Annotated in this window: 220 protein-coding genes, 1 tRNA gene, 7 pseudogenes and 1 riboswitch (1 of these 229 only partly in view); of the genes and pseudogenes, 46 read left to right on the top strand and 182 right to left on the bottom strand. The window is 39.4% G+C overall.

The window, feature by feature from the left end; translation table 11 throughout:
• Nucleotides 1-94: 94 nt before the first annotated feature.
• From adhE to LS684_RS09615, 3 genes are all read right to left on the bottom strand, one after another.
• Nucleotides 95-2,698, bottom strand: a complete 2,604-nt coding sequence (gene adhE, locus LS684_RS09625) for a bifunctional acetaldehyde-CoA/alcohol dehydrogenase (RefSeq protein ID WP_233811367.1) — start codon at nt 2,696-2,698, stop codon at nt 95-97.
• A 141-nt stretch (nt 2,699-2,839) separates the two neighbouring features.
• Nucleotides 2,840-3,067 carry a hypothetical protein gene (locus LS684_RS09620; protein WP_233811366.1) on the bottom strand — a complete coding sequence of 76 codons (228 nt, stop codon included), beginning with the start codon at nt 3,065-3,067 and terminating at the stop codon, nt 2,840-2,842.
• A 290-nt stretch (nt 3,068-3,357) separates the two neighbouring features.
• Nucleotides 3,358-3,870 carry a CGNR zinc finger domain-containing protein gene (locus tag LS684_RS09615; protein ID WP_233811365.1) on the bottom strand — a complete coding sequence of 171 codons (513 nt, stop codon included), beginning with the start codon at nt 3,868-3,870 and terminating at the stop codon, nt 3,358-3,360.
• 99 nt (nt 3,871-3,969) lie between these two features.
• Between LS684_RS09615 and LS684_RS09610 the strand changes: the two genes are divergently transcribed.
• A complete protein-coding gene (locus LS684_RS09610) occupies nt 3,970-5,145 on the top strand; it encodes an MDR family MFS transporter (RefSeq protein WP_233811364.1) in 1,176 nt (391 codons plus the stop codon).
• Between the two features lie 378 nt (nt 5,146-5,523).
• The gene (locus LS684_RS09600; RefSeq protein ID WP_233811363.1) at nt 5,524-6,510 is read left to right on the top strand and encodes a DUF3231 family protein; all 987 of its coding nucleotides are present in this window, start codon (nt 5,524-5,526) and stop codon (nt 6,508-6,510) included.
• Between the two features lie 29 nt (nt 6,511-6,539).
• Here the strand turns inward: LS684_RS09600 and LS684_RS09595 are convergent, their stop codons facing one another.
• The 3 genes from LS684_RS09595 to LS684_RS09585 form a co-directional block, all read right to left on the bottom strand.
• Entirely contained in the window at nt 6,540-6,947 is a 408-nt protein-coding gene (locus LS684_RS09595) for a nucleoside 2-deoxyribosyltransferase (protein ID WP_233811362.1), read from the bottom strand.
• A 33-nt stretch (nt 6,948-6,980) separates the two neighbouring features.
• A complete protein-coding gene (locus tag LS684_RS09590) occupies nt 6,981-7,460 on the bottom strand; it encodes an NUDIX hydrolase (RefSeq protein ID WP_233811361.1) in 480 nt (159 codons plus the stop codon).
• A gap of 183 nt (nt 7,461-7,643) precedes the next feature.
• Entirely contained in the window at nt 7,644-8,159 is a 516-nt protein-coding gene (locus tag LS684_RS09585) for a DinB family protein (RefSeq protein ID WP_233811360.1), read from the bottom strand.
• Nucleotides 8,160-8,844: 685 nt separating this feature from the next.
• Here LS684_RS09585 and LS684_RS09580 point away from each other — a divergent pair.
• From LS684_RS09580 to LS684_RS09570, 3 genes are all read left to right on the top strand, one after another.
• Nucleotides 8,845-9,408, top strand: a complete 564-nt coding sequence (locus LS684_RS09580) for a GNAT family N-acetyltransferase (RefSeq protein WP_233811359.1) — start codon at nt 8,845-8,847, stop codon at nt 9,406-9,408.
• Between the two features lie 49 nt (nt 9,409-9,457).
• The gene (locus tag LS684_RS09575; RefSeq protein WP_233811598.1) at nt 9,458-10,054 is read left to right on the top strand and encodes a GNAT family N-acetyltransferase; all 597 of its coding nucleotides are present in this window, start codon (nt 9,458-9,460) and stop codon (nt 10,052-10,054) included.
• A 237-nt stretch (nt 10,055-10,291) separates the two neighbouring features.
• The gene (locus LS684_RS09570; RefSeq protein WP_233811358.1) at nt 10,292-10,855 is read left to right on the top strand and encodes a cysteine hydrolase family protein; all 564 of its coding nucleotides are present in this window, start codon (nt 10,292-10,294) and stop codon (nt 10,853-10,855) included.
• Between the two features lie 419 nt (nt 10,856-11,274).
• Here LS684_RS09570 and LS684_RS09565 read toward each other — a convergent pair whose 3' ends face one another.
• The 12 genes from LS684_RS09565 to LS684_RS09510 form a co-directional block, all read right to left on the bottom strand.
• Nucleotides 11,275-11,808 (bottom strand): GNAT family N-acetyltransferase, encoded by a 534-nt coding sequence (locus LS684_RS09565; RefSeq protein WP_233811357.1) that lies wholly within the window; start codon nt 11,806-11,808, stop codon nt 11,275-11,277.
• A gap of 117 nt (nt 11,809-11,925) precedes the next feature.
• Entirely contained in the window at nt 11,926-12,126 is a 201-nt protein-coding gene (locus LS684_RS09560) for a hypothetical protein (protein ID WP_233811356.1), read from the bottom strand.
• A 348-nt stretch (nt 12,127-12,474) separates the two neighbouring features.
• Entirely contained in the window at nt 12,475-13,080 is a 606-nt protein-coding gene (locus LS684_RS09555; protein WP_233811355.1) for an ABC-2 transporter permease, read from the bottom strand.
• Nucleotides 13,074-13,940, bottom strand: a complete 867-nt coding sequence (locus LS684_RS09550) for an ABC transporter ATP-binding protein (protein WP_233811354.1) — start codon at nt 13,938-13,940, stop codon at nt 13,074-13,076. The genes LS684_RS09555 and LS684_RS09550 overlap by 7 nt, the downstream gene beginning before the upstream one ends.
• Nucleotides 13,941-13,945: 5 nt before the next feature.
• The gene (locus LS684_RS09545) at nt 13,946-14,317 is read right to left on the bottom strand and encodes a GntR family transcriptional regulator (protein ID WP_233811353.1); all 372 of its coding nucleotides are present in this window, start codon (nt 14,315-14,317) and stop codon (nt 13,946-13,948) included.
• A 218-nt stretch (nt 14,318-14,535) separates the two neighbouring features.
• Complete coding sequence (locus LS684_RS09540) at nt 14,536-14,709, bottom strand: hypothetical protein (RefSeq protein ID WP_233811352.1); 174 nt, start codon at nt 14,707-14,709, stop codon at nt 14,536-14,538.
• A 420-nt stretch (nt 14,710-15,129) separates the two neighbouring features.
• On the bottom strand, nt 15,130-15,636 hold the full coding sequence (locus LS684_RS09535; protein ID WP_233811351.1) for a competence protein ComK: 507 nt from the start codon (nt 15,634-15,636) through the stop codon (nt 15,130-15,132).
• Between the two features lie 399 nt (nt 15,637-16,035).
• Nucleotides 16,036-16,461 carry a hypothetical protein gene (locus LS684_RS09530; protein ID WP_233811350.1) on the bottom strand — a complete coding sequence of 142 codons (426 nt, stop codon included), beginning with the start codon at nt 16,459-16,461 and terminating at the stop codon, nt 16,036-16,038.
• Complete coding sequence (locus LS684_RS09525; protein WP_233811349.1) at nt 16,462-17,769, bottom strand: replicative DNA helicase; 1,308 nt, start codon at nt 17,767-17,769, stop codon at nt 16,462-16,464.
• A complete protein-coding gene (locus LS684_RS09520) occupies nt 17,766-18,758 on the bottom strand; it encodes a DnaD domain protein (protein ID WP_233811597.1) in 993 nt (330 codons plus the stop codon). The genes LS684_RS09525 and LS684_RS09520 overlap by 4 nt, the downstream gene beginning before the upstream one ends.
• Before the next feature lie 742 nt (nt 18,759-19,500).
• Complete coding sequence (locus tag LS684_RS09515; protein ID WP_233811348.1) at nt 19,501-20,787, bottom strand: hypothetical protein; 1,287 nt, start codon at nt 20,785-20,787, stop codon at nt 19,501-19,503.
• Nucleotides 20,788-20,821: 34 nt separating this feature from the next.
• Nucleotides 20,822-21,445, bottom strand: a complete 624-nt coding sequence (locus LS684_RS09510; RefSeq protein ID WP_233811347.1) for an EcsC family protein — start codon at nt 21,443-21,445, stop codon at nt 20,822-20,824.
• Between the two features lie 261 nt (nt 21,446-21,706).
• Here LS684_RS09510 and LS684_RS09505 point away from each other — a divergent pair, with 261 nt between their 5' ends.
• Nucleotides 21,707-22,309, top strand: a complete 603-nt coding sequence (locus LS684_RS09505; protein WP_233811346.1) for a TetR/AcrR family transcriptional regulator — start codon at nt 21,707-21,709, stop codon at nt 22,307-22,309.
• 281 nt (nt 22,310-22,590) lie between these two features.
• On the opposite strand, the gene LS684_RS09500 is transcribed toward LS684_RS09505, so the two are convergent.
• Entirely contained in the window at nt 22,591-23,082 is a 492-nt protein-coding gene (locus LS684_RS09500) for an RrF2 family transcriptional regulator (RefSeq protein ID WP_233811345.1), read from the bottom strand.
• Between the two features lie 253 nt (nt 23,083-23,335).
• Here LS684_RS09500 and LS684_RS09495 point away from each other — a divergent pair, with 253 nt between their 5' ends.
• Both LS684_RS09495 and LS684_RS09490 read left to right on the top strand, forming a co-directional pair.
• Entirely contained in the window at nt 23,336-23,722 is a 387-nt protein-coding gene (locus LS684_RS09495) for a carboxymuconolactone decarboxylase family protein (protein ID WP_233811596.1), read from the top strand.
• A 432-nt stretch (nt 23,723-24,154) separates the two neighbouring features.
• Nucleotides 24,155-24,463: a DUF3238 domain-containing protein gene (locus LS684_RS09490; protein WP_233811344.1), complete on the top strand. Its 309-nt coding sequence runs from the start codon at nt 24,155-24,157 to the stop codon at nt 24,461-24,463.
• A gap of 262 nt (nt 24,464-24,725) precedes the next feature.
• On the opposite strand, the pseudogene LS684_RS09485 reads toward LS684_RS09490, so the two are convergent.
• A pseudogene (locus LS684_RS09485) lies at nt 24,726-25,229 on the bottom strand (ISL3 family transposase); the annotation flags it as partial.
• 683 nt (nt 25,230-25,912) lie between these two features.
• Here LS684_RS09485 and LS684_RS09480 point away from each other — a divergent pair.
• A complete protein-coding gene (locus tag LS684_RS09480) occupies nt 25,913-26,275 on the top strand; it encodes a hypothetical protein (RefSeq protein WP_233811343.1) in 363 nt (120 codons plus the stop codon).
• 278 nt (nt 26,276-26,553) lie between these two features.
• Here the strand turns inward: LS684_RS09480 and LS684_RS09475 are convergent, their stop codons facing one another.
• Together LS684_RS09475 and LS684_RS09470 are read right to left on the bottom strand one after the other, a co-directional pair.
• Nucleotides 26,554-26,841, bottom strand: a complete 288-nt coding sequence (locus tag LS684_RS09475) for a hypothetical protein (protein WP_233811342.1) — start codon at nt 26,839-26,841, stop codon at nt 26,554-26,556.
• A gap of 176 nt (nt 26,842-27,017) precedes the next feature.
• The gene (locus LS684_RS09470) at nt 27,018-27,341 is read right to left on the bottom strand and encodes a zinc metalloprotease (RefSeq protein WP_233811729.1); all 324 of its coding nucleotides are present in this window, start codon (nt 27,339-27,341) and stop codon (nt 27,018-27,020) included.
• Between LS684_RS09470 and LS684_RS09465 the strand changes: the two are divergent.
• Nucleotides 27,334-27,465: pseudogene (locus LS684_RS09465) on the top strand (IS110 family RNA-guided transposase); the annotation flags it as partial. The gene LS684_RS09470 and the pseudogene LS684_RS09465 sit on opposite strands and share 8 nt — an antisense overlap.
• Before the next feature lie 628 nt (nt 27,466-28,093).
• Here LS684_RS09465 and LS684_RS09460 read toward each other — a convergent pair.
• From LS684_RS09460 to LS684_RS09450, 3 genes are all read right to left on the bottom strand, one after another.
• Nucleotides 28,094-28,444, bottom strand: coding sequence for a DUF2178 domain-containing protein (locus LS684_RS09460; protein WP_233811341.1), 351 nt, complete (start codon nt 28,442-28,444; stop codon nt 28,094-28,096).
• Complete coding sequence (locus LS684_RS09455; protein WP_233811340.1) at nt 28,437-28,673, bottom strand: helix-turn-helix transcriptional regulator; 237 nt, start codon at nt 28,671-28,673, stop codon at nt 28,437-28,439. The genes LS684_RS09460 and LS684_RS09455 overlap by 8 nt, the downstream gene beginning before the upstream one ends.
• A gap of 357 nt (nt 28,674-29,030) precedes the next feature.
• The gene (locus tag LS684_RS09450) at nt 29,031-29,369 is read right to left on the bottom strand and encodes a hypothetical protein (protein ID WP_233811339.1); all 339 of its coding nucleotides are present in this window, start codon (nt 29,367-29,369) and stop codon (nt 29,031-29,033) included.
• 228 nt (nt 29,370-29,597) lie between these two features.
• Here LS684_RS09450 and LS684_RS09445 point away from each other — a divergent pair, with 228 nt between their 5' ends.
• Entirely contained in the window at nt 29,598-30,161 is a 564-nt protein-coding gene (locus LS684_RS09445; protein ID WP_233811338.1) for a DUF5412 family protein, read from the top strand.
• 342 nt (nt 30,162-30,503) lie between these two features.
• Here LS684_RS09445 and proS read toward each other — a convergent pair whose 3' ends face one another.
• The 7 genes from proS to dcm all read right to left on the bottom strand — a co-directional run bounded on the left by proS (nt 30,504) and on the right by dcm (nt 42,821).
• Nucleotides 30,504-31,940 carry a proline--tRNA ligase gene (gene proS, locus LS684_RS09440; protein ID WP_233811337.1) on the bottom strand — a complete coding sequence of 479 codons (1,437 nt, stop codon included), beginning with the start codon at nt 31,938-31,940 and terminating at the stop codon, nt 30,504-30,506.
• A gap of 441 nt (nt 31,941-32,381) precedes the next feature.
• Complete coding sequence (menE, locus tag LS684_RS09435) at nt 32,382-33,893, bottom strand: o-succinylbenzoate--CoA ligase (protein ID WP_233811594.1); 1,512 nt, start codon at nt 33,891-33,893, stop codon at nt 32,382-32,384.
• A 33-nt stretch (nt 33,894-33,926) separates the two neighbouring features.
• On the bottom strand, nt 33,927-35,534 hold the full coding sequence (locus LS684_RS09430; protein ID WP_233811336.1) for an acyl-CoA dehydrogenase family protein: 1,608 nt from the start codon (nt 35,532-35,534) through the stop codon (nt 33,927-33,929).
• A 649-nt stretch (nt 35,535-36,183) separates the two neighbouring features.
• Nucleotides 36,184-36,954, bottom strand: coding sequence for a phosphotransferase family protein (locus tag LS684_RS09425; RefSeq protein ID WP_233811335.1), 771 nt, complete (start codon nt 36,952-36,954; stop codon nt 36,184-36,186).
• A gap of 209 nt (nt 36,955-37,163) precedes the next feature.
• Complete coding sequence (locus tag LS684_RS09420; RefSeq protein WP_233811593.1) at nt 37,164-39,620, bottom strand: restriction endonuclease-like protein; 2,457 nt, start codon at nt 39,618-39,620, stop codon at nt 37,164-37,166.
• Nucleotides 39,592-41,427 carry an HI_0552 family protein gene (locus LS684_RS09415; protein WP_233811334.1) on the bottom strand — a complete coding sequence of 612 codons (1,836 nt, stop codon included), beginning with the start codon at nt 41,425-41,427 and terminating at the stop codon, nt 39,592-39,594. Before LS684_RS09415 ends, LS684_RS09420 begins: the two co-directional genes overlap by 29 nt.
• 143 nt (nt 41,428-41,570) lie before the next feature.
• Entirely contained in the window at nt 41,571-42,821 is a 1,251-nt protein-coding gene (dcm, locus tag LS684_RS09410) for a DNA (cytosine-5-)-methyltransferase (protein WP_233811333.1), read from the bottom strand.
• A 224-nt stretch (nt 42,822-43,045) separates the two neighbouring features.
• On the opposite strand from dcm, the gene LS684_RS09405 reads away from it, so the two are divergent.
• Nucleotides 43,046-44,425, top strand: coding sequence for a Sau3AI family type II restriction endonuclease (locus LS684_RS09405; protein ID WP_233811332.1), 1,380 nt, complete (start codon nt 43,046-43,048; stop codon nt 44,423-44,425).
• A gap of 53 nt (nt 44,426-44,478) precedes the next feature.
• On the opposite strand, the gene LS684_RS09400 is transcribed toward LS684_RS09405, so the two are convergent.
• Nucleotides 44,479-45,612 carry a PDDEXK family nuclease gene (locus LS684_RS09400; RefSeq protein WP_233811331.1) on the bottom strand — a complete coding sequence of 378 codons (1,134 nt, stop codon included), beginning with the start codon at nt 45,610-45,612 and terminating at the stop codon, nt 44,479-44,481.
• 109 nt (nt 45,613-45,721) lie between these two features.
• Nucleotides 45,722-47,635 carry a 3'-5' exonuclease gene (locus LS684_RS09395; protein WP_233811330.1) on the bottom strand — a complete coding sequence of 638 codons (1,914 nt, stop codon included), beginning with the start codon at nt 47,633-47,635 and terminating at the stop codon, nt 45,722-45,724.
• A 214-nt stretch (nt 47,636-47,849) separates the two neighbouring features.
• Between LS684_RS09395 and LS684_RS09390 the strand changes: the two genes are divergently transcribed.
• Together LS684_RS09390 and LS684_RS09385 are read left to right on the top strand one after the other, a co-directional pair.
• Nucleotides 47,850-48,233, top strand: a complete 384-nt coding sequence (locus LS684_RS09390; protein ID WP_233811329.1) for an ABC transporter ATP-binding protein — start codon at nt 47,850-47,852, stop codon at nt 48,231-48,233.
• Between the two features lie 523 nt (nt 48,234-48,756).
• A complete protein-coding gene (locus tag LS684_RS09385; RefSeq protein ID WP_233811328.1) occupies nt 48,757-49,038 on the top strand; it encodes a hypothetical protein in 282 nt (93 codons plus the stop codon).
• Nucleotides 49,039-49,182: 144 nt separating this feature from the next.
• Here the strand turns inward: LS684_RS09385 and LS684_RS09380 are convergent, their stop codons facing one another.
• The 13 genes from LS684_RS09380 to LS684_RS09320 all read right to left on the bottom strand — a co-directional run bounded on the left by LS684_RS09380 (nt 49,183) and on the right by LS684_RS09320 (nt 67,522).
• Nucleotides 49,183-49,419 carry a hypothetical protein gene (locus tag LS684_RS09380; RefSeq protein ID WP_233811327.1) on the bottom strand — a complete coding sequence of 79 codons (237 nt, stop codon included), beginning with the start codon at nt 49,417-49,419 and terminating at the stop codon, nt 49,183-49,185.
• A gap of 108 nt (nt 49,420-49,527) precedes the next feature.
• Entirely contained in the window at nt 49,528-50,025 is a 498-nt protein-coding gene (locus tag LS684_RS09375; protein ID WP_233811326.1) for a GNAT family N-acetyltransferase, read from the bottom strand.
• Nucleotides 50,026-51,019: 994 nt separating this feature from the next.
• The gene (locus LS684_RS09370) at nt 51,020-55,429 is read right to left on the bottom strand and encodes a coiled-coil domain-containing protein (protein WP_233811325.1); all 4,410 of its coding nucleotides are present in this window, start codon (nt 55,427-55,429) and stop codon (nt 51,020-51,022) included.
• Nucleotides 55,430-56,158, bottom strand: a complete 729-nt coding sequence (locus tag LS684_RS09365) for a DUF6063 family protein (protein ID WP_233811324.1) — start codon at nt 56,156-56,158, stop codon at nt 55,430-55,432.
• Nucleotides 56,155-57,660: a replicative DNA helicase gene (locus LS684_RS09360; RefSeq protein ID WP_233811323.1), complete on the bottom strand. Its 1,506-nt coding sequence runs from the start codon at nt 57,658-57,660 to the stop codon at nt 56,155-56,157. The genes LS684_RS09365 and LS684_RS09360 overlap by 4 nt, the downstream gene beginning before the upstream one ends.
• The gene (locus LS684_RS09355; protein ID WP_233811322.1) at nt 57,642-58,667 is read right to left on the bottom strand and encodes a Wadjet anti-phage system protein JetD domain-containing protein; all 1,026 of its coding nucleotides are present in this window, start codon (nt 58,665-58,667) and stop codon (nt 57,642-57,644) included. The genes LS684_RS09360 and LS684_RS09355 overlap by 19 nt, the downstream gene beginning before the upstream one ends.
• A 654-nt stretch (nt 58,668-59,321) precedes the next feature.
• Complete coding sequence (locus tag LS684_RS09350) at nt 59,322-60,551, bottom strand: MFS transporter (protein WP_233811321.1); 1,230 nt, start codon at nt 60,549-60,551, stop codon at nt 59,322-59,324.
• Between the two features lie 87 nt (nt 60,552-60,638).
• On the bottom strand, nt 60,639-62,234 hold the full coding sequence (locus LS684_RS09345) for an acyl CoA:acetate/3-ketoacid CoA transferase (protein WP_233811592.1): 1,596 nt from the start codon (nt 62,232-62,234) through the stop codon (nt 60,639-60,641).
• A gap of 66 nt (nt 62,235-62,300) precedes the next feature.
• Nucleotides 62,301-63,527 (bottom strand): enoyl-ACP reductase FabV, encoded by a 1,227-nt coding sequence (gene fabV / locus LS684_RS09340; protein WP_233811320.1) that lies wholly within the window; start codon nt 63,525-63,527, stop codon nt 62,301-62,303.
• Nucleotides 63,528-63,595: 68 nt separating this feature from the next.
• Complete coding sequence (locus LS684_RS09335) at nt 63,596-64,036, bottom strand: MaoC family dehydratase (protein ID WP_233811319.1); 441 nt, start codon at nt 64,034-64,036, stop codon at nt 63,596-63,598.
• Nucleotides 64,037-64,395: 359 nt separating this feature from the next.
• A complete protein-coding gene (locus LS684_RS09330; RefSeq protein ID WP_233811318.1) occupies nt 64,396-65,604 on the bottom strand; it encodes an acetyl-CoA C-acetyltransferase in 1,209 nt (402 codons plus the stop codon).
• A gap of 41 nt (nt 65,605-65,645) precedes the next feature.
• Nucleotides 65,646-66,371, bottom strand: coding sequence for a 3-oxoacyl-ACP reductase FabG (fabG, locus tag LS684_RS09325; protein WP_233811317.1), 726 nt, complete (start codon nt 66,369-66,371; stop codon nt 65,646-65,648).
• 260 nt (nt 66,372-66,631) lie between these two features.
• Nucleotides 66,632-67,522, bottom strand: coding sequence for a LysR family transcriptional regulator (locus tag LS684_RS09320; RefSeq protein WP_233811316.1), 891 nt, complete (start codon nt 67,520-67,522; stop codon nt 66,632-66,634).
• Nucleotides 67,523-68,906: 1,384 nt separating this feature from the next.
• Here LS684_RS09320 and LS684_RS09315 point away from each other — a divergent pair.
• Nucleotides 68,907-69,107 carry a YjzC family protein gene (locus LS684_RS09315; protein ID WP_233811315.1) on the top strand — a complete coding sequence of 67 codons (201 nt, stop codon included), beginning with the start codon at nt 68,907-68,909 and terminating at the stop codon, nt 69,105-69,107.
• On the opposite strand, the gene LS684_RS09310 is transcribed toward LS684_RS09315, so the two are convergent.
• Nucleotides 69,104-69,526, bottom strand: coding sequence for a VOC family protein (locus LS684_RS09310; RefSeq protein ID WP_233811314.1), 423 nt, complete (start codon nt 69,524-69,526; stop codon nt 69,104-69,106). The genes LS684_RS09315 and LS684_RS09310 overlap by 4 nt on opposite strands.
• Nucleotides 69,527-69,633: 107 nt before the next feature.
• Between LS684_RS09310 and LS684_RS09305 the strand changes: the two genes are divergently transcribed.
• Nucleotides 69,634-70,389, top strand: a complete 756-nt coding sequence (locus LS684_RS09305) for an ATP-binding protein (RefSeq protein WP_233811313.1) — start codon at nt 69,634-69,636, stop codon at nt 70,387-70,389.
• A gap of 179 nt (nt 70,390-70,568) precedes the next feature.
• Entirely contained in the window at nt 70,569-70,775 is a 207-nt protein-coding gene (locus LS684_RS09300; RefSeq protein ID WP_233811312.1) for a helix-turn-helix transcriptional regulator, read from the top strand.
• Between the two features lie 549 nt (nt 70,776-71,324).
• Here LS684_RS09300 and LS684_RS09295 read toward each other — a convergent pair.
• Nucleotides 71,325-72,392 (bottom strand): DUF4030 domain-containing protein, encoded by a 1,068-nt coding sequence (locus tag LS684_RS09295; protein ID WP_233811311.1) that lies wholly within the window; start codon nt 72,390-72,392, stop codon nt 71,325-71,327.
• Nucleotides 72,377-72,937 (bottom strand): sigma-70 family RNA polymerase sigma factor, encoded by a 561-nt coding sequence (locus LS684_RS09290; RefSeq protein WP_233811310.1) that lies wholly within the window; start codon nt 72,935-72,937, stop codon nt 72,377-72,379. The genes LS684_RS09295 and LS684_RS09290 overlap by 16 nt, the downstream gene beginning before the upstream one ends.
• A gap of 355 nt (nt 72,938-73,292) precedes the next feature.
• On the opposite strand from LS684_RS09290, the pseudogene LS684_RS09285 reads away from it, so the two are divergent.
• Together LS684_RS09285 and LS684_RS09280 are read left to right on the top strand one after the other, a co-directional pair.
• Nucleotides 73,293-73,463, top strand: a pseudogene (locus LS684_RS09285) (IS110 family transposase); the annotation flags it as partial.
• A gap of 162 nt (nt 73,464-73,625) precedes the next feature.
• Nucleotides 73,626-73,880 carry a hypothetical protein gene (locus tag LS684_RS09280; protein WP_233811309.1) on the top strand — a complete coding sequence of 85 codons (255 nt, stop codon included), beginning with the start codon at nt 73,626-73,628 and terminating at the stop codon, nt 73,878-73,880.
• 96 nt (nt 73,881-73,976) lie between these two features.
• Here LS684_RS09280 and LS684_RS09275 read toward each other — a convergent pair whose 3' ends face one another.
• The 6 genes from LS684_RS09275 to LS684_RS09250 all read right to left on the bottom strand — a co-directional run bounded on the left by LS684_RS09275 (nt 73,977) and on the right by LS684_RS09250 (nt 78,521).
• Nucleotides 73,977-74,204 (bottom strand): hypothetical protein, encoded by a 228-nt coding sequence (locus LS684_RS09275; protein WP_233811308.1) that lies wholly within the window; start codon nt 74,202-74,204, stop codon nt 73,977-73,979.
• A gap of 39 nt (nt 74,205-74,243) precedes the next feature.
• Nucleotides 74,244-74,726 carry a glycine/sarcosine/betaine reductase selenoprotein B family protein gene (locus LS684_RS09270; protein WP_233811307.1) on the bottom strand — a complete coding sequence of 161 codons (483 nt, stop codon included), beginning with the start codon at nt 74,724-74,726 and terminating at the stop codon, nt 74,244-74,246.
• 71 nt (nt 74,727-74,797) lie between these two features.
• The gene (locus LS684_RS09265) at nt 74,798-75,307 is read right to left on the bottom strand and encodes a GNAT family N-acetyltransferase (protein ID WP_233811306.1); all 510 of its coding nucleotides are present in this window, start codon (nt 75,305-75,307) and stop codon (nt 74,798-74,800) included.
• A 661-nt stretch (nt 75,308-75,968) separates the two neighbouring features.
• On the bottom strand, nt 75,969-76,859 hold the full coding sequence (locus tag LS684_RS09260; RefSeq protein WP_233811305.1) for a vanadium-dependent haloperoxidase: 891 nt from the start codon (nt 76,857-76,859) through the stop codon (nt 75,969-75,971).
• A gap of 87 nt (nt 76,860-76,946) precedes the next feature.
• Nucleotides 76,947-77,348, bottom strand: a complete 402-nt coding sequence (locus LS684_RS09255) for a VOC family protein (RefSeq protein WP_233811304.1) — start codon at nt 77,346-77,348, stop codon at nt 76,947-76,949.
• A gap of 120 nt (nt 77,349-77,468) precedes the next feature.
• Entirely contained in the window at nt 77,469-78,521 is a 1,053-nt protein-coding gene (locus LS684_RS09250) for an LLM class flavin-dependent oxidoreductase (RefSeq protein ID WP_233811303.1), read from the bottom strand.
• 100 nt (nt 78,522-78,621) lie between these two features.
• Here LS684_RS09250 and LS684_RS09245 point away from each other — a divergent pair, with 100 nt between their 5' ends.
• Nucleotides 78,622-79,104: a hypothetical protein gene (locus LS684_RS09245; protein WP_233811302.1), complete on the top strand. Its 483-nt coding sequence runs from the start codon at nt 78,622-78,624 to the stop codon at nt 79,102-79,104.
• Nucleotides 79,105-79,343: 239 nt separating this feature from the next.
• Here LS684_RS09245 and LS684_RS09240 read toward each other — a convergent pair whose 3' ends face one another.
• From LS684_RS09240 to LS684_RS09225, 4 genes are all read right to left on the bottom strand, one after another.
• Entirely contained in the window at nt 79,344-79,763 is a 420-nt protein-coding gene (locus tag LS684_RS09240) for a hypothetical protein (protein ID WP_233811301.1), read from the bottom strand.
• 167 nt (nt 79,764-79,930) lie between these two features.
• Nucleotides 79,931-80,404 carry an NUDIX hydrolase gene (locus LS684_RS09235; protein WP_233811300.1) on the bottom strand — a complete coding sequence of 158 codons (474 nt, stop codon included), beginning with the start codon at nt 80,402-80,404 and terminating at the stop codon, nt 79,931-79,933.
• Between the two features lie 108 nt (nt 80,405-80,512).
• A complete protein-coding gene (locus LS684_RS09230; protein ID WP_233811299.1) occupies nt 80,513-80,872 on the bottom strand; it encodes an HIT family protein in 360 nt (119 codons plus the stop codon).
• Between the two features lie 5 nt (nt 80,873-80,877).
• Complete coding sequence (locus tag LS684_RS09225) at nt 80,878-81,930, bottom strand: site-2 protease family protein (RefSeq protein WP_233811298.1); 1,053 nt, start codon at nt 81,928-81,930, stop codon at nt 80,878-80,880.
• 186 nt (nt 81,931-82,116) lie between these two features.
• On the opposite strand from LS684_RS09225, the gene LS684_RS09220 reads away from it, so the two are divergent.
• Nucleotides 82,117-82,467: a DUF4279 domain-containing protein gene (locus LS684_RS09220; protein ID WP_233811297.1), complete on the top strand. Its 351-nt coding sequence runs from the start codon at nt 82,117-82,119 to the stop codon at nt 82,465-82,467.
• 236 nt (nt 82,468-82,703) lie between these two features.
• Here the strand turns inward: LS684_RS09220 and LS684_RS09215 are convergent, their stop codons facing one another.
• The 6 genes from LS684_RS09215 to LS684_RS09190 all read right to left on the bottom strand — a co-directional run bounded on the left by LS684_RS09215 (nt 82,704) and on the right by LS684_RS09190 (nt 87,453).
• On the bottom strand, nt 82,704-83,375 hold the full coding sequence (locus LS684_RS09215; protein WP_233811296.1) for a zf-HC2 domain-containing protein: 672 nt from the start codon (nt 83,373-83,375) through the stop codon (nt 82,704-82,706).
• Nucleotides 83,372-83,857: an RNA polymerase sigma factor gene (locus LS684_RS09210; RefSeq protein ID WP_233811295.1), complete on the bottom strand. Its 486-nt coding sequence runs from the start codon at nt 83,855-83,857 to the stop codon at nt 83,372-83,374. Before LS684_RS09210 ends, LS684_RS09215 begins: the two co-directional genes overlap by 4 nt.
• An 83-nt stretch (nt 83,858-83,940) precedes the next feature.
• Nucleotides 83,941-84,396 (bottom strand): NUDIX domain-containing protein, encoded by a 456-nt coding sequence (locus LS684_RS09205; protein ID WP_233811294.1) that lies wholly within the window; start codon nt 84,394-84,396, stop codon nt 83,941-83,943.
• A gap of 125 nt (nt 84,397-84,521) precedes the next feature.
• Nucleotides 84,522-85,211 carry a bacteriorhodopsin gene (locus LS684_RS09200; RefSeq protein ID WP_233811293.1) on the bottom strand — a complete coding sequence of 230 codons (690 nt, stop codon included), beginning with the start codon at nt 85,209-85,211 and terminating at the stop codon, nt 84,522-84,524.
• A gap of 78 nt (nt 85,212-85,289) precedes the next feature.
• Complete coding sequence (locus tag LS684_RS09195) at nt 85,290-86,135, bottom strand: cupin domain-containing protein (RefSeq protein WP_233811292.1); 846 nt, start codon at nt 86,133-86,135, stop codon at nt 85,290-85,292.
• Between the two features lie 70 nt (nt 86,136-86,205).
• Nucleotides 86,206-87,453 carry a hypothetical protein gene (locus LS684_RS09190; RefSeq protein WP_233811291.1) on the bottom strand — a complete coding sequence of 416 codons (1,248 nt, stop codon included), beginning with the start codon at nt 87,451-87,453 and terminating at the stop codon, nt 86,206-86,208.
• Between the two features lie 173 nt (nt 87,454-87,626).
• Between LS684_RS09190 and LS684_RS24205 the strand changes: the two genes are divergently transcribed.
• The gene (locus LS684_RS24205; RefSeq protein ID WP_284701588.1) at nt 87,627-88,448 is read left to right on the top strand and encodes a methyl-accepting chemotaxis protein; all 822 of its coding nucleotides are present in this window, start codon (nt 87,627-87,629) and stop codon (nt 88,446-88,448) included.
• Nucleotides 88,449-88,921: 473 nt separating this feature from the next.
• On the opposite strand, the gene LS684_RS09175 is transcribed toward LS684_RS24205, so the two are convergent.
• On the bottom strand, nt 88,922-89,803 hold the full coding sequence (locus LS684_RS09175; protein ID WP_233811290.1) for a LysR family transcriptional regulator: 882 nt from the start codon (nt 89,801-89,803) through the stop codon (nt 88,922-88,924).
• A gap of 122 nt (nt 89,804-89,925) precedes the next feature.
• On the opposite strand from LS684_RS09175, the gene LS684_RS09170 reads away from it, so the two are divergent.
• The gene (locus LS684_RS09170) at nt 89,926-90,480 is read left to right on the top strand and encodes a flavodoxin family protein (RefSeq protein ID WP_233811289.1); all 555 of its coding nucleotides are present in this window, start codon (nt 89,926-89,928) and stop codon (nt 90,478-90,480) included.
• Between the two features lie 96 nt (nt 90,481-90,576).
• On the opposite strand, the gene LS684_RS09165 is transcribed toward LS684_RS09170, so the two are convergent.
• The 5 genes from LS684_RS09165 to LS684_RS09145 form a co-directional block, all read right to left on the bottom strand.
• Complete coding sequence (locus tag LS684_RS09165; RefSeq protein ID WP_233811288.1) at nt 90,577-90,987, bottom strand: GNAT family N-acetyltransferase; 411 nt, start codon at nt 90,985-90,987, stop codon at nt 90,577-90,579.
• A 134-nt stretch (nt 90,988-91,121) separates the two neighbouring features.
• The gene (locus tag LS684_RS09160) at nt 91,122-92,003 is read right to left on the bottom strand and encodes a helix-turn-helix transcriptional regulator (RefSeq protein ID WP_233811287.1); all 882 of its coding nucleotides are present in this window, start codon (nt 92,001-92,003) and stop codon (nt 91,122-91,124) included.
• A 208-nt stretch (nt 92,004-92,211) separates the two neighbouring features.
• The gene (locus tag LS684_RS09155) at nt 92,212-93,090 is read right to left on the bottom strand and encodes a GNAT family N-acetyltransferase (protein ID WP_233811286.1); all 879 of its coding nucleotides are present in this window, start codon (nt 93,088-93,090) and stop codon (nt 92,212-92,214) included.
• 6 nt (nt 93,091-93,096) lie between these two features.
• Nucleotides 93,097-94,224 (bottom strand): serine hydrolase, encoded by a 1,128-nt coding sequence (locus LS684_RS09150; protein ID WP_233811285.1) that lies wholly within the window; start codon nt 94,222-94,224, stop codon nt 93,097-93,099.
• Between the two features lie 248 nt (nt 94,225-94,472).
• Nucleotides 94,473-94,730 (bottom strand): hypothetical protein, encoded by a 258-nt coding sequence (locus LS684_RS09145; RefSeq protein ID WP_233811284.1) that lies wholly within the window; start codon nt 94,728-94,730, stop codon nt 94,473-94,475.
• A gap of 113 nt (nt 94,731-94,843) precedes the next feature.
• Between LS684_RS09145 and LS684_RS09140 the strand changes: the two genes are divergently transcribed.
• Nucleotides 94,844-96,886 (top strand): molybdopterin-containing oxidoreductase family protein, encoded by a 2,043-nt coding sequence (locus LS684_RS09140; RefSeq protein ID WP_233811283.1) that lies wholly within the window; start codon nt 94,844-94,846, stop codon nt 96,884-96,886.
• 127 nt (nt 96,887-97,013) lie between these two features.
• On the opposite strand, the gene LS684_RS09135 is transcribed toward LS684_RS09140, so the two are convergent.
• From LS684_RS09135 to LS684_RS09120, 4 genes are all read right to left on the bottom strand, one after another.
• Nucleotides 97,014-97,388, bottom strand: coding sequence for an FAS1-like dehydratase domain-containing protein (locus LS684_RS09135; RefSeq protein WP_233811282.1), 375 nt, complete (start codon nt 97,386-97,388; stop codon nt 97,014-97,016).
• A 117-nt stretch (nt 97,389-97,505) separates the two neighbouring features.
• Nucleotides 97,506-98,450 (bottom strand): ABC transporter substrate-binding protein, encoded by a 945-nt coding sequence (locus tag LS684_RS09130; protein WP_233811591.1) that lies wholly within the window; start codon nt 98,448-98,450, stop codon nt 97,506-97,508.
• A gap of 13 nt (nt 98,451-98,463) precedes the next feature.
• Nucleotides 98,464-98,991 (bottom strand): hypothetical protein, encoded by a 528-nt coding sequence (locus tag LS684_RS09125; protein ID WP_233811281.1) that lies wholly within the window; start codon nt 98,989-98,991, stop codon nt 98,464-98,466.
• Nucleotides 98,992-99,156: 165 nt separating this feature from the next.
• Nucleotides 99,157-99,343, bottom strand: a riboswitch (cobalamin riboswitch).
• Nucleotides 99,344-99,401: 58 nt separating this feature from the next.
• Entirely contained in the window at nt 99,402-99,872 is a 471-nt protein-coding gene (locus LS684_RS09120; RefSeq protein WP_233811280.1) for a GNAT family N-acetyltransferase, read from the bottom strand.
• 727 nt (nt 99,873-100,599) lie between these two features.
• Here LS684_RS09120 and LS684_RS09110 point away from each other — a divergent pair.
• Nucleotides 100,600-101,286, top strand: coding sequence for a DUF1287 domain-containing protein (locus tag LS684_RS09110; protein ID WP_233811279.1), 687 nt, complete (start codon nt 100,600-100,602; stop codon nt 101,284-101,286).
• Between the two features lie 446 nt (nt 101,287-101,732).
• On the opposite strand, the gene LS684_RS09105 is transcribed toward LS684_RS09110, so the two are convergent.
• A complete protein-coding gene (locus LS684_RS09105; protein WP_233811278.1) occupies nt 101,733-102,698 on the bottom strand; it encodes an alpha/beta hydrolase family protein in 966 nt (321 codons plus the stop codon).
• Between the two features lie 66 nt (nt 102,699-102,764).
• Nucleotides 102,765-104,165 (bottom strand): PAS domain-containing sensor histidine kinase, encoded by a 1,401-nt coding sequence (locus LS684_RS09100; RefSeq protein WP_233811277.1) that lies wholly within the window; start codon nt 104,163-104,165, stop codon nt 102,765-102,767.
• Nucleotides 104,166-104,316: 151 nt separating this feature from the next.
• Here LS684_RS09100 and LS684_RS09095 point away from each other — a divergent pair, with 151 nt between their 5' ends.
• Complete coding sequence (locus LS684_RS09095) at nt 104,317-104,985, top strand: SOS response-associated peptidase (protein WP_233811276.1); 669 nt, start codon at nt 104,317-104,319, stop codon at nt 104,983-104,985.
• Between the two features lie 387 nt (nt 104,986-105,372).
• On the opposite strand, the gene LS684_RS09090 is transcribed toward LS684_RS09095, so the two are convergent.
• Together LS684_RS09090 and LS684_RS09085 are read right to left on the bottom strand one after the other, a co-directional pair.
• Nucleotides 105,373-106,221, bottom strand: coding sequence for a VOC family protein (locus LS684_RS09090; protein ID WP_233811590.1), 849 nt, complete (start codon nt 106,219-106,221; stop codon nt 105,373-105,375).
• A gap of 22 nt (nt 106,222-106,243) precedes the next feature.
• On the bottom strand, nt 106,244-106,885 hold the full coding sequence (locus LS684_RS09085) for an NAD(P)-dependent oxidoreductase (RefSeq protein ID WP_233811275.1): 642 nt from the start codon (nt 106,883-106,885) through the stop codon (nt 106,244-106,246).
• Nucleotides 106,886-107,025: 140 nt separating this feature from the next.
• On the opposite strand from LS684_RS09085, the gene LS684_RS09080 reads away from it, so the two are divergent.
• Nucleotides 107,026-107,457, top strand: coding sequence for an Rrf2 family transcriptional regulator (locus tag LS684_RS09080; protein WP_233811274.1), 432 nt, complete (start codon nt 107,026-107,028; stop codon nt 107,455-107,457).
• A 100-nt stretch (nt 107,458-107,557) separates the two neighbouring features.
• Nucleotides 107,558-109,113, top strand: a protein-coding gene (locus LS684_RS09075) for an IS3 family transposase (protein WP_233811040.1) whose coding sequence is annotated in 2 segments (ribosomal slippage) — nt 107,558-108,197 and nt 108,197-109,113 — 1,557 coding nt in all. Because the reading frame shifts where the segments join, the coding sequence is not laid out codon by codon here.
• A gap of 64 nt (nt 109,114-109,177) precedes the next feature.
• On the opposite strand, the gene LS684_RS09070 is transcribed toward LS684_RS09075, so the two are convergent.
• The 15 genes and pseudogenes from LS684_RS09070 to LS684_RS09000 form a co-directional block, all read right to left on the bottom strand.
• On the bottom strand, nt 109,178-109,822 hold the full coding sequence (locus LS684_RS09070; protein WP_233811273.1) for a peroxiredoxin-like family protein: 645 nt from the start codon (nt 109,820-109,822) through the stop codon (nt 109,178-109,180).
• A gap of 33 nt (nt 109,823-109,855) precedes the next feature.
• Nucleotides 109,856-110,407, bottom strand: a complete 552-nt coding sequence (locus LS684_RS09065) for an NAD(P)H-dependent oxidoreductase (protein WP_233811272.1) — start codon at nt 110,405-110,407, stop codon at nt 109,856-109,858.
• 162 nt (nt 110,408-110,569) lie between these two features.
• Nucleotides 110,570-110,887, bottom strand: coding sequence for an ArsR/SmtB family transcription factor (locus tag LS684_RS09060; RefSeq protein ID WP_233811271.1), 318 nt, complete (start codon nt 110,885-110,887; stop codon nt 110,570-110,572).
• A 64-nt stretch (nt 110,888-110,951) separates the two neighbouring features.
• Nucleotides 110,952-111,068, bottom strand: a pseudogene (locus LS684_RS09055) (Lrp/AsnC family transcriptional regulator); the annotation flags it as partial.
• An 800-nt stretch (nt 111,069-111,868) separates the two neighbouring features.
• The gene (locus LS684_RS09050) at nt 111,869-112,321 is read right to left on the bottom strand and encodes a hypothetical protein (RefSeq protein WP_233811270.1); all 453 of its coding nucleotides are present in this window, start codon (nt 112,319-112,321) and stop codon (nt 111,869-111,871) included.
• 17 nt (nt 112,322-112,338) lie between these two features.
• Nucleotides 112,339-113,313, bottom strand: a complete 975-nt coding sequence (locus LS684_RS09045) for an ABC transporter ATP-binding protein (RefSeq protein ID WP_432418806.1) — start codon at nt 113,311-113,313, stop codon at nt 112,339-112,341.
• Entirely contained in the window at nt 113,306-114,304 is a 999-nt protein-coding gene (locus tag LS684_RS09040) for an ABC transporter ATP-binding protein (protein ID WP_233811269.1), read from the bottom strand. Before LS684_RS09040 ends, LS684_RS09045 begins: the two co-directional genes overlap by 8 nt.
• A gap of 35 nt (nt 114,305-114,339) precedes the next feature.
• Nucleotides 114,340-115,194 carry an ABC transporter permease gene (locus LS684_RS09035; protein ID WP_233811268.1) on the bottom strand — a complete coding sequence of 285 codons (855 nt, stop codon included), beginning with the start codon at nt 115,192-115,194 and terminating at the stop codon, nt 114,340-114,342.
• A 6-nt stretch (nt 115,195-115,200) separates the two neighbouring features.
• Nucleotides 115,201-116,151, bottom strand: coding sequence for an ABC transporter permease (locus tag LS684_RS09030; RefSeq protein WP_233811267.1), 951 nt, complete (start codon nt 116,149-116,151; stop codon nt 115,201-115,203).
• 74 nt (nt 116,152-116,225) lie between these two features.
• Entirely contained in the window at nt 116,226-117,821 is a 1,596-nt protein-coding gene (locus tag LS684_RS09025; RefSeq protein ID WP_233811266.1) for an ABC transporter substrate-binding protein, read from the bottom strand.
• Nucleotides 117,822-118,437: 616 nt separating this feature from the next.
• Entirely contained in the window at nt 118,438-118,575 is a 138-nt protein-coding gene (locus tag LS684_RS09020; protein ID WP_233811588.1) for an FbpB family small basic protein, read from the bottom strand.
• 18 nt (nt 118,576-118,593) lie between these two features.
• Nucleotides 118,594-119,046, bottom strand: a complete 453-nt coding sequence (locus tag LS684_RS09015) for a flavodoxin (protein WP_233811265.1) — start codon at nt 119,044-119,046, stop codon at nt 118,594-118,596.
• 15 nt (nt 119,047-119,061) lie between these two features.
• Nucleotides 119,062-119,949: a hypothetical protein gene (locus LS684_RS09010; RefSeq protein WP_233811264.1), complete on the bottom strand. Its 888-nt coding sequence runs from the start codon at nt 119,947-119,949 to the stop codon at nt 119,062-119,064.
• Nucleotides 119,942-120,412 carry a flavodoxin gene (locus LS684_RS09005; RefSeq protein WP_233811263.1) on the bottom strand — a complete coding sequence of 157 codons (471 nt, stop codon included), beginning with the start codon at nt 120,410-120,412 and terminating at the stop codon, nt 119,942-119,944. Before LS684_RS09005 ends, LS684_RS09010 begins: the two co-directional genes overlap by 8 nt.
• Nucleotides 120,413-121,111: 699 nt before the next feature.
• Nucleotides 121,112-121,819, bottom strand: a complete 708-nt coding sequence (locus LS684_RS09000) for a Crp/Fnr family transcriptional regulator (RefSeq protein WP_233811262.1) — start codon at nt 121,817-121,819, stop codon at nt 121,112-121,114.
• A 36-nt stretch (nt 121,820-121,855) separates the two neighbouring features.
• Here LS684_RS09000 and LS684_RS08995 point away from each other — a divergent pair, with 36 nt between their 5' ends.
• Complete coding sequence (locus LS684_RS08995; RefSeq protein WP_233811261.1) at nt 121,856-122,980, top strand: aminotransferase class V-fold PLP-dependent enzyme; 1,125 nt, start codon at nt 121,856-121,858, stop codon at nt 122,978-122,980.
• Between the two features lie 142 nt (nt 122,981-123,122).
• On the opposite strand, the gene LS684_RS08990 is transcribed toward LS684_RS08995, so the two are convergent.
• From LS684_RS08990 to LS684_RS08885, 22 genes and pseudogenes are all read right to left on the bottom strand, one after another.
• Nucleotides 123,123-123,599 carry a DUF3830 family protein gene (locus LS684_RS08990; RefSeq protein ID WP_233811260.1) on the bottom strand — a complete coding sequence of 159 codons (477 nt, stop codon included), beginning with the start codon at nt 123,597-123,599 and terminating at the stop codon, nt 123,123-123,125.
• Nucleotides 123,600-123,608: 9 nt separating this feature from the next.
• Nucleotides 123,609-124,751, bottom strand: a complete 1,143-nt coding sequence (locus LS684_RS08985; protein WP_233811259.1) for an NAD(P)/FAD-dependent oxidoreductase — start codon at nt 124,749-124,751, stop codon at nt 123,609-123,611.
• A gap of 15 nt (nt 124,752-124,766) precedes the next feature.
• Nucleotides 124,767-125,741, bottom strand: coding sequence for an ABC transporter ATP-binding protein (locus LS684_RS08980; RefSeq protein ID WP_233811258.1), 975 nt, complete (start codon nt 125,739-125,741; stop codon nt 124,767-124,769).
• Nucleotides 125,707-126,744: an ABC transporter ATP-binding protein gene (locus LS684_RS08975; RefSeq protein ID WP_233811257.1), complete on the bottom strand. Its 1,038-nt coding sequence runs from the start codon at nt 126,742-126,744 to the stop codon at nt 125,707-125,709. Before LS684_RS08975 ends, LS684_RS08980 begins: the two co-directional genes overlap by 35 nt.
• 13 nt (nt 126,745-126,757) lie before the next feature.
• On the bottom strand, nt 126,758-127,822 hold the full coding sequence (locus LS684_RS08970) for a M24 family metallopeptidase (RefSeq protein ID WP_233811256.1): 1,065 nt from the start codon (nt 127,820-127,822) through the stop codon (nt 126,758-126,760).
• 60 nt (nt 127,823-127,882) lie between these two features.
• Nucleotides 127,883-129,565, bottom strand: a complete 1,683-nt coding sequence (locus tag LS684_RS08965) for an ABC transporter substrate-binding protein (protein WP_233811255.1) — start codon at nt 129,563-129,565, stop codon at nt 127,883-127,885.
• Nucleotides 129,566-129,581: 16 nt separating this feature from the next.
• Nucleotides 129,582-130,508: an oligopeptide ABC transporter permease gene (gene opp4C / locus LS684_RS08960; RefSeq protein WP_233811254.1), complete on the bottom strand. Its 927-nt coding sequence runs from the start codon at nt 130,506-130,508 to the stop codon at nt 129,582-129,584.
• 23 nt (nt 130,509-130,531) lie between these two features.
• Entirely contained in the window at nt 130,532-131,491 is a 960-nt protein-coding gene (locus LS684_RS08955) for an ABC transporter permease (protein ID WP_233811253.1), read from the bottom strand.
• Nucleotides 131,492-131,502: 11 nt separating this feature from the next.
• The gene (locus LS684_RS08950) at nt 131,503-132,681 is read right to left on the bottom strand and encodes a M24 family metallopeptidase (protein ID WP_233811252.1); all 1,179 of its coding nucleotides are present in this window, start codon (nt 132,679-132,681) and stop codon (nt 131,503-131,505) included.
• Nucleotides 132,662-133,957, bottom strand: coding sequence for a M20/M25/M40 family metallo-hydrolase (locus tag LS684_RS08945; RefSeq protein WP_233811251.1), 1,296 nt, complete (start codon nt 133,955-133,957; stop codon nt 132,662-132,664). The genes LS684_RS08950 and LS684_RS08945 overlap by 20 nt, the downstream gene beginning before the upstream one ends.
• On the bottom strand, nt 133,958-135,166 hold the full coding sequence (locus LS684_RS08940) for a M24 family metallopeptidase (protein WP_233811250.1): 1,209 nt from the start codon (nt 135,164-135,166) through the stop codon (nt 133,958-133,960).
• On the bottom strand, nt 135,153-136,493 hold the full coding sequence (locus LS684_RS08935; RefSeq protein ID WP_233811249.1) for a M20/M25/M40 family metallo-hydrolase: 1,341 nt from the start codon (nt 136,491-136,493) through the stop codon (nt 135,153-135,155). Before LS684_RS08935 ends, LS684_RS08940 begins: the two co-directional genes overlap by 14 nt.
• Before the next feature lie 443 nt (nt 136,494-136,936).
• The gene (locus tag LS684_RS08930) at nt 136,937-138,145 is read right to left on the bottom strand and encodes a CapA family protein (protein ID WP_233811248.1); all 1,209 of its coding nucleotides are present in this window, start codon (nt 138,143-138,145) and stop codon (nt 136,937-136,939) included.
• Between the two features lie 539 nt (nt 138,146-138,684).
• Nucleotides 138,685-139,320 carry an FMN-dependent NADH-azoreductase gene (locus LS684_RS08925; protein ID WP_233811247.1) on the bottom strand — a complete coding sequence of 212 codons (636 nt, stop codon included), beginning with the start codon at nt 139,318-139,320 and terminating at the stop codon, nt 138,685-138,687.
• Nucleotides 139,321-139,478: 158 nt separating this feature from the next.
• Complete coding sequence (locus LS684_RS08920; protein WP_233811246.1) at nt 139,479-139,616, bottom strand: hypothetical protein; 138 nt, start codon at nt 139,614-139,616, stop codon at nt 139,479-139,481.
• A 73-nt stretch (nt 139,617-139,689) separates the two neighbouring features.
• Complete coding sequence (locus LS684_RS08915; protein WP_233811245.1) at nt 139,690-140,247, bottom strand: DUF6944 family repetitive protein; 558 nt, start codon at nt 140,245-140,247, stop codon at nt 139,690-139,692.
• 370 nt (nt 140,248-140,617) lie between these two features.
• Nucleotides 140,618-141,730: a transposase gene (locus LS684_RS08910; protein ID WP_233805971.1), complete on the bottom strand. Its 1,113-nt coding sequence runs from the start codon at nt 141,728-141,730 to the stop codon at nt 140,618-140,620.
• An 11-nt stretch (nt 141,731-141,741) separates the two neighbouring features.
• A pseudogene (gene tnpA, locus LS684_RS08905) lies at nt 141,742-142,132 on the bottom strand (IS200/IS605 family transposase).
• A 123-nt stretch (nt 142,133-142,255) separates the two neighbouring features.
• Nucleotides 142,256-142,738 (bottom strand): DUF4871 domain-containing protein, encoded by a 483-nt coding sequence (locus tag LS684_RS08900; RefSeq protein ID WP_233811244.1) that lies wholly within the window; start codon nt 142,736-142,738, stop codon nt 142,256-142,258.
• Between the two features lie 582 nt (nt 142,739-143,320).
• Nucleotides 143,321-143,822 (bottom strand): annotated as a pseudogene (locus LS684_RS08895) (ATP-binding protein); the annotation flags it as partial.
• Nucleotides 143,822-144,226 carry a hypothetical protein gene (locus tag LS684_RS08890; RefSeq protein WP_233811243.1) on the bottom strand — a complete coding sequence of 135 codons (405 nt, stop codon included), beginning with the start codon at nt 144,224-144,226 and terminating at the stop codon, nt 143,822-143,824. The pseudogene LS684_RS08895 and the gene LS684_RS08890, both read right to left, overlap by 1 nt.
• A gap of 103 nt (nt 144,227-144,329) precedes the next feature.
• Complete coding sequence (locus LS684_RS08885; protein WP_233811242.1) at nt 144,330-145,970, bottom strand: ATP-binding protein; 1,641 nt, start codon at nt 145,968-145,970, stop codon at nt 144,330-144,332.
• 529 nt (nt 145,971-146,499) lie between these two features.
• Here LS684_RS08885 and LS684_RS08880 point away from each other — a divergent pair.
• Both LS684_RS08880 and LS684_RS08875 read left to right on the top strand, forming a co-directional pair.
• A complete protein-coding gene (locus tag LS684_RS08880) occupies nt 146,500-146,691 on the top strand; it encodes a helix-turn-helix domain-containing protein (RefSeq protein WP_233811241.1) in 192 nt (63 codons plus the stop codon).
• 117 nt (nt 146,692-146,808) lie between these two features.
• Nucleotides 146,809-147,933 (top strand): annotated as a pseudogene (locus LS684_RS08875) (tyrosine-type recombinase/integrase).
• Between the two features lie 117 nt (nt 147,934-148,050).
• On the opposite strand, the gene LS684_RS08870 reads toward LS684_RS08875, so the two are convergent.
• Nucleotides 148,051-148,147: transfer RNA gene (locus LS684_RS08870), tRNA-Sec, on the bottom strand.
• Nucleotides 148,148-148,214: 67 nt separating this feature from the next.
• Here LS684_RS08870 and LS684_RS08865 point away from each other — a divergent pair.
• Both LS684_RS08865 and LS684_RS08860 read left to right on the top strand, forming a co-directional pair.
• Complete coding sequence (locus LS684_RS08865; RefSeq protein ID WP_233811240.1) at nt 148,215-148,652, top strand: GNAT family N-acetyltransferase; 438 nt, start codon at nt 148,215-148,217, stop codon at nt 148,650-148,652.
• A gap of 76 nt (nt 148,653-148,728) precedes the next feature.
• A complete protein-coding gene (locus LS684_RS08860) occupies nt 148,729-149,154 on the top strand; it encodes a DUF2621 domain-containing protein (protein ID WP_233811239.1) in 426 nt (141 codons plus the stop codon).
• 36 nt (nt 149,155-149,190) lie between these two features.
• On the opposite strand, the gene LS684_RS08855 is transcribed toward LS684_RS08860, so the two are convergent.
• The 3 genes from LS684_RS08855 to LS684_RS08845 form a co-directional block, all read right to left on the bottom strand.
• Nucleotides 149,191-149,685 (bottom strand): CcdC family protein, encoded by a 495-nt coding sequence (locus LS684_RS08855; RefSeq protein ID WP_233811238.1) that lies wholly within the window; start codon nt 149,683-149,685, stop codon nt 149,191-149,193.
• A gap of 161 nt (nt 149,686-149,846) precedes the next feature.
• Nucleotides 149,847-150,206 (bottom strand): response regulator, encoded by a 360-nt coding sequence (locus LS684_RS08850; RefSeq protein WP_267930400.1) that lies wholly within the window; start codon nt 150,204-150,206, stop codon nt 149,847-149,849.
• Nucleotides 150,207-150,342: 136 nt separating this feature from the next.
• Nucleotides 150,343-151,050 carry a cytochrome c biogenesis CcdA family protein gene (locus LS684_RS08845; protein ID WP_233811237.1) on the bottom strand — a complete coding sequence of 236 codons (708 nt, stop codon included), beginning with the start codon at nt 151,048-151,050 and terminating at the stop codon, nt 150,343-150,345.
• A gap of 277 nt (nt 151,051-151,327) precedes the next feature.
• Here LS684_RS08845 and LS684_RS08840 point away from each other — a divergent pair, with 277 nt between their 5' ends.
• Nucleotides 151,328-151,522, top strand: a complete 195-nt coding sequence (locus LS684_RS08840) for a Spo0E family sporulation regulatory protein-aspartic acid phosphatase (RefSeq protein ID WP_432418805.1) — start codon at nt 151,328-151,330, stop codon at nt 151,520-151,522.
• A gap of 54 nt (nt 151,523-151,576) precedes the next feature.
• On the opposite strand, the gene LS684_RS08835 is transcribed toward LS684_RS08840, so the two are convergent.
• The 10 genes from LS684_RS08835 to yneA all read right to left on the bottom strand — a co-directional run bounded on the left by LS684_RS08835 (nt 151,577) and on the right by yneA (nt 161,855).
• Nucleotides 151,577-153,385: an ABC transporter ATP-binding protein gene (locus LS684_RS08835; RefSeq protein ID WP_233811235.1), complete on the bottom strand. Its 1,809-nt coding sequence runs from the start codon at nt 153,383-153,385 to the stop codon at nt 151,577-151,579.
• 2 nt (nt 153,386-153,387) lie between these two features.
• Nucleotides 153,388-155,136 carry an ABC transporter transmembrane domain-containing protein gene (locus tag LS684_RS08830; protein WP_233811234.1) on the bottom strand — a complete coding sequence of 583 codons (1,749 nt, stop codon included), beginning with the start codon at nt 155,134-155,136 and terminating at the stop codon, nt 153,388-153,390.
• Nucleotides 155,137-155,575: 439 nt separating this feature from the next.
• The gene (locus tag LS684_RS08825; protein WP_233811233.1) at nt 155,576-156,457 is read right to left on the bottom strand and encodes a hypothetical protein; all 882 of its coding nucleotides are present in this window, start codon (nt 156,455-156,457) and stop codon (nt 155,576-155,578) included.
• Nucleotides 156,458-156,469: 12 nt separating this feature from the next.
• Entirely contained in the window at nt 156,470-156,976 is a 507-nt protein-coding gene (locus LS684_RS08820; protein ID WP_233811232.1) for a hypothetical protein, read from the bottom strand.
• A 233-nt stretch (nt 156,977-157,209) separates the two neighbouring features.
• The gene (locus LS684_RS08815; RefSeq protein ID WP_432418804.1) at nt 157,210-157,425 is read right to left on the bottom strand and encodes a YneF family protein; all 216 of its coding nucleotides are present in this window, start codon (nt 157,423-157,425) and stop codon (nt 157,210-157,212) included.
• 86 nt (nt 157,426-157,511) lie between these two features.
• Entirely contained in the window at nt 157,512-157,949 is a 438-nt protein-coding gene (gene sirA, locus LS684_RS08810; protein ID WP_233811230.1) for a sporulation inhibitor of replication protein SirA, read from the bottom strand.
• Between the two features lie 282 nt (nt 157,950-158,231).
• Entirely contained in the window at nt 158,232-160,238 is a 2,007-nt protein-coding gene (gene tkt / locus LS684_RS08805) for a transketolase (protein WP_233811229.1), read from the bottom strand.
• A gap of 326 nt (nt 160,239-160,564) precedes the next feature.
• Nucleotides 160,565-160,798 carry a DUF896 domain-containing protein gene (locus LS684_RS08800; RefSeq protein ID WP_233811228.1) on the bottom strand — a complete coding sequence of 78 codons (234 nt, stop codon included), beginning with the start codon at nt 160,796-160,798 and terminating at the stop codon, nt 160,565-160,567.
• Between the two features lie 80 nt (nt 160,799-160,878).
• Nucleotides 160,879-161,523 carry a YneB family resolvase-like protein gene (locus LS684_RS08795; RefSeq protein ID WP_233811227.1) on the bottom strand — a complete coding sequence of 215 codons (645 nt, stop codon included), beginning with the start codon at nt 161,521-161,523 and terminating at the stop codon, nt 160,879-160,881.
• Nucleotides 161,524-161,537: 14 nt separating this feature from the next.
• Complete coding sequence (gene yneA, locus LS684_RS08790) at nt 161,538-161,855, bottom strand: cell division suppressor protein YneA (protein WP_233811226.1); 318 nt, start codon at nt 161,853-161,855, stop codon at nt 161,538-161,540.
• Nucleotides 161,856-162,007: 152 nt separating this feature from the next.
• Here yneA and lexA point away from each other — a divergent pair, with 152 nt between their 5' ends.
• Nucleotides 162,008-162,634 (top strand): transcriptional repressor LexA, encoded by a 627-nt coding sequence (lexA, locus tag LS684_RS08785; RefSeq protein ID WP_233811225.1) that lies wholly within the window; start codon nt 162,008-162,010, stop codon nt 162,632-162,634.
• A gap of 128 nt (nt 162,635-162,762) precedes the next feature.
• On the opposite strand, the gene glnA is transcribed toward lexA, so the two are convergent.
• The 4 genes from glnA to hflX all read right to left on the bottom strand — a co-directional run bounded on the left by glnA (nt 162,763) and on the right by hflX (nt 167,384).
• A complete protein-coding gene (gene glnA / locus LS684_RS08780) occupies nt 162,763-164,097 on the bottom strand; it encodes a type I glutamate--ammonia ligase (RefSeq protein ID WP_233811224.1) in 1,335 nt (444 codons plus the stop codon).
• Nucleotides 164,098-164,131: 34 nt separating this feature from the next.
• Nucleotides 164,132-164,539, bottom strand: coding sequence for a MerR family transcriptional regulator (locus LS684_RS08775; RefSeq protein WP_233811223.1), 408 nt, complete (start codon nt 164,537-164,539; stop codon nt 164,132-164,134).
• A gap of 303 nt (nt 164,540-164,842) precedes the next feature.
• Nucleotides 164,843-166,111 (bottom strand): methionine gamma-lyase family protein, encoded by a 1,269-nt coding sequence (locus LS684_RS08770; protein ID WP_233811222.1) that lies wholly within the window; start codon nt 166,109-166,111, stop codon nt 164,843-164,845.
• A 13-nt stretch (nt 166,112-166,124) separates the two neighbouring features.
• Nucleotides 166,125-167,384 carry a GTPase HflX gene (hflX, locus tag LS684_RS08765; protein ID WP_233811221.1) on the bottom strand — a complete coding sequence of 420 codons (1,260 nt, stop codon included), beginning with the start codon at nt 167,382-167,384 and terminating at the stop codon, nt 166,125-166,127.
• Nucleotides 167,385-167,650: 266 nt separating this feature from the next.
• Here hflX and LS684_RS08760 point away from each other — a divergent pair, with 266 nt between their 5' ends.
• Nucleotides 167,651-168,268, top strand: coding sequence for a trimeric intracellular cation channel family protein (locus LS684_RS08760; protein ID WP_233811220.1), 618 nt, complete (start codon nt 167,651-167,653; stop codon nt 168,266-168,268).
• Nucleotides 168,269-168,334: 66 nt separating this feature from the next.
• On the opposite strand, the gene LS684_RS08755 is transcribed toward LS684_RS08760, so the two are convergent.
• The 4 genes from LS684_RS08755 to miaA all read right to left on the bottom strand — a co-directional run bounded on the left by LS684_RS08755 (nt 168,335) and on the right by miaA (nt 171,563).
• Nucleotides 168,335-168,562 carry a hypothetical protein gene (locus tag LS684_RS08755; RefSeq protein WP_233811219.1) on the bottom strand — a complete coding sequence of 76 codons (228 nt, stop codon included), beginning with the start codon at nt 168,560-168,562 and terminating at the stop codon, nt 168,335-168,337.
• 310 nt (nt 168,563-168,872) lie between these two features.
• On the bottom strand, nt 168,873-169,820 hold the full coding sequence (spoVK, locus tag LS684_RS08750; protein WP_233811586.1) for a stage V sporulation protein K: 948 nt from the start codon (nt 169,818-169,820) through the stop codon (nt 168,873-168,875).
• Nucleotides 169,821-170,338: 518 nt separating this feature from the next.
• Nucleotides 170,339-170,572 (bottom strand): RNA chaperone Hfq, encoded by a 234-nt coding sequence (gene hfq / locus LS684_RS08745; protein ID WP_233811218.1) that lies wholly within the window; start codon nt 170,570-170,572, stop codon nt 170,339-170,341.
• Nucleotides 170,573-170,597: 25 nt separating this feature from the next.
• Nucleotides 170,598-171,563 (bottom strand): tRNA (adenosine(37)-N6)-dimethylallyltransferase MiaA, encoded by a 966-nt coding sequence (gene miaA, locus LS684_RS08740; RefSeq protein WP_233811585.1) that lies wholly within the window; start codon nt 171,561-171,563, stop codon nt 170,598-170,600.
• Nucleotides 171,564-171,823: 260 nt separating this feature from the next.
• On the opposite strand from miaA, the gene mreBH reads away from it, so the two are divergent.
• Complete coding sequence (mreBH, locus tag LS684_RS08735; protein WP_233811217.1) at nt 171,824-172,831, top strand: rod-share determining protein MreBH; 1,008 nt, start codon at nt 171,824-171,826, stop codon at nt 172,829-172,831.
• A gap of 38 nt (nt 172,832-172,869) precedes the next feature.
• On the opposite strand, the gene LS684_RS08730 is transcribed toward mreBH, so the two are convergent.
• From LS684_RS08730 to LS684_RS08720, 3 genes are all read right to left on the bottom strand, one after another.
• Nucleotides 172,870-173,505 (bottom strand): hypothetical protein, encoded by a 636-nt coding sequence (locus LS684_RS08730; RefSeq protein WP_233811216.1) that lies wholly within the window; start codon nt 173,503-173,505, stop codon nt 172,870-172,872.
• Between the two features lie 362 nt (nt 173,506-173,867).
• A complete protein-coding gene (locus LS684_RS08725; RefSeq protein ID WP_233811215.1) occupies nt 173,868-174,317 on the bottom strand; it encodes a hypothetical protein in 450 nt (149 codons plus the stop codon).
• A 106-nt stretch (nt 174,318-174,423) separates the two neighbouring features.
• Nucleotides 174,424-175,014: a TetR/AcrR family transcriptional regulator gene (locus LS684_RS08720; RefSeq protein WP_233811214.1), complete on the bottom strand. Its 591-nt coding sequence runs from the start codon at nt 175,012-175,014 to the stop codon at nt 174,424-174,426.
• Between the two features lie 165 nt (nt 175,015-175,179).
• Between LS684_RS08720 and LS684_RS08715 the strand changes: the two genes are divergently transcribed.
• On the top strand, nt 175,180-176,181 hold the full coding sequence (locus tag LS684_RS08715; RefSeq protein ID WP_233811213.1) for an NADPH:quinone oxidoreductase family protein: 1,002 nt from the start codon (nt 175,180-175,182) through the stop codon (nt 176,179-176,181).
• A 299-nt stretch (nt 176,182-176,480) separates the two neighbouring features.
• Here LS684_RS08715 and mutL read toward each other — a convergent pair whose 3' ends face one another.
• The 6 genes from mutL to miaB form a co-directional block, all read right to left on the bottom strand.
• Complete coding sequence (gene mutL, locus LS684_RS08710; protein WP_233811212.1) at nt 176,481-178,373, bottom strand: DNA mismatch repair endonuclease MutL; 1,893 nt, start codon at nt 178,371-178,373, stop codon at nt 176,481-176,483.
• A gap of 18 nt (nt 178,374-178,391) precedes the next feature.
• Nucleotides 178,392-180,998: a DNA mismatch repair protein MutS gene (mutS, locus tag LS684_RS08705; protein ID WP_233811211.1), complete on the bottom strand. Its 2,607-nt coding sequence runs from the start codon at nt 180,996-180,998 to the stop codon at nt 178,392-178,394.
• Nucleotides 180,999-181,163: 165 nt separating this feature from the next.
• Nucleotides 181,164-181,580 carry a VOC family protein gene (locus tag LS684_RS08700; protein ID WP_233811584.1) on the bottom strand — a complete coding sequence of 139 codons (417 nt, stop codon included), beginning with the start codon at nt 181,578-181,580 and terminating at the stop codon, nt 181,164-181,166.
• 789 nt (nt 181,581-182,369) lie between these two features.
• Nucleotides 182,370-182,915: an outer spore coat protein CotE gene (locus LS684_RS08695; RefSeq protein ID WP_233811583.1), complete on the bottom strand. Its 546-nt coding sequence runs from the start codon at nt 182,913-182,915 to the stop codon at nt 182,370-182,372.
• Between the two features lie 409 nt (nt 182,916-183,324).
• Entirely contained in the window at nt 183,325-183,753 is a 429-nt protein-coding gene (locus LS684_RS08690) for a YlbF/YmcA family competence regulator (RefSeq protein WP_233811210.1), read from the bottom strand.
• Between the two features lies 1 nt (nt 183,754).
• Complete coding sequence (gene miaB / locus LS684_RS08685) at nt 183,755-185,305, bottom strand: tRNA (N6-isopentenyl adenosine(37)-C2)-methylthiotransferase MiaB (RefSeq protein WP_233811209.1); 1,551 nt, start codon at nt 185,303-185,305, stop codon at nt 183,755-183,757.
• 300 nt (nt 185,306-185,605) lie between these two features.
• Between miaB and LS684_RS08680 the strand changes: the two genes are divergently transcribed.
• Nucleotides 185,606-186,694: a BMQ_0737 family morphogenetic spore coat protein gene (locus LS684_RS08680; RefSeq protein ID WP_233811208.1), complete on the top strand. Its 1,089-nt coding sequence runs from the start codon at nt 185,606-185,608 to the stop codon at nt 186,692-186,694.
• A gap of 180 nt (nt 186,695-186,874) precedes the next feature.
• On the opposite strand, the gene LS684_RS08675 is transcribed toward LS684_RS08680, so the two are convergent.
• Entirely contained in the window at nt 186,875-187,102 is a 228-nt protein-coding gene (locus LS684_RS08675) for a hypothetical protein (RefSeq protein WP_233811207.1), read from the bottom strand.
• A gap of 222 nt (nt 187,103-187,324) precedes the next feature.
• Here LS684_RS08675 and LS684_RS08670 point away from each other — a divergent pair, with 222 nt between their 5' ends.
• On the top strand, nt 187,325-187,567 hold the full coding sequence (locus LS684_RS08670) for a hypothetical protein (RefSeq protein ID WP_233811206.1): 243 nt from the start codon (nt 187,325-187,327) through the stop codon (nt 187,565-187,567).
• A 70-nt stretch (nt 187,568-187,637) separates the two neighbouring features.
• Here LS684_RS08670 and LS684_RS08665 read toward each other — a convergent pair whose 3' ends face one another.
• Entirely contained in the window at nt 187,638-188,810 is a 1,173-nt protein-coding gene (locus LS684_RS08665) for a hypothetical protein (protein ID WP_233811205.1), read from the bottom strand.
• A gap of 166 nt (nt 188,811-188,976) precedes the next feature.
• Here LS684_RS08665 and LS684_RS08660 point away from each other — a divergent pair, with 166 nt between their 5' ends.
• The 5 genes from LS684_RS08660 to LS684_RS08645 all read left to right on the top strand — a co-directional run bounded on the left by LS684_RS08660 (nt 188,977) and on the right by LS684_RS08645 (nt 193,248).
• Nucleotides 188,977-190,170 (top strand): BMQ_0737 family morphogenetic spore coat protein, encoded by a 1,194-nt coding sequence (locus tag LS684_RS08660; protein ID WP_233811204.1) that lies wholly within the window; start codon nt 188,977-188,979, stop codon nt 190,168-190,170.
• Between the two features lie 134 nt (nt 190,171-190,304).
• Nucleotides 190,305-191,654: a hypothetical protein gene (locus LS684_RS08655; protein ID WP_233811203.1), complete on the top strand. Its 1,350-nt coding sequence runs from the start codon at nt 190,305-190,307 to the stop codon at nt 191,652-191,654.
• Nucleotides 191,655-191,673: 19 nt separating this feature from the next.
• On the top strand, nt 191,674-191,826 hold the full coding sequence (locus tag LS684_RS08650; protein WP_233811202.1) for a hypothetical protein: 153 nt from the start codon (nt 191,674-191,676) through the stop codon (nt 191,824-191,826).
• 4 nt (nt 191,827-191,830) lie between these two features.
• Nucleotides 191,831-192,223 carry a M67 family metallopeptidase gene (locus LS684_RS24285; protein WP_432418820.1) on the top strand — a complete coding sequence of 131 codons (393 nt, stop codon included), beginning with the start codon at nt 191,831-191,833 and terminating at the stop codon, nt 192,221-192,223.
• A 92-nt stretch (nt 192,224-192,315) separates the two neighbouring features.
• A complete protein-coding gene (locus tag LS684_RS08645) occupies nt 192,316-193,248 on the top strand; it encodes a hypothetical protein (RefSeq protein ID WP_233811201.1) in 933 nt (310 codons plus the stop codon).
• A gap of 78 nt (nt 193,249-193,326) precedes the next feature.
• Here the strand turns inward: LS684_RS08645 and LS684_RS08640 are convergent, their stop codons facing one another.
• The 3 genes from LS684_RS08640 to spoVS all read right to left on the bottom strand — a co-directional run bounded on the left by LS684_RS08640 (nt 193,327) and on the right by spoVS (nt 196,653).
• The gene (locus tag LS684_RS08640) at nt 193,327-194,193 is read right to left on the bottom strand and encodes a 2-oxoacid:ferredoxin oxidoreductase subunit beta (protein WP_233811200.1); all 867 of its coding nucleotides are present in this window, start codon (nt 194,191-194,193) and stop codon (nt 193,327-193,329) included.
• Entirely contained in the window at nt 194,194-195,930 is a 1,737-nt protein-coding gene (locus LS684_RS08635; RefSeq protein WP_349293115.1) for a 2-oxoacid:acceptor oxidoreductase subunit alpha, read from the bottom strand.
• 462 nt (nt 195,931-196,392) lie between these two features.
• Nucleotides 196,393-196,653 carry a stage V sporulation protein SpoVS gene (spoVS, locus tag LS684_RS08630; protein ID WP_003181955.1) on the bottom strand — a complete coding sequence of 87 codons (261 nt, stop codon included), beginning with the start codon at nt 196,651-196,653 and terminating at the stop codon, nt 196,393-196,395.
• 223 nt (nt 196,654-196,876) lie between these two features.
• On the opposite strand from spoVS, the gene LS684_RS24280 reads away from it, so the two are divergent.
• Nucleotides 196,877-197,011, top strand: a complete 135-nt coding sequence (locus tag LS684_RS24280) for a GlyGly-CTERM sorting domain-containing protein (RefSeq protein WP_432418803.1) — start codon at nt 196,877-196,879, stop codon at nt 197,009-197,011.
• Between the two features lie 4 nt (nt 197,012-197,015).
• Here LS684_RS24280 and LS684_RS08625 read toward each other — a convergent pair whose 3' ends face one another.
• The 29 genes from LS684_RS08625 to pnp form a co-directional block, all read right to left on the bottom strand.
• Nucleotides 197,016-197,813, bottom strand: coding sequence for a TIGR00282 family metallophosphoesterase (locus LS684_RS08625; protein WP_233811199.1), 798 nt, complete (start codon nt 197,811-197,813; stop codon nt 197,016-197,018).
• A gap of 201 nt (nt 197,814-198,014) precedes the next feature.
• On the bottom strand, nt 198,015-199,574 hold the full coding sequence (gene rny / locus LS684_RS08620) for a ribonuclease Y (protein ID WP_233811582.1): 1,560 nt from the start codon (nt 199,572-199,574) through the stop codon (nt 198,015-198,017).
• A gap of 341 nt (nt 199,575-199,915) precedes the next feature.
• Nucleotides 199,916-200,956, bottom strand: a complete 1,041-nt coding sequence (recA, locus tag LS684_RS08615) for a recombinase RecA (protein ID WP_284701587.1) — start codon at nt 200,954-200,956, stop codon at nt 199,916-199,918.
• 296 nt (nt 200,957-201,252) lie between these two features.
• Complete coding sequence (locus LS684_RS08610) at nt 201,253-202,488, bottom strand: competence/damage-inducible protein A (protein ID WP_233811198.1); 1,236 nt, start codon at nt 202,486-202,488, stop codon at nt 201,253-201,255.
• Between the two features lie 12 nt (nt 202,489-202,500).
• Nucleotides 202,501-203,079 (bottom strand): CDP-diacylglycerol--glycerol-3-phosphate 3-phosphatidyltransferase, encoded by a 579-nt coding sequence (gene pgsA, locus LS684_RS08605; RefSeq protein ID WP_233811197.1) that lies wholly within the window; start codon nt 203,077-203,079, stop codon nt 202,501-202,503.
• 56 nt (nt 203,080-203,135) lie between these two features.
• Entirely contained in the window at nt 203,136-204,047 is a 912-nt protein-coding gene (locus LS684_RS08600) for a helix-turn-helix domain-containing protein (RefSeq protein WP_349293114.1), read from the bottom strand.
• Nucleotides 204,048-204,059: 12 nt separating this feature from the next.
• A complete protein-coding gene (locus tag LS684_RS08595) occupies nt 204,060-204,851 on the bottom strand; it encodes a YmfK family protein (protein WP_233811195.1) in 792 nt (263 codons plus the stop codon).
• Nucleotides 204,852-205,103: 252 nt separating this feature from the next.
• On the bottom strand, nt 205,104-205,361 hold the full coding sequence (locus LS684_RS08590; RefSeq protein ID WP_233811194.1) for a DUF3243 domain-containing protein: 258 nt from the start codon (nt 205,359-205,361) through the stop codon (nt 205,104-205,106).
• 144 nt (nt 205,362-205,505) lie between these two features.
• A complete protein-coding gene (gene ymfI, locus LS684_RS08585) occupies nt 205,506-206,231 on the bottom strand; it encodes an elongation factor P 5-aminopentanone reductase (protein WP_233811193.1) in 726 nt (241 codons plus the stop codon).
• A 54-nt stretch (nt 206,232-206,285) separates the two neighbouring features.
• Nucleotides 206,286-207,575, bottom strand: coding sequence for an EF-P 5-aminopentanol modification-associated protein YfmH (yfmH, locus tag LS684_RS08580; protein WP_233811192.1), 1,290 nt, complete (start codon nt 207,573-207,575; stop codon nt 206,286-206,288).
• Complete coding sequence (gene yfmF, locus LS684_RS08575; protein ID WP_233811191.1) at nt 207,575-208,855, bottom strand: EF-P 5-aminopentanol modification-associated protein YfmF; 1,281 nt, start codon at nt 208,853-208,855, stop codon at nt 207,575-207,577. The genes yfmH and yfmF overlap by 1 nt, the downstream gene beginning before the upstream one ends.
• Before the next feature lie 274 nt (nt 208,856-209,129).
• Nucleotides 209,130-210,089, bottom strand: coding sequence for an ABC transporter permease (locus LS684_RS08570; protein ID WP_233811190.1), 960 nt, complete (start codon nt 210,087-210,089; stop codon nt 209,130-209,132).
• 2 nt (nt 210,090-210,091) lie between these two features.
• Nucleotides 210,092-211,150, bottom strand: a complete 1,059-nt coding sequence (locus LS684_RS08565; protein ID WP_233811189.1) for an ABC transporter permease — start codon at nt 211,148-211,150, stop codon at nt 210,092-210,094.
• Nucleotides 211,150-212,679, bottom strand: a complete 1,530-nt coding sequence (locus tag LS684_RS08560; RefSeq protein WP_233811188.1) for an ABC transporter ATP-binding protein — start codon at nt 212,677-212,679, stop codon at nt 211,150-211,152. Before LS684_RS08560 ends, LS684_RS08565 begins: the two co-directional genes overlap by 1 nt.
• A 176-nt stretch (nt 212,680-212,855) precedes the next feature.
• Complete coding sequence (locus tag LS684_RS08555; RefSeq protein WP_233811187.1) at nt 212,856-213,941, bottom strand: BMP family lipoprotein; 1,086 nt, start codon at nt 213,939-213,941, stop codon at nt 212,856-212,858.
• 87 nt (nt 213,942-214,028) lie between these two features.
• Entirely contained in the window at nt 214,029-214,754 is a 726-nt protein-coding gene (locus LS684_RS08550) for a GntR family transcriptional regulator (RefSeq protein ID WP_233811186.1), read from the bottom strand.
• 500 nt (nt 214,755-215,254) lie between these two features.
• Nucleotides 215,255-217,594, bottom strand: coding sequence for a DNA translocase FtsK (locus LS684_RS08545; RefSeq protein ID WP_233811185.1), 2,340 nt, complete (start codon nt 217,592-217,594; stop codon nt 215,255-215,257).
• Between the two features lie 117 nt (nt 217,595-217,711).
• On the bottom strand, nt 217,712-217,924 hold the full coding sequence (locus LS684_RS08540; protein ID WP_233811184.1) for a YlzJ-like family protein: 213 nt from the start codon (nt 217,922-217,924) through the stop codon (nt 217,712-217,714).
• A complete protein-coding gene (locus LS684_RS08535) occupies nt 217,921-218,667 on the bottom strand; it encodes a ClpP family protease (RefSeq protein ID WP_233811183.1) in 747 nt (248 codons plus the stop codon). The genes LS684_RS08540 and LS684_RS08535 overlap by 4 nt, the downstream gene beginning before the upstream one ends.
• Nucleotides 218,668-219,306: 639 nt before the next feature.
• Nucleotides 219,307-220,968 (bottom strand): ribonuclease J, encoded by a 1,662-nt coding sequence (locus tag LS684_RS08530; protein WP_284701586.1) that lies wholly within the window; start codon nt 220,966-220,968, stop codon nt 219,307-219,309.
• A 294-nt stretch (nt 220,969-221,262) separates the two neighbouring features.
• A complete protein-coding gene (dapA, locus tag LS684_RS08525; RefSeq protein ID WP_233811182.1) occupies nt 221,263-222,141 on the bottom strand; it encodes a 4-hydroxy-tetrahydrodipicolinate synthase in 879 nt (292 codons plus the stop codon).
• A gap of 22 nt (nt 222,142-222,163) precedes the next feature.
• Nucleotides 222,164-223,405 (bottom strand): aspartate kinase, encoded by a 1,242-nt coding sequence (dapG, locus tag LS684_RS08520; protein ID WP_233811181.1) that lies wholly within the window; start codon nt 223,403-223,405, stop codon nt 222,164-222,166.
• Between the two features lie 23 nt (nt 223,406-223,428).
• Nucleotides 223,429-224,478, bottom strand: a complete 1,050-nt coding sequence (gene asd / locus LS684_RS08515) for an aspartate-semialdehyde dehydrogenase (RefSeq protein WP_233811180.1) — start codon at nt 224,476-224,478, stop codon at nt 223,429-223,431.
• Nucleotides 224,479-224,718: 240 nt separating this feature from the next.
• Nucleotides 224,719-225,318, bottom strand: coding sequence for a dipicolinate synthase subunit B (locus LS684_RS08510; protein ID WP_233811179.1), 600 nt, complete (start codon nt 225,316-225,318; stop codon nt 224,719-224,721).
• Nucleotides 225,315-226,217, bottom strand: a complete 903-nt coding sequence (gene dpaA, locus LS684_RS08505) for a dipicolinic acid synthetase subunit A (RefSeq protein WP_233811178.1) — start codon at nt 226,215-226,217, stop codon at nt 225,315-225,317. The genes LS684_RS08510 and dpaA overlap by 4 nt, the downstream gene beginning before the upstream one ends.
• A 172-nt stretch (nt 226,218-226,389) precedes the next feature.
• Nucleotides 226,390-226,635, bottom strand: coding sequence for a YlmC/YmxH family sporulation protein (locus LS684_RS08500; protein ID WP_233811177.1), 246 nt, complete (start codon nt 226,633-226,635; stop codon nt 226,390-226,392).
• A gap of 235 nt (nt 226,636-226,870) precedes the next feature.
• Complete coding sequence (locus LS684_RS08495) at nt 226,871-228,109, bottom strand: M16 family metallopeptidase (protein ID WP_233811176.1); 1,239 nt, start codon at nt 228,107-228,109, stop codon at nt 226,871-226,873.
• 101 nt (nt 228,110-228,210) lie between these two features.
• Nucleotides 228,211-229,167, bottom strand: coding sequence for a polysaccharide deacetylase family protein (locus tag LS684_RS08490; protein WP_233811175.1), 957 nt, complete (start codon nt 229,165-229,167; stop codon nt 228,211-228,213).
• A 152-nt stretch (nt 229,168-229,319) separates the two neighbouring features.
• Nucleotides 229,320-230,686, bottom strand: the 3' portion of a protein-coding gene (gene pnp / locus LS684_RS08485) for a polyribonucleotide nucleotidyltransferase (RefSeq protein WP_233811174.1). The gene runs 754 nt beyond the window's last position; only the last 1,367 of its 2,121 coding nucleotides appear in the window; its start codon lies off the right edge, out of view; it ends in the stop codon at nt 229,320-229,322.

Below are 230,686 nucleotides of genomic sequence, written 5' to 3'. Positions count from 1 at the left end.
AGTCTGGAGCAACACCCTCTTCCGTATGCCGATACATAAAAAACACCAGCCCCGCTAAAAGGGACTGGTATCTGGAAACAACTGTTATCTACTCTTACACACCTTTGAAAGCTTCACGATAGATGTCAGCAAGCTCTGTAACTAATGGCAATTTAGGGTTTGCAGTTGTACATTGATCTTCAAATGCTCGTTCCGCTAACCAATCGACCTTTTTCTCGAATTCAGCTTTCTTGACTCCATTTGCTTCAATGCTCATTGGGATTTCAAGCTCTTTTGCAAGCTTGATGACCGCTTGAATGAGGCTTTCTACCCCTTCTTCTGTTGTTCTAGCAGGAAGACCTAATGCACGGGCAATTTCTGCGTATCGTTGGTCGGCAATGAATTTCTCATATTTAGGGAATGCCGTAAATTTCTTTGGCTTTGTTGCATTGTAGCGAATGACGTGCGGCATTAAGATCGTGTTCGCACGGCCGTGAGCAATATGGAACTCGGCTCCAAGCTTATGGGCTAAGCTGTGGTTAATCCCGAGGAACGCATTCGCAAATGCCATCCCGGCAATCGTTGACGCATTATGCATTTTTTCACGTGCCAGCGCATCACTTCCATCATGGTACGCTTTCGGTAAATATTCGAATACGAGTTGGATCGCTTTAATCGCTAGTCCATCCGTATAGTCATTTGCCATAACTGAAACATAGGCTTCAAACGCATGAGTTAATACATCCATACCTGTGTCTGCCGTAATATGCTTAGGTACGGTCATAACAAACTGTGGATCAATGATCGCTACATCCGGTGTTAATTCATAGTCTGCTAGCGGATACTTTAGGTTCTGTTCTTTGTCTGTAATAACTGAAAATGAAGTAACCTCTGACCCCGTTCCAGATGTGGTAGGAATCGCAACGAATTGTGCTTTCTCACCTAGCTTCGGATATTTAACGAGACGCTTCCGGATGTCGAGGAATTTTTGTTTTAATCCAAAGAACTCTGCATCTGGGTGCTCGTAGAAAAGCCACATGCCTTTCGCCGCATCCATAGCTGAACCACCACCAAGAGCAATGATTACATCAGGCTGGAAGTTTGCCATCATTTCAGCACCCTTCATCACCGTTTCAATCGAAGGATCCGGCTCTACTTCTGAGAAAATTTCACAGTGAACATAATCAGGACGTTTTCTTAAGTAGTAAAGGACTTTATCTACATAGCCAAGCTTCACCATTCCTGGATCCGTTACGATCAATGCCTTTGAAATGTTTGGCATTTTCGCTAAATACTGTGTTGAGTTTTTTTCAAAGTAGATTTTTGGTGGAACCTTAAACCATTGCATATTCACATTCCTTTTCGCCATCTTTTTAATATTCAATAAGTTTACAGCACCAACATTTTGAGAAACGGAGTTCCCACCGAATGTACCACAGCCGAGTGTTAGTGAAGGCAAGAAGGCATTGTAAATATCACCAATTGCCCCTTGTGAAGATGGTGCGTTAATGATAATGCGGCATGCTTTCATCCGCTTGCCAAATTCCTTCATTAATTCTTCGTTTGTTGAATGTAAGACAGCCGAATGGCCGAGCCCACCAAACTCTAGCATTTCCTCTGCTCTCTTAAAGCCTTCTTCGCTATTGTTCACCTTATAGCAAGCAAGTACTGGGCTTAGCTTTTCTCTTGATAGAGGATATTGAGGGCCGACCCCTTTTAATTCTGCTACTAACATTTTCGTATCTTCTGGAACGGTTACTCCTGCCATTTTGGCGATTTTTGCAGCAGGCATCCCCACAATCGCTGCGTTTACGGCACATGATGCTTCATTGATCACGAGCTTTTCAACCTTGATCCGTTCATCGTCCGTTAAGAAATAACAGTTATGTGAGATCATTTCCATTTTAACTTCTTCATAGATTTCTTTATCAATTATAACGGCCTGTTCTGAAGCACAGATCATTCCATTATCAAAGGTTTTTGAGAGTATTAAGTCATTGACCGCCCGGCCGATTTTCGCCGTTTTTTCTATATAACAAGGAACGTTACCAGGACCTACTCCTAATGCCGGCTTCCCTGAACTGTATGCGGATTTCACCATTCCCGCTCCACCAGTTGCTAAGATCATTGATACACCGTCATGATTCATAAGCGTTTGCGTTGCTTGTAAGGATGGCTTCTCTACCCATTGGATACAATTTTCTGGAGCTCCCGCTTTCACCGCTGCATCTCGAAGAATTCTCGCTGCTTCACTGCTACACTTTTGAGCCGATGGATGGAAAGCAAAGATAATCGGGTTTCTTGTTTTTATTGATATAAGCGCTTTAAACATCGTCGTTGACGTTGGATTGGTTACAGGAGTTACCCCGACTACTACCCCTACTGGCTCTGCGATTTCGGTAACTCCATCCTGTTCGTTTTCATGAATGACTCCAACTGTTTTATCATATTTAATATTGTTATAGATGTACTCGGTTGCGAACAAATTCTTAATGATTTTGTCCTCGTACACGCCGCGACCGGTTTCTTCAACCGCGAGCTTCGCAAGCGGCATATGCTGATCTAATCCAGCCAGAGCCATCTGTTTAACCATCTCGTCAATTTGCTCTTGATTAAATTCTTGAAATTCCTTTAGCGCTTTCTTCCCGTTTCTAACAAGCGTATCAATGACACTTGTTACTGCTTGTTGCTCCGATACTACTTTCTCTTTAACTACCATGTTCAACTCTCCTCCAAAACAAGATATTGTGAAACATTTCACAAGAACCTTCAAAAAAAAGATTCTATCTAAAAGATTGAATTAAAGCATGTCACATCTGTTGTAGCCTCTTAGTTGTTTACACGACAGGGGTTAACATTATTATTCACAAACTGGATTTCGAGGAATCTTCTCGAAGGACACATCTGTATATGCTTTTGAGCAACGTTTGACGATAATCACAAAATTGACTGTCCAGATATACGCTGGGAATTCTTCCTGATCTTTAAACATCATTGCCTCAAATTCATCGCCGATCATTTCTTCGAAAGCATCTTGCGTGTAAGTATCAGCATCTGTTGAAAAGTTTCTCCATTCACATACCATCATGTTAATCACTCCTTAGTGCTTTTCTGATTTAAATATAACACATCATCAAGATAATAGTTTGTGAAATATTGAACAAAGTTTGAATCTCATTTCGTGTTTCTAAATAAACAGTATTTCCTTATGTATATAGATCGTTCATTTAGTTGGATGAGAATCGTTACGTACATTGGTTGAAAACGCTTACATTTAATTATTATATTGAGATAATATATCCATTTAGTATATTGAACAAGTTCAAGTAAGTAGCCAAGGTTTATCTGACTCCTTAGAAGATCTCAATGATCTTTTGCCTATTTCTTATTTTTCTCCCGGTATTTCCTTACTTTCGCGATTGTACCACAAGCTCTACCAGTTGAGCTGTTCTTGTTCATACTACACCATTTCTTTGTACTGCTTTTAGAAGCGTCGTAAAATGCCCATTGGCAATCAGGGCAAATCTTATATCGATGAAATTGGCCTTCTTCAACTTTCTGTAAGACGAGAATCAGTATATGATCAATGATACTATGTCGGTTGGTGAAAAATTCTAACCGATATTTCCCACTCCCAGTTGTCATTTGTGTATGTACATTCCTTCGAATGATCCATTGGTTCATGCCCTCTATCGTGCCGCTTGCCAAGGCATGTCGGAGTTCATTTCGAAATAAACGAACATCTGGTAGAGCATCTGTATTCTCTCGTATAGAAAAAATCTGTAAATCGTCTTGAGTGTGCAGGTTTTCTATAGGGATTCTGTTGTCGTTCGATATTTCCCATGTATTGAGGAACAGGAGGAGTTCGTCATTTTCATTTCCTTTATCCATTGTAACCACCAATCGTTTTTGAGAGTTGCACTTTTGTCTAGTATATCATAAACTATTTGTAACCACCAAAATATATTGAAGGTTACACGGAGGATACGTATGAATGCTTCTACAAAAATCACCTTAACTTCAGGGTTCTTCTTAAATTTTGCCGGATTTGCCGTATTTTCATTTTTGGCCGTGTATTTGTCGAATTCCATTGGGCTAACACCATGGGAGACTGGAACGGTCTTATCCTTGCTTACCTTGTCTTCCCGAGCTTTGCCACTTTTCACAGGCATAATGGGAGATCAATTGGGATATAAACGGATGATGGGAATCGGTCTATTCCTTAGAGGAATCGGATTTGTTGTCTTGGCTTACGCACCTTCTTTTCTTGAGGTGTCAGTAGCCGTACTTTTAATTGGAATTGGCGCTGCATGCTACGAGCCTGCTGCCTTAGCCTTTTTTTCTCAAGAAGAAAATCCAAGCGTAAGAAAGAAATCCTTTATTTATTTGAATTTAGCTTTAAATGGAGGGGCGATCGCTGGGCCACTGCTTGGCGGATTTCTCGTAATCACAGACCCAAGCCTGCCTTTCTTACTTAGCGCATCTATTTTCTTCGTGCTTTTCATTGTCCAATCCATCTATTTACCAAAACATACAAAAGCACGAGGTTCTGGCACAGGGGCAATATTCAGTGGAATTCGCCATATTCTTAACAACAAACGATTTCTATTCTTCTGTTTTTCGATGGTGTTCTTTTGGTTTATGTATGCTCAGCTTACGGTCGCTTTGCCCTTACATATGTTTGCTCTTTCAAATAAAGAACATCTCGTAAGCCTAGTTATTACTGTAAATGCCTTATCAGGGCTTATTTTTATGGCTGCTTTTAACCGGATTTATATGAAAACGAGTGCCTTATTTTTATCAAGCATTGGAACCTTAATCATGGCGTTATCTTTCTTATGTATTGGCTTCTTTCCAAATCCTATTTGGCTAATTGTTTGTATCGTTGGGTTTACGGTTGGCGAAACCCTCGTTCTACCGTCGGCTGATATATCGGTATCTGATTTTGCGGACGAATCTTACAGCGGAGCCTATTATGGATTTTCTGACTTATCCTTTGCTGTTGGAGCGACTCTTGGGAATTTTTCAGGAGCTTTCTTATTAAATGCATATAAACCAGAATCAATGATTCCATGGGTCACCTTTGCATGTGTCGGCTTATTTGGGGTGATTCTATTAGGGGGACTTTACCAGCTTCAAAAGAGAACGGTGCCTGCTCTGAAGTAAGGTCAGATATTGGGAAGCAGGCTTGATCCCTTTTGCCATGCTTGGTTTTATTGGCGTGTACAGACTACAATCAAAACCTTTATCTTCGAAAAAGCTTGTCATATCGTCTCGAAACTCTTTAACAGTCGGGTAAGAATACTCTTTCATATACGTTCTTCATCAAATCCAAAACGTAGGATATTCCCGGTTATTACGTATGTTATTTATGACCAGTGCAAAGAAAACAATGAGTACCGAGCCGATTAATACTGGTCAAAACGGGGTCTGTCCCCCGTCGAAGTAACGCTTTACCGTACCGGGGGTCTGACCCCGTTATTCATGATTTTTTTACAAAAAGGCCATACTATAAAAAATGCAAACAAGAAGGTGAAAAGGTACATGGCCCAGAATCAAATCGATATGACCGCTACTGAAATTGGGTTCTTATGGTCTACCTACCAGGCTGAATCCCTGAATCATTGTTTATTGACGTATTTTGACCATATTGTTGAAGATCCTGAAATAAAAGAGTTGAACAAAAGGAATTGGGACTCCTGCAAGAAAAATAGGGCTTGGTTGAATGAGCTGTTCGAAGAAGATGGCTTTCCTGTCCCAGAGAGTTTCAATGAATCAGATGTCAACCCCAGTGCAGCCAGGCTTTATACAGACCCATTTATCCTTTACTTCCAATGGTTTATAGGAAAGGGAAAATTGGATGTTTCATCCCTTGCCATCAACACGATCGCCAGAGATGATATTTTTTCTTTTTACGAAAATTGCGTTTCTCAAGCTACACAATTATTAAATGATGCAAGAAAGTTATTATTATCAAAAGGCTTATGGATCAGAGCTCCATATATACCAATGCCCCAAGCAGTAAGCTACGTAAAGAAAGAAAGTTTCTTGAACGGGTGGATTGGAGAAGAACGTCCCATTGCCGGGATTGAAATTGCGAGTATATTTTACAATCTGATGACCAATAGTCTTGGCCAAGCATTAATGACCAGCTTTATCCAGGTTAGTAAAAAGGGCGAAGTGCATAACAAGTTTGTTAGAGGACGAGAAATTGCTGCCAAACATGTGGATGTTTTATCAGCGGCACTTAAAAAAGAGAATCTGTCCGTACCCAATACATGGAATACCGGAATAACTGCATCGACGGAACCGCCATTTTCTGAGAAATTGATGCTCAATATGGTTAGCTTTTTAAACTCACAGGGCTTGGCTAATTACGGTACGGCTGTTTCCCTTTCCATGAAACGGGATATTGGACTGGACTTCACTAGATTGGCAGCAGAAGTCGCAAATTTCACCCAAGATTCCACAAAACTTCTCATCAAAAAAGGCTGGATGGAAACTCCACCTCTTGCTCCGAAAAGAGAATAACAGGATAACGGGGTCTGACCCCCGTCGCGTTATTGCTTTACCGCACCGGTGGTCTGACCCCGTAGGATAAAATCAAGAAATGATGATAACTCACCAACAAAGGTTTGGACTCCATCTACATGATAAAAGGTACTCGTCGTTTCAAAGTCAAGTATATCGTTATGCTCGGAGTATAAGTAAATGGGTTTCCCTCCTCCAAGAGCCATACCAAATTCAATGTGGCTGCCTTTACCTGCCGGACTTAGAACAATAAGAAAATCGGAAGCTAGAACGGCTTGTATTTCCTGTTCACCAATTTCTTTCAAATCTTTCAATGAATTTGCTCGTTGGTTCTTTGTCCAATCATACGTTTGAACAAATCCTTTTTCGTTTAATATAGAAGCTACTTTCCTTACTGTATCGATGTTTCCAAAGCTTGATGCTATATAGTATTTCATATCTGTACCTCCAAAGAACGCTACAATTTCTTTCTATACATTTTTTTTGATAACCGAAACCGAACAACCCTTTTGCATATATTCCTTAATAACAGGAAAGTCAGGTGGATTAATGTTTGTTGGGAGTTGATCTAACCGAAAAAACGTTAACTCGTCAACCTCCTCTTCCTCCCTCCTTAATTCACCTTCATAATTATGGCAGATATATGCCGTCACGACATTATATACTTCATCCCCATGTGGGTACTTATAGTAAAATTCCTTCCCTGAAAAGACGTTGAAGAAGGTTAAGTCGCTAGAAATCAGACCTGTTTCTTCAAGCAGCTCCCTCTGTGCTACTTCTTCTAGCTTTTCACCCAATTCCATAGAACCTCCAGGTAATCCCCAGCAAAGATTATCCTTTCTCAGCTGTAATAAGATTTCACCCTTGTCATTTATGACGATTACACATGCACCGACCATAAGTAAAGGGTGTGTACCAACTTTTTTTCTTAAATCCATTATGTATCCCATAGCATCCTCCGTTAGAATCGTTATTGGTTCCTGTCATTAGACAACTAAATTCTACAAAAATAGCATTAATCCTTCATAGGATTAACGCTACTGTTTGTTTAGGAGACCTATATTCTACCATTCTTCTACCGTATCATTTGTCACTGGTAGAAAACAAACGGGTATTATTCATTCCCCTCCTACTTATTCATATACAGATTGTCTTGGTTCAGCCATCCCTATTTTTGTCCACTCTTCTTTGGATGGGCCGTAAATGCCTGGGACATTTAATCCTGCTTGTCGCATGAGAACAGTCATTTGTCCCCGGTGATGAGCTTGATGCTGACATAAATATAATAACAGGGTCCCCTTTGTCATTTGAATGCCAAAGAAATCAACCTTTTCAAAGAGTGACTGATCTGTCCATTGGGTTTCCAATGCCTCAACAAAGTGAGTCGATGCTTCTGAGTAGTTCTTCGCAATAGCATCAGCAGAAGACGGGACAGTCCAGTCTTCACCAGGAGCTTCAAATCTCAGGTCACCCTGTAATCCAATTACTTTCAATGCCGTAACCGTATGCCAAGCAATACGACCTAATGACCATTGATTGGGTGTTACTTCTTGCATTAACGATTCATCCGTTAGGCTTTTCAGAACTCTCATGGTTGCGCTCGCTTCATATTCCCAAGATTTCATAAAATCACTTAAGCTACGATACATTGTAAAACTCCTCTCTTTTATTCCTATTATTAGAGTTCTCCATTCCCCTGAAATTCCCTTTGTTATTCTGGCCATTTTCACAGTTGAACCCACCATATTCCCATTCACTGAGAACACTACTCTCGACTCTCTTTCGAAAAATGGCGCAAATCCAATTAATCATATGCGAACCACTTCGAAAATATCACATTAAGAGAAAAACACCTCTACCACACGTGTAAATTGCAAATGAGCAAAGAGAAGTTGAACAACTAAGTCACCCAAAAGTGAAAATTGCAGCAGGCACTATGTATGGAGCCATTGAATATTTACTTAAACATGAATTGATAAAACCAGTAAAAGGTACAGATATACAGGGAAAAACATAACGATCACAGAAAATAGCTTAGAGGGGTTACGGCTGGATTTTAAGCGAATGAAGGAGATCGTCAACTTAACTGATAAACTGCTACAACTGACTTCTGAGGGAAGAGAGGGATAGAATATGTATAAATTCAAAATCTTTTTTGACTTGATACCTTAGCTAGAAATTGGGAAAATGATACAATAATAAGAATACAAAGAAAGGTGTGATAATGATGAAGCACTTACAACCATTTAAAACGGTGATTGAAAAGTAATAAAAGTCATCTTCTTTTCAATCCATCCATCCATCCATGTAAATTTTTTCGAAAAGAGGACTTGTATGTATAAAGATAATGAATTAGTCATTCGCCCTATTGAGGCACGAGACTTAGAGAAATTATGGGAGTTAATCTATAAAGAAGCTGCACCAGAGTGGAAGAAATGGGATGCACCCTACTTTCCTCACCACCCTATTCCATTTGAGAAATTCATGGAAACATCACCAACATGGGTTGGGAAGGAAAATAGGTGGGTAATTTCGGTCAATGAAGTGGTATGCGGGGTGGTTTCTTATTATTTTGAGGATGAACAATCCATATGGTTGGAATTAGGAATCGTGATACATGAATCCGCTAATTGGAATAACGGAATCGGCACTCGTGCTCTCAAACTTTGGCTTCATCATCTATTTAACACCTTACCTCTTGTACGAGTTGGTTTAACCACTTGGTCAGGAAATGAAAGAATGATTCGAGTTGGTGAGAAAATAGGGATGCAGATCGAGGCACGGATAAGAAAAGTTCGCTATTACGACGGCAATTATTATGATTCCATTCGCATGGGTATGTTACGAGAAGAATGGGAAGTATTAAAAGATTCCTTGAAAATAGAAGTTGAGAGTTGATTTTTTAAATGATTCAAGTAGAAGTCGCATCTCATTGAAATGGAGAATGATCGATTTGGAAATTAGAAATTATCGTAACGAAGATGAAGATGGATGGGTACGGTGCAGAACACTTTCTTTTTTGGATACAGCCTATTATGATCATGTGTTAAGAGAAAAAGAAGTCTATGAAAACCCTTCTATAGAGCTGGTTGCAGTGATAGAAAATACCATAGTTGGGCTGCTCGATATTGAATACGAGAGGAAAGAAGGAACTGTATGTTCGAGGGGAAATGGGCTCGGTGGGATGATTTGGCATGTCGCTGTTCACCCTGACTTTCGCAGGAAAGGTATCGGTAAAAAATTGCTCCTCAAGTCACAAGAAATTTCTAATGAAATAGGGTTAGATTATCTTGAAGCTTGGACTAGAGATGACGAGTGGGTAAAAAACTGGTATGAATTACATGGCTTTCAACAGGAGGAGTCCTATCTCCACGTTTTTATTGATGGAGAAGAATTAAGTGGAGTGATGAAAAGTGACATTCCCCATTTACATCCTGTTGGAGCCTTTGCACACTACGTGGGTGAGGATAATGATGCCATAAAGAAAAAGTTTAAAAGAACACACGAATGTTTTTGCTACAAAAAAAAGATAAACTGTGAATGATAGAGGTGAAAACTGAATAATGCCCCCATAAGATAACTGATAAAATGCTTACAGTTATTGGATTCAATATGTTACTATTTAATAGACTGATAATTCGCAAATAAATTAGTCAAACTTAGTATAGGGGGTAGTATGATGGAAAAACAAATTAATGCTTACTTAATGAATGATAAAGGGGTTTCGACTAAATAACCAAAATATATAGCGTTTCCCCACATATTGAAAGGGGAATTTTATTTGAATCAGACATTATTAGTCATTGATACACAACAAGAATTAATAGATGGAAATCAAAAAGAACCTGCAGTTTTTAATAAAGACCAACTTATTATCAATATAAATTTCTTGATAAATAAAGCTATGAAATCAGGTATTCCAATCATATTTGTTAGGGACTTAGATGTTGCCGATGGTAAAGGTAGAGGATTTCAAATTCATAATAAAATTAACGTACCTACTGATGTAACGGTTTTTGATAAAACTGCAACGAATGCATTTCATGGAACTGGACTTCTAAGTCATTTAGAATCTCATGGGATAGAGCATCTTGTAATTGTTGGTTGTAAAACACAACATTGTATAGATAGTGCCGTCAGAACAGCAACCATTAATGGTTTTGACGTAACATTAGTCTCAGATGCCCATTCAACAACTGATAGTGATCTTTTAAGTGCAGAACAAATTATTAATCATCATAATGAGACCCTTCATGGTCATTACAACATAGAACACTTTTCAATTGTCAGACCTTCAAAAGAAGACCTATTTATTCCAACTCATGATTCTTACAGAGAATCATAATAGATTCCATTTATAAAGGAAGTTTTTTTATCATAATATTTTTTATTGAATTAGACTTGAAAATTCAGCAAAAAAGGCACAACGCCTTTTTTGCTACTGATCGTGTTAGCCTCTTGTTAATTAACCTGCGAATTCCATAACCAATATGTTAGCAAATCTTGTTGCTTCCCTGAGCTATTTTCTACAATCATTTGAAACCAAAAATACTGTTCAAATCACAGCCAATCATTCATGTAAGTAAGTAAACCTAATAAAGAACCTAATCCCATACCTATACAAACAGGCAATACAACATTTGATTTCTTGAGTACTTTATGAAATTCGCTCAATGCAATTCCCCTCTCTAGACAATATGGATAACCTCTACGGAAAAAATAGGATAAGGTTTCAAATGAGCTAGTTCCGTTTTGATATTGAGGTCAGACCCCTTTTTTTATCACTGAATACACATATGTATCATGCGGTTCTCCATTTTGATACATGTACTCCCGGAGCAGGCCTTCTTCTTGAAACCCCGCTTTTTTTAGCAGCAGACTAGAAGATTCATTGACGGTAAACACAACCGCTCCAATCCTCGTTAAGCCAAAGTCAGTAAATCCATAATCCATGATTCTAGTTACTGCCTCAAAGGCATATCCTTTTCGCCAGTAATGAGGGTTTAATTCATATCCAATCTCTGCTCGCCGATGTTTAGGAATCCACGCATTAAACCCAATTGTACCGATGATTCCTTGGGTCCCCTTGATTTCAATACCCCACCGAATTCCTCTTTTCTCCTCATAGCTCTTTCTAAAGAAATCAATCAACCCTTCCGCTTCTTCCATCGTTTGTAACGCATCTTGCCCATAATAACGAACGACACGTTCATTCGAAAAACAATGAAAAATCGCCTCTGCATCATCCCTTTGAATTTCTCTTAATCGCAATCTCTCTGTCTCTAATATAGGAAACATTCAAACTACTCCTTCGCTATGTCAGACTTTCGAACCTACTCGTACATGCCCCTTACTAACTTTTTTTGAAAAAGGGACAAAAGTCAGTCTTCACTAGCCTTTGCCCCCCTTCTTGGTTTACTCCTCTTGGCTGACAGGAGGAGAGGTCATAACAGACCGTGCGCTATACGCAATGATACTTACGATGAACAGGAGCGCACTGGCCATAAGATATACCGCTCTCACACCGAGATGCTCTGCAATCGCCCCCATAATTAATACGGAAACACCAAACGTACCTGTGACAATTGCCCCAAGTGAAGAATAGACAGCAGCCATTCGGTTGGAAGGAACCGGCGTTTAAATGGGACGAATAGTCATCGAAACATCTCCTTCTAACCAAAATCCTTCTCTCATGGGGGTGAGAATCAATTTGAATGAATTTTCATTCTTTTCTAACTATTACCCCTTCATTTTACTACTTGATCTAACACAAATGAAGCGGTTTTTACATTATTTCCTAACGTAACCGGCAAAAAAAAGCCTTACTCTCACTCGAAGTAAAGCTTTTCTAGAACATGACTATTTTTACTGTACTCCCATTCAACTCATTTTTAGTAGTCTGCAAGAGTCGCAATCAAAAGAAGCAGGCCGTTCACTGCTTTATTTGCTCGATGACACTTTTTATTAAAATGCTTTCCTTTGATAAACAACAGTTGTAAATCCCCACGAAATACTATAGATCAAGAGAATAAGAAGTGTGGCTCCCGTATATAACATCTCGTTCGATAAATTCGAAATAAACTCGATGATGGCGGGTGAATGCTTGGCTAAAACCCTCAAAATAAATGGAGTGAAGGCAGTTAAAAAAACAAAGCCAAAGATGATAACTGTCGTAATATGGCCTGGCTTAAATAGATAAAATAATGGAAAGGTTAATGCGGCAAAAACAAGGAATGAACCTCCTCCAATAGCGACGTCTGTCAGTGTAAAAGGTTTATTTAAGGCATATAAGGCTAGACTCGATATCCCAATCGAAAACATCATAAATAGGAGCGCACCAACATACCGTGCAGCAATAATTTCCTTCCGAGTATAGGGCAAGGAATTCAACAAAATGTTGACCTCTGTTTTTTCATCATAAGCAGATGCATTAAAGGGGATGAAAATACTAGCTACGAGAAAAATAAGCACTGGATGTGAATCCATGAAAATAAAGAAACCGATAAAGGGAATAAAAGTTAGGATTAACTTCTTCTGTAAAATCAGATCACGTCGAATTAAATTTAACATAGACTCTTCCTTCCTTTCATGTAATACATAATATCCTCAAGTGATGCTCTTTCAGTGATGACCGAGTTACCGAAAATATCATGTACCGCTTTGACATTATCTGTTAGAGCTTCAAAGCCTGTGGATGCACGGTTAATATGAACAAATGCCTGTTCCGTATCTTTATCCAATAGATCATTTCCACCCTTGACGAGGGCATAATTATCAGCGACGTCGTGAATGGATTGAGTGAAAATTAATTCGCCGTTTTGGAGAAAAGAGATATAATCAGCCATTCGATCTAAGTCGGTTGTAATGTGCGTAGAGAAGAAGATCGTTCGGCTCCCATCAAGCATGAGCTCTTGCAATAAGTCAAGTAATTCCCGTCTGAAAATAGGATCCAAGCCAGCAGTCGGTTCATCCATAATGATTAGCTCGGCATGATGTGACAGTGCGATAGCCAAAGAAGCCTTCATCTGCATCCCTTTTGAAAACGTTTTTAACGGCTTATTTAACGGAATTTCAAACTGGTCAACATATCGATCGAACATGGCATCATCCCATGACTTATAGGCAGGACCAATAAACCGCTTGATGTCTTTTAAATTCATGCCTTCAAAAAAGACATTGCCATCGTAGACAAACCCTATTCGCTCTTTAATGGCCTTCTCATGAGTCCGGTAGTCCAATCCAAATAGCTTTACCTCACCGGAATCGGGTTTTAATAAATTCATCATCATTTTAATGGTTGTAGATTTCCCAGCACCATTCGCTCCAATAAAGCCTGTAACAAATCCTTGTTTCACTTGTAAATCCACATTTTTCACTGCGAACCCCTTCCACTTCTTGCTTACATTACGCAGTTCTACTACATTTTCCATCCCCATCACTCCTCATATAAGATATTCATTAATTGCATCAGTTCATCTTGTGTAAGCCCGATTTCCCGGCTATTTGCAATGACCGCGGTCAGCTGTTCCTCGATAACCTTCAGTTTTTTCTCACGAATGACCTCTAAGTTTTGCTCGGCTATGAAGGACCCCTTGCCAACAATAGAGTAGATAAACCCTGCTTTTTCCAATTCCTCGTACGCCCGCTTTGTCGTGATTACACTGATTTTTAGATCCTTCGCGAGCTGGCGTATGGAAGGCAATGCGGCTCCCTCTTGAAGCTCACCTGATAAGATGGACGCACGAATTTGATTCGTAATTTGCTCATATATCGGCTCCTTAGAACGATTAGAAATAATGATTTGCATGCGAAATTCATTCCTCTTTTTTGAAATAATGTATATATACTATATACACATTATATACACATAAAATTGGAGAACGCAACCATTTTTTTCAGAAAATTCACCCATTCTGCTTCCGCTATAAATAAGTGGGATACGTTTTTAAGAAACAAAAAGAGCCTGCCTTGAATACACTCTTCAAAACATGCTCGCTCTTTTTTCATTCATGAAATACGCTTCTGTTATGTAGGTTCAATACACATGCAGGTCGTCATTTTTAATAGCTGTTTTCGTATCCATTGTTGCTTTTGAAACATGAGTAGCTTTCCGCTCCAGGATACACGCTTGCCGCGGAATCTCCTTGACTTCGCTTGTTGGTTCTCGTCTACCTCACTGCCTTCGCAGGGGTCTCGCATCCTTCCCTCCAAACTGTTACACTTCGTCCGAAGAAGGTGATCTTACCTGGTATAAAATATCAATCTACTCGAAAATAGCCTTTCAACACTTCCATTCACTCAATATAGTTTTCAAGTATGTACGACAAAGCTTTACTCTGTTTTGTTTTTCTCTTGATCGACTACCTTCTTTCCATGCTCTCATTCAGCATGTGGACCTGACGCCATCAAATACTGCATCTAATTTCTAATTAAGTGATATCTGCTTATTTTCTTATAGAATCCAACAGTCTTGTCATTTAGCGGTTGAATGGTTTGTGTTCTCTATTCTGTGATGACTTTTCATCTTCTTGTGAGATATTCTGTTTGAACCCGCTACAATCGTAAGCTTCTATGGTTTTTGAATGATACTTCATTCTTCTTTTTCGTAAAGCGCCTCTTTTACCGTTTTTTTCTTTCTGAAGGATCGAGTACAAGCCAGAATGGCATATTTTCCGTGTTTATTGTTAAGTTCTTCAAATGATCTGCCGTGAGTAGTTTGTGGTTGAAGGATGTGATTCTTGATGGAATGATAAGGGAAGTTCCATTGCTAAACAGTGCTTTTGTTTTCCCATTTTGGGAGAAGGTTCTTTTGATGTGAAATGGGTTAAACCAGATGTTGTCCTTGTGTTTCGGCGATTTCGTTGGGAACAGGACAATGTGATAGCGTGGATTGACCATAATCGGGCGCTTGTTTCCATTTCCAAAAATCATTCGTGAGGTATCCATAGCTCCACTGAGATTGAATCCCATACAGCGAATACTGTAATCCAACACCTCGAGGGGAGTATTACTGATCATCAGATCTCTTTCCGTTTCTCTAATTAATGTGCATTCATAGCCATTGCGATCATACTCACCCATCATATACATAAATGATGGATTAATAACATAGTGTGTTTTAATCATTGTGAACCGACTCCAGTCTAATCAAATTTAATTGACATCCAATGATACAAGAAACCAAATCATTTTGGTGCAAACACGCTAGCATTCTGAAAATAACAGCTTTTCTAAATCTGATTATAATGACAATCACTATACAAAATCTACCATAATATGTGTAATTTTTCCTAATTATTTGAGTTTTTGACAAATTTGTGAAAAAAAGCACAAAAGGTGTCCTTTTTCCGTAAAGTTCTACTAATAACAAGAGTGCAAGTCCCTTGGTTTAAACCCGGCAAGCTCACCTCGATGTGGGGAGGTGCAGGATGTCAATGCTCTTGGTCCATACTCAATCATTCTTACTATTTCCAAAGAAGAGAAGAATGTTAGATTCTACAGCTTTCTCATCGATTCTCGCAGCCTCTATATCTCCCTTTTGAAAAAACCCGCTATTGCAGGAAACGCTTGAAAATCCTTTCTCATATCTCGAAACGAGCAGACCTCCTTCCCCCGATAAAGCTGAAAATCGAGTGAATATTCATGACAATTCAGTGGGGCCTTCTTAAAAGATGTTGAAAAAAATTGAATCGCCTCCCCCCTGCTTCGTGCGAATAGAAACGCAAAGTGTTTCTCACTCATTTTCAGTGAATAGATGCGGACCTTATGAAAGCCTAAGACATTGGCTGTAATCATTTCCCTTACTTTCTGGTGATCAGCAAGCTGTAGGTTGATGTTACAACTATCATCCTCTAACGTTAGCTTCTTTTCCTTGAGCAAATGATAAAGATAGTGGGCAAGAGTCGCTTCCTCGTACAGTAAGCAGTCCAGATAAAGCTCCTTCACAAGCATCTAGTTCCCCTCCTGCTTATCGATTTCTTCATCGCGAGCATCACTAGCTTGCGGAAGATCTGATTCGTTCTTCTCCACTATTTCCCCTGTATGTTCGTTGTATTTCACCGAAACCGTACCGACTGGACCATTTCGATTTTTTGAGATGATGAAATCAAGGGAGAAATTCATCGAGCTTTTGTCATAATACCGCTCACGGTACAAGAACAAGATCACATCCGCATCCTGCTCCACACTTCCTGATTCACGAATATCCGACATCATTGGCCGTTTGTCAGCTCTTGATTCAACCGAGCGGTTAAGCTGTGCCAAACAAATAACGGGACAGTTAAAATCCTTGGCCATTGTTTTGAGCGACTTTGATACTTCTGTAATCTGTTGATGAGGATTGCCACCTTTTGTATGGCCTGTATGAATGAGAGATAAGTAGTCGATAAAAACAACCGGTTTCCTCTGTGGGTATTGATGAATCATTTTTCTTGTATTTGCCCTAATTTCAGGAATGGTTTGACCTGCACCATCAAATATTTGAATATTTGTGTGCGTAAGATTTCCCAAGATAGCTGCCCAGCTATCCTTTTGCCGCTGCGAGAGCCTTTGCTTTGGGTCTCGCATTTTCCCCCGATTAAACCCACCTGTTGACGCGACTAAGCGAGAGGTAACGAGCTTTTCAGGCATTTCAAGAGAAAAGATCAGCGGCAAATATCCGGCCCAGCCAATTACCTTAGCAAAATGAAGCATCACATCGGTTTTTCCCATGGATGGCCTCGCTGCGATAATCGTTACTTCCCCTTCCTGAAAACCACCCGTTATCTCATCAAGCTCTTTAAATCCTGTGGAAATTCCATTATTTAACGGTAGATTCTCCCACGGGGCTTCATAAATCGTCATTAATGCCCGCTGAATAGATGTGTGATTATCCATCTGTAAATGACTAATCTTATCCAGTTCTCCGCTGACTCTCTCAATCTCCCAATCATTCACAGATGCTAGCGTTAAGATACTCCGCTTTTCCCTTTCCTTCCATAGGTCAAGGAGCAGCTTCTCAATCGATTCAAATTTCTCAAGATCTGCATGGGTAATAAGCTCTGAGAGATAGGACATTCCCCCAAAAGACTCGAGATTCGGCAACGTCGTTAGTGTGATTAAATCGATATGCTTTCCTGCTAGTTGATACTCAACCATTTTTCGCATAAGCGCTTGATGCCTTGTACTTTCTAGCTGCCCAGGTTGAACAACCGTATCCTTCAGTAAATATTCCGATTTCATCAAGCTCCCTAAGAAAGCCTTTTCTGCTAAGTGTGTCATTCCCTTTCACCTGCAGTCAGATCGAATACAAAATTTCGGGGAATATCTCTTCCTGGTGGCAACACTTTGGCCTCAGGTGGTTGTTTTTTTATCTTTTTTTGCTTTTCTACATGTAAATCAATCTCTTGAACCGTTAATAACCCTAGATTTTTCCAGTTATTTAATATTCCTATCACATAATTGAGCATTCTCTTATTATTTGCACATGCGATTTCCATTGCTTTTAAGATGACTTCTTTCGGTTGTAAAAAGATATCATCATCTAACCACATGAGTAATTGTTCTTTCCCATGTATGTTTGTAAAACCAAATCCATTTTTATCCCAAAAGACGACTACATCTTCTACATCGTTTTTCTTTTGGTGAGATGGAGAATGTATATGTTTGTTTTTTTCTCCATTTTGATTTTGTTCTGTTTGCATTTGTTTTTCTTTTTCTTTTTCTTGTTGTTTTTGTTTTTGTTTTTCTTTTTCTTTTTCTTTTTGCCCACGTATCGTTGAATGGCATGTTACTAGGGATTCAAGTGGTTCTTCTTCTAAATCTAGTTCTTCCTCTTCTAATGGCTCCACATGACAAAAGGATTCAAACAGTTCACGAAATTCCTGCTTATTAATCGATTCCATCACATAAGAAATCAACGACGTATCGACAACCTCTTTCAATTCAGAATACATACAATCCATGACCGGCTTGCCGCCTTTTTGGAGATTATATTTCCCCCACTCTTTAATCGCGAGCTCCCATGTTTCTGGATTATAGCGAATCAGCTTGTGATGGAAGCAAAAACGATCCATCAACGCCTGCACCGTCTCCATTGAATAGCCTAAATCAAAAGCCATCTGCTTCTTCGTAATCGTATAGATCCCTATCTGCTTCGTATTCGGATTCGTCAACAAATACAAATAAAAATACTTATCCTCCGGTGACATCTCCTCCATAACCATCGGAATCTTCCAAAAATCCGTACGAACCATTCGATACATCGCCATCAACACCCAGTCCCTTCTTCACATAAAATATCCTTCACCTTTTATATAGTGATTTTTAAGGGCAAACGGACAAGGGGGTTCACGAAAACATGTGAAGATTTGGTGACAGAGGTTGAAAGGAGACTCTATTTTTTTATTAAAGGAAGTTTGTGGATGCAGTGGAATGAAACGAATCAGAATTAAAATTCAGATCTATTAGTGTTAGATTTTTTTCATTGTTTGAAGTTTGAAAACCTTAGTGGAATACAGCAAAAGCTGATGCTAGACTAAAAAGTAGACACAGATTGTTAAAATAAATATATCTACTATAGCGAGGTATGTCTGTATGGCAAGAGGTAATGATAAACGATATGAAGAATCAAATAGTATGAACGATATTTACCTGGACGGGAATGGGTTTATTCATATTTCTCTAAGACTTCGTCAAAGCCAGGTAGTTTCTAAAGCAAAAAAAAGCACAGGTCCTATTACCTATGCCATAAATTTTACGTATCCTTTTCAAGTCAATTCCAATTTCTATCAACGCTTAATGCTCCGAATCGTCCAATACCATCTTTTCACACTACAAACCCTGCAGCAAGACTTCAACAAAAGATCAGCCTCTCTTTTTCCAAGAACCGCTTTTCTTGTTACTGTAATTTCTTTCCCGCAATATTTACATGACGTCTTTACAACTGAATTCGTCAATATTCTCACTTCCCGAAAGGAATCTAATCTAACCTCACACTCTACTCATCTACCACTACATACTTTTAGAAATCGGCTCCGTCACATAATTTTGACCCTGAAAGTGATACGCGATCGCCCATTCCAGCTCAATTTTCTTCCCATTCAAGCCATTCACCACATGGCAAACAGGCGTGAGTTCTGAGAATTTCTCCTTGAAGTTCCTTGCTGACTCTCTAGGTATAGGCAAAGTATACGTATGAAACCCATCCGAAAGCTTAAAAAACTCACGGTCTGCATCATAAGTACTTAGAGAGAAATTTCGTTCATTTATGTATATAAAGTAACTACTATAAAGCATCATTCTCATCTTCGTTTCATTGTAGGTCAGAATCGACTTCTTCACCGCTTGATACATCTCAGCTATATGTTTAGTAGCTACCTCACTAAACCGAAGATGAAATGTATCAACGATCCGATTTTGAAACTCCTCTGAAGTTTCAAATTCATCTTTTTCTAAATCTCTTACAATAAGCTGATACACAAAGTTCCCTACTATTTCATCGATTTTTACCGGTTTTAATCCTTTGATCGATTCTCTGTACCGTTCGAATATGTTATTTCTACTCCGATAATATTTCTGTTCTACGAAATCTCCCTCAATTTCACTAAACTTCCCAATAGTCACTTCATCAACGAGGTCTTTCGTTAAGGAAAAGAGGGTATTCTTCACTTTATTTTGGGTAGCTTTTTTTAAATTAACTTGAAATTGATAATAGTCCTTAATCCCAAACTTAACGGCTAAAATATCAAAAAACGTGTCTCCTGCTAAATTTTTGGTTTCATTCCCATACCGTGCAACATCCTCTAACGTAAAGCTATTTTCATATAACTCTGCATACCCAGTTAGATCCATCATAAAACGACTCATTTTAAAATCTTTCACAAAGTCATAATCTAATAAATTATCGCTTAGTAAGCGAGCATCCTCATAGGCTAGTGCTTCCCTAAACAGTGCCACACATTTTTCAACATTTAGATCTTGATAGGTTCCAAAAGTAAACACTCGCTTTTCTACTTCTGGCTCCTCTTCACACACCACGGGTTGTTCACTTACAGCTGCATCTGCAACTGCATGATCTCGCTTGTCACTTTCAAGATTCCTTTTTTCTTTTAATTCATCTATTTTGATTTCGGCTTCCATTTTTAAATCTGATACTTTATCTTTCACTTGATCTTTTATTTTCGACACCTTTTCGTCGACTTCCCACTCCATTAATTTAAGTTCAGCATCTAATTTTAGATCACTTAATTTGTCTTTTGCGGTACCGCCTAATGTGCGCAATCCCTTGATGAATCCCATTTTCTTCTCCCCTTACTTTTTACTTCATAAACGATTAGATAAATACTTTTTTGGCGGTCTTTCCAATCACATTTGTTCCGATTCCATCTACAGTTCCACCGATAACACCACCTACAAGGGGTACAGCTTTTCCTAAGTTAACCACACCGGTTTTTCCAAATTTAGTGACCAATCGGAAACCAACTGCTTTATTTATCGCTTTAATCAATTCTTTTGGGATTTTCTTGATCGCTTGTTTGGTAATGGCGGTTCCTGCCTTGATTCCAGCCTGCTTTAATAGATCGGAAGCTGCCTGACCTGTTAAGCACACAAACACAAATGTTTTCACTTGGTCATCTTTTAAATCATACCCTCTCATATGGGCAATTGCCGCAATCATTCTTATTTGCACATAAGTCACGGAAGCTATATTTGCTGGAATGGCGACTGGCAATGTAATCAAGCCACCTAATCCTGTTAAAAATCCACTCGTAGCTGACTTCGTATTTTGCCAACGTATAAGACTATTAATCGCCTGATCAACGGAAGGATGCTTTGACATGAAATTCTCGGCTATTTCATAGGCCGTATCTGTACCTGGTAGTCCATTGATTGACTGATCATAAGCCCAATCTAATAATTTGCTTACTTTGCTTTCTGTTAGTTGATTTTCTGTCATGATGCCCTCCCGAATAGGAAAAATGTACTATACCTATTTTAATACATAAATGGTAGTTTTGGGTAAAAAATTTATAAATATTATTCTACTAAAATGTTGTTTGGTAAAATGGATGCTCTGGTACAAGGAAAATATTTCTTAAAAAGAGTATAGCAAAATAGGGTGTGTGAAAATTCGGATGGGTATAGTACACGTGAAAAACTACAGCCACAAGAAATATTGTATACTGAATACATAGAAGCTACTTTTCGGAGGTTTACTGTGAGTGAAAAACATACATTACATGACCTAAAGGAGAAAGAACGGGAAGCACGGCGGGAACTGATACTTTCAGCTGCGGCTCGCCTATTTAGTCAGACACATATCTCAAAGGTGGGAATGCGGGATATTGCCAAAGAGGCTGGCATCTCACCTGCATTAATCTACCGCCATTTTGAAGACCGGGACGAATTATTTGTTGAGGTATTTTTCCGTCAAATTGAACAAATGATTACGGCCTTTGAGGAAGCGATAACAGAATCGAAAGTCACCTCTATCGAAGAAGTGGGCCACACATTCGTTACCTACTTATTGGATCATGATGATTTTTTTCAGATGATGACCTACTTTATGCTGGATGCAGTCATGAATGCCAAGACGATTGATAGCTTCAATGAGAATATTCGAAAACTATTAACTCTTTTCGACAAATCCTTTGCCCAGCATGGTATGAGTGAAGACGTGCGCATTCATTCACACGCTTTTTTCTCTGCCCTGAACGGAATCGTCATCACGTTCCGAAACTATCCTGGTCGAACAGAAGAAGAAATTCGCAAGCATATTACCCACCTAACTCAATTGATGAGTAGTAAATTTACAAACTAGCAAACCCCTTCTCGTCTGAAGCGATAACCACACGATTCAGTCCTTCAACTACAGTCCGGGAAAAGTACATACTAAAATGGCAAGTATTGAAGTTTCAAAATACTTGCCTCCCTCTACCTATATTTAATTGTATTCACATTTAATGAAAATATATAATCTCCACATTTGTATTTAAAATATCCTCAAAGAATTGACTCTATTTCCTACATCTGGTTGATCAATTTTTTATTTCCTCAATAAAAAACCCTAGAAAAACCAATTTAATAATCTGTGGGAGTGGTCTATTGTTTGCTCTTTACAAAGTAACTCCTAGTATTTTCTTTTACTTCATTCGAGAGCACATGGTTTAATTCTTCCTGTAACCATGAAAGTGTCTTTGTCTGCAAGTAGTCACGCATTTTTTCTTCTGCCGCCAGCATCACTATATTGATTGTGCATGAAGCACTAGGTGAACAGATTTTTTCCCTAAATAAATACCCATTATCCTTAATGTTCTTACATTGAAATATGGGTTTAGACCCTTCAACTGCCTCTATAACATCCCAAAAAGTAATGTCCTCAGGAGATTTTGCCAACTTATATCCTCCCTTAACACCTGGAACTGAGCTTACAATTCCGACCTTGGATAGCTTACTGAAAATCTTTGAGAGATATGTTTCCGAAACACCTTGAAAGTGAGAAAGATCCTTTATCCCAATAGGCGACTCTTCTGGAGTATCAATTAAATATACAAGACAATGAAGTGCATACTCCACTCCTATACTATATTGCATAAATTCACCTTCTTCAAAAAAGATTATGTAAATTTATTTTAAGAATGTTAGTATTCTTTGTCAAACTAAGTTAACACGTTCGTTTAAATACGATTGACATAAAAAGTGAAAGTGTTTATTATAGATAATATCAATCGGCGATTAATGTTATCTATAATTGTCGTTTGAAATACACTTACTAAATGGTATGGAGGGAAAGAAATTGAAGCAACCTGTAGATTATTTAACTGTAGCACCAAAAGGAATTAATATTATGATGGAAATGGAAAAGTACACGATAACTACTGAGATTGATCGGAAATTAGGTGAACTGATTAAGATAAGAGTTTCTCAAATTAACGGGTGTGCATTTTGTTTAAATATGCATGTTGTAGATGCTCGGAAATTAGGTGAGACAGAGCAAAGAATAAACTGTGTTAGTGCTTGGGAAGATTGTGAATTCTATACAGAAGCGGAAAAAGTAGCATTGGAGTTGGCTGAGCACGTCACATCAATATCGACAAAACGTGTTCCAGAAGAGCTATATCAAAGAGTACGTAATTTCTATGATGAACGGGAATATGTGGATCTCGTACTAATAATTAATCAAATTAATAGTTGGAATAGAATTTCTATCTCTATGGGCAATACAGCTAAATAATGGAAACATTTGAAAAAAGTGGTAGATAAGGCAGTAAAAATGCTTAAAGATAGCAAAAAAAATAAAAATAATTATATAACTCGCGGTACATTAAAAACATACTAAGATTAGTAGTACTGACCCCGGCCAGGGTTTGTGCTACTATTTTTTTTATAGTAGAAGTGAAGTAAGGCCGACCAGCCTCAGGAACCATATAGAGTCCGTATTAAAAACCGGCTAACTTCACACCCTTGTTTGAATCAGTTTAGTATGTTGGGTCCTAAGAGATCGAGTAAAAGAAAGTGGAATCAGTAAGGCAATGTGAAGGCTTCTATGTTTGGCTAAAGAAGGAGAAATGAATATGAAACATGTACTGGCATTCGACTTGTAGGCCAAAGTGCAAAATACACTTGTGAAGGTACTACAGAGTTTAAAACTCAAACGAGTTATACAATGTCTAAAACTAATCTTGAGGCCACTTCTTCTTTTGTTTCTTGGAAAGTAGTACATGCAGTTGGAGATCCTTTTGATATTCTCATCTTAGAACCGCCTGTAATAGATTACACTTATGTAGGAGCTGTCAGCTATGACGGAGATATCCAAATAAGTGGAACACATGATCAGGCTCCAGCTCATGAAATGTATACTTACATTCCAAATTCTGATGCAGTAATAACTATTTTTACGCATGCGAATAAAGGCTTACTGTACCTTGCTCCTCCAATGCCAGATGCATCAATAGAATTCAGTATCTATAATTAAAATAACAAAACCCAAGTGAAATTAAATTACGCTTGGATTTGTTTTTTTGGCTCTTCGCCATTTACAGTGATTTTGCAGAAAAATCATAGTCTCGTTTTCTAAGAAATTAAAAACGGACAAGGGAATGAGTTCAATTGCTCGCTTAGCATTCTCCCCCTGTTACAAGTATAAAATCCATGTTTCTGGATATACTTTTGACTGGACAAGGGAATGGGTTCAGTTGCGAAGCGATGCATGGCTCCGAACTGTTACTCATTCTTTTTTATCTTTTTAATGCAAAATCCAGCTTACCATGAAGTAAATACACCATGGCAATGATATTTTTATCTGAGCGATAACCACGTGCCTTTCGCTTTGCGGCCTGAAACACGCTATTAATGCCTTCTAACAAACCATTATTTAATTTGGATGAAAACCATCGAATAATCCCGTTATAATGGTTTTTAATCATTTTTGAGACTTCTATTATCGGTTCAAGTCGGCAGCGAAGTCCCCATTGAATCCAGTCGTTTAGTACCATTGGTGCGATTTCACGTGGATATTGGAATATTTCTTGAAAGCTGACTCGCATACGATAGGCTTTAGCAGTATCTAAGTGACAGTCCTTTAATCGGTCAAGTGTCTCTTTTTGCTTTTTCGTTAAGTTTTTTTCGTTTTTCAACCAAACATATCTAGTGTTTTTAAGTTCCGTACAGCTTTTTTGCTCATTACGCCGTACTTTATCTACTGCTTCATTTACAGCTTTGATGACATGAAATTTATCGAACTCAGAAAAATAATCCTCGAAATCACTTGGTCTCTTAACATGTGGATGATTAAATTTGTCTTTCTTTATATTTACGAACTCGACTGCCTCGTAGGCAAGCTTTTTTGATAAAGAGCCATAATCTTCCTTTGAAAATTTATAAGCATTAAAAATGCTTTGTATTATTTTGTAACTAACGTCATTTTGCTCAATAAAATCGACACTATAAAATTAACACTACCGATAGTGTGTTTGCTGGTGAAATATGAGGTAGGGATATGCAACAATATTCTAAGATGTAAACTTATTTGTAACGTGAATAGCTTCAATAAGGAATGAGGACAAATGATTTGTGAAAAAATAAAGGGAAAAATGAAATTCCGCCGAACCAATTATACATATAAAAAGATTAAAAAAGGGGAAGAATCGATGCCATATGATTTATCAAGCATATAGAAGAAAAAGGATATGGTCTTGAAACAATAATAAGCAGCAGCCAAAGAACGATAAAAATCAACTTAAGGTTCTTGTGGCTGGAAAAGAAGAAAAAAGATAACTTATATTTTAAATAGGCAAAAGTGTAAAATATTTCTAGACGGGTACATTATTATGCCTTGAAGAACATTCAATTTCTAATTCCTTAAAACTTCACGCTGAGAAGTTTTTGAATAATTAATAATTTCAAAAAGAAAGGTGAGAGATTGGTGATAAAAAAAATTATTTCAGTGATATCTATTTTTTTTCTTCTTGTATCATGTTCCGTATCAGATTTTAGTAAGGAAATTAAACAAATAGAAGTGAAAAAATATAATGATATATTAGATAACTATGATTCTGCCATTGTGTATTCTTCGAAAGAAAAAGAAATAACAAAATTAATAAATCATTTTAATAGAGCAGAATCGAGAAAGGGAATGTTAGATATGGCCCGTAGTGCTGATTACAAAATAATTTTATATGATTCAGTTGATAATACTGAAATTGTAGACTTGTGGTTCGATGATAATATTGTTACCTTTACTAGTGATAAAAAGCATGTTAAGAATTATCGTATAAAAAACAAATAGGACATTAAATATCTTATAAATTTATTATCTGTTGAAAAATAATATCGAACTAATAAAACACCGTTCAGACGGTGTTTTATTAGTTCGATTATTTATTTTTCTTTGTATCCATCAATTAAAGTGTCAGGGATTTTTTTTAATAATAAATCAGACGGTTTCTGATTTTCAAAAGCAAGTTTATACTCTGATATTATATTTTCCATTTTCAGAGCGGTTCTAGATTCAGAATTTGATATATTAATTTCACCATAGGCAGGTACTGGGTTATGCCAATCAGTTCATTCATCATGTAAAGTAGCAAATAAATATATGGAGCCTTCTTTTAATATCTCTTGCCCTTTAAATTTTTCTATATATTTATCCCCATTTTTGTCAGTTCCGTATCCAGCAGCTTGATTAATAATGACTTCACCATCTAGACTACCTTTAATATTGTGTATTACTTTAACCCTAAATTGTGTCCTAGGAACATCTGATAATGGAATGGAACTTTCTGTATTAATAACTTTTGCGATGAAAACGTTTTCGGAATTTCCTACCACTTCTTCCTTACTAGTTACATCCATTACAAAATCTCAATGGCGCTCATAAACAGGTATCTGTTCAGATTCAATATGGTGTGAATTTACTCCTGTATTAAAATCTGAAACCGAATATGTGAATAGACCTCCTAAACCCAATATACCTAATAATGAACTTACTATTATTACTTTATATTTCATATTCACAATTCTTCACATCCTTATTTCCAATATTTTTTATAATCATCTTTAATATGGGAATCAAGACTTGTCTTTTTAAATCTTCCTTGTTTCATTACACCAGAATCATGATGTTCAAATCCAAGCGCATGCCCTACTTCATGTAGAGCAGTTTTTTTTCGTTCATCAGGTTCCATATCCACAAAATTATAGTTGTTAAATCTTATCACATCAGCCCCTGGCAAAGGCATCCATTCACCTAATGTAGTATTTTTTTCGTGAATATCTATAAAAGATAAATCTTCTACCGTACTTGCTGTGTCTCCAAGAATTTTAATAATTCCCATTGCATTCCAATACGACAAATTAAAAACGCAACCTCAAGGAAAGCCCCATAAAGTTGCGTCAATCGCGTGCGTGAACAAATTTTTGAAAGTGGCATTTCATCTCATCACACACAACATTACGTATAATTACGAAGCAGTTTAACCTGTTCGTAAATAAGTTGTTTATACTATACCTTACCTTTCGAAAAAATACACCTCGTTAGGTCTATTTGGCATGGATAAATGATTTTTGAGTGAGAGAACTCCCTCCTCCCCTCCAAGAATCAGTCTTCAAACATATATAAATATGATAAAAAACTCTTGACAAGAGGTAATAAGGAGGCTGGGAAATACCTAAATGACTCCTCCTCAAAAAACGAACAATAACTTTTATAAAATAGTTAGGTTGTGAAAACAAGTTCGTTCCACCTGCGCTGCAGACACTCGCATTTCGCGGGGAGGAATCTGAGCCTCCTCGCTGCGCTTTGGTGTCTCAGCCTTTCTTCTTTTACCCTTAGTAGTCGAGTGTCTTCCGCTCCATTCCACTATTATTTATTAACTTGTTTTCCGAACAAAAATACCCGAACGAGTAAAAGGAGATAACTCCTAATCGTTCGGATATACCAATTTGTAACACTCTATAATTTCACAATGTTTAGTGGCTGGGTGTTCACATGGACTACCATAATTGTTAATGGCTGATTGCAATAGCTCCCATTTAAAAGCTGTCCATGTTATGTTGTTCTATTAATCTACTTTATATGTTATAACCACACCCACCCATTCTTACTTTATGAAAAATCCCTTCGATAGCGAATCGCCAAATACGTTCCACCAGCTAAAATGGCGATAGAATATTTGAACATAAAGAAAATCGTCCACATAGCCTCTTTCGGAAAAATGATGTCACATACAATTATCGCCAAGAGCATACAATAACTGCTTTTCAAATAGATTTTACTTGTCCGTTCGTCGTCTTGCCCAATCATCCTGTAACATACATAGTAAAAAATCACACTGACGATAAGCAGGACGAATCCGGCTCCAACAAGAAGATTCCAATTGCCTGTAGATTGTTCAGCCCAGGATTGTAATGGAGAAAAGATGGCCTGATGGATATCTGAGATTGAATTCCTATTCATTTTGATCATTTCCTTTCTCATATGTAAAAATATCGTTAACCTCAACATTAAAAAATTCGGCAATTCGAAAGGCTAACAGCAATGTCGGAACATAATTTCCTTTTTCCATTACGAAGATGGTTTGTTTCGAGACTCCCACTTTCTCTGCTAACTCTTGCTGTGACATTCGTGCAAGAACACGATATTCATACACTTTATTTGAAATCGAATCACCAAAATCCTTCTTCATTCTCATCACCTCGTGAGTCAAATTATAAACTCTATTTGTACAAAAGTAAAGTAAACTTATACAAAAATATAAAATGGTTTTATTTTCATTTCCATCACTTCTACCAAATGGGAATCGCCACAAATAAAAAACCCGACGAAACTCATCATCCCGTCAGGTTAAAATTTGTTATTTTGAACTTCGCTTAGGCTTCCTGCAAGATTAGCAAGCGAGCTGAGACCCGATAGCCCATTAGTCGTTGTAGAGGCTCACTACACCCGCGGCAAGCGACGCAACTGTAGCGAAAATCAACCTTCATAATTTATCATGCGATCCTTTTAGGACTTTTTTAGCCCTCCTCTTGTACTCTCATACCACTTACCCAACATAATGAACGATTAACTGATAAATGGCTATGCAAAATCCTAATAGACATGCCTTCATTTTAGCTGGATGGTTTCTTTTATTCCCAAGTAAATAGAAAAAGACGAAGATAAATCCCAATGGTACCCAGAGCTCAAAGACACCATCTTCTGTAGAATGCGAAAAAATGGGAGTAATGAATGTGCTAATTAGAAAGTAAAAGAAAATGGTAAAGCGGCGGGTCTCTAATTCCTTGCTCCACTTTACTAACAAGTAAATAATAACGATGGCCAAAATGGTAATATGCCATTCCGGGAGAACGATAGAAGAACTGCCTCCAAGTTTAATTTCCATACAGTCATCCTCCTACTTGTTCTTTATTTAATCTGTAATTTGACGCATATATTTTGTAATATAGAACGTTACATATATACAAACTACCAAATATATGGTAATATTTGCAATCTAAGTGTATCATAAGTTTCCAATCTATAGATATACTTATTTTCACTTCGGTTTTTATGGTTGAATTTGGAATGAATGTGCGAATATGAAAAAAGAAAGAACTCTTTACAGGAGGGAATGAACATTCTAGTCAATACTGCCGGTTTCCTTATACTCATATGTACGTCACTGTTATTTGTCGTATTAGTCATCCGATTATTCATCTTCTATCGAAAAAAAGGCAATTTCCCAAAGATATTACTACTTGCTACCACCGCAGGTACTGTTCTATTTCTAGGGTTATTTATCTATAGAGTTTATTTTTTCACCTTTAGCTCCATTGACCGGAAAATTATTCAACAGGGTCTTGGCCCTCTCCCATCACCTACTGGAAAATATACAGCCCATGCTTTTTATGAACCATATGGCGGGGCAGCAGGTGGCGTGAATGTATGGGTTGAAATCACATTGGAGCAGGAGAATCAGAAGGTTCAAACGGTGTATTATAGTGATGAGAAAAGTCAATTTTCGATGAAATGGAAGGATGAGGATCGCCTTTTCATTCAAAATGAAGAACCCAATGAACCAACCTCCAATCGAAATATCGAATTAGAGATGGGTAAAGAAATCTATGATGAAAAAGGACTAGCTTGTAGGAGCTTTCTAATGAAAAAAGAGTATGAGAAATGCTATCAAAATTAGCTGCATGAACAGGTAGAAGTGAACCTGGTTTTTGGGAGGGAATTATCCTTTCCTCTAAAAAAAGATAAAGCCAAAAGGCATCATGCTTCATACCTTTTGGCTTTTTTGTTCGTTCTATCTTCTTTTTTTACGAAAAATTCGTATCCTTATTCCAAATGGTCTTCGAATAATTCAAGGAGAAAGTCACCAAATGAATCGTATGCATAGCTGAGTTCTTGCTCATCCATGGGGACACCTTCGAACCATCAAGCCTTTAAGATTGATTGCAAAAATGCCAACCTCCTCATCTGTTGCTACTCGAAAAAACTAAGGCCACCTTATTATTTCCGGACCAGCTGCTGCTTAATATGCCCGGGCAAACCAAACGGTGTGCTTCGCTTCCTTTCCGCAACAAATACATGTGTCCTTTTTTGTTGGTGGATGGAATGGAATATTTCGGGTTGTGAATTTTGTCTGTTCCTTCACACGTTCTTCACAGGCATTATCCCCGCACCAGCCTGATAGAATCCAGCCTGCTATTTTTTCATTTTCTTCTGAACGGGCAATGTGTTGCTGTAACTGCTCGAGCGTATCAATATGTGTATGTGCATTCGCCTCACGAAAAGCTTTTGCTTTTTCAAAGAGACGGGTTTGAATGACCTCAAGTTCATGTTCTACCTTTTCTACGATTTGATCTAAAGGTATGGAAATCTTCTCTTCCTCATCACGAGCCTTTAGTAACACCTGCTGATTAGCAAGGTCTCTAGGGCCAAGCTCCAGGCGAACAGGTACTCCTTTTAACTCCCATTCATTGAACTTATAACCTGGTGATTGATCTGAATCATCCAGACGTACGCGAAGTCCTTTTGCTTTTAATGCAAACAGGATTTCATCTAATTTCTCGATAATTTCCGGATGCTTTCTCCAAGGACCTACTGGAATCAATACGACTTGTGTCGGTGCGATTCTTGGTGGTAAGACAAGCCCTTGTTCATCGCCATGCACCATGATAACAGAGCCAATTAAGCGTGTGGAAGTCCCCCAAGATGTTGTATGGACATATTCATGCTTATTTTCTCTACTTAAATATTTAATTTCAAATGCTTCCGCAAATTTTGTCCCTAAGTAGTGTGAAGTCCCGGCTTGTACCGCTTTTCCATCCTTCATCATCGCTTCAATGGAGAATGTATCAACCGCTCCAGCAAAGCGCTCTAATGGCGTCTTTTCCCCTTCATAGACAGGGATCGCAAGCAGCTCTTCCACTACCTCTTTATAGATGGTTAACATCTGCATCGTTTCCTTGCGTGCATCCTCTTCATCCACATGAGCTGTATGACCCTCTTGCCATAAGAATTCAGATGTACGGATGAATGGGAGAGTCTTCTTTTCCCAGCGGAATACATTTGCCCATTGATTAATTAACACAGGCAGATCGCGATAGCTGTTGATCCAGTTTGCATACATTTGACCAATCATCGTTTCTGACGTTGGACGCAAGGCTAGGCGCTCTTCTAATTTCTCTCCTGCTGCTTCAGTTACCCATGGAAGCTCAGGTGAGAACCCTTCAATATGATCCTTTTCTTTTTGGAAGAAGGATTCTGGAATGAGCATTGGGAAGTAGGCATTCCGATGGCCGGTATCTTTAAAGCGCTTATCCATCGCATCCTTGATATGCTCCCAAATTTCATAGCCATCTGGTTTAAATGCAATACACCCGCGAACAGGTGTGTAATCCATTAAATCTGCCTTTTGAATCGTTTCAATATACCATTTGGTAAAATCATTTTGTTTCTGAGACATCTCTCGTTCCTCCTGAAAATTTAAAATAAAAAAAGCATAAAGAGTCCAAAAGGACGTCCTTATGCTTGTAGACGTGGTACCACCTTCATTCGACCTTATCGTAGGCTGTTTTCGTATCGGTTGTTGATTGTGAAACATAGTCTGTCTTCGTATGACGAAGGGAATATGACCTAGTAAGAAACAACCATTTTTTTAGAAAATAGCTTTATGGAAAACAATAAAGTCCTCACAACGTTTGTAACGAAACGACTCGGTTAGTTTTTTGCTAACATCTCCGTGGTAGGGTTCAATAAGAAGAGGTGATATAGCTTTCAGCCAAGGCTATATTTTCTGTTTCACAATTCTTATTTACTTGATCACATCATTGATTACCTATTCATACAAATTACTATATCAATTTGCTTTAGGTATTTCAATAACGAGATGATGAACCTGGTCCTATTAAATCGGGACTTGGTCCGTTGTCTTTAATACGGTCTTTAATATTTTGCCCACGGCATTTCGCGGAAGCTGGGGAACGAATACCACTTCTTTCGCCGCTTTATACGATGCTAATTCTGCTTTGCAATAGGCGATGACTTCCTCTTCTGTTAAGGAAGAGTCAGGTGTTTTCACCACAATGGCACGCGGGATTTCTCCCCACTTTTGATCAGGAACGCCCACAACAGCAGCTTCGACAATCTCTGGATGAGCCGTTAGAATAGCTTCCACTTCAGCCGAGTAAATATTTTCACCGCCGCTAATAATCATATCTTTTAACCGATCTACCACATACAGAAAGCCCTTTTCATCGATTCTGCCAATATCTCCTGTCTTGTACCACCCATTCTCAAAGGCTTTTGCCGTTGCCTCTTCATTTTGCCAGTACCCTTTGAATACTTGCGGGCCGCTGCAAAGAATCTCTCCATCCTCTCCTGGAGGCAGCTCTTCACCTGTATGAATATCTACAATTTTGAACGCTCCATGCATAACCGCTTTCCCCATCGAATCGAACTTAGCCGGGTCCAGTTCTTCTTTCCAGAAGGATACAGCTCCCGCGTATTCGGTGATCCCATATACTTGTTGAACAGAAATTCCGCGCGTTTTACATGCTTGAATGAGCTGAGCGGGAACAGGAGATGCCCCGCAAGTAATATTCCTTAAAGTCGAGTAATCGGCTCCAACCTGCTCAAGTGTTTTGAACAAAAATGCTAGCATCGCTGGAACCGACATCATCGTCGTAATCCGTTCTTTTTCAATCGTCTTCCAAACAAGGACAGGGTCAAAATCCTCCATTAAGATGGTCGTACTTCCTGTATGAACATTCGCCATTAACGGGGCAAATCCACCGATATGAAAAAATGGTGCCACTGATAAGAAGCGATCCTGCTCCCACCAATCAACCGTATGGGATAAGCCATTTGAGGCGGCAAACAGATTGCTATGTGTGAGCACCGCACCTTTGGGCTTCCCTGTCGTCCCAGATGTATACATCATTAAGATGGGGTCCTCATTAAATGAAACTAGCTCTGGTTCCACGTGTGAAGAGCTTGCGAGGATTTCACGAAAGGCTGGATCTTCCTTCCCGTTTCCACTGCACACATACTTTTCGGCAGGTGCTTCTTGCTTACCCATCTCAATAGCGGAAGCAAATTCTTCGTCATAAAGGACAACTCTAGCGGCCGAATGATTCAACACATAGCTGATTTCCTTTGCTTGAAGACGCCAATTGACAGGTACAGTGATTACCCCTATTTTCGCTGCACCAAAAAAGGCCGTTACAAAATCCTCGTGATTTTTGCACAGTAATGCGATTCGGTCTCCCTGTTGAATTCCTTGAGTCTGCAAGTAATTAGCAAACTGGTTGACCCGCTCGTTCATTTCAATAAACGTATATCTCCCATTTTTTCCTACAAAGCCTTCTTTATCTCCAGATAAATATGCCCGGCTCTTCATCCATTCTCCCACATTCATCTTCAAAGCACTGCACTCCTCTCGATTTTTCGTTTAATTTGATACAGCATCAAGAACATCTGCTGGTAGAAGCTTAAGATTCGGATATTGAGAGAGCGCTTGCTGTTGATAGAGCTTGAAGATGTCCCCCCAAAGCTGCTCCCACTGACTGGCTGCTTTCCGGTTTTCCTCTGTAGGGAAATCATATAGATTAATTGTTAATAGATTCCTAAGTTGGTTACGACATTGTTCCACCTGATCATGGTCCCCATCAGGAAGCAAGTTCGCTAGCAGCTCTTCTGGTGGATACCAGGATTGATTTTTCTTTATGTCACGATAGACTTGAGCGAGGAGAACATTTCGCGGCCCCTCCCATAATTCATTGACCATCGCATCACGAAACAGCCTTGGAATCGAAGAGAAATCTTCAATCGCTCCATGCCCACCAAAGATGGAAATCGCCGTTTTCAGTACCTCTGATGCTTCCTTCGAGGCAAAGATTTTCTGAATCAAAATCAGCACCCGAATGTCAAACCGTTGTTGATCAGAAGGAGCTTGAGATTCTTGAACCGTACGGTACGCATCATAAATCGAAAAGGCCGCGGCCGTTCCCCGTTTGGCAGCATCTTCAATCATCTGAATTTGCGCACTTGCCATCGGGAATTCATCCATTCTCCGGTCAAACACATGACGAAACCTTCCATAAAGGAGTGTTTCTCTTGCTGCTCGCATCATAAATGCTGCACTCGCAAAGCCAATATCAATTCTTGAAAGGGTAAGAACTATTCCTACTGCTAAGGATACGCCTTTTTCAATCGAGCCAATGGGATAAGCAAGAGCTCCTTGATAGTCAATTTCCGCAGATGGCAACTCGCATGTCCCCATCTTCCATTTCAAGCGATTGAGTACATGGCCATTTCGCTTTTCCTTCTCTTTATCTCCTGTTAACCAAGTAGGAACGACAAAGACGGCCACATGATCGGTCCCCTGGACTCTCGCAGTAACTACCGAATAATCGGCATGGGCTGCCGAACAGAAAAATTTATTGCCATAGAGTCGATAGTTTTCCCCATCAGGAACAGCCTCAAGTAAATTGGCGGGAATATTGGACCCCCCTTGAATCTCCGACATGAACTGAGCCCCAACCGCAAACTCCCCATTCTTCCCTTCCTTTGTATGGTCAAGAATTTCCTTTAACGGGGGAGATAGCTGATCTTCAAACGCTTCAAGAAGAGCCACAAGACCGTCGGTACAAGCAACCGGACAAGTAATTCCCGCTTCCCCGTTACTATGTAGCAAGTATCGCTTCATCGCTCGTTCTGTAGGACTAGTGCGCTTGGAAAATAACCCTTCAGAAAACACTTCCTTTTCAAGCTGAAGCATTTCATAGGGACGAATGATTCGGTCAATGCGATGATTATGTGCATCATAATGACGAAGTCTCGGATGATTCTCTACCCGAGCATTTTCCTCACTCCACCTCCTCCATTGCTTCGATACGCGCTGAGAAAACGCCCGAACTCTCTCATTCACGTCCTCCCATTCATCCTCTGAAAACCGACGAAACACCTCTTGTAAAAAAGGATTGTCCAACCCATCAAGCCTCTCTCGCTGCTCCAGAAACGAGTCAAACGTATACGTATTTCGAACAGACGTAACCAAACAACCGCCACCTTTCTTATTTTTCTGAATATTTATATAAATGATAACAGGGAGGTGGTGCATTCGTCAACGTTGTTTTTGATTGTAAACATTGTTTACCAACAGATTACAAGGTAGCATAGTATGGATAATCGAAGATCGCGCACGGTTTGAAAAAAGAAATGATAAACAAGAAAAAGAGATTGTGAGGGACGTTTCTTTGAAAAGTCAAGAATATGTAGGTGCGGCAATTATTAAATATGACCAAAACAAAATTCTATGTGCATTAAGATCTACTGAAATGGTACTTCCGAACATACGTGAGTTTCCTGGTGATTAGATCGAAAAGGACGAAGATTGCATGCTGCCCTTGTGTTTGGCATAAAAAATGACAGGTTTTGATTTGAACGCAAAAGAAAAAGAGCCAATATACGCAAATAGGTCGAAACAACTTGCGTGTATTGTGCTCTTTTTTATTCCTAAATGGGTTAAAGCCCTACTAGTGATAGATATTATCACAGTCGATATATAGTGATTATGAAATGATCATTCACTATTATTTCCCTTGTCCAGCGAAACCCCGTTCGTAAAAACTTAATATTCTAACTACTGAAATTCGTTAGGATATGTGAAAACGTTATGAGACATAAATGTATTGGAAATAATTGAACTAAAAAAATTCATATAATCCTTCATCGAAATAAAGAAATTCTTCCTTTGTAACCCTATACCGAGTATACCCCTCATAAAAAGCAGATAGATATTCAGGGTTATCCATAAATTTTCTTATCGCTAAGGATTCATCATATCGAGGGTCTCCTACTGTCATACCGGCTACATCAATAAATAATTGAACTTCTCCATTAATCACCAATACATTATCCGTAGTACAATCACCATGAATCATAGTTTGTTTCACTGGTGTAGGCTTTTTAGCCTTTAGATGATTTAATAGTTTTAAACTACCCCCAGTTTGTCCATTTTCAACATAGTTTTGTGCTTTTATAAGCTGACCTTCTAACCAGTCCCCTTCAGCTTTAAGAATTTCAAGCGGCTCTTGTTCATGAAACTGATGAAGAAATTGTCCAAAACTGCTAATTAACGATTTCCTCTCAGTGGATGAAGTTGCTTTGGTTAAAGCTGCCGTTAATGTCATTCCATCCTCAAATGACATTATGAGGTGGTCACTATCCTTTCCCTCAATAAACCCATAGTATTCTGGAACAGAAATGACTGTTTTCCTTTTCAGTTTTTTTAAAACCTGAGCTTCTGTCTTCAACCATGTTCGGTATTTTTCTTTGTTGGAACTTTTAAGTAAATATGAACTATCCCCTGTAAAAATTCTACGAACCTCAGAGGTCCAACCTTGTTCATCTAGTACGTTAATCTTATGTATGGAACCTATTACTTCCTCTATCTTCCTCTGTAAACTATGATTCATATAATTCGCATCTCCACTTTCTCTTTGAATCTATAATTAATATTCTCTGAACTATAGAATTTACCCTCTAAAATACGTATTTTTTCAAAAAAACCTATTCGAGTGTTTAAGAAAGCAGTTAACAAAAAATTGGGAAAAACCTACTGTCATGTATCTCATTAAAGAATTCATTAAAAAACCCTTATGACTTTTCCACGAAGGCTTAATCCTTAACTTATCATTTCAATTAACACTTTAAAAACAGAGGAAGGCTGTTTGATCAACAAATCAAGCTCCACTATTTTTTCAACGTTAGAATTTTTAAAATGTAACTCTCTTCTATTTCTATCGATTGAAACCTTTACATCCTTAATCCTGTATTCTATCACCCTATTCGCTTGATCGAGCTCTGGGTGGTCTAAGGCCAATTTAACCCGATCTGACACTCTTCGAAGCATTCTCCAAATAATCATCTCATCTGTTGACTTCATAAATAATTCGGGTAATTCCTTCGCTTCTTTTAATGCATTCAGGGTAGTCATAACAGAACCGGCAATTCCATAGTGAACGGGATGAATCGCATCCAGCTTAATCCAATGGCTAACGCTGAATTGTACATTGTCACCGGCAAACGTTACCTCGCTCACCTTCCCATACTTTAGCACACCATGTTCTGTTGCCACTCCTATTTTTGCATAAAGAGCAATGTATTTCGCTTCTTGCCAGCCGCTTTTTAAAGTGGATAATGCTATTTGATAGTAACCCTTTTTGGAAAATGTTTGATAATCCTCAGAAGTTGCTACCAACCCAACTAGCACTTTCTCATCTAAGCTACTTTGCCAACCCTCAACGGTTCCTCTTGGCAAAATCCCTTCTTCCTGCAGTTCCTCAGGACTCTTTTCAATAAGCCTTTCCACAAACTGCTCGACAAGATTTGTCGCATTTGGGAGAAAAGGAAGCCCGCCGATATTGACACGGTCAATACTTTTATAAAAAGGGTGTTCACGATAGATCTCTTCATCAGAACCAGGGAATAATACATAAGCTCCAAAAGCACTTCGTTCATAACTCCCATTCTTTGAGACAACAATTGAATCACGATAACGATGCATTGTATTAATATCTTCTTCCATCGGACCAGCTGTTTTATAATGGTTTTTATAATAACTTCCCTCAATGGCATAATCAATCCGGTACTTCGCATCAAATACATAGTTAAAGGAATAGTCTCGCCCTTTCTTTGCTATGCTTAACATCGTATCTGGCTTTTGAGGAATCGTTGGTAAGTTTCCTTCGTATTTCTGATAGGCTAATTCAATCTTTTCCTTCGTTACAGGGTGAAGGTATATCCTTTTGGCTGATTGATTCGTTTGAAGATTGACAAACAGGCCGTCCCGTTTCACTATAATCAAATCTTGACTGACCAGCTCATATTTTCGATCAAGAATTTGACCGAGTTTTAAAAACGTCCAATATTCATAAAGGGTAGCTACATCCTTAACAGACATTTGATAAAACTTCCCTTGCAGCATCAATCCTTTAGATACAGTTAGAAAGATCTGAAAGGCCTCACGATATCCCGGAGCCATCTGTAAAACGAGACTCATCACAGAACGATCCAGCTTTTGAATTTCTTTCCAAAAAATAGATTTTAGCTTTCCTTCTAGCTTTCTTTTCATCTCACTTATCTTTTCTATCAAGTCAGGGTCTACTTCTTTATCCCACCGACTTTTTGAATTCAGAAGTGTTGCGAGCATGTCATCTAGCTTATGAATAAGGCGCTCGATCATCCATTTAACATACCGATTTTCTAACGTATCATATGTTAACTGCTTCTTGATACGCTGTCCTTCAATTGGCATGTATCGCTTGCCTTGAATAGGAATTCCTCGATCAACCTCTACAAAAAGTTGAGCTCTTTTTCTAAGATAGCTTCTATTGGTTGAATCAAGCTTTCGCAACTGACCTCCACGCGCTTTTTCGTATGTTTTCTCTAACAAATGATGTGGCTGATGTTCAATCCGTGACAATGCCTGTAAAAAATGATCAAAGTGCTTACGGATCAAACGGTAAAATTCAGACTTAGACGGTTTTCCATCTAGCTTAATTTTCGCCCCTAAGTATGTTTTTCGGATAAAATGAAAAGCTAGATTATAAATCTCATCGTTTACTTCTTCCAATAACTTCTTATAATCATTCTTATAATCTAGCTTAGTTGGGAAGATCTCTAACGTCACTTGTAATCGTTTCTGGTGTTCCGAATGAATTTCAAATGTCGTTAAGCCGACTTCGTTCTGAAATTGCAAATTCCCCATAAGGATATAGGCACTTGGCAGCTCAACCCGGCTTACAGCTTGCCTTAGTCCAGGATGTTCGTGATAGAAAGATAGATTCAGATTGGTTTTAGGTGATACGATTATTTGATATACTCCATTTTCAAAGAAAATCGGTCGAACTTGTGTATCTTGTATAAGGGATTGTTGTTCTATATCAAAAACAGAAACGTCATAATTACCGTCATAATCTACAGCAAACGTCATCACATCGTGAAAGTCCATTTGGCGATATTGCTGGAGTCCTTCATATCGCTCATGATACGCTTTTCCTTTTATAATAAGAGTGAAATCATCCGTATTGATTTTGACTAATTCTACATCCTCACGAGATCCAGAAGGAAGTAAAGCCAACTTCATCTAACCTCCTAAGCATTTCCGCCACCTTCATTGCACTGTTTGGATATCGAGCTTCATGTTTTAATGTCTCAGCATTGATTCCCTCATCAAACTCTAGATTAGCGAATAATTGATATAACTCTTTCAATAATCGTTCCACACGGGAGTCACTACCTGAGATTCTCGGTAGTATTTTTTGTAACACACAGTGGTCAAACGCCTGATCAAATTCCATTAATTGGCCTTCTTCGTTATAGGCCATATAAAAACAAATTTCATCACGAACACGGTACCCTACATGAGCATTTATCGTTTGAAGAGATTCGTTGATTTTCACTAGCTCGCTCGTTACTTTTTCAACAATCGAAACATTCGTCCCATATACATCTTTTAAGTGAAGATATTTCGATGCAAGCTGTACATCCCCTACAGCAATTGGCTCTACATCTACAAGTTTATTCAAAAACGTTAGATTACCAAGCACAACCCGATTAAACTCAATCGTGTTGGCGCGATCAAGCACTTTTTTACTAAAAGGATGGGTAGTTTCATCCATATTGACAGTCCCAACGATATACATATTACTCGGTAGATAAATATCCTTTTCCGCCATCTCTTCTGATAGAAGCTTAGATGAAATGATTTTCCCTTCTTTCCACTTACGACTTTCCATCACACTCAATAGATCACTAAAATAATACTCTACCCGAGCCAAATTCATCTCATCTAAAAGTACAATATGCGGGAGGTCAGGATGCTCATTGGCCTCTTCAATTACCTTCGTAAGTGGCCCTGGCTTAAAATCACCTTTAATATCTGTATACCCTAATAAATCCGAACCATCATTCCAATCCGGCCGAATCGGAATCATCGTAAACTGTCCATTCTCCTCAGTACAACCTATACTCTCCGCAAACCACTGCACCATTTTCGTCTTCCCCGTGCCAGAGATACCCGACAGAATAACAAACGGCTTCGTTTTCAGAGACAAAAAGAGATTCATAACCTCTTCCTTTTCATAGACGAAGCCCTTGTTTTGGATGTAGGAGTGGATGTGGTTGATGAGGTCGATAGGTAACATATATATTCTCTCTGTTTCCTTAATTATATTTGGGATTTTTTCTGCTTGTTTGTCATCTATGTGCTCTATTTTAGGTTTAGACAATCCAACCGCAACATTATACAGGCATTCTAACTCTCTAATAACTCCCCCAATAACAGGAGTAACATTGTTATTCTTTATGACTAATTCTTTAGAAAACACTTTCCCAATTCTAACCCAATTCTTACCATCAATTAACACTTCTATGATTTTATTTTTTACTACTTCCTTAGTCATAAAATCTTTTAAATTTATGTAAGTTTTAAAATCTTCATCTTTATCTAAGTTTGTCCAAATACAATAATCAGCTATATTTATGTTATAGTTGTTAACCCATTTATCTAAAAAGTTAATCCAACTGTTGTGTATTTTTCTTTCCTCGTATAAATGTTCATTCTTGTATCCATGCCATTCTAAATATACTCTCAAGTTATCTTTACTTATCATAGTAGCGATACAAGAAGGCTTATCTAAAAAAGATTTATTCTTAATTCTAGACCAGAATCTTGAAGATAAGTTTCCGCTATTCTGCCAATTTTCAGTGCTATTTACAACTAATTCATTTGATTTTGAGTGTGTTAATGATAAACCCACAACTTTCTTCCATTTTTCCCATGCCTGTGAATAATTTTTTTTTATTTTTTCAGACCCACTATCTTTTACTCTATATATATAATCCGTTCTATCAAATATTTCAAATTGAAAATCTTCTATATTCAAATTAATTCACCTTTCCATATATTTATTATTTTCCCTTATATATTTTATTATTAAATTTCCATTCTTTCTACTATTTATGGAATATATTTGAAAACACAATAAAGGCTATTAAGTGATTACACTCAATAGCCTTTTATTGAATATTAAAACAAACTTAATTGCTCAGGAGATTCTTTATAAGACGCCTTCTCATTCTCTTCAATATCTAAAATCCTACGACCCATTCTTTCAATTAGACCAACCACTAAGGCATTTCCCATGCAAAAATATCTCATTCGATCAGACATTCCTTCTGTCCAATTATCTGGGAAACCGTTAAGGCGTTCACATTCAACAGGAGTAAGAATCCGTAACCTTTTTGTTTCAGGATCTTCTACGACATGACTGCTTCGGTTCACTGTCCCTTCACTAGTTAACATTGTTCTGCCAGGCTTGTCCAAAGGTTCCGGAAAAGACATACCACCTTCAGAAAAAACATATTTATGTCCTGTGGAAGCAGTTCTTTCAATTTTCTTAGGACCCTTAAGATACTCAAACTTTTCTATGGCATTTTCATTTAAATAATATTTTTCATCAACATCAGACTGAAGAATCTCTCCAAGCATTTTCGGTTCCTCTACCCTTGGAATCACTTCCTCACTATAAACAGCCCCACCTCTCATAATCCCAGCATTTAGATACTTCATAGAAAATTCATCTGAAATTTCTACAATATCCTCCGGTAGTTGAAATGAAATTGGTTTATGCTTTTTAGAAACCTCTTCTAGGATTGGGAAAGAGCTAGCAAAAAAACCAGAATCATGAATAAGATTGTAGTCTTCTAATTGACCTCTCTCCTTTATATAAGCTGTATCATTTCGAATAGCAAAAATAAAGATTCTACGGCGGCGCTGAGCTTGGCCATATTCTGCTGCATTGATAACACGCCATTCTACTGAATAATTTAAATCCCTAAAACTTGCAAGCATGACTGAAAAATCTTTCCCTCGCTGTTTGGAAGGCGATTTTAACAGTCGATCCACGTTTTCAAGAAGAACATATTTCGGTTTTAAATCATTAACTAAACGGGTAATTTCCCAAAATAAGACACCCTTCTTCCCTTGAATACCCTTTTCCCCTGAAAGACTCCTGGCAACAGAGTAATCTTGACAAGGAAATCCTCCGACAAGTAAATCTGGTTCTAATTCTAGAAGAGATTTTTCATTCACAGTTGCTATATCATCATTGGAGTGTATCCCTTTCCCCTTAAAGCGAGTGGAATAACAATTAAAAGCATCTTGTGCTTTTTTTGATGGTTCCCACTGGTTACCCCAAACAACTTCGAATCCTCTTGTTGCTTCAAGTCCTAAGCGAAATCCACCTACTCCTGCAAATAGCTCTATAACTTTTAACATATTCGAACATCCTTTCGGTACTATATATACCTAAGAAACATTATAATAGATACTAGTAGAAAGATCAACAATACATAGATCTTTTATAGTAAAAAAATAATTGTAACATTATAGCATTAAACTTTAAATAATATTATTTTCCCTTATTTATAATATAACATTTACAGAACAAATGTTCCAATTTCTTTTCTTGTAAAAACAAAAGGAAGAAAGGGAGTAATTAAATGATTTATGAAACAGAGGAAGAGTTACTAATTCATGCTCGTAAAGCAGAAGGAAAAACATTTGGGGAAATTGATCAATCTGCTAGATTAAGTAATGGTAAATCAAAAGGAAGCTTAGGCCAAATAATAGAAGAGAGTTTCTTTGGCTATCAAGTGAATTCTGAAGCTAGACCAGATTTTGAGAATCTTGGGATAGAATTAAAAGTGACACCTTTTAAAAGAAACAAAAACAATACAGTGTCTGCTAAAGAACGGCTAGTTTTAAATATCATTAATTACATGGAAGAAGTAAAAACATCTTTTAATACTTCAAGCTTTTGGAAGAAGAATCAAAAAATTCTCTTGATGTTTTATGAATGGATGCCAGAATTAAACAGAAGAGATTATACCATACATAAGAGTATCTTGTTCACGTTCTCTCAGTCTGATTTGGAGATCATTAAAGCTGATTGGGAAACCATAATAACCAAAATTAGAAGTGGAAAAGCTCATGAATTATCAGAAGGTGATACTGTATATTTAGGTGCTTGTACAAAAGGTAGCAACAAAAATACTGTTCGCAATCAACCTTATTCAGAAACTCCAGCTATGCAAAGAGCTTATTCTCTAAAACATTCCTATATGACGGCGCTAGTACGAAAGTATATTAAGAACGAAGAACTTATTAGCTTTGTTCAACCAGAAGACTTAAAGAACCGAACGTTAAATGAGTTACTACAAGATAAGTTCGGCCCTTTTATAGGTTTAACTGACAAGAAAATTGCTGGATTTATTGATATTCCATATAATAGCAAATCGAAAAGCTTTATTCCGCAAATCATAAGTGGTTTATTAGGAATTAAGGGCACTCGTTTGAATCAGATTGAGGAGTTTGCAAAAGCAAATATTCAATTTAAGACAGTCCGTTTAGAACCAAATGGTGTCCCAAAAGAATCCATGTCTTTTGAAGTGATTGATTTTCATCAGTGGGCAAATGAAACATGGGAAGAAAGCTACCTAAGGGAACGTTTTATTCAGACTAAATTTTTGTTTGTTATATTTGAGTACAAAGAAACGAAAAAAGACAATCCCAATCGAGAGCTTTACTTTAAAGGAATTAAACTTTGGCATATGCCAGTAAAAACAATTGAAAACGAAATAAAACAGCTATGGGAAGAAGTTCACCGTTTATTAAAAGGTTCTTTGGAAGTTAACTATGTCTCAAGGGGAAAACAAATCGTAGAAAAAAATAACTTTCCCAAATCAAATTTTAATGGAGTCACACATATTAGACCTAAAGCCACTGATGGTCAAGATAAGGTACTACTCCCAACAGGACAACGGATTACAAAGCAATGCTATTGGTTAAATAATACTTACATTGCGAAAATTATTAATTAGCAGAACTGTATATAAGAGCCCTTAATACTTAAAGGGCTCTATACAAACAAATCTCAAGTTATTTCCTTGAAATCTAATTTATTCAATATAGCATTATACCGGTATTTAATTAATTTTACGTTTGACCAAGTATCAGATAAGGTAGGTCTTCTTCCTTTAATATAGTTTCTCTTACATATTGTATTTTTGTAATTTATTACATCTTCATTGAAATCATAGGCAACAATATACGCATGTATCATATTATATTCCCCATGAGCGTATTCTTGATTAATCCAATCAACATATTTCATTACTTGATCAACAGCTTCAATAGTAGCACTACCCTTTTTTATTTCTATGACTAGGTACTGTGAAATTGTGTCAAAACCGGGAATGAATCTATATCCGAAAATATCCATTTTATCCATATAATCAATAGGCTTAAATGGAGACGCAATAACTTGGTGCGTGATATAATCCCAATATCCAAATACACTTTCATCATTATGTGAGATGACATCTGCAATATGTGCTTCAATAGCCATTTCATGCCTTATTACTTCTTTACTGGAGCTATATTTCAATATATTTTCTGAGTTCATCTTGTAACTATCTGTTAATCTTCGCGAGATGTTTTGATGAATTAAGCAATCGTATTTAAATATGTTATCATTTGGATATGTTAAATACTCCTCATTTCTCTTCAATATAATATCTTTTAATGCTTTGTTTTCCTCATGATCAATTTTTATAAACGATACCTTCCAAAATGCTCTAAGGATTCTAAAACTTTTTGGATTTGAAGCTAGAACGTCATCCATATCAATTCCGGATTGAAAAAAATATGGTGAAGGTTTGAAGGTACAAATACATCTATTATTAATATTTGATTCAGATTCATTTAAAAGCATCTTGTCCTTAATACGATTAAAATCGGGCTCATTAGGGACATCTGCATCAGGATAATTTAATAATTTACAATCCAAACCAAGATTCACCAATTCTCCTATTCCATAAATCTTTCTATTAATAAAGAAGTAAACATTGTCTCCTTCTTTCATGCTGAGAAAATCAGTGAATGTTCCCTCATGATGAATTTTCCAATTATTATTCATTGGGCTAGATAGATTTGTACTATATACACCATTTTCTATAGATTTTTTTAGGGAAAGCTCATTGTTCAAATTAAAAATATATCCTGCCAAATTCCTTCTCCTCTTTCTTAGTTGCATTTTTATAATAATTTTTTTATATTCCAAGGGAATAAGAGATTGTCAAACAGATTTTACATAGTTCAGTAGTTTTTCTGCTACTTTACTTTGCCTTACTATCACTCTCAACTAATCGATTTTTCATCACCCCATCCAAATACCCCGTAAACTCCGATTCCCCCGAGTAGGATAGACAGAGGTATTCTTTGGCTCTTGTCATTCCGATGTAAAGGAGGGAGACTTCCCTTTCTTTATCGTCTTCGAGGGGAAAGGGCATGGAGTCGACGTTGACGATGAAGACGGCTTGGTAGTCTAGACCTTTGCTGCTGTCGATCGTGCTGATTTTGACGCGGTTGTCTTCTTTTTCGTAGTTCCGCTTCGTTTCGTCATTTTCTGTGATCCAATAGAACGGGATTTGGTATTCGGTTAACGCTCGTTTGATTATGTCAATAATGGAAAGCTTTTGTGTTCGTTTCACGCGATACAGAATGAGAACCTCATGCAATGGGATATTTTTTTCTGTGCAGAGCTTCTTGATTTGTCTGGCTACCATTCTTATTTCTTCTTGAAAGCTCTTCGCTCGTATGATGCCTGGTTCTGGTCCTCTCCGCTTTGTACTTTGAGGGGCAATTATGTCTCCTTCAAGATCTCTGTTGACTACTTTGTTTTTGAACAAGGAATGTTTTTGGTAAAAGTCCCATGCGAATTTAACAATCTGTGAAGTATTTCGATAGTTAATCGATAATACCTTTGACCGCCCTTGAAAGCTCATCCCCGTATCCTGCACATACGAGCGCTTTCGTTTGTAAATCGTTTGAGCTCGGTCCTCCACCAGCAAGAGTGATTGGGTAGTCTCATTAATGACTAGACTGATAAGCCGCAGCCACTCAGCAGCAAAATCCTGCCCTTCATCTATCAGTATCGCGTCATACGTTGGGAGGATGGCCTCCTTCTTTTCTAGCTTTGTGATGAAATCAGGGATTTGTCGTTCATGAATTTTTAAGTCATTTTTTAGCCACGAATGAAAATTGCGGACGACGACATTCTGTTTGCCGCTCTCTTTCTGACTCGACTCATTTGAAAAATCATAGTCGAAGAGATCCTCTGGTTCATTCAACATATGTGTAACCATTTGCTGTATGCCATTGGCAAGTGAAATATTATAGCAAAGAATCAAGATTTTCCAGTTCGGATTTTCCTTTGATAGCATCTTTGCACGACTGGCTAAGATCAGCGTTTTCCCGCTTCCAGCCACTCCGCGAATCAGACGGTTTTTATCTCCAATTTGCTTAGCGAGATTTTCCTGATGGAGGTCCATTGTTCGAATATCATGAAGAGAAAGGAGCAGCTGATCCTGATAAGGGACAGGCGGCTTAAACTCTGCACTAATTCGGACCTCTGGGAATAAATGATAACGAATGGAGCTAATATCCTCATAGGATAAAGGTTCTTGAAGTCGAAACGGCACAACAAACATATTAAGGATTTTCTCTACTAATATTTCTTCCGAGAACCCCTCTTGGTCTGGATCAATTTCATCTCTCGTTAAGCACTGATTCGGGTCAATGACCGAATACAACCCTTCTTCGATAAAATGCTTGGTATGTAATCGCGTAAATACCGCTCCATGTCCATACGGAAATTTCAGCTGAAATTTATACTTGCCATCTAAATTTACTAGATTACGATCCTTCTTTAACACATTCACAATATGAAACATATTGTCCCTTGCTTGCTTCATCGGACTTTTTACGATCGCTTGCTCACCATTTTTCGCGACAATATGCCACTCATCATGGTTAATTTGAAGTAACGTGCTCTTCGTGTAATCCTTCACTTCCAATATAACCAAACCTAAGTCCGGTCCAATAATCACAAAATCAGGCCGTTTCCCTAGTATTTCCGGCTCATAATATACGATATAATCATCTGGTAGATACGTTTTTAACGTTCGAAACAGAAGTCTCTCTCCTGTTGTGGCAGAAGACCGAATCGCTTCTGGGATTGTAATTGCCATGAAAACCGCTCCACCTTTTACTATTTTTCCCTATTATACTACAAATTTTTCCTCTAGTTAAATCGTCGGATGTTTTTTAACCGATTATAGGGCTTTTCGTATATCAATTTTCACTATTTGTATACAATATATGCCATATCTATTGTTTTTTCCCACTAGATAATTTATTAATAGAGTATAGGAAGTAAGTTACTAGAAAAGGAAGTGTGTTTCGTTGATCAAAAAGCTACTTGGGATGCTTGGCAAGTCAGAGCCCGCACCAGTTCAAGTATCTGAGAAACCACCAGGGTTTCACGACCAAGAAAAGGAAGAGCTTCTAAAGAGGCTGAAGCATTTAGAGGAAAAGCAAGAGGTACTCATGAACCAACAAAAAGGCAGCCCACAAAGTGAAGACGATTATTCATTATCTGAAAAACAAATAAACTTTGCATTAAGCCTGCTTGAGAAAATGAAACATGAATATGAGCTCGCTGTCGAGCCGTCCGCTCTAACCGTCAAAGACCTAAATCGATTAGTGGCTTATCAAAAATACAACAATAAAGGGGCCATCGTAAACCTACAGAAAAAAGGAATTGTCAAACGGAAAGGCACAGCTTAAAAGGACCCCATTCTAAACGGTTAAACGAGTTCTCTATTAAAATACAAACAGGCAGTGATAAGCAACTTTACCATTATCACTGCCTGTTTAGTCTACGTCCAAATGAACCATATTACACAAATAGCGATGGATAAGAACAGCAAAATAGCTATGTTTATTGGGTGAGTGCTGTCCTCTCTCCGTTTTGAAGCCATTAAATAGAATAGGGTAATTCATAATTTATATTCATTCTCCTATACCCCTACTCCTAAATTGACCCCAATACACCACTTCTAAAAAAAGCCACAAGCAGCAACGAAAATGCAATTCCTAAAGTAATATCGTGCAATAGCTTTATCATTATACATACTTCTTCCTACACACAATTACTTTATTTAACAGGAATACAGGCTCATTCAAACCATCTTTTTCTGAATCCATTATGGCTTGAATCTTATGTTTGCCAAAAGAAGCCAGTCAATAATCTTCCCATTCTGTATATTATCGTGCTTCCTATGTTAAGCTTATAGAAAGGAGGATTCAGATGAAACCCATTGCCAAACAAGTCTATATTGAAGTAGAACGTGGAATTTCCGGGAACCAACAGTATTACATCGACCAAGAGCATGAGCTCATTTTATACCAAGACCGATTGGAATCCTCCAATGATACCTTCTATTTACAGGACGTATTCGACCTTTCCTATCGCTCACTTTCCCAACAAATCGGCTTCTTTTACATCCACTCCAATCGTGGCGTATATTCCTTTCAAGTCAAAAAGAACCCAGCGAGATTTATTGAATCCTTTAAGGATGTGAAGAGATAGGAGTTATAGAAATTGTAGGTTCCATAATCGCTTTTCTTTTCTTATGTTAATATTTATCAGGAAAGGAGCAATTCCCCTCTCACGCTAATGCTTTTTATGTATTCACGCCTCTCAAGGGGACAAGGTACATGCCCCCCCTGATTTTCAATAGTTCTTTGATGAAAGGTAATGTTCGATCGTCTTCCGATAAGTTGTCCAATCCTTATACCGTTTCTGGAGCTTCTGCTCTAGAATCGAATCAATTTGATTTTCCTCCTTATAAATCCCCTCTTCACGCATATTTTCCATTCTATTGATATATTGCATCACCGATATATCCTTTAATTTCTTTTCCCCTGTTTTTAATACATGTTTCTGCTGTAGGTAATCTTTAAATTCCAAGCGGCTTCCTCCTTTTTCTTAAAAATTGACTACATAAGGGAGTTCATGCGTGCGAAAAGACATCCAATCATCTATTTATACACTGAATTCCTCAAACCCACCAACAAATCACAATAATTTTCCCATATAATACTCATCAAATGTTCTTCCATTTATAACAAGTGAATTTCTCTTCGTTCCTTCAATCTCAAATCCACTTTTCTTATAAAGGGCAACACCCGCTTGGTTTTCGGTTACGACGGTCAGCTCTAGTCTGGTAACATCGTGCATTTGAGCCCATTTTGTCACATGGGCAAATAATTGTGTACCTATCCTGTTTCCTCTATATGCTGGTAGAATACCAATCACAAGATAAGCTGAATGCTTGGTTCTCTTAGCACTTCCGCCAATCGCGATTAAATATCCAACTAATTCTTCCTCTATTTCAGCCACAAAAATCGTTGAATTGTTTTGTTGCATTATCCGTTCAACTTGTAGTTGCTGTTGATCTGAAGTGGTGTTTCTTTCTCCTGCTTCCATAAGCATAAAATCGGAGCTCTTCTCCACTTCCTTAATAAGGTGCCTAAAGTTCTCAGCATCATCAATCCTGATCTCTCGTATCAACAAACCCATTTCCCCCTCTTTCAAACCTCTCTTAAGCTGGCTGGTGAATAATTAAGCCAGTGAAAGACTTCTTCATAATAATATCTATTATAGTATAATAGCCTTTGAGTAAGATTATTAATAAGATCCTTTTTCAATATTCCTCACCATATCAATTAGGGATCATAGAAAAAGAAAAGTCTCAAACCAGAGCCACCTTCTCTTCGGACACGAATCATAGAATTTGTTCACTTGCTGTCCGAAGTTACACCCTTTTCGGACAAGAATCATAGATTTAGCTCACTCCCTGTCCGAAGTTGCACCCTCTTTGGACACGAATCCTAGAATTTGAGCCATTTCTGTCCGAAGTTGCACCCTCTTCGGACAAGAATCATAGAATTTGCTCACTCCCTGTCCGAAGTTGCACCCTTTTCGGACAAGAATCATAGATTTTGCTCACTCCCTGTCCGAAGTTACGGCCTTTTCGGACAAGAATCATAGATTTAGCTCACTCCCTGTCCGAAGTTACCCCCTCTTCGGACAAGAATCATAGAATTTGCTCACTCCCTGTCCGAAGTTACACCCTCTTTGGACACAAATCCTAGAATTTGAGCCATTTCTGTCCGAAGTTGCACCCTTTTCGGACAAGAATCATAGATTTAGCTCACTCCCTGTCCGAAGTTACGGCCTTTTCGGACAAGAATCATAGAATTTGCTCACTCCCTGTCCGAAGTTGCACCCTTTTCGGACAAGAATCATAGAATTTGTGCACTCCCTGTCCGAGGTTCCCCCCTCTTCGGACACGACTCATAGAATTTGTCCACTTGCTGTCCTAAGTTCCCCCCTCTTCGGAAACGTTTCATAGAATTTGGGCGCTTCCTGTCCGAAGCACACTCCAGTTCGGAATGAAATCAACAATCACAGCACTTCCTGTCCAAACACAATCCCTCATACAACAAAAAAGCACCAGACCCCCTAGCAAGGCAATTCGCCTCCTTGCTAGTGGTCTGGCACCTATTTAAAATAAGCTCATTTGCTCGTTTTCTCCTAATCGTTCCATTGATTTTGGTTCGTGGTCTTGGAAATAGGCGCGGTATAACCATTTTTCTTTCGAAATGATTTTTTTGTTTGATTCCTTTGATGGCCGTAGGCGGCAGCTGTAGATGATGGGGAAGTAGTCTTGTAGAAACTTCCCTTCCGCATGGGCTGTCAAGGCAATCATTTGGAAGCCTAGTTGTTCAGCAATAAAGAAAACGGGGCTTAAAATATGCTCACTTGATGCCTTTCCGAATGGGTTATCGAGAATAACCGCCCGGTGACGCTTCATATCTGTTTGAATGTGTTGCTTCTTTTCAGCGACATAATTGAGAATTCCAAGGAATAGCGTCATATTTTTGCTCCATTTTTCGCCGCCGGACCAGACATTGCTTTGTTCCCATGTGTAGGAGCGAGTTGTCACTTTATTGTCATTTGTGACTTTCCTGCAGCTGACCTTCATCACTTCATTGCTCATCACAATTTGCATAAGCTGCTTTGACTGCAGCCACATCTCTACTTCCTTACGCACTTTCCCAGCATCTTCCTCGCCTTTTTCATTTAAAAAGCGGCTGGACTCTAGCTGGCTTAAAATCCATTCAATATGGTCTCGAATTCTCGTTTTCCCCTCTTCATCCTGCCATTCAGGAATCGTAATCGAGAAGATTTGCTTCCAATCGTCCTCAACCTTCACTCTCGTTTTCTTTGGGATTTGCTTTAGCTCTTCGACGACATTCCGCAAATGCTGATGGATTTGATGAATGTACGTTTGAAGTTCATTTTCCTGTTGATAAATATGCTCGTTTGCATATTGAGTAGCTCGTTCAACGGTTGTCATCATATTTTGCTTAAAGCCAACGATATCCTCATACGTTTGCTTATAATCGATGCCACTTATCGCCATCTTTTTCATCTTTACATCAGAAATATGCTCATCACAAAATTCCCTGAATCGTCGTTTGGCACGCTCGACTTTTTGAGATTCACCTAACACATAATCCAAACGATTTTTCAGTGCATTCGTTACGTTTTGAACAAAAGACTTACGACTGTAAGTGAACTCACGCTCGTCATCGACACTAATATCCTCTGCCTGCACATCCGGTGCATTGAAATGATGCCCTTCAACAAATCGTTCGAGCTCTCGTTCCGCTTCCTCAATCGAATAAAGTTCATGTTGAACCCGGTTGAGCTCTTGCCCCAGATATCGTTCCCGCTCCTGTAAGCTCTGCTCCTCCGACCGAAGCATGTCTTCAATTTGTGAGAGGGGCTCGCTAAAGGAGATCGGTTCGTCATCCGGATACATTTCCCGAAATTTCCCATGCATGTTGTCTAGGACGCCTTGCTGCTTGTCCACAGTTGATTTCATACGGGCAACGACTTGCTGGAGATTACTGACAACCGTGTCTAGCTCCTTCATTTTTTTCCAGGTTAATTGAAGCATGTTCTCTCCATCTGCCGGAAAGACGAGCTGTTCGTCAATGTTTTCATATTCTTGGTAAAGCTGCACCTGATCCTGCCCAATTCGTTCGAGCAGGTCTTTTTCCGATTGGCGTTTTGCTTCCCATTCCCCTCTTGTTGTTGAGATCTCGCGGATTTTATACTCCCATTCGCGGATCCGGTTAATGAGTACCTTCTTCCCTTGGCTTGTATAAAGGGGCGTTAACCCTTGCAGCTCCTTGTACTCTTCATCTGCTTTGATATATCTGATGCGTTGAGTCAATTCCGTTTGTCTAGCCTCGAGCTCCCCTTTTTCTTCTTGAAAACGATCAATTTGCCTCTCCAGCTGGGATATTGTTTTCAAGTAATTATCAATCGTGGTTTGTAAAGAATTTAATTTTTCCTTCTGATTCGCCAGTTCTTTTTGGTAATGGATATATTGCTGCGCCTTTTCTAGCTTGTTATTTAGCCCTTGCATTTCGCTTGATAAATTCCGAACCTTCGATTGAATCGTTGCCATTTTCTCTCGATGGTCGATCACGAATTGCTTCTCCTTATCTAAGCTTCTTTTTACCACTTCCAGCTCATTAGCAACCCGGTAAGCATCTTCACGTAATTGTTTTTCCACTTCGGCTGGATAGTCTGCAAGAAACTGCTGCAATACCTTCCACACATCTTCTCGGAACTTGATTTGATTTTCTTTCTCTTCTCGCATTTTCTTGACTTCTGCTGCTCGTGCCGCAATCGAATGCTTCCATTCCTCAAAAATCGCTGAATCTAGATTACCCTGCCAATGGATCGGACTAATCCAAGCAGTATTTGAGTCCCTATTTATTGAAGAAGCTTCATCAAGTGTTACAATTGAAATTGGAAAATGTAAGCTTTTTCGAATCGCTTCGATTTTTTCCAAAAGCCAGTTTTTCGACTTTGCGGTTGTAATCAAGGTGAGCGGCCATAGATAACTGCCTTCCTTTAGCTTCCGTTCCTCTTCTGGCAACGACTGCAAAAACTCCACACCCGTTGTGATAAAATCAACCTGGTTCTGCCATGCCTTCATGTGCTCTTTGATATACGGATCGGCAAAAAATACATCCTGATTGTGATAATCATCAACAAATCGATAAGCTAGCCGTTCTTGATTCAACAAGTCATCTCGTTCCACCTTCGCGCGGCTTATGTCTTCTTGAAGACGTGCTTCAATCGTCGGCAGTTTCACATACACCGATTCAATTGCCGCCCATTGCGGCCGTAGCTCAACAAGTCGATTCAATACATGCTCTTGTGATTCCTGTAAGTGCTTTTGTGTATATAAAATATGATCTCGTTTCTTAGTGACTTCTTGAAGCTCCTGCCTAAGTGTGTCGCTTCTCGTTTCATTTTCCTCAATCAATCGGAAGGACTGCTTCTCCTCCTGTCCAAGCTCAATAATCTCTTCATCTATTTGCTGAGCTCTTTCCGCCCATTTGCCTTGCTCTGTTACAACATCCTCTTGAGCGGGATTCGCGAGCAGCTGTTGCTCAAGCCGTCTTAAGTCTGTCTCACGCGTCACAATCGTTGACCTAATGCCTGCTAGCTCTTCTGAAGCTTCCGTTTTCTGCTTCTTGATGGAACTCAATTCCTCTTGAAAATGAACTAACTGCTCGACAATCGGCTGCAGCTCAAATGTGATGCCTTGCTGTTCTTTTTGAAGATTTTCGATTTCTTCCAAAAAATAGCCAAGCAGTTCACGTTTCGCTTCAGTTAGGTTGTCCTCGTAATCCAGCAGCTCTTCGGACTGGTCGAAATCTGCTAGCTCCTTTTCGATCAAATGAAGCATTTCCTGATGTTCTTTCTGCTCCTGTTTCAGCTTCGCTAGTCGTAAGGAATAATAGCTTTTTTGAAAAGTAGCGAATTCCTGCTGATGCTCTTCTAGGCTCGAGAGCTGTTCACGATAGTCGCTATGCAATTGGCGATAGGTTTCTTCTTCCTTTGCCATCTCGAAGGACGCTTTCTTTACTTGATACGTCCTTTTCCTTTGATTGAGTGCCTCTTTTTGCTTCCGTACCTCCTCTTCCTCTACCTTGATGACTCTTTTTTGCTCAGCAATCATCCGCCCAGTGCCCTTGGCTCTTTCCTTTGCCTTCACATACTGTTTTTCTACAAGATGCAGCTGTTCATACGTTTTCACATATGCATCTAATTCCAGTTGAATTCGCTTGTTCTCTTCAATGCTCTCTTTTAACTTTTTATATAGGAAAAAGCCATCGCGCTGCTTTTCAAAAATATCAGCAAATAAATTTGGATTATGCCCCATAATCGATGATTCGACTGTTGGAATTAATAGCTTATCAAAAAGGGAGCTCGTCGTTTTACAATCATCGAAAAACGATTCGACCCCACCTTCAGAGCTATTAATTTTGACGATGCTCTCCCATTCACTTGCGATGATGTGATATTGCTCTTCGATAAAGGCTCTGTATTCCTTGATCGTGTCAAATGTGCGTGCATGAATCGAGCGATCTCGCATGGCTGCATAATAATCTTGAATCTCCCCTTTATCCGCAGGCCGCTTCTTCCTTCCGGAATCCTTCACAAACGGAATTTCCTCCAATTGATACGAGTCATTTCCTGTGTATTCGTACACATAACGAAGTGAATCGAGGCCATTCTTCGTTAAAAAGAGAGAAACAGATGTGGTCACATATCTTCTCGGGTTATCATTCAGAATCCATTCAATTGCAATATGGGCAGGGGCTTGATCCAATAGCAACGTATCCTTGATTTTCCGTTCAGCTAATGTGGTATGAGGCAGGATCGCTTGCAGGGCTGTTTGGATAAAAACGGTCTTTCCTCCCCCGTTTTCAAGCAAAATCGCGCCATTGTTGCCATCAAATAAAAAGAGCTCATCATTGTATCGTTTATTTCCTTCTTCATACACAATGTTCGTCAATCGTATTTTACTAATAGACGGCACTTACCTGTCACTCCCTTCAAAGTGATAGAGAAATTCAAAGATCCCTTTGTTCCATTCCACTTCCATAAAAAAGCGCTGGACAATCGTTTTTGCTTTTTCCGTTAAGGCGATTTCATCATTGCCAATTTCTTTAATAACGTCTTGATCGAGGAGGAATCGTTTGGCCGTATCAATAAAGCTGAGGCGGCTGATGGTATTCCCGCTTTGCTTTTTCGCCGTTTCTTTAATATCATCCATATCTTCCCACTTCTCGATAATCAGTCTCCAATTATACGAAAATTCCTTTTCCGATTTCCTTAGCTCCGCTTCCTCATGGGACTGTAAAAAAGAAATCCGTTCCTGGATGGAATGCACCCATTCTTCTAGTCGCAAAAACTGCCGAGTCGGTTCATGACTTTGATAGCTATCGTAGAAGCAACCAAATAAAATCATTGTTGAAAAATAAAGCAAATAAATATCCCCATTCGTCGATCCTGCTTTTAAATAATGACGCTTTATCCAATCATTGCTTACATGAAAAGGAGAAAGCTTTGTTTTCGGAACGAGAATGAGCTGTTCACTTGTCTTAATAATGACGCAATCCACTTCTTTCGCAAACACCTCTAAGAGATTCCGTACATCATCATCCGCTTTGTAAAGCTGAACTGCCTCTAATTGAGCGACCCCATCACGTGCAAGAGCTGTATATAGTTGAAATGCCTTAATTACTTTGTCTTCTTGATAATTCATCGTTTATTTTCCTCCAGGACCATATCCATATTCTGAATCGAGTATCGGGGAGATGGGCTTACGATTCCCGTTCCTTCTGTGATGACTAGCTGCCTGTCCTCTAAAAGCTGAATTGCTTCCCCAAGCATTGTCTTGCCTTCTTCTTCCTCCAATTCTCCAGCTGAGACAGGGGATCGCTGATGCAAAATCAGCCAAAAGTCATAGAAATAACGCTGATCTACGATTGAGTTCTGGCTGTTTATCCTGAGATACTCGATGAAATCTGATAACCGATTCCCTTTCTTTTCCTCATATGCAGCTAAAAATAACTCCATTAGCTCTTTGTATTTCTGGATTAGCCATTTCCGATAAGGATGATCGTCATCACTTGAATCCATCTCTTCAAAGCCTGCCTCTTCTTTCACTTCTCGTTCCTCTGTTATATTTTGTTCGGACAATACAGTTAATGGCGACCATAGGGGAGTTTCTTCAACCGTTAGAAAGGGATGTAACACACCCTTCATCGCATCAACAGGCAAAGGAGAGGATAGAATCGTAGAGACAATATCTTGATCAAAATTAAAGGACTGAATCCCCGCATAATAGAGAGATTCTTGAGCTGTTACGAGTGTCGTATTGCGAAGGGCGGACGTTCGATCTAATAACCTGGAATGTTCATAATGAACCATTTCTAGCTCATTATTAATTTTCACGATCAATTCATATGACTTTTTCTCTTTTTGGTGCAGATCCTTGGAAAACAGCCTTTCCCGCACTTCTTTTACAAAGGAACGAAGCTCTTTAAACTCCTCGTCTTCTCGGCCTAGTCGTCCATATATATCCTCCAGCAGCTCTTTATACCGTTCAAATGTTTCCTCAGAGACAATACTTCGCTGAATCTCATGCTTGAGCTTGTCCAATCGGTCTTCTAAACTCTCCACATCAATGCGCATTTCATTGATTTGCCTCAATGCCCCTTGAAATCTTCCTTTTTCAATTTGCTTACGGAGCATCAATTGGTTGATTGATAGCTGAAATTCACTATAAAACTCCTTCGTAGCGAACAAAAGCTCCAAGCCATCTTCATCCAATGTATAAAACTGGGTATTTGATTTCACATCAAAATTATTAGCCTTCAAGATGGAATATTCGATATGATCCTCTCTCTTAAACTCCCAATCATAATAGCTATAGCTCCGTTTCCTTCCCGTTGTTGGTCGATACGTTTGAATAATCGTTCGAGCGAGCTTTTCGTACTCCGTTTCTTCTATTATATATTCGGTGCTTGTCATCTTTTTTAAAAAGGAAATGAGCTGTTTCACTCCTGTTCGATCATTTCGCATCAGCTTTTGCTCAAAGAAAAACAGCAACGTTAATAGGCCAAGTCCTTTCATATCAATTGCGGTTCCGTTTTGGTCCACCTCACGCTTCCGATCAAGCTCGAGGATGGGCTCGAATAAGGCAAGTCGCCTCATTCTCTCCCGGTATCCACTTGTCAGCTCTGTTAGATCCAATTGTTCCAATCCTCGTTCCTCCAAACTGATTGTAACTCTTTCGCTTTTAAAACTTCCTGAGGATAATACTCTCCTTGCAGAAACAACCTTGTAATCGCCTTTTTTTCCTCTTCAGTAAAATACTTTAGAAAATGCTCCAGTGCTTCGGTATTTGCTTTTTGGTATTCCTTCCCTTTTGCAGGAGCATACGAAAGACACGCTCGGTAAAAAGGCAAAGCTGGCATTACTCGTCTTCTTTCGTTTAAGGAGTTCCATATCGTAATGCCAGACTTATCCAAATCACCGAAATAAAAGAAGCGATGCTGAGCGCTGACAGGATATTGGGCCTCAAACTGCTCCATGCTTTTAACAATCTTATTCCCTTGCCCATAGATCAGCGTGGAAAAAGGAGAGTCAATCAACGCTGGCAGCAAACCTTGATAAGTTGCCTTATTTTCAACAATTAAGTGACATTGATGTGTGCGGTCGATCTGCTTTGGGTTAATAGCAAGCATCAATGGATCTGAAATCGGCATAATCTGAAGGGCTTCAAACAAGCCTGCCCGGTCCAATACTTCCTTCCCCTTTCCATTCTCAATCCACTTTTCATCCCCAACGACCTCAAAGCTCCGTTCAGCTGCCGACACTTTCTCTGTAGGCAGAGAAGACCGACGAAGATAGGCATCAATTTTTCGCAAATAGGGCAAATCCCCTTTCCACACAGAAGGATCTTGGCGAAAATACGAATCAATCCGAATGTCTGGATGAAGCTGCAAACGATACTGCTGTAACTCCCGATGAAAATCAGCCATCAAGCTCTTCTTATCAATTCGGTACTGATAAGCTAAAGAAGGCGTTCGCCCCGTTCTTCCCTTCGACTTCACCATCGTCAATACCTGCTCCTGCTCAAGCTCAACAATCAGCTCAGCAAAAGCCTCATACGAATCCACCCTGCCCGCAACAAGCCCTTCAAGCTCAGGCAACGCAATAGAACTCTTCTTATACTCACGTAAATATTTATGTAAAAGCTCCCTCATATACAGACACTCCTAGATTATTGGAAAAATACTACCTTCATTGTATAGGAAGAACGGTCAACATGGGAATGGAAAAAATGACAAATTGAAGGGACATGGGGAAGGGACATGGGGCCGGGTTCCTTGTCCCATTCCTTTCCTGACAAACCCCAAGCGGATTTCCATCCCGATCAAGAAAGGTGATGAATCCGTTGCTGCCTTCTCCTCCCATTTCGTTTACTTTCACGTTTTGTCCCTTTAGAACCTGATAGACTTTAGTCAAATCTTCTAGAATAAAATCTTAGCATTCCCCGACCCCAAACGAATTTTTTGGAACGTACATCGGTTGATGATTGAGTTTTTTCACAAATCATAACTGCTGCATCATTCTTCAAAATGATAAGACTAATTCCTTAGAACTCTCTCATACCTGTCTACAGATACAGCAGAGTCCTTTACAGGGATAGATATCTCCAAAGTCGTATGGATTTCTCATTTCGTTTCTCCTCTCAAGTACTCTCTTGTTTGACCCACCAAGATGAAACCTCTGCCAAACCCTTTCCTCCAATTACTTGCATAACTGGGACAGTGTACCTGACCCTTTGTCCCGCTTTGTCCCGCCTTGTCCCAAAGCATAAAAAAATGCCTTATCCACTAGGGAGAAGGCAAACTTTTTTACGCAACATTTTGTTTGATTTGAATCGATTGTTTTGGTTTGGTTTCTGGCAAAATAGCAGTAAATACTAGATATAAAGATGAAGCTGCGAGGAAAAAAATCATTGATGGGACGTATCCTGCTGACCCAAGTATCGCACTCCAAGCAATGGTAATGATTGTCTGGGTTGCATAAGCGATTGCCCAGAACAAACCGAATATAATCGTTAACTTATGAGGCGACATTCCTTTCATCTCATGCGGAAGATTCATGAATATCGGATATTGAATGAACATTGCAAATCCTGAAACAAAGGCGAAGAAATAAGATGCGATTGGTAATATATTTCCAAGTGCAATGGTTAATCCAAAAGAGCCGATCATCACTACTCCTGTGAACAGTAGGATTTTTTTCCTTGGGGTGCCTTTCGCTCCAATTTTCACTCCGGCAAGAGTTCCTAAAATACCTGCTCCTGACACAAGCAGATTGATTAGAGAACCACTTAATTCGGTATATTGTTCAAATACAGGTTTCAAGCTAACAAGGGACAAGATGTACAATGTAAGGAATCCGCTAAATGCAAGACCGTATTTCCAAACGAAGGAGTCCCGAATGGCATCCTTGTATCCATAATCCACTACTTCTCCAGTGCTTGTAGACTGAGTATCAAAGTTCTCTGCCATGAACAACCAAGCGATGAAAATAATCAAAGTAATACCAGCAAAGATGGTCATTGTTAGTTTCCAGTCCTGTGTAAGCTGTGCTGCAAAAAAAGTAAACAGTAATGAGACAATGAATGCTCCCACATTATAAGAAACTGTATTCAATGCTGTAATGCGAAGTTTTAATTGACTGTTTGTAATATAACGGCCGACAACTGGGTTCATATAGACGATAACCATTGATCCTCCCAATCCCATGACCATACGTGCTAAAGTGTACCCCCAATAATTTGGAAGATAGATTGCTACTAGTGCCATCATCAGGAATCCTATCGCTAAGCTTGCCGCCTTCTTTGGTCCAAGCCTCATAAGAAGGACTGCAGCAAGGATGTTGGCAAAGACACGTGCTGTTGTGATGGAGTAATTCACCACCTGAGAAATGAGTGGGTCAACAGGACCACCAAAAAATGTATTGGTTATTTGCGGCGTCAAGGAAGATCCAGCTACCCAGTTCATTGCAAACGTTACATACGCAAACCATAGTACAGCAATCATTAAAAACCCTTTTCGATTGTTGAGTTGGTTCATATCAATACCTTCTTTCACATGTTGGGGGGAGGTCTATTCCCCCCGTCCTATTTGTTGTTTTTTTATTTATCTATTACACTTCAAAGCCTAGGCATATTGGAGAGTAAAGGCTTCTGTTTTTTTTTCATTTTCAAAGTTAAGACCCATAGGCTCGTCCATAAAAATCCGTTCATCCATTGTTTTCAGTTCTTCTGCAATGATAGGTGTGAAATCCATTTGATCCAGGATGTCTTTTCCAATATCGATTCCTGGAGCAATTTCAGTCAATGTTAATCCTTCAGGACGAAGTTCAAACACGGCACGTTCTGTAATATAGAGGACTTTCTTTGCATTTTCACGTGCTACATTTCCACTGAAAGTGATTTGTTCCACACTCTTGATGAATTTCTTTGCTTTTCCCTCTTGAAGAATCTGAAGTTGACCGTTCTGTGCATTGACCTTCAGACCTCCTGCAGTGAAGGTACCGCAAAAAGCTAGCTCTCCTGCATTCTGAGTAATATTGATGAAGCCACCACAGCCAGCTATTTTTGGACCGAATTTGGAAACATTAATGTTCCCTTGCTCATCACATTGTGCGAGTCCAAGAAAAGCCGCATCGATCCCACCACCGTCATAAAAATCAAACATATATGGTTGATCAATGATTGCTTGAGGAGCAACCGTGCATCCAAAGTCAAGCCCGCCAGCAGGTGTGCCTCCAACTGCACCCGGTTCAATCGTCGGAATGAACCCTTCTTCCTGCCCTTCCTCTCGAAGTACCTCTGCGATTACTTCCGGCACTCCAATGCCATAATTCAGGACTTTCTTATCTGAACTCAGTAGCATTGCCGCACGGCGGGCAATCACTTTGCGCTCATTCAACGGATAAACTTTAGATTCCTTTTTCACAACGATGTCACTACGGACGAATGCTTCATTATATTGTGTACCAAACGTCTGCATATGATTTTCAATATTCTCGACAACCACAACATAATCTACTAGAATACCAGGAATCTTCACTAATTTAGGGTCGATCGTGCCATTCTTGACCATTCTCTCAACCTGTACGATGACAAGACCACCATTATTCTTTGCATTCATGGCAATGGACAATACTTCAAGAGTCAGTGGCTCTTTTCCAAAGGAGATATTCCCGAGCTCATCCGCTTCCGTTCCTTTTAAGATGGCTATATTGATTTTTTGTGTCTTATATGCAAGATATTGACTCCCGTCTAATGAAATCTTTTCAACAATATTTTCTGTTGTTACATCATTCAGCTTGCCTCCATCCACATCAGGATCGACGAACGTGCCTAAGCCAACATGTGTAATCGTTCTTGGTTTACCAGCTGCACTGTCTCGCATCATCTGTGAGATCACACCTTGAGGCAGGTTGTATGCTTCAATTTTATTAGCCGCAACAAGTGGCTGAAGTTTTGGCGCTAGTCCCCAATGGCCTCCAATTACTTTTTTTACTAGACCCTCATGTGCATAATGGTTCAACCCTTTTTCTTTCCCGTCACCGATTCCCGCTGCATACAGGAGCGTCAAATTTTCTGGTTTTCCTGTTTCAGTAAAACGCTTCTCTACTTCCAGGTGAATCTCTTCGGCAACACCTGTCCCAATGAATCCACCTATTCCTAATGTGGCTCCATCAGAGATTAACTCGGCTGCTTCTTTTGCAGATATTTGCTTAGATATACCCATAACTGCTTTCCCCTTTCAACATCATTGTTTTAATAACAAGCTGTATAGCTATTCAATTGATTAAGGCAGTAGCACTCGAAGCTCCTCAAGGTCTACCTCTGCTTCATAGTCGACTCCAGCGATTTCAAAACCATTTAATTGCAAGAACTCTTTTGTAAAAATATTCACTGCTGTCAGATCTCGGAAGTTCTCTGGTGTTACCTGATCGACAATTTCCTTTACTTTCGCCTGGATATCCTCACGCAGTTCCCAAGAATCTGGACGCAGATAGCCTTTTTCATCATATTCTCGTTTGCTTCCATACAACATATCCATAAAGAAACGATGCTTGTGCATGATCGGTGTTTCGTGTACACCATTTTCAATCATGACCTTATATAGGGCACTTGCGTACACGGGAAGAATTGGAATAACTGCACTTGCTTTTGTAGTTACAGCCTTGCTCACGCAGATCACAGATTCTCCGCCAAGCTTCTCTTTTAGGACTTTATCCATTCGATTGGATGTTTCAGCAGCGTGTTCTTTTGCACGTCCTAGTGTACCTCCACTGTAGAATGGCCTTGTGATTTCTGGCCCAAGGTAGGAATACAGAACGGTCTTAAACCCTTCCGCAAGGACGCCAGCTTCCATAAGCTCATTTACCCAAAGCTCCCAATCTTCTCCACCCATTACTTTTACTGTGTCTGCAATCTCCTGCTCCGTAGCCGGTTCAACAACCTGTTCAAAAATTTCTTGTTTTTCTAGGTTGATACTGTAGTCTTTTACTTCATCTCCAATCGATTTAATACAAGATGAGTAGACATCACCTGTCTTAGGATCAATACGTTTTGGGGATGCCAGGCTGTACACCAAAATATCAATCTTTCCTCCAAATTCATTCTTGATATATTGAATAACCTCGTCTTTCATTTTTTTCGAGAAGGCATCACCGATGAAGTTCTTTGCTGTCAGTTCTGCTTTTTCTGCTTCCTGTCTAAAGAAGATATTATTCCACCATCCAGCAGTACCAGTTTGCTCTGGAGAAGTGATTCCGCGCTCAAATGAAACACCTATTGTATCTGCATCTGCACCGAACGCGAGTGAGATTCGTGAAGCAAGTCCATAGCTGGAAGATGCTCCAAGAATCAATGCCTTTTTCGGACCTTCAAACTTGCCGTTCTCTTTTACATAAGCAATCTGCTCTTTTATAGCTGCCTCACATCCATATGGGTGTGCAGCGCGAGCGATATTCCCTTTCAATACTGGTCGAATAGCTACTTTAGGAAGTGTTTGTTCTGTTGTTGTCATGTTTCGATCCTCCATCATTTTTTGTTTTATCAAACTATGTTCCTTACTACTTCTGAAAGGTTCTTACCTTACTTAGGTGGGATAACCTTTGCCTTTCCTTCGATTACTACTTCATCATGCTGGTTCATACAGCGAGTTGTGATTTCACAAATCACAAACTTCCCTTTATCAACTAACTCCACTACCTCTGCTTCCGCCGTAATGGTGTCGCCAATCAAGACTGGCTTCTTGAAGGATAGCTCTTGGCTTAGATAGATTGTCCCAGGACCTGGAAGCTTCATTCCAAGTACCGCTGATATCATTCCAGCTCCTAGCATTCCATGTGCAATTCGTGTATTAAATGGTGTTTCTTTTGCGTATTCTTCATTTATATGAGCTGGATTGAAATCCCCTGTGATGCCAGCGAACATGTATACATCACTTTCGGAAATTGTTTTCGACATATGTGCTTTATCGCCAACAACTAATTCAGATGCTTTCTTCCCAGTATGCTCTTGTAATTTTGTCATGATCATCACCTTTTCTTTCTGTTAAAGTTTGTTCATACTTTCACAATCTTTATGAAAAAAATTTGTTCATTCATTCACATGTTATCCGCTGAAATTGGCAAGTCCATTGCCCTACAAGCGTAATATAGATCATAATTCATTCATTCAGAGTCTATGGCTATTCTTACAAGTCCACAGCTATCAAGAGAATGACCAGGAAAACTATCAGACTGCTGTAAGTTTGAGAGATAGATTACAGTTGCCGTATTTTGCAGATTAATCGCTGTTTTTGATAGTTTTTTAGTTTCCCTAAAATCTTTAATTACGCCTTTTTGAGGTCAACGGCTCGCTATTCAATTTCATTTGTATCATTTAATTATTTAGACGGACTTTACAATAATCGCTGTCCCCATTCCTCCACCGATGCAGAGAGATGCCAGACCATAGTCAGCTTTCTTTTTCTTCATTTCATGCAGTAGAGTAGTGGTAATTCTCGCTCCTGAAGCTCCAAGCGGATGACCTAGAGCAATGGCCCCACCGTTTACGTTCGTACGTTCGTTCATCCAGCTGTCTGTTACTTCAAAATGTTCTTTCAGCTCATGAATGACACCAAGTGATTGTCCAGCGAAAGCTTCATTCAACTCAATTAGTTCTAAGTCTGTAAAATCCAACTTCACTTTACCCATGACATCTTTGATTGCAGGCACTGGTCCTAGGCCCATTACAGATGGGTCCACTCCGCCTTGCCCAATCCCAATGATTTCTGCCATTGGTGAAAGTCCATACTTCTTCATTGCTTCTTCAGATACCACCAAGAGAACAGCTGCACCATCATTGATGCCTGAAGCATTTCCAGCCGTCACCGTGCCATCTTTCTTGAAGGCTGGCTTAAGAGTGGCCATTTTCTCCAAGGATGTACCCCTGTTCGGATGTTCATCTGTATCGACAATCACCGTTCCCTTACGTGTTTTAACTTCAATTGGGACAATCTCATCTTTGAAACGTCCTGAATCGACTGCAGAAATGGCTTTTTGTTGCGATTTCCAAGAGAATTCATCCTGCATTTCACGGGTGATTTCGTATCGTTCAACAATGTTTTCAGTCGTGATTCCCATATGATAGTGATGGAAAGCATCTGTTAAAGCATCACCAACAATGGTATCTGTTAGTTTCATATCACCCAATTTGTTGCCGTTTCTACCTTGAAGGCCGTTCATCACAAATGGAGCTTGTGACATCATTTCAACGCCACCTGTTAAAACCACTTCTGCCGATCCTGCCTTAATCGTGTTGTACGCTGTCATAATTGATTTCATTCCGCTGCCACAGATCATGTTGATTGAATAGGCTGGAACCTCTTTCGGAACGTCTGCAAAAACAGCTGCCTGTCTGGCTACACCTTGTCCATGTCCAGCTGTAAGAACATGCCCGACCACTACTTCGTCCACATTCGCCGGATTCATATTGGTATCAGCAAGAACACTCTTCATAACCTGTCCAAGTAATTCACCTGCAGGGACAGCCGATAGTCCACCTAGCATCCTGCCAATCGGGCTCCGCTTTGCTGAGACGATGAATACTTTACTCATTCCTTCCACACTCCTTTCCTTACATCAAAACCTTACATTTATTATAGTCTTAAGCCGCCATTTACAGATAAGACATGACCGTTTACATAACTTGATTCATCGCTAGCAAGGAAAAGAATAGCGTTTGCAATTTCTTGTGGATCGCCTAGTCTGCCAAGCGGCGTTTTCTGTCTAATTGGGTCAAGCACCTTATCTGGAACAGTTGCCATCATTTCAGTCATGACATATCCGGGAGCAATTGCATTCGTACGGACAGCAGCACCTTTGCGAGTGAACTCTTTCGCCCATGTATAGGTCATGCCGATGACTCCCGCTTTTGTTGCGGCATAGTTTGTCTGACCAATATTTCCGTATTCACCCACAACAGATGATATATTAACAATCGAACCTTGTCCTTGTTCCATCATGATTGGAGCAATCGCCTGAGTAAGGTTGAAAACTCCCTTAAGGTTGACATCAATTACAACATCCCACATGCTTTCATCCATTTTCTGAAGTAAAGCATCTTTGGTGATTCCTGCATTATTGATCAGTACGTCTACTTTTCCATACTTATTTTTTACTTGTTCAACGAATGAAGCAATCTTCTCTCTGTCAGTTACATTAAGTTCAATATGGGTGATATTTTCTCCTGAGTAATCTCCAGAAAACATATCAAGTGCGAAAACCATTTTCGCTCCTTCTCTAGCAAATGTTTCACATACCGTGCGTCCAATACCACGTGCACCGCCTGTTACGATAGCAATTTTTCCTTCCATGCGATTCATCTAAATTGCCTCCCTTTCAGAACCTCTATTTTGTTGTTTTCTTCTTGCAAATTTAGAATACTGCTAAATCATTCAGAAGAGAAATACATGAAAGTTATGTTATCCATAACTAAATATGATGGGTTTCACAAACTATAATAATTTAACGTGATTTTGCTGCTACGACAGGTCAAGGTTGTTTTTATTAGTTTGATAGTAGAAACGTTTTCGACAAAATTTGATTGTGTTTGACACATGATCGTCAAAGTCTTTAACGTGTTTTAGAACGATCTTTGGATGTTTTCTTGAACAAATTCTAAGAATCTTCTAAGAGCAAAGGATTGATATTTCCCCTTTTTTAGGATAATGGCAATCTCCCACTTGACCGAATGATGTCTAATTGGTAGTTGAACAATCTTCTGGCTGTTAAACCTCTCTAAAATTGGCCGAGGAAGGATTGATATTCCTTGGTTCATGGCAACTAATTCTGCAAGAAAATCCCATTGGCTACTTTTGAAGGTTATTTTTGGTTCAAATCCTGCCTCCCTACATGCAGAAAGGATATGATGATGAAGCATAAAATTCTCATTAAGCAATACAAAATTTTCATCTTCAAGGTCTTCGTAACTAACAAACTCTCTTTTAGCGAGCGGATGGCTCGTATGTACAATCAATTTGTTCTCATCTGTAACAATCGGGTAAATTTCAAACTTCGTCGAGCACACAGGTAGAATGACTACGGCTGCATCAATTGACCCTTCATCGACCCTGTCTGCGACCGACCTGGCCCCTTCCTCAACAATCGTCAGAGTCACCCCAGAATACAATTCACGAAAGCCAGCGATCAGTGAAGGAAAATAGGAAGTCCCAATGACCGGCGGGACGCCAACCCGAACATGCCCTCTTTTCAGTTGCTCAGTATCCCGAATTACCTCCGTTAATGCTTCATACTCTGAGAGGAGTTTCTGAGACTGATGAAAGAGCTCTTGGCCTGCATCAGTTAGTTGAATCGTTTTTTCCGAACGGTCAATCAACAAAACCCCCAGCTCGTTTTCAAGGTTCTTGATAACCTTGCTTAAGCCTGGCTGAGAAATGTGAAGAATCTTTGAAGCTCCAGTCAAACTCCCCTCTCTTGCTACTTCCATGAAATAGGTCAACTGTCGAATATCCATACTTGTTGCCTCCTAAAATTTATTTTCATATAACAGAGGTCCCGTATAAGACCACTGAAAAAATAAGACGTTTTTCCGAAAAACGGATTAAAAACAATAACTAATAAAGGTAAAACGTACCTTATAAAGAGAGATTTTGTTGCTGAACTCTTCGATAAATATACTCCTTATACTGTAAAAGTAGCTTGAAGGTAATGCTTATTAGACCGTACCCTTTGGCACGACCTAACAATGTAAACTCTTCATCTCAACACACATTCATGCCTAGCAAGCATTTTTTAAAACATCTTTTCGTATACTATCCTAGAAAACCAATCGAGTTATCAGCGTCAATTTTATTATCATTAATCTTGTAAACTATTTCACCTACAGGTATGGAGGGCATACCACTTCCACATCAATTTTGGCGACAATCGGTTTTCTGGTATTTACACGATTTCCGAAGACTTCTTATAAATTTACTCCAATTTTGTTAACTCTAATCAATTATTACACTTGCTCCATAGGCGGCGGTCTTTCCAAAAGGCTATGACAAAATGATAGGACAGACATGGTTCCGGCTTGCTTACTTGCTTATCCCTCCTACTGACAAACCAAAAACAGCTTGCCCGCTTAATCAAAAAAGCTGAGAAAGCAAGAAGTACATTCCCCTCAAGCCGTTGACTTTCACTCTTTGCCCTTGAACGACACAGAGTACCTGACCCCTTGTCCCACTTATGTAAAAGCTCCCTCATAAATAGACACTCCTAGATTATTGGAAAAATACTACCTTCATTGTATAGGAAGAACAGACAACATGTGCGGCGAAAAAATGACAAATTTGGCGGGTGGGGGACACGGGGTCGGGTTCCTTGTCCCGGGGGACACGGGGTCGGGTTCCTTGTCCCAGGTTGAAAGAGAAGGCCTCTCCTCATCGGACTCTTTTCATAGAATACGAGTGTTCTTTGTCCGAAGTTTGCCCCATTTCGGACAGATATCACCGAAAATAGGAGTTCTCTGTCCGAAGTATGCCTCTCTTCGGACACGTTTCTTTGAATTTGTGTACTTTCTGTCCGAAGTTACACCCTCTTCGGACACGTTTCTTTGATTTTTGGCGCTTCCTGTCCGAAGTTACACCCTCTTCGGACACGTTTCTTTGATTTTGCGCGCTTTCTGTCCGAAGTTCCCCCCTCTTCCGACACGTTTCATTAATTTTACGCACTTTCTGTCCGAAGTTACACCCTCTTCGAACAAGATTCATAGAATAAGTGGGGTTTCTATCCGAAGTGGCGCGAGGAAACACGGGACCAGATTACTCGCCCCCACTTTTCAAAAAAAGGTTTAACAATTAATAATCGTGGAATAAGTGTGATATGAAAGCGATATTAATTAGGAGGTGATCATAATGGCTGCTAGTGAACGTTTCAAAACTGGACAAACTTCCACAGCTAATGCCTATTATGAGTGGGACGGGTATACAGATGGAACACAAACACCAGCACCAACTGCAGAGGAACATAAGATCAGATTAGATTCTGGTGAAGTCTTCCCGCCCGTCAACTCATGTGACAAAGGAGCCTATTGGCGTTTGACTTCCTATGCTTAATGATTAGACGGACAAGGGCCCCGGTCCCTTGTCTCACCCCATTTTTGACAAACTCCAAGCGGATTGCCATCTGGATCATAAAAGGTGAAGAAGCGGGTCCTGCCTTCTCCTCCAATAGCTCCTACTTTCACATTTTTCTCTTTTAGAACTTGATAGACTACATCCAAATTAGTCGGAATAAAATTAAAGTATTTTCCAACCCCAAACGAATTTTTTGGAAAGCTCATCGGTTGATGATTCGGTGTTTTCACCAAGCAAACAACGGTTTCCCAAGGGGATGAAAATTCCATAACCGCTGCTTCTTCCTCCATATAGACAAGACTAAACCCTAGAACTCTCTCATACCACTCTGCAGATACAGCAGGGTTCTTTACAGGGATAAATACCCCCTCCACCCCTTTTAACAATGAATTCTTCAATACCATTCTCCCTCTCGTTCTATCTGGTTTCCTAAACACCCTGCCCAACCAAGAAGCTAACTCTTCACTCCAATTACCTCCATAACTGGGACAGTGTACCTGACCCCTTGTCCCGCATTGTGATGCCTTTTTATGTAGACAAAAACCCCTCCCTACAAGTGATTTTCCGTGATGTAACCGAGCAGAAACAAAATTTAAAGCATGTCATTCAGACAGAAAAGCTCTCAACTGCTGGGCAATTATCCGCTGGTATTGCCCACGAGATACGGAATCCACTCACTTCAATTAAAGGATTCCTGCAATTGATTGAAGGAGAAATTCCGCCTCATAGCCTACTGTACACGGGCATTATGAAGGATGAAATCGATAAAATTGAACGAATTACAGGGGAAATGCTCTCGCTTTCCAAACCACAAGCCTATCAGTGTCAGGAGTATAATTTGCTCAATCTCATTAATGATGTGATAACTCTCCTAACCCCGCAGGCGACACTAAAAAACGTTGAAATTTTGACCGATTTCACAATGGAGCAAGCGTTATTTACCTGTGACAAGATGCAAATCAAGCAAGTGTTTATCAATATTATTAAAAATGCCATTGAAGCAATGGAACGCGGCGGCAAAGTATTAATCACGACCGAAAATAAAGTAAATTGGCTGAATATCCACGTGATTGACGAAGGTAGTGGCATCTCAGACCAGCATCTTTATAAAGTTAATGAACCCTTTTTCACGACGAAAGGAACAGGAACAGGGCTCGGCCTCACAATCTGTAATGCGATTATTAAGGATTACAATGGCAGAATCCTCATTGATAGCAAGGAGCAAAAAGGCACTCGAGTCACCATCCAATTACCGATATAGCAAGCTATACGCTCACTTGACAAGCAAACACCCGTCCAATTGTACGGGTGTTTGTTTTGTCGAGACAAGGTACCGGGTTCCTTGTCCCTGTTTCAGGCTGTAAAGGAAACTTTACGTAAAGTTTCCTTTACTATACAATAAATATAGATGTTCTCCTCAAATAATAAGTGAGGTATTAAATGATGAAAAACAGACTAGAGGAACTGAGAAAAATAAGGAATCTATCCCAAGAGGAACTAGCTAAACTGTTGAAGGTATCTCGGCAAACAATCATTTCAATAGAAAAGAATCGGTACACACCTTCTTTAAAACTTGCATTTAAGATTGCCAACGAATTTAATCAAGCAATTGAAGAAATTTTCCTTTGGAATCAGGAGGATGAATAACATATGAACCGAAAATTATTTTTGATAGGCAGTATTTTATTTTTCTTCATGTTTATTTCAGTCTTAGTGTCAACATTTTTAACAAACAGTAATATGTTTAATTATAACAACTTGTTGTTTTTATCTATGGCCGTACTTTCTTTTTCGCAATATACTGCTTATCCTCATTTAAAAGACAATGACGAGCGCTCAAAAGTAATAAAACTTAAATCAACGTCTTATTCAAGTTTATTCTTATTAATGTTGCTGGGACTCTCAATTTTGATAGATTCCATGAATAATATCTCCATTCAACTAATTGATATATTGAAAATAGCCATTACATTTTTTCTTATTAGTTATTCTAGTATGTTAATTATTTTTAGTAAAAAATATTAATATTTTTTGAACTTATAGTTCTTTTCCTTTTGTTGCAAAATTCCAGCTTCTAACAACATAAAAATCTTCATTGGCTACGTAAAAAAATCACCATCTAATTCCGTTATAGCAAGTATTCACACAACGCAACGCACAAACACCCGTCCAATTGTACGGGTGTTTGTTTGTTTCCTAATTCAATTTCTTCTTATCCTTACTCAATACGGTTAAATGATACGGATCGTTTCGAATGTCTTTTGTTTGTTCATCAAATTGAATATAGTCTTTGATTTCTTGTTCGATTTGCTTTGCTAATTCTTCAGCATTTGAATTGGTAGAATCAATTGTGGTTTTAATGGTTAGCTGAAGCGGATAAGGATGGAAAGAGTACGAATAGGTTCGCACCTTCAGATGGTCTTCCGCCATTAGGGCATCACCAATCGTATGAACAATACCGCCCCAGCGTAGCTCCTGTTCACGGGCTTTCAGGTCAATTTGCGTGATTCTCATTCTGAACTCCCCGTAGTCCTTTGTGATTGATTTCAACATGTCCTTTAGTTCAACCATTCGTGCTTCACTTTCTGTATTTGGAACAGCCACATACAAGAAATTTTCAACCTTATTTACACGTACCTCAATAGGAAATGCGGGCACATAGTTATGCTCATTAAGTGCTTGTAAAACTTGTTTCTCCAGCTTCTCACTCAGCTTAATGTACTCCTCGATTTCTTGCTCCTCTTTTGGTGTGAGCTCTTGTACTTTATGTTCATAGGACTCGCCTTTGTACTTAGAAACGGTAATCTCATAGCTTCCTAGCTTTTCCGTTTCTAATGCTGCCGAAAGCGTTTCGATGATTTCCTCTTTTTCGCTTGCAGACACATCCTCTGCAACCGCGTAGCTGATGGTTCGGTCAGAGACCTTAACCTCCACATCTCTCACATTGTATTTCTGTTTCGAGCTTATATCGAATACCACTTCAAATACGGCCATTCTCACCTTCTCTTCCTTAGCAAATTGGCTAATATATGGGATACTCGCCGCTACATTGGCTATTGTGGGGGAAATATACGACCCACCAATCAGGAATAAGATCAAAGATGCGAAGGCCACTCCCCCATACACAATCCTTTTCATATAAGGGTTTTTTCTCTTTTTTGACGGCTCGTGAATCGCTTGTAACACATGTTGCTTGTTCTTTTCATCAAAATGAATGTTGTTTAAAATGGCATTGTGTTTGGAGTTTCTTAATTGATTTTCCAAGAAAACGCTCCTTTCTCCAATGATCCTCTTAATTTGGCTCTCGCTCGGTGTAGTCTAGTTTTGACAGTATTGCTATTGACCTTTAGCAAGTCAGCTATTTCATGTACGGACAAGTCTTCATAATAATGAAGAATCAGTACCTCTCGATGTTTTACCGGCAAAGCTAGCACCTCTTTAAATAGTGCTTCCTTTTCCTCTAATTTCTCCACATCTTCTTCGTCGATGACAGGGCTGAAATGCAAAACTTTAGAAATTTCTTTGTAAAAGATATTTTTCAATGACCAGCTTTTTAATACATCCTTGCACTTATTGACAGTAATACGATATACCCATGTCTGATAACTTGAATTCCCTTTAAAGGAATGAGCATGTTTATAGCAGCTAATAAATACTTCTTGGGCAATATCTTCAGCTAGTTCCTTTTGTTTGACATATGTAAAGGCTAGCCGAATGACCATATCCCCATATTCCTCCATCAACCAGACAAGTATTGCCTCGTTATCATGCGGCTCAGGAGGGAATGATTGCTTTTCTTTTCTATTCACGTGAACGAATGGCCTCCTTCCTTTCCATACGTTAGACGAAGCCACCTTTGGTTAGGTTCCTTTTTTTAAAAAGCTTTGTAAATTTTCCTGGCAAAAAAATAGGGAAACGTCTGATTTTCGACGTTCCCTTTTTGCTCCGTTTCAGCCCAAGTTACTTAAATAACTTATTCTTTCTTTAACTTGAGATTTTGTTTTTCATTAAAGATAGAAAATCCAGCTACAACCAAACCTAAAAGGAGCATTCCTGTTAAAAGGATTTTCGAGGACTAAACAAAAAAGAGCCCTCTCGGTATGATACGGGGTGTCAAATCGTCGACGAAATGACCCCTAATTTGTAACCAAGGAGGACTCCATAATGGATTTTAAACAAAATCACAAAATTAATCAAGTCACCGAAAAAACGCTGGTCATCGGAATCGATATTGCAAAGCATTCACATTACGCATGTTTTATTGATGATCGAGGACGAGTGCTCCAAAAATCTTTCTCGGTTTCTCAATCCAGAGATGGCTTCGAAACTTTCTATGTGGGGCGGTGGACCAGGTTCCTTGTCCCAACTCCAACTCGGACAGTGTACCTGACCCCATTGTCCAAGAAAGTAAAAATATATTAAAGGGAAAAAATTACTTTTTGTAGAATAATTGTATTAAAGATTGTTTAACAGAGTAGAGGTTGAGGGGGTTAGAGAATGAAGTGGAAATTAAGAATACCGATGATGCTTTTTATATTTGGATTGGTTTCAGGGATATATCAATATTTCCCTAATATAGTTTTCTTCAAAGACAATTATCTTCTTAACAGTATCCAATACTTAGCTTCAATAGGAATAACAATATATTTACTTGAGAAAACAGAGATCAATGAGAAGAAGGTTCACTTCTTAATAGGAATTGGGTTGATAATTGCGGGATTACTAATAGATTATTTCATGGTTATTAGCTAAGTTAATATATGTGGAACGGGACAATGTACCCGACACCTTGTCCCAGACACCTTGTCCCAAAAAAACCTGCCCCAAAATGCAGGCAGGTATCACACATTATCCTCTAAACTTAATCGACGATTCTTTGATTGTGCCTGGTTCCTTGGCATTTATGGCCAATTCAAGGGTTTCCTTCAGCACATTCATCTGTTGCTCGGCTTGTTTGGGTTGCCCTAGAGGACTTCCATATGGGAACCGAACAAACAAGGATCTTGGCGGCTTGATTTGCTCAGCCATTTCCTTAAACAGTGTAATAGATACAGTCGGAATTTGATGTTCTTCCAATACGCGTGCGACTAGACCAGCCGTCTGTTGACAAACCGGTCAGGTGGGAACGAGGATGGTTAGATCCGTCTGCAGGAGCTTTAGCTTTTTAACTAAATCGGGAGCTGTCCGCTTCATCAATGGATGAGGAATAGGCACATAGCCCATAAAGCTATAATGATATTCTGTCAGTGCGCCGATCGCGCCGGCTTTCTCCATTTCCTTCAAGCGTTCTAATGGAAAAATACAATTCACATCCTGATACGCATTCGTATGATCGTAATGCTCATGAAAATGCTCAAGCTTTGAGTTTTCCGTTTCAAGAGGAATTTCTCGATAGGATGGATCCCCTAACCCATAATGATCAGTAAAGGGAGTATCGCCTTTCACATACACGCCTGCTGTAGAAATAAGGGTGATGCGAGCGCCCTCTAGCTTCTTTGTGAACGGTGTCCATGGGGCTGAATCAAAGCTTTGGAGCTGAAATTCTGGTACCCAAATCCGCCGAACGGCTTCCACTAATTTATCTAGCTTTTCAGACATGGGAGTTCATTCCTTTCATCAGTTGATAGTGGTACTTGCTTTAGTATATATGATTGTTACCAAAATACTCCTTAATAAAGCTCTTTATAATAGATGATCGTTGCATCTAAAGACCCGTTTTCTGATAAGGCAAACGAAGGGATCTTTCCAGCCTTTGTATAGCCTAATCTCTGATACAGAAAGTTGGAAGCATCTCCCTCTCGTGTATCAAGGACAATCAATTTCTTCCCCCCTGCCTTTGCCAAATCCTCTGCATGATTCATAAGCAATCGGCCAATCCCTTGCTTTCGATAATTCGGATGTGTCATGAGCTTAGCGATTTCAACTCGGTGACGGCCGTTTGGTTTCGTTGAAGCGTGAACCTGAACCGTTCCTACGATTTCATCTTTAAGCGTGGCAACAAGTAAGGTCACCTCTTCTCCCAACACACCACGCCAATACGCGTCCGCTTCTACATCGGACAACGGTGGCAAAAACCCAATTGAAGCCCCTTCATTTACAACTAAGACAAGAAGGTTTGAAAGCTCTTCTATATTCTTCTCTATCGAATCAATCGGCCTAACTTCCATTGGTTTACCCATATTCGCACCTCTTTTATGAAAGATATTCGACCTTTAGTAAAAAAATCCTTTTTTGAAAACCGCCTATTATTCACAATTTTCATATAATTTAACGAAGGGAAAGGGGCCCATGAATAACAATACGTTCTTATCAAGAATTCGAACTTGAAACGAAACATATTTATACACCCCCTTACCAAATAGAAGATACAGCTGCCCTAGTTGAAGTCGTATCAAAGCCTAGTTTTTTTTGAATACATACCTGAGACAGCGTCATTACTTACACAAGTTGAAGGAATTATTCAATGATCCATGTCGTTAAAAAAAATCGACAAGCTAAACAGGAGGATCAATGAATAAACTGGGGATTTCATTGGCTTCTGCGGGCTTGCTCCATATAACCTAAATACAGAAATATGCTATGGGCTTCACAAAGGAAGCAGAGAAAGGATAGGCAGCTGTGGCTGTTCAAGCGGGTATAGACATCGGATTTACCTCCTTGCAACTCACTGATATAGTCGCAAACGTATTTCCTGAAAACCAGGATTCCGGTCATACCTTCGATAAGCTTGGAATGAATAACGACAAGCCCCATAAAAAAAGAGACCGAGAACTTAATCTCCATCCCTTACGTCAACCATGTGACCACTATTCATCTGATTTATTGCCTCTCTAACATTCCCTATATATACAACTTCGGCTTTGGCAAATGAGTCGGTTTCTGAACATATGCCGGTTCTACGAGCGACTTACACGGTGCATTAAAATCGAACGGAATCACTTGCTCATATGGTGGTGGCATAAGCTCGGCATGCCTTGACCTATGATAAGGAACATCAATCATATGGCCGTCCGAATCCCGATTGTTTCTTATTTCATCTACAACCACTCTTCCGATTTGTCGCCCAACTCGCAAGCCTTGATTATTATCGGATGGGAAGTGTACACCGCCATATAATCTCGACTGAGCATTCTCAAGAGCAAATCCGCGAATTCGTTTTCTTTCCGCAGGGAAAAAATAGCTTAAAATTTCCTCAGCCGCTCCAGATACAACTGCATGACCCGAAGGATAGGTTGGATGTTCAGGCGTACATATCGCTGTAACTAATTCTTGATCATACTGATTCGGCCTTGCCACAAGCCACCTATATTTCAACGTCCATGCGACGACAAACGCATCATTGATTCCCGCATGAAAACAAGCGAGGATTCGTGCTGCTCTTGGTGCTTCCACTTGATACGTATCAATTAGTCGATCCACTATAGGTGTCCATTGCTTCGTTGGAGGACCTGCCCCCCAATATTCCGCCAGCGTTTTTTGATGAGGTGTTAACTGGTCTAATGCCCGATGAACGTCTGTCAACTCTCGCTGAAAGTCCACTCGATTCGGATGTTGAATGGCGAGACGGATCGGCTTTCCAGCTAATGTTTCAAATCCTCCCCGTTTTGTTGGACGTATATAATGCATCGTCCAAGACCCAGCAGTCGGCTCAACTGGAGAAGAGGGAGGATGGTCCTCACCAGCATATGGAACGTCCGACCAGTTCAAATAATTTGGGCTTACTTCTTCCATTTTTATCACCACATTTCATCTTTCTTCCATCCTATGTACAGATGTCACGAAATGTATAGACAAACGTTTAGAAACCCAAAGAAATTCTTATTGATGCTCGTGTAAAACGTTTGTAACTCCTAAGAGGTTTCCGCTTGGATCTCTAAACCCAAATCCACCAAATCCACTGTCTGGATGAACATTGAGGGTGGTCACCTCGATTTGTTTCTCTTGTAAAAAACTGTAAAATCCTTTTAAGTCAGGAGAATAGAAATCAACGATACTATGCTCAACACCATTTTCTGAATGTAGAAACGATGCCCCCCCGCTCGTCTTCGTTTCCACTAAATAAATCGTTGGCACTCCTTTTTTCTGAAAAGACAACATCGCATTTTTTTCCCCTTTGAACACTACCTCTGCCCCAACTAATTCTTCATAAAATACAATCGACTCCTCTAATCCGCGCACCGGTACTTCAACCGTAGCGATATGCGAGATAAAGTGTGACATCGAAAATCACTCCTTTGATCGTTTGGTCATTCATTCTACATCACGCATGGGATTTCCTGCCATCAATTAAGAAGGTAACGAAAAAACAGACTAAATCACATTAGATTTAGTCTGCCTACATCAAGCTTGCTTTTGTTCCCATTTGGCCACTTCTTCCTTCACCTTAGGAGCGACTTCTTTTCCGTAACGTTCAATAGCATTCATAACCTGTTCATGAGGCATGGTTCCAAGTGGCATATGAAGCATAAACCGAGTAATCCCTACATTCTTTCTGAGGTAGATGATCTTTTCTGCGACTGTTTCGACGTCTCCGACATATAGGGCGCCTTCTAGTGTACGGGCTGCATCAAAGGTGGCACGTGTATATGGTGCCCAGCCTCTTTCGCGAGCGAGCTGATTCATCACAACCTGTGTTGATGGAAAGAATTGCTCAGCTGCTAACTCATTCGTTTCTGCAATAAATCCATGGGAGTGCGAGGCTACCGTCAGCTTCGACACATCCTTACCTGCCCGTGCAGCAGATTTTTTGTATAGTCGAACAAGGGGCTCAAAATGAGTGGGCTGACCTCCAATAATTGCTAATACAAGAGGAAGTCCAAGTGTCCCCGCCCTCATCGCCGATTCAGGATTACCACCGCTTCCGATCCAGACGGGCAATGGCTCTTGTACAGGTCTTGGGTAGATACCTAAATTTTGAATCGCCGGACGGTGCTTCCCTTGCCAGGTCACTTTTTCCGAGTCACGAAGCTTAAGTAACAGCTCAAGCTTCTCTTCGAATAATTCATCATAATCGTGTAGGTCGTAACCAAACAACGGAAAGGATTCGATAAATGAACCTCTCCCTGCCATAATCTCTGCACGTCCATTCGAAATCCCATCGAGCGTAGCAAAATCTTGAAACACTCTCACTGGATCCGCGGAAGAGAGTACGGTGACCGCACTAGTTAAACGAATCCGCTTCGTTTGAGCTGCAGCAGCGGCTAAAATCATCGCCGGTGCAGACGCTGCGAAATCCACGCGATGATGTTCCCCTACTCCATATACATCGAGTCCCACTTTGTCAGCTAACACAATTTCTTCTACGACTTCCCGAATACGCTTAGCATGGCTCATCATTTCTCCTGATTTCACATCAGGGGTTGTTTCGACAAACGTGCTGATCCCTAACTCCATTTTCAAATCCTCCTGCAATCCATAGTTCCTTTTATCTAAATGTATACATTTATTTACTTAAAGTAAACTAAAAGCATCGGTTCTCATAGGAGGTCTTACAATGAAAAGAAGAAATATATACGTTCTATTAATGCTCGTGCTCCCATGGCTGTCTCTCCCATTAGTAGGCTCGAAAGCGTTTAAGCGGTTTCTTCCTGCGACGGTATCAATCATGGTCTACCTTATCGGAGAGTGCATGGTGGCAGAAAAGGAAAAATGGTGGTGGTTCCACTTTCACAACATTCCTAATTTCTTAGGAGTATTTCCACTTTTATTCGGCCCTTTTTTCGCAGGTTCCCTTTGGATCCTCAAACTGACTTATGGAAACTTTACGCGATTCTTTATCACGAATCTTATCATTGATAGCTTCTTCACCTACGTATTATTGGATTGGTTCAAAAAAATTGGCTATATGTCGATTGTAAAAATGACCAAACTGCAAATGTCGATAACCTTCTTAATCGAATCTTCCCTTTTATATGGGTTTCAAATGTTTTTTGACAAATGGGCAAGCAGAAAAAAGTTCATATTTCGGTTCCGCTAAAAAGAGCTTTATGCTCTTTTTTTACCTTATCCAATTGGCAAATAGTTCTCCACTTCCTCCCCATCTACGTTTGGGTGAAAGGTTTCTACAATGTAGCTATCAAAATTTCTCACATAGCCTTGAACATCAGCCCAACCCATAAGCCTTTCCGCCGTTCATCGAAAACTATTCTTGAAGAATTGTATTCGAATCTTCACTTGCTAGATTTCTCGAAAAACTCAGAAAAATTTCTCGTTTGTTCAGCTCACAGAACTAAAGCCATTCCTCTCCATTTTCATCAAAGGGAAATATATTGATGGCTTTAGATGTGGGGTTGTTTTTCTTAAGAAATGTGTTGCTACTCCCTCTTGGAATAACCTAATGAGCGGGCTGCTCCAAGAGATTTGATTCCATTCCATTGAAGCACGATTAGACAGGAGATTATGTGTAACATGTCCAAATTCATGAGCTACAATCGCCTGGATATGCCCAGGCTCTGGAGATATTTTTTCCAAAGCAAATGTTAAATGTAGGAGAACAGCCTGTTGTGCATACGCATTGGAACCGATTCCGCCAACAATTAGACGAGCTTCTATCGGAAATGACACATCATATAGCCATTTATACGCTTTTTCAATTTCCTCAATGATAGGGATTATCCTCTCGTAGACGAACTCCATATCGGAAAAAGCTTAAGAATATTTGGAAATCGAAAGATGAGGACGTTCCTCGGTATCCTTACAATGATAAGTAAAGTACTCTGTATATATATCAGGATATTTTTGATAATATTCTCTTAAGAAAAGCAATCGAAGGCTCATAATGAGAGAGAAAACTAGATATGGTATCAACGAATTTCATCCATGTGTCCCCCTTCAATTTCAGTCATGTATGGCTCAATAAAGCGACGATAGGATGGAATCATTCCTTCAGGTAAGTGGGATAATGGAAAATAGGCTAATGCGATGGATTCTAATCCATCCAACTTAAGGTTTCCGCTAACATTTCTAGATAAGTAAACGGCTGTCACCGCATACAGCTCATCACCATTTGCCACTTTCAAATAATAATCTGCCCCAGAAAATACGCCCAGTAGCTTTAAGTCATGACAGGTTAAGCCTGTTTCTTCATGCACCTCTCTCCGTGCAACTTCCTCCAAGCTCTCACCTAAGTTCATCAATCCGCCTGGAAGCGACCAGTTGCCATCTACCCTTTGCTGAAGTAACACCTCATTCGAATCATTGACAATCAATACCACCGATCCTGGTAAAATCAAAGGTCTATGACCCACATATTTTCGAAGCTCCTTATAATACTCCACTCACACACCTCTTTTTTCCTAATAAAACTACTACCAAAACAGTCAATTTCTAAAATTGCTAAAAAAACTGTACGCTATCACAGGGTTTTTCCAACCAACGATTCACCCTTAACACCATGGCCCATCTAAGAATTTCGTGCGTTTTCCATAATGTACATGCCAATGAAGATGCTTATTGCTTTGATAGTCTCCCAAATTCGTAGCGACCGTGCATGCTCCATATTGCTCGTTAACGTGTTTAGCAGCCATTTGAATTACAGAGAGCAAATCTTGAAATAGCATTTGATCCTCGCTGTTGATATCAATCAAAGAACTGATATGTTTCTTCGGAATAACCACAATATGTACTTCATAAAAAGGCCTTGTATGATAAAACGCTAACGAATGCTCGGTCTCGAAAACCTTTTCAACTGGGGTATTCCCACTTAACACTTCATCACAATAAAAATCCTCTACACCATTTGCCATTAAATTCACTCCTGTACCATGATTTTATTATATACAGCATGGGTCACTTGCTCTTCTACATATAAAAACCCAAAAAACGGTTTCCCCTTTTCTATTTCCTCTAATAATGCTTGAAATAACGTATCCGCTTGCTCATGATTTCCCGCGAGTTTTGCTTGGATTGCTTGACTTCGTTTATAGCTAATCGGTTCAAATGGGTTTAGTAATTGATGGTAACGGCTGATGTTAGCCGTATCGTAAACGCCCTTCATCACCAAATCTAGCTGCTTGATATGGTGGATAAACTGCAGCCCTAGTTTATTCTCCTTTGTGACAGGAATGTTTTTAAATGGTTCAAGGAGGTTGGAAGCTTTCTCATATCCTTCCTTCATGAACGTATAGTAAAAAAGCATATACCCTACCGCCATATGATCAACCGTCGGCTCTAGCGATTTGGCTTTCTCCAATAATTCCTTTGACCAGTTCTCTGGAAGCATCGGTGAATTCATTTCTTGCATGAATAAAAGGGAGATTATAAATTCCTCCGTTTGTTTGCCCCCTTTTGATAGCTCATAAATGACTCGTCCGTCTGACTTCATCGCTCCCTTATACGGCACAATCGTTACCGCAAAAATCAGCAAATGAAATAAACCGAAATAACTCACATAAAGCGAATCTATGAAACTACCGGCAAGAAAGCACACTACCGCTGTACCAAGCGAAAAGATCGGACCGCCGGCCACATAGTGTCTATGCTTTTTCACAATCGTATGTATATTCGTCGTTTGCGGAGAGCAATTTGCCACCCCTCCTACTAAAAACCAGCTATCATTTGCCTTCATACGAATACGGTCCGTATGTTCAATAGTAATGGGGCCAACTGTCAAAAAATGAAATCGGTACCCCGACCAGATCCCAAACATCACATGCCCTAGCTCATGGATGAATAATGTCAAATACAATAATAAAAACATCGCTCCAACATAGGCAGCTTGTTCCCCAAACGGTGTCAATTGAAGAACAATGATAAAAATGGCGAACAGAACAGTCACACTCGCCGGCTTCGTTATCTTTTTCATCTACTTTCTCCTTTCCAAATATTAGTACGCTTACTGCAGGAAAAGGTTACATTTTTTCATAAAAGAACCTTCTATATTGGAATCAAGCAAAGGAGTGAGCAAATTGGTCCCTACCGAAATCATGGTCTATTTCAGCCTATACAGATATACAGAGAAGATTTCCCTCTAGAACTCGTTACAGAACGATTGGACATCCTCCCAACAAAAAGCTATCGAAAAGGCGACTTTATCAGAAAAATCAGTGGAACAGAGAATCTATCTAAAACCTATTCTTCATGGCAGTTTGGGACCGTCTACCAAGAATCCCTCGATGTAAATGAGGTGCTGCAGCACGTCATTCAACAGCTACACAACAAATCATCACAAATCAACGATCTCAAAAGAGAATTTGCCCTTGAATGCAGGTTCACTATCGTAATCATTATTAACAATGGCAATACCCCCTCATTTCACTTAGAACATCCCGTAATCGAATTTGCCAACCGTATCAAAGCCGACTTTGACATTGACTTAGATGCTCATCCGATTGGGGAATAATAGTGAACACCCTTCTCCTGTCTAAAGTTACCCCTCTTCGGACTCGACAGGCGCTTTTTCCCCTCTCCCTGTCTGAAATCAACACCTCTTCGGACTCGCAATCAATTTCCTCATCAATCTCTGTCCTAACACAGCCCCACTTCCAAACTCGCACCACCCTATCCTCTAAATCCACCCTGAATCGCACTTTTTCCCCACAAAAAAAGGAGGTTCCCCCTCCCCTTTAATATCCAACTCTACTCAAACTCCCTCTCAATCTCTTCACTTGCAGCAGGGAGGTCCATGCCGTCTTCCCAGATAAGGATTCGGTCCTCCGGCGTACCGTAATAGAGCGCTTGAATCTTTTGGCCATCTCTATTCATTTCTTGCGCCTTGATATGAAACGTATCATAGCCTTTTTCTAGCATATATGGAGCTTCTGATTTTTTCTTAATGAATGGCCGCTTCGGAGTTAAGTAAAAATTCCCTTCCTCATCCAGGTCGTATTGAATCTGGGTTAGGCGAAAACCATCAGTAATCTCAGTATAATACACGAGTCGACCGTCCGCTAGTTGACTTACATCCTCAATTACAACATCCTCCGTTGCCACCGTCAGTACATTCCAATGAAACAAGCCGAAATACCCTAAAAATAAGAATGAAATCACAAGCGCACTTAGCCCTATTCCTTTTAGAAACGCGCGTCTCTTTGTGCGGTTCCAAAAATCAGCAAACCTTCCAATATTCTTTTTCTCTTCATCATACGGCCCCTTTACCTCAACCTGCTTTTGGATGGCCGCAAGCTCCGCCATACAACTTTCACACCCAGCTAAATGCTCCTCTACAAAACGTTTGCTTTCCGCGCTACACACATCATCATGATAAAGCGGCAGCAAATCTCTTACTACCTCACAGGTAGCCTTTGTCATCTAATCTCCTCCTCCATAATCCTTTGAATCTTCGGTTTTGCCCGGTGAAACGTTACTCTTGCCCAGCTTTCTGTCTTCCCAAACAGCTCGCTAATTTGTTTAAAGGACAGCTCTCCAAATACTCGAAGGGTGAATACTTCTTTGTAAGGCTCGTCTAATTGATGCAAGGCTTTATGGACAAGAAAGGCCTCTTCTTTTGTTTGCAAAAGAGCTTCAACATTCAGCTCACTTCCCCTTTCTTGCTGGTCAAGTGGATCCAATCGCTTCTGCTTTCGAAGATGGGAAAAATACGTATTTTTTGCAATCTGGCTTAGCCACACATGAATTTGACAGTTCCCCTTGTATTGATCAAGGCTCTTAAATGCTTTATAAAATGTCTCTTGTGTGACCTCTTCGGCCAGCTTTTCATCTCGGCACAAGGTTAAGACAAACCGATATACCTGCTGAAAATACTGACGGTACACTTCATTAAATTCCTCCACCCTGCTGCCTCCCTTCCCTCATAAGACTCCCACCTTCTCCATTCGTTACAAAAAAAATAAGCAGATGTACAAAAAACATCTGCCTAATTGATATCTCCCAAGTATACTGAAGCATCATCGCGACGAATACGAGCTAACACGAACTTACTTAATTCCTTTGGATAGACACGAATCTCTGACAACTCTTCCATCGGCACCCACTCCATTCCGACTTGATGGCTATCTGGGTGATGTGGCGTTTCCCCATGCTCGATCAGCTGGCAGCGAAAGTAGAATTCAACTTGATGCACCTTTGAGTCAAAATGAGCATGTTCATGATTTTTTCCAATATATTCACGAACAAATACAAGCTCTTGCGCTTCCACCCTACTTCCTGTTTCCTCTATACATTCACGAACTACCGCTTGATGTAATGTTTCCCCATGTTCCTGACCACCACCAGGATACAAATAAAAAAATCCTTCCTCATCCACGTTTTTGGTCAGCAATAACTGATTTTCTTTTATAATAATAGCCTTCGCTGAATTTCGAATGTTCATTTCTCCCATTTCCTCTCCAATTGCTACTGACAATCCAATTTAGACAGTATGTATCCAATAATTATCATTACAAAAAATAACCTCCCTCTACCATACACAATTTCGAAGAGGGAGGCTAGACATAATTAAGAAGAAAAATTGAGCTTCCGCAAGCCATTTAGATCGAGAATACTAAACCCAACCTTTGAAAAAATCGGCAGCAGGATAAATGCTAATACTTCTGTGCCATTTTGCGTGAGACCAAGTGCGGATGGTCCAAGCAGCCAAACCGTCGGATAACTGATCCAAAATGCAGTTAAATAAAGGGCCGTACGTTGATAATGCTTTCCAAGCTCCTGAGATCCCCTAAATGCCATTTTCCGAAGCGGATACCAAATAATATACAAAATGATCCATAACGCAATCACGCCTATTCCGTACCAAATATAAAGGATCGTCCCATTAGAAAAGTCTGCAATCAACCCTGTCAAAATCATTACAACATCCGCACCAATGAGTGAAGAGATGAGCGCTATGTCTTTCTTCGGCTGAAAAAACATAGCGGTCAGCGCAAGCGCCAGCAATAATAAAGGGGTTGTCACGACCCAATCTAAATATCTCGCAAAATAGATCACCTGATCTTGTTGCTCCACAAAACCTTGACCTAATGCAATGGATAAATAGGCAGCTCCTGACCAACAAGGAATGAATATCGCTATTACATACTCATACTTCGGAACCCCTTTGGGATCTCGGCTCAATAAAAATAAATAAAACGCACCGCAGATCATTACGATAAAATAAATCCAATGCAATGTATAAATAAACTCTGCCATCACAAGACCTCCCAAAAGATTGTCATCTTCCATTATGACTATAATCAAGAGGTTTCATACAGGCAGATCCTTCTCTATTCACCTTTCTTCAGCTTCCATTGCATCCGCTTTTGTGACGTGAACCGTTCCGAATGGATGCTCAGGCGGTGCATAGATGGCGTAAAGCTTCATAGGAATTTTCCCTGTATTCGTAACATTATGCCACTTACCAGCCGGAACCATAATCGTATAGTCTGCTGTAACTTTTTGTTCGAAATCAAGCTGGTTCTTCCTATCGCCCATTTGCGCTAGCCCTTCCCCTTCTTCAATCCGGATAAATTGATCCGTTGTGGGATGAACCTCAAGCCCAATATCATCTCCCACATCTATACTCATTAATGTAATTTGCAAATGGTCGCCTGTCCATAGAGCTGTTCGATAGGTCGTATTTTCATTTGTCACCTTCTCAATATCAACGACAAATGGTTGACCGCCATAATCCTTGACAGAATTTCGATAAAGAATTTCAAGAACAGCTCCATGCTGCTGGTCATTTGCAAATGCCCAGCTTACCGTTGGATCAAGCTCCGTGAACTGTCTTGTTGAAAAGAAATTCGTTAACCTAGTTAGTTGCTGATGATTAAGCTCACACGCAAGCCTTAAGCCTTCCGAACAGCTTCGAAAAGGCACTTGCCGCATCTCATATACAGGGGAATGACCTGTCATCGATGTATAAACCCGTGAAAAATGGGATAATTGCTTTGCTTTTGATTCTACAACTGGGTTTAAGCAAAGCTGCTCATAGTAATTCGCTGAATTTGCCACACGCTGCAGCAAATCAATTTGCTCTGCCTCACTTTGAATCCACTCGAGAATCGTCTCTCCATTGGATTCATCACGCCAAATGGGCTCTCCTTGCCTATCTAGCCTATATCCATCATACATACTCCCCATCCCCTTCTCTTTTTTCAACCATAGTTTATGCATCAATATAGAGAAGGTACGTGGTATGGCATTAATTACTGTTTTGCATTTCTGTTAGATGCTGGAGCAGCAACTCCTGTTGGAATAGGTACACTAATAATTCCTCGTAGCTCTTTGTGAAAAAAACAAGCTCTTTATCGGAATACACGTACAATCCAGGCTCTACCGATTCGAGAGATGTCTCTTGGTGAATATCTCCAACGTGTTTGAAATCGGCTGGGTTCGGTGATTTCAGTTTTTTCATATAGGACTCATTCCCGACAGCAAGAATCGAAAATTTATCTTTCTCTTTAGACAGCCATTGATTTTCAAATAAAACGGGATTGGCATCCGATAAAATCGACAAATTCTCCACCCTATACCTAAAGGATGGATCTCCATGGAGATTAATTACGTCAAAACGAACCTTCTGCCCTACCTTCAGTTGAGGATCACTGATTATATAGGATGCACCATCCACTACGACACCAAGATTATGGTCCATCCCTGAAATCAGCCCTTCAATTGACCGCCTCTCCTCATACTTATTTTTCTCAGTGAACTGAAGTATCTCCTCAAACCGTTCCGCTCGAAAAACCTCTTTCTCATGGTCAAAAACAATATAGGTAGGAACCTTTTGTACGTTTAGTTCGGGGTATTGAGATTGAATACCCTCTAACCCCATTCCAGTTGTATTCTGAAATGGGGTAAATGGTCCTATCCCATCTAATTCTTGCAAGACCCTCTCTTGTTCCCCTGCTTCAGCAGCAAATAGAAGAGAAAAGCTCCCCTTTCTAGTTGCTGTAAGATTCTTCCCATCTTCCACTAAACGAATCGGGATGATATATTCTGCACGTTTGCCGTTTTCCCAAAATGCCTTTACCCCATAATGACTGATATGAGGGTACAATTGAAAAAGAGGTATATCTTCATACAGAATGCTTATATTACCCGGAGAGAACTTCCCATATTCAAACACCCCGATGTTCATATACAATGGCTGGTCTTCCTCATTGAATAAGACGGCTATTTGTTCATTACTATTCACTTTTTTATATGTATCAACCGATTCTGCTACCTCTTCAAGCTCTGCTTCCACTTTCTCCCCATGCCATTTATATGATCCTAGTAACACGTCCATTTGTTGCGTTCCAACCGAAATGGTCGGCATCGGTGGTTTTTCTTCCTTATAAACCTTTTGCCGATCCATATAAACCATAATTACCATTCCAACTAAAACCACGAGGAGAAGGATCCCGTGTTTCTTAAACTTTTTTAAAGCGTACATACGACTCAGCAACACCACCCTCCATTCCCTATATTTTACCATATACAGCTAGTATTCTACTGTATAGAACAAATATATTTTTAGAAAATTAGCAAAAGTATTTAATCTGTTCATAGTGGAAAGCCCTACCTTGTGATACAATCATAATTGAGATTTTAGTGGATTACCAAATTAAAGGAGATTATATGAAAATTAAAACTTTTACTAATCGTTCACAAGTATTAGATAGCAAGGATGTACTAGCCTCTTTAGAAGCTAATTTAGCAATGATCGAGTTTAATTTGAATCGTGAAGTCATTTGGGTGAACGATATTTTTGCCCAAACTATGGGCTATCGTTCTCAAGAGATGACCGGCTTAAAGCATATGCAATTTTGCACTCCTGAATATGCAAGCAGCCAGGAATACGAGAAGCTATGGAATAATTTAGCCAAAGGGGAGAAGTTCCAGGAAAAAATTCAAAGGTTAAACAAACAAGGTCAGCTCCTTTGGCTTGAAGCTACCTATATTCCTATTCTCAATGATCAAAACCAAGTTGAAGGTGTGCTCAAAATTGCAACAGATATAACTGAACGTGAAGAAGAAACAAGCAAGATGATCTCGATGATGAAGCAGATTCCAGAAGAATTAGTCGAAGTCGTTCAGCAAAATACGGTGGAGAAACTCGCTGCCATTCAGTCGTTAACAGAGCATACGAAAGCGATCTTAGAAGTATCAACTATGATTCGTAACATTTCTTCGCAAACGAATATGCTTGCACTAAATGCTGCAATCGAGGCTGCTCGCGTAGGCGAACAAGGCAGAGGATTTAAAGTCGTCGCCGATGAGGTCCGTAAACTTGCCGGCAGTGTCGATCAAGCCATCCAAAACGTAAACGATAGTGTAAATAGCATGACCAATGATGTGAACAAAGTAAGCGGAATTACAGAAGACCTCCAAGCTACAATGATAAAAACACAGGAAAAGTTCACCGATTTGCTGAATCAGTTCAATAAGCAAATAAAATAAGGGAACAAACCCTCATTTTGAGCGAAATCTAGCAAGTTGTGAGCGGAATTTTGTGGAACTAGAGCGATTTTCCGCCGAAGCCGAGCGAAAATTCCAAAAAGTGAGCGAAAACCGACTAAGTGCGAGCGTTCGCTCAAAAAAGGAGCGTTCGCTCACTATTCAAGCAACCACATGAGGAAAACACTTCTTGAATTCCTGCATGTAATCAGGGAACCTCACCCCTTCTGCCAAAAGAAGCATTCGCTCAAATTGAGGTAGCAACCTCACATAAAAGCAACATTCACCCACACTGCAAACAGCTTACTCCATCCTCACCCAAACGCTGCTTTCACCAACTCGCCAATAATCTAACACTCAAACTCACCCACAAAATGACCAACTTTCACATCCACAAAGATAAATTCACTCTCAACCAAAACCAGCTTTCTCCATCCTCATCAAAAGAGTACCCATGCGTCCCAAAATAACGTACCTCACCCATTCATGTGCCTTCTTGCCAGCTCAATAAATGCCTCAAGAGGTTCAGTCATCACCTTGTCTTTATGCCATGCAATATGAGTATACATTGGCGGCTGAGAGACCTCATGCGGTATTTGCTTCATTCGCGACTCGTGCAAGTCCTTTTCTACAACCATATAAGGCAACAGGGCGATCCCCAAATCAGCCATCACACATTGCTTGATAGCTTCAATGCTGCCAAATTCAATGATGTTCAATGAGTAGATTCCTAGTGATTGAAACCCATCCTCTAACACCTGGCGATAGGAGCAGCCTGCTTCAGTTAAGAGCAATGTTTCCTGTAAGAAATCATTCGCATGTATCGGACACGTCGCATGGTCACGAGATGAAACCCAGACCAGCTTCTCTTCTACTAACCTTTCCATCGTTAACGAGCCAGTTGCTTTACTCGTATCCATAATAAACGCAAGGTCAAGAATCCCTTCAGAAAGATGTTTCCGTGCCATCTCATCGGAATGGGCTGGTTTGAAAATCAATTTTACTTTTGGGAATTTCCGTTTGAACTCTTTTAATATGGGTGGTAGTCGATATGTGCATTGACTTTCCTGCGCTCCAATTGTTAGCGTCCCTACCGGCTCCCTTTCCCCTCTCACCGTCTGCCTCGCTTCTTCGCTTAGTTCAATCATTTTTACAGCGTACGATTGAAACTGCTTGCCTGCCTCTGTTAAAATAATTCGTTTTCCAAGCCGCTCAAATAATAACACTCCTAGTTCCTCTTCTAGTGCTTTCATTTGAGCGGTCACACTCGATTGGGCAAAATTTAAAACCTTAGCTGTCTGGGTAAAATTCAAACATTCAGCAGCTGTTTGAAAGGTTATTAATTGCTTGATTTCCATAGCACCCTCCAAATCGAAAAAATCGATTGATACAATCGAAATAATCATCTTTATTGATTTCCTACTTCCTATTAAACTATAGCGTGTAAGCTGTTAATGGTCAAAAGAAGGAGAGATTGAATATGAAGATAGCTGTTCTTCACGGCGGAACACGTCCAAATGGTAATACAGAGGCACTTACGAAGATCGCAACAGAAGGCGTTAGTTGCGAGCATATCTATTTAAAAGACTATCACATTTTACCGATTATCGATCAGCGTCATGATGCGAGCGGCTTTCAGGAGCGGGATGATGACTATAATCGCTTGTTAGATCTCATCTTACCATGTGATCTACTCATCTTCTCTACACCTATATATTGGTACAGCATGTCCGCTCAAATGAAGCTGTTTATTGATCGTTGGTCCCAGTCGCTTCGGGACAGTAACTATCCTGATTTTAAAAAACAAATGGCTGCGAAAAAAGCATATGTCTTAAGCGTTGGTGGAGACGATCCATTGATTAAAGGCTTGCCAATGATTCAGCAGTTTCAACACATCTTTAGCTTTGTCGGAATGGAATTCTCTGGCTACCTAATTGGTTCAGCCAACCAGCCAGGGGAAATTCAACAAGATGAACGTGCGCTTCTTGCTGCCAAGCAATTGAATGAACAATTACGAAATGGTACGCTTTTCTAACACAGGTGAAGGTCTGCATCCCCTTAAAATGCAGACCTTTTTCCATTACATAGACTAACCGAATTCCATTCACTTCCCTCATTACATGCACTCTCTTCATCGTCTACCATCTTTTTTCATACCGACCGTAAAGGGTTCAAACCCCAGCCTTTGGTAATATCCAACCAATTTCCCATCACACATTAACTGAGGAATGACGCGTTCCGATCCACATTTTTCAACGAGGGCTTCCATCAACTTTCCACCAATGCCTTGTGCTTGATAGTCTGGTAAAACACATAGCCCGCAAATCACGCCAGTAATGATTCCGTCGGAGATGACGCGTCCCATCCCCACTAACTTATCTCCATCATACGCATATACAGCATACCAGCTTTGCTGACACATTTTCTCGAGTTCATATACCGTTAAGCCAATGGAATTCCAGCCTAATTTTTCATAAATCGAATGCAGTGCTTCAAATGTGACTGGAGGTGATTCGGTGTATCGAATCGTTTGATTTTTCATGGTGCACTCCTATAGCAGGTTAGACTTCATCCTTTACACTTCGATACGATTGGTAAAAATCCTCCCCTTTGGAATAGTAAAATTCCGTCTATTATCAGGAACAATTATTTGCCAACCCGCCTAAGAAAAACATACTATTCTTCAAAGCTTAAATTCGTAGGTTCTTCTAACAGCTCAGTAGATAGATTCAGATTGGTAGATGGCGTGTTTTCATCCACTTCTTCAAATCTTAAGTCATCGATCCATACCTTTCCGCTTCCCGAAAGAAGGACTCCGAAGGCAATCAATTCGCTTTTTTCTGGAACATCTAAGACGACCTGGTAATGATTCCATTCACATGAACCGATAATTGGTCGGTTGCTCATATTGTCAAATTGAAGGACATCTCCAAGTGCATCATCAATCCTCATCCAAAAGCCACAAAAGCCTTCCACTTGTTCCGACTTAAGAAAACCTGAGAGCTTTAATCGTTTCCCTTTATACTTTGTTGATTTAAATTGCTGCATCATCGTCGCAAACTCGGATGGGGATTCAGCAGTAACGGACTCCAGTACACCTGACGCATTTCCTCTGTGGAACACTTCTCTGTCAATCCCCATTTTGTAATGAAAGGGATGACTTCCACTCAGCTCCCACCCTTTTAATAGCTGTTCATTTTTCATTGGACCTTCCTCCTTTTGAAATGTTAGTTTACTCATCACTTTTCGATATTGACCCGGTGGCATTCCGTAATACTTTTTAAATGCCCTGGTAAAGGCTTCTTGTGATTCAAACAAAAAGAGAAAAGCGATATCGATGATCTTCCTATCGGTATAAAGGAGCAGGCTTGCCGCGTTGGCAATTCTTCGATAGCGGATATATTCGGCAATCGATACGCCCACTTCCCTTTGGAATACACGATGATAATGAAATCTCGAAAACCCCACTTCATCCGCTAGCAAATCAAGGGAAAGCACTTCCTGAAGGTTAGACTCAATATGCGAGATCGTCTTCTGAACCACTGGACTATAAATCATTCGTTGACCTCCTTGTATAGAAGATACCAAGAAAAGTGAATCTATTTTTGATCAAACTTGCGGTTCTACAAAAAATAACACCATTCAAATAAAAATAGGAATCGAGAACATTTTCTCGATCCCAATCTCCAGCCACCAGTAAAGAAACATTAGAGGGAAAACCTTTCCTTTATTCATTAATCACCCATCTACTTCCATGAAAAATGAATCACAAACGAGTCTTAGAAAAATAGCTCAATTCATGTTCTAATCGAAAGCCTACTTTCTGGTAGAGGCGAATCGCCCTGTCATTAGATGCATTCACGCATAGTGTGATCTCCTCAATTGTTGGGAACGTAAACAGCCATCTTAAAGCGATCGCTAACAACTGCTCACCTATTCCTTTTCCTCTTTCCCCCTCATCGACGGCAAAGAATTCAATGCTCCCTTCGCCAAATTCAGGCTCTGCCTCCACATAGATATAGCCAATTAACCGTGTCCCTTCTGTGAGTATGAACACTTGACGCTCTTCATTTTGCCTATCTACAATGGTTTTTCCGCTATAATAGGTTCCGGGAAAAATGCGGTCGTGAAGCTCGATCATCTGTTCTTCAAATGCTTCTGTCAGCTTATGTTGTTTGGCTTCCTTAAGCTTACAGCAATCATTGCGATGAAATGTAAGAATCGCTTGTTCACTCTTCTTCACAAATTGTAATTCTTGAGCGAACTGAATGGCTCGTGTATTTTTTTGATTCGGAAACATAGCAAGCGTTTGTATTTCATTTGGCAATGATTCAATCAAGTGTTCCCACATGTTTTGAGCGACACGGAAATCATATCCCTTCACAAACGGCCCCCATGTTTCAGCACTTTGGTCATCAGTAGCCACATCAAAACCTAGCACCCCAATTAATTCCTCATTCCAATAAGCCGTAACAAAGCTCTCCGTGAAAGGGACATCCGTCAAATCTTCAGCTAAAGACTTCCTGATTTCATTCGCATCTGTCCCGCAATACCCAATATGGTGCTCCTCTATTTGGTTTACCTGCGCAATAAACGAAGCAGCTTCCTTCAGCTCTTTTGCGTCCATTTTTTTCACAACCAGCATATACACCTACTCCTCTCTAGCAAGCTCTCTTTTCACTTGTTCTCGAAAATCCTCATCCTTTAAAAATTTCAGTTGAAATCCATTCAAATTTCGTGATAGCTTGGCCTGCTCCATCGACGTAAGATCATTTGCGAAAAAGGCAAATTCCGTTTTATTTCCAGATAAATCGGTCGCATACATCGCATTCGTTAATATAAAGCGTGTCGACCCACCCTTCTGACCTGCATGGGAAAGCCATTCTTGATTGTTGGGATTTTGCATTAATTGCTCCATAACAGGGTCTAGATACGTATATACGTCTGGCTGAAAGTCCGACTTGGTGTTTAACCTATTCAAAATCCCTATGTACTCAGCTGTAGTAGAACGTGGCAATCGATCAGACCAATTCCTCTCTAACTCCTTTGTCAAGTCAGCTAACACCTGCTTCTTCTCATCATCTGTAAGCGGAGTATCCTCCCACTGTTGATGTATTTCTTCGGCTAACGCTTGGTATTGCACCAATTCCATCTCTTGAAGAACCTTATTTGTTTCTTCCTTTGACAAGGAATTCTTCTGAGCTACATACGTTGGGATATAGAGTGCAGCTACAATTGGATATATTCGTTCATGATGCGTTAGCTTGAGTTCATCAAGAAGCTGATTAATAGCATCCATTCCAAGAATGCGGATTAAATAATCTGTGTTTGCATTTGAGCTATAGGCAATCATCCCATTTGCCACTTCGCTTAACGGTACTTCTTTAGGTGCAGCGTCTTTTCCCAAACTCTCTAGCCACGCTTCATGTGCACCCCCATCTGACTTAGGGATATAGTACGTTTCTAGCTCTCCCACTTGAACCGGCTGATTCGGATCTACTTTTCCAGCAGCGGCTTGTCTCGCATATTCAATAGCAACAATGATCTTCACTGTACTCGCAAGTGGCAGCTTTTCATCCGGATGAACTGCTACCCATGGCTGATTATTATAATGGATTGATAAAGAGAGTCCTTTCCTGTCTCGATTCTCCTTTAGGAAGTTCACTAGATAACTAGGATCCTCTTTCTTTATTTCCTTTTGAAAATAAAACACCCCTATTGCTATAACAATAATCACCAATAATAGGATTCCACCTAAGCTCCAAAGAACCCATTTCATATTCCATTCCTCCTTCAACCCTCTACACATTCGACAAAAAAGGAGAAATCCCTGTCTAAATATTGGAAAACCTGTAAACAACTTCATCGCTGTGAATTTCAGAGTGTCCCTATTCGAAATATACTTTGATTAATCATGGGATGGAAACAAAGGGGGTGACTTGTGCTTCAGGCACAAGTCAACAGCCTTGTTTTAAGATAAACTTTTGTAAATGAGCAGTTTCGAATCAGGGCTACCCTTCATTCCTTTTAAAATAGGAATGAAGAAATGGATTCATCCATCACCGTTTGTCGTTCATCCGAGACGAAGCGGTTCAAGCGATAAAGTTCATTCGTTAACAGCTGTAACCGGTATTCTTCTATTAATATCTTCAACCGGTAGAAAAGAACTTCCTTTTCAGCATATGTAGGATGACTGATATCAATATGGTTTACGAGATCGATCAAACCTTGTAAGCTATCAGCAAGCAGAATCGCTTTTTCCATTTGCAGCTTCAAATTCGTCACCTCTTTTTCTCCAAACTATATGTATTGTCGCGCCACTTTCTCCCTATTACTTGCCTGACTATTCAATCTCTTTTACACTAGGATTATACTGAATAAGGAAAGGACAGGATGCCATGTCAATCACACAACCAAATGGGGTCTTTAAATCGGTCTGTTCCCTCGATTGCCCCGATCAATGTGGGTTATTGCTACATAAGGAAAATGGACGAATTGTTAAAGTAACAGGTGATCCCGAACACCCTGTCACACAAGGACATATTTGCCAAAAAGTAAGGCATATGACCGAGCGAATTTATGATAAAAAACGTCTGACTACCCCGCTCAGACGAGTAGGCAAAAAAGGCGAAGGTCAATTTGAGCCAATCAGCTGGCCAGAAGCAATTGAAACCATTTCGTCTAAATGGAAGGAACTCATTGAGACTGACGGGCCGGAAAGCATTCTCCCTTATAGCTTTTACGGAAATATGGGGCGCGTCCATGCAGAAGGAATGGACAGGCGGTTCTTCCATCGGTTAGGAGCTTCACTCCTTGATCAGACGATTTGTCAAATAGCAGGAACGGTCGGCTATCGTTATACGATGGGGGGGAGCTTTGGTATCGATCCAGAAGATACGATTCACTCAAAGCTCATTATTTTCTGGGGGATTAACGCCGCTAGTACCAATATGCACCAAGTCGCACTTGCTCAAAAAGCGCGAAAAAATGGCGCGAAAATCATTGTGATTGATGTTCATAAAAACCAAACTGGCCGGCTAGCTGATTGGTTTATCCCCATTTTACCTGGAACAGATGCTGCCCTAGCCTTAGGAATGATGCATATTCTGTTCAAGGAAAACCTTGTGAATGAATCGTTCTTACAGGAGTTTACCGTCGGTGCCGAACAGCTTAGAGAGCATGTTAAAGCGTATACTCCTGAGCAGGTTTCTTCCATCACTGGTGTTTCAGTCGAAGACCTCTTCTCATTAGCAAGGCAATATGGAAGCGTTCCTTCATCTTTTATCCGCATTGGAAATGGGCTCCAGCATCATGACAATGGCGGAATGTGTATACGGACAATTGCTTGTCTTCCTGCCTTAACCGGTGCATGGCTCCATAAAGGTGGCGGTGCGATTAAGGGAAATAGCGGTTATTTAGGATTAAATACGAAGGCGTTGCAAAAGCCTGAGCTGCGAACGAAGAAAAACCCACGGGTCATTAATATGAATCTACTTGGACAAGCACTCGAGGATCCAACCAATCCGATTAAGTCGCTGTATGTCTATGGCGCTAATCCTGCGGTTGTTGCACCAGAAGCCAATAAAGTTCGCAGGGGCTTAGAAAGAGAGGATCTGTTTACCGTTGTTCACGACCTCTTTTTAACGGACACAGCCAAATATGCTGATCTAGTCCTGCCGTCAACATCTTCCTATGAAAATACCGATTTATATACTTCTTATTGGCATCATTACGCTCAATTACAGCAACCTGTCATTGAACCATATGGCGAAGGAAAATCGAATGCAGATGTGTTTCGTTCCCTTGCATTTGCGATGGGCTATACAGACTCAGCCTTCCAAGATACCGATGAATACATGATTCAGCAGGCACTTACGCATCATGAGAACCCGTATTTAACATCAATCAATCTCGAAACCCTTCAAGAAAAGGGCTTTGCAAAGGCGAACGTAAAACCATTGTTCCCTGGAAGCCTTCACACACCGAGCGGGAAAATTGAGCTTTATTCCGAAGCCATGCTTCAAGATGGGTATCCTCCTCTTCCAACCTACCTTCCAGTTGAAGAAGAGAGTGAATATCCCTTTCAGTTTATTCCAGGGCCGAATCATAATTACTTAAATTCGACCTTCTCTAACAATGACAAGCATATGAAACTAGAAAAAGAAGCGAAAATCTTCCTAAATGAACAGGATGGGAAGAGGCTGGGCATCGAAAATGGAGATCTCGCGCGCATTTGGAATGAACGTGGCGAATGTATTATGCGTGCAAACGTTGGGAGTCAGGTTCTTCCTGGGGTCGTTGTCTCACAAGGTCTATGGGCGGATGCTCCTGGTAAAAAACAGCTCGTCAACGCTCTTACCCCTGATCGCCTAGCAGATATGGGCGGAGGTGCGACCTTCTTCTCAGGACGGATCCATGTGGAAAAAGTGGCATCTCACTAATTATAAAAGGGTTTTCGTTCGTATTACGACAAATGGGAATGATTGCAAATTCTCTTTCCCATTTGTCAATTTTTTCAAATTGTATTGGACATTCCTAAGCCGTGCGTCAAACCACCATCATATCCTCCTATTCATCTCGAACAATCCCATGACTGGAGCCTGTAAGAACTTCCTTCCCATGCTGATTTCGATAAATCGTTTCCATTTTAATCTTCTTGAATCCTTCCATCTGAATGACCTTATTAATTACCACTTCACACGTAATGATATCACCAGTAAATACAGGCCGGATAAATTCACTAATCATTTCTCTCGCAATATAATTTAAGTCCCCACCAATTTTCGTGCCAATCGTTGCTGTTAGCAAGCCTTGAACCATCAAACGCCCTTTCTCATCTGGCTCCACATGATGTCTCCCCTGGTCCCCAGACACTCTCCCAAATTCTAACACCTCTTCATTCGTAAATGACCTCTCCCATGTATAGATGGCTCCTTCTTTCATACTAACCTCCTATTAAAATGAATTTTCAGATAATTATATCACAATAAAAGGCATCTTCCTATTTTTCCCTATAAAAAAGAGAGAAAGAAATCTAGATCTTTCTCTCTCCTATTCTACTTATTGAAAAAGCTCTGGATAGGCTGTCTTCGCTAATAATTCTACCGCATCATCAATTCGAGGCCCTGGTCTAGACAAAACGTCAGCATCTAGTAAGAAGACTTGATCATTCTGGATGGCTTTGATTTGGTCCCAACCCGAACGCCCTTTGATTTCCGCAACTGCATTTTCAACATAATTTACTGTAGTTACAATTAACTCTGGATTTCGAGAAATGACTTCCTCTTCAGCTACCTTAATCCAGCCTTCTTGATCACCAAATACGTTTTCAACCCCCGCACGGTCCACAATCTCCTGCTGGAACGTCTTCATCCCGGTTGTGTAAATATCTGGTGATGGACTGATTTCCAGATATAATGGCATCTTCGTCGTTACTCCTGATAGCTTCTCTTCTACTTCCTTCATATTGGCTTGAATTTCTTCGACTACTTCTTCCCCAACTTCCGCTACACCCATTACGTCAGCCAACTGCTCGATATCTCCGTATACATCTTCAAAGGAACTTGCCGATTGAATAACAAATACAGGAATGCCAGCATCCGTTATCGGCTTTAATGCCTCTTGTTCTCCTACCGTGTAAGCAATCACCACATCTGGCTTTAAAGAAAGTATTTTCTCCGCATTGATATTCACTGAATCAGAAACTCGTTCAATCTTACTTGCTTCTTCCGGATAATGATCATAATCCGTTACACCAATAATTTTCTCCCCCACACCAAGCTCAAATAGGATTTCCGTATTGCTGGGCTGTAAAGAAATCACTGTTTCTGGAACTTCATCAAATGTTACTTCATTTCCTAAGTCATCTGTCACAGTATATGATTGTGGTTCTTCCACTTTTGGTTCTGACTTTTCTGTGGTTTTCTCATCTGCTGCTTGGCATGCCTGTAAAAAAAATACAAGCATAATAATGGATACAAACTTGAATAGTTGTTTTGTTTTCATCATGTTCTCCTATCTATTTCTTCTTTTTCGTAGGGTATGATTCACTAATAAACGGAATTTCTTCGACCCCATTTTGCTTGTTTACGTATACAGCCATGACAAAAAGTACATTGGCAAGCAAATGAGCATAATCGAACAAAATATCTGGTACTTCTCTCTCTAAGCTTACTTTGTGCAATGCACGTACCGACTTTTTCGCTTCACTCCGGCAAACATGAAGAACACACGCTGCCTCCGTTCCTTGTGGAAGTAGAAAATGAGCAATCTGATCTTCCACCTCATTTACATAATAGTCGTACATCTCACTTAATCGATTCAGCTTCTCTTCAGTTATCGCTACCTTTCCACGAACAGACCCGTTTAAATGATAAGCATTTGGCAATAAATACATGAGATCATTATGGACTACCTCTACATCTTTCGTTAAGGCTGCGGCTTGTCCAATACGAGTCGTCAAGGAATCCGTTCGAATTTCAAAATCTACAGTTGATACCGATTCACGCATAAATGGATAACAAAGAAACCGCATGTCTTTTTCCAAATGTTCGCCCCCCTATTGTTCGATTTGAATAGTCTGCAAGAAGCGTCTTTTAATCCAACGAAAAAAAACCGCCCAAAGTTCATTGGCCGGCGAAAAATGCTATGTAAACAGATTAAGTTGTTTCATAGAAAAGCTGCCGTACAATCCTCTTTATTCCGAAGAGCAAAATACGCTCAAGAAAAGGCAGGTCTCCTGGCTTGTGCTTCACTTTACTTTAAGAGCCTTCCCATTTGGTTGCTCAAACAGTGGCATTTCTTATTTCATCAGCACTTACAGTTGCGGAAACAGCTTCGGCTTCTTACCGAATTCCCTATTATGCTATCAACATAGCACCCAATCTCTGCAATACATATTCAATTAATACTTATTTTACTATAATTAGCTTTCTATAACAAAGAAATATTTTACAATTACTTTACTCTGAGTCTCATCACCCATTGCTCGCCAATTGAGCCCACTTTTCTAATGCCCGTATCTTCAAAGCCAACTGCTAAATAAAGCTGCTTTGCAGGAACATTCTTATGGTTCACAGCTAAGACGATTTCCGTACATTCGGGAAACTCTGTTTGCACAAACTTCTTTAGCAGCATCATGCTTTTTTTCGCATAGCTCTTCCTTTGCTCCGCATAGTTAATCGACAACGCCGTAAGCAGCATGGCATTAGGCTGATCAGAATAATCCTTTACACGCTCTGTAGCATGTAAAAGAAAGTATCCAACAGGCTCATTATCATATAAAATAACCATCCGGTGTTGATCTTCGAATGATTCGATTTTATCCTTAGGCAATGCCGTAAACTGCGCCTGCTCATCCGGAAGTTCAAACGTAAGTAATTTTGGCAAATACACATCCGAAAAATGCACGAACGAAACTTTTCCCATCTTCCATATCCCCTTCAACATTCAATAACCACATTTTAACATAAGAACATACATTCGTCATCGATTTACTTACTATTTTTATTACTTAATGAAAAATGGATAATTCTGAATCATTTCATGATTACTATTTTAAAAGGAAGGAAGGGTAGCCCTGATTTGAAACTGCTCTATTAAAATAAGTTCATCTTAAAACAAGGCTGTTGATTTGCGTTCCAGGCGCTACGCTTTCCGCGGGGCCGGCGCTGAGCCTCCTCGTCGCTTCGCTCCTTCGGAGATCTCACTTGTCCGTTTGATCCCGCAGGAGTCTTCGCTTCTTCCGCTCCAATCAACGGGTTTTCGTCAGGGTTTTCCTGACCAGGGTCAAAAAAATGAAGCTGCCACTGGTTGTGAACTGTTCAAATGTTGATTGATTCGATCTGCCGCTCATTTTGATTCATGGTAAATAACAGTAACCAAATCAAAATGAGGTTTGGTCTTTCTTCCCTTTCACTGTCTCAGATTGTTTAACTGGAAGAATTCTTTTAAATAGACATTCTCTCGTTCAACAGTTGTTCTTTGGTCGTACTTAACTAATTCGATTGTAAGGGAGGTACTCCTTTTTTCATGCCTTGAAATCCAATAGACATAAGGAATTAAAATGATGAAATTCACTCAATTACAAACATAAAGGAAACTTTTTCTAACTGCTACACGTCTACATATTATCTACCAAGTTAGGAGAGAAAAAATGAAGAGATTGCTAGTTAGCTTGTTTGCCGTTGGTCTCTTGTTATTCGTCCTCTTTTATCAAAATGGCATCATCATCAATTCAATTGGCATCTCTTTTGAAAACCCGTTCAAAAAAGCCATAGAAGTCCCAGACTTGTACGCGCAAGTTGACATAAATGCCAATGGAATTGCAGACCCCATTGATATCGTTCAAAGCGCACGAAAAGAGGTTGACCAAAAAACACTATATAAGAGCGAATATTATGCTGGTGGATACCCACCAGAAGATGAAGGCGTTTGCACAGATGTGATTTGGAGAGGGTTTCACGGGGCGAACATTACCTTAAAGGATTTAATGGATCAGGACATATCAGCGAATGTAGACCTCTACCCACGAGTGGCGAAGCAGCCAGATCCAAATATTGATTTTCGAAGAGTCCCGAATCAAGATGTTTTCTTTCGTCGATATGCAGAGTCCCTAACAACAGACGTGATTCCAGGGAATGCTGCGAATCTTGAGCAATGGCAAGCTGGTGACATTGTCGTTTTTCTTTCAGACTCACTTGACCACATCGGCATCATATCAGACAAACGAACAAAGGATGGTATTCCATACGTCATTCACAACACTCCCCCTTTCGCAGCTGAGATCAAACTAACTTCTTTTCAAGCTCCGATTACCGGTCATTATCGCTGGAAATTTTAGATAAAAAAACAAAGGTAAGCTGCTAATAAAGTCAGCTTTCCTTTCCAGTATGAAAAAGTCCAAGTTTGCAAAAAAAAAAAAACGTGGCTGCGACATCAGTATTTCAGTCAATGGTCTATCCGAACGATCAGGAGTGATCTCTTTTTACTAGTTCGGCTATTTTTGTTTGTTCGGAAAAAAAATTTTTAAAAAATAGTAGAATGGAGCGGAAGGCACGCGACTCCTAAGGGAAATAGAGGAAAGGCTGAGACACCAAAGCGCAGCGAGGAGGCTCCGGTTCCTCCCCGCGGAAAGCGAGTGTCTGCAGCGCAGGTGGAACGAAATTGTTTTTACGACATAAATATTTTTATAAAAGTCATTGTTCGTCTTTGAGAAGGAGCATTTAGTTATGTCCCATCCTCATATTATTTCGCTATCCAACTTCGTGAACCAGCTCTTAATTTTACTCATGCTTCCTCAGTATTCAGTTCTTTACTCTTCCAATTCTCCAGCCAATTGGACAAAATTTCCTTTAATTCGCTATCGATTGGCTTCTGTACAGACTTTTTATTTTGGTTGATAATTTTACTCATGCGGTATTCTACATCTGTTTTGCGAAGCATATGTGTCATATGTTCAATAACATGTGTTTCACATTCACCTGCAACTAGCTCCTTGATCTTTGGTAAGTCCGTTACTTTCACATTTACATCTTTTGAGCCTGTGATGGCAAGCACTGGGCAAGTTACAAGCGGAAGAACCTTTGATACATCATATTCAAGATGCTCTCTGTTCCATTTCGCATTTATTTTCTTCCATTTATATTTGATAACCGGTTCCGTGGATCCCTTTATAACTTCCATCAACGAATCATTCATCTTCATGATTTTTTGATCTACTTTTAAGAAACGGACTAACCATCCTTGTAAGCCTGTTAACGTCCGAATATCTTGAATCATTTGCTCCCGTTGCCATTCCGTTGTATCAGCTAACGGCTCGGCTGTACCGGCTAGCAGGATCATTCCACTCACTGGAACCTTTTCATTAACAAACGGAGCAATAATACTGCCTTCACTATGACCTAGTAAAATGACTTTCTCTGCATCTATTTGCGGATGTTCTTTGACAAATTCCAGAGCCGCTTTTGCATCGTCAATTAAATCCTTAACACCAGCTTCATAATAATCTCCTTCACTTTCTCCAATTCCCCGCTTATCATATCGGATACTCGCAAACCCATGAACTGCCGCAAGTTCACTTAATTCCTTAAAAATATTCATCGGCATGCCTTTTGCATTTGAATCACGGTCAACTAGGCCACTTCCATGAACCATGACAATCGCCGGATACTTCACAAGATCACCAACTGGAATCGTTACAGTTGCCCCTAATGTATAGCTCCCATTAATCTTCACATTCATTTGTTTGCTCACTTGAATTCCACCTCATCCAATTTTGGATATAAGACGTTTATGCAATTCCATTCGTTCAATTCATTTCTATCTATTTTCTAAAAGGTGTAAATTTTGTTCAATGGGTAAGGTGATGACCACGTTAGTCCCTTCTCCTACCTTGCTTGAAATATCAATTCGGCCTCCATGGGCTTCAACAATTTTATTCGTCGTCATCATGCCAAGTCCTGTGCCTCTTTCCTTTGTCGTATAAAATGGCATCCCCACTTCCTTTAAAAATTCTTCTGGAATACCGCAGCCTTCATCGACAATTTGAATGATTATTTCATAATCAGCGGCTGATTCTAAATGAACCCATACGGTTCCTCCATTTGGCATCGACTCAATGGCATTTTTTAATACATTTACAAATACTTGTTTGATTTGATTTTCAATACAGCATACAAGTGGTAACGAATCATATGTTACCTTTATTTCCACATTATGTAAGAGTGCTTGTGAGCTTAGTAACGTGACAACATGGCTAGTAAGCTTTTGGATGTCTTCATGTTTAAAATTATGGGCTTGCGGCTTGGCATGTAGCAAAAGCTCACTGGTAATGCTTTCAATTCTCAAAATTTCATCCGTCATAATATCGAAATAGGCAGGCACCTCTTCGAATGAAGTTCTAAGTATTTGGAGAAATCCTTTAAGTGATGTTAATGGATTTCGAATTTCATGGGCAATGGATGCGGATAGCTCACCTACAACTGAAAGCTTTTCCGAACGCAGCAGCATATTTTCCGCTTGTTTTTCCTTAGTTAAGTCTCTAGCAATCCCATATACGCCTACAATTTTTCCATCAACGATAATTGGAATATTCGTAACACTTACAGGAACCTTATCCCCTTCCTTATGGATGGCGATTGTTTCATAGTTCTGTGTAATTCCCTTTGCAGCCCTTTTAAAGTATTCATTTGTATGCTCGACATGGGTATCAGCCACAAGCGGGAGATAGTTTAAGCTTAAATATTCATCCTCTGAATAGCCAAGCAACTGCTCCATCCCTTTATTTACACTTAAATAATTCCCTTGGAGATCAAAGGAAAAGACCGCATCTGGATGATGTTCGAATAACGATTGATAATGCTGTTCATTTTTCAAAACAGTTTGCTTTTTCTTTGTAATATCTTGAAAAAAGACTGATAATCCATTTTTTGAAGGATAGGCTCTAACATCAAACCATGTTTGCAGTGGGGGAAAAAACGAATCAAACGTAACCGACACCTGCTCATTTACTGCTTTGTGGTACATTTGATAAAACAGTAAATCGACCGCTTCAGGAAACTCCTCCCAAATATTTTTATCAAGCAAATCTTCTCGATTTCGAAATAATAGCTTGGTCGCTTCATGGTTCACATAGGTGAAATTCCAATCCGTGTCCAGCGAAAAAAAGCCATCCGTTATACGATCTATTATTTCGGCTGCATTTAATTCTGCTAACTTCATCTTTATTCCACACCCTAAGCAAATAATCAAAAAAATTTTCACATTCTTTCAAATTATCTATTAAAATCAACTCAATTTCAATGAAAATCATGTAAAATCACCCACTTTTGGGTAAAATAGAAAGAAAGCAAGGGGAATGGAGGGTTCTTAAATGTGCGGGAGGTATTCACTTTCAGAAAATAAAGCGGAGTTACAAGCACAATTTCAGTTCGAAATGCTAGAGGAGCTGAACCCAAGGTACAATATAGCACCGAGCCAAAACATCCTAGCAGTGGGCTCAAATGGGCAAAGACGAAAAGGCAGCTTTCTGCAATGGGGGCTCGTTCCGTTCTGGGCAGATAACCCAAAGATCGGCTACAAAATGATCAATGCGAGAAGCGAAAGCATCGATGAAAAGCCTTCATTTAAGCATGCCTTCAAAAAGCGAAGATGTCTAATTCTCGCTGACGGCTTTTACGAATGGAAAAAAGAAAACGGTCACAAGCAACCATACCGGTTTGTCATGAAGGACCAAAAGCCTTTTGCTTTTGCTGGCCTGTATGAAGTATGGAAAAAGTCCGATCACCCCCTTGTCACCTGTACAATCATTACGACCACTCCGAATGAAGTGACGGAAGAGATACACGATCGTATGCCTGTCATATTGCCTGCAGATACATACGATCTTTGGCTAGACCCGAAAAATGAAGATGTCACCATGCTCAAATCCTTGCTAACCCCTTACCCAGCAGAGCAGATGATCAAATATCCGGTATCAACGCTCATAAACTCTCCTAAGAATGACCAAATCGACTGCTTGGACGAAAAGAATAGCCTGTAGATCGAGTTCAGGGGCAATGCCCCTGATCTCTCGTTTGTGAAGACCATTTTGTTCTATTTTCTAGCTGATTTGGACTTCATCGGACTTATGATGACCTCTTTTCTCTTTTTTTCTAGCTGTTTTGGCTTTCAGCGGACTCATGATGACCATTTTCCTCTATTTTTCTAGCTGTTTTGGTCTTCATCGGACTTATGATGACCATTTTTCTCTATTTTTCTAGCTAATTCCGTCTTCATCGGACTTTTAATGACAGATATTCTCTTTTTTTCTATCCAAACCCAGTTTTTTCTTCCTTGTCAGCCCCCCCTACCAGATACCTTAAGCAACAACCATCATAAAAAAAATCCTGCCCTAAACGAGAGCAAGATCTTTAAATTCCTCCCATATTCAACTCTTCAAATACAATCGATTTCCAGCAGGGTCTTCCGCCACGAAAGCACCATTTTCTTCCTTAACGACTACACCTATTTGCTTCAATCGGTTGATCGCGCTCTCCCTCATTTCATCTCCCCCAAAATTCACGGTAAATGCCTGAAGTCCAGTGCTTTGCTCAGGTGGCTTCGGTGCGCCAACTCCATTCCAAGTATTGAGCCCTATATGATGATGGTATTGTCCATTTGCGATAAAAAGCGCCTGTGACCCATACCGATTCACCACTTCAAAGCCCAATCCATTCACATAAAAATTCTCAGCATCTTTCAAATGTGATACATGTAAGTGAATATGACCCATCACCGTTTGAGGCGGAAGTCCTGTCCACGGGAGAGAACCTACACTAGACAAAAGACTCTCAAAATCCAGCGGATCTACCGCCATCTCAACTTGACCAGCTTTCCAGCTCCACTCACTAGGCTTGCGATCACAATAAATCTCAATGCCATTTCCTTCAGGATCATTTAAATAGATCGCCTCACTTACAAGATGGTCTGATGAACCAAATGGAATCTCATGCTTAATTAAATGCCTGACGACTATAGCAAGATCTCCTCGATTAGGGAGAAGAAGAGCAAAATGATAAAGCCCAGTTGTTTTTCCCAGCTTCGGAACCACATGATCTAGCTTTTTCAACGAAAGCAGCTTAGTTATGCCATCTGCTGTAAAGCTCGCATCATTTTCTGAATGCTCTATCAGCTGAAGACCGATAATCTCCTTATAAAAGGTAATGGCTCTTGTCAAATTTTCAACATGTAAAATGACTTCACCTACAAATGTAATCGGTGGTTGATGAAAGCCCATCATAACTCCCCTTCCATTTTTCTTACTGTGCTTCACTAATTACGGTAAACCGCTGATTCAAATGCTGTGGTTGTTCAATTTCATCCACCATCGCAATCGCATAATCAGCGTAGCTAATATAACTTTCTCCTTTAGAATTCAAGATTAGGCGGTCTAATCCTTTTTCATATGTTCCTGTTCGATTCCCAATTGGGTCAAAAAATCCAGCGGGACTTAAAAATGTCCATTGTACATCTGTAGAGTTTTTCAACTCTTTTAATGCGAGCCCCATTTGGTAAGCAGTTGCCGCATATTCTTTCGGGAAATCAGGCGTATCCATTACCTGAATGGTATGAGCTTCGTCTACAAATAAACTTCCTGCTCCACCAACAACTAACAATCTAGTCTGTTGATTTCCTTTTAACAGATCAATTAGTGCTTTAGTTGCTTTCACATACAGGTGTTCCTCTCCAACTGGCGCATTGAAGGCATTTACAACTGCATCGAATCCAGTTACGTCTTCCGCTTTAAGATTAAATAAGTCTTTTTCTAAAATAGTAATAGCTGACTGCTCGACTTTCGATGCATCTCGAACGATTGCTGTTACTTCATGGTCTCTATTAATCGCTTCTGTTACGATCTTACTTCCCGCTTTTCCTGCAGCTCCGATAATGGCAATTTTCATGTTAATCCCTCCTAAAATTTACATGTAACCATTACAGTTACTTGTATTCATTATAGTTACAGGATATAATGATGTCAACATAAATCATTTTTTCCTGTATACTAATTTTTAAGATCATATCGTTAAGGTAGGTGACAAATATGTCTATAAGCAGCCGATTTTCTGTCGGAATTCATATACTATCACTTCTCGAGCTAAATAAAGAAGGAGTAAATACATCCGAATTTATAGCATCTAGTGTGAATACGAATGCGGTTGTTATTCGAAAAATTATGGGGATGTTAAAGACGGCGGGGTTAATCAGCGTTCGCCCTGGAGTTGCTGGTGCCAAGCTGGCAAAATCCCTCGATGATATCTCGTTGCTCGATGTATATAAAGCGGTAAATGTCGTGCAGGAGCAAGAGTTATTCAGTGTTCATGACAATCCTAACCCCTCCTGTCCAGTTGGAAGAAATATCCAAGATACAATTACCCCCTTACTTGCAAATGCTCAATTCGCATTAGAAAAAGCACTCGCAAATGTCACCCTCGATGACGTGGTAAAAGATATTTTGCAAAAAGAGCAAAAATAAAAAAAGCACTTGAGACGGCAACAAAAAACCGTGATATGCTCCCCTATAGGTAGACAGATTAAAAAATAAAAATCTGACTGCTTGTGGGGGAGTATTTTTTATGTCCAAAAGAGCTTATTCTGTAGAAGAGAAATACGAAATATTAACCGCATTAGATAAGCAATATTCACCAGGTGAACTTGAGTCTAAATATAATGTTCATCGTTCAACGATCCTAGACTGGAAACACAAGTTTGATAAGTATGGATTCGAAGGTCTCAAAGAGTCTTCTACTTGGAAAAAGTATTCAAAGGAATTGAAATTGGCTGCCATTAGAGATTATCTGTCTGGGAAGTATTCGATACGTGAGATTGTGGAGTTGTATGAAATATCGAGTACTTCTGTCCTCAGGCGTTGGATAAAGAAGTATAATAGTCATAGAGATATAAAGGATACGGCACAAGGAAGGACGAGCTCTATGACTAAGGGAAGAAAAACGACTTGGGAAGAACGAGTACACATTGTGATGGATTGCTTGGGGAACGGAAAAGATTATCAAAAAGCAGCTGACACTTATCAAGTTTCTTATCAACAGGTCTATCAGTGGGTTAAGAAATTTGAAGATGGTGGAGATGAAGCGTTAAAAGATAAACGTGGGAAAAAGAAAGAAGACGCTAGTTTGACTCCAGTAGAGAAAATCAGCCTTCACATGAAGAAGTTAGAAAGAGAAAATGAACGGTTGCGTGCAGAGAACTTATTTTTAAAAAAGTTAGAGGAGATCGAAAGGAGGCGAAAATAAGCCAAATTCGTTTTGAGGATAAGTATGTCGCTATTCAAGAGCTTCACCAGAATGAAGATTTAAGCATTTATTTACTTTGTGAAATCGCGGGGATTGCACGATCTGCATATTATAAGTGGTTGAACCGTACTCCTTCATCCAGAGAAATACTGAATGAAGAAATTATCAATGAAATGAAAACTCTCCATGAAAAAGTTGATGGTATATTTGGCTATCGTCAAATGACCCTTCACATGAATAGAAAGTTTGAGGATAAACTTAATCATAAAAGAATCTATCGGTTGATGAAAGTGGCTGGATTAAGATCTGTGATTCGTGTTAAGAAGAAACAATATAAACGATCTACACCTCAACATGTGGTAGACAATGTATTAAATCGTGAATTTACAGCCGAAAAACCAAATGAAAAATGGGTAACGGACGTTACAGAATTTAAGTATGGCCACTCCAAAAAGGCTTATTTAAGTGCGATTCGAGATCTTTATGACGGATCCATTATCAGTTATGTCCTAGGCCACTCCAACAATAATCAACTTGTATTCAAGACACTAGATCAAGCCACTGTATTACTGAATGGAGAGCACCCTCTTATCCATAGTGACCGTGGATTCCAATACACCTCTAAAGGGTTCAGACGTAAAATCGATGCGGCAGAGATGATACAAAGTATGTCACGAGTCGGTCGGTGTATTGATAATGGTCCAATGGAGTCTTTTTTTGGGACCCTAAAATGCGAGAAATATTATTTACATACATATAAGACGTTTGAGGAACTTAATAGTGCGATAAATGAGTACATCCATTTTTATAATCATGAAAGATACCAAAAACGACTAAACGGCCTTAGCCCTATGGAATATAGAGCTAAAGCCGCTTAAATCTTTTTATTATTTCCACTGTCTACTTGACAGGGAGCAGTTCACCGTTCAAGTGCTTTTTCTTTTATTTCGTTAAGTATGCGAGTACTTCTTGCGGATCTAGTCTTTCCATATAATTCACATTTGCATATGACTTTAGAATCGTTCCATCTTGGTCAATAATTAGCGTACCTGGGACTGGTAAACTCCATGGGTTTTCCGATCCATTATATTTTGACAAGTCTAGGCTGAATTTCTCCGAATATGTTTGGACTAGGTGATCTGGAAACTCAAAATACAGCTTATAGTCTTTAATCACAGTATAATCTTCATCACTAAGCACGTGGAAAGATAATTCATTCTTTTCTTCCGTCATTAGCGATTCATCTATCTTCTGCGGACTAATCGCAAGGACTGTCGCGCCTCCCTCATGAATTTCCTCAATCATAGATTGATATGCTCGAAGCTCCAAATTACAATACGGGCACCAGCCACCTCGGTAAAAAGAAAGGACTACTTTTCCTTTTTTGAGCTCGTCGAAAAGTTGAACACTTTCCCCTCTCGTATTTGGTAACGTGAAGTTTGGAGCCTTATCTCCTACCTTAAGCCCTGAGCCAACTCCAGCTTCTAGTAATTCATTCGTTGCTTTCGTCACACTTTCAATCACTTCTTCTGGTGCTTTTGCTAAAAATCGATTTTTTATTTCAGTCAATTCAGTCGTTAAGCTCACGTTCTTCTCTTCCTCTCTTTTGGTATGTCCTCTCTATACGTTAAAAACTTCTTGTAAGTGCTGCTTTAGCTCACGAATGTACTTATCCACATCAGGATTAGCAATCACATCATGTGCACTGAAGCTCTTTAGTGGCTCCATATCTACATAGCGCTGCATATAATGAAGGTGAGAAATCGCTTCTTCTAAATCTGCACCTTTTAAGAAGGCACTTTCATTGTTAAAAGCATATGCTGGTGCATTCCATGTAGTTGAATACATATATTTTTTCCCTTCCATTAAGCCACCTTTTCCATACTCATCAGCTGGCCCGAAGAATACACCATACTCATACACATCATCAAAATATTTCTTGAACATGGCAGGTAAAGAGAACCAAAAGATGGGTGTTTGGAAAATAACCGCATCCGCCCACTTAAACTTTTCTTGTTCTTCCTTTACATCGTATCCTTTTTGGACAACTGTTGTTTTAATTTCATATTTTGATGATAATAATAGATTCATTTCATCAAAAATCGTTTGGTTCAGCTTTCCTTTTGAGAATTCAGAGTATTCATGACCGTTAATAATTAATAAGTTTTTCAAATTATATTCCTCCATTTTTTCACTTCTATAGTTTTATAACTATCAAACTATATTCGTATAATACCATCTCTTTTTTCTACATGCAAGATGAAAGGTTGAAGACACTTTTTATGTGAAAAAAATCAAAAAAATAGCGAATACGTTTTTTCTACGTACTCGCCCTTAGAGGTCATCATCATGAACAGACATGACCATATTTAATAATCCAGGAAATCTTTCATCTATTTCCTCTCGTCTTAACGAATATAAATGCTCCTTTCCTTCAATTCGCCCTTTAATCAACCCGGCTTCTCTTAAAATCTTAACATGATGAGACACGGTCGACTTGTTTAACATTAATTGTAGACTATAATATGCGCAGTTATTTTCCCCACTCTCATTCAAGCAACGAATGATTCGAAGACGGTTCGGCTCACTTAACGCATGAAGTACTTGGGTAAATGTAATAGTTTCTATGGAAGGATGTGATAATGGTTTCATAAGAACTATTGTAAATCGAATTGAAGGAGTATTCAACCATTCTATTTTCCATTGTCAAAACCACTTATTTTATTACAATTGACAATTTATCACTCACATGCTTGTTCAATTCAACAAGAAAGCGATCGAGCTCATCATTTGTCGGAAAGCGACATTCTAATAAATAACAGCCATCCCCACTACTCCCTTAATTCTGCCATTATTAAGTATGTATGTTCTGCTTCAATAAAATCAGCCTTCATTGACAAAGAGGAAGTGCTATCGACAATATCTTAAATCGTCATTCGGACACGGTTCATTGCTTTTGGGCGTCTCCTGTCCGATGTTCTCCCCTCTTCGGACACGGTTCATTGCTTTTGGGCATCTCCTGTCCGATGTTCCCACCTCTTCGGACACGGTTCATTGCTTTTGGGCATCTCCTGTCCGATGTTCCCACCTCTTCGGACACGGTTCATTGCTTTTGGGCGTTTCCTGTCCGATGTTCCTCCCTCTTCGGACACGGTTCATAAAATTTTGGCACTTCCTGTCCGATGTTCCTCCCTCTTCGGACACGGTTCATAAAATTTTGGCACTTCCTGTCCGATGTTCTCCCCTCTTCGGACACGGTTCAATGATTTTGGACGTCTCCTGTCCGATGTTCCCACCTCTTCGGACACGGTTCATAAAATTTTGGCACTTCCTGTCCGATGTTCTCCCCTCTTCGGACACGGTTCATTGATTTTGGACGTCTCCTGTCCGATGTTCCCACCTCTTCGGACACGGTTCATTGATTTGCGGCGTTTTCTGTCCGATGTTCCCACCTCTTCAGACACGTTGCACTTCCTGTCAGAACTGATCCCCTCTTCGGATTGGGAAACACGTACATACATTTGATTTACCTAACACTAAGAAAAAGGCAGTTGAAAGTTTGATGAACTCAAACTATCAACTGCCTAACATAAAAATTGGACTTATTCAGTATCCCCCGCAAAATGGGAGATTTTATTCAGTTGCTGGAGGATACGTCAGCTCTATTCGAAAATCAATGCGGTCCTTATGTTCTTTTTCAATCACAATCTTCCAATTAGATGCGAGGATGCTTTGAAGCTCTACTAGCGTTACTTCCCTTAATTCCAAGCCATCAAGATAATAGCCTTTATCGGAGAAGTCCGAGTTTTCCTTTAATCCGAACTTGATTTCTAACAGACCTTTTAGAGCCCCTTTTGTTAGAAAGGTCATTTGGTAGCCTGAGTTAATGGCATTTTCAAGCTTGGTCGGATTTGCTTGATAATAGTCTATTAAGAACTGCCAATGGGGGATACCCTCCCCAAAGGACTGAAGCTCCTCGCTTTTTCCGTTCTTTACTAATTGAATGATTTCCGCATTGCTTTTGCCTTTCTGCTTCATCATTTCAATCATTAAACCATAATTTAATGCTAGCATCTCTTTTGACAATGTATTCACGCACCTTTTTATTTCGAGAACAAATGACAAGCCACTTGATGCCCTGTTTCTACCTCCATCATTTCTGGAACGACTTCTTGACAAATCGTCATCGCATGTGGACATCTTGTACGAAATTTACAGCCAGATGGAGAATGTAATGGGCTTGGCACTTCCCCTTGTAAAATAATTCTTTCTCTTTTTTCAATCGTTGGATCTGGTTCTGGAATCGCTGACAATAGCGCTTGTGTATACGGATGCAGCGGGTTCGAGTAGAGCTCCTCACTGCTTCCAATTTCCACGATGTTACCTAAATACATGACCCCAATACGATCCGATATATGTCGAACCATTGATAGATCATGGGCAATAAACAAATAGGTAACTCCTGTTTCTGCTTGGATATCTTCGAGCATGTTTATGACTTGTGCTTGAACAGATACATCAAGAGCGGAAATGGGTTCATCGCAAAGAATAAAATCAGGCTTTACTGATAATGCTCGGGCGATACTTACCCGCTGGCGCTGTCCGCCACTAAACTCATGTGGATAGCGATATAAATGATCCTTTTTAAGCCCTACTTGATCGAGCAAATGCAGAATCGTTTCCTTTTGTTCAGCCACGCTCGGGTTCCCGTGAATTTTCATCGGCTCACTTATCAATTCAAATACATTCATAGTTGGGTTTAATGAGGCATATGGATCCTGGAAAACAGCCTGCATTCGTCGACGGTATTTTTTAAGGCTCTTCTCGTTTAGTGTCGAAATATCTGCACCATCAAGGTAAATATTCCCTGATGTAATATCATGTAAACGTATGATGCTTCTTCCGACCGTTGATTTCCCGCAGCCAGACTCACCGACAAGTCCAAAGGTCTCTCCTTTTTCAATCGAAAATGAAACCCCATCAACGGCCTTTAATACATGTTTCGAACCGAACAAAGAGCTTCCTTTGATTGGATAGTGCTTTTTTAGATCCTTTACTTCAAGCAATGGATTACTCATGATGCTCGCCCTCCTTCCCCTTATCCTCATGCAGCCAGCATAATGTATGACGATCCTCTCCTACTTGAATAAATGACGGAAGCTCTTCCTTACATTTTTCCATAGCGTATGGACAGCGATCAACAAAAGGACATCCTTGAGGTGGATGGAGTAGATCTGGCGGAGAGCCTTGGATTGGGACTAGTCGTTCCTTCGCTCCATTTAATTGCTTAGGCAACGAACGGAGTAAGCCTTCCGTATAGGGATGCTTTGGGTTCTGGAAGATTTCTTTCACCGGACCTTCTTCCATAATAAGTCCTCCATACATCACCATGACTCGCTCACAATTCTCTGCAACGACGCCTAGATCATGAGTTATTAGCATAACTGCCATATTTTCCTTCGTTTTCAGATCATTAATTAATTCTAAAATCTGCGCTTGAATCGTTACGTCCAAAGCAGTCGTTGGTTCATCTGCAATCAATAAATCTGGCTGACAGCTTATGGACATTGCAATCATAATCCGTTGCTTCATTCCTCCGCTAAGTTCATGGGGGTATTGCTTTAAACGCTCCTCTGGAGACGAAATCCCTACTCTTCGCAGCAATTCAATCGCAATTGCTTCTGCTTGCCTTTTCCCAACTTTTTGATGACGACGTATCACTTCTAATAGCTGTTTTCCAATACGAACAACTGGATTTAAAGCGGACATCGGATCTTGAGAAATAAGGGCAATTTCGTTCCCGCGAATCCCTTGCAACTCTTTTTCCTTTTTCGCTAAAAGGTCTTCCCCACGCCATTCAATGGTCCCACTTACGATCCTACCAGGACGCTGGATCAAGGACATTATAGACTTGGCCATCACACTCTTACCGCTTCCTGATTCGCCTACAATCCCATAGACCTGTCCTTTATGTAATGAAAAGCTCACACCTCGGACAGCCTGCACTTCACCTGCTCCTGTAAAAAAAGAGGTTTTTAAACGATCTACCTCTAACAGTTTCTCTGTCAATTGAATCACATCCTAACTCTCTAGCAATCTAGGTTCTATTTACGCTCCCCATTTGCACCCTTTGGTTCAAATGCCACTCGCAAGACATCTCCAAGAACATTGAAGGCCAATACGGTGAAAAGAATTAAAAAGCCCGGGAACAGCGTCAAGTGCCATGCATCGCCAATGTACCCTTGCGCATTATTCAGCATGCTTCCCCACGATGAATTCGGCTGTTGCACTCCTAATCCAAGAAAGCTTAATGACGATTCCATTAAAATGGCTGTCGCTATATTCAAGGTTCCTGCAATAATAATAGTTGAAGCAATATTTGGGATAATGTGCTTTAAGATAATCCACCATGAGGATTGACCTGATGCTTTTGCATAAAGGACATATTCTCTTTCCTTAACAGATAGCGTCTCAGACCGAACAATTCTGGCAATCTCCATCCATGTAAGCAAACCAATAATAAAAACTAAGGTCGTTATTCCAGGCTTCATATATGCATTTAATAATAGCATTAAGAAAAAGGAAGGAATGGACATCAAGACTTCAACCAATCGCATAAGCAAATTGTCAATCCACCCACCAAAATAGCCTGAAATGGCCCCTACCGCTGTTCCAACTGTTATCGCCACGACCATTGATAGAAAGCCAACAGCTAATGAAACCCGGCCACCATATAACACTCGAGTAAAATAATCTCTTCCATAATCATCCGTTCCAAACCAATGAGACCCATTTGGTGCTTGCAGCTTATCAACAATTGACATTTTATTCGGATCAAATGGTGATAAAAAGGCGAGCAATGATGCAAGTGTAAAGATACCTAAAAGAATGAGTGAAAGGAGAGCGTATTTATTTTTAAACAATTCGTCCTTTACACTTTTCCATCTGCGTTTGTTCATTCCATCCTACCCCCTTAGCCTTATTCTCGGGTCAACCACACTGTATAAAATATCTGCCAGCAGGTTTCCGAACACAAGCATAATGGAAGAAAATAAGGTGATTGCCATAATGACTGGATAATCAAAGCTGAAGATCGATGTGACACCTAATAAGCCTAATCCAGGCCATGAAAAGACCGTTTCGGTAATAAAAGCGCCACCAACTAAATTCGGAATAGACAATCCAATAATCGTAATGACAGGAAGTAAAACATTTCGTAGCACATGATTGACTAGAATCTTTCCACGACTTGAACCATAGGCATATTGAATTTGAACATAATCCTCCTCAAGCTGACGAATTGTGCTTGAGCGAATGTATCGCATATAGACAGAAATGCTTTGAAAAGAGAGCACTAAACATGGAAGGATTCCATGCTTGACCACATCCCAAAATGAAGTAACCCCTACTGTCCGCATTCCCATACTTGGGAGAAGTCCTAGCTGAAGCGAGAAGACATAGATTAATAGTAAAGCGAACCAAAACCCTGGAATCGAAATGCCAATATACGAGATAAAGTTGGCTAGACGATCAAAGAATGAATTCTTTTTCACAGCCGTTAGCATTCCGAGTGGAACCGCAATTAGTAAGGATAACAGGAGTGATGCCCCCATTAATCCAACTGTTGCAGGCAGTCGTTCCACAATCATTTCGAGCACCGGCCGCTTGCTAATAATGGAATACCCAAAATTCCCTGCAAAAATATTTTGAAGCCACATCCAATATTGAATATGGATTGGTTCATCTAGTCCAAGACTTTTCCGAACCCGCTCTACATCTTCCGCATTCATATCTGGTGTGACAAAGCTTTGAATAGGATCACCAGGTGCTAATTGAATCAGCATAAAGGCAAGAATGGAAATGATAAATAATAGCGGAATGGCATTGAGCAGCCTTTTGATGATGACTTTTTTCACATCGTACCCCCCTCGTACTCATGTAATGAAATGGCAAAAAAGCTGATTGACCATCAGCTTTTTTGCTTTGTCAATTATTCAACTTCGTAAATTTTTGCCAGGTCCTCTACCATTGAAATCGGAATTGGAGTTGCTTCTTCAATTCCACCGTATTTTTTATCAACCGCAAGAATGGCTTTTGGATAAGCTAATGGTAAATAAGGAACGTCCTGTGCAACCGTTTCTTGAATATCTTTGTAAAGTGCAGCACGAGCATCCTTGTCAACTTCTACAGACGCTTTCTCCCATAATTGATCAAACTCTGCATTTTTGTAGCGAGCAAAATTATAAGGTGCATCACTTTGGAATAAAGTCTTATATACATCTGGCTCTGCGCCCATAATATATCCGCCATAGCTGATATCATAATCTGTCGTACCCATATCTAATGTCTTTTGACCATATGCACTTGGATCCATTGGCGTAAGCTCTACTTTTAAGCCAATTTCTTGAAGCTTTTGCTGTGTATAAAGAGCTAAGCTTTCCATAATCTTATTGTTATTTGCATAAATGACACGTAGGGTATGTCCTTCTTCAATGCCACCTTCTTGTAACAATTCCTTCGCCTTCTCTTGGTTGTAGTCATACGTAGTCAGCTCTTGTGTATGATACATCGTATCTGGCGTTAATACAGATGCAGCAGGTTCTGCAAACTCAGAAGATACAAACGCAGCTTGAATTAGCTCCTCTTTATCAAGTGCATGTGCAACCGCTTGACGAAGCTCCTTCTTCTGTACAGCTTCACTGTCTAAATTGAACGCTAAATAGAACAAACGTCCTTCTGGGAATGCATACATATTAAATTTACCTGTATCATTCAGCTTCTTATGATCCTGCGGGTCAATTAATCTCATATGAACCTCGCCGTTTTGTAATGAAATGTTAGCTGTATTTGGATCTTTAACAATACGGTAAACAATGCTATCTAATTTTGGTTTGCCATTGAAATATTCATCGAATCGTTCTAACACCACATATTCATCCGATTTAAATTCTTTAAACTTAAATGGACCAGAACCGATTGGTGATTGGTTTTTCTCACTCTTCATTAAATCGGATTCCTTTTCAAACACATGCTGTGGAATTGGGAAGAAGTCAGTTAACGCTCCTTCAAATGAAGCACTTACTTGTGGCAGCTTGAAAGCAACCGTTAGTTCATCTACTTTTTCAACTTGAAGCGGCTCTCCGTTAAAGATTAAACTTCCGCGAATCGAGCTGTTTTGCTTTTCATCTAGAATCGAATTGACAGTAAACACAAGGTCATCAGCTGTAATTGCTTCACCATCATGCCACTTTAAATTCTCTTTTAACTTTAATGTCCAAGTTAATTGGTCCTCAGATGGTTCAAAGCTCTCTGCTAAAACAAACTTCTTCTCCCCGCCTTCACCCATGAAATAAAGCGGTGCATATAAAGCTTGCTGAATCGTTAATGTCACGCGATCATTCGCATATAATGGATTCATAACTTGAGGGTTATCTGCCACTGCAATCGTCAGTGTGCCGCCCTCTTTTTCCTTACCTGGATTTTCTTTGCTGCTATCATTCTTGCTGCTATCGTCATTCGAGCATGCAGCTAACGCAAGGAATAATGCCAAAATTAGCATCAGCATTCCCATGAATTTCTTTTTCATCTTGTTTCCCCCTTAATGATGACTGAAAAAACACAAATCCGAGTTTTCTCATTGGTTTAATATATCACCGATAAAAAATACAAGTCAATCAATTAACCTCTAAAATTATCAACTTTTCTGTGACAGGCACTTCTAAAGCAAAGATATGCTCAATTTCTTATTGTAATGCTGTTTGCGAAAATTATATGTGATAAATCTTACGTTATTGCCAATTACACACAGGCTCTCACTTTATGTTACGATAATGGGTAATAGGAATCTCGTAGAAATGGAGAGAAATGATGTCAATCAAAAAACATTGGGCCGGACTGCTAATCATTTTGCTTGTATTTATTTCTGTTTGTTGTTTTGTTATCATTTCATCTGGATACTTTCATACAAAAGAGATCAATCTCTTAACATCCAGATGCTACGAAAATGGCGGAGAAGTACACCTAGAAATTCATAACAACCTCACAAGCTCCTACTCTTTTGAATGTAAAAAATAGAATAAAAAAAAGACTAGCCCCTATATACCACATGCCCACAGTTAGATACTAGTAACAATGGGGTATACAGTTATATATGGGTTCGTCTTTTTTCTTTGAGAGTTCCACACAAATGTTGCAATCTTATATTATGATTGGTTGATTGTCATTGTTTCCGATAGGATATGTTGCTCAATTTTTTCATAGATTTCTTCAAGCTTTGCAAGATCTTCAGCAATGTCCTTCTTATTTTCTTCAATTAATTCTAAGAAGTTTTTCTTTTTCATCAAACACCATTCCCTTCTTTAACGACTTGGTTCAAAGATCGCTAGTGCTTCTGCTACGAATTTCTTTATTTGCTCTTCATCCTCAGGATCTGGATTAAATTCAATTCTTAAAGGATCCACAAATGTAATGCCACCTTGTGCTTTAATCAAGGTATCCAAAAGATCAAGGGCTCCGCAGAAATCTGGATAGGACGTATCGCCAGATCCAAAAAGGGCAAATGGTTGCTGTTCTAGGTCAAAATCTTCTAGCTCCTCCATGATATCAAGGCACTCATCTGGATAGTCCCCATCTCCCCACGTATACATTCCTAGAAACGTAAGGTCATAGTTTAGGAAATCCTTAGGAGATTGAACACTAAGCATGTCTACTAGCTCCACCTCATACTTACGCGCTTTCAGTTCTTCCGTAATTATATCCGCTATCGCTTCTGTATTTCCTGACATACTTGCATAAACAACTCCAATTTTCATCGAAAAACACTCCTTTTAATGAACAAACTTGGATACTTTATAACGATTAAACACCCATTTACTCTCAACTGGGGAACAAATAAATAATTCATCTTTAAACCCTGCTCCGCGAAAGCTATGCCCCTGAACCGTTTCAATTGGTAACAATGTATTCACTTTCGTATTGATTTCATAGATTCTCGAATATCCATACTCATCCTGGCTTGTCGTTGCATATAGATGATCATCTACGGAAAATAAGTCTAGGAATGCTTTTTCTGCAATTGGCTGCTGAAATGAATGCCAGTTCAAATCAAACCTACTCTTCATTTCAATCGATCCTTCGCCTGAATGGGCATTCCCTTTCGCAATAAAGAGCGTTCCAGCCTGATCGATATAGATGGAGGAAATCATTGAATAGGCTTCTTGTTTCACGAGCGTCCGTTGTCCCGTTATGAGTGAATATTTCCAAAGCCCACCAGACTGATGATTGATTTGAGTACCCATATAAACGTCCCCATCTTGGTAAAATAAGGACCGGATGAGCGGCTTATGGATCAGGGATTCAAATGGTTTGATGACATTCCAGCTTGAGCCAAAATCTTTGGATAAAAACAGCTTGCTACCTGCATGAGTGATGATGAGCCCCGTTTCATCGCCTGTAATATCCCACAAACGCTGACTTGTTGGGAACGTAGTATGTGTCCATTTTTTTCGAAACGGGTTGTAGCGAAGAATGGTCCCGTTATCACCAATTCCAAAAATATATGGCTCGATATGTATGAGTTTATAAATGTTTTGAGTTATAGGGTATTGTAGTGACCACTCACCGTTCTCAAATGAATAAATGCCCGCCTTTTTAACAGCAACGATGAATGGTGATTCAGTGGTGGATAACACAGCCGTTGAGCCTTTATCAAACATAACTCTTCCCCTTCTTCTCAATTGACCAAGAATATACATTCTCAGCAAATTCCTTACATTCTTTAATTTGTGCATCTGTTTCTGGATTCAGCTCAATTTTTAATAGCTGATCGAATACGTGACAGCCCCTCTCCGCTAATTTATTCGCAAGTAGATCGACTGCTGCACAGTATTTGGGATACGCACGGTCACCAGAACCAAAACAAGCAGCATTCAACCCGTTAAACTTCAGGGCATCTAACTCATCAAAGAAATCCTCGGCTTCATATGGTAAGTCACCATCACCCCACGTATATGCACCAATGAACACACAATCATATTCACTTAATGTATCTGCATCAACTGTATCTAAACATTGCATCTCTACCTCACATCCTTTGTGAGCCAGAACCTCTTGAATGATATTTGCTATATCTTCCGTATTTCCAGACATACTCGCATATCCAATAAAGGCTTTCAACATCAAAACCTCCTAATTGATAACTATTATCACTTGTTGATGTTCTTATATTAATTGATAATGATTATCGTTGTCAACGAATTTCTTGTTGAACTTGCTACATTTGTTAAGAATTGAATCGTTCGACATATTTTTAGCGAAAAATGCTTGGACAGTCGGTATTTACTTAACAACTCGATCGTTTGTTTGCAGATTTATGTGGATCAGTGGGCGTGTGTAGTAAATATCAGCGAAATGTTCAAATAATCCGTAACTTTATCAAAGAAATCTGCAACTTCTCATCATTATCCGTAGGTTTAACGATTATATCCGTAACTTCACACTAGTTATCCCTATTTCAATCTCGTCCACATTTCTCAGGTCCGTTATCCGTAACTTCTTCTCAGTTATCCGTAGGTTTCCAATTCCTATCCGTAACTTCACCAGAGTTATCCATAAATCCCCAACTCCTATCCGTATTTCGTACTCCTATCCGCAACTTCGACCCATTCTCCGTAGCTCCCCTCCTGTTATCCTCATTTCAACCTCCATCCCTCACAACACACTATCCCCTCTCTATCTCCCCGCAAAAAAAACCAGCCCATTAACATTCAGGACTGGTTGCGTTAAATCAATCGATATTTTCATAGCTTTGACCGATAAATTTGCAAAAACTGTTAAACATTTTACATATATATCTGAATTTTCAAACTATAATAGGTGTTAAGATAGAAGCATTTGATCATTCGCTAGCTCAGCTAGTTCATCAAGGTCATGAATAACATAGCTCTTTCCGACCTTGGAGATGTAGCTTCTCTCTTCAAGCCATTTGATGTTATTGGCGACAGTTACTCTCGTTGTTCCTAATAGATTCGCCATTTCTTGATGAGTAAAGCTGATCGTTAGGTTCACTTTGTTTTCCTCAAGTAACTCACCATACTTAACTGAGAGTTGGATGAATGCAGCGCATACTCTTGGGAGTGCTTTCATGTAGCTTGCTTGAAGGGATTGGGAACATAGTAAGCGATATTTTTTCGTAATTAAATCGAGCGTTTGATAGACAAATTCAGGCTTTTTTGCGAGGAATTCTATAAAGCTTTGTTTCGTGATTCTTCTTAACACAACCTTTGAGGCTGATATGGCGTTTGTGGCGTAACGAGATTCATTGTTTAGGGCACATTCTCCTAGTATCCCATTCTTGCCGATGATAGATAGTGCTTTTTCTTCTCCATTTGGGGAAATTAAGTACAGTCGAACCCGGCCGGACTCGATTAAATATAAGTGATTTCCTTGTTCGTTTTGTCTGAAAATCGTCTCATGCTTTTTATAGGAGAGTACATCTGAATGCTGAAACAACTCTTCCCAATTATATGGTAGATTATCAAACCACGGGTTTAGTAAGTTGAACTCTTGCACGATTTCGTTTTTCATAGGTTCACCTCATTTGAATTGAAAGGATGTTTGTAGATGTTGAATGTAGCCGACTTGAGATCAAAATTTCCAATCTTACAAAACAAAATTGTTCTATCTAGCTGCTCTCAAAGTGCGATTTCTCTCGATGTGTTGAATGCGATGGAGGAGTATAAAGAAAGCTTGCTACTTCACGGGATGGCTTGGGACCTGTGGATGGAAAAAGTCGAAAACTCGAAAAAGGAATTTGCGAAACTCATCCATTGTGATCCGAAAGAAGTAGCGGTGTTATCCTCAGTTTCTGATAGTATTTCATCTATTTTACATGCTCTCGACTTAAAGGGAAAAGAAGTTTGTTTGACTGAAATGGACTTCCCTTGTATCGGGCATGCGATTTTAGCACAACAAATAAAGAAAGAATTTAACGTTACTTATATTCCACATCATAATTATACAATAAATTCGGATATTTATGAACAGTTTGTCCATAAGAACACCGCACTCACTTGCATACCCCATGTTTCTTACTACAATGGGTTTAAGCAGGATCTTAAAAAAATCGCAGAAATCGTTCACGAGAACGGTTCCCTCCTATTTGTTGATGCCTATCAATCAGCTGGCAGCATAGATATCAATGTAAAAGAAATGGGAATTGATTTTTTAGCTGCAGGTATGCAGAAATACTTACTAGGCGTGCCGGGAATTTCATTTTTATACATTAATCATGAGCTTGCCGAAACACTCGAACCAGCTACAACCGGTTGGTTTGGTCAGGCAAAGCCATTTGATTTTAACCTGTTTGATTTGGAATATGCCGAATCAGCTCAACGGTTTAACACAGGAACTCCCCCTGTTATGAATGCATATGTGGCAAATGCAGCACTATTAATGATTAACTCGATTGGCATGCCTGCAATAGAAGCTTATTTAAATGAGCTTTCCTCCTTCGCCATAGAGCAAGCGAAAGAGCTAGAGTTGCCCATTATGAGCCCTAGTTCACCTGCCATGAAAGGTCCTAACACCGCGTTCTATGTAGAAAATGCCCACATCATCGAAGAAAAAATGAAGCAAGAAGGCTTTATCGTCTCAGCCAGACAAGACGTCATCCGAATGGCTCCACATCTTTACAATACAAAAGATGATTTGAAGGAAGCCATACACTTGTTTAAAAAGCTTCGCTAACCTCGTTCCCCCTATATTTAACATATATATCTTTGCTGACTATCTTGTGGTAGTCAGTTTTTTTATATAAAAACAATGCTCAGCTTCTCTTAAACAAAAGCAAAACCCCCTACTAGCTAACCTAGTAAGAGGCTTACATGCCTTATAGCGTAATAACAATGTTTTGCTGCCCTTTTAAGTGGATCACTCGTCCGATTTCCTCTAATTCTTCTAAGTCCTCATCTACGATTCTTGCAAATAGATTACCAGGGAGCCAGCCTGCGGGAAAGAAGGTTCTCGCTTCTTTTCCATAAAACAAGCCAAAATCATAGATGGGTTGAGGAATTCCGCCCCACGCATATGCAGGCATGAAGGTATATAATATATCACCTGGCTGTGGGAAGCATGTTAAGTTTTCCTTTGGTGGTTCGTGCAATAACGTGCTTTCACAGCTCCCCTTTGGTAATTGAATGGAAACTTCCTTTCCTGTATACATCGCATGCTTCCCTGCCGTCTCGATCGCCGACGTTTGCAGGAGGTCTGCGAATGCTTGGGCAGTAGTCGGTGCTTTCTCTTCAAGGATTCTTGCCTTCAATGTCACATCTGACTCAACAAAACGAATTTGAAAAAATGTACTCATGTTCCCCTCCTACACGACACTCGGTTCAAATACGAGCTGATTATTTTGAAATCTTCGGAAATGCAAGCTTTCAATCGAAATAGCAGGCTTTTCATTTAAGACACTGGCTGCAAGAGCTTCTCCGATGGCTGGTGACATCATAAAGCCGTGTCCGCTCATTCCCACTGCTTGAAAATACCCTGTCAGCCCGTCCACATCACCTAGAATGGCTTGGTGATCCGGAGTACTATCATATACTCCATCTACATGCGTTTTAAATACTACATGTTCAAGTGGCGGGAAAATCTCCATTCCAACTTCAGCTGCTTTATACTGAAAATCAAACATATTATATGGAGGCTTTAGATCCTTGCCTAAATAGCTTAAGTACAATGTACCATCCGTAAGCTGCTTGGCCGCAAATCCTTTTTCAAACGATACAAGAAGAGGTTCTAGCACTCTCTCTTCGATTCGATTTGTATACAAAATTCTTCTCGTTTCAAATTCGATAGGGAGTTCGATATTTGCCGTTTTTGCCAGCTTCTTTGAACCGAGCCCTGCTGCATTGATTACCTTGTCTGCATAGATGGTTCCTCGATCTATGCACTTTACACCCTTGACTACACCATCCTCCGTGATTATTTCATCTACTTCAGCACGAATAAAAGTAACACCCTTACGCTTCGCTGCATCCGCAAAGCTATTGGTTACATGATAAGCATCATCGACAAACCCATCTGTCTCGCAGAAGGACGCCGCTTGAAAGCTTGCCTCATTTATTCCTGGAACCCATTCTTTTGCTTCCAAAGGAGTCATCATCTTCGTTGGAATTCCATGCGCATTTTGAAGACGAATATTCTTCTGATAATTTGAAATGGCCTCCTCCGAATGAAAGGTATATAAATAGCCTACATTTCGATACTTGATTTCATACTCTGGTTCTAAATGAGCATTAATATTCTCGAAAAATTGAGTCGAAGCTTTAGCCATTTGGCAGTTGATATCTGTCCCCCATTGCTGGCGAACTCCTCCTGGGCAAATTCCAGTAATATCAGAAGCTATTCCTCCTTTGTCAATGACGAGAACATTCGTACACCCTTTTTCCGATAAAAAATAAGCAATGGAACAGCCAATAATTCCTGCTCCTACAATAACGACATCATATGGTTTCAATGTGCATCCTCCTTGTTAGCGGTTTGCTAGGTGACAGGCAACCTGGTGTCCTTCTTCTGTCACCACAAGCTCTGGTTCAACAGTCATACACGACTCAATCGCCACAGGACAACGGGTATGAAAACGGCAGCCAGCTGGTGGATCGATGGGACTCGGAATATCACCCTTTAAAATGACACGTTCCCTTTTTAGCTTTGGATTTGGCTCTGGAATCGCGGAAATTAATGCCTGGGAATACGGGTGTTTGGGATTTTCAAAGAATGCATCCCTGTCTGCAACCTCTACAATTTTTCCGAGATACATAACCGCAATCCGGTTCGAAATATGCTTTACGACACTTAAATTATGAGTAATAAACAAATACGTCAGGTCATATTTCACTTGTAGGTCTTGGATGAGGTTTAACACTTGTGCCTGTACGGACACATCGAGAGCCGATACAGGTTCATCCATAATGATGAGCTTCGGATGGACGGCAAGCGCCCGTGCAATCCCAATTCGCTGACGCTGACCTCCAGAAAATTCATGTGGATAGCGATCCATGTAATGGACATTCAAGCCTACATCCTGCATGATTTGCTTCACGCGCTCTTCCCGCTCTTTTTTAGATAGCTTTAAGTGAATCGTCATCGGTTCTTCAATAATCTGTTTCACCTTTAGCCGTGGATTCAAGGACGCATAGGGGTCCTGAAACACAATTTGCATATCTTTACGCTTCTTCTTCAAGCTTCTTGAAGATAGATTTCCAATATCCTGATTTTCGAATAACACCCTTCCTTCTGTAGCTTCGATTAAGCGAAGGACCGCTCTTCCTGTTGTTGACTTTCCGCAGCCGGATTCTCCTACTAACCCTAATGTTTCACCCTTATTAATGAAAAAGCTAATAACATCGATGGCTTTTACATAGCTCTTATCCTTTGATAAAACGGACGCATCCTTTGTTGGAAACCATTTTTTAAGATTCTCGACTTGCAGCAGCTGTTCGGCCATTGCCCGTCACCCCCTCATCCTTTGTATCCTCCCAGCGATCCGAATAGATCCAGCACCTCGTCTTATGGTCATCAATCGAGAGCAATGGAGGCTCCTCAGCAACACACAGCGCTCTTGCCTCCTTGCATCTGCCTGCAAACCGGCAGCCCTCCGTTACATCTGAAGGACGGGGTACCTGCCCTTGGATCGGAGTTAACCGCTCCACTCGATTCGTTAAGCTTGGAATGGAAGTAATTAACCCCTTTGAATACGGGTGTTTCGGATCCTCAAAGAACGTTTCCACATCGGTGTACTCGACCACTCTGCCTAAGTACATAACAGCTACCTTTTCGGCAGAATCGGCGATTACCCCTAAGTCATGTGTGATAAACAGAATAGAGGTATTCGTCTTTTTCTTCAGATCATTCATTAGCTCTAAAATCTGTGCTTGTGTTGTTACATCAAGAGCCGTTGTCGGTTCATCAGCAATGAGCAAATCTGGATTGCAAGCTAATGCCATCGCGATCATTACACGCTGCCTCATTCCTCCGGACAACTGATGCGGGTACTGATCAATTCGTTTCTCGGCGTTCGGAATTCCGACCGTTTTTAAGATGTCAATAACCTTTTCCTTCGCTTGATTTTTGCTAAGCTTTTGATGCAGAATCATCACTTCAGCTATTTGGTTTCCGATTGTATACACAGGGTTTAAAGAGGTCATCGGCTCCTGAAAAATCATTGAAATTTCATTGCCGCGAATTTTTCGGATCTCTTTTTCAGATAAACCGATTAGATTTCTCCCTTTAAAAACGATTTCGCCATCTACAATTTTCCCATGGGGCTTTGGGACAAGCTGTAAAATCGACAAGGATGTAATGCTTTTTCCACTACCTGATTCCCCAACAATCCCTAACGTTTCGCCCCGTTTCAACTCAAAGGAAACTCCATCAACAGCAGGGGTTTCGGTTCCATCGTTGTAAAAATACGTTTTTAAATTACGAACCTCTAACAGATACTCCTCCATATAGTTCCCCCCTTTAGATTTGGATTTCCCGGCTTGTTTTCGTTAACACTTCACAGCCATCCTCTGTCACAAGAACAATATCCTCAATCCTTACCCCAACTTGCTCCGGGATATATAAACCAGGCTCAACAGTAAACACCATCCCTGGCTGTATGATTTCATCTCCATCAAGCACGACCCGCGGGTACTCATGAATTTGCAGTCCAACTCCATGCCCGAGCCCCCTTAAGCTAAACGGTTCTACTCCTGCCTCTGCAAAAATTTGCCTTGCCACTAGATCAATGTCCCCAGCTCTTACTCCCGGCTTAATCGCTTCAATTGATTTTTCAAGAGACTGTAAGACTAATTGATAATAATCCTGTAATTGACTAGGAGGATGTCCCGTTGCAATCGTTCTCGTCATATCTGACATATAGCCTTCATATTTCATGCCGAAATCAATCAGAAGAAAACGATTCTGCTTTACTTGATTTTCAGTCACCCCTGCATGGGGAAAAGCTGCTCGTATATCCGATGCGATAATTGTTCCAAAAGCAGGTCCCTCATTCCCCCATTTAGCCATTTGATATTCGAGCTCCATGCGAACCTGTTTCTCCGTCATCCCCACTTTAAGTAGCGGAAGAAGGGATGCAAAGGCTTGATCTGACCTTGCAATCGCTTCCCTCAGAATTTGAATTTCCTCGTCATCCTTAATTTTTCGCATGTGTAAAAACTCATCGGTAAACGGAACCCATTCCACCTTAGAAGAAATAGCTGATAGCTGTTGATAAAAGGTTACCGGCATATCATTCGCTTCAAAGCCAATCCGGCAAGCTTTACGACTCGGGATCACCTCATTAAAGGTCGTAAACCGATCAAGCCCATGACAGATTACCTCAAATCCCTCTGTCTCCTCTTTCGCTTGATCCTTATAGCGCTGGTCTGTAATGAGCTTTGCTTGATTATTTGTAATGAACAAATACCCATTACTTCCTGTAAACCGGGATACATATCTACGATTCTCATACGTATGAATCCATAATGCATCTAGATGCTGCACTGCCATCCACTCTCTGATGGTCTTTAGCCGTGTTTGCATTCGTTCACCACCTGTTAGAGGAAAAGGCAAAGGAATCCAAAGGACTCCTTTGCACCTTACTTATTCTTTAACACTCCACTCCTTCGCCTTAAAGGTCACACCTCTAAAGTCTGGATTAAAGCCATCTACACGATTGTTAACTACGAAAGGCGTATTTTGCTCATATAAAGGAATCCAAATTTCATCTTCAGCCAGTTTGTCTCCAACCGCCCAGATTAATTCTTGACGTTTGTCTAAGTCAATTTCCCTTGCCTGATCTTCTAATAACAGATCTACCTTTGGATCTGAGTAGCCAACAAAGTTGTAGCCATTTGGCGGCATATAGCTTGATCCAAAGTAGCTGCGATATTCGTCAGGGTCTGCTTCAATTCCAAAGCCTAGAATATACGCATCATAGTCATCCTTTGTTACTTCCCTTTGCTTCCCATCGTCCGTCTTTGGAAGAAGCTTTGTTACAAGCGTTGGGAAGTCTAGTGAACGAAGCTCCACCTTCACCCCAACCTTTTCCCACATTTGCTTTAATAGAACTGCTGACTTTTCTCTTTCCTTCGTTCCAGTTGGAACTTCCATCATAAAGCTCAATTCTTTCCCATTCTTTTCAAAGATTCCATCTTTATTTTTCGAATAGCCAGCCTCTTCTAGAAGACTCTCTGTCTTTGAAGCATCAAAGTCGTAAATGGGTAGATTCGGGCTATGTGACCAATGGGATGAAGGGAAAATATCATCTGCTGCATTTCCATACTCCCCTAAGATGGATTGAACAATCGACTCTTTATCCACGGCATGTGCCAATGCTTGACGTACCTTTACATCCTTGAAATGATCGTTTCTTGCATTAAATCCAACATAATAGACACTTAACTGGTTTTGTGTCACTAGGCTTGCATAATCCAATGTTTGAACAGATGGAACCTCCGCAATCGGTACCGCTGAAATGTCAACATCTTTACTTAACACAGAGGCAATCATCGAATTTGCATCACCAAAGCGAACAAGGATTTTATCTAGATTTGGCGATCCACCAAAATACTCTTTGTTACTAGACAGCTCAATATATTGTCCTGTCTCCCATTTTTCAAACTTAAATGGTCCTGTTCCAACTGGATTTCGGTTGGAATCATGCTTTTCCCATTCTCCTGGGTCCACCTCTCCTAATACATGCTCAGGCAAAACACCAATAAATAATCCTGATAAAAAGGGAGCAAATGCTTCTTTTGTTGTAAACTTAATGGTTGTCTCATCTACCACTTCAATTCCTGCAACCGTATCTGCCTTTCCTGCCTTATATTCCTCTGCTCCGACAACAGGCTCAACTCGCCAGTATGCCCCTGCATCGTAAGTAGGATGAGCAAGTGCCGTAAAAGTGAATTTCACATCCTCAGCGGTAAAAGACTCTCCGTCATGCCACTTTACATTTTCCTTCAGCTTAAATGTATACGTTTTCCCATCTTCAGAAATCTCCCAGTCTTCTGCAAGACTGCCAACCATCTTCAATTCTTCATCAGGAATTACAAGTGAATCGAAGATCATATGTGTGACCGTCGTATCTGAAGTAGTAGCCCAAATGACTGGGTTTAAGTTTCCAGGCTCACTTGTTGAAGCAATGGTTACCGTTCCGCCCTCGACAACGGTTCCAGGTTCTTGATCCCCATTGTTATCAGGTGTAGAGGTCCCTTCTGAGCTACAGCCAACCAATAGAGTGAAAATTAAGAAAATAACTGACGCAAATTTCCAATTTTTCATCATAATCCCCCTCAAATTATTCATTTTTTACTTTTGGATCTAACGCATCTCTCAATCCATCACCAACAAAATTAATACATAAGATGGTCATTAATATGGCAAAGCCTGCTGGTGCCCAAACCCAAGGTTTAAATTGTAAAATCATAATCGATGTGGCTTCATTTAGCATATTTCCCCAGCTTGGAACAGGCTGTTGAACCCCAACTCCTAAAAAGCTAAGCGCAGACTCTGTTAAGATAGCCTCAGCAGTTTGCAATGTTGCCTGTACAACGATTGGAGCAAGAATATTCGGCAATATATGCCGCAAAATAATAAGCGCATTCTGTTGACCCATCGCTTTAGCAGCTTCAATATATTCCATTTCTCTTAGCCGCAGCACTTCTCCTCGAACCAATCGAGTCATCGTCGTCCAGCTAACAAAGCCAATAATAATCATGACATTCCAAAGACTTGGTTTTAAAATGGTGGCTACTGTAATGGCTAAAAAGAGAACTGGGAAGCAAATGACCACGTCGGTAATTCTCATAATCAGCGTATCGACCCATTTCCCATAATAGCCAGCTAACACGCCAAGAAGAATACCTGTTGCCGTGGCAATTAATACCGCTACAAAGGCCACACTAAGTGAAACTCTTCCTCCATAGATAATACGGCTAAGCATGTCGCGCCCTAGACTGTCTGTACCAAGTAGATGTTCACTAGATGGAGGAGCTAACACATGATAAGTTCCAAGGTCATTTTCATTGGATACGTACGGATCATAAGGAGCAATCAATGGTGCTAACAGGGAAACAATCACAAATAGGCCGAGAAACATTAGACCAAATACAGCAAGTTTATTTTTCTTAAACCTTTTCCACGAAGGGTTATCCTTCCATCTTTTCTTTTCTGCAGCGAAAGTGACATTCATCCCTTCTTGCTGCAAGCTCGCATGTTCATTCATTCTAACCCCCCTCTCCTATAGACTTAATAACGAATGCGCGGGTCTGCCCATGCATACATGACATCAGCTAATAAGTTACCAAACATAACAAGCATGGAGGTAAATAAGTTTAACGCCATAATAACGGGATATTCTCTTGCCACAATCGATTGGATTCCGAGGCTCCCCATTCCGGGCCAGTTAAAGATATGCTCGGTAATATAAGCGCCTCCGAATAAAAAGGGAATCGAAAGACCGAAGATTGTAATGACGGGTATTAATGCATTTCGAAGAGCGTGCTTTAAATATACGACTTGTTTACTTAGCCCTTTTGCATCAGCTGTTCGGATAAAGTCTTGATTCAACACTTCCAGTAAGCTTGAGCGAGTAAAACGCATGACCACAGCAACTGTAGGAAGTGCCAATACACTTGCTGGCATTATGACATGCTTTAAATAGTCGACAAATAAGGCAAAGCCTTGGTAATCCGCCCCAATCGTAATCATCCCTGAAGTTGGTAACCAACCGAGCTTTAACGCAAAGATAAAAATCATGCCAAGCCCGAAGAAAAAGGAAGGAATCGAAATCCCAATAAATGAAATGACCGTTAACACGTAATCAGGCAATTTATATCGATGGGTTGCAGAGTACACGCCAAGAGGTACACCGACAACAAATGCCATAATAAAGGCGGTACCCGTTAGCAATAGAGTGGCCGGTAGTCTTTCAAAAATCACTTTCCCAACCGGCTGCCCTGTTTTAATCGTGTACCCGAGGTTTCCTTGCAAAACCTCCTTCATCCAGTTGTAATATTGAACATAGATGGGATCATTCATCCCTAAATTTTCCTGGGCTCGTTCCATTTCCTCCGCTGAGATTTTTGGATCAATCATTGTTTGCATCGGGTTTCCTGGAGCAAGCTGCATAATGGAAAACGTCATAATGGTAATCCCGATCAGAATGGGAATCGATTGAAGCAATCGTTTCAGCAAAAACTTTTTCACGGATCGTTCACCTACTCTCTATATGGAATTAAGACGAGCTCGTTTTGGCGGTTGGATAAATACTCCATCCCCTCCTTTGTTACGACAACATTTTCCTCTACGATAAAGTGAATATTGTCTTCTAAGAACAAAGTAGGTTCAATGGTAAAAACCATCCCTTCTTCAATCGTTTCATATGGGGCTTTCCCGTACCGCTTCCATCTAGGACCTAATAGCGCTCCCCCATCATGGACATTTCGCCCAATTTGGTGGCCTGTTGCATGGCTAATCTCTGGATACCCCTTAGATTGATAGTACTCTCTTGCCATCTGATCCACTTCATATCCTTGAGCACCCGGTTTAACGGCATCTGCTGCAGCTGTAATCGCCCCATGAACCGCCTGGAAAGCTTCATCTACTTCCGTAGGTGGCTCAGTCTCCCCTTTTTTTAAAAAGTAAACCGTTCTTGCAATATCCGAACAATAGCCGTTTACAAAGGCACTAAAGTCCATAATCACGAGATCGCCCGGTTGAATGACGCTATCACTTGGCGGCCTGTGGGCGATATTTTCCTTCATCACAATAGGCATGGATAGCGTCCGATCAATTCCATTCAACACTTGGCGCTTTTCCATCTCTTGGATAAAAATAGCCCCTACTTGTTTTTCTGTCATAGATGGCTTCATCTGCTGAAAGACAGATGAATATATATCCTCCGTCACGCGAATAGCCTCTCGTATACTTGCAATCTCTGAACCTGACTTTATTGCTCGAAGTCTAGATAAAAAGGCCTCAGCTGATACTATTTCTCCTGTGAACACATCCTTTAGGACGTTCATTAACCAGCGATACCTTCCTACCGTTAATCCATCTGCTAGATGCTCCTCAACTGAGATATTGAGGGCAATTTTATTTGGCTGTAAATTACGTATGATCGAACTTAACACTTCACTAAACGCTTTTGAATAATGATAGACTTCATCAAATAATTCCGATTCTTCAATATCCTGTGCATCAATTTGGCTGCATACGGCATAACGCTTCCCTTCTTTTGTGATGAGAAAAGCTCCAGGCCCAACTGTAGCCACTCCTGTCATTAATGGAAGAGCCGGATCACTTCCTTCTGAAGTAAGAATTAGCCATAGATCTACTTCCGCTTCGAGAAGGTATTGGGATGCTTGATTCAGCTTTTCAACATGAAGTTGATTCATCGATTTTCCCTCCATTCTCTATACAAAATTCGGATAGTACATTTTTCATTAGTTCTACACCAAATAAATAGGCCTCTATTTCGAGTCGTTCATCCTTGCTATGAACTCTTTTTAAAACTTCTTCAAATGGCGTTAAGACTGGAGATAAGCCATAAATTTGCTTTGCTAATTTACTGATGAAACGACCATCTGTCTTCCCCAATGCGGTAAAAGGAACCCATTCCCCGTGGAAATTTAAGTGTTTCGCATGCTTTTGAAATAGCTTCATCAGCTTCGAATCCGAATCACATTGATACCCTGCTTGAAAGAACTCCCATTCCCAGCGAATTTGAAAAGGCTCTAGCGATTTCGCAACCATTTTCTTCATTTCCTTTTCAGTTTGAGAAGGGAGTGTTCGGATTTCCACGACTGTCTCAGCGACATAGGGAACAACATTGATCTTCTCACCAACTTCCAGCAAATCTACTTGAATGGTTGGTTGTTTCATATAATCATGCAGGCGAGCGAGAAAGGACTCTTCTAATCGGAGTTCACTAGAAAAGAAGGCTGAAAAAGACGTATCTTCAATTCTAGTGTTGTCCTGAAAGCTCGAGATTGTTTCAATTACATCTGCAAGCTTATGGATGGCTTGGTCCGCTGGTGGACTTCCTGCATGCCCCCCTTCCCCTTCTGCAATCAACCGAATTCTTGCCGTCCCTTTTTCACTCGATGCAAAGAGCATACATTCCTTCCCCTCAGCATTCGGATGGGTAAACCCGCCTCCTTCACTTAATACGATACTATCCTGAAAAATTGGCGCAAAATGATGGGCGAGATATTCCATCCCATCCTTGCTGCCATTCTCTTCATCAGCTGATGCAATGAAGTACACATTACGGTTTAATAAGGCCTCACACTCTTTTAATTGAAGAAAAGCGGTAATATGCATGGCGGTTAGCTGCTTCGTATCTAGCGTCCCTCTCCCCCAGATCGCACCTTCTGCGATTTCACCGGAGAAAGGAGGATACGTCCATTCCTCTTCACTTGCTGCAACCACATCTAAATGGGAAAGAAGGAGTAAGTTTTCCTTTTTTTCTTTCGTAGAAGCAGCAATTTTCGCAATTACATTCGCTCTTCCACCTGGGCTGTATACCATCTCAGATTCGATCCCTTTTTTCTGAAAAAATTCTACTAGATATTGAGCTGCTTCCTTCTCAGTAGCAAGCTCGTTCGTTGTATTGAACTGTACTAATTTCTGTAAGAGAGTAATTGCTTGATTTTCCTCTGCTAATTTCATTCAAATCACCTGATTTTTTTTAATCGTCACAAGCTCTGTTTGCCTTTTGCTTAAAATAATTGGCGCATCGTTTGTGACTAACACGTTTTCTTCGACTAATATACATGGAAGACCGTCGTCTTGAATGACTGTTGGCTCAACTGCATATACCTCACCTGGTTGAATAACCCCTTCTACTTCAGGTCTAGGCGGGATCCGCTGCGGCCCGAGGATTGTTCCTCCGTCATGCGTCGCTCTTCCCACCTGGTGTCCAACAGAATGGCGGATCGTAGGATATCCAGCAGCTTCAATCACTTTTCGGCCCACTTGATCGACCTCAAAGCCTTTTTTTCCAGGAACTAACTCATATATCGACTGGGTGATCGCCTCGATTGCCGTATCAAACGCCCTCTGAATATCTTCTGGAGGTGCCTCTTCCCCCGGCTTTAGCATATAGCATGTTCGCGCAATATCTGACACATAGTCCTGATACTTTAAGCTAAAATCAATAATGACAATATCCCCTGGCCGCGTTTGATAATGACTAGGCTTTCGATGGGCAAGTCCATTGCGAACGGCGCATACTAATGGGGGATCGTACGGATTTCCTAGCCCATTACACACATCTCGTTTTTTCATTTCCTCAACAAATAACTGCCCAATTTCAATTTCTGTCATTCCACATGCCATTTGCGAGAACACCGCATCGTAAATGTCGGTAGTAAGATCAACTGCTTGTTGAATCCGCTCAATCTCTTGCTCGGTTTTCAAGCTTCTTAATTCCTTCAGCATTTTTTCACTACTAATCTCTAAGGATGAGAGTGACTCTGCGCCGATAACGTCTTCTAGCCAAAGGAATAATCCCTGTGTTAATCCATCACATAAATGGTCCGACGCAGAAAAGTTCAAGGCAAGCTTTGCAGGCGATAACTCCTGGAATAGCTCCTGGAACACTTCCTCCATGCTGTCTTCATAAACGACAACCTTCGAAAAAAGACCTGTTCCCTCGTAATTCCCTTTATCACTTACCGATGTAAGTGCGAGATGCTGCCCATCCTGGCGAATAAATATCGCTGCTTGATGAACCGATCGGACACCTATTAAGAGAGGCATGCTCGGGTCAGAGCCTTCTCTCGTTAAAATCAACCATGTATCCATCTCATATCTTTGCAATAATTTCTCGGCTTGCTTTAATTTGCTCTGTTGAATCGATCCATTACGTTGCTTCACAAACCTCCACTCCTTTCCTCTGTACAATTTCAGCCATATTCTGTATTCCAAATAACAAGGAATCAACAGGAATTCTCTCATCTCTCCCATGAACGAGCTTGATTACTTTTTCAAACGTCATATCTGGGAGCATCGGACAATAGCCATACACCTGACAATCATAGGTTCTTAAGTGACGGGAATCGCTCGCACCGAAGGAGAGAAAAGGCACCACACGGGCATTCTTTACTTCGGTCGTTATTACTTCTTCAAAAAGTCTTAGATCCTCCTTGCAAACCGTAGTCTCATAGCCCTGCGAGAATTCGAGAATCTCAACAGAAACAGGCAAACCTTCTACAATCGTTGAAATCATCTTATGAAAATGTTCACGTGTGATATGGGGAAGTGGGCGGCCATCGATATAAACCTCTGACTCTCCATGTAGGCTTGGGTGCTTCCGTCCTCCATTCCATTTCGTTACCGTAAAGGTCGTCTTTCGAATGGATTCCATTAAGGAATGTAATTCTTCTGGGATATTTTTTAAGAATGAGTGTATGTCATTTGCTTCGAGGTTGTGTTCTAGGTGTAGATCGTCTCCAATGGTCTGAAAGAGAGTAGCTGTTGTAGGAGGGATCGATTCATGTAGCTGCACGTTTCGGAAACGCTTCATCACTTCGGTTATGACAGAAATCGGTTGATGATTGGGCAAATATGGGTTCTGTTGCCTCTCCGATCGAGTCGTTATCTTTAATCTCGCAATTCCTTTTTGCCCCATTTCACATAGATAGTAATTCTTTTGACCTATTTGAATCGGAAATCCTCCACCTTCATTAAAAACCAAGCTTTGATGAAATAAATAACTATAATCAGGTAACAAAGCTAGTAATCCATAGTGACTTCCACACTCTTCATCCGAAGTTGCTATCATCAAAAGATCCCTCTTCATCTTTATTTGGTTATTTACGACTAACATAAGGAGTATGAGATGGGTCACCGTTAACTGCTTTGTATCAATTGCCCCTCTCCCCCAGATTTGATCATCAACTACCTTTCCCGAAAATGGAGGTACCGTCCAATCATCCCCTTGTGCAGGAACAACATCGAGATGGGACATCAGAACGATTGGCGCACGAACTTCTTTCAAATCTCGCTTCGTCGACAAAATGATATTCCCTCGATTCGGCGCCGTCTCTTGGATCGTATAATAGATTCCATGTTCAATCGCCTTCTCCGTCAGCCAGTTCACCGCTCGCAGTTCATTCCCACCAGGATTACTTGTATCTAACTGAATCAGTTCACTTAAATAACGTGTCGCTAACTCTCTCATTTCCTTCCAATTCACATTCATCTAATCAACCCTTTAGCTATTGAACTAATTTTTCTCATTATAAGGGCTTAGTCAAATCGATAGATGTAAAACAGTTTACACTTATCTAAATTTTCTAATAATTCACTGCGAATTGCTGATATGCCATGAACGTTTGAGGATATCCCTAGGTCTTGAGCTAATATCCGAAAGTTTTGCTTTCATCCATTCCAAACGGGATCATCAGCGATTTCTCTCATATATTTCAGCGAAACCAAGCATAATATCAGCGATTTCCTTAACATATCAGCGAATTCAAGCCGTATATCAGCGATTTTCTTAACATATCAGCGGAATCAAGCCGTATATCAGCGATTTTCTTAACATATCAGCGGAATCCCATCCAACTCTCAAAATCAACAGTGACATTTGACTCCAAAACGACGCAAAAAAGACTCGCCGCATAACATATGACGAGCCTGCCCTTATTTGTTCGCTTTCTTAATCTCATATCCTTCTATCTTCACTCCGTATGAACGGGCTTCCAATTTTTCGAGGATAACCTGTTCCTCTAGTTGAGATAATGGAGTGATTTGATCATTTTTAATAAAGTATGGTTTAAATGCCATGCTAACTTGGCCTTGATCAATTGTTAGCTTTAGCAATCCCGTTTCTGCCGTATCTTCCTTTACATAGCTTGGAAAAAGAAAGTTTCCAAGTGAGTAAGCTACGGGCACATCTTCATAATATTCAAAGCCTTGTAATACATGGGGGTGGCTTCCGATAATCCCATCAATTCCTGCCAATACTAATTGTTGAACGTATTGCTTCTGATAGTCAGCAGGTGTGACCGTTTTCTCAACACCCCAATGAATAAACATAAACAAGTAATCTGCATCCGCCTTTTCTTCTTTTACTTTTTGGACTAAGTAATCCAAATCATATGCACTTGCAAGTCCGGCTTTTGTCCCTTCATGAAATGTATACCAACTTACGGATGGGACAAACCGAGATGAAGCCATAATCTTAATACGCTTTCCTTTTTTTTCATAGGTCTTTGCTTGAAAAGCCTCTTCTTTACTTTTTCCTGCACCTATATAATCAAGCTTATACTGGTTTAACGCTTGAAAAGTATCTAGCAAGCCTTCTTCTCCATAATCCAATGCGTGGTTATTTCCTAATGATACTAAATCAAAGCCGGCATTAATTGGTCCTTGGATATGCTCTGGCTTTCCTTGAAAATTAAACATTTGATTCAAATCTTTATAGGAAGCATCTCTAGTTGTTAACGGCTGTTCTAAATTCGCAATGGCTATATCCGCTTTCGCCACTTCCTCTTTCACATGTACAAAAGGATAATCGACTCCTTTTTCATCCATCGTCAGCTTAGTCGACCAATCCATTAACAAATCTCCTACGAAAAGGAGCTCAATCGGTTCTTCCTTTTCGGTTTCTATTCCTGCACCCATTGGCTCATTGTCCTTTTTCCCCTCATTTTCAGCAACAACTGGTTGTTTGATTGGCTGGTGCGTGACCTTCTCCGCTTTCTTTTCCGTTTCTTCCTTTTCACCTGCTACATTTGATGCTAATGCAACAAAGATCGACAAACATAACAATAATAATAGCGTTAAGAAAACGACTACACTCATTTTTTGTTTCTTTTTTCGGCGATGCTTTCGACTTCTACTCTCCATTTATGTTCTCACCTTTTAACCTTCACAAGAAAGATTCTTAATCTATGATTCATTTATTGTACCAAAATTAACCGAAATTTGTTTTGATTATTTTTGGAAAATGATTACTTTTTTTCCCTGTTATAAATGGTGATCTTTTGCAGTGGAACGTGCATATTTATTCAGCAGATACCTGCATAATATAGTAAGAGTTTCATAGAATATGAAAATCGTTTTTTTAAAATGGAACTATATGTTAAACTCGAGTTAATTAGATTCGGAAGAAATGTAGATAGAGGAGATGATTTCATGTGGATGTTCATCTTGGCTATTGTGTCTGCTTCTATTTGGATTTCGGTATCAAATGAAGTTAGTAAACCAGCAGAAGAAAGAAATAGATGAAAGATGATTACATTCATGTCTGCAGGCACCTGATCAACAATTATTTAGACCGTATGGCTTTTTCAACAAATTCAATTGTAATCTTCTAGCTAGACAAAAAGGAGCTTTCCATATCAGGAAAGCTCCTTTTTCACGTGCATGATACGAGCGGCGAGCTCTTAAAAGCTTTTCCCTAATTCCTTTGCTCGCGCGATTGCATTTTCCTTAATTTCCTGTGCTTTATCTGGCATGGCTGCATGCCCTTCAACAAAAAGTCCTTCAAATGATGGAACACCGAAGAACTGCATCATGACACCCAGATACCGGTGGCCCATTTCCATCTGAGCGGCTGGCCCCTCAGAGTAGATCCCCCCACTAGCTTGAATATGAAGCGCCTTTTTATCCGTTAATAATCCAACTGGCCCTTGATCTGTGTATGTAAATGTTTTCCCAGCAACAGATACGGAATCAATATACGCTTTCATGACAGGAGGGAAAGAGAAGTTCCAAAGTGGTGTCACAAACACATATTTATCGGCACTGACAAATTGATCAACTAGTTCTGAAAGCCTGCCAACCTTCGCCTTTTCATCTGGTGATAGCACCTCAAATCCCTTTCCTGTTTGAAGCTTTCCCCACCCGCTAAATACATCCACATCGATAGGAGGAATCGTCTCTTTATAGAGATCCATATGTATGATTTCGTCATTAGGATTCGCTTCCTTATACGTTTCAATAAATGCCTTCCCTACTGCCATACTATACGATTGTGTTTCATCATGAGGATGAGCAGTAATGTACATCACTTTTGCCATCAATTTCATTCCTTTCCATATGCCTTCGTTTGAACATCGTTCTTGAGAGTGAATTTACACTCGGTATAGATTTTGCTATTGACGACAAATTCATACGGGTAAAATAAAATGGCCTCCAGTTGTCTAAACTAGAAGACCAGCTTGAATGTACTTTTCGATTACTCATAGATGTATGGATTTCCACTTATACTTACTCTCACCTCATCGGTTAGTTCAAAACCTTCCCCAGCGACATCTGCCGACTGTATTTCTAAACGATGACTACTTCCATCAAAATGAATTGGCTTTTCTTCCATTGCCCACCACACCTCCATCCATAAAATTAGTATATCCTCCATTCCTTAGATTATTTTCAGAAATAATTACCCGTTACTTCTCATCACTTTCATCCTTGAACTGACCGATGGCAGATAATACGGCTCCTGTCGCTTGAATCCAGCTTCCCGCAACTCCTAATTCCTCTATTTCTAGTTGTTCACCTAAGATGATTTCTTTTTTCGCAGCAAGTGCTTGCAGTGAATTTCCAATTCCTTGTAGGAGGTTTCCTATTAAGATCAAACCTTTGCCCTCTGCGCTTGCATCCTCCAATTCGTCTGCAAATGCGGCTAGGCTCCCTAATGCTTGAAACCAGTTTCCAGTCGCAATCAAGTTAAGTTTTTTTGAATCGGACACATCCCAAATCAAACCAGCAATGGTGAGTGAATTACCGACCGACTGGATCTCGTTTCCAACTTTTTCAAGTGAAAAGTCTCCTTGTCCTTCTGCCTGGAGACCATTCCCAACTGCTTGCAACACATTCCCGTTTATATCGAGCCCCTCTCGAAGCTGATCACTAAGCTTTAAATGAGGTGTTACACTCAAAGCTGATATCACGGTCCCTACCGCAGCTAAAACCGCACCAACTATCTCTTTTACTCCACTATTCATGAACAATCCCCTGCTTCAATTCGCCTTAAGTCATTTTATTCTTCCAGCTGCAAAGAGGTACCCCCGTTTTCATGTAACAAATAACCATTTTTTGATATCAAGTATCCCATTTTTTCATAGGTAAGAAATCGAATCATCAATGATTCATTATGGTAAAATTACTGAATAATCACTTTTTAGAAAGGAGAGTCACATGTTAAGCTCATTTCGCAACCACCCACATAATGAATATGAAGTGAACTACTCCCACCACTTACCACCCTTGCGGGTTGCTTGAAGTGGGGGCTTCTTGGGTAATCGCCACTTTTGGTAGCTGACGAAATTGACCAAGCTAACCCTCTTGTTCCAAGAGTTTATATCTCTTATTTCTTTAGGCACTTGCTAATAAGCGAATGCCTTCTTTTTTGATATTGAGTGCTGAATTGTAATCTCTATCGAGGTTTAGTCCGCACGAACAAACATATATTCTGATGTTCATTGGCATTAGTTGGGTATTTCCACAATGCGAACAGGTTTGGGTAGAGGGGAACCATTTGTCTATTTTGATCAGTTGTTTCCCTTGTTCTTTTAGTTTGTACTGTAAGAAAGAAGTGAACATTCCCCATCCATTATCAGCTACACTTTTACCGAATTTAAGTGCTTGTGACATTCCTTTCATATCTAAATCTTCAATCACAACAGCATCATAGTTCGCTACTAATTTTTTTGATTGATGGTGAAGAAAGTTCTTCCGTTGATTGGCGACTTTCTCTTGAATGTTAGCTACTCGAATACGTTGTTTATTCCAATTGGAAGAACCTTTCTTCTTACGAGACAGTTTACGTTGTTCTTTTGCTAATTTTTCAAGTTTTTGTCGATAAAACTTAGGGTAATTGGCTTTCTCACCCTCGCTATCCACAAACAATCCATCCATCGCAAAATCTAACCCAACGACTTTTTTAACTTCCTTCCTTTCAATTTCCACCTCGTACTCTGCCAAAATAGAAATATAATATTTTCCTGATGCGGTCATAGATAATGTGCAGGATTTGATTTTGTATTCTGAAGGTATCTTTCGATGTTGTTTAATTTTGACCAATTTCAACTTAGGTAATTTGATATGACCATCCAACAACTGAATATTTCCATTGACAACATTTGTTGTGTAGCTTTGTTTGTGTCGTTTCCTTTTGAACGTTGGAAACTTGACATTCCCTTTGAAGAAGGCTTTATATGCCTTATCTAAGTTTAGTTGTGCGTTCGCTAATGCTAAAGAGTCTACTTCTTTTAGCCATTCATACTCTTTTTTATACTTAGCAGGAGTTGGGTGCTTTATCTTTTTCAATGCTTCTTTATCTTCTTTTAGGCTTTCATACGTTTCTATTCGTTCAGCTAACATTTTATTGTAGACGAAGCGAACACACCCAAAGGTTTTTCGTATAATAAAAGCTTGTTCATCTGTTGGATACAACCTGAACTTGTACGCTTTATTTTGTTTAGTCATATCAAATCACCTCACTTTACCCCTTGATTTTCTATATATTTTTTCACCACTTCCATAGGTGAACCACCAGTGGTCAACAAACAGAAGCTTCTTGATTAGTCTTGAACTGGCACTTTTATAGGCATTGATGAATTTTGATATTTCACTGTTAGGCTGTGCTTTGAACAAGATATGAACGTGGTCAATATCGTGGTTCCATTCGACTAATGTAATATTATATTTTTGACTCAAAGACACAAATTTATCTTTGGCATAGTCGGAAATCGTATCATCTATCACTTTCCTTCGAAACTTCACAACTAGTAAGAGGTGGTATAATTGACCAAAATAAAGAAACAGCAAGAAAGTAAGATTTACAAATATATGCAGGAATAAATACCCAAGAAAAAAACCGATTTCCATTGGACTCTTAATATCTGTCCCAGGCACCACGATATTTTAAAAAAAAAAATGCAGAGCTACCAATAACATTTTAATAAATAGTTTGAAGAAATGATTAAGAATAACCCACCTTGGGAGCACGTTTTATTCCTTATGAACTTTAACGAATACCGCTCCGAAAAGTTTATCTCCAATATAAGCATCTAATTTCCACATCCCACTCTTTGGTAATGACATATTAGATGGGGCATGTCGGTCTGCTTCGTTATGAGCACCACCTAGTCCGCCTTCTACCACTGTTATTTTCTCTTCTTCTTTCTCATAAGTAGCAATTACTTTTAGGTTTCCATTAAACTCTTCGTCATCTCCCCAAAAATGCCACATATACTTTTGCGGTTTATTCGGATAAAATCTAAGATTCTCGCTGTCATCGTAGATAAAACCTAAACGTCCTTCTTCTCCAATCATAGTGTAACCTCCAGATTCAAATAGAGGGCTCTCTTTCCATTTATCTACCTGGTGTTCTGTTTCAGATTTAATTTCATCATTTTTGTTTGTGACATTACTACAACCGGTGGTAATGCTTATAATAAGTGAAATAATTATAACGAAACTTCTTTTTACCATAAAAAAATTCCTCCTTTTTATTATCAAACTCAAACCAAAAAATTCAATAATTATGCGAATGCGACAGTGTTTGATCCTATCACTGATTAAACCATCATTTTATGTATAAACCAGCTTAATTAGCTTTCTTCACATTAGATGATGTACAAAATTCAATGGATTAGTTCTAGTACCTTTTACATTAACAAACCTGTTACAGTAATGACTTGGCATTTTTACCGATCTTCAATTATCCCTATTAAATTTTAGATTAAATTCTAAAAAAAAGTGAGTTTGATCTACCTTATTTTATGACATTAAACATCCCTTTCTTTCTTACTATAAACATCCCCCTTTCATAAAATTAATAATTTACAAATATTATAATTTATTCTATATAATCCTAGATTTATACAAAAATAACCAGATTCTATATGACTATTCAAAACTGCTTTATAATTGGTATTCATTAAGGACGAATATAATTAAAATTTTTTGGAAATGATTGATCGTTAAAACACCATGACTTACTTCAAACAAAGGACTCTCCCAAAAACAGGAGAGTCCTCTTACTCTTTATTTAGATTAGATCAAAAGAACCTTAATGATAAGATCTGCTTCTTTTATAGCTTTAAGTTAAAGCTGGGGATTTACGGAGATAATCCTGGGTCTTAAGGATATTTATTAGTTCTCCCATTGTGTAAAAGGATACTTTATACCTATTTTGAATGGCTTCCAGTCCAAGGCCAATCGCAAAATGGGTTTTACCCACACCAGGCGGGCCCAAAAGAATCATATTGTATTGCTGTTCAAGCCACGTCAGTTCTTTTAGTTGCTCTAATTGACGGGTGCTGAGAGATTGCTGTTCGGCAATCTTAAACTCATCAAGTGTTTTATAATAAGGAAACTTAGCCTTTTTCAGTCTCTTTTCCCTGTTTTTCTCCTCGCGGCGCTTTAGTTCAAAGGATAGTGTTTCCTCTAAAAATTCCAGATAAGTCCACGAGTGCTTTTCTGCATTTCTAAGCAATATGGGCAATTCATTTGCTGTTTCCGCCATCCGAAGATGGCGGAAGTATTCTTGAAGCTGCTGTACCGATCGTGTCATTAGTTAGGTCCTCCGATAATCTCTACATACGTTGCCAGTTCCCTTGTTTGTACAGTGGCTTTTATGACGGTGGTGTTCCTCTTCATTTCCTGGAACGTAGGGGGAGGAAAGAATTCATTTTCTGTCAATCGGTGAAGGTGGTGAGCGACATCACGAAGATCATTCGCACTCCAAAGATGTTCTTTAACGCATTGGATAAGGGCGTCATCAATGACATGCCGATACTGGTTAATCATATGTTGAACGATTTGGAGATGGTCCCTCATGTACCTTGGATATCGGTAACCAACCTCTTGGATGAATTGTTTTGCTTGATCAGGATTTGATAATTGACGTATAACAGTTTCTTTATAAGCTTCAATTCCTTTGGAACGATCTCTTCCGTGGTTCCGGTTTTTAATCAATTCTCCTTTTCCCAGACATAATCGATGACGGGCAAGAATGTCTCCTTGCGGAGTGGCCGTAATGATCAACTCATTTTCTTTTACTTCAATATAAACGGTATTGTCACCCTTTGGCCGGAAGGTTCCGAGCGGCAGGGAATATCGGTTTGATGTATTTAATTACATTGTCCTTATGGACAGTCCTTGTTATTCTGTTATTTAGGTTGCTCTCAATAGAGAGCAGGGATGAGACTGGTCTTGAGTGTTGCTTTTCCAGGGCGTGCACTTCAGCCGGTCTCTTTTTTGTCGTGTTATGTACGTTTTGGTTGCCTGTTCTTTCAAGCCAGGCAAGGCACTTTTCATTCCAGCTCTCCAGTTCTGTTCCATTTTTTAACCAGATTGGAAATCGGTAGTATAATTGAGCAGGTTGTCCAACAATTACAAATACTACACCTTCTGGAATTTCATTAGGGCTTAATAAGCTATGCAAAAAAGTTATCTCATTATTTGCTCTCGCTACATGATCAATACCATCTATGCAAATGATAACCTTTTCACCAGTTTTGTTAAATAATAGCTGTGCTAAACGAATTACTTCATTTCTCATTTGCTCAACAGAACATAACGAGTTAGTAACAGGAATATTATATTTTTTTAGCTCTCCCTTAAAATATTTTCTTAATTGAATCAATAAGTCATTCCAAAGAAATTCAGGTTTACTTAGTCCAGAATCAACATCATAAAACCTTTGTTCAGGTGAAATAGGTTTAAACGTATGATATCTAGCTTTAAAAAGTTTATGATTTAATTGTATATAACTTAAAAGGCTAGTTTTTCCACTTCCCGGCTCACCAGATATCCATAATACTTTTTGACCTTTATCTTTGATATTGCCAATTACCGTATTAGCGAATTCTTGACGACTTTTAAAAAAAGGTACAGGATAAGGTAATTCATGCTCTCCATGCTCTTTATCGTAATTTACTGCTAAAGCATCATATACATCTTCAATTGTTACTTTTACTTTATCTTTCCTCCTAGTAGTTGTCCAAATTCTCAAATTAGAACAAAGCTTATCAAATAATCCTTTTGCTACTGGTAGATTACATTTAAAAGTATTTTGTAATGTTCTAAGCATCGAATCTTCTAATTCCTCTAATGAACCTTCATTACTTCTAATTACAACTGATTTTAAAAAATCTATTACTATAGAATCCTCACCTATTGATGCTTTAATTTCATTCCACTGAATTCTTAAATCTTTATCTTCAATTAATCGATCAATTTCTTCTATATAATTTGATTGATCTACATATGATTTTATTTGTTGTATAAATTCCTCTAACGGTATAGCTTTATACTCTTCACCATTAAAGGTTCTTGTTGTTCTATTTACTCCTAAATTTCTATTTGTATATAAAACTGGCGTTATAACCTTACTCTCATTTTCTATTACTTCATTCCAACCACTAGCTAATGCTCTTATTAAACTGACCTTAGTACTTCCATTTTCCCTAGTAGTTGGGTCAATTAATTTTGAAAACGTAAGATTGCCCTTCCCTACATTTCCTACTTCATGTTTAACTTGAAAGCATACTTCTTCCTGATTACCAACTCCAACAACCACGTCATCTATCGTATTATGAACTTCTGACTGAAACATAACATATGTAATGTTGCTATCAGTATTAATCATTTCAATAATTCTTTCTAAACCTACGTACCATTCGTACCAGTATGGGTCTCCAATCCCCGGCGTCTTCATTTTATCACCTTTTTTCCGCGATAAGTTCCTATTAGATTTCTTCTTAATTATCCATCATTTATTTAATCCGCCTAATATGTTATTTGCTTCGGAAGATCAATAATCAAAATGGGAATTTGATATATAAAAATCGAAGCATAATACTTATAATCATAAGTTTTGATAATCTTACTACCTTTATTTTACAAGACTACTCAATTTATTATCAATACTTTGAAGTTTTGACAAGGATCTTCAATATAAAGAAAGAAAAAGTCCATTGGTTTTATTAACTACTTGCAATAATTCCAGTTTGTGCAAATATATCAGTATTATTATAAAGTTGATCCAGAAAATAAAATACATGTATAACAAGGGAAAACCCCAAGCATGAAGATTTTATTAACTATTAATACCATTTCGGTTATTCAATAGTTTATCAAACTTCTACTTGGGGGTTTTTTATTTTTGTTAAACTATTTACTTTATGCGATTCAATCAAATTAGCACGCGAGATATTAATCATGAGAATTGAAAGGAGTACTATAGATTGAAAAAAACTAATGATCTACCAGAAGTATTAGAAGTAAAGGATATCCAGGAATTTCTTGGAATTGGGCGTAGCCAAGCGTATAAGTTGGTTAAATCTAATCTTTTCCATACTGTTAATGTTGGAAAATGCATCCTGGTACCAATAAAGGCATTCTTGGAATGGTTTGAAGGTGAAAATATAACTGCCTGATTTGTAAAATAACAAGTCGGATACCAAGTAAATTGTTCCATTAATAGAATATTTCTATTATTATAATATGAGGTACAAATATGCTTGGTGTCCAGTCCAATAATGGAGGAACTTTAAATGTCTGGATACCCTAAAAAAGATGAAAAAAGTGGAAATTACTATTTTGTTTTAGAAAATGGAAAAGGCCCTAATGGAAAACGAAAAAGGATTGTAAGAAAAGGTTTTAAGAAGAGAAGTGATGCAAAAAAAGCGATGGAGGATATGTTAATTGAACTAAAAACAACGGAAGGACAGGCAAAATCTGAAAAATCATCAGATATAAATGTGAGAGATTACTTGGATTACTGGTTAGAAAGCTATGCAAAAACTAATACTAAGCCAAAAACTTATATTGAATATGGAAAGATTATTATAACACATATTAATCCATATTTGGGAAACATCAAACTTCAACAATTAAAAGGTATAGACATTCAGGAATACTATACTTCTAAATTAAAAGCTTTATCTGCTCAGTCAGTGCTTCATCATCATAGACTCCTTTCAAAAGCTTTAAATGATGCTATTGATTGGGAATACATTGACCACAATCCAGCAAAACCACCAAAGCCAGTAAAAAAAGAAATGCATACTTATTCTGATGTACAGATTAATTTGTTATTAAAAGTATCTAGAGAGATATCCCCTATATATTTTCCAATTATTTATGCTGCAGCACACACTGGTTTGAGGAAAAGTGAATTGATTGGTCTAAGGTGGGATTATGTAGATTTAATAGCACAGAAACTATATATATCCCTAACCATTACAGAAGCAAACGGCAAGCGCATCTTTAACTCCTGGACTAAAAATAAGAAATCAAGAAGCATAAAGTTAACAACTGGATTAGCTAGACTTTTGGAATTACTCAAACTCAAACATGATAAACGAAAAGCATCGCTTGGCGAAACATTTAACCCTCATAATTTAGTTTTTTGCAATTCAGCAGGAAACATTATGTCCCAGTCTTAAATTTCGAGAGCACTTAAAAAGTCAATAAAAGCTGCTGGTCTTCCAGACATCCGGTTTCACGATTTAAGACACTCTCACGCTACTATATTATTAGAGGAAAATGTCCATCCCAAAATAGTCAGCGAAAGGCTAGGACATTCAAGATTCAATGTGACAATGGATATCTATTCACATGTGACACAGTCAATGGAGGAATTAGCAGTTGGTACTTTGGATAAAATTCTTAAATAAATTTTAAGGCACAAATATCAAATAAGGCACCTTTTTGTCACCTGGAAAGTAATAATTGGAGAAGAAACCACTGTTCTAACTATTTACAGTAGAAGAAAAACCCTTATATACCAATGTTGGCGGGACTGCCTGGGAATCGAACCCAGCTAACCTGGCACGCAGGTCACAAGCGGTTTTGAAGACCGTGGCGGGCACCAGCACCACAATCAGCCCCATGAGACACTAATATATTATATAAAAAAAACTTCAACATTTCAACAATATTATAGGAGGAACTAAATATGACAATTCGTTTAGAAGCTGTCACACAAGTAAACTGGAAGGAATGCGTAAACTTAAAAGTGGCAAGCCATCAACAAGCGTTTGTTGCTACGAATCTTTATTCATTAGCTGAATCTAAATTCGAACCAACTTTTATCCCTGTTGCTATTTATGTAGACGAGCATATGGTTGGTTTTCTAATGTATGGTCAAGATCCAGAGGATGAACAATACTGGCTAATTCGACTAATGGTCGATGAATCCTACCAAGGAAAAGGATATGGGAGGGAAGCAAGTAAGGAATTAATCACTCTATTAAGAACCAAACCTGATATTACTAGTCTGAAAGTTAGCTATACGCCAGATAATGTAGGAGCAGAGGCACTCTACTTGTCGCTTGGGTTTGAGAAGACTGGAGAAGTGTTAGATGACGAAACCGTCGCTTTACTAACTTTATAAGCATCTGATTCACTTGTCAGTCATGCTGATATGATACTATAATAAGAACAGAAATAAGTAATGTAGGTGAACGTATATGCTTCAAGGCTGGTTTTCATGGTTTATGTTAATTTGGGTTGTCTTGCTGATGGGCTCTTTTGCCATTGGTGGATATTTTATGTTTCGGAAGTTCCTTAAGAGATTACCGAAAGAGGATGGCAAGTCCGATATGGATTGGGAAGAGCATTTTGTCACAGAAACTCGCCACCTTTGGGATACTAGTGGTAAAGAGCTCCTAGATGATCTCGTAAGTCCAGTGCCCGAATTATTTCGTGATGTAGCAAGACAGAAGATTGCAGGGAAAATTGGAGAACTAGCAATCAATGAAAAATCTTCCTCCATTAATCAAGATCTCATTATTCGCGGCTATATATTAGCCACACCCAAACGGGACCATAAATTTCTACGCAAGAAACTAACAGAAAAACAAATAGATCTCTCTCCTTACGAGAGCCTATTCTAAACGTAAAAAAGCATCGACCGAAGTCGATGCTTTTTTTTATATCATTTTCGTATCTGTATCTATTGCCCCATGCAGCTCATTGTGTATCTTCCTAAAATTCAAATACATCGCGATTCTCCATGGAACAATCATACCGAATGCTAGAATCCAGAACATACCGCTTAACTCTCCATAATCAATCGAAGAGCTTAATACTAGCTTTGCAATAATCCGTACGATTAAAAGACCAATTAAGATAAAAATGAAAGCTCGAGAACGTTTAAGGTAAATTTCATTGTCACGAATCTCAAACTTGGATGTCTTTATGAGGAGAATGGAAAAGAGCATTCCTACACCTGCTGCTTCCACAATTTCTAAAGGTGTGACTCGAAACATCGGGAACACAAACATCAAAGCACCTGTACTCATAAAAATAGGCGGTAAAATAATTTTCTTAGCAGTAGCTGGTTTCTTGGCCGCACGCATTCGAACGAACATCACAAAAAAAGCCATAAAAACGGCACCTATTGAAGATAGTAAAACCCAGTTCATACTCGTTCATCCTTTTTTATTTCAATTTTGCTCCTCTAATGGGAGTGAACAAAATCGTTTATACTAACTATCATTATATCCTAAAATGCGTCGATTAGAAAAAACTTTTTCGCGTAATAAAAATAGCCATTTAAGTTCAATGTCTTAAATGGCTACCGAAATTAACTTAATACTCGATTGATGGCATCTAGTACACGAGCTTCATCAAAAGGCTTAACGATAAAGTCTTTTGCTCCAGCTTCAATCGCTTCAACTACCATCTTTTGTTGACCCATTGCTGAACACATAATAATTTTCGCGTCTGGGTAATTTTTCTTAATTTCTTTAACAGCTTCTAGCCCGCTCATTTCAGGCATTGTTATATCCATAGTGACCAGGTCAGGATTCACCTCTTGATAGAGACGAACGGCTTCCTTTCCGTTCTCCCCTTCTCCTACCACTTCATGTTCTGCCTTTTGTAAAATATTAGACAAGGTCATTCTCATAAATTTAGCGTCATCAACGATTAATATCTTTGCCACAGCTGTTCCCCCTAACCAATCACAGCAATATCAAAAAAAGATAGATTAACCAATTTTTGATAGGAATTATCTTTAATATATCGTACCTTATCAAAATATACAATTCTCAAATTATTATATCAAGAAAATAATAATACTAAAAACCTGTGAAACCTCCAAATAGGCTGGAAAAGAAAGAAATAATTCTGGTCATCCAGTTAAAGAATAGAATAATCCCCATCACAATCATAATATATCCACCAATTTTCATAATCATTAGATTGTGTTTTCGAATCCATTGCATTTTCCCAATAAAGAACGAAAGGATTAGAAACGGAATGGCAAAGCCTAGAGAATAGGCCATCATATATATCATTCCAGAACCTGGATTCGATGTTGCTAAAGCTATGACACTCATTAAGATCGGGCCCGTACAAGGGGTCCATCCAGCAGCAAATGCCATCCCAATAAAAGTCGATCCAATATATCCAGATGGTCGGTTTTTAAACTCAAAACGGCGATCCTTCATCAAGAATTCAGGCTTTAAGAATCCAACAACTACTAAACCGAAGAATATAATAAAGATAGCACCAATTTGGCGAATTAGATCACGATAGTTCGCAAAAAATTGTCCGACAAAGGATGTCGTAAAGCCGATGGCGACAAAAATAATTGAAAATCCAATAAGGAAAAAGATGGTATGTAGTAAGCTTCTCTTCTGAAGCATGGCGTTATCAGTCTTCAATTCACCTACAGACATTCCAGTAATATAGGAAAGGAACGCAGGATATAAGGGTAAGCAGCAAGGTGATATGAAACTCAAGAAGCCTGCTCCTAGGGCAATAAATATATTTACATCTGACATGATAACATCTCCCAATTCACTCAATTCATCATCCATTCTAACAAATCTACAATTAAAAAGATAATGAATAGTTGTGAACATTTTGTGTATGAATTCTGTTAATTTGTACACCCATTCTTATTATAGTGTTTCTAATGTATTTATAGAACTTACTAGGAAATTATTTTACAAGAAATGATATTTTCCTTTTGAATTAATTACCAAAATCTATTATACTGTACAAGTACATAACAATAATTACTAGATATTTTCAGTATTTAACAACTAATCAAAGAAAATGATTTCGAAAGGAATATCAGCCGTGTGTAAACAAGAATTGCTAGCATTAATTGAAAAAAAACGAGCTGAACTCATACACATCGCTATGATTAATGGACTTAGCTCAACTTTGGCAATTAAATATAGCCAAGAACTTGACACTCTTCTGAATGAATATAACCGAAAATTAATAGAAAAGGTGCACACATCATAAAAATACCAGTAAGGCTCATTGAATTAAGCCCTCTGGTATTTTTATTTTGTTCCTTTAATACTCTGCCAATTCCTCACTCACTACATCTTCAAGCTTTTCCGTGCTACCATTTTGAAGGAGATACATTTTATGATAGAGTCCTTTTTGTGCGAGCAGCTCTTGATGATTTCCTCTTTCAACGATTTCTCCCTGATGCAATACTAGAATGAGATCTGCATCTTGAATCGTGGACAGGCGGTGAGCAATCGCGATGGTTGTTCGGCCTTTTCGCATTTTCTCCAGTGCCACTTGAATCATCTCTTCCGTTTCCGTATCAATATTCGCTGTCGCCTCATCCAATACGAGAATTTTCGGATTGGTTGCCATCGTCCGCGCAAATGCAATTAACTGTTTTTGCCCACTTGAAAACGTCGAGCCTCTCTCCACTACTCTATAATCATATGTGTTCTCTAGCTTTTCAATAAAGGTATGTGCTTGAACAAACTCTGCCGCCTGTTGGATAGCTTCATCACTTAATTGTTGATCGTAAAGCCGGATATTATCCTTGACTGTCCCATAAAACAAGAATGGATCCTGTAAAACTAGACCCATTTGACTTCTTAGTTCTTCAATCGGATAGGTCTTGATTGACTTTCCATCAACGGTGATTTCCCCTCTATTAAATTCATAAAATCGCATCATTAAATTGATGATCGAGCTTTTCCCACTTCCTGTATGCCCAACTAGTGCAACGGTCTCACCAGGCTTCGCCGTAAACGAAATGTTCTTTAGTACATCCTTCTTACCATCATAGGAGAAGCTAACATTTCGAAAATCGATTTCACCAGCTTGGATAGCTATCTTCTCCCCTAATTGCTTGGGTGCCACTTCTTCTTCGTCTAAAAGCGTAAAAACACGTGAAGATGCAACAATGGCTTGTTGAAACAAAGAAAGCCTCATCATCATTTGGTTGATCGGTTCAAAAAGACGATCCAAATAATTAATAAATGCATAAAGAACACCGATTTCAATTGGGCTATCAAATGAAGTAATTCCAAAGAAGCTAAGAACTACGACTAAAGCAAACACATAGACTAAGTCCATCGCAGGCCGTAAAAGCAGACCATCTACTTTAATATTTTTCATCCCTGCTTTATAATGCTTTTGATTAATTTCTCCAAATTCATCACGAAGTCTTTGCTCTTGGCGAAATACTTGAATGATGCTCATCCCTTGCAGGGACTCACTTAATTTCGCATTTAACTCACTTAATCTCTCACGCATATCCTGATAGAACTTTGAGCTTAGCTTCCGATACGTACGGATAATCACATAAATTATTGGTAAAATCGTTGAACAAAATAGAGCTAGCTTAACGTTCAACGTGAACATGGCAATAAATATACCAATTAGCAATACACCACTTTGAATAAAGGTAACAAGAACACTAACAAACATTTCTTTTATTGCTTCTGTGTCATTCGTTACCCTCGATACAATACTCCCTGCAGGTGTTCGATCAAAGTACCTAAGTCCTAAGCTTTGTACCTTTGTAAACACATCAATCCGCAGCTGCTGGATAATTTTCAACGCAATTTCTTGGAATTTCAGAAACTGAAAATAGGCGATAAACCCATTCATGATCTGAATCCCAATATAGATAGCTGCTAACGTCACAATCGGCTGATATACAAGGTTTCGAGGGGTTAAATAATCATCAATAAAAATTTTCACTAGAATGGGCCCAATGATTTCTGCTACCGTCGATACCAGTAAAAGACTAAAGGCTAGAACAATAGACTTCTTATGTGGCTTCGCATAAGCAAGGAGTCTAAAAAATACCTTTCGTTGCTCCTTGCCATCTAAATTAGGTGTCTTCTCCATGTTCACCCTCCATGCTCTACTAATTCTTCTAATTGCTGATGCAGGTACATGTCCTTATACCAGCCTTCTTCATTCATTAACTCCTCATGTGTTCCTTTTTGAACGACTCTTCCTTCATCTAAAACAAGAATTAAATCGGCATGCTTAATCGCACTTAAACGATGCGCGGTAATGATTGTTGTTTTTCCCTCACGGTTTTTCTTTAAGCCAGACAAAATGGCCTCTTCTGTCTTTGCATCAACAGCCGATAAAGAATCATCTAAAATAAGAACCTCTGGATTCAATAGCAATGCACGTGCAATCGATATACGCTGCCTTTGTCCTCCAGATAATGAAACGCCTCGTTCCCCTACCACTGTTTCATATTGCTCTGTAAATCCTAAAATATCTTCATGAATATTCGCTAAGGAGGCTGCTGCCATCCCTTCATTTTCCGAAGAAAAAGGTCTAGCAAACGCAATATTGTCTTTAATTGATGCCGAAAATAAAAAATGCTCTTGCGGAACATATCCGATTGCTTCTCTCAGCTTCTTAATTTGATAGTAGCTTAATGGTTTGTCACCAAATAATATTTCTCCGTCTACATCATCAAACTCTCGAATAAGTAGTTTTAATAGTGTCGTTTTTCCAGCTCCTAGCTTTCCAACTACACCAAGTGTTTGGCCTTTTTCTAACTTAAATTCAATATTCAACAAGGACGGGTCTTTAGCATTTGGATAGGTAAATGACTTTAAAGCGTATTGAATCGAACCAGACGGTACGACAGCTGCTGCGCTAGGATCATCTTTAATTTCTACTTTCTCGTCTAAAAGCTGTGACACACGATCATATGAAGCCCTTCCTCTTTCAACAATATTAAACAGCCACCCAAACGCAAGCATAGGCCAAATCAATAATCCTAAGTAGGTAGTGAAAGATATTAACTGTCCAATCGTTAATTCCCCATTTAGCACAAATTTCGCACCAAAGGCAATTGCCAGAAAGAAGGAAACACCCACAATAATATTAATCGTAGGATCGAACAAGGAGTCAATTTTCGCAACAGACACATTCTTCTGAACAACATCTTCTGATTGCTTTCGAAAGTCTTCTACATCCTCCTTCTCCTGTCCAAACGTTTTAATGACTTTTATCCCTGAAATACTTTCCTGTGTCTTGTCATTTAAAGAGGAAAATGCCTCTTGTGCTTTATGAAACCGTTTATGTAATAAAGTCCCGTACCAATTGGTTAGAAGCGCCATAAATGGCATTGGTATCAGGCATATGAGTGTCAGCTTCCATGATATAGTCGTAGCCATAGCCACAATAACAAAGCCACCTGTTGCTAATGAGTCAACAAGCGTTAACACACCTGCACCTGCTGTTTGTTGAATGGCTTGTAAATCATTTGTTGCATGAGCCATTAAATCCCCTGTTCTTCGACGTTGATAAAACGACTGTGACAATGATGTAAAATGGTGATACAACTTATTTCTCAGTAGCTTAGACAGCTTAACAGATGAACCAAAGATCATAATCCTCCAAAAGTATCTTAAAACATACATTAAGAAGGCGATGACGATTAGCATGCCGATCCACTGAAACAATACTGCCTTAGTTAACGTCCCTTCTTTAAAGTGATCCACCAAAACTCCTATTGCCTTTGGAGGAATCAATTGGAGCAATGCAACAAACATTAGCAATCCAATCCCACCAAGATATGCCTTCTTCTCTTGTTTAAAAAACCACATCAAGTCTAAAAATACTTTCACGCTGATTTCCCCCAACATTTCAAGCCTCTATTGCTCATTAAGTTTATCAAATATTTAAAAAATAAGGAAGATTTTTTCATATTTGAATTTTTATTTAGAAGGTGTTGCAAAAGCCCGTATTCCAAAAACATAAAACAAATGCAGTGTGGTGGATTCTTCGCTAATGGTGGAACACTTTCAGAGGGCTAGGGCGAACGCTTCCCTCTAATCTATTGAGAGTATGTTCTAAAACTCTATCTCCAAAATCAATAAAACGGAAGAGAACTTAGGGGATTAGCGTTTGAGCCAACATCCAAACGCTCCCAGGAAGACAAGCAACTGAGCGAAAATCACCCAACTCCCCGCGATTCTTTAAAGCAAAAAAGACACCACTCTTGGTGTCTTTCGAAACGAAGAAGGGAACAAACAGCCTGTCCATTTCATAACTGAAAAGGACCCGCTAATTTTTCTTAACTTCCTTATAGGTCTTTTTCACATCAGCTGTTGAGATTGACACCGTTTCATTAATCTTTATGTCTGTAGTAGTCAATGAATCGAGAACCTTTCCGTCTGTCGAGCGAATTTCCAACTGGAAGACAATCCCTGTAGCTTCATCCATGATTAATTGATAGGAATAAGCACTAAGCTTCTTCTGATAATACTCTGAAAATGTACCTTCAATCAATAAAGCTTTTCGCCCTAAGAAATCTTCTTTCCCCTTCACGTCCCACAATTGATAATTTTCTAAAAATCCTAGTGCAATTTCCTTGCTGTGAAGAGAAGTTCCAGCTGCACCTAGTTGGATTGAAGTAGCAGGGTAATAATATTCCTTCTGGCCACCCGCAACCGTTTTTATGCTTCCCTTAACCTTCTGAATTGGACCTTTGTCATTAATTTTAAACGTATCCGTTTTCAAGAATTCATTTGAGTCATGAAAGATGTCATAGATTTGTCCCTCTTCATACACATGCTCATATGACGATTCTCCCTGCAGATGGTTAGTCTCCTTGATTTGATAAGCAACCTCATTCTTTTTTAACTTGACTTTATAATCAACGGTAACATCAAACCCTGCAGCTTCACTTGTATAACGAAAAGAGCCTTTTGCGGAATCAAAATAATGGATGCTATTTAACATTTTTTCTTGAATGGCTTCTTTTGATAAGCTAGCAGGAATAGGAGCGGCTGTACTTATGTTTTTTTCCAAATGTGCGATTTGTTCTGATTCACCTTTATTCGAACGATCTTTCTGACCATCCCAAATTTGCTCAATTAAGCCCGATGAAATCATAATAATCGAAAAAGTGATGATAGCGGCTATTGAAATCAATGTTCTTTTCATTGTTATTCCCCCTTATTGATAGGTAAATTTAATCGCATCTGCTCCTGTTCCACCCTTATGTTCCTTAAACACTAAAAGCTCTAATTGACTGATTCCTTTTGTTGATTCTCCGATATAGTTCCACCCACCAGCAGCATAACGTTGGTTTAATACACCTGAAAAGCTGCGATAAAGAGATCCACTACTGTCACGGTTAAACCCTCGATAATCAGCGCTTGTATTAGTGAAGTTGGCATTCCATATATAAACCCCTATTCTAGCCTTATTTTCACATGGTGTCGTATACCAACCATAGTACACAAATCCACTCGCAGGTGGAGATGCTAGGTATCGATGATCACTATTAAATGAGCTACCTTGACCAGATTGATACACCCAGGAACCGGAATAACCGTTTGAATCTGTTAAACTATCATTATCAATGACAGTTACTCCTCCACATGCAGCATCAGCAGATGGATGAAACATCGACAGACTAAACAATAGACATACAGACAAAAGAAAAGATAATTTCTTCACAAAAATTTCCTCCTTATACATTATTTTCTAAAATATCATAACATAGGTAGCTTCTCTATCCTATCTTTTATTGCTGAAAATACAGGTGAGTAGTAGTGGGAAAGTAAGAAGAAACGTTCAAAGGGAAATAGATAAGATAAGAAAATCAAAAAAGCGACTTTTCGTTAATAGAAAAGTCGCTTTTTTCTCTTGATGAGGTTACAAATAAAAATTGACCCCTATATCAAAAGGAATTATTTAGGCTGCTGCTTGTTCATGGCGTTCATCATTTGATTGATTTTCTTTTGAGAAGGTTTCATTCCCATTTGCATCATCATCATTTTTAACATTTGTTCATTAATTGGTGGATTTTTCTTTAGATAGTTCATCATATATCGACGAGCAATGAAAAATCCTAGAGCTACACCAGCAATTAGTGCTAGTATACCAACTAGAATAAGATCCCACATAAAAACTTCCTCCTTCATGTTGTCTATCATACAGTGTACTAAACCAAAGGTTATTATACAATATTTGCTTTGCAAAATCCTATGTTTTAGACAAATTTTCTCTCTTTAATTGGTTTTAACCATCCGAACCGTTCATTATATAAATCAATTGCTAGGAAAGCCTCTTCACTTTTTCGTAGAACTTCAAAGAAAACCGTTTCAGCATCATAACTACCAGTTGCTTGTAGAATTAAATGGCGGTCAAATAATTCGAGCTTTGCCGTGCTTCTGATTCCTTGCTCTATATAGTATGCACTATTCTCTGAACGAAAATCCTTTTTCGTTTGCAATTGCTGATGAATAAACTGGTTTAGTCTCAGGTTTGGGATGGGTCTTGTAATATAGTGAATTTGTTTCGATAGAATGGATTTGATTTCGCCAACTGAATACTCGAATTCTTGAAAAAGCTGAAAAAACATACGTTCCCTGCCGAAATAATGCGCCGCAAATTCTTCCTCTATTAAATAGATTTGATAGTTTCTCACCAACTTCCCCCCTCTTAGGACAACCCTCTTTTTGTTTCATTATAATGAAACTTCGGATAGACGTTTGTCTTAAAAAGTCGGTGAACTTCTACTTTTTTTGTCGAATTCCTCATTTCGGTTGAAAAGGGATACTTTTCTACAGAAACTAGTTGCTTTTTCCAAGGCAAATGGTTTGTCTAATTGGCAACCGAATCCTGCAAGAGCTTAGGCTGCACAGAATTCGATGCAAGACCGAAATAAAGGCACTAGCGCGGATGGCTAGTGCCCTAGTAGATACATTTATTATTGTTCTAATAATGCTTTCACACGTGCGACAACATTATTTACTGTAAATCCGTACTCTTCCATAATCTTCTCTCCAGGTGCAGATGCGCCGAATTGATCAATTCCAAGAACATCTCCTTCATCACCTGCATAACGATGCCAGCCAAGACTACTACCCATTTCGATAGCTAAACGCTTCTTAACTGATTTTGGAATCACACTTTCTTTGTATTCCTTTGATTGAGCTTCAAAGCGATCCCATGATGGCATACTAACAACCGAAGCATGAATTCCATCATTTTCTAACACTTTTTGCGCTTCAATTGCTAAATTCACTTCAGAACCAGCAGCTAGCAGTAGAACATCTGCTTGCTCTTTTGTTGAAGGTGAAACTACATATCCACCTTTTGAAACCCCTTCGTATGCTGCTTGATCTGTACCTTTAATCGTTGGTAAGTTTTGGCGAGTCAATACAAGTGCCGTTGGTTTGTCTGTCGATTCCACCGCTAGCTTCCATGCTGCTGCCGTTTCATTCCCGTCAGCTGGACGAATAACTCCAAGGTTCGGCATAGCTCGAAGTGCAGCAAGCTGCTCAACCGGCTCATGTGTTGGTCCATCTTCACCTACAGCAATGCTATCGTGTGTAAATACATACGTAACCGGTAGCTTCATAAGTGCTGCAAGACGGATCGCAGGACGTAAATAATCAGAGAACACGAAGAATGTTCCACCAAACACATTCACTCCACCATGTAGAGCCATTCCATTTAGAGCAGCACCCATGGCAAACTCACGAACACCGAACCAAATATTGCGACCTTCATAGGAAGACGGTGTGAAGTCACCAGTCCCTTTAATCATTGTCTTGTTTGAACCAGCAAGGTCTGCTGAGCCCCCAATAAATGATGGAAGGTTCTTTGCAATTGCATTTAGTGCTTCTCCAGACGATGCACGACTTGCTAGACTTTTTCCTTCTTCATATACAGGGATGTCTTGATCCCAGCCTTCTGGTAACTCGCCGTTGATTGCTTTTTCGAATTGCTCACCTAGTTCAGGGAACGCATTTTTGTAGGATTCAAGCATTTGTGACCACTCTTGGTCACTCTTCGCACCATTTTCAACCACTTGCTGGTTAAAGTGTTCGTAAACCTCATTTGGTACATGGAAGTCTTCTTCAAAAGTCCACTTGTAATAATCCTTTGTTGCTTTTAACTCCACTTCTCCAAGGGGCGCTCCGTGAACATCCGATTTTCCAGCTTTTGATGGTGAACCGTACCCGATGACCGTTTTCACTTCAATCATCGTAGGGCGTGATTCATCACTCTTTGCTTCTTCTAATGCTCTAGCAATTGCTTCAACATCGTTGCCATCTTCTACTCGGATATATTGCCAGCCATATGATTCAAAGCGCATTTTCACACTTTCAGAGAAGGACTTATCTAAGTCTCCATCAAGTGAGATATCATTTGAATCGTATAAGACAACGAGCTTTCCTAATTTCAAGTGTCCGGCTAATGATGCTGCTTCAGCAGAAACACCTTCCATTAAGTCTCCATCTCCACAAATTGTGTATGTAAAATGATCCACCATATGATAATGATCTTTATTGTAAACAGCAGCTAGATGTCTTTCTGCCATTGCCATCCCAACAGCCATAGAAATCCCTTGTCCAAGAGGTCCTGTTGTTGCATCTACTCCTGGTGTATGACCGAATTCTGGGTGTCCTGGAGTTTTGCTCCCCCACTGACGGAATTGTTTAATATCATCCATGGAGAGATCATAACCTGTTAAATGTAATAGGCTATATAGAAGCATGGAGCCATGACCTGCTGATAAAACAAAGCGGTCGCGGTTAAACCAAGTTGGATTTTTTGGATTGTGGTTCATAACTCTTGTCCAAAGTGTATAAGCCATTGGAGCTGCCCCCATCGGCATTCCAGGATGTCCTGAATTGGCTTTTTCAATTGCATCGATTGATAATGTACGGATTGAATTTATGGCTAATTGTTCGATATTTTCTGACATTAAATTCACCCTTCCTTTCCTTTATAAGCTACCCTTTTAATATTATAGTGCCTAGTATTTTTATACAAGAAATTACGTAGAAATGACACAAAATTCATCTATTTCATTGACATTTTTTGTATAATATGTTGTATAGTTGATAAAAAAAGGAATGATCACCATATAAGTGTGCGTAACCCAATCCCATCAAGTATGAAAGAAATATAACACCATAAATAACTGCAGTCTACAAAAACTACCTTTGCCTTATATTTTGACACATAAGACGTTATACTATGTAAAAAAGGAATACAATTATTGGATGTATTCCTAGATGTAGAGCTCAATTAATGTAGATTTTTGTCTTGCTTGACTACTTTTAGTTTATTTGGTGTGACATCATTCCCCTTAGGGTCAACAATTGTCACGCCTTTTAAAGTCGTTAACATATTCGAACGGAACGTCTGTAAATACTCTTTTCTAAGAGATGACTGTTCCTTTGCTTCGGCTTCTGTTAATGACCCCTCTTTTGCTTTTTTTGCTAAAGCATTGATCCTAGCTAATTTTTCTTTAGGTAGCATAATCTAGCGCTCCTTTATGAATTAATCAATAAAGGACATATTACTAGAAACCTTGCAGTTTGACAAGAAAACTGCATTCATTAGGTTTCTTCTTCAGTATATTCTTTATAGCGACGATGTACAGTTGCCTTTGAGATATCGTAACCAAAACCTCTTAAAGTAGCGGCAATTTCTGCAAACGTAAGATCATTGTGGCGGAGTCTAACGATTTCTGAAATTGGAACCTCTTTTCGTTCTCTTCCGCTATTGTCACCTTGATTTTTTAAATTTTTCTGTGGCTGATAACCTTGTTCAATCGCTCGTTTCATTCCACGTTTGATTTTAATATTATGGAGCTTTCGTTGGTATTCTTCCACCATGCTAACAATCTTCAAGATCATCGTATCAGACTCAGATAGTTGAAGCTCTCCACTATGTGATATGCTGTAAAGCTTTACTCCATCCTTCATAATACAATGAAGAAGTGCTACTTTCGCATTACCCCTTCCGAGCCTTGTTTCATCCTGGATTAAGATCACATCTATATTCAATTCCTTTATTAAGCTTAACATCTCAATGATTCCGTCACGTTCTAGCTCGTAACCACTCGCTTGTTCTTTAATGACTTTCACTATTTCAAAGCCTTTTTGTCTGCCAAGCTCCAGTAATTCTTCCTCTTGTCTCTTTAATGATGTTTCTTGTGTCTCTTTAGTTGTGCTTACTCTGCAGTAGATGATTGCTCTCATATATACTCCTTACCTTATTGAATACTGGCGAGCTCTGTAGTTGTTAGCTCTACTTCTAACACAGGAATGACAAGCTGCTCTCCTGGAAAAATCTGATCTCCTGAAATGCCATTATGACTTTCTACCCAACGAATAAATTCATTTGCTGTCATTTTATGTTTGTTTCCATAAGTCTCTGCCATTTCCCATAATGTTTGTCCCTCTTGAACCGTAATCTTTATATAATTGTCAGTTGGATCACTACCAATATGTGTCATAAATACAATAGCTGTCGTAAAGCTTAATATTACTAGAATAATAGCATAAGAATATTCATTCCATAATTTTTTCATTATTAACACCTCTACATAGAATGTATGTTCGTTTATGGTGTTATTATAATACGAACGTTTGTTTTGTGTCAACGTTCATTCGAACTTATGTTTGTACGATATACGAACACATGTTATAATTATGACAACAATAACCATACGAGGTGCGTATTATGACAAAGTTATCGAAGCGACAGCAAGATATACTAGATTTTATTAAGGAAGAAGTTCGTTTAAAGGGTTATCCGCCGTCCGTCCGCGAAATTGGTGAAGCAGTCGGCCTTGCTTCTAGCTCCACAGTTCATGGACATTTAGCTAGATTAGAAAGCAAAGGGCTAATTAGGAGAGATCCTACTAAACCTCGTGCAATTGAGATTCTCCATTTAGAGGACGAAGCATCTCATATCCCGAGAAGCAATGTCATCAATGTACCCATTGTCGGAAAAGTCACTGCAGGTCTACCGATTACAGCCATTGAAAATGTAGAAGAGTACTTCCCTCTTCCTGAGAAATTAGCTCCAGCTGACGAACAAGTGTTCATGCTCGAAATTATGGGAGATAGTATGATTGATGCTGGTATCTTAGACGGAGATTATGTCATTGTGAGACAACAACAAACAGCTAATAATGGAGATATTGTCGTTGCTATGACAGAGGAAGATGAAGCAACTGTGAAAAGATTTTTCAAGGAGAAGGATTATATCCGCTTACAGCCTGAGAACCCAACACTAGAACCAATCATCCTACGTAATGTATCCATTCTTGGAAAAGTAATCGGTGTATACCGACATATCCATTAAAGCAAGCCAGTTGAGCTTGCTTTTTCTTTTGTTCAAATTAATTTACATAATATTATTATAACCCCCTAGAATTTTTAAAAATAAAGCCCCTTAACACCAACCGGCGTTAAGGGGCTTCCACTTCCCTATTAATACATCTTCATATATTGCTCGCGTTCCCATGGATGTACTTGCGTACGGAACATATCCCACTCAATTTCTTTCGCTTCGATAAAGTGTTCGAAAATATGTTCTCCAAGGGCAGATACGATAACTTCATCCGCTTTTAATTTATCTAATGCAGCCGCTAAAGTTGCAGGTAGATCCTCAATTCCTTCAGCTAGTCTTTCTTCCTTATTCATGATGTAGATGTTACGGTCTACTGGAGCTGGAGGAGTCATCTTATTCTTGATTCCATCTAATCCTGCTTTTAGTAAGACAGCCATTGCAAGGTATGGGTTAGCTGCCGGGTCTACGCTACGAACCTCAACACGTGTACTTATTCCACGAGATGCTGGGATACGAATTAGCGGTGAACGGTTTCGCGCTGACCACGCTACATAGCAAGGTGCTTCATAGCCTGGAACTAGACGTTTGTATGAGTTTACTGTTGGGTTCGTAACCGCTGTAAAGTTTGGAGCATGCTTGATGATTCCAGCGATAAATTGACGAGCAGTATCACTTAGCTCAAGCTTGCCGCTTGGATCAAAGAATGCATTTTCTCCTTCTCTAAATAGAGAAACGTTACAGTGCATACCCGAACCATTTACACCAAATAACGGTTTTGGCATGAATGTAGCATGTAATCCGTGCTTACGAGCGATTGTTTTGACTACTAGTTTAAACGTTTGGATTTGGTCACATGCTGATAATGCGTCTGCATACTTAAAATCAATTTCATGTTGTCCTGGTGCAACCTCATGATGTGATGCTTCGATTTCAAAGCCCATTTCTTCTAATTCAAGAACGATGTCACGACGACAGTTTTCTCCTAAGTCGGTAGGAGCTAAGTCAAAGTAGCCACCATTGTCATTTAGTTCAAGGGTCAGCTCACCTTGTTGATCTAACTTAAATAAGAAGAATTCTGGCTCTGGCCCTAAGTTAAAATCAGAGAATCCTAAGTCTTCCATTTCCTTTAGGATACGTCTTAAATTGTTACGAGGATCCCCATCGAATGGCGTACCGTCTGCATTATAAATATCACAGATTAATCGTGCAACTTTCCCTTTTTCAGCAGTCCAAGGGAATACTACCCAAGTATCTAAATCTGGGAATAAGTACATATCAGACTCTTCAATACGAACAAAGCCTTCAATTGAAGAACCATCAAACATCATCTTGTTATCCAGCGCTTTGTCAAGCTGGCTAATCGGAATTTCAACGTTTTTGATCGTACCGAGGATGTCCGTAAATTGTAAACGAATAAATTTTACATTTTGTTCTTCCGCAAAACGCTTAATATCTTCTTTGCTATACTTTGCCATTCTGAATTCCTCCTATTTAGTAAATGCTATTATTTTAATGGAAAAAGCGGGACATATCACCTTGTCGCAATGATGAACGATTAAACCTTCCAGCTTGCATTAATTCAGCTCGGAGTAATTTTCTAAGCTCTTCATCCGATAAGTCACGTCTTCCTTTTCCAACTTCCTGCAATTTTGCTTGTAGCTCCTGCTGTTCTTTCATCGTAAACAATTGCTTGATTCCAGCAAGATTCACTCCTTGATCAATCAAGTCCTTTATTTCTAGCAATTTATCAATATCATTCAGTGAAAATAATCTTCTATTTCCATCTGTTCTTGCTGGAGAAATCAATTGGTGTTCTTCGTAATAACGGATTTGCCTTGCTGTTAGCTCGGTTAATTCCATTACACTCCCAATTGGAAAGATCGGCTTTGAGCGACGTATTTCACTACCTCTTCCCATCTTTTTTCCTCCTTTGCCATTTCATACTCTTATTATATTCAATGTTAGATTAAGTGTCAATGACATGTAAGGTTTTCTCACATGGTTTTTTATCAGCTCAATTTTTTTCTTTTTTACTAGCTTTGCAGATGGGAAATACCCTTTTCTATGTAAACAGCTTGTATTTCCTTCACCTTTATAGGTGATTCCACTCGTTGGTCAGCAGGATGATCTATCATACTCCAACTGTACCCACTAAGCCTTCCACTTCTTTGCAAAATAAAAAGGATAGCTCATGTTCGCTACCCTTTGTAATATAACCTATTAAATGTGGATTAAACCTTTTTCTACTAATCGATTGAGCGCGATGCAGACTGCCATTTTCACGTGTGAGTATGTTAAGCCTCCCTGTACGTATGCTACATATGGAGGTCTTGTGGGACCATCCGCAGTTAATTCCATGCTGGCACCTTGAATGAATGTACCAGCTGCCATAATCACGTCGTCTTCATACCCTGGCATATAATTTGGGTATGGGGTGACATGTGAATTGATAGGCGATGCGAATTGAATAGCTTGACAGAAAGCCACCATCTTGTCTTTATCGTCAAATTGTACGGACTGAATCAGGTCTGTTCTTTTGGCATCCCATTTAGGATAGGAATTCATACCGAGCTCTTCTAACATCGCTGCTGTAAAGACCGCTCCTTTTAATGCTTGACCGACCACATGAGGGGCAAGAAAAAAGCCTTGGTACATTTCTTGAAGGCTGTATAATGAAGCTCCGGCCTCTGCACCAATCCCAGGTGATGTCATCCGGTAAGAACAAGCCTCCACCCATTTTTCTTTCCCGACGATATATCCCCCTGTCTTCGCAAGTCCTCCACCAGGATTTTTAATAAGAGAACCTGCCATCAGGTCTGCCCCAATATGACATGGCTCAAGTTCTTCAACAAACTCACCATAGCAATTATCAACGAACACTACGACATCTGGCTTAATTTCCTTCACAAACTCAATCATTTCCTTGATTTCTTCTATTGTATAAGAAGGTCTCGTTGCATAGCCTTTTGAGCGCTGAATCCCAATCATTTTCGTATTCGGCTTAATGGCTTTTTGAACAGCTTCAAAATCAACTTTTCCTTCTGAAGTTAATGGCACTGTATTGTACGCAATCCCAAATTCCTTCAACGAACCGACACCATTCCCACGAATCCCAACAATTTCTTCTAATGTATCATAGGGCTTTCCTGTCATATATAACAGCTCATCCCCAGGTCTAAGAACCCCAAATAGTGCAATCGAGATGGCATGTGTACCTGAAATGATTTGCGGACGAACTAACCCTGCTTCCCCTCCAAACACTTCTGCATAGATTTTTTCCAATGTATCTCTTCCACTATCATCATACCCATACCCTGTTGTTGGAATAAAATGAGAATCGCTCACTCGATGAGCTTGAAAGCTTGATAGTACGCGAAATTGATTGCTTTCAATCCGGTCATCTATTTGATGATGAATATCACTAATTTTCGATTCGATTTTTTTTACAATTGGTTGTAATTTCTCCCCATTGGCTAACTGTTGAAACATGATGTACTCCTATCTAAACGGTATATTTTGAAATTTGGCCTGATATTTGATGATCCGCTAATGCGTATCCTTTACAGTTATACACTTGCTTTTCTTCATCAAAAAGAAGCTCCCGCAAAATCGTTTCTAGCTTTAACTGAGCTAGAAGCTTTCCTTCTGTCGCCGGCACCTCCACATGATACACTTCCATTCGATCACGAACGATTTCCTCAATCTTGTTTTTTAATAAATGCCGGTCTTGTTTGTGAAACGCGCTGATACTAACCGATTCAGCGTTCGACGTCGGAACAAAGTCAGGATGCTGGATGTCTTTTTTATTATAGACGGTCAGCTGCGGGATGTCTTGAATAGCTAAGTCTGACAGTAGTTTATTTACCGTTTGCTCATGCTGAAAATAATCAGGACTAGACATATCCACTACATGCAACAATAAATCGGCTTCTTTCACCTCTTCTAGCGTCGAGCGAAATGCTGCGATTAAAGTCGTGGGTAGATCTTGAATAAAGCCAACTGTGTCCGTTAAGATTGTCGAAAATCCACTTGGTAAAATTACCTTTCTTGACATGGGGTCTAAAGTCGCAAATAATTGGTTCTCTTCATATGAATCTGCTTCAGTGAGCCTGTTAAATAATGTCGATTTACCCGCATTTGTATATCCAACTAACGCCATTTGAAACGCCTTGTTCTTCTTTCGGCGTTCACGGTAGCGATCTCGATGAGAAACAATTACCTCTAACTGCCCTTTAATATCATCAATTCTTCTGCGAATGTGCCGTCTATCCGATTCAAGCTTTGTCTCACCTGGTCCTCTCGTCCCAATTCCTGCACCTAGACGGGAAAGCTGCGTACCTTGACCACCAAGTCTCGGCAATAAATATTGAAGCTGTGCAAGCTCGACCTGAAGCTTCCCTTCCTTTGATCTCGCCCTTTGAGCAAATATATCTAAGATTAGCTGTGTTCGGTCAATAATTCTCGCTTCGATCCCGCTCGATAAGTTACGAACCTGGCTTGGAGATAACTCATCATTAAATATGATCAGATTCGCTTCAAGCTCTTCTTGTAAAGCAGCAAGCTCTTCTACTTTTCCTTTACCGATATATGTAGATGGATGAATCCGTTCTCTTTTTTGCACCAATGATGTAAGAACTTTCCCATTGGCAGTCTCTGTAAGGGATTCGAGTTCCTCCATCGAATATTGAAACCTCAAATCATCTTCGTTCGTTTGGCAGCCGACGAGAATGACTTTTTCATATTCTATCGCTTGTTTTTCCAACCGTCATCCTTCTTTCCTATTTGATCTTTTTCACATCATACCAAAAATGAACGAGTAACTCTAATATTACTTTATACAGCGCCTCGTAAAAAGCATATGAATAGGGAATATACCTGCAAAAAAATAAATTCTTATAGTTTCTGTAAAAACGGTTGAAATAATCCATTTGCATGATAAAATCATATTGTTTGTAAAAACAGCATAAACATGATGGTTACTTGCACGCGATGCAGTTTTTATTTGTTACATCTAGAGGAGAAATGAACATGACTTGGGAAGTTTTAAGTATGATCGGAACTGTTGCTTTTGCTATTAGTGGAGCGATCATTGCAATGGAAGAAGAGTATGATATTTTAGGCGTTTACATCTTAGGAATTGTTACCGCATTTGGCGGGGGAGCGATTCGAAATTTATTGATTGGTGTTCCTGTTTCTGCCCTATGGGAGCAAGGGTTGTTTTTTCAAATTGCCCTCTTGTCTATAACAGCCGTGTTCTTATTCCCTAATAATCTATTAAAGCATTGGCAAAAATGGGGTAATTTCTTTGACGCGATAGGTTTATCTGCATTTGCGATCCAAGGAGCATTATACGCAACAGACATGGGCCACCCCCTTAGTGCAACCATCGTAGCTGCCGTGTTAACCGGAAGCGGCGGGGGAATCATCCGCGATCTGCTTGCAGGAAGAAAGCCGACTGTTCTAAAATCTGAAATCTATGCGGTATGGGCCATCATCTGCGGATTGTTCGTCGGCTTAAAAATCGCCACCAACCCATATGAGCTGTACGCATTATTTATCATGGCTACCGGCCTTAGAGTTCTCTCCTATACTTATAAATGGAAGCTTCCAATCAAAAGCTTACACGCATCTGGAAAAGGAATCTGAGAAGTGTGCAGATTCCTTTTTAATATATTCGCTTCTCTTTCTGCTTCTTGTGACGTTGCAAGCTGTTTAAATAAGAGAATATATAGCAACCAACAAAATTAATGATGTTCCTATGAAGGCGAGGATTGCATTTAATTTCCGGTTTGCTTTCAGTTCAGACCTTGCCAAAAACAGTATGATAGCGCTAATAATGAACAGTGCATATGGTGAAAAATCTTCTATACCTGTTAACAAAGCCCAAACTGCAATACAGAGAGCAAAGCAGGCAAATACAACCCTCAACCCTCGAATCATCGTGTCCCATCCCCTTTGTTCAATACAGTGATGATGTAGTTCTACTAGATAACCAACAACTTGATTTTACCTATGTTTATAACTATAACTTAAAGGAAAGCCTTTTCAAACCTTAGGTGTATCAGTACTTATTCTTGTCAATGGCACTAGGTTAGGTGGGAATATTCTTTTATAGTCATAAAGAAGTTCCGGAATGTAGTAACCCCAAACGGTACAATTAAATTCATTCATCTAACAAAAAAACCAGGAAACCCACTCATTGGCCTCCTAGTTATTTCATAATCATGGATGATTCAACTGAGTTTCGTCTTTATTTATCTTCAAAGATTAAGTCATTGCTTCGAATCGTCATTAATTCATGACGATCGTATTGATTTTGCATGAGCAATCGCATCGCCTGCGCTCTGATCGATTTCTCAATAATATTCCTTATATAACGTCCATTTGAGAAGCTTGCTGGGTTTACATTGTTTTGAATCCATAGCAGATGATCTTTTACTTTTCTTTCGGCCTCATAGCTAAGCTCGTATTGTTTTTCCTTTAGCATTCTCTCCCCAATGTCCATTAATTGCTCAATCGTATAGTTAGGGAAATCGACGACAATGGGAAATCTGGAGTGTAGACCCGGGTTTAACGATAAGAATTGATCCATCTCTCTTGAATAGCCGGCGAGAATTAAAATAAATTCATGCTGCTTATCCTCCATATGCTTCACCATCGTGTCAATGGCTTCCTTCCCGAAGTCCTTTTCTCCCCCTCTTCCAAGAGAGTAGGCTTCGTCTACAAATAAGATTCCTCCAAGGGATTTCTTTATTAGATCCCTTGTCTTCTGTGCGGTATGACCAATATATTCCCCAACTAAATCGGCTCGCTCCGCCTCAATTAAGTGACCCTTCGAGAGTACACCCATTTTTTGAAAGAGCTTTCCAATTAGCCGAGCTACTGTCGTTTTTCCCGTTCCAGGATTTCCTTTAAACATCATATGAAGAGCTTGCTTTCCCGCTTTCAATCCCATATCTTCTCGCTTTTTATTCACATAGAGCCAGGCATAAATTTCTTTAATCATTTTTTTTACTTCTTCCATTCCTACAAGCTCACTTAGCTCTTCCTCTATTTCTTTTAACGCGGTATGTTCGACAGGAATGGACTTTGGAACAACTTCCGAATCTGGTATGTCCTTCGAAATGGCTTTCCGCTGCTGCGCATTAAGTACTATACTAATCTGTCCATTATTTTTCATACGCATCGGTTGATCCAAAGCTTTCACCTCACATTCTCCCAACAGTATACGCTTTCGATGCAGTTTCGTGACAAAAGCCCAACATATGTGCATCGTTGCTGTCATTTCTCGATTAACAAGCTACGTGTATAACATCTACACTGTCAAGGCATCTATCGGTATTCATTTCTTCATCATGCTTCTTCAATTCATATGTGTATAACTAAGAAAAAAGGGAAGGCATTCTAACGACAAATCCCTTTAGCCCTCAATTTGTTTGTCGTTATATGCGCTTTCCCGAGAAATAGAAATACGCCCTTATGAGATTGTATTCATAAATGCTTGAATTCATTAATGTATTTTGTTATAAAAAGGACTCTCATAAATTCTGTTGTTAATCTTCACTACAGACTCTCGTTTTCCGCGATCGAACCAGAGAGGCACTCACCTTTCCCCCCAATCCACTTGCTATTAAAATGCACCACTTAGGTAACACAGCCATAAATACAGAAAAAACCCGCATTATCAGCGAGTTTCTTCAAATAACCTCTATTTCATTAAGCTTGACCTTCCATATCAATTTGCACGTTTCGCTGCGGCGCAAAGGTTGAGATCGCATGTTTATATACAAGCTGTTGCTTTCCTTCTGATTCAAAAAGGACTGTAAAGTTGTCAAAGCCTTTAATTTGGCCTCTTAATTGAAAGCCATTCAGCAAGAATACCGTGACGTTTGTTCCATCTTTACGCAACTGGTTTAGAAATTGGTCTTGAATATTTACAGATTGTTTCATAGCAGATCCTCCTCTTTTCTCTCTATTATTTATTATTCGATTTTATTTCCAGCATTCCTTCAATATAGCTTGAAATTTCGCTTATTTTTTTATCAAGCGATGCACCACGGGCTATTTCGGACATATCAATCCATTCCACCTGCATTTTATTTCGAAACCATGTTAATTGTCTTTTCGCATACCTTCTTGAATTTTGCTTTAGCGTATCAACCGCATCGTTGAGGGATACTCTCCCATTTAAATATTCATATATTTCCTTATATCCGATCGCTTGAATGGATTGACATTCCTTTAACCCTCGATGATAGAGCTCTTCCACTTCTGCCACAAGCCCTTCTTCCATCATCAGATCGACTCTTTCGTTAATCCGTTGATATAAGAGCTCTCGGTCCATCGTCAAGCCGATTAAAGCGGTTTGGTAAAGTAAGTCAGGCGTTTGCTGGCTTTGATATGCTGACATGGTTTTACCTGTACAATGATACACTTCTAAGGCCCGAATAACCCGCCGGATATTATTGGGATGAATCCGTTCACTACTCTCCGGGTCGATTTGCTGTAGCTCTTGATGCAAAACTTCATTACCCTCTGAATTTGCACGTTCCTCTAAAAAGATTCGATACGCATCATCAGATGGGGCTTCTGAAAATTGATAATCGTATATAACCGATTGAATATATAAGCCAGTTCCACCAACAATCATCGGAAGCTTCCCTCTGCTTGCAATTTCTTCAATTTTCTCCCGGACGAGAAATTGAAAGTCTGCAACAGAAAAAGAGTCCTCAGGATTTTTGATATCAATCAGATGGTGCGGAATCCCCTCCATTTCCTGCTCTTTAATTTTTGCAGTTCCAATATCCATCCCTTTATATATTTGCATGGAATCTCCACTAATGATTTCTCCATCATACTTTTTCGCTAGTTCGATACTGAGCTTTGTTTTTCCTACTGCTGTTGGACCAATTATTACAAGTACCTTCTCTAGATTATTCAAGCTTTCCACACTGCCTTTTCTACCTCATTTATGTATTCCCTTCCTATCGTACCACAAATTCCAAAAGCAGTTGAACATCTAAGCAGTATTCACAAAATTGGTTTGCTTTATTCACCGAACATATAATTCCCTATTTTTCACCAAAAATATTACAAGCTCTTAACGAATCGTTTACAACCAATAGACAACCCCCATACTCTACTATCTCATTTTGAAGCATATGGGGAGCAGCTAGAAATTATAGAATTGGGTGAAATCACATGTTAACCATTACTGAAATAGGAATCGACTTAGGAACCGCTAATATATTGATTTATAGTAAAAATAAAGGAATTATCCTAAACGAGCCTTCCGTTGTCGCTATTGATACTGAAAGCAATAAGGTGCTTGCAGTTGGAAAAGAAGCTAAAGAAATGATTGGGAAAACCCCCGGGAAAATTGCAGCCATCCGTCCATTACGAGATGGAGTGATTGCGGATTACGACACAACCACGGAAATGCTTCGCTATCTGATGAATAAAGCGGCAAAAAAGCTGGGCTTCGGCTTTCGAAAACCAAATGTCGTTGTATGTGCACCATCTGGATCAACAAGTGTCGAAAAACGAGCAATTCAAGATGCAGTAAGAAGCGCAGGAGCTAAAAAGGTCTATCTGATAGAAGAACCAGTTGCTGCAGCAATTGGCGCGGATTTGCCTGTTGATGAACCGATCGCAAACGTCGTAGTCGATATTGGCGGAGGCACGACAGAAGTAGCCATTATTTCGTTTGGAGGCGTCGTTGCTTGTCATTCCGTCCGAATCGCTGGTGACCGATTAGATGAAGATATTATTCAGCACGTAAGAAAGGAGTACAACGTCCTAATCGGTGAGAAAACGGCAGAATCCATCAAGATGGAGATTGGGTATGCGTTAATTGATCATGATGAACGAACAATGGAGGTAAGAGGGCGAGACCTCGTTACTGGCTTACCGAAGACCATTTCCCTCTCCTCATATGAAATTAGAGAGGCTCTTAAAGAATCTTTCACACATATTATCGAGGCAATTCGAGCGACCTTAGAGGATTGTCCAGCCGAATTAAGTGGGGATATCGTTGATCGCGGTGTGATATTAACAGGAGGCGGAGCGTTAATCAATGGCATGCAAGATTGGGTAAGCAGTCAAATAGATGTTCCCGTACACATAGCACCCACTCCCCTAGAATCAGTAGCCATTGGAACAGGGCGATCCTTAAAATTTATCAATCGACTTCAAGCAGCAGTCAAATAATATCAACAAAAGCCGGGAGATGCACTCCGCGGCTTTTGTTATTTTGCAGTAATTGAATCCCCTGTATCCATTTCTTTCTCATAGATCTTTCGTTCACTCAGCTGGTCTGTAATCTGACGCAGAAAATCCTGATCAGTGATGACGACAAAATTTGGTTCAAACCAATTATTTTTAATAGCGAAGGTTAATTTATAGCTATTATTTACTCGGTCATTTAGTCCATACAACGAATGCCAGCGAACAATTTTTTCAACTTCGTAATATTTAATCCGCTGATTATCATAATAGCGACCATTAAGAATGATTCCTTCAGATAAAAGATAAAAATTCCCTTCATGTTTAATCATATTAAGCATCAATAAAAACCAATAAATAGAATTCAAGAATCCCGAATGTAACCAGTCAGTGGCATAGAAAATAATAAGTAAAGCAACTAAATAGGCAATCGCAATATTTGTTGTCCAATTCACCCGTTGATAGGCTTTCTGTTGTTTCGTAAGAGGCTTCATTTCCTTCCATTCAGCAGGTATAAGAATCTGTTGATACTCATGGGAGTGATGAGGGAAAATCGCATCCTTTGTAAGATCAGCTGCTTTTTTTACATTCAATCGATAGCTAAAAATATAATAGATTCCTATTACAAAAAGTATGGTAAAAAATAGGTTTTCAAGCATGCTTATTCTGTCCCCTTTCTATCAGTGAAGCCCACTGAGATTTCCTTGTCCCTTCCAAAAAGCTCTTTAGAGTGTATACGGTTGAATGTGAAAAAAGTTTCATTTGGTTCAGTTAACGGAAAAAAAACCGATACCACCCATTCAACCTTTACTGATGACTCTTTTCGTATCCTTAGTTATTTTGGAGACATGGGCAGTTTTTTAAGAAGAACGTCAGCTTACCTGGTATAGAACCACACTCTTTTGGAATAGCGCTAAAATGAAAAAAGACTGTAGGCAACCTCAAAGTGCATCGAGATTGTCTACAGACTGAATGCTTAGGATGATGACTCCCAGCTTAAGAAGAAGTATTTACGGACCTATTATTCCGCCTGCCGCTTCCGCATTCGATTGAAATAGAGAAAAATTGGTAAAGGAATGGCAATAAACCCTAAGCTTTTTATTAGCTGATTCTTGGCTCTTTGCGTTTCCCTGTTTTTTTCATCCTCAATCATTTGATCATAATCTGCACGGAGTTCTTCCTCTGTTCGCTCCACTTTATTCGACTGCCCTTCTTTATCCATTTCTCTCATCTGTTTATAATCCGAGAATGTTTGATAGTAGGCAGGAGGGCTAATAAGATCAGCCGCCGCCATAAAGATGGAGATGCCTCCTCCGATTACCATCATTAACGTCGCAAATAAAACTAAATACGTATACAAGTGCCTCACCACATGCTCATCTCCTTTTTCTCTATTTTTTAAAGCATATACAAGTACAAATACAATTAGAATACCAGGTAATAAAGTCAATATTAAGCTAAAAGCAAACAATTTCACCCCTCCTATGAAACAGCTTTATATATAATATAGTATAACTCGGAAAAATTAACCAATGTAACAAGAAAAAGTCACAGTATGATGGCTGTGACTTCTCTCTTCATTCATATTTAAGCATACGTAAAATCGACTGATGACACACCTCTCGATAGGATCGATGTAAGTGTTCTTCATCTCTCATTAGCCATTGAATTAAGCTTCCATCAATCATGGAGCGAATAGCGATAGCTGCTTCTTCCACATCTTCTACATGAAACACCTGTTCTTCTAAGCCTTGCGCCACAATTCGGCGTCCAATTGACCAACAATTTTGGTAAAACTGCTTGTTAATCTCCTTATACCGTTCATTCGTCTTCGTTTGCGACAGAAAATCTAAATACACCCGGTAAAAGGTTTTGTTTTCCTCTGGGCTGATAAATACCTGGTTCATATACGCTTCAAGCTTTTCAATAGCCGTCTCTTTCTCATCTATGGACTTTGATTCTTTCTCATAAATTCTTGTTGTAAGCCATTCAAAAAGATGGGCAAACACATCTGCCTTATTTTGGAAATAATAATTGGTAACCCCTTTGCTCACACCTGCATAATCCGCTATATCTTGAAGCGTAACGGATTCATACCCCTTATCAGATGCAGCCTGAAAAGCTGCTTTCAATAGTTGCTTTCGCCTTTGCTCTGCTTTGTTCGTCATTTCTCATTGCCCCTCCATTTGTTCCCTATAATGATTATACAAAAAATGTTCACTTTTTTCGAACAAAATTATTCTGACTGGACAAAATAAATTGACCGGTCAGAATAATTTGTATTATGATGTTGTCAGATACACCAATTGTCAGTAAGAAAGGGGAACTATTTAATGAACCAATCATTTAAAGCACTTGTTGTCGACAAAAAAGAAGATGACTTTTCACTTACCATTCAATCCATCTCACTTGAGGACCTTCCTGATGGCGATGTTACCATCCAGGTTCACTATTCTAGTGTTAATTACAAAGATGGCTTAGCTAGTATTCCCAATGGCAAAATTGTTCAATCGTACCCGTTTGTTCCTGGGATTGACCTTGCTGGAGTTGTTGTGACTTCTAAAGACCCTCGATACAAAGAAGGAGACAAAGTCCTCGTCACGAGTTACGAGTTAGGAGTGTCACATTATGGAGGCTATAGTGAATATGCAAGCGTGCCTGGTGACTGGATTGTTCCGCTTCCAGAAAGCTTAACATTTAAAGAAGCAATGACATTTGGAACAGCTGGGTTTACAGCAGCACTTTCGATCCATCAATTAGAGAAAAATGGACTAGCCCCTGAAAAAGGGTCAGTGTTAGTAACTGGGGCAACAGGTGGAGTTGGCAGTATGGCTATTTCCATGCTCTCCAAACGAGGATATGAAGTAATCGCAAGCACTGGAAAAGAATCGGAGCAAGAATACTTAAAAAATATCGGTGCAAGCAAAATCCTTTCTCGTGAAGAAGTTACTCCAGAGAAAATTCGTCCGATTGGAAAACAGCTTTATGCAGGTGCTGTTGATCCTGTTGGCGGCAAAACGTTAGCCTCTGTTTTGAGTAATGTACAATACGGCGGTTCGGTTGCTGTAAGCGGGTTAACAGGTGGTGCAGATGTTCCAACAACAGTCTTTCCTTTTATCCTTCGAGGCGTCAATTTATTAGGAATTGATTCGGTTTACTGTCCGAAAGAGCTTCGCGAGATACTCTGGAACCGGATGGCTACTGACTTAAAGCCTGATTTGTTATCAACTATTGAAAATGAAATCACATTCGATGAGCTGCCTGATGCTTTAGCAAACATTCTGAAAGGAAATGCGAGAGGGAGAACCGTAGTGAAGGTCATAAAGGAATCTTAAAAGGGAAGGACATTTCTCACTGAGGGATGTCCTTATTTTCATTCTGAAGAACAAAATCATAGAGCCTCTTGATCAGGCTCGGGCAAGCATAAGACCGTTTCGAATAGATGGCGTTCTTTGCCTTCCATTCTAAATTAACTTATTACCTCGAGTAGCTAAGATGCTGGATGTTTACCCGCGATAAATTTCACATGTTCTTAAGCAACAAAAATGGCTCCGCTGAATAGTCATGAGCTATTCTTAACGGAGCCATTTCAGTCGTAAACATATACTCTATTACACGAAGTGACTTCCCCTTCTTACATCACACGTTTAAACATTTTTTCCATGTCGTATACGGAATAATGAATGATAATCGGTCTCCCATGTGGGCATGTAAAGGGGTCGGAAGTTTGTCTTAATTCATCAATTAACGCTTGAATCTCATCCTTTCGAAGGTGCTGATTGGCTTTAATTGATCCTTTACAGCTCATCATGATCGCCGCTTCTTCCCTCAGCTTTTTTATATCTACCTTTTTCATATCTAAAAGCTGCTCAATCATCTCTTCAATTATCTGCTTTTCTTCACCTCTAGAGAACCACTGCGGATGTGACCGAACGAGAAAGCTGTTGTGTCCGAATGGCTCAAGAAATACCCCTACAGCTGCAAGCTTATCTTGATGCTCAACAATTTTCATCGACTGGTCAGTTGAATACTCAAATGTAAGGGGGACTAGCATTTCTTGAACTTCATTCTGCACCTGCCCGACCTTTTCCTTAAAATATTCATACTTAATGCGTTCCTGAGCTGCATGCTGATCAATGACATAAAGCCCCTTTTCATTCTGAGCAAATATATACGTTCCATGCATTTGGCCAATAGGGTATAGTGGCGGAACCCGTGAGGATATGGTCTCATCTGCCTCTTCTAGCTCAAGATCAACCTCTCCTGGATCATCCATTGGTTCCTCATATTCGATCACCATAGGGCTATCTACTTGTCCCAAATCTACTAATGGCTTTGGTTCTTCATAAGATGGCAGGTCAAAAGAAGATTCTGTCGGTTCATATATTTCAGTCGCCCCGCTAGGTACATGCTGAGAGTAATCATTCACCGCATTAACGAATGCTTCAGGCTGCTTTTCAACTGGTAAATGATCCAGAGTAAGAAACGTTTGCTCAGATTTTGGCTTTTCTTTCTTTTCTTGAATCATTCCAGAGGGAATCAGCTGTTGTTTCTTAAGGGCTGCTCGAATCGTCGTCGTAATCAGCTCATTTAACTCCTGCTCCTTGCTAAACCGCACCTCCATTTTTGAAGGATGCACATTGACATCAACAAGTAGAGGATCCATTTCCACATTCAATAATACAATTGGATAGCGGCCAATTGGCAGTAGCGTATGATATCCTTCTTGAATCGCTCTAGCTAAAGGGTAATTTTTGATAAACCGTCCATTAACCATTGTAGAAATATAATTTCTGGAAGCTCTCGTTATTTCAGGCAAAGCGATCCAGCCTCTCAGCTGAAAGTCTAATGATTTAGACTCAATCGGAATCATCTTCTTCACTATGTTCAGACCATAAATGGCTGCCAATACCTGACGGACATCGCCATTTCCATTCGTATGGAGAAGCTTTCGATCATTATGAATTAAACGAATCGAAACTTCAGGATGAGCAAGGGCTAAACGATTCACCACGTCTGTGATATTGCCAAGTTCCGTATGAATCGTCTTCATGTATTTAAGGCGGGCAGGTGTATTGAAAAATAAGTCGGTAATCACAATATCTGTCCCTTTTCGGCTTGCCGCCTTCTCAAATACCTCTACTCTTCCACCTTCAAAAACTACTTTTGTTCCTGCATCACCTGTAGATGTTTTCATCTCTAGTCTTGAGACAGACGCAATACTTGGCAGTGCCTCTCCGCGAAAACCGAGCGTTCGAATCCGAAACAGATCATTTTCATCTTTAATTTTACTCGTGGCATGACGTTGGAAGGCAATCAGCACATCGTCTTCTTCAATTCCATCCCCATTATCAAGGATTCGAATTTTTGCTAAGCCCGCTTCTTCCACTTCTATTTCGACTATCGTACTACCAGCATCGATGGAATTCTCCACAAGCTCTTTAACGACAGAAGCCGGTCGTTCAACAACCTCACCTGCTGCAATCTTATTCGATAATGCGTCATCTAATTGAAGAATCTTTCCCATGCCTTCACCTCCTGTTAATTAGCCCTTAAGTTTCTTATGAAGTTCATATAATGTGTTAATTGCCTGAAGCGGAGTAAGGTCTAATATATCCATACCCTTTAGCTGGTCTAACACCTTCTTTTCCTTAGTAGAAAGAGTAGGCTTGTTTTCCTCCATTGCCTCATCGAAAAAGGATAGCTGTGCTTCTCCTACTGCGGTTTCTTTCACTACTGGACTTGCAGACTTCGATTGAGAAGCTGGCTGTTCATCTTTCATTTCTAATCTGCTTAATATTTCATTCGCACGCTGAATCAGCTCGGCTGGAAGCTCTGCTAGCTCGGCAACATGAATTCCATAGCTTCGGTCAGCTGCACCTTCCTTAATTTTATGAAGGAAGACTACTTTCCCATTATGCTCCATCGCACTTACATGAATATTCTTCAAACGAGGTAGCTCCTCGTCCAGCACAGTTAATTCGTGGTAATGGGTAGAAAACAATGTCTTAGCTCCTGTGCGGTTATGGATATATTCAATAATTGCTTGAGCTAACGCCATCCCATCATACGTCGAAGTTCCCCGGCCAATTTCATCAAATAATATTAAACTATCCTGTGTTGCATGAGCAATTGCATTTCTCGCTTCGAGCATTTCTACCATAAACGTACTTTGTCCTGATATTAGATCGTCGGCAGCCCCTATTCTAGTAAATACTTGATCAAAGATTGGGAGAATGGCTTCTTCCGCAGGTACATAACAGCCTATTTGTGCTAGTATGGCTGTTAAAGCAATCTGCCGCATATACGTACTTTTCCCCGACATGTTCGGTCCAGTAATCAGTAGAATTTCCCGCTCTGTATTCATGAAACAATCGTTCGGTACATATTCCTGGGCGTTCATTACTTTTTCCACGACAGGGTGACGACCATCCTTCACCATGATTCGCCGATCTGCAGAAAAAGCAGGCTTTACATAATGACGCTCTTCACTGATTGTAGCAAAGCATTGCAGCACATCGATTTCACTCACTGTTTTCGCAAGTGATTGAAGCCTTGGAATAAATTCCTTAACATGCTCACGAATGGCGGAGAAGAGTTCGTACTCAAGCTCCATGCTCTTTTCTTGAGCTTGCAAGATTAACGATTCCTTCTCCTTTAACTCCGGAGTTATAAATCGCTCTGCATTCGTTAACGTTTGCTTTCGGTCATATTGGCCTTCTGTCAATAAATGTAGATTCGCCTTCGTCACTTCAATATAATAACCAAACACTCGGTTATAGCCGACCTTCAATGAACGAATGCCCGTTTTTTCACGCTCTTGTCGTTCAAGCTCTGCAATCCACGTCTTCCCATTCCGACTGGCATCACGATAGCGGTCTAACTCCTCGTTATAACCATCCTTCATGATATTTCCCTCTTTGATCGATAGAGGCGGGTTTTCTACGATTGCTTGATCCAATAGGTCCGTAAGCTCCTCACACGGATCTAATTGTGTCAGGAGGCTCTCCATTTCAGCATGTCCCATCTGTCCGATCACGGATTTTAGAAAGGGAATTTGCTGAAGGGAGCGTTTCAATTGAATGAGGTCACGCGCATTCACATTACCAAATGCTACTCTTCCAGCAAGACGCTCTAAGTCATATACTTCCTTTAGCTTTTCTCTAAGCTCTTGTCGTTCAAAATAGCTTTGAAGAAGTGTCTCCACAATCCTTTGGCGTCGTTCGATTTCCTCTTGATTAATAAGCGGACGATCGATCCACTGCTTTAACAGCCTGCCGCCCATTGCCGTTTGTGTTTCATCCAGTAGCCACAGTAACGAGCCTTTTTTCCCTTTCGATCGGATCGTTTCTGTTAACTCTAAATTCCGCTTGGAAAAATAGTCAATTTTCATAAATTGATGAGTTTGATAGATAGTAACGGGCTGAAGATGATCAAGACTTCGTTTTTGAGTTCGATATAAGTAATTGAATAATCGAGCAACCGTTTGGCGGAATTTCTCTTGAGTGAGTTCCGCAAGAAGTGGCTGATACGGCTCTTTCTCCACAAGATCTTTTTCAAACGACAAAGTAATCGCTAGCCGTTCGCGAATCTTTCGCTGGAGCTCCCCATCAAAATCGTTATCAATTACTACCTCTTTCGCACCAGTTAATGATAACTCATTCAACACTTCATCGAAGCTTGCTGTCAATAATGTAGCCCGGTTTTCTCCTGTTGATAGGTCGTTATAAGCATAGCCAAAGGATTGATCGTCAAAGCATGTGATGGTAGCAATATAGTTATTCTCTTTCTCACTTAGCCCGCGGCCTTCCATCATCGTTCCAGGGGTAATGAGTTGAACAACCTCCCTGCGAACCACCCCTTTCGCTTGCTTTGGGTCTTCTGTTTGTTCACATATGGCAACCTTGTACCCTTTTTCCACTAATTGTTCAATATAGCCAGGGGCAGAATGATACGGAACACCACACATCGGAATGCGATCTTCAGACCCGCCATCACGGCTAGTTAAGGTTATTTCTAATTCCTGTGATGCACGCACCGCATCATCAAAGAACATTTCATAAAAATCGCCAAGGCGAAAAAATAAAAAGGCATCCTGAAAATCTGCCTTGATAGTTAAGTATTGTTGTATCATCGGCGTATAAGCAGCCATAATTTCCTCCAAATATGAAAATCTATCAATTGCTTCTTCGACAATCTATTATATCATACTCAATCCATACTTTTCAGTGGCGGTGCAAAAAGGAAATTATATGACATTTCAAAAAAAATCGTGCAATGGCATGGAGATTCCTTCGCACGATTTTAATAGATTCAATTATATTCCTGAAGTATTCATCAAGACCATTCTCCAGCCGTCGGGGTCTTCGACTGTTACCCCTCCTCGTTCCCAGTATGGGTTTTCTGGTTCTACTTCCTCATAGCCCATCTGTTGAAGCTTATTCACAATCCTTTGCTGTTCAAAGGAATTTGGAATATAAAAAACGAGTAAATGCTCTTTTGTTGGCGCCGGAAGCTGAATTTCTTCCTCTGATTGTGTAAATTCGAGATGATAGGACGTGCCGGGCAATCCTACCATCACTCCATCATATCCATCATGTTGACGGAATTCCCCTATTTTTTCTAAACCTAATCCCTCTGTGTAAAAATGCACGAGCCGATCTAATTGATTTGTAGGTCTTGCGATGCGAAATTGAACAGCTGGAAGCTCCTGTGTCCACTCCTTCCGAACGATGACCTCATACGGGTAGTCTTTATCCTGATATCTTCCTTCAGTTAAGCCTGTAACAAAAACCTTTAATGGGCATATACTAGCTCCACGATTCGTGGGAAACCACGGTCTCCCTTCCTTTACTAATACAAATACACCTTGTTGATCCCCATAAAAGTGAAAACTATCTGATTTTGGCTCTATGTCTGTCGCGACAAAGCGCTTAAGCGAATGAGCCATCTGTTCAAGCTGCCTCACCGGCATTCCAATTTCCCCCACATCATGCCAACCAGTAGGAATGCCAGTATCAATCGCTGGTCTTTCTAGCGCTTCTAATATATTTCCATCAGGATCACAAAAATAGGTTTGTTTCCCTTCCCAATAATAGATATATTCTCCCTCACTGTTCGGCAGTATTCGTTTTTCTGACGCTAGCTTTTCTTGTATATGCGTGAAATAGCTTTTATCTGTCCGAAAACACACATGGTAATAGGGCTGAGATGAAACCTTTTCAAAAACAAGCTTCGTTGTTCCAGCCATCACCGCAAAGTAAGATTCCCCTTCACCAACAAGCTTCATCTCTAATGTAGATGTATAGAATTGTTTCATTTCTTGTAGCCGATTACATGTTAAGTGTAGTTGATAGATTCTCATCGTTACCTGCCTCCTTATTTATATCTCTATTATAAAAAAAGAAAGCCATTTCTTTGTCCGTCAATGGTCGTAGATTTTATCATACATGATATGTAGAATATATCTTTTGAACAATGCACAAAAAAGAAAACTAGGAAGTAAAACCTTCCTAGCTACCGTTTATTCTTCTTCATCTCCGACTAAAAAGTCTGGGTTTAGATCTTCGAATTCTTCATCGTCTACATCTAAGCCCCAATCATGGTCATCTTCACAATCACAATCAGGGTAAACAGCTACACAAATTTTTGTTTCGCCAATGACTTCCACTAGAAATTCTCTTTCTACGTGAACAATGATTTTGTTTCCATTTGGAGAAATCACTGCCTCAACGCAGTTTGGCTGTTGCAGTACGCGTGCCACTACATCATGGTCATCGAAGCAATCAGGATCACGGTATTTTAATTTAATGACGTCGCAATATTCTACACGTTCAGTAACTACTTCTGTTTTTGTATTATCGTTATATGAGTACCAAACGTTAATGTCATAATAACCGCTGACTTCAACCGTTTTTCCAACCTTCTTCGCCTCGTACGTATGGTTTATAATCCAACAACCAAGGATACTACTTGGATGATGTTGCGGGCAAATCGTATGATTGGACTGGGTAAATTTACGTCCTTTCGCTACGACCGCTTTCGTAATAATCTCTCTGTATTCTCCCATTGCGAGCGAACCCTCCTCTTTCATTTTCCATTCATCCTATGCGGGATATTAGACTAGTGTGCTAATATTTTTTCCAGCAGCTTTTGCTTTGGATGAGGTACGGTCATAGTGCATTCTATGCGTTCACCCATGGATGTGTGTCATAGGAAGGGGCCGCTAAACCATGTCATCATCTAATAGTGTATGATGATGGTTCGTGCATAGGTAAGGAATACCGATCCTCTGTTAATGATGATGAATATTCGAGGATTTTGTAGTGGTTTTAGCCTTCATCTGCGTGATGATGACCTTTTTTCTGGGATTTCGGGTTGATTTTGGGCTTCATCGACCAAATGACTGTTTTAATGCTCCATCACAATACAAAAACCCCTAAGCAAAATTACATCTGCTTAGGGGTTTTCTATTCATCTTAATGATGGGAACAGTTTTTGTTATTCATCTCTGATCCGGTTTCACCGCTTAGGATGTTTCCACCTGTTGACTCAATTACTTCGTCTGTTACTTTATTTGAGATCGTAACTGCGACCATTTGCAGGATTTCATTGACTTCCATTTGTGATTCTTTGAATTGCTGAACGACTGGAATGGAATCTAACTCTTCCTCAATTTGGGCAATTTTATCCTCTGTACGCTTTAGGGCTTCTTCTTTCCCATAATGCTGAAGGTTGACCGCTTGCTTTTGCAAGCCTTTAATTTGTGAAATAAGTGATTTTACTTTTTCGTTATCATGGATTTTTGCTTCAGCTTTTTTGAAAAAGTCTACTTCTTCTGTTTCTGCAATCATCATTGCTATTTCTTTCGCACGGGTAATAATGTCATCTTTTGTATATTTCGCCATTTTAGTTCACCTCTACTGGTTGTTTCTCTTCTATCATTTCTCCGTTTAATGACCATGTTTTTGCTTCTGTAATTTTCACTTGTACTAGCTTACCAATTGCTGTCTTAGGAGCAACAAAGTTTACTAGCTTGCTCTTACGTGTATAGCCAGCGAGGACATCGGGATTGTTTTTACTCTCACCTTCTACTAAAACCTCTACGACTTGACCTTCATATTTTTTCAATGCTTCAGCAGAAAGCTCGTTCACTAACGCATTCAAACGTTGAAGTCGTTCTTTCTTCACTTCCATCGGAACATTGTCATTCATTTTTGCGGCTGGTGTTCCTTCACGAGGTGAGTAAATAAATGTATAGGCAGATTCATATCCGACTTCACGGTAAAGCGAAAGCGTTTCTTCGAATTGTTCTTCCGTTTCATTTGGATAGCCAACAATAATATCCGTCGTTAATGCTACATCTGGAACTGCCGCTTTTATTTTGCGAACCAACTCAAGATACTGCTCTCGGGTATATTTTCTTGCCATAATCTTTAACACATCTGTCGAGCCTGATTGAACCGGAAGATGGATATGCTCCACTAAATTGCCACCCTTCCCAAGTACTTCAATGAGATGATCATCAAAGTCACGTGGATGACTTGTTGTAAAACGGATGCGAGGAATATCAATTTTGCGCATTTCATCCATTAAATCACCTAAGCCATATTCGATATCCTCTAAGTCTTTTCCGTAAGCATTTACGTTTTGACCTAACAGGGTAATCTCTTGATAGCCTTGAGCAGCTAAATGGCGAACCTCTTGGATAATATCTTCAGGGCGTCGGCTTCTTTCTTTTCCACGCGTATAAGGAACAATACAATACGTACAGAACTTATCACAGCCATACATAATGTTTACCCATGCTTTAATGTTGCCACGGCGGACCTTTGGAAGATTCTCAATAACATCTCCCTCTTTTGACCAAACCTCAACAACCATTTCTTTCGACATATATGCTTCTTGGAGGATGTTTGGCAGTCGATGAATATTATGGGTTCCGAAAATCATATCCACTTGCTGATACGTTTTTAATATCTTATTTACAACTGATTCCTCTTGAGACATACATCCACATACACCTAGTAATAGATCAGGCTTTTGCAGCTTTAAATGCTTTAAGTGACCAAGCTCACCAAACACTTTATTCTCTGCATTTTCACGAATGGCACATGTGTTTAACAAGATCACATTGGCATCATTTACGTCATCTGTAGGTTCATAGCCTAAACCTAGAAAAATCCCTGCCATTACCTCTGTATCGTGCTCGTTCATTTGACAGCCAAACGTACGGATATAGAATTTACGTCCGTTCCCCATGCCTTTAAACTCTTCCGGAATTGAAAAATCTTTATGATACTGAACTTCTTCTTTTCCACGCTTCTTAGCATCTTTAAGGGAAGGAGCCGTATAAACCGTTTCAAAAAACTTGCTGTAATCCTTTTCGGATTTTTTGTCCGAAGGATTTGATTTTTCAATAATTTGTCCTGTTGATTCTAACCGCTGCTTTTCGTTCATTTATATATCTCCTTTCAATAAGCATTTTCAACATATCATAGTAAACATGCAATTATTAATTATAAACCCAAAAACTACTTCAAACAATATCATATATCACTTGTTCTAATTTCTACATATCTTAAAACTAGGGAACCACCTATTTATTGAAGGGTCTTCTCTATTTACATTTCTATCTGTTTTTTCTTTTTTTGACTGATTAATATGACCATTCTTATTTAAAAGTGAGTCAAATTCTCCTTGTAGCTAATAGAATAATATGAATTATTTTAAAAAATTTAGAAAGGAGTTGAATATAAGATGGTAGAGCAGTTAAACCAGAATAACGTTCAGCTCGAGTGTATCCGTGTGAATAAAGTATATGATTGGGTATTTGATGCTGTAAGTAATGACACGAACATTACTGTACCAGCAGATTGCACTACTTCAATAGCATTAGCTATACAGGAGGGTAGAATTCCACTTAATGTTAAATGTGAACTACCGGAAGTCACTGGTTTTTTCCCTTTAACATCTTCAGTCACTCAGGATGATATTATCTCCTGTACAGTTTCTTCAATTATTGACAGAGCTTCTTTGGAAAACAACCTTGCTGTTGTAAAGGTCCTTTTCTCATTTAGACCACTCATTACTGTATTTGACAGTAATGAACAAATCATCTGTCAATTCCGACCCATTATCCAAGACTCACAACAACTGGTAGTATGTGTACCTGATTCATTTACTAGGCAAAACATTCAATGCCGTTATATTAGCCTCCAATGCAGAGTAAATTTTAACGAGACAGGTGTACCAGACTTAGGCCTTCAAGTCTCTCTAGACTTTTGCTACGACTTACAAGTAGAAGCAGAAGTGAAGCTAGAAGTTCTTTCTAAATTCTGCTTCCCTCGTGAAAATGATATCGAAATTCCAAGTACTACTAGTTGCCCTGTATTCAATTACCCAGAACAGTGTCCTGCTATTTTCCCTCTAATTCCCTGTGATTGTAGTGCCTTTGTCGAAATTGAAAATCTGATTGCTCAAGCTGGAACTGTAATTGGCTATACAATCAATCTATCTGCAAATATTTGTCCGAATTGTAATTATAATTCAAGCACGTGGAGTTACTCACAAATCTCACCAACTGGAGACGTAACGACTGTCGAACCATTAACCATAAGCCTACCACAGTGTTCAAATATTGATGGAGGAGCTATTTCGATGGATATTACAGGAACAGCAAGAGTAACCGATCCAATGGGAATACCTGAAAATAGACCTTATCAATTAACTTTCGTCGAAACACCTGGAGGACTTTTGGATGTCTATTTGTTAGTAGTTACTGATGTTCCTTTGATAGTATCTTCAGCCTCCGTTCCTACTGGCGAAATAACCATCATTAATTGTTAATAGATTAAAAGCAATTAGGTTTTAATACCTGATTGCTTTTTTAACGTTTCATTCATAATTTTCTGTTTTTTTTAAAAAACTACTTAGAAGCTATATCAATATAAACAGTGAATACATAAATTTAATACAACATGAAAAAGAGATAGAGTAAGAACACTCCATCTCTTTTTTGTCAAATTATTACGGTGAAGTAATATTAATAAGTGTTACAGTTGCTTCTAAGTTATCTTCAATTGTTACTTCATACTCGTATGTTAAAGGCGTAGTAATAGTTAATATCGGTGAAGTGAATGAAACTGACTGTGTACAGGTCCCACAAGTAACCTCTTGGGTTTGAACACCTGTTAATACATTAGTTTCAATCTCTAAACAAACTGGAATAGTAACTGGGGTATTTGAACAAGGCATTAAATATTCCCTCCCTTCAATCGTAATAGTATATTCTATGAATTTCCTTTTTTTCGGAAAAGGCTTCTATACTAACTTTGAGAAAAATATGTTAAAACACCATGGCAAACAGCACATTTTTACCATTTATTAACTAATTATTCTGTTTACTCCGTTATTCCCCCATACAACTACTCCTCTTTCAGCATTAAATATATTATTTAATGAAAGGAGAGGTTTTGTTTGGAAATCATACTAGTATTAAATGGTGGTATCTTCTTGCTTCTAGCATTCATATTAAAACAACAAAGGGAAATGCTGTGCCTAATAAATGAATTAACCAAACTTCCTAACACATCATCACCTGAAACAAACAACATCCCCATTAAAGTTGATCATGAAATGATTAATAAAGTTCTTTCCGAGAAGTTGAAACAAGTAAAAATCCCAGTAAACAATTTCCCACCAGATAAAAAAGAAAAATAAATACTCATGAATAATAGGAAAAAAATTAGCCGTATTAAGATCAAAATGAGATCCAAATACGGCTAACATATTAAAAATCAAGATGTATATGATTATTCCCAGAATACTGTTCTTTCCCTTCATTAAAATAAGCAAACCCACTCACGACAATTTCCGTAGTTGGCGGTGGCTCCGGGAAAAACATTTTAAATGAATACGAAACGGATTCATTTGGAGAGATTGTTACCTCTTCAATGGGGGTGACCCAATACTCTCCCTTTTCTTTTACTCTCTTAAGCCAATCGGAATACACGTACTTCCACCCTTTTTCGCTTCCATTACTTGTAGTTGCTAACACTTGAACCATTTTTTCTGGTATCGCCTGGCCTTGTATTTGTACGACTTTTATTGGGTCGACCTGTAAGCATATCACCGGCTTCTCTAGTCTTACATTACCAACATTTTTCACTATTAGATTTGCAAATATCATATATTCGCTATCTTCTTTGTTCTTTTTTGGCGGAATCATCCGATAATCTAGGAAAACTTCGGCTTGTTTATGGTTGACTATAGTTTGTCGGGCTTGTTTTTGCGCTTGAGGATTATTTGGCGGCTTGATTGGATTTGAGTTAGTTGGTTTGGTAGAGGTTAATATCGATACTAGGAAATTCTTAACCATTTCATTTGGTAGATAACTAAAGAATCGAGTTTGTTCTTCTTGTTTGTAATACCGAATTAGAATTCTTGCAATAACTCGAACTAATTGACCCTTCCAATGGTCCTGTGAAGCATTTGCTGGGTATTCCCATTGCACCAATATACGCGGATCAGCAGGTTTTTTTGGAGAATAATCCTTCAAATGGTATGTAAACTTACTTATATTAAGCTCTTGTAAAATAATATTCTTTATCTTTTCGTTCAAATGGTTCGGATAATGTAAAGTAATTGATTCTTTGGATGCTTTATTTGCTTCTAATGCCGTTATATTAAACGGAATTTCAGATTCCTCCCGGTTAGTATGCTCTATTCCACAATTCTCTACAATTTGATTGATTCTTCTACAAACATCCTGATTTTGATCCTGACTACATTCTATACGAATAATCGGCAGATGGATTCTATGACGAGCCACCTTAACCTGCCCTTTACTTTCATCTATATTAGCCAATAAGCCTTGTTGCTCACAAAACAAGGAAAAGGCATGTAGACTACCTTCAGAGAGGTTCCCTATCTTATCTCCTTCGAAAATAACGATTAAACTCATATCTCACCTCGAGAATTTGGCTTCAAGCTATATATATTCTTCTGAAAACTAGATATGAGTACTAATTTCAATTTTTTGTAAAAAACAGGCTAATTATCTATTACCAGCTGGAGGCCAATTCCATAGGATACTATTGTACAGAAAACTTATTGAAAGGATGATATAAATGAAACAAATCAGAGGTTCACAATTGAACCCTAATAATGTTTCACTCGAATGTATTCGTGTACCAAAAGTCTATGACTGGGTATTCGATGCAATCAGCACGGATGATTCAGTAAACGTTCCAGCTGACTGTGCAGCAAACATTGCTGCAGCAGTTGCAGACGGTCGTACACCTCTTAATGTAACTTGTGAGGCTCCCCCAGTAGGAGGATTCTTCCCGCTAAACCCAATTCCAGATCCATCTGGCAACGTATCTTGTGTCGTTTCTGCTATTATTGATCGAGAAGGATTACCAGAAGGACTAGGTGTAGTCAAGGTAATTTTAACTGTTAGACCACTGATTACGGTGTTTGATAATACAGGATTACCTATCTGTCAATTTAGACCAACCTTTTCTACTTCCCGTAGATTAGTAGCCTGTGTACCAGAACTACTAACAAATGATAACGCAACGTGTCGTATCATTTCTTTAACATGCGACACAAACTTCAATGAAACAGGAGTACCTGATCTAGGATTACAAATCGCTCTAGATATTTGCTTTGATGTTCAATTTGAAGCAGAAGTAAAGCTAGAAGTAGAAGGGAAATTCTGCTTCCCTCGAGAAAATGATATTGAACTTCCACCAGGCGGTTCATGCCCTACATTCGAGTATCCTCAACAATGCCCAACAATTTTCCCTGAAGCAAACTGTACTTGTCAAGGTTTTGCAGATTCTGTTGAGGAAGATCAAACAAATGGTACCTTTGCAGGTGTTACAACAAATACGACTCCACCTATACTTGCTGGTCCTATTGGAGTTCCGAATGTTCAAACACTAATGGCTACTATCTGTAACAATTGTAATTTAGATGGTAGTACAATGAGCTATTCGATTGAAGACAATCGTGCAATAATACCTCCAGGTGGGCTAAGATATTCATTCACATTCACTGCAGATGAAATAAATTATCCAACATGTACATTTAATACTACTACTTCTTTGCTAACAGTAACAGGTAGTGGTAGATGGAATTTTGTGAATCCACTGATTCCGGACCGTGATGCTACATTCTCATTAATACTATCTGATGGGGCTACTGATTCTTACACATTAACTCTTAATGATGGTCAAGGTGGAACATATATTACAACAGTAACTACTGCAGATGAGGATATTGAAGTTCAAGATTGTATCACTTTTGATGAAGTATAATAAAAATTTTTCTCATTTGTGTTACTTTACCTTATAAAAAGAAGGGGCAACCCTTCTTTTTATTGCACTTCATCCTAACACAATGTTGAGTTCCCACATATTGTATTAAAAAGGAAAAAGGTGGGTATCAACTAATGTCCTGTGAAGAGTTCCCTGTTTATATGGAGATGGATTCACGCCAGCTGCAGCAGTTGGAGGATAAGCTCTCTTTTTATAAACAGCTCGCTTCGTCAGTTAGGTCTCGGCTTCAAATGCATGTGAACAAGTACCAGTTTTTAGAGGAGCAACTGCTGTTAGCCATTAAGCTGCAGCAGACCACTCAAAAGCTTAAGCCTTCTATTGACACATTAGCCAAGATGAAGGAAACGGTCCAAGATTATCATCACGTCCAAGATCGATTAAGAGACTTTCAGCAGAAAAACATCGAATTATCAAATAAGCATAGCTCTCTTCAAAAGCAACAGTTTATGGAAGCTGCCAAATATTTAAAGGAGCATCACCATCTATCACATACCATTGCACTTTTGGATAAAAAAACGAAACATTATGATTCCCTTCGCATCAATTATTGGAATGTAAACCAAGAACTAAAGGGAATCGCTGATCATTTAAATAGCATTGACCAGCGAGTTGGTCATGCAAGTCAATTCCAAGTCATTCTTTGTGAATTACAAGAGGAAATTATCAATCACATCTCCACAAGTAAGACGATTGAAGGGATGTATGATTCAAACCCCTCTACATTACCTACCAATACCTCTAATTCCATAAGCACCGATAAAGAAAACAGCCACCTAGAAAAAAGGAGGTGGTTCCAATTGGGATGGAACCTATGGAATAGTTCAAGGGAAGAAGAATATTTAGACAAAATTGAAGCCTTGAACCATAAAGTTAAAGTGTTAACAGAAGGAGTCAACCAGTATGAACTCTTGCTTCAGAAGGTACACAGTTACCTCCAAAATCAAGAGCAAATTGAGCAAGGTACTAGTAGTGATATTAAAAGGATACTAACAAACCTAGAAGAGTTTGTAAAAAAGGAAGAAGACCATAATACAAAGCTTTCTGCTATTGAAAAAGAGTTGGCCTCTTTAAAAATAGAAAATCAAAACTACCAAACAAACACAGAAAAACTCAACCAAACAATCAAGAAATTAAAGCTAAAAGAGAAAGACTACAAAGCAAAGCTAAATCGGGCAAATTCGCAAAGTCCTAGTCAAAACTCTATATCTAAAGGTGCATCAAAAGAAAGAAATCCCCAGGAGTACTTTCAAAGGATGCTAGCGAATCCAAGAGAATATTCAAAAATAAAAAACAACCAAAATGTTCAAGGAAGAAGCAACACGAGTGCTCAATCAAGAAACACCACAAACAATAGACAAAAAAACGTGGTTAACCTTGCTAAACAATATTATCCTTTTAATCAAAATATGACAGGAGCAACCGTATTTAACCCAAGTAAATATTCGCAAAACCCATATAAATAATGGATAGGAGTGGTATTTCATGACACCGTCACAAATTAGTAGAGCGTTCGGCAAATCGAAATTGCCAAAAACAAAAAAAAGCGTAGTCAGACCTGCATCCACACAGCAATCTAAAGTTAAAGCATCCGTTACGTCCCCCCGAAAAGGCGGATGCTGCGGAAAAAGAGCGTAAAGACATTCGGATAAGGAAACAAATACTCTTCGATATGATTCAGCATTGCCAGCGAGAGCTCCCGAATGAAGGATGTGGACTCCTGTCTGGAAAAAACGGAAAGATTGAAACCATTTATCAAATGAAGAATATATTGCATAGCCCAAATGAATTTGCCATGGACATAAATGACATGCAGGAGACCTTTCACCATATGAAGGAACAAGGAGAAAGCTTTTTAGGGATCTACCATTCGCACCCTACTTCAGCCCCCTACCCTTCTCAATTAGATATTAGATACGCATCTTACCCTGAAGCGGCCTATATCATTTTGTCGTTTCAAAGGAACAGACCAGTAGTTAGGTGTTATCACATCCATCAGAGGAACGTTTCCCCCCTCTCCATAACCACTTTTTAATCAAGTAAAAAGCAAACAAGTGCGTGTGTTGCACTTGTTTGCCTTATACATATACATGTAAGGATACAGACGAATACATGGGAGGAGTTCATATGCTCTATACTAATTGGGAACAAAAATGTATCCTACTTCAACAACAAATCATTCACTTAAAATCAGAGGTTGAAAAGTATAAGGAAAAGGCAAAACAATCCGAAAGCTCAAATCGCGTAAAGCAAATAGAACAATTAAAGGAAGAGAGCTTTCGAACGCAAAGTGAGTTAACCGATTATAAAGAAAAAGTAGTTCAAACTGAACAACAGACAATCGCTCTCCAAAATGAAATTCAACTCTTTCAACAGTCTGAAGTAAACCACCTTCAATCAATAGAGAATCTCATCGAAAAGAATAAAGAACAACTCAGTCACTTCATTCAACTTAAAGAACAATATGAAACCTTAGAGGTTGGTTATGAAGCTTCAGAGAAAAGGTGCAAGGAGTTGACAAGTGTCATAGAAGAACAGCATGGCCAAATGGCTCAGCTTCAAGACGAAAATCAAGTGTTACAAACGAAAATAACGAACCTTGAGAATAACATACTTGAAAAGACAAATGAGCTACACGTTCTGAAAGAAAAAGAAATCGTTCTCGAGAAACAAGCAGCAAAAATCGAGCATTATCAAAAAACACAACTGCAGTATGAGGAAGATTTGAAAGAAGCGAGCGATAGAATAGCGTTTCTCGAACACAAGCTATCCTATCATCAATTAGGCATCCGAAACTACGAAAAAATCACAACGGATATATTTGAGAAAATTGAGGAGTTTAACAAAGAGACTCTTCCAAATGCCATCCACATGGAGGATGATTCGAATCAATCCCCCTCAGGTCAGTTAGAAGCCTTTGACTTCTTAAAACTACTCAACGAATTATATCAGTACGGAGACCAGGTCAACCAAAGCAATCAAATCATTCTACAGCTTACGGAACATATGGAAGATTTGACAAAAGAAATCCATTCAATGAATAAAAACGAGTTAAAATAGCTCTCTAGTCTATCTCACTTCACACAGAAAAAAGCTGATTCAACCCAAATATAGGATTGAATCAGCTTTTTTCACATCTTACATAAATTCTGAGACTAGCTTATCAAAATGAGCTTGATCTAATTGAAGGTCCGCTTTTGAAAGTGGCTCTTCAGAATAACCAGCTAGTAGCTCTTGATAGGACTTACGTTCTTTATCTTGATAGATTAACCCTGTAACAAGACCATCATGCTTCATTAATGTTTGCATAGCCTGTTCGCGATTTGAAGAATCATAGCCATCTAAGTCACTTAGCTTGGTTAAGTTCTCTTTGAACCAATCGTACGTGTTTACTTTATTGTAGGTTACACATGGGCTAAATACGTTGATTAATGAAAATCCTTTATGATTAATTCCTGCTTCGATTAATGCAGTTAGATCTTTTAAATCTGTAGAGAAGCTTTGTGCAACAAATGTAGCACCAGCAGTTAAAGCCATTTCCATAGGAGCAATCGCTTGTTCAATTGAGCCTTTTGGTGTTGACTTTGTTTTGAAGCCAGTCGCTGAACGTGGAGACGTTTGTCCCTTCGTTAAGCCGTAAATTTGGTTATCCATTACGATATAGGTAATATCGATGTTACGTCGGATCGCATGAATTGTGTGGCCCATTCCGATGGCAAATCCATCCCCGTCACCACCAGAAGCGATAACTGTTAAATCACGGTTAGCCATTTTTACACCTTGTGCAATTGGAAGAGAACGACCATGGATTCCATGGAAACCATATGAATTAATATATCCAGAAATACGCCCAGAGCAACCAATCCCTGAAACGACCGCTAAGTTTTCTGGCTCTAAACCGACATTGGCTGCTGCACGTTGGATTGCCGCTTGAACAGAGAAATCTCCACAACCAGGACACCAGTTAGGTTTTACATTGTTACGAAAATCTTTAAATGTTGCCATTTAGAACAACTCCTTGCATTTGGTGTGAATTTCATGTGGCAAGAATGGATTTCCGTCGTACTTTAAGACCTTTTTCACTTTCTCTGCATGTCCGACGTTCATCAACATAATGTTTGCCAATTGTCCAGTTGCATTATTCTCCACAACAGCAATCTTCTTAGCGGATTTCATTAATGGAAGCATTTCATCCGTTGGGAACGGGTGAATTAAGCGAATTTGTGCGTGATTCACTTTTAGCCCATCCTTCTCAAGGCGAGTCATTGCCTCTTCAATAGCACCACGAGTTGAGTTAAAGCCAACGATTAAAAGATCAGCTTCTTCATGTGGAGCATTTTTATAAATAGGTGTATTAAACTTCAGATTTTCAACCTTGCGGAAACGCTTATCCATCTGTGCGATACGGTTAGCAGCAGATTCAGATGGTTTACCAGTTTCATCATGCTCAACACCGGTCACATGGTGGATTCCGTTCTTCATCCCCGGAACTACACGTGGCGAAACGCCGTCTTCTGTAACTTCAAAGCGTTTGAAATAGCCTTTGTTTTCAATTTCAGGAAGCTCATCTTGTGCCAGCTTACCACGACGAATTTCTACTTTATCAAACTCAAGTGGTTCAACTGTTTGCTTTCCTAATGATAATTGTAAATCTGATAGGATAATAACAGGACATTGATACTCTTCAGCAAGGTTGAAGGCTTCTGCCGTATCGTAAAATGCTTCTTGAACCGTACTTGGCGCCATGACAATCTTTGGAATCTCACCATGTGTTCCGTAGATCATCGCCATTAAGTCCGATTGCTCTTGTTTCGTCGGTAATCCTGTTGACGGACCACCGCGCTGTGTATCTACAATTACGAGCGGAGTTTCAGTAATCCCTGAAAGTCCGATTGCTTCCATTTTTAAAGATAGACCAGGACCTGCTGAAGCCGTTAATGTTCGAACGCCAGCATAGTTTCCTCCAATTGCCATTGTAACAGCGGCAATTTCGTCTTCTGTTTGAATGACACTTCCCCCTAAGTCAGGAAGCTTCTTAATTAAATATTCCATGATTTCAGATGCAGGTGTAATTGGGTATGCTGCCATAAAGCGGCATCCTCCAGCTAATGCTCCTAGAGCAATGGCATCATTTCCAATCATAAATAAACGCTTTTGACCATCTGCTTTGTCAAGAACCATTGGCTGCACGTTCTCACCAAGCTGCTCTTTCATAAAGTCGAAGCCAGCTTTAATGGCTTCCATGTTTTTATCAACCACTTGTTGGCCTTTTCGTCCGAAAATCTCTTGGACTACTTCTTCGAAAACTTTTATATCAAGGTCTAACACGGCACAAGTTGCTCCAACAGCAACCATGTTTTTCATTAGAGATGTTCCTAATTCAGTTGCAATTTCCGTAAATGGAACCGCATACAATGTTGCTTCTGTATCTTCAGGTTGTTTTGGATCAAATTTCGCATCAGCAATCATGACCCCTTTTGCATGTAATTCCTTGTAGTTTAGATCGATAGTTTCTTGGTCAAACGCTACCAAAATATCAAGATCATCTGAAATCGAACGAACTTGAGTTGTACTAACACGAATTTTATTATTTGTGTGGCCACCTTTAATACGAGATGAAAAGTGACGATAACCATACAAGTAGTAGCCTAATCGATTTAGCGCAATGGAGAAAATCTCCCCTGTACTTTCAATTCCTTCCCCTTGCTGCCCGCCAACTTTCCACGAAAGTTGATTGATCATATCTTACACCCCTTTAGATACGTTAAAAAATATGTAAAAAAACGCTTCAATTTAAGTGTAGCACTTTTCCAAGCATCCTTAAAAATGATAGATAAAAACGGCTATTATTGGAATTTTGGTTGGGTACTAAACGATTTCAATTCTAGACCTATCTATTAAAAAAAGCAACCCTTTCCGGGCAATAATTGATGAAAATATGAATATTTTTTTATTTTCAGAATAGTAAAAGAGAATCTACATTTATACAATTACTTCCATGTCTACTCCACATCTTTATACACAGATTTTTCATTATTTGTAACGTGGAAAAACATTTTACATTTTTTTGCTTTCTACACAATTTTAGGAATATATTAGAATAGTATTTTATCTGAAAGTAAGTGGTCTTTCTTCGAATTCCTTGAAAAAAAAATGCCTCTTTGCGAAAACGCAAACAGGCTCTAAATGGATTCCTTCAAAAGTCTATCTAGGCTCTACAATTAATTTAATAGCTGTCCGTTCTTCACCATCAATTTGTATATCGGTGAATGCAGGGATACAAATTAAATCCACTCCGCTAGGTGCAACAAAACCTCTTGCAATCGCTACTGCCTTAACGGCTTGATTTAATGCACCCGCCCCAATGGCTTGGATCTCCGCAGCACCTCTTTCGCGTAGAACACCAGCAAGCGCACCAGCTACAGAATTAGGATTAGACTTTGCTGAAACTTTTAATATTTCCATTCCTAGCTCCTCCTTGTTTATCCCCTCCTGCATGAACTGATTTGAGATAGGTGAATCGGAATTTTTTGATGGATAAATGATGGCAAACCCGTTCAACCTCAAAAGAACATGTCAGGAATATATCATTCCACTGCTACTATATTCAGAATATTAAACACATATTCCAGCTTGGACTAAATAATCTCCAATTGGCCGCTTTTTTTCAATCCTTCGATGACTTGATTTGTCAGGCGGGTCTTTAACTATTTGGTCATTACTAACGCTTGCTTTTATTTATGTCCTTAAGATAAGTGTCTGCGGAAATATTTTTACGAAACAACTAAAAAGGCCTGCTCTAACAAGAGCAGGCCTGGAATAGAGAATTAACTATAGAATGGATGATCATCATTGATTAGGATGCGTTCCATTTTCTTTGCAAAGCCTGTCTTCCCATCTAATTCAATACGCACAGCGCTTAATTGAGCTCGCCCTTCTTTCGGCACCTCAAAGCGGCTTGGCAAACTTGTGATAAATCTCTTTAATACCGCTTCTCTTTCTACTCCTAAAATCCCATCATATGGTCCGGTCATTCCTACATCCGATAAATAACCTGTTCCTCCTGGTAGGATTCGTTCGTCTGCTGTTTGAACATGTGTATGTGTTCCGATTACAGCGGACACGCGACCATCTAAGTACCAGCCCATTGCTTGCTTTTCACTGGTTGCCTCCGCATGCATATCAACAAAGATAAACGGAGTTCTTTCTCGCGCTTCGGTAACAAGCTCATCAGCCTTTTTAAATGGACAATCAATGGTTGGCATAAAGGTTCGTCCCTGCAAACTAATCACTGCAATTTCTACTTGATTGAATTTAAGGTAGACCATTCCTTTTCCTGGATTATCTGCTGGGAAATTTGCTGGACGTACTAAGTATTTGGCATCATCAATAAATTCGAAGATTTCGCGATTATCCCATGTGTGATTCCCAAGAGTTACGGCTTGGGCACCAACCTCTAGAAATCCACGATAAATTTTTTCGGTAATTCCTTTTCCGCCTGCCGCATTTTCTCCATTAATAATGGTTACATGGGGACGGTATTTCTCTTTTAGCTTTGGTACATATTCATGTACCATATCGCGACCAGGTGACCCTACGACATCTCCTACAAATAATATATGCATAACGAAACCCTTCCTATTATGTAAAATGGTGTTGCTCAATTGGATACGTTGAACACTTGCTAATCAATTGTATCATATCCGCAGCATATGAACTCTTTAGCTACTGCCTATTTTTCCACCTATCTCCGATTCTACGCATAGACAGCATGACATCTTAGCGAATATTTGGCAAAAAATTAAAGCGGTGCATTAAGCACCGCTTTATTTCGCGTATTCAACAGCTCTCGTTTCACGGATCACCGTTACTTTAATATGACCTGGATAGTCAAGCTCTTCTTCAATTCGTTTCCGAATATCTCGAGCTAAACGATGTGCTGAAAGATCATCGATCGTATCTGGCTTAACCATGATTCGAACCTCACGACCCGCTTGAATCGCAAATGATTTTTCAACGCCTTCATATGACTCAGAAATTTCTTCGAGCTTCTCTAGGCGGCGAATATAGTTTTCAAGTGTTTCACGACGTGCTCCTGGTCTAGCTGCTGATAGGGCGTCCGCTGCAGCTACAAGAACGGCAATGATTGAAGTAGGTTCCGTGTCACCATGATGTGAAGCAATACTATTGATAACAACAGGGTGTTCCTTATACTTTGTTGCCAGTTCAACACCAATTTCAACGTGACTTCCTTCAACCTCGTGATCAATGGCTTTTCCAATATCATGTAGCAATCCAGCACGGCGAGCTAATACTTCATCCTCACCAAGCTCTGCTGCTAGTAACCCGGAAAGCTGTGCTACTTCCATGGAATGCTTTAACACATTTTGTCCGTAGCTAGTTCGGAATTTCAAGCGGCCAAGAATCTTGATCAGGTCAGGGTGTAACCCGTGTACACCCACCTCAAAGGTGGTTTGCTCACCAATTTCGCGGATATGCTCGTCTACTTCACGGCGAGCCTTATCTACCATTTCTTCAATACGTGCTGGGTGAATACGACCATCCTGAACTAGTTTGTCTAGTGCTAATCGTGCCGTTTCCCGACGAATTGGATCAAATCCTGATAAGATAACCGCTTCAGGAGTATCATCGATTATCAAATCGATTCCTGTTAGAGTTTCAAGAGTTCGTATGTTACGACCCTCGCGTCCAATTATGCGCCCCTTCATTTCATCATTAGGTAGGTTTACAACTGATACAGTTGTCTCCGCTACATGATCTGCAGCACATCGTTGGATAGCAAGTGATAGTAACTCCTTCGCCTTTTTATCAGCTTCCTCTTTCACTTTGTTCTCGCTCTCTTTAATCATTATCGCGACTTCATGAGCAAGCTCTTGCTCCATTCGCTCTAAAATGATGGACTTCGCCTCATCACGAGTTAAGCCCGAGATGCGCTCCAACTCAGTTTGTTGTGATCGTACCATCTCGTCCACTTTGCTTTCCATCTCTTCAATATGCTGTTGTTTTTTGTTAAGAGAATCGTCTCTCTTCTCTAAAAGCACTTCTCGTTTATCTAACGATTCATTCTTACGATCAAGATTCTCTTCTTTTTGCAATAATCGATTTTCTTGTTTTTGTAGTTCATTTCTTCGTTCGCGAATTTCACGTTCTGCTTCGGTCCGAAGCTTATGAATTTCATCCTTTGCTTCTAAAAGAGCTTCCTTCTTTAATGCTTCTGCTTCACGCTTTGCTTCATCAATTATTGAATTAGCAGCGTTCTTAGCTCCAGCAATTTTAGCTTCTGCAACGGATTTACGATAAAAGTAGCCAACAACTGCACCGACGAATAGGCCAAGCAAAATGGAGATGATTGTAATAAGATCCATCATTTCACCTCCTCTTGCTATGAACTTGTTTGCAATACGTTTCTAAAGTGTCGGCATGTACATTGGTCAAAATCAACATACAGCACAAAGGCTTTTCAAACGTTTTAATATTCATAGGTTTGTAAAATATACAACTTTAATTTTATAGCTGTGTATATGTATTGTCAAGGGTTTGACAGACAACCATGTCTAACTCCATATGAATTATTTTACTATTCTATCTATTAGTTGATGGACAATCGCCTTTCTAAGAGTACTTGCGTATCTTTTGTGCGGTGAACAAGCTATTATTCCTTAAAGAAAATGGGTAAAGCCTAATGAGACTTTACCCATAAATCGTATTAGTCGATTAATTCAAATTGCTCCGGATCTTCTTCAGGACTTACGACTTTTTCACCATCTAAGCCGTAATGCTCACGGATTTGCTTTTGAATCTCAAGGCGAATGTCAGGATTCTCCTTAAGGAATTGCTTGGCGTTTTCACGACCTTGACCTAAACGTTCCTCATTGTAAGAGTACCATGAACCACTCTTTTGAACGATGTCTAGCTCAGAACCTAAATCGATGATTTCTCCTTCTTTCGAAATTCCTTCGCCGTACATAATATCTACTTCAGCTACACGGAACGGAGGAGCCACCTTATTCTTAACAACTTTGATCTTTGTTTTATTTCCAACCATGTCATTTCCTTGTTTTAACGTTTCAGCTCTGCGAACTTCTAAGCGTACAGAAGAATAGAATTTCAGCGCACGTCCACCAGGAGTTGTTTCAGGATTACCAAACATTACTCCTACTTTTTCACGAATTTGGTTGATAAAAATCGCGATCGTTTTCGATTTGTTAATTGCACCAGAAAGCTTACGAAGTGCTTGAGACATTAGACGAGCTTGTAAACCTACGTGTGAATCTCCCATTTCTCCTTCGATTTCTGCTTTCGGTACTAATGCGGCAACTGAGTCAATGACTAATATATCAACTGCCCCGCTTCGTACAAGTGCTTCAGCAATCTCAAGTGCTTGCTCTCCTGTATCAGGCTGAGAGAGTAATAGTTCATCGATGTTTACTCCAAGCTTTTGAGCGTAGACTGGGTCTAAAGCATGCTCGGCATCGATAAATGCTGCTTGACCACCTGTTGCTTGAACCTCTGCAATTGCATGCAATGCAACGGTTGTTTTACCAGAGCTCTCTGGACCATAAATTTCAATAATACGACCTCTTGGATATCCACCCACACCAAGGGCAGCATCTAATGCTAGAGAACCACTAGGAGCAGTTGAAATTCTTGTTTCAGTCTGTTCTCCTAATTTCATAATAGAGCCTTTTCCAAATTGCTTTTCGATTTGCTTTAGTGCCATTTCGAGGGCTGCTTGACGATCACTCACAAAGTTTTCCTCCTTATATTGAAGAATCCATCTAGTAGATTCATGCTTTCGGTTCATTCATCTAAAACCTATCTTTACTATATACTTTTTTATTTCTTTTGTCGAGCAAAAAATCGAACATTTATTCGATTGTTTTTGACGTATCCTGGTAGCAATAATGGTTGAATTACTAGAGGAATTGCCATTTTTCAATAAAATATATGGTCAAGAATTGCTTTTTCGCAAGAAGTCTGAATTTTATATTTTCAAAAAAATAACAGAATACTAATTTAGCATTCTGTTATTTTACGCGTTATTTAAGTAAGGGACTTTAGTAAGAGACTACTTCCATATTTAACCGTTCGGCTGCGAATGCCGCTGCGAGTCCCTGCTAAGCTTAATTTTTCTGCGATAGTAGGTTTTCCATTGATGGCGATGCCAATATAGACCGTTCCAACAGGCTTACCTTCTAATTCATCAGGGCCTGCAACACCCGTAAAGCTAATACCGATGTCGGATCCGAGCAATTTTTGGACGTTTTCCGCAAGTTCAATCGCACATGGTTCACTTACTACACCAAACTCTTGTATGGTACTCTCTTTTACCTGAAGCAATTTCGTTTTCACGTCGTTCGTATAACATACGATGCCTCCAGCTAATAGATCTCCCGAACCAGGAATGGCGGTCAATTCTTGTTGAAATAGTCCCCCTGTTAAGCTTTCTGCACAAGCGATAGTGAGATTTTTACTCTTCAATTGCTTCGAAAGCTCGCTGATAAGAGATGTATCATTATAACCGTAAAAAAAGTCCCCTACTCGAGAAAGGATTTTCTCCTCGACTTCATCCAGTAATCTGTTTGCTGTGTCTTCTGATTGATGCTTGGCCGTTAGCCTAAGGGTAACCTCTCCATCAGCAGCAAGCGGTGCTATTGTTGGGTTTGTTTGACTATCTATTAGGTCTTCAATCTCCGTTTCAAGTGCCGCTTCTCCAATACCGAAAAAGCGCAATACCCGCGAAACAATCCGATCATCCGACTGAAGCTGTCCTTTAATAGCCAAAAGCCCATAATTGAAAAACATCGGTTCCATTTCTTTTGGAGGACCTGGCAAAAGCATATACATATGTGTATTCGTTCGCAGCAACATTCCTGGTGCCATCCCATGATCATTTTTAAGCACGGTTGAATCCTCTAATATAAGGGCCTGCTTGCGATTATTATCCGTCATTTGCCGATTAACCTGGACAAAGTATTGTTCTATTGATGTAAGGGCAGCTTCATCCATAACTAGTTCTTTACCGATATGCTTTGCAATCGTTTCCTTTGTTAAGTCATCCTTCGTTGGTCCAAGTCCACCTGTAAAGATAATCAGGTCTGATCGCTGTTCTGCTATTTCAATTGTAGATTTCAACCGGTTCGCATTATCCCCTACAACCGTATGATAAAACACATTGATTCCGATCTCTGCTAGATGCTTTGATAAAAAGCGAGCATTTGTATTCACAATTTGCCCTAACAACAACTCAGAACCAACAGCAATAATTTCAGCATTCATCGCATTTCCACCTTATTTCGAATTAACAAAAGCTTGTTTGTTTTTCGCAAAATAGTCCCATCCAGACCATACCGTAAAGAACATGGCAACCCATAATGCCATATCAGCAAATGGGATAGAAAGCAGCTCAAAGCCAATATTGTGTAAAAGCAAGGCAGAAATGGCAACGATTTGAGTCCACGTCTTCACTTTCCCTAGCATATTTGCGGCAACCACTTCCCCTTCCCCAGCTAACACAAGGCGCAGTCCCGTTACCGCAAACTCACGACTTATGATTAAAATGACAATCCAAGAAGCAGCTAAATGCAGCTCGACTAAGACAATTAATGCAGCAGATACGAGAAGCTTATCTGCTAATGGGTCAAGAAATTTCCCTAAGTTTGTTACTAGGTCGTATTTACGAGCATAGTAGCCATCAATCCAATCCGTCGTAGAGGCAATGATGAACAATAATGCCCCTACCAAATGAGTAACAGGCATTTCTGCACCAAGAATGTCTATTTCTCCCCAATTAAATGGAACAAGCATAATAAGTAGAAATACAGGGATCAGGAAAATGCGAGATATTGTAATTTTATTAGGTAAATTCATAAGAAACCTCCAAATAATAGTAAAAAACATGCCAAAAATAGTCATCCTAATGATGACTATTCAGCAGTGGGAACATAGCGGATCGTTATATCCTGACGGACGATATCTGCAGGAGAAGTAGCATACTCAAGCTTTTCATCATTGACGAAAATCTCTGTATCAGCAGCATTTCCTACGACAATAATCGCTTCTGTTTCTTTCGTAAAGTCAACTGTTTGCTCGGCTGTTCCGTCTTTCGTAAGCATCCCTTGATAGAAGGAATACCCTTTTCCATTTAAAATATTCACCCAAGTCTCACCTTTAGATACCACTTTAAGGACAAAATTTTCTGCATCCTTTAATTCATACGTGGTTTCATTTCCACTTGTTTGGGCTACTTCAATTTGTTGAGCCGGTATTTCTGGTTCAGGTTCAGTTTCTTCTTTCTCTTCTTCTGCTTGTTCTGCTTCATTATCTTCTTCAGCTTTTTCTTCTTCTTTCGCTTTTTCCAAGCTTTCAGATTCCTCGATATTTACTGTCTGATTTTCTTCAGTAGCTGGCTCATCAACTAGGTCATCTCCCGTGTTTTTCGGAAGCAAATAGTAGGCTAATGCAACAGCCCCTAAAATAAAGACACCAATTAATATCTTAGGAAGAAATTCAAATATTTTTGAGTTTCCACCAGATATATCCTTTCTCGATTGAACACGAGATAGTTTTTCTGGAATTTCATCCGTATATGTAGAGGAAGGAATTTCACTTTTGTATTGCTCAAAAAGCTCTTCCGGTTGAATTCCGACAGCTTCTGCATATTGCTTTATAAACGCTCGTACATAAAACTTGCCTGGCATTGAACTATAATTGCCTTCTTCAATTCCTACTAAATACCGCTTTTGAATTTTCGTGATAGTTTGCAATTCCTCTAAGCTTAAGCCTTTGGCTATCCGAGCTTCTTTCAGTCGATTACCTAATTCCGTCAACGATAACACCTTCCATTTTGTTTAAAAATCAAAACCTCCGAAATCTGAATCAGAGAACATATTATGATTGTGTACGATATCGTATTTGATTTCTTCATCTGGATCATTACGAAGCTCGATGAAGTAATCAAAGTCTTCCATTTTATATTCCGAGTTTTGAACGAAGATATCTGGATGTTCTACTACCTTGATAGCAGGTAACCTCATAATCTCTCGGACAAGCTGCCAATGACGTTCGCTCGCACGTCTAGTTGATACAATTCCATCTAAAATAAAAATATTGTCAGAGCTATACTCATCTTCAATTAGTTGGTTTCGAATGGTTTGCTTTAGTAAAGTGGAAGAAACAAACAACCATCTCTTATTCGCGCAAACACTAGATGCCACAATTGATTCCGTTTTCCCAACGCGGGGCATCCCTCTGATACCGATTAGTTTATGTCCGTCTTGCTTAAATAATTCAGCCATAAAATCAACAAGTAAACCTAATTCATCCCTTACAAAACGAAATGTCTTTTTATCATCCGCATCTCTTTGAATGTAACGCCCGTGCCTAACTGCTAATCGATCTCTCAGCTTCGGTTCACGCAGCTTTATGACTTTTATTGTGTCCATTGTATGTAGAATTGACTCTAGTCGTTCAATTTGTTCATGATCCTTTGCTAAGATGAGCAGACCTCGTCTTCCTTCATCCACTCCATTTATTGTGACAATGTTAATTGAAAGCATACCAAGTAATGATGAAATATCACCTAGTAACCCTGGACGGTTTTTTTGAATTTCGTACTCTAAATACCATTCAGTTTTTTCCATAATAAAAACCTCCTAAGCAAAGGTGACATATTCCTTCATATTTTTTATCTAGCTTCTATAATATATGATTTTGTATGAAGATGAAAGGAAAAACAAGTGTATCTAGCCTTAAAATTACAATTTGTAGTTGATTATGGAGATTCAAGGAGAAATTGCGGGTAACTAACTGAATGAAGTGAAAATGGAATAGATTAGTTGAACGAATAGATAAACAAAAAAGAGAGGTAGTCCCTCTCTTTTCGGTTGATTGGATTATCGTGTACCGTCGTTTTGAACAAGCTTGACCATCATGCTTGCAATGGCATGCTGCTCTTGGTCACTTGCAACAGACCAAAGATCCGCAAGCACTTTCTCTTGGTCGTTCTTTGGTTGTACTTGTTGTGCTAAGTATTCGCCAATTTGATATGCTAGGTCATTAACGACTTGCTTGTTCATTCCAGCATCTTCAGCTTGATGTAAACGATCACCTAAAAAGTCTTTCCATTGATCCCAGTTATCTAGTACAGACATGGTATAATCCTCCTTTAAATGTTGTACATTTGTTATTTTGCTTTCTAGGTCGTTAAAATATTCATCAACTAGATGTGAAACTTTCATGGCGTAAAACACAACCACCACAAATGAAGACATCTCGCGGAAAGGTACTTTCCATACTTACATATACCATCCACCATTAATGGCTATCGTCTGCCCTGTGATGTACGAGGACTGTTCTGATAATAAGAAAGACACGCTATCAGCTATATGCTGAGGCTTTCCGATTTTCCCCATTGGGATTTCCGATGTGATTGTATCTAGATCCTCTGAAGAAAATTCATCGATCATCGGTGTATCAATGATCCCAGGAGCGATTGCATTCACACGAATCCCATTCAAACCAACCTCTTTACTTAGTGCTTTTACAAAGGCGAGCTGTGCTCCTTTTGCTGCAGAATATGCCACTTCACAAGCTGCCCCTGTTTGTCCCCAAATGGATGAAATCACGATAATATTTCCGCTTTTTTGAGAAATCAGCTTGGGGAGTAATTCTCTTGTCAGCATGATCGGAGAGTTTACATGTACGGCCATCATTATTTGAAGCTGCTCATCCGTTAGATCTGTTAATAATCCATAATGGCTGTTGCCACTATTATGGATTATACAGTCAATCGAAAAAATGTTCTGTGCAAGTGTCTTATAGCCCGTTGGACTAGATAAATCAGCTTGAACAGGAATATAGTCACCCTCACTCGTTTGTTGAAGCTTGTAGATTAACTGGTCAATTGCCTTTTCATTTTGATGATAGTGCAAATATAATGAATAACCATCCTGAGCCAATCTGAAAGCAATTGCTTGACCGATTCCTCCACTAGCACCTGTAACTAACGCAAATTTTCTCATTCTATTTTCCCCTACTATTAGAAAAAGCGTCGAGACTTCGACGCCAGATCTTCCTTATTTTTTTGGAACTACTTGGCAAATCGTTAACCGTTCTTCTGCGATTAATTCATCGATCCTAGCTTCGACATCCTTAAGGGTTATTCCTTCAAGCGTTGGCACGACAGCAAATAGATCCATTTCATTGAATGCGTAACGGGTAAATTGATTCGCAATAAATTCTGGTGAGTTCAAGGCTCGTAAAAAATGTCCGATTTTCTTTTTCTTTGTTCTATCAAGGCTTTCAGAAGAAAATGCACTTCCCTCTTTTGCTTGAAGGAGGATCCTTTTTAGTTCTTCTGCTAACCGGTCCGGATCACTCGTGTCTCCTCCAATCATCGCAAATCCAAATCCTTGTTCTTGAGTATAGTCATAAGAGAACGTGTCGTCAATTAATCCTTCGTTATACAGAAATTGATAGTTGTCAGAGCTTTTTCCAAAGAGGAGGTCTAATACGATATTAATTGAAATTTCCTTCTTCAGTAGCTCCTCTCCCTTTTCATTAACGACGAATCCTTTAATTCCTAACAGACATTTCGATGTTTGGACATTCATTTCTAACACTTTTTTCTTTTCCGCGACAATTTCCATTTCATCATCAAATTTACGCTGGATTTCAGGCATATCTTTGTATTCTTTTTTTGCTTGATTTTGCTTAATATCCTCTAACATGCTCTCAGGATCAACTGGTCCAACAATAAACAATAACATATTGCTCGGATGATAGAATGTCTCGTAGCATTCATAAAGCATATCCTTCGTTATATGGGAAATGGATTCGACTGTACCTGCAATATCAATTCCTACAGGGTGCTTTTCATACATATTTTGGATCAGTCCAAAGTATAGCCTCCAATCCGGATTATCCTCATACATCCGAATTTCTTGCCCAATAATACCTTTTTCTTTTTCAACTGTCTTTTCAGTAAAATAAGGCGCTTGTACAAAGTCGATTAACGTTTCTAAATTTTTATCGACATTTGATGTACTTGAAAACAAGTAGGCTGTTCGAGTAAAGGATGTGAATGCATTGGCGGAAGCACCTTGTTGGCTAAATTGTTGAAAAACATCGCCATCCTCTTTTTCAAAGAGCTTATGCTCTAAAAAGTGAGCTATTCCATCTGGTACCTTAACGAACTCATCCTTGTTAAGTGGCTTAAAGTGGTTATCAATGGAACCGTACTTGGTAGTGAAAGTAGCGTATGTTTTATTAAAGCCCTTTTTCGGTAAAATATAGACGTCTAAGCCATTTGCAAGCTTCTCATACGTCAATTCTTCTTGAAGCTGGTCAAATTGAATTTTTTCCATTATTCGCCCGCCTCCATTCCTGATAAAAAGTAGACCGTATCTAAATGTACTTTATTCGCAACAGCCATGACTTCTTCCTTCGTCGCTTTTTCCATTTCTTCTAGCCATGTATCAAGGGAAATATTCGAATGTGACACGACATTGTGGTATAGTACTTCAATTAACCCTCTTGAGGTATCGATTGTCTCTAGTAGTTGATTGCGAATAACCGCTTTTGTTTGTTCAAGCTCTTGAGTAGTGAAGTCCCCTTGCTTCATCGCATCCATTTGTTCTTTAATGATCGTAATCGCTTGATGATAGTTTTTCGTATCAATTCCAGACATGACCATCATCAGTCCTTTATGGCTTTCAATTCTGCTCGCTGCATAGTAGGCTAAACTTGCTTTTTCTCGTACATTAATAAATAGCTTTGAGTGGGAAAATCCACCAAAAATCCCGTTAAACACTTGAAGAGCATAATAGTCTGAATCTCCATACACGACATGTGTTCGGTAGCCCATGTTAAGCTTTCCTTGGTTCACTTCTTGAATCTCTTTTATTTCTTTTTCTTCAACAGGTTGTTCCCCTTGAATTACACGAGCTTTGACTGGCTCTCGATCATTAAACTGTAAAAGCTCCCTAGCATATTGCTCAGCTTCCTGTTCATTTACATCCCCAATTACATAAAGATCTAATTCATCTTCAGCTAGGGCTTTTTGGTAATATTGATAGAGACTTTCTGGTGTAATATTTTCGACCTCGTCTTTGTTCCCATGAACATGTAAAGAGTATGGCTCTTCTTTACACATTTCCTCGACTAATCGAAAATTCGAATACCTCATCTTATCATCGAATAATGATTGGATTTTCTGTTTTAAGGATCGTTTTTCATTTTCTACCGTCTCTTTATGAAATGCATGATTGGAAGCATTGGGATTTGTTATTATGTCTGATAGTAATTCAAATGCTCTTCTTAATAATGGAGTTTGATCAGATAAAAACTTTTCATTTGCAATTTCTAGTGTAATCGAAATGATATGGTATTCTCCCTTTTTCGATAAGTCGACAAACAAAGTCGCCCCATATAAATCGTCTAAATAGGTTCTTAGCTTTGTTGTGGTAGGGTAAGTTGCCGTATTACTTTGTAGTACATAAGGTAATAACGCTCGATTTGTCACGTCAGTTTGATTAAGGGGAGCCTTCATCTTCCAAACGATCGTATTTGTTTTATATTTCTGTGTATTGACGATATGCAATTGATATCCATTCATTTGCTTGATTGACTCAGCGATAATAGTCATCGTCCGTCCTCCTTATTTCACAGTTCTCATCTATCTTCATCTCAATACAGACACACTGTTCATTATTTTATCCTATGTATATAAACATATTCTTACTATACCTTGATAAGAATTTATATTTCAAGTTATTGGCTATAAAGGAATCGTTTTCTTGCATCTGTAACAAGAGATTCCTATCTTTTTTTGCCAATCTACTTACCAATCAGATGAGACGGCGGTCTGATAGAGTAGAAAAAAGCCTCATCCTGCTGAAAGGATGAGGCTTCAATCCGTATTATCTTTTTCCTTTTTCATATGGCGTACCTAATGCTTTAGGAGCTTCCGCACGTCCAACGAATCCTGTCAAAGCAAGTATCGTTAATACATATGGTGCAATAATTAAGAATACAGAAGGAATTTCCTTCAATAAAGGAATTTGTGCCCCTGTAATACTTAATGACTGGGCAAATCCAAAGAATAAAGCTGCTCCCATTGCACCTAGTGGATGCCATTTTCCGAAGATCATCGCTGCTAGCGCTAAGAAACCTTGTCCAGAAATTGTGCCTCCTGTAAAGTTTCCTGAAATGGAAAGTGCATATACAGCTCCACCAATCCCTGCAAATACACCAGAAATCATTACCCCAATATAACGCATACGATTCACATTAATCCCCATCGTGTCTGCCGCCATTGGATGTTCCCCAACCGCACGTAAACGTAATCCAAATGGAGTTTTATAAATGAGATACCATACTAAAATAGCAACGATAATTGCGATATACGAAGTGTATGGAACCCGTGAAAAAAGAATCTCACCAACTACTGGAATATCAGATAAAAATGGAAGATCTTCTTTATTTATACGAAAATCAATGAAGTCTGTTTGACCTTTGTCAAAAATCTTTTTTATTAAGAATAAAGATAAACCAGCTGCTAAAAAGTTGATCGCCACACCACTAACCACTTGGTCAGCTCGTAGTGAAATACTAGCAACCGCGTGTAGCAATGAAAACAACCCAGAGGCCAGCGCTGCAACAAGGATGGCAATCCATGGAGAGGCCGCTCCTACTGTATCCTGAATTAAAAGCGTAGTTAGAACTCCAGAAAATGCACCAAATAACATGAGTCCTTCCAAACCAATATTTACAACCCCAGAACGTTCACTAAATACTCCCCCAAGAGCTGTAAAGACCAGTGGAGCTGCCGTGTATAAGGTAGCAGGAATAATAATCGCTAAGATATCTAAGAAGCTCATAATTATTTCCCCTCCTTACTGAAACGAGAAAGTATTAAACGAATTAAATAGCTTGATGCCACAAAGAAAATGATTAGGGCAATAATGATATCAATTAATTCTGATGGTACATTTGCATCAAAGTTCATTTGTGGAGCTGCTGTGCTTAATCCACCAAACAATAATGCCGCAATGATAATACCAAATGCATTATTCGCTCCTAATAGAGCAACGGCGATTCCATCAAATCCAGTTCCAGTAAATGCTGATAATACCGTCATGTTTTGGAAAGTTCCTAATCCTTCCATCGCTCCTGCAATACCAGCAAAAGCTCCAGAGATCGTCATCGAAAGAATGATGTTACGTGACACATTCATTCCCGCATACATTGAGGCATGCTGGTTGAAACCAACAGCTCGTAGCTCGTAACCAATTGAAGTCTTTTCAATTAGGAACCACATGATGATTGAAGCGATAATAGCAACGACAATCCCCCAGTGTAAGCGAGAGCCATCTGTCAATGATGAAAGCAAGGAAGACGATAACGAAGCAGTTTCATCAATTTTATAGGATTTTTCATTTCCTGCGTATAAATACTTTTTAATCAATGCAGCCGTTGTATATAGGGCTACATAGTTTAGCATGATCGTAACAATTACTTCATGAACCTTGAATCTTGCTTTTAAAAATCCTGGAATTAGCCCCCAGAACCCACCAGCAAGAGCGGCTACTAAAATAGCGACTGGAATATGAAGAACAGTTGGTAGGTCTAGAGCATATCCAACCCATACAGAAGCTAACCAACCGATCAACAGTTGTCCTTCTACACCGATATTAAATAGACCTGTTTTAAACGCAAAAGCAACTGCAAGACCAGCTAAGATTAATGGAGTCGCCGCGCGAATCGTTTCACCAATTGCTTTCGGACTTCCAAACATTCCATTAAATAATGCTGAGAAGCCTGCTATTGGATCGTAATTCCCAAGCAACATGATAATTGCTCCAACGATCATACCAAGAGCGGCAGCAATTACAGGTACAATCGCATTGAAAAGTTTTTCATTTTTTAAAAGCTTTTGCATTATGAAACACCTTCACTTTCTTTCTTACCACCGGCCATGAGCAAACCTAATTCTTGCTCGTTTGTTTCCTTAGGGTCGACGATAGCGACGATTTTCCCTTCATAAATAACAGCGATCCGATCACTTAGGTTCATAACCTCTTCTAGCTCAAAGGACACTAATAGAACAGCTTTCCCTTTATCCCTCTCTTCAATCAGCTTAGAGTGGATAAATTCGATAGCTCCAACATCAAGTCCACGTGTGGGTTGAGCCGCAATTAAGAAATCTGGACTGCGATCAACCTCACGTGCGATAATCGCTTTCTGTTGATTTCCTCCAGAAAGTGCTCGTGCTGGTGTAAACTCGGAAGGAGTTCGAACATCATATTCAGAAATTAAGCTTTTCGCTTTCGTGAAAATTTTATTGAAATTAAGCTTTCCAGAGTTAGAGTAAGGCTTTTGATAGTAGGTTTGAAGTACCATATTTTCTCCAATACTGAAGTCTAGTACTAAGCCATGCTTATGACGGTCCTGAGGAATATGACCAATACCTGATTCAGTTACTTTTCTTACAGGTAAATTGGTAATGTTATTTCCTTTTAGTTTAATGGTCCCTGACTTCACCTTTCGAAGGCCCGCAATCCCTTCAATTAACTCGGACTGACCATTTCCATCTACTCCAGCTATTCCTAATATCTCTCCAGCTTTTACATCTAACTTTAGTCCATTAACACTCGGAATATTTCTAGAATCTAGAACAACGAGTTGATCTATATCTAAAACAACATCTTTAGGTGTTGCTTCTTTTTTCTCTACTTTAAAATGAACTTCACGGCCAACCATTAAGGAAGCCAGTTCATCCGGGTTTGACTCTGACACATTTACAGTGCCAATCCCTTTTCCTTTACGGATAACCGTACATCTGTCACACACTTCCATAATTTCTTTTAACTTATGGGTGATCAATATGATGGATTTTCCTTCTTCAACAAGTCGAGACATAATTTGAATAAGTTCTTTTATTTCCTGAGGTGTTAACACAGCTGTAGGTTCATCAAAAATTAAAATTTCTGCACCACGATATAAAGTCTTTAGGATTTCTACACGTTGTTGCATTCCAACTGAGATATCTTCGATCTTCGCATACGGATCAACTGCTAGCCCGTAGCGTTTTGAAAGTTCTGCAATTTTCTGTGCTGCTTCATCAATGCTGATTTTTCCACCTTTAGTAGGTTCACTACCTAAGATGATATTTTCAGTTACGGTGAAGTTATGAACTAACATAAAATGCTGGTGAACCATTCCAATTCCAAGTTCATTTGCGATGTTTGGGTTTGTAATGTTCACTTTATTACCTTTTACTCGAATTTCACCTTTTTCTGGTTGATATAAACCAAATAGGACATTCATTAAAGTAGATTTTCCTGCACCATTCTCTCCTAGTAATGCATGAATTTCACCTTTTTCAACTTGTAAAGTTATATTGTCGTTGGCAACGATGCCCGGAAATTCTTTGCGAATGTTTAACATTTCAATAACATAATCTTGCATTTTTTATCACTCCCAAATCGCAAAGGTAGTTGAATTAATTATTAAAACTTATATTTTCACATGATCACACCATGTGAAAATATAAATGAATAATCAGATTATTTCAAAAAGCACTTAAAAAGCTGAAATGTGAAGGCTAGTAGTTATCCACTAGCCTTCACAACTAAACCGTTAGATTACTTGAACGTTTTGAATTCTTCGTCTGTTTTAGGAACAGTAATTTCGCCAGCTAAGATCTTTTCTTGGTACTCTTTTACTAGATCAAGAGCTTCTTTACTTACGTTTTCAGTTGTAGGAGCAATCCCAACTGCATCCTCTTCAAGACCGAATACTGTTTCTTTTCCACCAGGGAATTTTTCATCTAGAGCCATTTTAGAAAGCTCATATACAGCAACGTCTACACGCTTAATCATAGAAGTTAATGTTACGTTCTCAGGCATACCTTCTTCATGTTGGTCACGGTCTACACCGATTACCCAAACATCTTCACCGTTTGCTTTACGGTTCTTAGCTTCAGTGAATACACCATTACCAGTACCACCAGCAGCATGATAAATAATATCCGCACCTTGTGTGTACATAGTAGAAGCGATGCTAGTTCCGATTTCTGGCTTGTTGAAATCACCAGCATATTGTGAAATTACTTCAATATCAGGGTTCACAGATTTAACACCAGCTTTAAATCCGTTCTCGAACTTTTTGATTAATGGAGAGTCAACTCCACCTACGAATCCAACTTTGCCAGTCTTTGAATGTTTAGCTGCAACAACCCCAACAAGGAATGAGCCTTGTTGCTCTTCAAATGTAACGTTTGCCACGTTGTCTAACCAAACTGTGTTCCAGTTTTCATCAGCTAAAAGGCTATCGATTAATGCAAAGTGTGCTTCAGTGTTTTGCTCAGCAGCTGTTTGAACTGCATCTTCTAGTAGGAATCCTGCTGCGAAAGTTAAGTCATAACCACCATCAGCAAATTTACCTAAGTTTGGAATATAATCTGCTTCTTTTTCAGACTGTAAGTAACGGAAGCCTTTGCCTTCTTCTAGGCTATATTCATCACCGAACTTTTTAAGACCTTCCCAAGCAGATTGGTTGAATGACTTATCATCAACACCGCCTGTATCTGTTACAAGACCAACTTTAAAGTCAGGAGCATCCTTTGAAGCTCCTCCTTCTTCTTTACCTTCGTCTTTCCCACAAGCTCCTAAAATCGTTCCAGCAGCAAGGACAAGTGAAAGAGCTAAACCTAATTTACGCTTTTTCAAGATTTGTACCCCCTAGAAATTTAGTATGATTGGTAGTAGGAAACCTCTTCCAACAATAATGTTTTCGCTTTCATTGCTTTCAAAAAATTATATTCTCTTTCTCAAGACATGAAAGCTAAACTTATCTGCTCGAAAATAGTTTACCGAAAAAAGGATTGGCTCATCCATTTCATCAAAATGCATTTGTTTCAGAACAAGCAACGCCGTCTCAGGCTCACAATCCAAAATAGAAGATATTTTTTCATGATAACCAACTGGTTCAATTTGAGCCACCGCATAAGTTATTTTCCTGTTTGCTTCTTCCTCTAGAATCTTAAAGAGCGATTCTCGTCCATGTGAGAACGTGTCAGGAAGTATTTTCTCTGGTACTTTATCTACGCAGTATACAACCGGCTCTCCATTTGCAGTTCGAACTCTTTCGATGACCACGATTGCTTCTTCTTCCATGCATGCGAATCTTCGGATATCCTCTTCAGCAGCATTTTGAGTGGCTGAGCTTAAAAAAATCGTTCCTGGCTTCATTCCTGCCTGTTCAATCATACTTGTCACACTATATAACTGTTCAATACCTGAAGTGAAAAGAGGCTTCGCATTTACAAACGTTCCTACTCCATGGCGCCTTGTGATAACGTTTTCTTCTTCTAGAATACGTAACGCTTCACGAAGTGTCGCACGGCTCACTCCAAGCTCTTTCGCTAGTTCAAATTCCGATGGCAGCTTTTCCTTCTCTTTATACAAGCCGCCTTCGATATCTCTCTTCAAGCGATCGATGACTTGTAAATATAAGTGTCTGTTATCTGACTTAATGGACATGCAGGTTTCCTCCAAGACTTTTTCTCAAGACATCAGACCTCTGATGTTCAATCTTTCCTACTAATCGAAAATAATATAACACTTTTTTCGTAATAAATAAATAGAGATTTCGAATAATGTCGAAAAAGTTAGGTCTTTCGTTGCTATTTATACATATTTAGGAAGTTGAAATCGCAATTCAATCCAGTATCTCCTATTTACGGGAAATATGCGCATTTGAAAGCGTTTTTAATAGTATGACATGTAAGTAGAAAAAGCCGGTATATACCGATTAATTTCGTTTGTTGCCAATAGATTCAGATATCATTGATCGGTCTCTTTGATGATTATTTGAGGAGAATTGAGAAGGGAAATAGAGTGATTTCCGCTCATGGTTTTTGCCCATCAGTTTCGGAGATTATTTTTTCATACTATTTCTCTATACAAAAACGACTGTAGACAATCACAAAAATAATTTGTGTTTGACTACAGTCCTATTACCTGTGTTCACCGATTTATGCCTATGAGCTTGCTTCTTCTTTCGGTTTTGTTACGAGTACTGCTCTTGGCTTACTTCCCTCATATGGGCCGACAACCCCTCTTGCTTCCATTTCATCAATTAACCGAGCAGCTCTTGTATAACCAATTCTAAAACGTCTTTGTAGCATGGAGACGCTTGCTGTTTGCATCTCGAGAATTAACTCAACTGCCTCATCATACAGATCATCATCCACCTCTATCATTGTTTCTGGGACATCCTCTGGAATCATTTCTTCCTGGTATTGAGCCTTTTGTTGTCCAATGACAAAATCCACTATTTCTTCCACTTCCTCATCGGATAAGAAAGCTCCTTGAACGCGGATAGGCTTAGAAGCACCAACAGGTAGAAACAGCATATCCCCTCTTCCAAGTAGCTTCTCGGCTCCACCCATATCGAGGATTGTTCTTGAATCGGTTTGAGAGGAGACGGCAAATGCAATTCTCGATGGAATATTAGCTTTAATGACGCCTGTAATGACGTCTACAGATGGCCTTTGTGTCGCTATAATTAAGTGAATTCCTGCTGCGCGAGCCATTTGCGCTAATCGCGTGATGGCGTCTTCCACATCTGAAGAGGCAACCATCATTAGATCTGCAAGCTCGTCCACAATCACTACAATATAAGGAAGTAATGGCTGCTTATCTCCCTCTTCAGCATTGTGTCGCTTGACATGCTCATTATATCCCTCAATATTCCTTGTACCTGTATGGGAAAATAACTCATAGCGTCTCTCCATTTCACCTACCACTTTTTTTAGTGCTTGTGACGCTTTTTTCGGGTCGGTTACGACGGGTGCTAACAAATGTGGGACACCATTATAGACATTGAGCTCTACCATTTTTGGATCAATCATCATTAATTTGACTTCATGCGGTTTGGCACGCATTAAGATACTCGTAATGATTCCGTTAATGCATACACTTTTTCCACTACCTGTTGCACCAGCAACAAGTAAATGGGGCATCTTGTTTAGTTCAGCTTGGACAGCTTCACCTGTGATATCCCTACCTAACCCTATTAATAATTTTGCTTCTGGCTTCTCATTTTGCTTCGACTCGAGTACTTCTCTAAGCGAAACCATCGCTACTTCTGAATTTGGCACTTCAATTCCAATAGCGGATTTACCTGGAATTGGTGCTTCGATTCGTATGTCCTTTGCTGCTAATGCAAGTGCCAGATCATCACTCAAGTTTACAATCTTACTCACTTTAACCCCTACATCGGGATGAACCTCATATTTCGTAACAGCTGGTCCTAAGTGAACCTGAGTTACTCGTGCTTTCACACCAAAGCTCTGAAAAGTTCTTTCTAGCTTAGCCGCATTGGCATGGATTAATTCATACTCACCACTTTGATCTGTTTGCCTTGGCAATTTCAATAGTTTGATTGGGGGCAGTTCGTAATCAGTATTTTCAACTTCAGTGAATGTAATGGGTGGTGAGGTTTCTTCCTCTATTTTTACTTTTTCTTCATTCTCTGTCTTTCTATGTGTCTTTGGAATGCCAAGATCTAGCTCTTGCTGCTCATATGCTCTTTCAGCAAAACTAGAAATAAGCGGTTCGGACGGCACTCGCTCTTCTTCTTGGACTCGACTATTGATTTGAATTACTGCTTCCGTTTTCTCTTCTTCTTGGCGAGAGTGCTTGTCTGCTTTTCGTGCTTCCCGTTGATCAACTAGCTTTTGCTTCCATTCCTTTACGTCTGAAGTGAACGCATTCCATTGATTTTTAAAAAATCGGCCGATTGAAACAAACAGTTTTCCCACTGTTTCACCAAATGTTTTACCTGTGAGTAAAATAAACCCTATCAAAATTAGAACGACAGCAATCATTCGAGTGCCTGCTTCATCAAAGAGAAAATAGGAGATAGCAAACAAGAGAGCACCTGTCATTCCTCCACCAAGGTCCGTAGTACTCGTTTCCCCTCTTACTTCCATCCAAAATAATTCCCAAGTGTTCGCTATCACACTTGGATTATCAAATTTTCCATCGTTTGAAAGCAGATGGAACAATGTAATGTGGCTTAATAGAAGGATTGCAGCAACCATTAAGTAAACACCAATTAGCTTATTGTGGAACAAAAAAGGGCGTTCTCGCTTCCACATTAAGTAACCGCTGTATACTATCAATCCAATTAAGCTTAAGATATACCATTCTCCCATAAAAAAACGAAAGAATAGTACAGTCGATTTCCCAACCGCACCAAGCTTTGCCATGGAAATTAGCGAGAGTGCTAATAAGAGAAGAGCGATTAATTCGAATTGGATGGTCCTTTTCATAGTGTCTTTTTTTCTTGTTTGTCTTTTCTTGTTCTTGGCCATTTGATCACCTTGTTATTATGTAGATTACGATGGTAAAAAAGAAAGCAGCCTATACTTGGGCTGCTTTTTCTTCATCTAGTAATTCTATTATAGCTTATCTAGAAAGTGGGAACAATGCTAGGCATAAGGAATTTTTGCCCCTGGAATACACCTGCTATCTAGGTAATGACTTGGATCGCTACTTAAAACGCGAATGACTTGATAGCATTGATCCTCTCCCATCTCAACTAAAAGGGGAATCCCATCATAAGATACGACCTTGTGCTTTTCCATTTCCGACGGCTCTGTAGGATAGACTAATTCTTGCGGCATCATCGTATATAGGATCATTGCACAATCCCCTCATTTTTATTATTATTCATCTCGATTAATTCATTCAGCTTTTTCATCGCTTGACCTACTCCACCTACTGCATCAATTAATCCATACTCCACAGCATCTGTTCCAATTACATTTGTACCAATATCTCTAGTTAAATTTCCTTTATCGAACATTAAGTCCTTAAATTTCCCCTCTGAAATATTCGAGTGTTTCGTCACGAAGCTTACGACACGCTCTTGCATCTTATCTAAATATTCAAAGGTTTGAGGTACTCCGATAACAAGTCCCGTTAAACGGATCGGGTGAATTGTCATTGTAGCTGTTTCTGCAATAAAGGAATAATCACAACTAGTTGCTATTGGAACACCGATCGAGTGACCTCCACCAAGTACAATCGATACGGTAGGCTTAGATAATGAGGCTAGCATCTCAGAAATAGCCAATCCAGCTTCCACATCTCCCCCCACTGTATTTAATATGACTAGTAAGCCTTCAATCTTTGGGTTTTGCTCGATTGCGACAATTTGCGGGATGATATGTTCATATTTAGTTGTTTTATTTTGTGGTGGTAATTGAATATGGCCCTCAATTTGACCAACGATTGTTAAACAGTGGATCTTTGAGTCCTGAGAGAGCTGAGGAACATTCGTTTGACCTAATTGCTGTATTTTCTCCATCAATCCTGATGGTTTGTTTTCTTCTTTTGGCTGACCTTGACCTTCTTCCGCATTCTGGTTATTTTGCATATCCATCCTAACTTTCTCCCTTCAAGCATGATACAACTAGTATGAATCCAATTGCTGGTTTTCATGCGAAGACGTGGAAGAAATATCAGCAAAGGAAAAATATTGAAACAAACTGCTTTCACAAACCGTCATGTTTTTATACCATGATGAGTTCACTTCTTCCGTATAAATCCAGAAAAATGCCGCCATCTAAGAGAAGTCATTGACAAAGTCCTAAATAGGAAAGTTGATTTATAGGGCCGGTTGATTTCCACTCCAGGATGCTTCGCTTTCCGCGGGGGCGTGCGGTGAGCCTCTCAGCGCTAAAGCGCCTGCGTGGTCTCCACCTGTCCCGATGTTCCCGCAGGAGTCTACGCACCTTCCGTTCCAATCAACCTAGTGCTACTAGACCTCTATACTAGACAAACAATAATTCGTTCAATTCCCTGACTTTTTAAGGGAATTGAACGGTTTATATTTTTTAATATAGGTAATCAAATTTGCAATGGGTGATACCCATAATGTCATAGCAACAATCAATCAAACTAAGTCCTTATACGGGACTCTTTGACTAATGGGACAACAATAGAAGCAAAAGAGGACGACAAAACAAAAATAAAGCCAGACTAATTCCAAATAAATGGAATTAGTCCAGCTCTTTAAATGTTAAACTTCCATAATTATTGGAAGAATCATTGGTCTGCGCTTTGTTTTTTCATAAAGGGATTGGTTTAATACATCGCGCATATCCTGCTTAATGGTCGACCAATCGAACGATGGAGCAGCCAGGTTTTTTTCAACGATTTCTTTTACTAATTTCGTCGATTCTTCCATTAACTTTTCTGATTCTCGTACATACACAAATCCACGAGAAATGATTTCTGGTCCAGCAGTAATTTTCTTTTCAAATTTATTTAATGTAACGACTACGATAAGAATTCCATCCTGGGAAAGTAATCGGCGATCACGTAAAACTATATTTCCAACATCACCAACGCCACTTCCATCTATTAAGACATTCCCTGATGGAATTTTCCCAATCGGTTTCATCGTATCATCTTTGATTTCAATAACTTCCCCTTTTTCAGGAATAATGATCCGATCATCTGTTAATCCGCACTCCTTCGCTATCTTCATATGCGCTTTTAGCATTCGGTATTCTCCGTGCACAGGAATAAAAAAGCGAGGATTCATTAAATTCATCATAAACTTTAGTTCTTCTTGGCTTCCATGACTTGATGTATTCATAGAGCCTTTAATTACAGTTGCACCAGCTCTATAAAGCATATCTACCGTTTTATAGATAAAAACTTCATAGCCTTTAAGCGGGGAAGCAGCTAGAAATACAGTATCGCCATGCTGAATGTTTACTTGCTTATGGACTTGTTTTGCCATTTTTTGTAGTGCTTCAATTGGTTCTCCTTGCATTCCAGTCGTTAAGATAACCAGTTCATTGTCTTGACATTCCTTCATCTCGGAAACTGGGATGATTAACTCCTCTGGAACATGTAAATACTCAAGGTCAATGGCTATATCATTTATTCGTTGTAAGCTCTTCCCGACTACTACTACTTTTCTTCTACTTTCATAGGCTGCATCCAATACATGTTGAATTCGATTCAAGTCAGATGCAAAGCATGCTGCAATAATTCTTCCTTCAGCATTGTAAAATTGATCTTTAAGCTCTCTTGCGATTATTGCTTCAGATACTGTATAACCCGGCTTTTCCGCTTCGGTACTATCTGATAAAAGACAAAGAACCCCTTTTTCTCCTATGCTTGCCATCTTTCCGATTTCTGGTTTATATAAATCTCCTACAGCTTGATCAAACTTAAAATCTCCAGTATGTACAATGGCTCCTTCAGACGTATGTATGCAAACACCTACCGAGTCTGGAATACTGTGTGTCGTTTTAAAAAATGAAATATCCACCGTATCAAATGAAAGAATTGTCTGAGAAGTAATTTCAATAAACTCCGCTCCACCTTTAAAATCTTGTTCTTTCATTTTCGCCTTAGCAAGTGCGTTCGTTAGTTTTGTCCCATATACAGGTACTTTCAGTTCCCGAAGGATATAGGATAAAGCTCCGATGTGGTCCTCATGGCCGTGGGTAAGAAAGATCCCTTTCACACGATGCTTATTCTGCTTTAAATAGGTGAAATCTGGGATAACAATATCAATACCGAGCATTTCATTCTCTGGGAACATGAGTCCTGCATCTATAACAAAAATGTCCTCGTCCACTTCGACTAGATGCATATTCTTCCCAAGCTCACCTACTCCACCTAGTGCCATTAGCTTAATACTTTCGTTCTTTCTCTTAATCAATTTGAGTTCCTCCTATGCCTGCGCTGTTCCGATCGAAATCAGTTATGATTATTATACTTGAACAATGAAATCCTTTACAACCAAAATTATCTAATTCTAATAGCCTCTCACACGTAACAATTCCATTGAGACATACGAGAGAAGGGAACGAACGGTTCGATTAGGAATGTTTTTCATGAAGCGTGTCCTGCTCACAAGTCACATGGCTGAGCTGAGCAAATGAAAAGAGGCTTTTAAAAGGGGAATTTTCCTAGCCTTTTAAAAGCCTCTTATTACCTTTGAAATGCCTATTCTTTATGAAAGCTCATTTTTCAATAAGTTAATTAATTCTAATCGTTCTTGTTCCGTTAGGGGCACTAACGGAAGTCGAACCGAGCCTGTATCTAGCCCTTTCAATTGAAGAGCCGTTTTGACTGGCGTTGGACTAGGTGCAGTGAAAAGTCCTTCCATTACTGGGAGGAGCTTTTGGTGAAGAAGAGCTGCTTTTTCCGTATCACCCGAATAAAACGCCTCGATCATCGCTTGCATTTCATTTCCGATAATATGAGATGCAACAGATACAATTCCTACCCCTCCTATAGAAAGAACAGGTAAAGTAAGCCCATCATCCCCACTATAAAGTAAAAATTCATCAGCTGTATTTGCGATAATTTCTGTCATAGCATTTAAGTTTCCACTTGCTTCTTTTACAGCAACGATATTGTCTATCTTAGATAAGCGGATAATTGTTTCAGGGGATATCGTAACGACAGAGCGACCCGGAATGTTATAAACCATTACAGGCAATTTCGTGCTTTCAGCAACCGCTTTAAAATGCTGATATAAGCCTTCTTGATTTGGTTTATTGTAATATGGAGCCACAATCATGACCGCATCTACACCAATTTCCTCTGCTTTTTTCGTAAGCTCAATGGTTGCATAGGTGTTATTACTACCTGTTCCAGCAATAACGGGAACTCGTTTATCCACTACCTTTACTACATGACGGAATAATGCCAGCTTCTCTTCTTTTGAAAGTGTCGGAGACTCACCTGTTGTTCCTGCAACGACAAGTGAGTCTGTACCATTCTCTATTAGATAATTTACTAGGTGTGTTGTTTTGCTAAAGTCAATATGACCTTTACTGTCAAAAGGGGTTACCATTGCCGTTGAAACGCGACCAAATAATACCATTATTCCACTCCTTAAACCTTGCTTAATATTCTGTTCGCTCGAATTCAGATAGCTCTTGCTCTAGCTGAAACGCATCATGTAACGCATTTACAGCCTTTACAAGGTCTTCTTCTTTCACAAGAACCCAGATGGTTGTATGACTGTCTGCCGATTGGAGGATGCGGATTCCCTGCTCTGAAAGCGCCGTTACGATCCTGGACGTTACCCCAGGAACACCTGCAATTCCCGCACCTACTACAGAAACCTTTGCACATTCTCTTTCAACAACCGGCTCATGGCCGAGGCTCTTGAGTACAGCGATTGCTTTTTCCGTAACCTCTTCCGTCACCGTATATGTTACACCGTTCGGAGAAATATTGATAAAATCAACGCTAATCTGCTCATTTGCCATTGCTTTAAAGACTTCAGTTTGAAGATTGTATTGATCTTTTTTTGCGAATACTTTAATTTGCGTGACAGACGAAAGATGAGCAATACCTGTCACCATTCTTTCTTTAATATCACTACCACGATTTTTATTAATAGTCGTTACAAGCGTACCAAGACCATCAGAATAAGTGGAACGGATGCGAATTGGCACTTTCGCTTGCATGGCAATTTCGACGGCACGTGGATGAATCACCTTCGCACCCTGATAGGCCATATTGCAAACCTCTGTATAAGTAACAACCGATAAGGGTCTTGCATTTTCAGCAATCCTAGGATCAGCTGTCATAATGCCCTCTACATCTGTAAAAATATCAATCCACTCTGCGTCTAATGCTGCTCCTAATGCAGCAGCAGAAGTGTCACTTCCACCACGTCCAATTGTCGTTGTATCTCCATTTTCATTTGCACCTTGGAAGCCTGCTACAACAATCACGTCATGATCCTTTAATTCCTTTAATAGACGATCACACTTCATTTCAACGATTTTCGCATTCGTAAAGTCATTATTCGTTTTGAATCCTGCTTGAGCACCTGTAAGGGCAGATGCTTTTAAGCCATTTTCTACTAGCATATTTGTGAAAACAATACTTGAAATCGTTTCACCGCACGAAAGTAGAAGGTCAGTTTCTCGTTTGCTAATTTTCGCATGGCTGCTACCAACTAGAGATAAGAGTGTATCCGTAGCATACGGTTCACCTTTTCTCCCCATTGCTGATACGACAACCACTACTTTATAGCCCTCTTTCACTGCCTTTTGAATATGATTCTTTGCATGATTCCGACTTTTTTCGTCTTTGACTGAAGTGCCTCCAAATTTCTGAACGATTATCTTCATCGTAACACCTCTAAGCGTTTCAATTATTTCACCAATCCGAGCTTAACTAAGCTTTCTGCAATTTGTACGGAGTTCCATGCTGCACCTTTTAATAAGTTATCGGACACAACCCACATATGGAAGCCATTGTCTGAATCTAAGTCTTTGCGAATTCGACCGACAAACACATCGTTCTTTCCTACACATTCATTCGGCATAGGGTATACTTGATTGCCTGGATCATCTTGAAGTACTACACCCTTTGCTTTTTCAAGTAGAGCTTTCACATCTTCAACTGATGATCCATTTTCGTTCACTTCAAAATAGACTGATTCGGAGTGACCTGTTGCAACTGGAAGACGAACACAAGTTGCTGCTACTTTTAATTCTGGAAGATGCATGATTTTTTTCGTTTCATTGATCATCTTCATTTCTTCATAAGTAAAGCCATTGTCTACAAATTTATCTATTTGAGGAATCGCATTGAACGCAATTTGATAATGTTTTTCATCTGATTTCACAGGCAAAATCTTCGGTTCGAATTCCTCGTTGTTAATGATTGCTTTTGTTTGTTCATATAATTCTTCAACGGCTGCCGCCCCTGAACCAGATACAGCTTGATAAGTTGATACAATGATTTTCTCTAAGCCGTATTGTTGACGAATCGGTTCTAATGCAACAACCATTTGAATCGTCGAGCAATTAGGATTGGCAATGATTCCATGATGATTCATTAGATCTGCTTCATTTACTTCGGGTACAACTAATGGTACATTTTCGTCCATCCGAAAGGCACTTGTGTTATCTACACAGATTGCGCCTCGCTTAACCGCTTCTGGAGCAAGCTCTTTAGAGACACTTCCGCCTGCACTGAAAAGAGCAATATCAACACCTTCAAAGCTCTCTGGTTTTGCTTCTTGTATAATGACTTCTTCTCCGTTAAACTCAACCTTCGTTCCTGCTGATCTCGCTGAAGATAGAAGTGTTAGCTTTGATATAGGAAATTGACGCTTTTTCAAAGTGTCTAGCATTTGTTGTCCAACCGCACCAGTTGCCCCAACGACGGCAACGTGGAAACCTTTCACTTGTTCCATATGATATTCCCCTTCCAGTTTTCTATATTTGGCTTCTCCATTTTCTAGCAAATAAAGGTTTGAAGGATCCATGATGACACTTACAAGAGACGGCGGTCATATCATAGACCACCGTCTTGTTATCCTGTTCAATTGACTGCCATATCCATGATAGCTGATCCTTATAATAACACTTATTTTAACATATTCATTTTTAAAAGAATAAACATTTTATTGCGTTGCTAGAAAAAAGTAGAGGGGCTAATTACCATCTCGAAAGCGTTCCACAATAACTGGTTGAATTTGCTTTCCTTTCATCGCTTCTTCAATGGTATGTGAGAGCATCGTCATGCGGGCTACCATTGAGTTCGGTTTCTTAACAGGATCATCCTGTCCGTATGGAATAAAGTAAATATTCTTGGTAGCCATCAATCTCATTAAATTGACTCCATTTAATCCTAATGCATCATTTGTTGATATTCCTAAAACCACAGGCATTTGATTTCTTAATGTGGCTTTAGCTGCCATCAATACTGGAGAGTCAGTCATAGCATTCGCAAATTTACTCATTGTATTTCCTGTAATCGGAGCAACAACCATACAATCTAATGGGATTTTCGGCCCAAGTGGCTCTGCACCAACAATTGAGTCAATGACTTTATTACCTGTTAGATCTTCTATGCGTTGAACCCAATCTTCTCCTTTTCCAAATCGTGTAGTTGTATGTTTTACCGTATGGGATACAACGGGCAATACTTCAGCTCCTGCATTTACCAACTTTTCTATTTCGGGAAATACAGCATCATATGTGCAGTGTGAACCTGTTAACCCAAATCCAATTCGTTTACCATTTAAACTCATGTTGCTTTCCCCTTTCTATTTGCAAAGTCATCCTTTAATAACTGAGATAGAACGTTTGCCAAGATTTGCCCTGCTGTTTTTGGAGCAACAATTCCTGGCAACCCAGGAGCAAGCAATGCTTTAATTCCTCGCTTTTCAGCATATCTAAAATCTGTCCCACCCGGCTTTGAGGCCAGGTCAATGATTAACGTATGCGCCGGCATTTTCGAAATAACGGAAGCATTGACAATTTGATGGGGAATCGTATTAATACAAATATCTACGTCATAGACTGCTTGCTCTAAGTCAGTTAAATGAAATGGCTCTAATCCCATTTCTGTAATACGTGCAATATGCTCAGATTTCCGAGCTCCTACTTTTACTTTTGCACCTAATGATTGAAATGTTCTAGCTACACTCATTCCAACTCGCCCAAGTCCAAGGACCACAAGCTTAGATCCGTGAATCGTAAAGTCCGTATGCTGTATGGCCATCATGATAGTTCCTTCAACGGTAGGTATCGAATTATAGATGGCTACGTCGTCACGCTCAAATAATTGAACTAGTTTTCTATTTGCTTTCTTCGTAATTGAATTCAAATAATTATTGGTAATGCCAGAGTATACCGTACAATGGGATGGTGTTTTATTTAGCATTTCTTCCAGTAGAAAAACCCTTTCGTTCGAAAAAATCGTATCGATCTGACCATCTAAATTCGTACCTGGAACAGGTAATATGATTGCGTCCATGTTGGAAAAATCCACTTCATCGATTTTTTCTTTTACTGCACCCGTAAATGCATGATCAAGCTGCTCAAATCCGACTAACGAGAGCTTTGCATCTAGTTCGGTTAATTTACGTATAATCTCTAATTGTCTAGCGTCACCACCGATGACGGCAATATGCATCCCTGTCAGCATGTTATATTCACCTTCTTTTAAAAAGTCCTAATTCTAAACAGGAACTGATATGTCGAACTACTTCAACATCTTATGTGGCTATACCTCAATCGGTGAGTTTTCCTAGGGAATTAAAATAGAATAATGTAAGTAAACGCACAAAAAAAAAGAAGATTGACACTCGCCAATCTCCTCATGACTCTTCATCTGGGATATCAATGATGATCATATCATTTCCAATTTTCTTAATATGTCTCCAAGGAACTCTGACTTCTCCCCCTTGTTTTCGAAAACCAAACCATTTTAAGGATGGAATTAATAATGCTTGAATTTGCCCATTGGAAACATTAATTTCCAGATCGGTTTGCCCTAAAACGCCTAGCCGCTCTGCTTGCTTCACATCCACAATTTCCTTACCGCTCAGTTCGCTAAGTCGCAATCAACTCACCACTTTCGATAATGTTGTCCTCTCTATATATGTATCTGCATATCGGTCGTTTTAGAAGCATTTCTTAGGAAAGATTTTGCTCCACGTGAATTTTAGCTATGAAAATGGACTGCTTATGCTATGGGAAAAAACCACCACCTTGTGCTCCTTCCCCACAATTCACAGTGGGCACAATTTATCCCATAAAAAAGCTCACTCGAAAACGAGCAAGCTGTTATGGCTTTATTTACTTTAATTGGTTAGGTAGAGTTCCGTCTGGACTAATAAGGGCGACAGCATATTGATCCTTAAAGATGTTGTTTGCCAATTGATCAACACCTGACTTCGTGACCTGGTCGATTTGATTGACGATTTCATCTAATGAACGATGACGACCTAGGATTAGCTCGTTTTTGCCATTTCGGCTCATTCGACTATTAGTGCTCTCTAGACTAAGCATTAAGCTTCCTTTCAGCTGCTCTTTGCTATTGCTCAGCTCTTTATCGGTAATTCCTTCTTGCTTTAGCTTAGTTAGCGTTTCTTGAATGGTTTCAAATAGAACATTTAGCTGCTTTGCTCCTGTTCCCCCATAAATGGTAACAATTCCACTATCCTGAAAAGCAGAGTGGTAAGAGTATACAGAGTAGGCTAACCCCTTTTGTTCTCTTACATCTTGAAATAATCGGCTACTCATACTACCGCCTAAAATATTGTTAAGGACAATCAGGCTATATACATCCTCATGTCCAACCTTTAACCCTTCATATCCGATACATAAGTGTGCTTGTTCTGTTTCTTTCTTTCTTGCAAGCTTGTTCGTGTGGAATTCTGGCAATTGTTCGGTTTGCTCTTGTTTCCCACCTTCATAAGAACCAAAAAGCATTTCAACATCTTTAATAAAGCTCTCTTCAATATTCCCTGCAATTGATATAACGACATTTTCCGGTGTATATGTATGATGCATATAATGCTTTAATGTTTCACTTGTAAAGGTGGATAGCGTTTCTTCTGTACCTAAAATTGGATAGCCAAGTGAATGCTGGCTGTAAACTGCTTTACTTAAAACATCATGCACGATGTCATCTGGTGTATCCTCGTACATTTTAATTTCTTCATAGACGACGTTCTTTTCTTTCTTTAGCTCTTCTTCGTCAAAAGTAGAGTTAAAGAACATGTCTGCAAGTACTTCTAATGCATATTTTGAATGGGTGTCCAACACTTTCGCATAGTAGCATGTATACTCCTTTGATGTGAACGCATTTACTTGTCCACCAATGCTATCGAATGACTCCGCTATTTCTCTTGCCGTTCTTGTTTTGGTTCCTTTAAAAAACATATGCTCTAAAAAATGAGAAATCCCATTGTTTTGAGGTGTTTCATTTCTTGATCCAGTTCCGATCCAAACTCCAATCGCAACGGAGCGTACTGTTGGAATGTTTTCTAGCACGACTCTTACTCCATTTTGACAAGTGTATCTTTTAATCACGAAAACTCCTCCTGTTCTAAAACCTGCTGCTTGTTCATTTACTTGAACTGTTAGTATATCTTATTATAGCTATTTTTTCCAAAATACGCTCGTTAATTACGTTATTTTTGTATAATTCGTTCGGTATTTACTAAATCGGAAACCGTAGAGATTTGAAGTTTTTTAGCTTTTAATTGGATAATGAGCTGATCTAACGCATTGGCCGTAGATGCAGTTGGATGCATAAGGATCAAAGCTCCATTATGTACCTTGCTCATTACTCGTTGAATCAATTCATCTGGACTTGGCTTTCTCCAGTCAATTGTATCAACACTCCACATAACTGTACCTAATTTGAATTCAGTTGCAGCGATTTGCACGACTTCATCTCGATAACTTCCACTTGGAGGGGCGAGCCATGTACTAACTTTTCCTGTTGTAGCCTCAATGACATCATTTGTTTTCTTGATCTCCTCCCGAATCCGAGCTGATGAAATCTTTTGCATATCAGGATGTGTAAAGGAATGATTCCCGACTTCATGCCCACCATCTACAATCATTTTAGCAAGTTCTGGATTGTTTTGAACCCATCTACCTTCTAGAAAAAAACTCACCTTCACTTTATGCTTTTTTAACGTAGCTAAAATATCAGATAGATACTCATTTCCCCAAGCTACATTTACAATAAAGCTAACCATCGGTTTATCAGGATGTCCTTTATATACTGGTGTTGGCGGGAGGTCTGTTAAATTGACCTTAGGTGGAACTTGGTTAAAAACAAGCTTTGACTGATCAAACTCCCCTGTTTTTTTCATTTTTTCATGGGAAGCCTTTACATCCACTTTTAGCCCATTATAGCCAGGTATTGCTTTCCAAACAGGATCTACCTTCGCATCAACTGGCTCAACCTCATAACCCTTTGCCTTTTCAATGATCTCTTGGAAAAGAGAATCCTTTTGACTCGTTACAGCAACGGCTTCCATCTGTTTTAAGTGCGTGACATATACATCTGTATATGAATTATTTGTAATTAAAAAGGCGATAGCCAAAATGACGACAATTGAAACGAACTTCCTCATAGTTCAGCCTCCTTCACTTTAAGATTATGAAGAGGGAGGACAAGGTAGAACGTTCTGCGCAGATAATCTATGTACAATTAATCCAAAAAGGTCAATCTTCAGCTGCCATCCTTTATAAAACACTAAAAGTCAGGGTTCCCCCTGACTTTTACTTACTTTCCTGCTTGCTCTTGCTGTTCTTTTTGCTCTTTCAAGACGACTTTACGAGATAAATTCACACGGCCTTGTCTGTCGATTTCCATCACCTTAACTAGAATTTCATCTCCTAGCTTAACAACATCCTCCACCTTGCCAACTCGTTCTTCAGCTAATTCAGAAATATGAACTAAACCATCCTTACCGCTAAATAGTTCAACAAATGCACCGAATTTTTCAATACGTTTTACTTTTCCTAAGTACATTTGACCAACTTCAACTTCACGAACGATGTCTTCAATAATTTTCTTCGCTTTTTGATTCATTTCTTCATTTACAGAGGAAATGAAAACTGTACCGTCTTGCTCGATGTCAATTTTCACGCCAGTTTCTTCAATAATTTTATTAATTTGTTTTCCGCTCGGTCCAATTACATCACGGATTTTATCTGGATTAATACTCATCATTAAGATCTTAGGAGCATATTCAGACAAGCTTTCTCTCGGTTCAGAAATAGTCGCAAGCATGGACTCAAGAATTTGCATACGGCCTTTTTTCGCTTGTTGCAACGCTTCTTCAAGAATCTCTCTTGAAAGTCCATCAATTTTGATGTCCATTTGTAGAGCTGTTACCCCTTTTGCTGTACCAGCTACTTTGAAGTCCATATCACCTAGATGGTCTTCCATCCCTTGAATGTCTGTTAAAATCGTATAGTGTTCACCAGACTTAACTAGTCCCATAGCAATACCAGCTACCGGAGCTTTAATTGGAACACCTGCATCCATCATTGCAAGAGTGCTTGCACAGATACTTGCTTGGGATGTAGAACCATTTGATTCAAGTACTTCTGATACTAAACGAATCGTATATGGGAAGTCCTTTTCTGAAGGAATAATTGGTTCTAATGCTCTTTCTCCGAGGGCACCATGTCCAATTTCACGACGACCTGGTCCTCTCATTGGTCCTGTTTCACCTACACTGAAATTAGGGAAATTATAGTGATGCATGAAGCGCTTCTCTTCCTCAATTCCTAAACCATCAAGAATTTGAACATCTCCAAGTGCCCCTAATGTACAAATACTTAATGCTTGCGTTTGTCCACGAGTAAATAACCCTGAACCATGTGTGCGTGGCAATAGATCAATTTCAGAAGATAACGGACGAATTTCATCTGGATTTCGGCCATCAGGGCGAACTTTTTCTTCTGTAATCAGACGACGTACTTCCCCTTTTACCATCTTATCAAGGATTTGCTTCACATGTTTTAAGTCTTCGTCTGTTGCTTCCTGCTCTTGATATTTAACCATTATTTCATCTTTAACGGCCTTAATTGCTTCCTCACGAGCATGCTTTTCTTGCGTTTGGATCGCTTTTACTAGATCTT

This window comes from Cytobacillus spongiae, assembly GCF_021390075.1.
This window is presented reverse-complemented; position numbering and strand designations above follow the sequence as displayed.

What these genes read in the sequence shown, in the direction of transcription:
- proS (WP_233811337.1), bottom strand. Translation starts at nt 31,940, where the DNA reads ATGTCTCAGAAACAAAATGATTTTACCAAATGGTATATTGAAACGATT.
- LS684_RS08635 (WP_349293115.1), bottom strand. Translation starts at nt 195,930, where the DNA reads ATGATCAATCAACTTTCGTGGAAAGTTGGCGGGCAGCAAGGGGAAGGA.
- ymfI (WP_233811193.1), bottom strand. Translation starts at nt 206,231, where the DNA reads ATGAGAAAATTTGCGTTAGTTACAGGTGCTAGTGGAGGAATCGGTCAA.
- LS684_RS08540 (WP_233811184.1), bottom strand. Translation starts at nt 217,924, where the DNA reads ATGATCCTATATACGATGATGCCGCAAGAATTAGTCTATCCTACAGAG.
- LS684_RS08840 (WP_432418805.1), top strand. Translation starts at nt 151,328, where the DNA reads ATGATTTCGAAAGGAATATCAGCCGTGTGTAAACAAGAATTGCTAGCA.
- mreBH (WP_233811217.1), top strand. Translation starts at nt 171,824, where the DNA reads ATGTTAACCATTACTGAAATAGGAATCGACTTAGGAACCGCTAATATA.
- LS684_RS09110 (WP_233811279.1), top strand. Translation starts at nt 100,600, where the DNA reads ATGAAGAGATTGCTAGTTAGCTTGTTTGCCGTTGGTCTCTTGTTATTC.
- LS684_RS09120 (WP_233811280.1), bottom strand. Translation starts at nt 99,872, where the DNA reads ATGGGAAAAGTTTCGTTCGTGCATTTTTCGGATGTGTATTTGCCAAAA.
- LS684_RS09160 (WP_233811287.1), bottom strand. Translation starts at nt 92,003, where the DNA reads ATGATTTATAGTCCAGTGGTTCAGAAGACGATCTCGCATATTGAGTCT.
- LS684_RS09490 (WP_233811344.1), top strand. Translation starts at nt 24,155, where the DNA reads ATGTCTAAAACTAATCTTGAGGCCACTTCTTCTTTTGTTTCTTGGAAA.
- LS684_RS09035 (WP_233811268.1), bottom strand. Translation starts at nt 115,194, where the DNA reads ATGAACAAACGCAGATGGAAAAGTGTAAAGGACGAATTGTTTAAAAAT.
- LS684_RS08560 (WP_233811188.1), bottom strand. Translation starts at nt 212,679, where the DNA reads ATGCAAGATTATGTTATTGAAATGTTAAACATTCGCAAAGAATTTCCG.
- LS684_RS09025 (WP_233811266.1), bottom strand. Translation starts at nt 117,821, where the DNA reads ATGAAAAAGAAATTCATGGGAATGCTGATGCTAATTTTGGCATTATTC.
- LS684_RS08535 (WP_233811183.1), bottom strand. Translation starts at nt 218,667, where the DNA reads ATGGATATGCAAAATAACCAGAATGCGGAAGAAGGTCAAGGTCAGCCA.
- LS684_RS09535 (WP_233811351.1), bottom strand. Translation starts at nt 15,636, where the DNA reads ATGATTAAAACACACTATGTTATTAATCCATCATTTATGTATATGATG.
- LS684_RS08860 (WP_233811239.1), top strand. Translation starts at nt 148,729, where the DNA reads ATGCTTCAAGGCTGGTTTTCATGGTTTATGTTAATTTGGGTTGTCTTG.
- LS684_RS09615 (WP_233811365.1), bottom strand. Translation starts at nt 3,870, where the DNA reads ATGGATAAAGGAAATGAAAATGACGAACTCCTCCTGTTCCTCAATACA.
- LS684_RS08690 (WP_233811210.1), bottom strand. Translation starts at nt 183,753, where the DNA reads ATGGCGAAATATACAAAAGATGACATTATTACCCGTGCGAAAGAAATA.
- LS684_RS08720 (WP_233811214.1), bottom strand. Translation starts at nt 175,014, where the DNA reads ATGACGAACAAAGCAGAGCAAAGGCGAAAGCAACTATTGAAAGCAGCT.
- LS684_RS08595 (WP_233811195.1), bottom strand. Translation starts at nt 204,851, where the DNA reads ATGGAAAAAACTGAATGGTATTTAGAGTACGAAATTCAAAAAAACCGT.
- LS684_RS09090 (WP_233811590.1), bottom strand. Translation starts at nt 106,221, where the DNA reads ATGGGCTTTCATCAACCACCGATTACATTTGTAGGTGAAGTCATTTTA.
- LS684_RS08510 (WP_233811179.1), bottom strand. Translation starts at nt 225,318, where the DNA reads ATGAGTTTAAATGGTAAACGAATTGGATTTGGGTTAACAGGTTCACAC.
- LS684_RS08835 (WP_233811235.1), bottom strand. Translation starts at nt 153,385, where the DNA reads ATGGAGAAGACACCTAATTTAGATGGCAAGGAGCAACGAAAGGTATTT.
- LS684_RS09250 (WP_233811303.1), bottom strand. Translation starts at nt 78,521, where the DNA reads ATGGAGTTAGGGATCAGCACGTTTGTCGAAACAACCCCTGATGTGAAA.
- opp4C (WP_233811254.1), bottom strand. Translation starts at nt 130,508, where the DNA reads ATGAATGAACATGCGAGCTTGCAGCAAGAAGGGATGAATGTCACTTTC.
- LS684_RS09245 (WP_233811302.1), top strand. Translation starts at nt 78,622, where the DNA reads ATGAAAAGAAGAAATATATACGTTCTATTAATGCTCGTGCTCCCATGG.
- LS684_RS09000 (WP_233811262.1), bottom strand. Translation starts at nt 121,819, where the DNA reads ATGAAAAACGAAATCGTGCAAGAGTTCAACTTACTAAACCCGTGGTTT.
- fabV (WP_233811320.1), bottom strand. Translation starts at nt 63,527, where the DNA reads ATGACAACAACAGAACAAACACTTCCTAAAGTAGCTATTCGACCAGTA.
- LS684_RS08885 (WP_233811242.1), bottom strand. Translation starts at nt 145,970, where the DNA reads ATGAAGACGCCGGGGATTGGAGACCCATACTGGTACGAATGGTACGTA.
- LS684_RS09280 (WP_233811309.1), top strand. Translation starts at nt 73,626, where the DNA reads ATGAAGTGGAAATTAAGAATACCGATGATGCTTTTTATATTTGGATTG.
- LS684_RS09530 (WP_233811350.1), bottom strand. Translation starts at nt 16,461, where the DNA reads ATGCTTGTGAAGGAGCTTTATCTGGACTGCTTACTGTACGAGGAAGCG.
- LS684_RS08930 (WP_233811248.1), bottom strand. Translation starts at nt 138,145, where the DNA reads ATGGAGAGTAGAAGTCGAAAGCATCGCCGAAAAAAGAAACAAAAAATG.
- menE (WP_233811594.1), bottom strand. Translation starts at nt 33,893, where the DNA reads ATGAATGTGGGAGAATGGATGAAGAGCCGGGCATATTTATCTGGAGAT.
- LS684_RS09005 (WP_233811263.1), bottom strand. Translation starts at nt 120,412, where the DNA reads ATGTTGAAAGCCTTTATTGGATATGCGAGTATGTCTGGAAATACGGAA.
- LS684_RS09135 (WP_233811282.1), bottom strand. Translation starts at nt 97,388, where the DNA reads ATGAAAGAAGGAGCCATCTATACATGGGAGAGGTCATTTACGAATGAA.
- dpaA (WP_233811178.1), bottom strand. Translation starts at nt 226,217, where the DNA reads ATGCTGACAGGGATGCATATTGCCGTCATCGGTGGTGACGCTAGACAA.
- LS684_RS08950 (WP_233811252.1), bottom strand. Translation starts at nt 132,681, where the DNA reads ATGAATCAACTTCATGTTGAAAAGCTGAATCAAGCATCCCAATACCTT.
- yfmH (WP_233811192.1), bottom strand. Translation starts at nt 207,575, where the DNA reads ATGGAAAAAATTCAATTTGACCAGCTTCAAGAAGAATTGACGTATGAG.
- LS684_RS09525 (WP_233811349.1), bottom strand. Translation starts at nt 17,769, where the DNA reads ATGACACACTTAGCAGAAAAGGCTTTCTTAGGGAGCTTGATGAAATCG.
- LS684_RS09215 (WP_233811296.1), bottom strand. Translation starts at nt 83,375, where the DNA reads ATGACAAAGGCTACCTGTGAGGTAGTAAGAGATTTGCTGCCGCTTTAT.
- LS684_RS08975 (WP_233811257.1), bottom strand. Translation starts at nt 126,744, where the DNA reads ATGGAGGAGTATCTGTTAGAGGTTCGTAATTTAAAAACGTATTTTTAC.
- LS684_RS08980 (WP_233811258.1), bottom strand. Translation starts at nt 125,741, where the DNA reads ATGGCCGAACAGCTGCTGCAAGTCGAGAATCTTAAAAAATGGTTTCCA.
- LS684_RS08795 (WP_233811227.1), bottom strand. Translation starts at nt 161,523, where the DNA reads ATGAGAGCAATCATCTACTGCAGAGTAAGCACAACTAAAGAGACACAA.
- fabG (WP_233811317.1), bottom strand. Translation starts at nt 66,371, where the DNA reads ATGAATCGCATGGAAGGAAAAATTGCTATCGTAACAGGCGGTGCACGT.
- LS684_RS09265 (WP_233811306.1), bottom strand. Translation starts at nt 75,307, where the DNA reads ATGGGTAAACCAATGGAAGTTAGGCCGATTGATTCGATAGAGAAGAAT.
- LS684_RS08625 (WP_233811199.1), bottom strand. Translation starts at nt 197,813, where the DNA reads ATGCATATATTATTTGTAGGAGATGTCGTAGGGTCACCTGGTCGCGAT.
- miaB (WP_233811209.1), bottom strand. Translation starts at nt 185,305, where the DNA reads ATGAACGAAAAGCAGCGGTTAGAATCAACAGGACAAATTATTGAAAAA.
- LS684_RS09045 (WP_432418806.1), bottom strand. Translation starts at nt 113,313, where the DNA reads ATGAGTAATCCATTGCTTGAAGTAAAGGATCTAAAAAAGCACTATCCA.
- LS684_RS09260 (WP_233811305.1), bottom strand. Translation starts at nt 76,859, where the DNA reads ATGGAAGAAGTAAGCCCAAATTATTTGAACTGGTCGGACGTTCCATAT.
- LS684_RS09565 (WP_233811357.1), bottom strand. Translation starts at nt 11,808, where the DNA reads ATGTTTCCTATATTAGAGACAGAGAGATTGCGATTAAGAGAAATTCAA.
- LS684_RS09315 (WP_233811315.1), top strand. Translation starts at nt 68,907, where the DNA reads ATGGCTGCTAGTGAACGTTTCAAAACTGGACAAACTTCCACAGCTAAT.
- LS684_RS09560 (WP_233811356.1), bottom strand. Translation starts at nt 12,126, where the DNA reads ATGGCTGCTGTCTATTCTTCACTTGGGGCAATTGTCACAGGTACGTTT.
- LS684_RS08900 (WP_233811244.1), bottom strand. Translation starts at nt 142,738, where the DNA reads ATGGTAAAAAGAAGTTTCGTTATAATTATTTCACTTATTATAAGCATT.
- LS684_RS09320 (WP_233811316.1), bottom strand. Translation starts at nt 67,522, where the DNA reads ATGGATATTCGACAGTTGACCTATTTCATGGAAGTAGCAAGAGAGGGG.
- LS684_RS08695 (WP_233811583.1), bottom strand. Translation starts at nt 182,915, where the DNA reads ATGGGAGAATACAGAGAGATTATTACGAAAGCGGTCGTAGCGAAAGGA.
- LS684_RS09205 (WP_233811294.1), bottom strand. Translation starts at nt 84,396, where the DNA reads ATGAACATTCGAAATTCAGCGAAGGCTATTATTATAAAAGAAAATCAG.
- LS684_RS09555 (WP_233811355.1), bottom strand. Translation starts at nt 13,080, where the DNA reads ATGTTAAATTTAATTCGACGTGATCTGATTTTACAGAAGAAGTTAATC.
- LS684_RS09175 (WP_233811290.1), bottom strand. Translation starts at nt 89,803, where the DNA reads ATGGAAATCAAGCAATTAATAACCTTTCAAACAGCTGCTGAATGTTTG.
- LS684_RS08490 (WP_233811175.1), bottom strand. Translation starts at nt 229,167, where the DNA reads ATGAGGAAGTTCGTTTCAATTGTCGTCATTTTGGCTATCGCCTTTTTA.
- LS684_RS08680 (WP_233811208.1), top strand. Translation starts at nt 185,606, where the DNA reads ATGGTAGAGCAGTTAAACCAGAATAACGTTCAGCTCGAGTGTATCCGT.
- LS684_RS08855 (WP_233811238.1), bottom strand. Translation starts at nt 149,685, where the DNA reads ATGAACTGGGTTTTACTATCTTCAATAGGTGCCGTTTTTATGGCTTTT.
- LS684_RS08645 (WP_233811201.1), top strand. Translation starts at nt 192,316, where the DNA reads ATGCTCTATACTAATTGGGAACAAAAATGTATCCTACTTCAACAACAA.
- LS684_RS09545 (WP_233811353.1), bottom strand. Translation starts at nt 14,317, where the DNA reads ATGCAAATCATTATTTCTAATCGTTCTAAGGAGCCGATATATGAGCAA.
- LS684_RS08565 (WP_233811189.1), bottom strand. Translation starts at nt 211,150, where the DNA reads ATGCAAAAGCTTTTAAAAAATGAAAAACTTTTCAATGCGATTGTACCT.
- LS684_RS08915 (WP_233811245.1), bottom strand. Translation starts at nt 140,247, where the DNA reads ATGAATAGTGGAGTAAAAGAGATAGTTGGTGCGGTTTTAGCTGCGGTA.
- LS684_RS09155 (WP_233811286.1), bottom strand. Translation starts at nt 93,090, where the DNA reads ATGCTGGTTGTGAAAAAAATGGACGCAAAAGAGCTGAAGGAAGCTGCT.
- LS684_RS08730 (WP_233811216.1), bottom strand. Translation starts at nt 173,505, where the DNA reads ATGCTTGAAAACCTATTTTTTACCATACTTTTTGTAATAGGAATCTAT.
- LS684_RS08945 (WP_233811251.1), bottom strand. Translation starts at nt 133,957, where the DNA reads ATGAAATTAGCAGAGGAAAATCAAGCAATTACTCTCTTACAGAAATTA.
- LS684_RS09300 (WP_233811312.1), top strand. Translation starts at nt 70,569, where the DNA reads ATGATGAAAAACAGACTAGAGGAACTGAGAAAAATAAGGAATCTATCC.
- LS684_RS09475 (WP_233811342.1), bottom strand. Translation starts at nt 26,841, where the DNA reads ATGGATGTAACTAGTAAGGAAGAAGTGGTAGGAAATTCCGAAAACGTT.
- LS684_RS08965 (WP_233811255.1), bottom strand. Translation starts at nt 129,565, where the DNA reads ATGAAAAATTGGAAATTTGCGTCAGTTATTTTCTTAATTTTCACTCTA.
- dapA (WP_233811182.1), bottom strand. Translation starts at nt 222,141, where the DNA reads ATGGTATTATTTGGTCGCGTTTCAACGGCAATGGTAACCCCTTTTGAC.
- LS684_RS09515 (WP_233811348.1), bottom strand. Translation starts at nt 20,787, where the DNA reads ATGGGATTCATCAAGGGATTGCGCACATTAGGCGGTACCGCAAAAGAC.
- LS684_RS09140 (WP_233811283.1), top strand. Translation starts at nt 94,844, where the DNA reads ATGTCAATCACACAACCAAATGGGGTCTTTAAATCGGTCTGTTCCCTC.
- LS684_RS09595 (WP_233811362.1), bottom strand. Translation starts at nt 6,947, where the DNA reads ATGAAATACTATATAGCATCAAGCTTTGGAAACATCGATACAGTAAGG.
- adhE (WP_233811367.1), bottom strand. Translation starts at nt 2,698, where the DNA reads ATGGTAGTTAAAGAGAAAGTAGTATCGGAGCAACAAGCAGTAACAAGT.
- yfmF (WP_233811191.1), bottom strand. Translation starts at nt 208,855, where the DNA reads ATGACTATTATCGCTGAGTCAATCAAGCAAATGAATGGATATCAATTG.
- LS684_RS09225 (WP_233811298.1), bottom strand. Translation starts at nt 81,930, where the DNA reads ATGAAAAAGATAACGAAGCCGGCGAGTGTGACTGTTCTGTTCGCCATT.
- LS684_RS08845 (WP_233811237.1), bottom strand. Translation starts at nt 151,050, where the DNA reads ATGTCAGATGTAAATATATTTATTGCCCTAGGAGCAGGCTTCTTGAGT.
- LS684_RS09355 (WP_233811322.1), bottom strand. Translation starts at nt 58,667, where the DNA reads ATGAGGGAGCTTTTACATAAATATTTACGTGAGTATAAGAAGAGTTCT.
- LS684_RS09130 (WP_233811591.1), bottom strand. Translation starts at nt 98,450, where the DNA reads ATGAAAACAAAACAACTATTCAAGTTTGTATCCATTATTATGCTTGTA.
- LS684_RS09585 (WP_233811360.1), bottom strand. Translation starts at nt 8,159, where the DNA reads ATGTATCGTAGCTTAAGTGATTTTATGAAATCTTGGGAATATGAAGCG.
- LS684_RS09015 (WP_233811265.1), bottom strand. Translation starts at nt 119,046, where the DNA reads ATGAAAATTGGAGTTGTTTATGCAAGTATGTCAGGAAATACAGAAGCG.
- LS684_RS08865 (WP_233811240.1), top strand. Translation starts at nt 148,215, where the DNA reads ATGACAATTCGTTTAGAAGCTGTCACACAAGTAAACTGGAAGGAATGC.
- LS684_RS08825 (WP_233811233.1), bottom strand. Translation starts at nt 156,457, where the DNA reads ATGAAAAGAACATTGATTTCAATAGCCGCTATCATCACTTTTTCGATT.
- LS684_RS08715 (WP_233811213.1), top strand. Translation starts at nt 175,180, where the DNA reads ATGAACCAATCATTTAAAGCACTTGTTGTCGACAAAAAAGAAGATGAC.
- LS684_RS08770 (WP_233811222.1), bottom strand. Translation starts at nt 166,111, where the DNA reads ATGTTTCAACAGTTAGCCAATGGGGAGAAATTACAACCAATTGTAAAA.
- LS684_RS08815 (WP_432418804.1), bottom strand. Translation starts at nt 157,425, where the DNA reads ATGTGGGATCTTATTCTAGTTGGTATACTAGCACTAATTGCTGGTGTA.
- hfq (WP_233811218.1), bottom strand. Translation starts at nt 170,572, where the DNA reads ATGAAACAATCTGTAAATATTCAAGACCAATTTCTAAACCAGTTGCGT.
- LS684_RS09200 (WP_233811293.1), bottom strand. Translation starts at nt 85,211, where the DNA reads ATGGCAGAGTTTATTTATACATTGCATTGGATTTATTTTATCGTAATG.
- LS684_RS09195 (WP_233811292.1), bottom strand. Translation starts at nt 86,135, where the DNA reads ATGTATGATGGATATAGGCTAGATAGGCAAGGAGAGCCCATTTGGCGT.
- LS684_RS09495 (WP_233811596.1), top strand. Translation starts at nt 23,336, where the DNA reads ATGATGGAAATGGAAAAGTACACGATAACTACTGAGATTGATCGGAAA.
- LS684_RS08990 (WP_233811260.1), bottom strand. Translation starts at nt 123,599, where the DNA reads ATGAGTACATTTTTTCAAATTCGTTTTGTTGAGTCAGATGTGACATTG.
- pgsA (WP_233811197.1), bottom strand. Translation starts at nt 203,079, where the DNA reads ATGAATTTACCTAATAAAATTACAATATCTCGCATTTTCCTGATCCCT.
- asd (WP_233811180.1), bottom strand. Translation starts at nt 224,478, where the DNA reads ATGGAACAAGTGAAAGGTTTCCACGTTGCCGTCGTTGGGGCAACTGGT.
- LS684_RS09540 (WP_233811352.1), bottom strand. Translation starts at nt 14,709, where the DNA reads ATGCGAGACCCCTGCGAAGGCAGTGAGGTAGACGAGAACCAACAAGCG.
- LS684_RS09335 (WP_233811319.1), bottom strand. Translation starts at nt 64,036, where the DNA reads ATGACAAAATTACAAGAGCATACTGGGAAGAAAGCATCTGAATTAGTT.
- LS684_RS09100 (WP_233811277.1), bottom strand. Translation starts at nt 104,165, where the DNA reads ATGAAGTTAGCAGAATTAAATGCAGCCGAAATAATAGATCGTATAACG.
- LS684_RS09500 (WP_233811345.1), bottom strand. Translation starts at nt 23,082, where the DNA reads ATGCAATATAGTATAGGAGTGGAGTATGCACTTCATTGTCTTGTATAT.
- LS684_RS08655 (WP_233811203.1), top strand. Translation starts at nt 190,305, where the DNA reads ATGTCCTGTGAAGAGTTCCCTGTTTATATGGAGATGGATTCACGCCAG.
- LS684_RS08775 (WP_233811223.1), bottom strand. Translation starts at nt 164,539, where the DNA reads ATGGGAAGAGGTAGTGAAATACGTCGCTCAAAGCCGATCTTTCCAATT.
- mutS (WP_233811211.1), bottom strand. Translation starts at nt 180,998, where the DNA reads ATGGCTGCTTATACGCCGATGATACAACAATACTTAACTATCAAGGCA.
- spoVS (WP_003181955.1), bottom strand. Translation starts at nt 196,653, where the DNA reads ATGGAAATATTAAAAGTTTCAGCAAAGTCTAATCCTAATTCTGTAGCT.
- LS684_RS08590 (WP_233811194.1), bottom strand. Translation starts at nt 205,361, where the DNA reads ATGTCTGTACTAGATAACTGGGATCAATGGAAAGACTTTTTAGGTGAT.
- LS684_RS08545 (WP_233811185.1), bottom strand. Translation starts at nt 217,594, where the DNA reads ATGGCCAAGAACAAGAAAAGACAAACAAGAAAAAAAGACACTATGAAA.
- LS684_RS09425 (WP_233811335.1), bottom strand. Translation starts at nt 36,954, where the DNA reads ATGAATCATAGTTTACAGAGGAAGATAGAGGAAGTAATAGGTTCCATA.
- LS684_RS09010 (WP_233811264.1), bottom strand. Translation starts at nt 119,949, where the DNA reads ATGTTTGATAAAGGCTCAACGGCTGTGTTATCCACCACTGAATCACCA.
- LS684_RS08675 (WP_233811207.1), bottom strand. Translation starts at nt 187,102, where the DNA reads ATGCCTTGTTCAAATACCCCAGTTACTATTCCAGTTTGTTTAGAGATT.
- dcm (WP_233811333.1), bottom strand. Translation starts at nt 42,821, where the DNA reads ATGTTAAAAGTTATAGAGCTATTTGCAGGAGTAGGTGGATTTCGCTTA.
- lexA (WP_233811225.1), top strand. Translation starts at nt 162,008, where the DNA reads ATGACAAAGTTATCGAAGCGACAGCAAGATATACTAGATTTTATTAAG.
- LS684_RS09550 (WP_233811354.1), bottom strand. Translation starts at nt 13,940, where the DNA reads ATGGAAAATGTAGTAGAACTGCGTAATGTAAGCAAGAAGTGGAAGGGG.
- LS684_RS09510 (WP_233811347.1), bottom strand. Translation starts at nt 21,445, where the DNA reads ATGACAGAAAATCAACTAACAGAAAGCAAAGTAAGCAAATTATTAGAT.
- tkt (WP_233811229.1), bottom strand. Translation starts at nt 160,238, where the DNA reads ATGTCAGAAAATATCGAACAATTAGCCATAAATTCAATCCGTACATTA.
- LS684_RS08755 (WP_233811219.1), bottom strand. Translation starts at nt 168,562, where the DNA reads ATGATTCGAGGGTTGAGGGTTGTATTTGCCTGCTTTGCTCTCTGTATT.
- LS684_RS08970 (WP_233811256.1), bottom strand. Translation starts at nt 127,822, where the DNA reads ATGCAAACACGGCTAAAGACCATCAGAGAGTGGATGGCAGTGCAGCAT.
- LS684_RS09385 (WP_233811328.1), top strand. Translation starts at nt 48,757, where the DNA reads ATGAAACCCATTGCCAAACAAGTCTATATTGAAGTAGAACGTGGAATT.
- LS684_RS09395 (WP_233811330.1), bottom strand. Translation starts at nt 47,635, where the DNA reads ATGGCAATTACAATCCCAGAAGCGATTCGGTCTTCTGCCACAACAGGA.
- LS684_RS09095 (WP_233811276.1), top strand. Translation starts at nt 104,317, where the DNA reads ATGTGCGGGAGGTATTCACTTTCAGAAAATAAAGCGGAGTTACAAGCA.
- LS684_RS09600 (WP_233811363.1), top strand. Translation starts at nt 5,524, where the DNA reads ATGGCCCAGAATCAAATCGATATGACCGCTACTGAAATTGGGTTCTTA.
- LS684_RS09255 (WP_233811304.1), bottom strand. Translation starts at nt 77,348, where the DNA reads ATGTCACACTTTATCTCGCATATCGCTACGGTTGAAGTACCGGTGCGC.
- LS684_RS08570 (WP_233811190.1), bottom strand. Translation starts at nt 210,089, where the DNA reads ATGAGCTTCTTAGATATCTTAGCGATTATTATTCCTGCTACCTTATAC.
- mutL (WP_233811212.1), bottom strand. Translation starts at nt 178,373, where the DNA reads ATGGGAAAGATTCTTCAATTAGATGACGCATTATCGAATAAGATTGCA.
- LS684_RS08910 (WP_233805971.1), bottom strand. Translation starts at nt 141,730, where the DNA reads ATGACTAAACAAAATAAAGCGTACAAGTTCAGGTTGTATCCAACAGAT.
- LS684_RS09330 (WP_233811318.1), bottom strand. Translation starts at nt 65,604, where the DNA reads ATGAGTAAAGTATTCATCGTCTCAGCAAAGCGGAGCCCGATTGGCAGG.
- LS684_RS09520 (WP_233811597.1), bottom strand. Translation starts at nt 18,758, where the DNA reads ATGGCGATGTATCGAATGGTTCGTACGGATTTTTGGAAGATTCCGATG.
- LS684_RS08665 (WP_233811205.1), bottom strand. Translation starts at nt 188,810, where the DNA reads ATGAGTTTAATCGTTATTTTCGAAGGAGATAAGATAGGGAACCTCTCT.
- LS684_RS09170 (WP_233811289.1), top strand. Translation starts at nt 89,926, where the DNA reads ATGAAGATAGCTGTTCTTCACGGCGGAACACGTCCAAATGGTAATACA.
- LS684_RS09270 (WP_233811307.1), bottom strand. Translation starts at nt 74,726, where the DNA reads ATGTCTGAAAAGCTAGATAAATTAGTGGAAGCCGTTCGGCGGATTTGG.
- LS684_RS09230 (WP_233811299.1), bottom strand. Translation starts at nt 80,872, where the DNA reads ATGGCAAATGGTGTAGAGGATTTTTATTGTGATGAAGTGTTAAGTGGG.
- LS684_RS08935 (WP_233811249.1), bottom strand. Translation starts at nt 136,493, where the DNA reads ATGAATGTGAATTGGAAGGAAATGAGAGAGTTAGCGACACGTTATTTA.
- glnA (WP_233811224.1), bottom strand. Translation starts at nt 164,097, where the DNA reads ATGGCAAAGTATAGCAAAGAAGATATTAAGCGTTTTGCGGAAGAACAA.
- LS684_RS09445 (WP_233811338.1), top strand. Translation starts at nt 29,598, where the DNA reads ATGAACATTCTAGTCAATACTGCCGGTTTCCTTATACTCATATGTACG.
- LS684_RS08920 (WP_233811246.1), bottom strand. Translation starts at nt 139,616, where the DNA reads ATGGAAGAAAAGCCAATTCATTTTGATGGAAGTAGTCATCGTTTAGAA.
- LS684_RS09085 (WP_233811275.1), bottom strand. Translation starts at nt 106,885, where the DNA reads ATGAAAATTGCCATTATCGGAGCTGCAGGAAAAGCGGGAAGTAAGATC.
- rny (WP_233811582.1), bottom strand. Translation starts at nt 199,574, where the DNA reads ATGGATCTTATTACAATCATCTCCATTTTGCTTGGCCTATTCGTCGGT.
- LS684_RS08650 (WP_233811202.1), top strand. Translation starts at nt 191,674, where the DNA reads ATGACACCGTCACAAATTAGTAGAGCGTTCGGCAAATCGAAATTGCCA.
- LS684_RS09060 (WP_233811271.1), bottom strand. Translation starts at nt 110,887, where the DNA reads ATGAAACCATTATCACATCCTTCCATAGAAACTATTACATTTACCCAA.
- LS684_RS08660 (WP_233811204.1), top strand. Translation starts at nt 188,977, where the DNA reads ATGAAACAAATCAGAGGTTCACAATTGAACCCTAATAATGTTTCACTC.
- LS684_RS09610 (WP_233811364.1), top strand. Translation starts at nt 3,970, where the DNA reads ATGAATGCTTCTACAAAAATCACCTTAACTTCAGGGTTCTTCTTAAAT.
- LS684_RS09580 (WP_233811359.1), top strand. Translation starts at nt 8,845, where the DNA reads ATGTATAAAGATAATGAATTAGTCATTCGCCCTATTGAGGCACGAGAC.
- LS684_RS09460 (WP_233811341.1), bottom strand. Translation starts at nt 28,444, where the DNA reads ATGAATAGGAATTCAATCTCAGATATCCATCAGGCCATCTTTTCTCCA.
- LS684_RS09150 (WP_233811285.1), bottom strand. Translation starts at nt 94,224, where the DNA reads ATGAAATGGGTTCTTTGGAGCTTAGGTGGAATCCTATTATTGGTGATT.
- dapG (WP_233811181.1), bottom strand. Translation starts at nt 223,405, where the DNA reads ATGAAGATAATCGTTCAGAAATTTGGAGGCACTTCAGTCAAAGACGAA.
- LS684_RS08800 (WP_233811228.1), bottom strand. Translation starts at nt 160,798, where the DNA reads ATGCTACCTAAAGAAAAATTAGCTAGGATCAATGCTTTAGCAAAAAAA.
- LS684_RS09080 (WP_233811274.1), top strand. Translation starts at nt 107,026, where the DNA reads ATGTCTATAAGCAGCCGATTTTCTGTCGGAATTCATATACTATCACTT.
- yneA (WP_233811226.1), bottom strand. Translation starts at nt 161,855, where the DNA reads ATGAAAAAATTATGGAATGAATATTCTTATGCTATTATTCTAGTAATA.
- LS684_RS09455 (WP_233811340.1), bottom strand. Translation starts at nt 28,673, where the DNA reads ATGAAGAAGGATTTTGGTGATTCGATTTCAAATAAAGTGTATGAATAT.
- LS684_RS09240 (WP_233811301.1), bottom strand. Translation starts at nt 79,763, where the DNA reads ATGGAGTTCGTCTACGAGAGGATAATCCCTATCATTGAGGAAATTGAA.
- LS684_RS09590 (WP_233811361.1), bottom strand. Translation starts at nt 7,460, where the DNA reads ATGGGATACATAATGGATTTAAGAAAAAAAGTTGGTACACACCCTTTA.
- LS684_RS09450 (WP_233811339.1), bottom strand. Translation starts at nt 29,369, where the DNA reads ATGGAAATTAAACTTGGAGGCAGTTCTTCTATCGTTCTCCCGGAATGG.
- LS684_RS08610 (WP_233811198.1), bottom strand. Translation starts at nt 202,488, where the DNA reads ATGAATGCTGAAATTATTGCTGTTGGTTCTGAGTTGTTGTTAGGGCAA.
- LS684_RS24205 (WP_284701588.1), top strand. Translation starts at nt 87,627, where the DNA reads ATGAAAATTAAAACTTTTACTAATCGTTCACAAGTATTAGATAGCAAG.
- LS684_RS08995 (WP_233811261.1), top strand. Translation starts at nt 121,856, where the DNA reads ATGTTGAATGTAGCCGACTTGAGATCAAAATTTCCAATCTTACAAAAC.
- LS684_RS08760 (WP_233811220.1), top strand. Translation starts at nt 167,651, where the DNA reads ATGACTTGGGAAGTTTTAAGTATGATCGGAACTGTTGCTTTTGCTATT.
- LS684_RS09405 (WP_233811332.1), top strand. Translation starts at nt 43,046, where the DNA reads ATGATTTATGAAACAGAGGAAGAGTTACTAATTCATGCTCGTAAAGCA.
- LS684_RS08550 (WP_233811186.1), bottom strand. Translation starts at nt 214,754, where the DNA reads ATGTCCATTAAGTCAGATAACAGACACTTATATTTACAAGTCATCGAT.
- LS684_RS09165 (WP_233811288.1), bottom strand. Translation starts at nt 90,987, where the DNA reads ATGAAAAATCAAACGATTCGATACACCGAATCACCTCCAGTCACATTT.
- LS684_RS09365 (WP_233811324.1), bottom strand. Translation starts at nt 56,158, where the DNA reads ATGAATTATCAAGAAGACAAAGTAATTAAGGCATTTCAACTATATACA.
- LS684_RS09020 (WP_233811588.1), bottom strand. Translation starts at nt 118,575, where the DNA reads ATGAAAAAGAAAAACTTCTTAGAATTAATTGAAGAAAATAAGAAGGAC.
- LS684_RS08640 (WP_233811200.1), bottom strand. Translation starts at nt 194,193, where the DNA reads ATGGCAACATTTAAAGATTTTCGTAACAATGTAAAACCTAACTGGTGT.
- LS684_RS09350 (WP_233811321.1), bottom strand. Translation starts at nt 60,551, where the DNA reads ATGAACCAACTCAACAATCGAAAAGGGTTTTTAATGATTGCTGTACTA.
- LS684_RS09620 (WP_233811366.1), bottom strand. Translation starts at nt 3,067, where the DNA reads ATGATGGTATGTGAATGGAGAAACTTTTCAACAGATGCTGATACTTAC.
- LS684_RS08925 (WP_233811247.1), bottom strand. Translation starts at nt 139,320, where the DNA reads ATGGCAAAAGTGATGTACATTACTGCTCATCCTCATGATGAAACACAA.